Below are 200,728 nucleotides of genomic sequence, written 5' to 3'. Positions count from 1 at the left end.
TGCACGATTGCATAGCGAAGCCCACGGCGTCACGCCGTGGGCTTCGGCAATGTGGGTAACTCCGCCACTGTCAGTCTTCTTTAACCGGGCAGCCGAAGCTGATTTGGTTGCCGTCGGGGTCGAACACGAGAAAGTCGCGCATGCCGTAGGGGTAGGTCTCCGGCGGCCCATCGGTTCGGACGCCTGCGGCATTGAGTTGGGCATACCACTGATCCACCTCGTCGCAGAACACATAGACGCAGCCCGTGCCCGGCTCAGCGGTATTGGGATTGCCCTGTTGTGAAAGATGCAACATTAGGCGCTCGCACTGAACGCCGGCGTAATTCCCGAAGCGAAACTCCTCGGCGAATCCGAGGTGATCGATGAAAAACCGCAGCGAAGCTTCGAGGTCGCGCACGGGTAAAACGGTCGCAGCACCGGTGATCTTCATGCCTGGTTCTTCCGGGTTGAGGACGCCAAGCCGCAAGCGACGTGGGGGAAGGTATGCCAACAGCACGCGGGGCGGTAGAGGGAACGGGTGCACTCAGTAGGTGCGCACAACGCCGATGAGGATGCCCTGAATCTGCACGCGATCGGGCTCGATCCACATCGGTTCGTAAGCTTCGTTGGCGGGCTGGAGGCGGACGCGGCCGTCCTTTTCGCGATAGAGCTTCTTGAGCGTCGCTTCACCGGTGTCCAGCAAAGCGACGACGGTCTGGCCGTTGCGGGCCTGGCTTGCTTTTTCACATACGACGTAATCGCCATCGCGGATCTGTTCGTCGATCATCGAGTCGCCGCGCACGCGGAGGACGAATGTGTTTCGCGGACTCGTGCCCGGGGGTGTGAAGATCGTTTCGAGATCGAGGTGCTCACGGTCTTCCACGGCTTCGATCGGTGAGCCGGCGGCGATGGAGCCGACCAGCGGCAGCCGCGTCGAGCGTGTTTCGTCGGGCAGCTCGACTTCGGGGCTAACCTCCAAAGAGCGAGCCTTGTTGGGCTGGCGAACCAAAGCCCCTTTTTTGATGAGCGCCTCGACGTGTTCGAAGACGGTGACCTTGCTCACCCCGAGCTCGTCGGCGAGTTCCTGCATCGTCGGCGAGTACCCGCGGGCCAGCCGAATGTCGCGGATGCGTGTGAGAATGTGCAGTTGCTTGGGGGTTAGATTCATGGTCTTGCTCCTTCACCAGCTTGTCGATCGATCCACCGGAAACACTATCGGTCGCGGCCTTGTCGCCAACCGTCGGCGACGCCTTCCGCCACACCGCCACCACCATCTCCCGCCGCAGACGGTGCACCAGCTCGAGCTGGTCGGCCAACGCACGCCCCTGTTCACCCAGCCAGGCGAGCAACGCCGCGTGCATCGCCTTGCCCGCCGCCGCTTCACGGATTCGGCCGGCGGCGTCATACGTGCCCGCCCCGGCCTGAGCCGACGCGTGCTCGAAGCAGTCCGACTCACTCCACCGCGAGCTGCCCTGCCCGGCGTCATCACCGGCGTCACCCTGCCCGCCGCGACGCGGCAGACGGTCCCAACCCGCCATTGAGCCGGCCGTCTCAGTGTCGGGCTGCTGCTCCAACGTCGCCGCGGCTTGGCGGATCAGCCCCTGCCCCTTGATCTGGTAGCGGGTCTGGTAATCGCCGCCGGGTCCGAGCATGACAAGCGGAATAGCCATCGAAGTCGTCCTCTCGGTAGTAGTCGATTCACTGGCGATCCCCCACATATTGGGGTCTCGCATCGTGTGTCCGCTCTACTTTCGACGTTCCATGGCCGGGCGCTTTAAACTTTCCCCGACACTTGTTCGGTATACGTTAACCGAAAGGAAGGCGAACGTCAATATCTCTCTGTCCAATCGGCGATAAAGAGCAAAATCAGCATTGATCACGTTTTGGAGGGTGTTTTCCAGTTCGCGGATTATCGGGCGCAGCGAAAAGATCGCCATTCGATCATGGACCGCAGTCGAGTAATGACTGGACAACCCCGGGGAAGCGATACCCCGCAAATACAGCACGGGGCCATCCACCGGTTGAATTGAATGGGATACAGCTGAAAAAAGGTCAGTCGCTGGCGTTATGCAGGCTCATGGCCTTTTCCAGCCCATCGCGAATCCAGCACTCGATCGCGTCGCAGGCTTTGTCCATCGCCGGGTCGAGGCGGTCGAGCTGATCGGGGCTGAATCGGCCAAGCACGTAATCGCGCTGCCGGGCTCGGCCGGGCGGGTCGATGCCGATGCGCAAGCGGGGGTAGTCCCGGCCGTTGACGGCTTTTTCGATATCGGTCAAGCCGTTGTGGCCGCCGGCACTGCCCTCACCGCGCAGGCGAATGCGGCCGACGGGTAGTGCCACATCGTCCACCACGACCAGCAGGTCGGGCTTGTCGAGCTTGTAGAAGCGCATCGCGTCCGCGACCGCAAGGCCCGAGCGATTCATGTAGGTCTGCGGGAGCATGAGCAGACACTTTTCGTCGGCGACCGGGCCCTCGACAACGGCCGAGTGAAACTTGGCCCGTGGCGCATCGTTGATGCGATGGCGGCGGGCGAGGCGTTCGACCACCATGAACCCGACGTTGTGTCGAGTCGCAACGTACTCGGGACCGGGGTTGCCTAGGCCGACGATGAGCTTCATGGGCGTGGGTCCGGGATGCAGGGGGCGAGGTTATGGTGAAAAGGCAGGGCAGCTGAAGCCGCCCTGCCTTAACGATGTTGCACTTGAGTCCCTGGGGAGGGGATTACTTCTCGTCGGTTTCGCCTTCTTCCTGCTCGCTGCGGCCGATGACTTCCGGCTCGCCTTCGACGGCTTCGGCGGTCTCTTCTTCCGGCTCCTCGGCCATGACCTGAATCTGAGCGATCACCGTCTCCGAATCGGTCACGGCTCGCACGCCATCGGGCAGCTTCAGGTCCGCTACGGTCACGGCGTCGCCCACGGCCAGTTCGGAGATATCGTGCTGAATGCTCTCCGGAATCGCGTCGGCCCGGCAAGCGATCTCGATCGAGCCAAGCGGATGGTCGAGAATCGCACCGGCCTGTTCGAGTGCCTTCGGTTCGCCGGTGAGTGCGAGTTCGACTTCGACCTCGACTTCTTCGGACAGGTTAACGCGAGCGAGGTCCACGTGTACGAGGCTGATGCCGAGGTGGTCCCACTGCATGTCTTTGATCAGACAAGGCTCGGTCTTGCCGTCGATGGTCACCTGCAACAGGTGTGCATGGCCTTCGAGCAGGTCGGTGAACTGGCGATAGTCGAGCGTGACAGACTTGGGGTCTTCTTTGTGGCCGTAGATCACGCCGGGGAGCTTGCCTTCTTTGCGCAGTCGTGCGGCGTATCGGCTGCCGACTCGGTCGCGGGGTTGCACTTCAATTTTGGGGATGTCGTGGGTCGCCATGGTATTTCTCCGGTTATGGTGTTTCGTTTGTGGTTGGGATTATCGTTTGCCGCCGCCGTCGGGACGGAAGAGGCTGGAAACGGACTGGTTGTGGTGAATGCGGTGCATCGCTTCGCCCAGCAGCGAGGCGACCGGCAGCTCGACAAGCTTGTCCTGAATCGGCGAGCACCGGGCTCCGCAGGGAATCGTGTCGGTCACGACGACACGGCTGATGGGCGCATCGCTCAGGCGTTCCATTGCCAGGCCGACGAGCACCGGGTGGGTGCAGGCGCAGATGATGTCCTTCGCGCCGCGTTCTTTAAGCAGGCGGGCGGCTTCGCACATCGTGCCCGCGGTAGTGATCATGTCATCAACCATGAGGGCGGTCTTGCCCTTAACGTCGCCGATGATGTTCGCAGAGACGACTTCCGTGCCACTTTTGCGTCGCTTGTCGATGATGGCCAGATCGCCGTTGAGCCAGTTGGCATACGCGCCGGCCATCTTCACATTGCCCACGTCGGGGCTGACGAGCACGAGGTCGCTGAGCTGATCGCGAATCGACTCGAAGTACTCCACGATCACCGGCGAAGCGTGCATGTGATCCACGGGAATGTCGAAAAAACCTTGAATCTGCGCTGCATGCAGGTCCATCGCGAGCACGCGGTCCGCGCCCGCGGCGGTGATGAGGTTGGCGACCAGCTTGGCGGTGATGGGGGTTCGGCCCTCGTCTTTGCGGTCTTGCCGGGCGTAGCCGAAGTAGGGGATGACGGCCGTGATGCGATGAGCACTCGCGCGGCGGAGCGTGTCGATGTAGATCAACAGTTCCATCAGGTGGGCGTTGACCGGATGGTAGGTTGACTGGAGCACGAAGCAGTCGCGGCCGCGGACGTCTTCCTCGACTTTCACGAGCAGCTCGCCGTCGGGGAACATGTCGGTGTGGCCTTGGCCCATCGGTAGATCGAGGTAACGGCAGATCTGCTCGCACAGCGTTCGGCTGGCGCGGCCGCAGAAGATTTTCATGCTGTCACGATCGGATCGGCTCATGATTGGGCTCAGTTCGAAAGTCTGGCGGCAGACCGCCCCTGCGGGGCAGCCCCTAAACACGCATGCCTGATGCACGGTTTTTCAAAATCTCGTCCACCACGGCCAGTTGCTCCGGCGTGTTGACGCCGATGACGTCTTCCGCGGGCACGGCGTCGACAACCGAAACGCGTTCGCCGGCCTGCTTGAGCATGCCCGGCACGTCGGTGAGGTAGTACTCGCCCTGCTTGTTGTCGTTGCTCACCTTCGCGAGCGAGTCGAACAGGCGGTCGCTGCGGAAGCAGTAGTAGCTGGGGTTGACTTCGCGGATGGCGCGTTGTTCGTCGGTGGCGTCTTTCTGTTCGACGATGGCATCGAAGTTGCCCGAGGCATCACGCAGCACTCGGCCGTAGCCGGTGGGGTCGTCAAGCTCGGCGGTGGCGAGCGTCGCGACGGCCTGCGTTTCGCGGTGCACCGCCAGCAGCTTCGCCAACGTCTGCTCACGAATCAGCGGTGCGTCGCCGGCGAGCACAAACACGTCCGTGGCGGGTCGCCCTTCAAAGCAAGGCGCTGCCATCATCGCGGCGTGCCCCGTGCCGAGTTGCTCGGTCTGCTCGACAAACGCCACGCCAGGCTCATCGGCGAGCGATTCGCGGACCGCGTCGGCCTGATAGCCAACGACGACGATCACCCGCTCACACCCTGCCGCTTTGCACGCCTGCACGACCCAGCGGATCATCGACTGGCCGGCCGCTTCGTAGAGCACCTTCGCGCGATCGCCACCCATCCGCGTGCCCTTGCCGGCCGCGAGGAGGATGGCGGTTGGGGCATTTCGAATTTCGGATTTCGAATTTCGGATTTGTCGATCGTCGCTCATGACCATTCCGGTACTCGGCAAATCCGAAATCCCAAATTCGAAATTCGAAATTGCAAAAAAACTGGCCCGCCTGGACTCGAACCAGAAATACCAGGATCAAAACCTGGCGTGTTACCAATTACACCACGGGCCAATTTTACGGCCTGTCGGCCGATTGCTGTCGTTTCACCGTGGCGGACGTCGGCTTGCGTAAAACACGCTCGTCGACATGCACGCACGGCATCATGGGCTGAAGCGCCCTTCCGACAGCGCCACCCGCACGCAAAAAGCGGCAAGCAGCACCAGAGAGGGTGCCCGACCATCTTTCGTCAGCTCCTACGCGACGGCTGCCGGTCGCCGCCAGCCGCGTCCCTGTCCGCGCCATCGCCCACTCGCTGAGTGGGCCCTGTCACGGTCGGCCACGAAAGACGCCATAAGTTTAAGGCCACCGCGGCCAGTGTCAAACCTAACCCCGCCCGGCCCGGCAATGTCGACGAAATCCCGGAGCAAGGGGGAATTGCTAATCGCTAAACGCTGATTGCTGATTGGAGGCCTTCACCGATGCAATCAGCAATTAGCAATTAGCAATTCCGAACGATCACCGCCCGATCTCCGCCAGCTTGGCGGGGCTCTCCGGTTGGCCGGTGCGGATGCTCAGCAGGCAGGCGAGGCAGCAGGCCAGTGCGTTATTTTCATAGCCCGGTGACGGCGGGTCAGGCAGGACGCCGTCGAGACGATCGATCAGCCGACGCCACTGCCAGGCGACCAGGTCGGCGAAGGTTGCGCCCGACTCGGGGCGGGCCTCGTCCAGCAGTTCGCCGGTGATCTGGCGGAGGCTGTAGCTGACGTCGTCGACGCGTAACTGGCCCTCTCGGCCGAGCACGTGCAGGGCCCGGCGGGTTTCGGCGGAACGGTCGGCAATGTGCAGCAGGGCCGAGCTGCCATCGTCCATGCGGCCGTGGGCGGTCAGGGCGCCGCCCATGTCGCGCAGTGAGGCGGTGCGTGCACGGCCGACCAGTTCGTCATCGGCTGCGGCGAGCGAAGCGTCGATCGTGACAGGCATGGATGAAAAGGCGAGCACAGTCCGCCAGCCGTCAAGCAGGCGAGCGTAAAGCGAGCCCTCGGCCGACGTGCCGAGGCTTTCATAATGAAGCGTGCGGGCTTCGCCCATGGCATCGCCCGGCTCGGCGGCGCTGAGATAGCCCGGCGATGAATCGAACGCCGGCACGGGCAGGATCCGCCCCACCCCTGCCCCCGCGCTGCGGTCGGCCCGGTTCAACGTCTTCAGCTCCGCCAGTTCCTCCACCACCGGCTCCAGCGCCAGCACGATCATGCCCTGTCGCACCGCCGACTGCACGTCGGCCACGCTCGCGTCGCGCATCGTCGCCAGCAACAAAAACGCCGCCGGCCGATCGACCAGCAGTTTCCGCAGATCATCGTTCCGGGCGCAATCCAACGTCGCGGCGAGTCGGTCCACGCCCGCATCGCTGGCAACGCCCGGCTCGCGCGGCCCGCCCACGCCGATCGGACGCACTGCCGAGCCCATCCGGTCGAGCACCGCCATCACCCCCGCAGCGCTCCGCGCGTCGGCCCACACCGTCACCTCGGGCGATAAGCTCGTCTGATCTGCTGCCATAAGAGGAAGATAACGTTTCTGGTTTCTGGTTTCTCGTTTCTGGTTGAAATGCTGCGGTTCTGCTCGAAAAAACCAAGGACCAGAAACGAGAAACCAGAAACCTCACACCCGTCCTACAATGCACGCTCGCCACGCGTTTTTGCTACAAAGTGATGTGAGATGAACCAAGCCCCCCCCACCACCGACGCCGGGCCGAGCATGGCGGTCAACCTTGCCGGGCTCGAGCTGGCCAACCCGATGATGACCGCTTCGGGCACGTGCGGCTACGCCTACGAATATGCCGACTTTGTCGACCTTTCAAAGTTCGGCGCGTTCGTCACCAAGTCGATCACCGCCGAAACGCGAGCCGGCAACCCGGCACACCGCATCGTCGAAACCCGCGGCGGCATGCTCAACGCGATCGGCCTGGCCAATGTCGGGCACGCCGCGTTTATGCGCGACAAGCTGCCACAACTGGTCAAGATGCGCGAGACCGGGCCGCGCATCATCGTCAACGTCGCCGGCCATAGCGTGGACGACTACGTCAGCGTGGCGGGCAACGTCGCGGGCGAGGCTGCAGTCGACGCCATCGAGTTGAACGTGTCCTGCCCCAACGTGAAAGACGGCCTGACGTTCGGCACGAACCCAAAGCTACTCAAGGACCTGATCGCCGAGGTCGCCAGCGCGATGGACAAGCAGGCGAAGCTGATCGTCAAGCTATCGCCCAACGTGGAAGACATCACCGCCACGGCCCGTGCCGCGGTCGAAGGCGGCGCGGACGTGCTGAGCCTGATCAACACTTATACCGCGATGGCGATCGACATTCACACACGCAAGCCGCGCATCGCCAACGGTACGGGCGGGCTGTCGGGCCCGGCGGTACGGCCGCTGGCGGTGTACCTCACCAGCCGGGTGTACCGCGAAGTGGCCCGCGATGCGGGTGTGCCGCTGATCGGCATGGGCGGTATTCAATATTGGCAGGACGCGGTCGAGTTTCTGCTCGCGGGCGCAACGGGGCTCGCGGTGGGCACTGCCCTGTTCGTCGACCCGGCCACGCCGTTGAAGGTGCTCGACGGCGTGCAGGCGTATCTGAAAGATCAAGGCTGCACGTCGATCGATGAGATCATCGGCCAACTGGAAATGCCAGGCGACCCGCCACGCACGCCATACCCCTGATAAGTACGGGGTTTCTGGTTTCTCGTTTCTGGTTTCTGGTTCCGCGTAGCGGTCCCGCTGTGAATCACCAGAAACCAGAGATCAGACACCAGAAACCAAAATGGTGACTTCCGCCCAACGTTTACTGTTCGACCGGATGCTCGATGAGATCATCGACGCACTGCCGGAACAACTGCATGAGCTGCTCGAAGAAGTGCCGTTGATCGTGGAGGACGAGCCGTCGGCCGCGCTGCTGGCAGACCTCGAAATGGAAGATGACGACGCGGACCTCTGCGGCCTGCACTGGGGCACGCCGTTGACCGAGCGCAGCGTCGGCGGCGGCGACGGCATGCCCGACCGGATGATGATCTTTCGCGGCCCGATCTTCTCACTCGCGGGCGTGGGCTCGGGCAGTCGACTCACACCGGCACAACAGGACGAGCTCTACCGACAGATCCGCATCACCGTGCTGCATGAAATCGGCCATCACTTCGGCCTCAACGAAGACGACCTGGACACGCTCGGCTACGGTTGATCGCCCGCCATCCGCGCCACCCGAAAGTTCGGGAACAATCAGCCACCGCCATGCGTTATTAAGGCTGACGAGGCGAATAGATGTTTTTCGCCTCGGCCGAATACGACAACGCGGCTTCTGCGCATGCGACATTTAGCGGCGGTGCTCGCACCGCCTTTTTCGGCCCGCAGGGCCGAACGCGCCGACCAAGGCCCGCGGCTAAATGGGAACCCACGTTGTCGCACAAGTTGCCGATTGTAAATTGCATGAAGGGGAGCCAGAAGATGAAAGTCATTCAACCGCTCGATGATGAAGGGAAACCCCGCGGCCGACGTAGCGTCTGGATGCGCGTCGGGATGTGGACGTTGGTGATCGTCGGCCTGCTGGGTGTGTCGTGGCTGGTGGACTTCGGCCGACAGGCCGCGGCCGGACAAGACATCGTGCCCTGGGAAGAGGGCCTGGCGCGGGGCAGCGAGTTGTCGCGCGAGACGGGCAAGCCGATGCTGGTGAACTTCACCGCCGACTGGTGCGGCCCCTGTCAGCAGATGAGCAGCACGGTGTTTTCGCAGCAGCATGTGGCCGACGCGATCAGTGAGCATTTCATCCCCGTCAAAGTCGACATGACGGTACAGCGGCCCGGCAGCCCGGCGATGCAGGCGGTGGAGATGTATGGCGTGCCCGGCCCGCCGACGTACATCGTCATGGACGCCGAGGGTCAGCCGATCTCCGGTCGGCTGGGCATGCAAAGCGAAGAGGCGCTGCTGTCATGGTTGGAGAACGTGCGATAGCCGCTCGGCCCGCTTCGCTTCATGGTCGCCGATCGGCCGCCGGTCAAAAAGCACCCCTCACGACAACGACCCTCACACCCGCCTCGCTCGTATGATTGGTCAACGGTTTGCCAGTTGACCGAGAGCGAAGGTATCCTGACACGGTGATGGCCGACGAGACTTCCAACCTGACGCCCGCCGAGGCGCCGGCCACCGTGCCGACCCCGGCCTGGCAAGCTCACCTGCCGCGCATGATCGCCGGCGGCGCTTCGCTGGCGACGTTCGGCTTGCTGCTCGTCGCCGCGTGGCTGGAGCCCAGTGGCAGCGGTACGGGCACGCACCAGCAACTGGGCCTGCCCGCCTGCGGCTTCCTTGCCGGCACGGGCCTGCCCTGTGCAACCTGCGGCATGACCACGGCCTTCTCCCACGCCGCCGACTTCAACCTCGCTGCCGCCTTCGCCACCCAACCCGCCGGTGCGGTGCTGGCGATCCTCACCGCCATGACCGCCATCCTCACCGGCTATGCCGCCATCACTGGCATGGTCCTCACGCCGATCTTCCAGTTGATCTTCAGGCCGGCCACGATCGTCGCGCTCGTGATCCTGCTGCTGCTCGGCTGGGCCTACACCCTCAGCGACGTCCTGCTTGGAACCTGACCCTATATGAACCAGACTTCCTTCGAAGCAACTCGCGGCGCGAGGGGCGCCCGATCGGCCCGGCCTGCCGGGAACACGAGCCTCCGCCTGCTGCTGCTGGCGATGCTGTCGATCAGTCTCGCCGGCTGCGGGCCGCTGGGGTGGGTCGCCCACGGCGTCGCGGGCGGGCAGAAGCGCGTCAAGATCAAAGCCGACTACACCGGCCTGGAGAACCAGCGCGTCGCGGTGCTCGTCGATGTGGATGAGTACACTCTCCACCAACACCGCCAGGCACCGATGCTGATCAGCCGGGAGATCAGCACGGAAATCGCCGAGCATGTGGTCGGCGTGCAACTGGTCAACCCCCGCGACGTCATCAGCTTCCAGCATGACAACCCCTACTGGTCGACCGGCCGATACACCGAAATATTCGAAAAACTCGACGTCGACCGCCTGGTCATCGTCGACCTGATGGACTACCGCCTGCACGAGCCGGGCAACATGCACATCTACCAGGGCCTGCTGTCGGGCACGGTGATGGTCGTCGAGGCGGACGCCCGCGACCCGGACCAGCCTCGCTACAGCACGACCGTCCGGGTGGAGTATCCGGAAAATTCGACCATCGGTGCGGTGAGCACAAACCCCGGAGCGATCCAGGGCGAGTTGATCACCCGATTCGGACTTGAGACCGGCCGACTGTTCCATGATCACGAGGTGTGGCAGTGATGCAGATGCAAAGCGTTTCCCCCATGCTTCGCCGCGGTCGGCTGGGGCTGTTGTCGATGATGCTGCTGGCCGTGGTGTTCACCGCGGGCTGCGAGGGCGTCGCGTTCCTGGCTGGGATGGGTGGCGAGCGCGTGCCGGCGCAGTATAAGATTCCCGATCGGCCGACGCTGGTGATGGTGGAAGATCCGGACAACGCGCTGGGCGATCCGAGGCTGAGTCGGCTGATCGCCAGTCACGTCGGCTTCCACCTGGAAGAAAACCGGGCGGTGCGCCGCGGCGTGGTGAGTCAAAGCGATCTCGCGGAGTTGGCCGAGCGGCTGGACGAAGACTACCGCCGCATGCCGATCGACCGGATCGGGCAACAGCTCGGCGCGGACCAGGTGATTCACGTGCTGATCGACGAGGTGGACCTTGTGTTCGAGCCGGGCGTGTATCGGCCGACGGCGTACGCGGAGGTGAAGGTCATCGACGCGGCCGAGAGTCGTCGGCTGTTCCCCCTCGCCCGGCGGATGGACGCCGACGGCGGGCCGGCCCCGGGGCTGCGGATCCAATCGCAGTTGTCGCACCGCGTCAGCGGCGAGGCCGACACCAGCCTGGAGGCGATGCTCCTGCAAGCATTGGCCGAACAGATGGGCCGGGAAATCGCACAAGTCTTCTATGACCACCAGCGTCTGGAAGGTGGCTCGCAATTACCTTGAGCCTCGCCGCATCTCCTCGCACTCACTTGCTATCATCCGACTGCAAACGTCACGCTAACGACGCAAGAGCCAGTCGGTGAATTCAAGCAATATTCCCAACACGAGTCCGTCGGCATCTTCCGCTTCAACCGAGCGGGTGGTGCATCTGGTTGAAGCTGCCTCGCCGCAAACGTGTGGCACGACGCTGGCGCTGCTGGCGATGCTTCGTGCAGAAGCGGGCGAGCGCTCGACAGTGGTGCTGATGGGCAACTCGGCGCTGAGCGACCTGGCGGAAGCGGCGCAATTGCGCGGGGCACACCGCGTCGGCGTGCCGTTCGGCCGGGCGGTGTGCGGACTGCCGGCGCTGCGACGTGTGCTCTCGGCTGTGGGGCCGGCGTCGCAGATCGTGTGCTGGTCGGCAGGGTCGCTGCTGGCGGCTCGGGTACTTCGCCCGACGACGCCGCGCGTGATGGTGGCGGTGCAGTCGATCGGCAGTGACGCCGGGCGCATGGTGCGATGGTGTCTGCGCTGGCCGGGCATGGGCGGCACGCGCGTGGTCACGCTCGGCGACGCCTTGCGGACCACGCTCACCAACGGGCCGTTGCGCGACTGGTACGAAGCGGTACAGCCGTTGCCGGCCTTGGCGCTGCGCCCGCCGGTGCCGAGCGACGCGCGGGGCGTGCTGCGAACCCGCTGGGGGGTGTCGGACGAGCGGGTGAAGGTGGTGGCGATGCTGGCGGACCCGCCGGTGGTGGTCGACGCACAACTGGGCGCGATCGCGGCGAGCGTGGCGCGGGAAACGCTATGCGACGCCGGCTGGCCGGGGCAGGTGGCGGTACTGCTACACCCGGACCAGTGGCATCGGCCGCGGGCTCAACTGATGATGGAAAATCTAGGCGGCCACTTCCCCATCGTGCTCGAACCAAAGCTCGCAACGCCGTGGCAGGTGACGGCCGGCTGCGACCTGGTCATGACCATGGGCCCCGGTGCCGGCGGCCTGGCGCTGACCTCGGCGATGGCGGCCGGGCTGCCGATTGTCGCCGAGCCGACGCCGCGCGTTCGCGAGTGGCTCACGCACAACCGCAACGCCCGCCTGGCGGACAGCGGCGAGCCGCGCTTCCTGGCCCATGAAATCACCGAGATGCTCAGCGATCCCGACAGCACCGGACGACTCCGCCTTGCCGCCCGTCACACCATCGCCCAACGCGACGAGCCGATCGCCCCCTGGCTCCAGGCCTTGGAAAACTGCAACCCCGCCGACACGAGCGCGAACGCGACCGCCCAAACGACTGCCGGGCACGCCGATGAGAAACCATCCGCAGGCAAGTCGGCCGACGCGTCATCCCACGACCCCGACCGCCGCGCGCCGGGTTATTCGTGACCCCTACTTGTCTGATCGCCTTTCACACGCCATCATGAAGTCAAAACTTTCCGGAACGCTCGGCCAGCCGCCGACACACCCAAGCTTCGAAGGAGACGCTGATGCCCGCCCTATCCCCCCTTGCTCTGAACACCCTGGCTCAAGAAGCCGGCGTGGTCGTGCTGATCGCCGTGCTGATCATCGCAGCGCTGATCGCATTGGTCGTGCTGCTGTTCGTCATTCAGTACTTCAACCTCTGGTTCCAGGCAGTGCTCTCCAAGGCCCCCGTGGGCTTTCTGGAGATCATCGGCATGCGGTTCAGGCGGGTCGATCCGCGAACCATCGTGCTCTCGCGCATTCGTGCTGTGAAGGCCGGCCTGACCGTGTCGACCAATCAGCTTGAAACGCACTACCTCGCCGGCGGTAACGTGCCCCGCGTGGTCAACGCCTTGATCGCCGCTGACCGTGCGAAGATTGAACTGCCGTGGGACACCGCGTGCGCCATCGACCTCGCCGGCCGCGACATTCTCGACGCCGTGCAAACCAGCGTGAACCCCAAGGTCATCGACTGCCCCAGCCCCAACTCGGGCAAGAGCACGATTGACGCGGTGGCGCAGGATGGTATTCAGCTCAAGGCCCGCGCCCGCGTGACCGTGCGAGCCAACATCGCCCGCCTCGTCGGTGGTGCGACGGAAGAAACCATCATCGCCCGCGTTGGCGAAGGCATCGTCACGACTATCGGCTCATCCTCCAGCCACAAGGCAGTGCTCGAAAACCCTGACCGCATCTCCAAGCTCGTGCTGGAGAAAGGTCTCGACGCGGGCACGGCGTTTGAGATTCTCTCGGTCGACATCGCCGACATCGACGTGGGCGAGAACATCGGCGCGAAGATTCAAGGCGATCAGGCCGAGGCCGACAAGCGCCGCTTCCAGGCGGAGGCGGAAAAGCGTCGCGCGATGGCCGTCGCTCAAGAGCAGGAATTCGCCGCGGAGGTTCAAAAGAACCGTGCGTTGGTCGTGCTCGCCGAGGCGGAAGTGCCCAAGGCGATGGCCCAGGCGTTCCGCGAAGGCAACCTCGGCATCATGGACTACTACCGCATGCGGAACATCCAGGCCGACACGTCGATGCGCGACTCGATCGCCGGCGAAGACGGCAAGGGCGGCGAAGGCAAGCAGTAACGGCAGCTCTCGCTACATAACAATCACACGAAAAGAGCCCACGTTCTACAACGTGGGCTCTTTTTCATTTCATCGCCCGTAACGGCCCGCGTCACTTGCCTGACAATCGATTGCGACAACGCGGGTTCACACTGCAACATTTAGCCGCGGTGCTTGCACCACGCTCGTCGCTCACGCCGGCTTCTTCAACTCCTGAGCTCGATCGATCAGATACCGCGACACGTCGGGCATCGGGTAATACTGCTGCAGGAAATCACGCAGCTGCTCCGACTCCGCGATGCGGAAGTAGGCCACGCGCTCCAGCCGATTGGCAGCGAATGTCACGGCCCGCGCCAGGCGAGCATGCGACGCGGCAATGAGCAACTCGCCGGTGGACTCGAAATTAATGGGCAGGATTTCAAACTGCCACGCCTGCCGTCGGCTGATCAACCGCAGCGCCTGTTCGTCGAATCGACAGCTTGCCAGGTCGATCGTGCCGGTAAACTGGTGGTACTGCTGCACCCAGGCCTGTTCGATGCTTTCGAGCGTAACCTCGAACATCTGCTCGGCCAGCACGCCGAACGGCAAGCCGAGCCGACGCTGAGCCTGCGCGATTTCAAAGACCTGTTGTTCGGTCAACACCCCGTTCTGGACGAGAATCTCGCCGATACGCAATGGCTTATCCACGATGTTGGGCTCCCTCTCCATATTGTGCGGGTCGGCGTTCGACCCGGCTACCCAAGCCATCGGCTAACCGCCCGGCCGGTTTTAGTGCCTCGCCTCTCGATCGGCCAGCATCTGCGGCGACCGTAGCGATTGCAGCCGCAGGTGCGCATCATGCCGAACAGGTGAAGCAAAACATAAAAAAACCCGCGCACCAATGGTGCGCGGGCTCAAGTTGGGCAAATATCAAGACAGAGCCCTCAGGGGAACACGCACGAGTATACTGACAGGGTATGAGCTTCTGGGTCTTTTTTATGCGATTACTTGCGGTAGCCGCCATGGTAATCGGCGGGATTGCTCTTTTTCAGAGCGTTCGCACGGCGGGGCTGGCGTTGTTTTACCCCCTTCTCTTCTGGCTCGTGCCAATGGTTGATTTTGATATGCTCGCGGATGCCGTGCCTTCTGCCGTTGCCGGCTTGGCATTGATGGCGGTGGGGCTGGTACTGCTGGTCTCAGCAACGCTGTTGGACCAGCGCCGCCGACCGGGCGCTAAGCAGTAACGCCGGATGCCCTCGGGCGTCATCAGCAGCGACAAAAAAACCCGCGCACCAACGGTGCGCGGGTTCAAGTGAGTCACATTGATACGGCCGGACCCTGACGGAACGGCCAATAATCCGCTTACTGCTTGTCCTTGTCGCCTTCGCCCTCAGTCGCTTCACCGGTATCCGTCGCCTCGGGAGCTTGCTCCTCGGCGGCTTCCGGCGGCGCTTCTTCTGCGGGGGCCGACGGTTCCTCGGCAACTTCCGCCTCGGCCTTGCCGCCCTTGCGAAGCTGCGCCGCGAACGCCATGCGCCGGTTGGCTTTCTCGCGACGACGCGAGAACTGGCCAGCCACCTGCGGGCCCGTGTCATCTTCGCTGATGAGTTGGATCACGCACAGGTCAGCGCCGTCGCCGATGCGGTGGCTACCGAGCTTGATGATCCGCGTGCATCCGCCGTTGCGGTCCGAATAACGCGGAGCGACTTCTTCAAACAGGTGCTTGAGGATGCGCGGGCCCTGGAGCCTGCCACCCTTGCGATCGATTTCGCCGTAGCTGTTGCGTGGCGCTTCGGTGTCGTCACCGTCGCGGACGATGACGAAGTCCTGGCCGAGCATTTTCATTGCCTGCCGACGGGCGGCAAGGTCGCCGCGCTTGGCGACCGTGAGCAGCTTCTCGACGAACGGCTGGAGGCTCTTGGCTTTGGGGATGGTCGTGGTGATCTGGCCATGGGCAAGCAGCGAAACGGTCATGTTCCGCCACATGGCCCGACGGTGGTTGGTCTTGCGGCCGAGCTTACGGCCTGCGACGCGGTGCCTCATCTTCGTGTCTCCTTTTCTTGACGTGGTCGCCGTGTTAAGGCTCACGGTCGCCAGCGCCACTCCTGCGATGATCGCAGGGCAGGTATCAGGCCCCTACGCGAGGCCGGGGCGTCGATGGCCCCAATATTGACTGATCTCCCTTCCGGGAGAGAAACTGATCGTTACGCCTGGGCCGCGGCGGCCTCGACCTCCGGCGGCAAGTCCATGCCCAGCTCCAAACCCATATCAATGAGCTTGCGCTTGACCTCACGCAGCGACGTCTTGCCGAAGCTGCGAACCTTCAACAGGTCGTTCTCGGTCTTCGTCACCAGGTCGGCCACGACGTTCACCTTCGCCGACTCCAGGCAGTTGCTCGCACGCACCGACAGGTCCAGTTCATTGACCGGCATCTGCAGCTTGCGAATGAGTTCCTCGTCCACGCGGGCGGCGGCGGCAGCGGACTCGCTGGCTGTCTCATCACCCAGTTCGAAGTACTGCACGAACGGGTTGAGGTGCTTGCGGAGGATCTTCGCCGCTTCGACCATCGCCATCTCCGGCGTGACCGTGCCGTTGGTCCAGATTTCCATGGTCAGCTTGTCGTAGTTGGTCTTCTGACCGACACGCGTGTCTTCAACCTTGTATCGAACGCGAGTCACCGGGCTGAAGATCGCATCCACGGGGATGATGCCGACCTCCTGGTCCTTGGTGTCTTCGTAGTGCTCACTGGCGGGCACGTAGCCGCGGCCCTTTTCGACAGTGAACTCAATGTCGAAGTCAATCTGCTTTGTCAGTGTCGCGAGCACCTGGTCCTTGTTGTGGATGGTGATGCTCGTGTCTGCTTCGATCAGGTCACAGGTGACTTCACCCGGGCCTTCGGCCTGAAGACGCATGGTCTTGGGCTCTTCCGAGTCCAGCGCGACGACCATGTTCTTGATGTTGAGGATGATGTCGGTGACATCTTCCTGAACGCCTTCCAACGAGCTGAACTCGTGGGCCGCGCCCTTGATCTTGACCGCCGTGACCGCCGCGCCTTCCAGCGAGGAAAGCAGGATTCGGCGGAGGCTGTTGCCGATCGTCGTGCCGAAGCCACGCTCGAACGGTTCGACCGTGAATCGGCCGTACGTTTCGGTGCTCATCTTCTGATCGCGAATCACGCGATGGGGCAGTTCCAGTCCTCGCCAGCGAATGCGCATCTTGATTCTCCAATTCGTAGCCAGCAGGGTCCTGCAAACAGGGAACCTCGAACCTTAACGCCGCTGGGCACGCTGCTGGGCCACGCCGACGGCTGCTGTGTTCGAGGGGATGTTATCTGGTGATTTGGTGACCTGATGATTGGGTGATGTTACGGAAGGCTGGCCTCAGCACATCGCCAGATCACCACATCGCCAAATCACCAAATTGACTCACACGCGGCGCTTCTTGCGGGGTCGGCAGCCGTTGTGGGGGATCGGGGTGTGGTCTTCGATTGCGGTGACCTTGATGCCCGAGTGCTGCAACGCGGTCACGGCCGACTCACGGCCGGACCCGGCGCCACGTACACGAACCTCGACCTCGGCCATCCCCATCTTGCGGGCCTTGTTCGCGGCCTCTTCCGCGGCGCGGGTGGCGGCGAAGGGCGTGCTCTTACGCGAGCCTTTGAAGCCCTGCATGCCGGCCGAGCCCCAACACAGCGTCTCACCGTTCACGTCCGTGATGGTGATGATGGTGTTGTTGAACGTCGCTTTGACGTAGGCGATGCCCCGGGTGACGTTCTTGCGAACCTTTTTCGTCTTCTTAGCCATCTTGATTGCTCCGAAGTTGCGTTCGCTGCCAACTCTCCCCCACACGGGGCGGGCAGCTCGCTTCGTGAATGATTCAGTATCAGTTGGACGGCTTAGCCGTCACACGTTTATCAACATCGAATGCCCGCAGTCTCGCCGCGCGGTTGGCGACGAACGCAGGCAACCCCGGCATGGTACCGGGGCCACTCGATCGCCAGGCGATCGTTCGCTGCGTGACAAGACTGTCGAAGCAACGCCGAAGCGTTACTTCATGGTCTTGACGCTCTTCTTGCCAGCCACGGTCTTACGCCGCCCCTTACGGGTGCGGGCGTTGGTCTTGGTCCGCTGGCCATGGACCGGCAGACCACGACGGTGGCGGTCGCCCCGGTAGCAGCGGATATCGCGCAACCGGGTGATGTTCTGGGCAATCTGCCGACGCAGAGCACCTTCAACGAGGTGGTTGGCCTCGATGATGCCGGCAATCTGGGCGAGCTGGTCTTCCGTGAGCGTGCTCGCTCGCGTCTGACCTTCAATGCCGGCTTCCTGGCAGATCAGCGCCGCATGATGCGGGCCGATGCCATAGATGTACCGCAACGCAATACGCAACGGCTTGTCGGGGATGTCAACACCTGCAACACGGGGCATGAGTCGTTCCTTTTCTTTCAGTCAAACCGCCCCAGTGGGGCGTCCGCTATACGCGGAAGCTTGTTTCATGGATGCGCAATCAGCCCTGCCGCTGCTTGTGCTTGGGATTGGTGCAGATAACTCGCACCACACCCTTGCGGCGGATGATCTTGCAATGCTCGCAAATGCGTCGGACGCTGCTTCGAACCTTCATCGCTTACCTCGCTAAGCCGCAAGCGGCAGTCTATATCAATGGCGATCAATGGCGGTACGTAATCCGCCCTTTGGTCAGGTCGTACGGGCTGATTTCCACGGTCACGCGGTCACCAGGCAGGATGCGGATGTAGTGCATTCGCATCTTGCCCGAAATGTGCGCCACCAGCTCGTGATCGTTCTCCAGCCGAACCTTGAACATCGCGTTCGGCATCGCGTCGATCACTTCGCCTTCAAGTTGAATCTTGTCTTCTTTGGCCACTGCCAATCCTGTTCCTGTAGGTCGCCACCCCGCTACCGGCCGTCCGTCAACACGTCCGCACCGTCGGAGGTCACGGCCACCGTGTGCTCATAATGAGCCGAGGGCTTGCGGTCGGCGGTCACGACCGTCCAACCATCATCCAGCGTCAACACCTGCGAGCTGCCGAGATTGCACATCGGCTCAATCGCGAGCACCATGCCTTCTCGCAGCTCAATATCGTTGCGAAGCAGTTGTCGACTCACATAGTTCGGGACCTTCGGGTCCTCGTGCATGTCCTGTCCAATGCCGTGTCCCACGAATTCCTTCACGACCCCGTAGCCGTGCTGCTCGGCATAACTCTGCATCAACCGGGCCACCTGACTCCAACGCCGGCCGGGCTGAATATTCTCAATCGCGAGCGTGAGGATATGCTCCGTCACCTCGCACAACTTCCGCACTTCCGGCGCGACGTTGCCGACCAGGATCGTGGTCGCCGCGTCGCCGCACCAGCCGTTGATTTTCACCCCGCAGTCGACGCCGACGATATCACCGTCTTCGATCTTGCGGTCGTCCGCGATGCCGTGCACCACGACTTCATTGACGCTGATGCACAGGTTCGACGGAAACCCTTCCCCCTCGCGGTAGGTCGGGTAGTTCTTGAACAACCCCTTCGCACCAAGCGACGTGTACAACTCGTACGCCGCCTCATCAACCTCGCGGGTGGTCACACCAGGCTTGCACATCTCACGGCAACGCTGGTGCACCTTCTGGACGATGCGCCCGGCGGCCCGCATTTTCTCGATGTTGTCCTGCGACTTCAGCCGTACCGCCATGATCGATCACCGTCCGGGCCCTCAAGCCGAAACACCCGCCGGCGAGGTCGAACCGGCAATTGTACTACTGCCAACCCTTATTGACAAATCCTCAAACAAAGGCAGTGCATCTTAAGTGATGCACTGCCTCGCTTTTTACGTTACGCCGTACTCCGTGCCCCGCGGATGCGTGGTCCCCTGCCCGATCCGCCGGTCGCGAGGAAGCCCTGGTAATTCCGCATCAGCAACTGGGCCTCGATCCGCTGGACGAAGTCGAGCATCACGCTGACGGTAATCAGCAGGCCCGTGCCGCCGAGGAACTGCGTCACCATAAAGTCGACGTTGAACAGGGCCGCCACCAGCGTCGGGATCACCGCGATGACCGCCAGGAAGCCGGCGCCGACGTAGGTAATGCGTTCCATCACGGTTTCGAGGTACTCCGCCGTACGCGGGCCGGGCCTCAGACCGGGGATGAAGCTGCCGTGGTCGCGGAGCTGGGTGGCCATTTCCTTCGGCTGGAACTGGACCGTGGTCCAGAAGTAGGCGAAGAAGTAGATCAGGCCGATGTACATCAACGTGTATAGGTAGCCGTACATATCCTGGAAATTTCGGTCCAGGAAGTCGAAAAAGCGCCACTGTCCGCCGGTGGCGTTGTTGATGTAGTGGAACAGCATCGACGGGAAGATCATCAGCGAGCTGGCGAAGATGATCGGCATGACGCCGCCGTGGTTGACGCGGAGGGGCAGGTAGCTGCGCTGGCCGCCGTAGACGCGTCGGCCGCGGGTGTGCTTGGCCTGCTGGATGGGGATGCGTCGCTGGCCCTGCGTGATGATGACCGCACCGGCAGTAACCGCCACGAAGGAGAACAGCAGGAAGATGACCGTGTCGATGCCATAGCTGGCGGTCGCGTCGGTCAGCGAGAAGCCAGCCACGATCTGGCCGATCGCGTTGGGCATCATGGCGATGATGCCCGCGGTGATGATCAGCGAGATGCCGTTGCCGATGCCGTACTTGTCGATCTGCTCGCCCAGCCACATCAGGAAGACCGTGCCGGCTGTCAGGCCCAGCACGCCGCCGAGCCAGACGGTCGCGCTGTTGAGGTATTCGGGGTAGACCAGCGGGTCGCCGGACTGGAGAAACTGCACCCAGAACGCCGACTGCACGAGGCAAAGCCCCACCGTCGCGTAACGGGTGTATTCCTGGATCTTCTGTCGGCCGGCGGGCCCTTCCTTCTGAAGGGCCTTGAGCTTCTCTGACACGGTGGTCAGCAGCTGGAAGATAATCGCGGCGGAGATGTAGGGCATGATGCCGAGACCAAAGATGGTCGACTGCCCCAGCGATCCGCCGGTGAAGATGTTGACGTAAAGCATCAGGTTGCCGACCGCGCCCTCGGCGGCCTGCTCAGCCCATTCCTGCAAGGCAGCCTGATTGACGCCCGGCAGCGGGATGAAAAACCCGATGCGGTAGATCGCCAGCATCGAAAGCGTAAACAGGAGCTTGTTGCGAAGCTCCCGAATCCGCCACATGTTGATGAAGGCTTGTAGCATTTGGTGAATTTCGAATTTCGGATTTCGGGATTTCGAATTTAGTTCTTACGCTGGCTTTACGACTTCGGATCGCGGTTCCGGGTTCTCACATCCGAAATCCGAAATTCAAAATCCGAAATCGCCTTTACGACGCCACCGTCACACTGCCGCCAGCGGCCTCGATCTTCTGCTTGGCCGACTCGCTGAACGCGGCAGCGGTGACCTGAAGCTTCTTCTTGGTCTCGCCCGTGCCGAGGATCTTAACCGGCTGCTTCGTGTCGCCGAGCAAGCCGGCCTTGACCAGCATGTCCGCGTTCACTTCCGCACCGTCCTCGAAACGCGCGTCCAGCGACTTGATATTCACCACGGTGTAGACCGTCATGAACATCGCGTTGGAGAAACCGCGCTTGGCAATACGGCGGAAGAACGGCATTTGGCCGCCTTCGTAGCCGGCGCGGGCGGAGTGGCCCGATCGCGAGCCGGCACCTTTATGGCCCCGGCCGGACGTCTTGCCGTGGCCCGACCCGATGCCGCGACCGATGCGCTTACGCTTTTTGTGTGCTCCCGCTTTCGCGGTGATTTCATGGATCATCATGGCGATTAGGCTCCCGCCTGGCGGCCCGTTTCATTTCAGGCCGCGATGCACGCTTGCTTGGTTGATTACGGCTGCTTGTTTTCTTCGCCACCCGTTGCTTCACCGCCGGCTTCCGGTGCATCCGTCTTCGGCTGCTCCGGGGTGGGGGCGGGGGCAGAGGTGGTGGTGGTAGTCGGCTCGACGCCGCCGCCGGTGGGCGAAGTCGCCTGCGGCTCGTTCGCGTTGCCAGACGTCTGCGGCTTCTGCTCGCTGGTGGTCTGCGGGGTGAACTTCTGGGCGGCCTCGATCTTCTCATCCACCTCGGTCTTGCCGAGCTCGACCCCACGCAGACGCGCTACCTCATCGGGCAGGCGAAGCTGGCGGAGGCCGGTGATGACGGCTTTACAGAGGTTCTTCTCGTTGGTCGAGCCGTACGCCTTGGTCAGACAGTCGTTGACACCTGCCATTTCCAGCACGGCACGCGCGGTGCCGCCGGCGATGACGCCGGTACCGGGCGCGGCGGGCAGCAGACGGATCTGCGAGCTGCCGAACTTGCCGGTGACCGGATGCGGCAAGGTGCCCTTCTTGAGGGTGACCTTGAACATCTGCTTGCGGGCGTCCTTCTGGGCCTTCTCGATCGCGGCGGGCACGCCGGGCGCCTTGCCGTAGCCGATGCCCACGCTGCCGCGCCGATCGCCCACGACCACCAGGGCCGCAAAGCTGAATCGACGACCGCCCTTGACCACGCTGGCCGTTCGGTAAATGCCGACCGTGGTCGATTCAAGGGACTGTGTTGCTTCGATTACCTCTGCCATGGTTTGTCCAGGAGTCAGGAGTCAGGGGTCAGCGAGTCTTCAATCAGAACTTAAGGCCACCTTCACGGGCAGCGTCGGCGAGGGCTTTCACCCGGCCGTGAAACTTAAAGCCGTTGCGGTCGAACGTGACCGTCTCAACACCGGCGGCCTTGGCCTTTTCCGCCAGGGCCTTGCCAACGGCGGCGGCGGCTTCAATGTCACCGCCCTTTTCGACGTTGGCGGCGGCTGAACTGGCGGCGGCAAGCGTACGGCCGTCCAGATCGTCAATGACCTGGGCGTACATGTGCTTGTTGCTGCGGAACACCGACAGCCGGGGCTGCTCGGGCGTGCCGAAGACGCGCTTGCGGATGCCAGTCTTACGACGGCTGCGGCGAATCTGTTTGACGTTGTGCTTTTTCATCGGTTACCTCGAAGCGCCCTGCGGGCGGCCGCTAAACGGGGAGGAGCAATCGCGTGACTCGGCGGGCATTAACCACCGCCGGCGAACGCCTTGCCCTCCTTGCGAACGATCACTTCCTCAGCGTACTTGATGCCCTTGCCGTTGTAAGGCTCCGGCGGCCGCTGTCGGCGAATCTCGGCGGCGAGCTGGCCCACTGCCTGCTTGTCGTGGCCGGTGACCTTAATCTTGTTCTGCTGCACGTCCACCTGCACACCAGCGGGGATGTTCACCACGCGCGTGTCAGCATAGCCGACGTTCAGCGCGACGGTCATGCCCTGGACCTTCGCGTTCCAGCCCACGCCGTTGATCTCGAGATCGCGGGTGAAGCCGGTGGTGACGCCCTGGATCATGTTGGCGATCAGGGCTCGCGTCAGGCCATGCATCGCCTTGGCAACGCGGCTGTCGTTCTTACGCTCGACGACCACCTGCTTCGCATCGCTGTCGACCGTGACGGTGACTTCGGGGCGATGGGTGTAGGTCAGCTTGTTCGAGCCGCCTTCGACCACGATATCGCGGCCGGTGATGGTCACCTTGGCGTTGCCGGTGATCGGAACGGGTTGTTTGCCAATGCGGGACATCTGTCTAGTTCCGAGGTTCGAGTTACGGGTTCCGCGAATCGGGCGATCAGGTCAGCTTGCCAGCTTACTCAACCACGCACAGCAGTTCGCCGCCGACGTGTTCCGTGCGGGCCTTGCGGTCGCTCAGCACGCCTCGCGACGTACTGACGATGACAATGCCCAGGCCGCCGAGCGGTCGCGGCAGATCTTCCACCTTGCGGTAGACGCGTCGGCCGGGTCGGCTTTCGCGGTCCAGGCGGTGGAGGATGGCCTCGCCGTTCGGGCCGTACTTCAGCTCGATCCGCAGGATACCTTGACGGCCATCGTCAATGACGTGGAAGTCGCGGATGTAGCCTTCCTGTTTGAGCACGTCGGCAATGCCGGCGCAGATCTTGCTGTTACGGCAATCGACCTGCTTCGCCTCGTTGCGAACGGCGTTGCGGATGCGGCTCAACATGTCAGCGATCGGGTCGCTCAGTGACATTCGTTTCTCCAGCGAATCTGCCAGTTGCTTACTGTCGTTCAACGGCGGAGCAGTCCGCCGCGATCAAAGGTCGCATCAAACGTGCGACACAATCAGTCATTCTTTACCACGAAGCTTTACGCATGCCGGGCACCTTGCCCTCAAGCGCCAGCTCACGCAGCTTGATACGCGAAAGCTTGAACTTGCGGTACACCGCTCGCGATCGGCCGGTGAGTGCACACAGGCTGCGGAAGCGCGTCGGGCTCGCATCTCGCGGCAAACGCTGCAAAGCGGCGTAGTCGCCTTCCGCCTTGAGCTTGTGACGCAGGTCGGCGTACTTCTTGACCTGCTTCTCAATCCGCTTCATTCGTTCGATGCTTGATTTCGATGCCATTGCATCTCTCCAATATGCCGATTTCACATCGGCGAAAAGTCAATCTTGTTCGCTTACGCTGCGGCCTGCTCGGTGTCTTTACCAACGAACGGCCAGCCGAGTTCCTTCAACACGAAACGCGTCTTGTCATTGTCGCTGTTCTTGAACACCAGCGTAATGTGCATGCCGTGCATGAACTGAGCGTTGGCCATGTCGATCTCGGGGAAAATCCCCTGCTCCTGCACACCGAAACTGTAGCTGCCTCGGCCGTCGAAGCTCTTGTCGCTCAGACCGCGGAAGTCCTTGATCCGCGGAATCGCCAGTGTGATCAGCCGATCCAGCAACTCCCACATGCGAGTGCCGCGAACCGTGACCATCGCGCCCGTTTCGTAGCCCGAACGAACTTTGAAGTTCGAGACGGACTTTTTGGCCTTGACCATCACAGCCTTCTGGCCGGTGATCAGGGCAAGGTCCTGGAGCACCTGCTCGCGAGCCTTGGCGTTGACCTTCGTACCCTCGAGCTGCTTGCCGAGCCCGACGCTGAGCACGATCTTTTCGAGCCTGGGCATGGCCATCGGGTTCGTGACGCTGAATTCCTGCTTCAGCTTCTCGCTCACCGGGCCGGCAAATTTTTCTTTCAGACGCGGAGTCATAGTTGAATCCAGGGGGTCAGTAGTCAGGGATCAGGAGTCAGTTCACATCCACCGATTGCGGTCAACGGGCCTTTTTCAGTTCAGGCCCAAGCTGCTCACCATTGCGGGCAGCGAGACGGACCTTCGAGCCGTCGGCACGCGTTTCAAAACGCACACGGGTGGGCTTGCCGTCCACAGCCGGCATGACGTTAGAGATGTCAATCGGCATCTCCTTTTCCGTAATGCCGCCACGCTGGTTGCTCTGGCTGGGCTTCACGTGCCGTTTGACGACGTTCACGCCCTCGACAATGACCTTGCCCTCAGCGGGGAACACACGCATCACTTTGCGTGGGGTCGTGTCGCGAACCTTTCGGCCGTCGGCGCCGCGACGCTTGCTTGCGCTGCCGCTGACGACGATTACCATGTCGCCTTTTCGAATGTGTCGTGCCATCGTAAACCTCAATCCAAGGTAGAGCAGATCGAGCTGCCCCACCTGATGCGTTTGTTTCTCAAACCACCTCGGACGCGAGCGAGACGATCTTCATGTAGTTCTTCTCACGCAACTCGCGAGCAACCGCACCAAAGATGCGCGTCCCACGCGGGTTGCCGTCGTCGTCGATCAGCACCACGGCGTTCTTGTCGAAACGCACGTAGCTGCCATCCGCTCGACGCACCGGATAATTCGTACGGACGACCACACCCTTGACGATGCTGCCGGCCTTCATGTCACTGCCAGGCAGCGCCTTCTTGACCGAGCAGACCACGCGGTCGCCGATCGAGGCGGTACGCCGCGTGAACTTGCCCCGGGCCGTCGACCCGCCGAGCACGCGGATCACGTACGCCTCTTTCGCGCCAGTGTTATCCGCCACATCACATCGTGATTCTGCTTGAAGCATGGCTATACGTCCTTCACGGCTCGGTTTCGTCGGCCGTCGTCTTACTCACAGTTCACTATTCAAACCGAGGCTGCGAGGGCTTCCGGCGCGGCTTCCACCACGCGGACCAGTCGCCAGGCCTTGGTCTTGCTCAGCGGACGACACGGCGCGATCTCCACGCGGTCGCCGACCTTGCTCTCGTTCTTCTCGTCGTGTACGTGGAACTTCGCCTGCCGACGCAGGTACTTGCCGTACTTGGCATGCATCTGCTGGTAGTCGACTTCGACCGCGCGGCTCTTGTCCCGCTTGTCGGAGACCACCACGCCGATCTTCACCCGGCTAAGCGCCTGACGCGTTTTACGTTGTTCTTTGCTGGTGCTCATACTTGAGCGGTCTCCTGAATCTCGCGGCCGCGTTGGACCGTCAACAGTCGGGCAATGTCCCGTCGCAACTGCTGAAAGCGACGCGGGTTTTCCAGTTTTTCAGTCACGGCGGCCGATCGCAGCTCAAACAGCCGCTTTCGCAGCCGGCCGAGCTCCTCACGGATCTCGTCGTTCGACATTTTGTGCGCTTCGCTGGCTTTCATGTCACTCGCTCTTATGAGTCGTTTCCACGCGCCACAGGCGACGCGGTTCAATTCCAATCAGCCGACCTGCCGACGCTCCACAAATCGGCACTTGAACGGCAACTTGTGCGCCACACGCACAAACGCACGCTTGGCAATGTCACGCGGTACGCCCGTGATCTCATAGATCACCGTACCAGGCTTCACCGGCGCCACCCAGTACTCAGGCTCGGCCTTGCCCTTACCCATTCGCGTTTCCAACGGCTTCTTACTGATCGGCTTGTCCGGAAAGACTCGCACGAACAGCTTGCCTTCACGCGAAACGAACTGACGGGCAGCGATTCGGCCGGCTTCAATCTGCCGGGCCGTCAGCCAGCCGCCTTCGGTCACCTGGAGGCCATACTCGCCGAAAGCCACATAGTTGCCGCGCGTCGCATTGCCTTTCATGCTGCCGCGCTGCTGCTTTCGGAACTTGACTCGTTTGGGCATCAGAGGCATGTCGGACCTCGTTTCCTATCGTCAGTCGTTAGGCTCGCCCCAGCGGGACGGCCGCGAAACCATTCGTACTTAGTGTCGACCGCGGGCTCGCGGACGGGCGCCGGCGGCGCGGGATTCAACCTCGCCCTCGGCGACTTCGTGGTACATCCCTTTGTAAATCCATACCTTCACGCCAATCGTGCCGTAAGTCGTAAAGCTCTGGGCAAAACCGTAGTCGACGTTCGCCTGAAGCGTCTGCAACGGAATCGAACCCATACGACTGTCTTCGCTTCGGCTCATCTCATGGCCACCCAGACGGCCGGAGAGCTGAATCTTCACACCCTTGGCACCGGCGTTCATCGCGGCTTCGCCCTTCATCTTCATCAGACGACGAAAGCTCGTGCGACGCTTGAGCTGCTCGGCGATCGACTCGGCGACCAGCTGCGCGTCGATGTCCGGCTTGGACACCTCAATGCACTGGATCGAGACGTTACGCCCGGTCAACTGCTGAAGGTCCTGCGTCAGCCGATCCACTTCAGAGCCCTTCGGGCCAATCACCAGACCGGGCCGGGCCGTCTTGATGATGATCTTCAGCTCTTCGCGGGTGCGCTCAATGTGAATGTCACTGACCGCGGCGAACGGGGGGCGGCGGTTGAGGCGTTGATCGCAAAACTTGCGGATCTTTTCGTCCTCGACCAGCAGCTCGCCGTAGAGCGCCTTCGGAGCGTACCACCGGCTGCGGTGCGCTTCGGTGATGCCGACGCGGAACCCGAATGGATGAACTTTCTGTCCCATATTTCAACCTTTGTGGCGCCCCTGCGGGCTGCCGCTAAACAGTCTCGCTTATCGTTCGTCCACGGTGACGGTAATGTGGCTGGTACGCTTCATGATCGGATGCGCCCGGCCACGGTCTTTCGGCTGCCACCGCTTCATCGTCGGACCACTGTCCACGCGGGCGTCGGTGACGACCAGGCGGCGGGTGTTGGCCTCGGCCTGGTCCGCGTTGGCGTAGGCGGCGATCAGCGCGGCCTTCATCAGTACGGCACCGCGACGCTTGGACAGTTCCAACTGCGTGACGGCCTCGTCGTATCGCTTGCCACGAATCAGGTCCGCCAATGGGCGTGCCTTCGTCGGGCTGATGCGTGCGGCGCGATGTACATTCGTGTACGGCATCTCGTCGTGCTCCTGCACTCGCGAACCTTTCCGGGCTCGCGGGGAATCATCTATCAGGCGCGGCCGGCGCCACCGGCGCGCTGGGCGCGGGTGCCAGTTGTGTGGGCTCGGAACGTACGGGTAATGCTGAACTCACCAAGCTTGTGACCCACCATGTCCTCGGTGACGAAGACCTGGTTGAACACCCGGCCGTTGTGCACCATGAACGTGTGGCCGACAAACTCGGGCACAATCGTGCATGCACGCGCCCAGGTCTTGATCGGCTCACGCTTGGTCTGTTGGTTCAGCTTCTCAACCTTGCGGTAAAGCTTCAGGTTGACAAACGGGCCTTTTTTCAGCGATCGTGCCATAGGTTCTCACGGGCTTAAACACGCCCGAGCCTCTTCTTCTTACTTAAGTCGCAGTTGACCGTAACGCTTGCTCACCCGGCGACGGATGATGCGCTTGTTCGAGTTCTTGCCATGCTTACGCGTTCGACCGCCCTTGGACAGCACGCCGGTCTTCGACGCCGGCGGGCGGTTGCCCTTCGAGCGACCTTCACCACCACCCATCGGGTGAGAGTGATGGCTCTTGGCGACACCACGCACCATGGGGCGTCGACCTTTGTGCCGATTGCGACCAGCCTTGCCGAGCACCACACCCGCATGGGAAAGGTTGCCCACCTGGCCGATCGTCGCCCGGCAGTCGAGCGAAATCTGACGCACTTCGCCGGACGGGAACACCAACGTGCCCCATCGCCCTTCCTTATTGGTCAGGCGAGCATACGTCCCGGCTGAGCGGCACATCTGGCCGCCCTTACCCGGCACCATTTCGATGTTGTGCACGTTCAGACCCGCGGGGATCGAACGCAGCGGCATCGCGTTGCCGACCTTCGGCTCGACCGGCGTGACCGAGCTCATCACCGTTTCGCCATCCGTCAGCCCCACCGGAGCGAGGATGTAACGCTTCTCGCCGTCGGCATACTCGAGTAGCGCGATGTGGCAGGTGCGGTTCGGATCGTATTCGATCCCGATCACCTTCGCTTCGACGCCGTCCTTGTTGCGACGGAAGTCGATCACACGGTAGCGCTGCTTTGCGCCTCCGCCACGGCCCTGCTGCGTGATTCGGCCGTGGTGATTGCGCCCGCCGGTCTTTGACTTCTGACGAAGCAGCGACTTCTCGGGCTTCTTCTTGGTCACCTCGGCGTGCAGGTTGACCGTCGCGTCGCGACGACCGGCACTCGTTGGCTTGTATTTGCGAATCGGCATGGTTCAGCCTCCAGGCGGGTCGCTTAACGACCCGACCCAGTCTCTAAAAATCAAAACAGTTCGATACGGTCATCCTCGTGCAACTGCACGCTCGCTCGCTTCCAGTCCGTGGTCTTGCCCGGGCCGAAGCGGGTGCGGAAGTACTGCCCCTTGCGGGTTTGCGTCTTCACCTTCGCCACCCGCACGCTGTAGATGCTCTGGATGGCGCTGCGAATCTGCGTCTTCGTCGCACGGCGGTCCACCAAGAACGCGTAGCGGTTGTGCCGCTCCGACTCCCAGGTGCTCTTTTCCGTGATCAACGGCTTTTTGATGATCTGTGTCGGTTCCATCAGGCTGCCACCTCCTGCTCAGTCTTCTGACCGGCGTCGCCGGCAGCTTGTTCGGTGATGCGAGCGATGTACTGCTCGAAAGCGCCCTTCTCAGCCACGATGTAACGATGGTTCAGCAGATCAAAGGCGTTAAGCCGATCGATCTGCGTCAGCGTCACATCGTCAATGTTCTGGGTGGAGCGACCGGCGGGGCCAGTCGTGTCGGCCAAGGCGACCAGACAGGAGCGGTCAACCTTGAGGGCCTGAAGGAGGGTGCCGAACTGTTTCGTGCTCGGCTTCTCGAAGCTGATGCTTTCGATCAGCTTCACTTCGCCGTCGACGAGCTTGGCCAGCAGCGCGTTGCGGTTGGCCAGACGGCGCATCTTCACCGGCATGTCCTGCCGGAAGTCGCGCGGGCGTTTGGCGAACGCGTGGCCGCCGCCGCGAAGGATGTTGGCGTTCATGTCACCGCGGCGGGCGTTGCCCGTACCCTTCTGCTTATACAGCTTCCGGGTCGAGTGGCTGACCTCGCTGCGATTTTTCGTGCGGACCGTGCCCTGCCGACGGTTGGCGTGGTAGCGGACGTAAGCCTGCTTCAGCAGACCGTGCCGAACCTCGCCGCCGAGCACCTGCTCGTCGACCTGGACGGTTCCGACCTGTTCGCCGGACGTGTTATGAACTGGAATTTCGATCATTTCCATCACCTACGGTGCCGATGCGCTCGGCATGCGTTTGTTTCGCCGCTTCTGATCCGACTCGCAACACGAGCCCGATCGCTGATCATTGCGACTCGGTTAAACCGAATTGTCGCGGCGGGGCAGTTTCGATCCAGAGGGCTTGGAGCCTGTGGCTTGGAACTTGAGTTCGCTGCAGCAGGGCTGCCACGTTTCCCTCAAGCCTCAGACCTCAAGCCTCAAGCCGCTCCTCACGACTTACGACGCCTTGGCCAGTTTGGCCTTTCGCTTATACAGCCGGACGGACTCCCGAACCATCAACAGCCCCTGCTTCGGGCCGGGCACGGCGCCCTTGACCAACAGCAGGTTGCGTTCCTTATCAATTCCAACCACAGGCAAGCTTCGGACGGTCACACGTTCCTGGCCCATGTGCCCGGACATCCGCTTGCCCTTCTTGATCTTGCCGGACTTACCGGCATTGTTCGCGTGGCCACCGATCGAGCCCGGGGAGCGATGCTTCCGCTCAACGCCGTGGCTGGCGAGCTGGCCCTTGAAGTTGTGACGCTTCATCGTGCCCTGAAAACCCTTGCCCTTGCTCGTGCCGGTGACGTCGACGAACTTGACGTCCGCGAACACCTCGACAGTAAGCTCCTGCCCCAGCTCGTAGTTGGCCGACTCACCGTCGCCGACCCGCACTTCGCGGTGGTACCGCTTGGGTGCGATCCCGGCCTTGGCGTCGTGGCCGATGAGCGGAAACGTCGAATTGCGGGCTTTCATGTCATCGAAGGCGATCTGGATGGCCTCGTAGCCATCTGAATCCGCCGACTTGACCTGGCTGATCTGACACGGGCCAGCCTGGATGACGGTAACCGGGACGTTTCGCCCCTGCTCATCATACAGGCGGGTCATGCCAATTTTGCGACCAAGGATACCGGTAGCCATCGATTCAACCTCCCAGGGGTCCGCGTAATGCGGGGATCTTTGCCGACTTACGAGCCGGTAGAGGATCACGACCCTGCTTGATTGCAGTTATCTCAAACACTCTTTCGCAGCCCGGAGGCCGCGACGAAACATGCCGCCGTCGGCGAGGCGGCTCATGCCGCCGAGGGCCTGATCGGGTCAGGCCTTGATCTTCACAAACACACCCGCAGGCACGACGAGGCGGTTTAGCGCCTCAACCGTCCGGGCGTTTGGTTCTTTAATGTCGATGATCCGCTTGTGCGTTCGGATCTCGAACTGCTCACGGCTCTTCTTGTCAATGTGCGGGCCACGCAGCACCGTGTAACGCTCGATCCGTGTCGGCAGCGGCACGGGGCCGGCCACTCGGGCGTTGGTGCGCTTGGCGTGGTCAACAATCTCACGCGCCGACGCGTCAAGCGCCTGGTGGTCGTAAGCTTCCATTCGGATGCGAATCTTACCCGCGGTCATGTCAAAGAGCCTCTAGTGCGGTTTATTCTTTCAGCAACCCCACCTTTCGCCAGGTGGAGCCGAGTAGTTTAACCGGGCTTTCCCCCTTGTCAAACCAGCCTGAGCCGCAAATTTTCAAATCAGACCTCTTCCACGCGCCTTCAACCCGTGGCGAACCGTCCGTCCCTGCGGTACATTGGCCGTTTCTTCCATAAAAACGCCCCTGCACACGAGATTGCCATGAACACCCGAATCTGCAAGTTCGGCGGCACAAGCCTCGCCGACGCCAGCCAGATCGCCAAGGTCCGCGCCATTGTCGACGCCGAGCCCGGCCGCCGCTACGTCGTCCCCTCCGCCCCCGGCAAGCGACACGCCGACGATCAGAAGATCACCGACCTGCTCTACCTCTGCCACGAACATGCCCGCCAGGGCGTGCCGTTCAACGAGGTGTTCAGCATTGTCGCCGAGCGATTCACCACCATCGCCCGCGAGTTGAAGGTCAGCCTCGACCTCGACGCCGAGTTCGACACGATCCGCCAGACCCTTGCCGACCTCGCCCGCGACGGGGCGTCCGCCGACTACGCCGCCAGCCGGGGCGAGTATCTCAACGGCCGCATCATCGCCGAGCTGCTCGGCTGGCCCTTCGTCGACCCGACGGAGTTAATCTTCTTCGACCGCCGCGGCAGGCTCGACGAATCCAAAACCTACAGCACCCTCGCCCGCCGCCTCGGCGACCTTGAGCACGCCGTTGTGCCCGGCTTCTACGGGCTCGGCCACGACGGACAGGTCAAAACCTTCTCTCGAGGCGGCTCCGACGTCACCGGCGCCATCCTCGCCCGCGGCGTCAACGCCAACCTCTACGAAAACTGGACCGACGTCACCGGCCTGCTCATGGCAGACCCCCGCGTGGTCGATCGGCCACGCACGATCGACACGATCACCTACCGCGAGCTGCGCGAGCTCGCCTACATGGGCGCCACCGTCCTGCACGACGAGGCCATCTTCCCCGTCCGCAACGCCGGCATCCCCGTCAACATCCGCAACACCAACGCTCCGAACGACCCGGGCACGATGATCGTCTCCGAGGCACAGCCCGTCGCCCACGCCGGTGCCATCACCGGCCTCGCCGGCCGACGCGACTTCACCGTCATCGCACTCGAAAAAGCGCTCATGAACGCCGAACTCGGCTTCGGCCGACGCGTGCTTAGCGTGCTCGAACGCAATAATGTCAATTTCGAGCATCTGCCTTCGGGCATTGACACGATGTCGCTGGTGATTTCCGACGATCAGCTCGACGGCAAGCTGGATGATGTGATCGAAGCCCTGAAGAACGAAACCGAGCCGGACGCCATCGAGGTCTACCCCGAAATGGCCCTGCTCGCGACCGTCGGCCGAGGCATGGCGCACACGCCCGGCATGGCCGCTCGGCTCTTCACCGCGCTCGCCGAGGCCAACGTCAACATCCGCATGATTGACCAGGGCTCGAGCGAACTGAACATCATCGTTGGCGTTGCGGTCGAAGACTTCGAGCCGGCGATGCGCGCCGTCTACCACGCCTTCGTCGAAGCACCCGACGCCGCGATTCAGTCATCTTGAGCATGGCCGGCCGCATGCCCGCCACCCGTCGCGCCGATGATCGGCGGCTCGGTGTCGAACACCCGCCGATACAGGCTCGCCGCTGGCGCTGAGATCGCATACAGCGCGAACGCCGCTGCGAGCGCACCCTGCCAGTGCACCACCAGCAGCAGCGCGACGATGATCGCCTTGGCCAGCGTGCTGACCTTCGCCCGGCCGCGCACCCAGCGGTTCATGACATGCACGTAGCGGACGTTGCTCACCATCGCGAAAGACACAAGCAACATCAGCCCCACCATTCCGAACGCCGCGAGGTTGACCGTCCAGTGATCGCTCGCCTCACGCGCCAGGAAATACTGATGCAGCAGCACCACGCTCGCCACCGTCCCCGCCGCACCAGGCGAGGGCAGGCCGCGGAAGCTGTTGTGGTCCGACTCCGTGTCCGCTTCCAGTTCCACATTGAACCGCGCCAGCCGCAGCGCGGCACAGACGACATAAATGCAGCCGGCCACCAGCGCGATCCGGTCGAACAGCCGATCGCCTGCAACGGTTTCCGACATGAACGGTACGCCGACGCCGACGAGCTGAATCGCCACGAATGCGGGCGCGACGCCGAACGTGACCATGTCCGCCATCGAATCGAGCTGTTCGCCCAACTCGCTGGAGCTGCGCGTCAACCGGGCGATGCGGCCGTCGAGCCCGTCAAACACCATGCCGATGAAGATGCACACAGCAGCGAACATCACCGGCGTCCAGCCAAACGGCAATTGCGCGTCCGCCTGCCGGGAGGCAATGAAGATCGCGGCGAACCCGGCAAGCAGGTTGCCCAGCGTAAACAGCGTCGGCAGCACCGCCACCGTCCGCCGGGCCATCCGCCGACGACGCGACAACAGCCGACGCTCCAAGCGCGGCCGAGCGGCCTGGGACGATGTTTCCGTGTCACCGGGGGGGAACTGACGCATGGTGAGAATTTTATCCGATCAAGCATCGGCGGGAATGACGCCGCCAATACCCCGACTTAAAACGCAGCGCAACACCATCCCCCGCCTCCTACCACCGCCCGCTCATCCAGCGCGAAATCGCCGTGTCATACTCGGCGGTACGGCTGAACGCCGCCGCGGCAAGCTGCCTGCGAAGCGCGAGTGTCGTCGCGCCCTCATGCGAATCAAGATCGTTACACACCGTGTCATACTGCTTCGGACTGGTGACGCAGGTGACAAACTGATGATTTTTGGCCGAGCTGCGAATCAGCGTCGGCCCGCCGATGTCGATGTTCTCGATCGCGTCATCGTCCGTAACGCCTTCCTTCGCCACGGTCTGCTCGAAGGGGTAGAGGTTGACGCAGACCAGGTCGATCGCGGCGATGCCGTGCTGCTCCATCGCCGCGACGTGCTCGGGCTTGTCGCGGCGGGCCAGCAGGCCGCCGTGCACTTTCGGGTGCAGCGTCTTGACCCGGCCGTCCATCATTTCGGGGAAACCGGTGACGTGATCGATGGGCGTGATGTCAAAGCCGGCTTCGACAAGCGTGCGTGCCGTGCCGCCAGTGGAAATCAGCTTCACGTCATGCCGCACGAGTCGGCGGGCAAACGCCACAAGATCCGTCTTATCGCTCACCGAGAGCAGGGCCGTCTTGATCGCAATCGTATCGCTCATATTTGTCCGGCAGTCAGGTCAATCGAAATAACGGGGTCAACCACACATCGCGCCCCTCAGCGGCGCGGGTTGAGTCGGCTCATGTCGCCGTTGCTCGCCACAAGCACCAGGCTGTTGCCCGGCCCGGAGAGCACGGTCACCAGTCGGCGGGTCCGCGCGTCGGCAAGCTCGCGGCCATCACCATGCCGGACCACCTTCAACTCGGTCGGCGTCGCGAGCAGGATGCGATCCTCACGCGGCGTCGCCAGCGGAATCGCCACGCCCTCGTACGTCCAGCGGACGTCGCCCTGCTCGATGTCCAGCGCCACCAGCCGACCGTCGCCGATCACCGGCACGAACAGCGTCGGGCCGATCAGCTTCGGGTCCCACTCCAGCGGCACGGTGTCGCGATAGACCCAGCGGTCGCGCCCGGTCGATCGGCTCAGTGCATACAAAGCCTGGTCACGCGAGGCGATGTACACCGTGTCTTCGTCCACCGCGGCGGTCGCGCTGTTTCGGCCGAAGGTTCGGCCTTCCCACAGCATTGACCCGCTTTGCGCGTCGAACATGGCGTATCGCCCGGCGTCATCCCCGACGACAGTCGCGTCGTCCGCATCCGCCGGCGCTGCGGTCACTCGGCCGCTGAGCTGTCGATTCCAGCGGATCTGCCCCGTATCCAGGTCGATGGCGAACACTCGGCCGTCCACGCCGCCGAAGACGGCTCGGCCTTGCACGATGGTGTGCGGCGCGTCGACCGCAACGGGCAGTTCCACCACGTTGACGATGTTGCCCGTGCGGACGTCAATCATCAGCAACTGCGAAGCCGAGTTGATGAAGATGCGGTCATCGCGTCGTGTCGGCCGAAAGAACGGGTCCGGGCTGCGGTCGGCCACGCGGCGCCAGACCGGCCGACCGTCGCTGACCGACACCGCCGAGATCATGTTCGTCGGGCGTTCGAGCGTAATAATCAGGTCATCCAGCAGCGTCGCGGCGATGATCCGCTGACGGCTGGGCACGTCGACGCTGGCGATCCAGTTCACCGCGTAGCCCACGCGCTCGGCCTCGGCGGGGTCCACCAGCAGCCCCGATCGACGAGGTTCAGGCCGATCCTCACCCTCCGTACGCTCTGTCGCCCCGCAGGCGGTCAACGTCAACGCGAAAAGCATCGGCAACAGGAACAGCCAGCGACTGGAAACATGACTCATGCGATTGTCACTCCGTCGAACGGATAGCAAAGGACCGGCGGACGCCTCGAACCCGGATTGGCCTGTAAGATGCCAAGTATCGGCCCCGCCTGCGACAAGGTCAAGCCGGGCGTCAATCCGGAGCACCCCAGCCCTCAAAAACCTGCCCCAATAAAGCCCACGGATGTAGCGGAGCGAATCCGTGGAGCCCACCCCCCAAAGGTTCTTTTTGAAGGACTTCGAACGCGACTCTAGAATTGACCGTAGCACTTTACCGATACGTGCTTCCGCCTCAGCTATACAAAGCGAGATGTTGATGAAAACCCGGATCACCGCCCAAATGGTCGTTCTTACTGTCGTGAGTGCGTTTCTTTTCGCGCTGACGACCTCCTGGGCCCGGCCCAACAGTGTCTTCGACCAGCTCGATTTGCTGGTGGACATCCGCCACGAGCTGATGCAAGGCTACGTCGACGAGCCGGACCAGCAGGCCCTGATCGAGGCCGCCGTCCGCGGCATGATCGACTCGCTCAACGACCCACACACCAGCTTCCTCACCACCGAAGACCTCGAAGGCTTCGACCGCCAGGTTCGCGGCACGTTCTCCGGCATCGGCGCGGAAGTCGACCTGCACGAAAACCGCCTGCGCATTGTCACCCCCCTCGAAGACTCCCCCGCGTGGGAGGCCGGCGTCATGGCGGGAGACATGGTCCTTGAAATCGACGGCGAATCCACGCTCGGCATGAGCCTCACCGAAGCCGTCCGCAAGCTCACCGGCGAAGCCGGCACGGATGTCAACATCCGCGTCCGCCACGAGTCCGGCGAAGAGCAGGACATCACCATCACCCGCGACGTGATCAACATCCAGACCGTCCGCGGTTTCCGACGCGATACCGACCAGCAGTACGAACTGTTCGTCGACCGCGACAACCGCATCGGCTATCTCCGCCTCACCCAGTTCACCGAGCGAACCGCCGGCGAGCTGCGAACCGCCCTGCAACAGCTCAACGAGCAGGAAATGCGCGGCCTCGTGCTGGACATGCGGTTCAACCCGGGCGGCCTGCTTGAGTCGGCTGTGGAAGTCAGTGATATGTTCCTGCCCCAGGGCTCGCCGATCGCCTCGGTCGAGGGCCGATCCGTCTCCCGTCAGGAGTTCGCCGCCCGCACCGCCCCGCTGGTCAATGAGGACATCCCCATCGTCGTGTTGGCCAACGAAAGCAGCGCCTCCGCAGCGGAAATCGTCACCGGTGCGTTGCAGGACAACGACCGCGCCCTGTTCGTCGGCGCCCGGACGTTCGGCAAGGGCAGCGTCCAGCAGGTCCGCATGCTCGAAGGCGGCCGCGGGGCGTTGAAGATGACCAATGCCTACTACTACGTGCCCTCCGGCCGGCTGATCCACCGCCGGGACGACTCGGACCTCTGGGGCGTCGACCCCACCGAAGGCTCGTACGTGCCGATGTCGCCCGAACAGATGCGCGAGATGCTGGAAATCCGCCGCGACGGCGACCGCGTGCTCCGCGACAACGGCAACCGGGAAAACGGCGCCGTCACACCGGAAACCATTGAAGAGCAGCTCAAAGACATGCAGCTCGCCGCGGCATTGCGGGCCATGCTCGGCAAGCTCGACACCGGCGACTGGCCCAGCGTCGGTGAGTCCGGCGTGGACGAGCTGATCGCCGCCAGCCGACGCCAGACGCTTGAGCAGCAGCGACAAGCCTTGCGCGATCGCCTATCCCAGTTGGAAAGTGAGATGGACCGCATCGACGCCGGCGAATGGAAGCCCGGCGACGAGACCGCCGCCATCGAAGGCGACGCCGGCGAACTGCTCGACGAAGGCGACGAGCCCGCCATCGAAGAACGCCAGCCCGAAGAGCTGGAGCCGGTGGAACAGTGACGCTGATTCTTGGCATTGAGACGAGCTGTGACGAAACCGCGGCCGCCGTCGTCGAAGACGGCCGGGTGGTGCGGTCGAACGTCATCGCCTCACAGCATGACCTGCACGAACGCTACGGCGGCGTCGTGCCGGAAATCGCCAGCAGGGCACACCTCGAGAGCATCGAGCCCGTCCTGCGAGCCGCGCTCAACGAAGCAGGCGTCAAGCTTGACCAGATCGACGCCATCGCCGTGGGTAACCGACCGGGGCTCATCGGTTCGCTGGTCGTCGGCGTCAGCGCCGCCCAAAGCCTCGCCTGGGCCACCGGCAAACCACTGATCGCCATCGACCACGTCCAGGCCCACCTCCACGCCCCTTTGCTCACGGAAAACCAGAAACCGGAAACCAGAGACCAGAAACCGGTTTTCCCCGCCCTCGGCTTCGTCGTCTCCGGCGGCCACACCTCCCTCTACGCCATGCAATCCCCCAGCGAGCAGACCCTGCTCGGCAGCACCATCGACGACGCCGTCGGCGAAGCCTACGACAAGGCTGCCGTCATCCTCCAACTCGGCTATCCCGGCGGACCCGCCGTCGACCGCGCCGCCCGCCAGGGCAACCCCGCCGCCTGCGACCTGCCCCGTTCGCTGCTCGCCCGCGACAGTGTCGACTTCTCGTTCTCCGGCCTGAAGACCGCCCTGCTCTACACCGTTCGCGGCCGACCGTCGGGCCGAGGCAAACAGGCTCGCTTCGAACGCTCCGCCGACGACCTCACCGACCCGCAGCGCCGCGACCTCGCAGCCTCATTCCAGCAGGCCGTGGTCGACGTGCTCATCACCAAGCTCAACCGCGCCCTCGATCACATGGCTGCCCTCGGCCAGCCGCCGCACGCCCTGCTCGTCGGCGGCGGCGTCAGCGCCAACTCGCTGCTCCGCGAACGCGTGGCCGAGCTCGGCGAAAAACGGGGTGTCACCGTGCACCTGCCCGCCATGACGTACTGCATCGACAACGCTGCCATGATCGCCGGCCTCGCCTTCGACTATCATCAACGGGGCGAGCACGCCGACCTCGACCTGCCCGCGATCGCCACCACGAGCCTGATCTCCGGTTCCTGAACTGCCGGCTTGCCCTTTTGCCATGAGCGACCACCCGAAACAATACGAAACGCGAAACGCAGGACTTGGAACTTCCCCCTGCCCCGTCGACCGTTGGCTCGATCGGTTCGCACTCGACCGGTTCATCCATGGCGAAACCGCCCACGTCGTCCGCGCCCTGCCCGAAACCGTGCAGCGAGACCTCATGGACGACCCCGCCTTCATGCTCTGCGATTATGACCCGACCACCGGCGAAGGCGTCAGCGTGCCGATGTCCGCCCCGTCGCGGGACAGCTGCAGCCGCAGCGTCGTGCTCAAGCGCACGCTCGCCCGTCGGCCGCGGCCGTTTGTCCACTGGCTGATCGCGCACGAGTTGGCCCACGCCCACCTTCGCAACGCCGGCCGCTGGCCTGACGAAGACCCCGAGCTCGCCGCCGACGCCCTCGCCGCCGCCTGGGGCTTCCCCCGCCCTGCGACACGCCCCCAAGCCCGCGGGTAAACCGGCCAGCCCGCACGGATCGCGCCCGCTACACGTGCCGATTTTCTACAATCGCCAACATGTCAATCGAACTGCTGTTCCTCGGCACCGGCACCAGCGCCGGCATCCCCATGATCGGCTGCGACTGCGAAGTCTGCCGCTCCGACGACCCCCGCGACCAGCGAAGCCGCTGCAGCATCCTCGTACGGTACCCCGACGCCGCGACCGACGAAGACGCCGCGCCGCCTACCCGTCAGTTGCTCATCGACACCGCTCCCGAGATCCGCCTCCAGGCGGTGCACCACCGACTCGATCGACTCGACGGCGTGCTCTACACCCACGCCCACGCTGACCACATCTTCGGCATCGACGACCTTCGCCGATTCAACGCCGTCATGCGCGCCCCGCTCGACATCTACGCCGAGCCAGGCGTCATCCAAACGCTCCAGCGCATGTTCCCTCACATCTTCGCATCACACAAAAACGTCAACCCCTCATTCGTCGCCAATCTCATCACCCGCCCCATCACCGTCGAACAACCGCTCGACCTCTACGGCGCGACGTGGACCCCCCTCCGCCTCATGCACGGCCGACTGCCCATCGTCGGCTATCACATCGACTACCACGGCCGACGCGTCGCCTACTGCACCGATGTCTCCACCATCCCCCCCGAAACGCTTCCGCACGTCACGGACCTCGACGTGCTCATCCTCGACGCCTTACGCTACCGTCATCACCCCACGCACCTCACCGTCGAACAGGCGCTCGACCTGATCAACCACCTCCGCCCGAAGCAGGCCTACCTCACCCACATCGCGCACGACATTCGCCACGCCGATCTGGAAGACCGCCTGCCCGACAACGTCCACCTCGCATACGACAACCTCCACCTCACCCTCACCGAACCGCTCGCGTCGCATTAGCCCGGATCATTCACAGTCCATTGACAACAAGGTCGTCGCACGACAACAACCAACCGATAAAGCCCACGGATGGCCATCCGTGGGCTTTACCAATTGATCCCATCATTTTCGACAACTACGAACCGATTACCTTGTTACCTTGCCAATCAGCCCAACAGCGACAGCACGCTCGATGCCGTGTTGTTCGCCATCGCGAGCGTCGATGTGCCCGCCTGCTGGAGAATCTGGGCACGAGTCATCATCGCGGTCTCCTCGGCAAAGTCCGTATCGCGGATGGAGCTTTCCGAAGCGGTGAGGTTCTCAAGCGCAATCTGCGAACTTCGCATCGTGGTTTGCAGCGTGTTGCGTTCGAACGCGCCGAGTCGGCCACGCAAGGTGGAGATCTGGTTCGTGGCCGTGTCGACGATGTTGACCACGTTGGCGGCCTGCTTCGCGGCGTCGCCACCCTTGGTCAGCGCGTTTGCACCGCCAGAGCGAACGGAGCTGAGGAAGCCCACCAAGCTGTTGCCCAGTTGCGACGCGGCGACGGACTGGATGCCGAAGCCGGCCTGTTGCTGGGTGTTCACCTGCGGGCCGAGCTGATAGGTCGCCCCGCCGCCGGTGATATCGAACTCGTACTGTTCGCCGACTGTCTGGGCTGCGCCTTCGCTGAGCGTAAACTCGAGGTTGAGCGCGGGGTTTCGCAGGCTCACATTGAGCCCCTTGCCCACAGCGAGGTTGCCATTGACCAGGGCGACCACGTCGTCGCCGGACTGCCGAGCAGTGGCGGCGCCGGCGGTGTCGTAGGTCTGGAAGTTTTCGCCGCCTTCGACCTTGCGAACCGCGACGAACTCATCCGAACCGAACGCGGTGGTCGTCAGGCGCAGGCCATCCGTGTGGTCGGCTGGATTGACCAAGGCGGCGGAAACACCCGTCGAGTCCGTCACTGCGTTGATCGCACGGGACATGGCAGAGAGTGTCGTGCCGCTGGCAAAGGTGAATACCTCCACGCCGTTTTTACCCTGGACCTCGAAGGTCACAGCAGCGGAGAGGGCCCCGGCGGCGACACCGCCGTCATCGCCATCAATGATCAACTCGCCGCGCTGGGCGGAGTTGAGCACTTCGACGTTGACCGGCACGCTGTCGTTCTTGCCGAAGTTCGCGCTGTAAACGCGTACATCGGTCATCTGCGACGTCGTGACGTTCTCGGTGATGTAGTCCAGCGAGCCGTTGAGCAGCTTGAGCCCAGCGAAACTGGTGGTGTTGGCGATGCGGCTGATCGACTCGATGGCCGAGTCAATCTGCAACTGGTTCGCCTCGACCTCTTCCCTGGAGAAGGCGCCAGTGTTGGCGGCTTCAATGGAAAGGCCCTTGATGTCGACGAGCAGGTTGTTGATTTCCTGCAAGGCGGCTTCAGTGGTGGCGATGACGTTGCTGGCGCGTTCGACGTTGTCGATCGACTTCGTGACGCCGGCGATTTCGTTTCGCAGTCGTTCGGAGACGATCAGACCCGCCGGGTCGTCAGCGCCGCGATTGATCTTGAGCCCCGTGCTCAATCGCTGCAGACGTGTGGACAGGTCGTTGTTGGACCGTTCCAGGTTATGTCGGGCAATCAGAGCGGAAACATTTGTGTTGATTCGTGACATTGGACAATCCTCCTTGATTGTCGCCTGTAATCCATGCTCATTGCCGGCTCAGACTCCTTCAGGCCGGCGATACGACGATGCGGCTCATGCCGCCAGGGTTTATGGGTTCACCGATCGACGGTGGGCGCCGTTGGTCTCGCCCGGCCTTCGTCGGTGGTTGTCTTGTAGCTGCCGATCCATATCACGCAGGTCTTCCACCTGCACGCGAGCGGCGTCGGCATTTTCACGTCGGATCGCTTCATACACCTCTTTGCGGTGCACCTGGATCGCCCGCGGAGCGGTGATGCCCAGTCGCACCTTGTCACCTCGAATGTCGACGATGGTGATTTCCACCTCGTCGCCAATCATGATTGTTTCGTCCCGTTGACGGGATAGCACCAGCATGATGCTCGGCTCCTTCCTTGGGCCTTGCTTCCGACACATCCGTGCGTCGGGTTTCGTTCATGGGTTTCTGGCTCCTGGTTTCTCGTTTCTGGTTAAGCCGACAAAGGCCCAACCAGAAACCCGAAACCAGCAACCAGAAACCTCTTCCTGTTCACGCACTCGCCGCACGCACCTTGCCCGCCAGTTCCATCAGCGGGACGCGTGTCGTGAATCGGCGGTCGGAGAGGACAAGCTGCTCGCCGAGGCGCTGGTGCACGCTCACGACCAACGGGCCTTGCAGGTTGCCGGTCAACATGCCGTCTCGCTTGTTGACGATGACGAACACCTGCACCTCGTCCGGCGAGCCGGCACCGAGATCATCCAGTTGCGGCTCACGCACCGGCACGCGGTACGTCGGCACGAACAGGCTCGGGTCCGTCACGACGAACGCCAGCTCGGGCGACTGCGTTGACTGCAGCCACCAGAAGTAGCTTTCGTCGCCGGCTTCCAGAAGCACGTAGTCCGTGTACCCGGGGAAGCCGAGCAATCCCTTGGTAAAACGGATCGTGCGGGCTTCGTCCACTTCAACACTGCCGAACCGCGAAGTTTCAATTCGCATGGCTATTCGATCCTTCCCAGCCATCCATCCTGGTGACACACCCGCCAGATCCATCTGACGGGGCCCGGCATCCTGCCGGACTTCCAAGGGCGGTGGGGTCGGGCTGGCCTTGACCTCACCGCCGCGCAAGCATTGCGCCTTCTAGCGCAAGAAATCCAATAGACTCATCTGCATGGATTGCGCACCGATCTGCAGCGACGCCTGCCATTGATGCTGCAATTGCGCGTATTTGGTGATGACTTCCGTCATATCCGTTTCCTGCAGGTTGCTGAGCATCGTCTGCTCAGAAAGTTTGCGATCTTTCGACCGACTCTGGTCCTGTTCGACCCTTTTTGCCTCGACGCCGACGTGTGCTCGCACTTGTGTCAGGCGGTCAAGATCTTCTTCTACTCTCTCTCCAGCAAGTGAGATGCCAGAGTCACTGTTTTTCTCCAAACCATTTCGCAAATCGATCAAATTCGTAAAAATGCTGTCAACGCGCACCTGCGCCTGGTCGCCGCTGTCGATCGTTTCGCCCGCAGCGACACTTTGCTCAATGCCAAGATGCTTCGCGGCCTGGCTTTGGTTGATGCCCGCAATGCTGAAGTTGTCCGTGCCGCCGGTGTTGTCCTGAAACACGATGCCGTTGCCCTGCCCGGCGAAGCCGACACTGAACTGACCACCCGCGCCCGCGACGTCGGCCGCGGCTTCGATGCGAGCGATCATCTCCCCGACCTGCGTCACGCCATCAAGGTTCACGTCAAAGCTCGTGCCATCGCTGAGCGTGAAGCGCAGGTCATTTTCGCCTTTGACCGTTTCCACACCCTGGCCGTTGCGGAAGTCGCTGAGGCTGGTGTTGCTGCCGAGCGTGGTCAGGCCGAGATCGCTGGCGGTCGTGCCGCCGTTCTCGCCGATCGACAGCGAAATGCCGCTGACCTCGCTGACCAAGTCCATCCCCGTGCCCGCGTTGTTGATCTCCAGGCGAAGGCCGAGATCAAGGTCCGCGATCACGTTCTTAAGATCTTCAACCGTCTGGGCGTTGGAAAAGTCGGCGACCTTGGTCTGCTCGCCGTGCGTGATCTGCAACCCGCCAGCCCAGTCGATGCCCGCACCAAGCTCGGCCAACGATGTGCGATTGCTCAACATCCGGTTGACGCTGGGGCCGACGTTGTCGTTCGTATCGAGGCGGATGCCCAGGTCGCCCGCCGTTTTCCCGCCGCCGATGTCTTCGATCACGATGTCATTGCCGCCGTTAACATCAAGTTCGAAACCATCGCCTGCGATGTTCAGCGAGCCTGCTCCGGCGTCGAGCTGATTGATAGCGTTGTTGATGCGCTTCGTGACATCGCCAAGCGTGTCGATGTTTTTCAGGTCAACATCCACGCTCTGACCGTTGACACTGACGCGAACCGTGCCGGTACGCACGCCCTGGTTGGTTGCGCCGGCGACATCCTTGACGCGCGTGCCCGCCGAGGCCTGCGGCTGAAGGTCGATCATCGACTGCACGCGCGACGAGAGCGCCCCGAATGCGTCCACACCGTTGCTGTTGAACGGCTGCGCGTATGTGCTGCCGGTGTCGGCGTTGAGGTTCTTCTGCGTGCCGGTGTAGCGGATGCCGCCGAGAAACTCTTCAAACACGGGCTTGCCGCCGCCGGCCGTACCGCCAAACAGCGGAATGTTCTGATACTTCTGGTTAGCAAGGTCGACCATCGCCTTGATCTGCGAATCAACCACAAGGGCCTGGGCCTTTCGGCTTTCAGCGCTCGACTCCATGCCGATCTCACCCATCGCGCCGGTCTTGGCGTCCAGCAGCAGCGTGTTCACCTCGCGTAACGTGGCGTCGGTCATGTCGAGCATGCCCAGCGCGTGGTCGAGGTTCTGTTCGTACTGACCGCGCGCGGCGAGTTGCTGGGTGAGGTGGAGGATAGCGGGGGCTTTGGCGGCGCCGTCGGACGGTCGGCCGTACTTCTGGTTGGTCGCGATCTGGCGTTCCGCGTCGAGCATCTGCGACTGGGTCTGCCGCAAAACTGACAGCACCTGGTTGGAGTGCATCTGTGTGCTGGTGCGGAACATGCTCGGAGGGATGCTGGACATCGTTTTGCTCGGGAGACCGGGGGTTACACCATGGCTAAGAGGGTTCGCATCATTTCATCGACGACACTTAGGAAGCGGGCGCTGGCCTGGTAGCTGCTCTGGTAGCGCATGAGGTCGATGGCTTCCTCATCGATGTTGACGCCGGAGATCGACTGTTGGCGGGTTTGGAGGTTTTCACGCACCGTCTGGTCGGAAGCGAGTTTATTGCGGGCGTTCGACGCCTGGCTTGCGAGTTGCTCGACGTGACGGTTCCAGTATTCGGTGAGGCTGTTGCCGCCGAGCGCGTCGACGCCCTGCTTGCGCAGGTCGGCGATGGCGAGCGCGTTGCTGTTGTCGCCCGCTTCGTGGTTCTGTCCGACCGCGAGCAGGCCGGGCGATTGGCGGATGGTCGGGTTGACGCCGATGTCGCGGGCCTTGCTGCCGGTGAAAAACGTGTTGATGCCCAGCGAGGCAAGCACGCCGGAGCTGTCGTCGCTGAAGCTGAGCTGGAAGTCGCCGGTGTCAGTGGCAATGCGCAGTCGGCCGTCGTTGGTGATCGAAGCGTTGACGTTGGCGACGTCGTTGATCTGGCTGACCAGGTCGTTGAAGGTGATGTCGTCGCCGTCTATGCCGTCGAGATCGAGGTCGATGGTGTGGGAGGTGGTCTGCCCGGTGGATTTTTGTGTGAGGTGCAGTTGGAACGAACCGTGGCCGGGCGGGTAGGCGAGGCCGGCCGCTTCGCTGTTAAGCACCGCGTCAGGGTCTTTGACCTTCGTCGTACCGGTCACTTCATCGAACAGCGACGTGCCCTGCCCCTGACTGTGAATGTGGTTGACTTGCCCGATGAGCTGATGGGCAAACGTATCCAGCGTGTTGATCGCCTCGGCGAGCACGCCGTCGCGGAACGCGAGCATGCCGCCAAGCTGGCCGCTGCGCAGGTCGAGCGCGCTGCCGTCTGCTTTGACGCGAAGCTGCGTGACGGGCTCGCCGTCGATGGTGCGCTCGTGCAGTTCGACGCCTCGGCTCTTCCCGTCGATCACGATCGGCAGGGAACCGACGAACACGTCGACCTTGCCGTTGCCATGTTCAACGGTGGAAATGTCGAGGTGCTGGGCCAGTTCACTCAGCGCCATGTCGCGCTGGTCGCGAAGGTCGTTCGCTCCACCCTGGCCGGCCTCGGCTTGCGAGATACGACTGTTCAGCTGCTCGATCTTGCCAAGCAGTTCGTTGATGTGCTCAGCCGAAGCGCCGGCCGTCTTGTCGATCTGCGTGCGCATCGCGACCAGATCCTGATGCTGGCCTTCGATAAGACGGATCAGCCCCTCGGCTTCCTCGGTCACCAGCGCGCGAAGGCCGGTGTCCTGCGGATTGTTCGCCAGGTTGCTCCACGCGTTGAAAAACGCGCCGAGCTGGCCAGACAGCGCCCCGTTGTCATATTCACCTTGAATCGCTTCGAGCTGCGCGAACAGGTCGACTTGAATACCCGACTTCGACTCGTCTGCCGTTGCACCGCGAAGTCGGCTTTCCAACGCTTCGTTGATCTGACGGGTGATGGCCTGAAGCTGTACACCCTGCCCGACGAACGTGCCCTGGTCGATCCGCTGCGAGCCGGCGGGCTGGAGCGCAACTGATTGACGGCGATAGCCCGGCGTCGCCGCGTTGGTGAGGTTGTGACCCACCGTTTGCAGCGCCGTCTGCGAGTTCAGCAGACCGGATCGACCGATGTTGAGGGCGTTGCCAAGGCTCATGGTTTCGCGGGCTTGAGGCTTAGGGCCTCAGGCTGAGCTCCTGTCAGGCGGTGATGTTGATCGTCCGGATGGCGGTCTGTTGCGTGGGTTGATGGCCGGCCTGGCTGTAAGTGGTCTGTCCGTTGGCCATCATCACAACGGACTGGACCAGGCCTTGCACGTGGTTCATCAGTGTTTCGCTGGCGCGACGGACGACGGAGACCGAGTCTCGAACTTGCTGCATGCGCTCGCGCAACTGCTGACGAAGCACGAGCAATCGCCCGCGCTCCGGCTCGGGCAGACGGTCCGCCAGTTCACCCAAGCGAAACGGAGCGTTGGCCTTTGGATCGAGTATCAACGTAATTCGACCGACGAGCGTGAAGCGCTGCTTCTCTAACTCGGTGATTCGGCCAACCTTTTCCTTTTCCAACGCTGCGACCTGAGCAAGTGCGTCGGCATCGTTCTGCCTAAGCGCATCACGCTTGCGCGAGAGCAAGGTCAGCATCGCCTCGTGAGCGGCGACCATCTGCTGCAACGTCGCTTCGAGAGTGTTGATGTCCTGCGTCGGGATGTCGAGGGTGGTCTGGTTCATCGTGTGATCAGCCTTGGAGGTTCAACTGCTGTCCGAGTGCGTCAGGCGACGGACCGCCGCGTTTGGTCATGTACTGTTCGACAGCGTCGACGAGCGGGAAGTTGCCGCTCTGGACGAACTTGTCCGCCAGGTGGGTGTCAAGCTGCTGGCCGAAGGCGTCCTCCGCGAAGCCGCCGTGCATCAGGTCGGATCGCAACGACTCGCTGCGCACCTGCTGAAGAAACGGCAACACAAACGCACTGGCGACAAGCTGCTCGGCCGCTTCGCGAAGTTGCTCAGCCTCGCGCTGTTCGCGTGTGGCGGCTTCGTCGAGTTCGTACGTTTCGTCGAGACGATCGTCGAGCTTCGCGCCGAGTGCGGCTGCGAAGGCAGCGGCGGGCGCGAAAAGCTCGTCGCGCGACGCGTCGACGTCGTTGTTCATCCGGCCCTTCGCTTCGCTCAGGGCTCGGCTTTGCGTGTGCGTGATGTTGAGGGATTCAAAGTTCATGGTTCACTCCACGATCAGTTGGGCGTGCAGCTTGCCGGACTCATGCATCAGACGAAGGATGGCGATGCGGTCCTCGGCGGGCACTTTCAACTGATTGAAGGCGTTGAGCAGGTCGGCGAGCTTGGCGCCGGCACGGTTTTCGGGATCGAATGCGATGAAGTTTTCTTCAGTGACTTCCGGTTCGAACTGCGGCTGACCGGGCGGCGGCGTGACGGTGGTGATGGTCAAACCTTTATGCGAGATGATCACGGGCGAGACCTGCACGTCGCCGGATATGACGATCGTGCCGGTGCGCTCGTTGATGACCACGCGGGCGCCGGTGCTGACCTGGCTGGGGTCCATGTAGGTGGTAAGGATCTGGCTGATGAAAGCCGCGGGGTCGTCACGTTCGTAGGGCGGGACCTGAACGACAACGTTTCGCTGATCGACAGCGCGGGCGACGTTCGGGCCGTCGGGCGCGATCAGGCCGTTGATCAGTGACGCAAGGTTGTTGGCGACCGGCCATGATGCGTTGGCATCGTTGAGCACGAGGGTAAGCCGACCCCGCTCGTCGAAGTAGCGGGCCATAATGTCGCGGGTGAGCTGTGCACCGTTTTTAACGACGCCAACCGTCGGCGTATTGCGATCTTCGACAGTAACCGCACCTTGCGCGAACGCGAAGACGGGCGAGCCGGGCATCGGGCCGGTCATAGGAATGAGAAACAGTCGACCGCCGCGAAGGCTTCGCGCCGGGCCCACGGAAGCCACATGCACATCGACACGGTCGCCTTCGCGTACGCCTGCGCCGGAGAGGTCAGCAGTGAGTGCGACCAATGCGACGTTGCGTGCATCCTGCAATTCGGAAGCGACCACGTTGGGGTCGATCAACTGGCCGATGACTTCCGCCAGCGGCCGCATGGCGGGCAGGAACTTGCCGCCATCGCCCGTGCCGTCGAGGCCGATGACCAGGCCCATGCCGACGAGCGTGTTCTTCTCCGCACCCTTGAGGCGGACGATGTCCTGTACCTGCACGGCGTGAGCGGGAAGAGCGAAGACGATCAGTGCGATCAGGCCAACGATCCATCGTGGGCTGAAGCGGGTTGTCGAAGCGTGGTCGAACATCCTGTTCGGTCCTTTGCGTAATGCCCAGGGATAACCATCCCTGGGCTTTATTCCATCGAGTCAGAAGTTGAAAATGGTGTCCAGAATGCGTGTGAAGATGCCCTTGCGGCTGGTACGGCGAAGCTCACCTTCATGCTGTTTGCTCAGGCGAAGGTCGTGCAGTTGGCTGGAGAGCACGGTGTTGTCGGTGGTCACGTCGTCGACGCGGGCAGTCCCGGTGAGGACCATGTCGAGCACTTCGCCGTCGGACTCGATGTACTTGCGTGCTTCGAGCACGAGCGTGCCGTTGGGCTTGACGTCAACGACGCGTGCGGTGATGCGGCCGGTGATCGAGTCGCGGCGGCGATAGTCGCCTTCGCCTTCAAAATTGCTGTTGAAGCCGATGCCCAGCCGCGGGTTGCCCTGTTCCATGCTGGAGGGGGCGAGTTGGAAGTTAAGCAGATCGCGAACGCTGAGACGGGGGAAGTCGGTGATTTCGCCGCCGTAGTTGGAGCGTTTTTCCGTGTCGAGCGACTGGTTGAAACTGGTGTCGGTCGATTCGCGGATGATGATGGTGATCAGGTCGTGCATGGCGAAGCTGCGCGGCTCGGGGATACGCACGGCCGAGTAGCTGGCGTTGGCGATCGCGGGCGAGAGGCGGGTGGCCTGGCGTCGCTCGCGAAGCGTGCCGTTCTGCACGGAATATTGTTCGCCTTGCGCCTGCGGGCTCGGGTCACGATGGCGGTCGGACGGCTGAGCGAACAGCGATGAGCTTTGCCCGATCGCCGGCAGCGCGACGGCGAGGGTGAGCAGTATGGCGAGCGTGGTGGGCATGATGCGTTGCATAGTCAAACTCCTGAATCAATCGAGCCTGCGTTCAGTTGTTGTCTTCGTCGCTGATCAGCACTTCGCGGCGGCCGGTGACGGTGGCGAAGAACGATTCGCGTGAGCCTTCGTTGCGGATCTGGATCACTTCGCCCTCAGCGCCTTCTTCGGTCGCTCGGCCGACGGTGCGGACCATCAGACCGCCGACCAACGCGCGAACGGTGACCAGTTCGCCGCGTCGCACGAGCACGGGCGAACGAACGTGTTCGGGATAGACGACCGCACCCTCGCGCAGCACGGCGGCGGCGCGCTGGCCTTCGACCAGACGACGATCATCAAGCGGTTGGCCGCGGTCGGTAGAGACGTAGACCTCACGAACGCGCACCGAGCCGTCGACAAACGCGTCGCCGCGGCCGATGGTGTATTGCGCGACCAGCGCAAGCATGCGACGTTCGACGTTGACGCTGAGGTTGAACTCTTCAACGGGCGTGTCGCCGCGATACTGCCGCACGGCGACGGGCACGCGGCCGACGCCGGTACTCGAGTTGGACTCAAGCTCGAAGCGATATGTGATCGCGCTGCGGTTGAGGTAGTCGGCATCGCGATCCCGGAAGTCGATACGCAACTCGTCACGGCTGGCGCCGGTGAGGTGTTCGAGCAACTCGATGATCTGAGCCGCGAGGGTCATGCTGGTGTCGAGATTGATCTCGTCTTCAACATTGGACGCCACGGCCGACGCATCGTTGCGCGGCTCGCGATCGCCGGGGCTCGGTCGGTCGGCCGATTTGCGTACCAGGCAGTCGGCATGGCCGCGCAGTGACACGAGGCCCCAGTGCACATCATGTTCTTCAAGCGCCAGACGCACATCAGCAAGGCGAAGCGTTATTTCTGAACGTTCGCCGAAGCTGGCGATGACGGTATCGCCCAACGCCTCAGCCCGGTCGCCGGTCAGCTCGGCGACGTCCGCGAGGCGGATATCGCTGCCGGCGACGGTGGCGGCGCGCTGGAGACGAATGGCGTCGGCAAAGGCGGGAGCGGCAACCAGCAGTGTGACGATCAAGGTGATTGCGTGCGGATAGCCGATTCGCTGATTAGCGGGCCTGGGCCGGTTCGAGTTGTGAGCGTGATCATGCATCATGGTTCAGCTATTCGTGGTGAATTAGAAGCGGCGGAGGTTGCTCACGACCTGCAGGGCTTCGTCCGCGGCCTGGATCGACTGGCTGTTGAGTTCAAAGGCTCGCTGGGTCTTGATCAGCTCAACGAGTTCGGTCACCGGGTTGACGTTCGAGCCTTCGAGGAAGCCCTGGATGATCGTGCCGAACTGTCCTTCGCCGGGCTGGCCGTTGATCGGCGGGCCGGAGGCGGCCGTTTCGGCGTAGAGGTTGCCGCCGATGGCTTTGAGGCCGGCGGGGTTGACGAAGGCAGCGAGCTCAATTTCGCCGACTTCGACGGGGTCGACCTGGCCGGGCACTTGGGCGAAGACCGTGCCGTCGTTGGTGACCTGTACGCGGAGGGTTTGATCGGGCACGTTGATGGGCGGTTCGATGCGCGGGCCGTCGGTGTTGCCGAGGACGACATCGCCTTCGGCGTTGACGAAGAAGTTGCCTGCGCGGGTGTAGCCGATGCCGCCCTGGTCTTCGAGGATGTTGACCTGGAAGAATCCGTTGCCTTCGAGTGCGAAGTCGAGCTGCCGACCGGTTTCGACGAAGTCGCCCTGCTCGAAGTTGATCTGCGTGCCGGAGACGCGTGTGCCCAGGCCGACGTACGTGCCGGTAGGTCGCTGGTCGCCGTTGGCGTTTTCGACGCCGGGTTGGGCTTTTTCCTGATAGATGAGATCTTCAAAGTTGACGCGTGAACCTTTGAAGCCGGTGGTGTTGATGTTGGCGAGGTTGTTGGCGATCACATCCAGCCCGGTGGAGAGGGCGGAAAGGCCGGTGGACGCGGAGTGTAGGGCGGTGATGGCCATATCAGTTGGGTTTCTGGTTTATGGTTTTGGGATTCTGGTTTATGCCACTCGGCCGAGGGTGTTGACGGCTTTGTCCATGAGCATGTCGTGGTAGCGGATCATTTCGCCGTTGCCGGAGACTGCTTTGGTGGCGGCGATCATCTGCATGAGCGCTTTGATCGGGTCGACGCCGGAGGCTTCGATGAAGCCGGATTGCAAGGCCGGGTTGGCGGCGAGCTGGCGTGCGTCGGCGTCTTTGAAGACAAAGCGGTTGCCGCCGCGCTTGACCAGTTGGTCGGTGTCGTCGACCTGGGCGACCTGAATGCGGGCGATTTCGCCGCCGGCCTGGAGCACACGGCCCTCGGTGTCGATTTCCACCATGGCTTCGCCGGGCACGACGATGGGCTGATCGTTGACATCGAGCACGCGATGGCCGGTCGCGGTGACGAGTTCGCTATGGCCGTTGCGGGTGAATCGGCCGTCGCGGGTGAGCTGGTTTTCGACCGCACCGGTGCGGGGGTTCTGCACCTCGACGGCGAAAAACTGGCCTCGCTCGGTCAGTGCCACGTCGAGCGGGTTGCCGGTCTGCTGAAGCTTGGCGGGTGAGAAGTCGATGCGTTGCGGGCCGACGAGCGTACCGCCACCGAGCTTTTCGAGCAGACGTTGCGAGACATCGCCGCCGAACTGGTTCTCAACGGCTTGGGGATCGCGCTGGCGGATGGACGGCATGTCGGGCTTGAAAGCCGCGGTCTGCGCGTTCGCCAGGTTGTTGGCAAAGACGTCCTGGCGGTACATATTCGTCAGGACGCCCGATGCGGATAGGTAGAGGCCGTAGTTCACCGTTCCACCTCCCTGCGGAACGACCCGGCGTCGCCTGATGCGTCACGAGCGCCGGTACGAACAACGAACTCCGAGCTTCGTCCCTGAAGCTCCCGCACATGGTCGAGGTTTCGGCCGAGCTGGGCGGCGTCGCTGGCGGTCTCCGTAGCGAGGTCGGCTTCGACCTGATGCGTCGCAGCAGCGAGCTTCGCCAGCCGAACCAACTCCGTGCCGAGATCGTGCTCCCCGTGGGCACGCATCAGCGCCAGCCAGCTCGTTCGATTTGATTTTCGCGTCGGTCCATCCATGGTCCGTCCCTTTCCGCAGCGCTCCATCGCCGCTCCAAGACAAACGCAACGGGGATGCCACGCGAGGAACGCCACCGGCACGTTTACCGCAAGATTCTGTTTAGAATGATGTTACAACTCAGAAGTTGAGCCAGAAATGCCAGTCCGCACCGCCGACGCGCCACCTTGCGCGGCGCAACGTTTGCCGCTGTCGCGCATGAACTGCGCTTCGCGGTCAGCCCTCGGCCAATATCGCGCGGCGCTCGTCGAACAACGCGTCCAGCCGTCGACGGAGCGTCGGCGAACGCGATGGGTCGTCCAACTGCGAGCCAACCGCGATCAGCAAACGGACCAGCGCGTGATAGTCCGCCAGGCTGATCACCTCCGCGTCGATCTTGCCCGTGCGCTCGTTCATGTTGTGGTAGTTGCCCAGCGGCAGGCAGACGCAGGTCGCGATGTAGCCAAGCGACTGGTAGGCGGACGCTTCGCACGTGCCGCCGGGCATGAGCTTGCGCTGCCACTTGAATTGCTTGTCATCACTCGCCAGTTGCTCTGCCAGCTTGCCCACGCGGTAGGTCAGATCAGGGTCGAACGTGCTCGTGCGGTCGCCCACGCGGACGATCGGGCCATCGGCAATGGGCGAATCATCAAAGCTCTTTGAGTTCTCCAACGCTACGATGCGCGAGCGTTTGGGCATGATACGGCTACGACAGGCCGCCATCGCCCCAATGAAGCCGACCTCCTCCGCACGCGTCAACAACACACGCACATCGCCGACCGACGTCTGCTTAAGCAACTGCTCGAAGGCGGCAATGGCGGCGGCGACGCCCGCGAGGTCGTCGCATGCGGGGGCATGCAGGCGGTCGCCGACGACTTTGGCGGGCGCGATGGCCCAGGTGATCACGTCGCCGGGCTCGACCACGGTCGGTTCGTCGAAGCGGATGGTGGCGCGTTTGTCGCGGGCATCGTCGCCCTGATGCAATATGGCCACGCGGCCGGGGCGGGGCGGCTCGTCGTGGCGATGCAACGTGACCGCTGTGCCTTTGAAGTAGTTGGCGTGCACGCCGCCGCGGAACTCGGCCGAGGCGTCCCGGCCGTCGCTCGCCGCGTCGACGACGAACGCCGGGTGGTCCATGTGGGCTGCGAAGATGATCGGCCGATCGGAACGCGGCCCGCTGGCTCGCATGAGCAGCAGGTTGCCGAAGCGGTCGCGACGCAGCTTCACCGTCGCGGCGTGACGCATCGCCCACGCCTCGATCCACGCAATCACCCGCGACTCCCGGCCGGCGGCGGTGGGCAGACTCGTCAATTCCGTCAGATAGCGCTCGTGCGTGCGTTTCATAGCGGTAGCATACATGCGCCAACCTCCACAAATGCCGCGAAGCCCACGGTGTCACCCCGTGGGCCTCTGCCGCGCAATCCTCTACCATACTTCTCACAATGCCAATCGACACTGACAACCTCGCCATCGACGCCCGCGACGTTCGCGTTGTCCGCCATGGCACGGTCATCCTCGACCAGCTCACCGCCCAGGTTCCGCGCGGCACGTGCACGGCCATCCTCGGCCCCAACGGTTGCGGCAAAACCACCTTCGCCCGCACATTGCTCGGCCAGGCCTTCCTCACCAGCGGCAGCATCCGCGTGCTCGGCGAAACGCTCGGCCAGACCGATGTTCGCAAGCTTCGCCAGCGAATCGGCATCGTCAATCCCACCACAGACGCGGGCGGTTACCACACCGCCGGCGCTGTTGTCGACGCCGACCTGACCACCACCGAAGCCGTGCTCACCGGCTACTTCGCCACCGTCGGCCTCTACGACCGCCCCACCGCCGACCAACGCGACCACGCCTCCCATCTGCTCGAACAGGTTGGCCTGGCCCATCGTCTCGACCACCGCTTCGGCACGCTCTCCACCGGTGAGCAGCGCCGCGCCCTGATCGCCCGCGCGCTCGTGCACCTGCCGGAGTTGCTCATTCTTGACGAGCCGACCGCCGGGCTGGACATTCCCGGCCGGGAGCGCGTACTCGCCACCGTCGAGCAGTTGCTCACAGCGCCCAACGCCCCGGCTGTGCTGATGATCACGCACCATGTCGAAGAGCTGTCGCCGCGGACGCAGCAGGTCCTGCTCATGCGTGACGGCCGATTCCTCGCCGGCGGTCGGCCGAAGGACATCATCACGCCCGAAAGCCTCACGGAAACGTTCGGCTGCAAGGTCTACGTCCGACGAATCCACGGCCGATACTGGCTCGAAGTCCTCCCCGAAGCGTGGCTGGACTTGATCCGCTGAAAGGCGGATCAAGTCAGTTTCGAGTTCCGTGTTTCGAGTTTCGAGTTTTGCGGTACGGTCATGCATGACAACTCGAAACTCGGAACTCGAAACTGGAAACTCATACAATCCCCCCATGACCAGCAAACCGATCCTCACTCGTTTCGCTCCCAGTCCCACTGGCTCGCTACATGTCGGCGGCGCTCGCACGGCCCTGTTCTGCTGGGCCTACGCACGTCGATATGGCGGTCAGTTCCTGTTGCGCATTGAGGACACCGACCAGGCACGCTCCACCGAAGCGTCCACGGCCGGCATCCTGCGCGACCTCAAATGGCTCGGCCTCGACTGGGACCAGGGCCCCGAACTCGACGCCGCGGGCCACGTCACCGAAAAAGGCGACCGCGGCCCCTACTTCCAGAGCAAACGCCTCGACCTTTATCAACAACACCTCGACCGCCTGCTCAGCGAAGGCAAGGCGTACAAGTGTTTCAAAACCACCGAGCAGCTCGACGCCGAGCGGCAGGCGGCACGCAAGGAAAAGCGGGCGTACAAGTATGACTCGACTGAGGCATTGTCGTTGACCGCCGAGCAGATCGCGGCGTATGAGGCCGAGGGTCGGCCGTACGTCATCCGCTTCCGCATGCCCGGCGAAGACCTCGTCGTCAACGACCTCGTGCTCGGCGAAGTCCGCTTCCCGATCGAGCAGCAGGACGATTTTGTCATCCGCAAAGCAGACGGCTACCCGACCTTTCACCTTGCCGTGGTGGTGGACGACCACGAGATGCAGGTGTCACACGTCATCCGCGGGCAGGAGCATCTGAACAACACAGCGAAGCACGTGGCGTTGCAGGACGCACTGGGCTTCGATCGGCCCAACTACGCACACATCCCGCTGATCTTCAACGCCGACGGGTCGAAGATGTCCAAGCGCGATAAGGCGAAGGTGGCGCGAGCCGAGGCCAAAGCCCAAGGATTGCCATCCCTGGGCGTTATCGACGACGATCGCTTCCAGGCGTTCATGAATAAGAAAAACGACGACATCGACATCGCGGCCGCGATCGCGGAAAAGCTCGGGCTGACATTGCCCGAAATCGATGTCGACGACTTTCGTCGCAGCGGCTATCTGCCGGAGGTGCTCAACAACTATCTCGCGCTGCTCGGCTGGTCGCCGGGCGATAATGTCGAGCGGTTCGGTGATGACCCGTTGGGCTTCATCCGCGAGAAGTTCAGCCTCGAACGTGTGGGCAAGTCGAACGCTCGCTTCGACCGCGAGAAGCTGTTCCGCTTCAATGCCGAGGCGATCGTGACGATGGACCCCCGGGCGTTTCGACAGCAGGTTTATGCCGTGAACGACGTGTTGCATGAGCACTTTGAAGGGCCGGACGATCCGAAGTTTGCCATGTTCTGCAACGCTTACCAGGAGCGGTCGCGCACGCTGGTTGAGCCGATGGAGAACGCCATGTTCTTCTTCGTGGCCAACGATGCGGTCGCGTATGACGAGAAGGCGGTGCAGAAGGTGTTGCACAAGAACGACGGCGACGGGTTGAAGGTGCTCGAAGAACTCAAAGCGAAGTTTGAGCAGATACCGCATGAGGGCTGGTCTGCCGAGCCGTTGCACGAGTTGGTCAAGCAGCACGCTGAGGAGACCGGCCGGGGCATGGGCAAGGTGGCGCAACCGATCCGCGTCGCGGTGAGCGGCAACACGATCAGCCCGCCGATCGACCAGACACTGGTGATATTGGGCAAGGACGCGGTGCTGCGACGCATCGAGCGATGCGTACGCGAATGCGCCGCGAAGGCATGAGACATGGTCTGCCCCACGCCACTCCGGGGCACGCACGTATTGGCGCGAGGGCTGAACGCGATAACGGAAAGGGCTGCACCCATGAAATACTGGCTCGTTAAATCGGAGCCCGACGTCTGGTCGTGGGACGATCAGTGCAAGGCGAAAAACCAGACCACGCACTGGGACGGCGTCCGCAATGCGCAGGCGTCGAACAACCTCAAGGCGATGAGCAAAGGCGATCGCTGCCTGTTCTATCACTCGAACAAGGAGCGGGCGGTGGTGGGCATCGTGGAGGTGGTAAAAGAGTTCTACCCCGACCCCGGCGACGAGTCGGGGCGGTTCGGGATGGTGGATGTGAAAGCGGTCGAGCCGCTGAAGAACCCGGTGACGCTGAAGCAGATCAAGGCCGAGCCCGCTTTTGAGCAGCTGGCACTGGTCCGGCAGCCGCGGCTGTCGGTGATGCCGGTGGACGCGAAATCGTTCAAGCAGATAATCCGGATGAGCGGATGAATTTCATGTATAATGTCGAATTGTGGAATCGCGGATGTGCGTGTTGCCGAATGGATGCGTGCGTTCGATTTGGGACTTAAAACATTCGACATACGACATTTACCATGAGCTTGATTGTTACCGGCAGCATTGGCATTGACTCCATCGAAGCCCCCACCGGCAAGGCCGACGAGGTTCTGGGCGGCTCGAGTATCTACTTCGCGGCGGCGGCGAGCTTCTTCGGACCCGTTCGGCTGGTCGGAGCGGTGGGTGAGGATTTCCCCGAGAAATTCCTCGCGACCTTCCGTCACTTCGACATTGACCTGGCGGGCCTGGAGACGCGCATCGGCAGCAAGACCTTCCGCTGGCACGGCCGATACCACGAGAACATGAACGACCGCGACACGATCAACGTCGAACTCAACGTCCTCGCGGAAGACCTGCCGCCCGTGCCGGACAACTACCGCGACAGCAAGTACATTTTTCTGGCCAACACGCACCCGGATGCGCAGATGGCGTTGCTCGAACAGTTCCCCGACCATGAGCTCGCCGTCGCCGACACGATGGACCTGTGGATTGAGAACGAGCGTGAGTCGCTGGTCAAACTGCTGAGCAAGATCGACGGCCTTGTGCTCAACGACTCCGAAGCCTTCCAGCTCACCGAGAAGACCAACCTCGTCCAAGCCGCGGAGGAAATTCTCGCGCACGGCCCGACGTTTGTCGTCATCAAGAAGGGCGAGCACGGCGCCTTCCTCATGCACAAGGAAGGCATCGGCGCATTGCCGGCGTACGCGGCTCGTGACGTGGTCGACCCCACGGGTGCGGGCGACAGCTTCGCCGGCGGCATGATGGGCTATCTCGCCGCGGCGAATGACCACTCGATCGACAGCCTGCGCAAAGCGATCGCTTACGGCACGGTGGTCGCCAGCTACAACATTGAGTCGTTCAGCCTTGAGCGGCTGATGAAGATCGACCGCAACCTGATCGACAAGCGTCTCAAGCAGTTCAGCGATATGCTCGTCATCGGGCCGTGAGCGATTGAGATTTGTGAATAAAACCACCGAAGCCCACGACGTCACGTCGTGGGCTTCGTTCGTTAGAGCCCCAACGCCTCGCGTGTCTGCGCGAGCAGGGCCTGGGCCGTGTCGTCATCACGAGCCTCGGCGATCAGGCGGAGGATCGGCTCGGTGTTGCTCGGGCGGACGTGCACCCAACGGTCGGCCCAGTCGAGGCGGACGCCATCCTGGTCGTCCACCTGCGCGTCGGCAAAGGCGCCGCGCAGCGTTGGGCCAAGCTTTTTCACCAATTCAGGGTCGACGGGCACCTTGTCTTTAAGGATCGCGTAGCTGGGCGTTTCCGCGACGATCTCACTCAACGGTTTCTGCCGTTTGGCGAGCATCTCCAACACGAGTGCAATGCCTACGAGGCTGTCGCGCACGTAGCTGACCTTGGGCAGGATGATGCCGCCGTTGCCTTCGCCGCCGATGCTGGCCTGATATTGCTGCATACCCGCCGCGACGTTCGCTTCGCCGACCGGTGTCCGCACGACCCGGCCGTCGACTGCGGCGGCGACGTCGTCGAGCATACGGCTGGTCGACAGGTTCGCCGCTGCGACCTGACCTGCCTTGAGCACATGCCGGGCACACAAGGCGAGGGTGTACTCTTCGCCAATATAGCGCCCCTGCTCGTCGACGATCGCCAGGCGGTCCGCGTCCGGGTCCTGCGCAAAGCCGACCGCTGCGCCGTGGGTGGGCACGAGTTCGCATAACTCGGTCAGATGCTCCGCGGTGGGCTCGGGTGGGTGTGGAAATCGGCCGGTCGGGTCGGCGTACTTGTGCACGCAGGCGACGCCGAGCGCTTCGAGCATCGCCGCGGTCTCCATGCCGCCGGCACCATGTACGCCGTCGACGACGACCTTGAGCTTTGCGTTGCGGATCGCACTCGCGTCGATGTGCGGAAGGATGGCGTCCCGATGTACGCGCGGCGTGTCGTCGTTGTAAGCGACGGGTTGCAGGCTTTCGACGTCAACGTAATCGATGCGATCATCGTGAAAGCGATCGATGATCTGTTTTGCCTGATCGGGCGGCGGCGCGACACCGTCGTGTCGGAGCGTTTTGATGCCGTTCCAGATGATAGGGTTGTGGCTGGCGGTGATGACCATGCCGCCGTCCGCACCAAGGTGCTGGGTCATGATGGCGACGCCGGGCGTGGTGGCGACACCGAGGCAGGTGACCCGGCAACCCACGCCGAGCAGGCCTGCGATGGCGGCGTGTTCGCATAGCGGGCCGGACGGCCGCGAGTCGCGGCCGAGGACGACGTGCGGCGGCCGATCGGCGACCTGTTCGCGAAGCCAGCTTCCGACAGCGGCAGCGTAGCGGGCGATCATCGTCGGCGTCAGCGACTGGCCGACGATGCCGCGTGCGCCGCTGACGCTGAGCATGAGCGGGGCTGCGGAGGCGGTGGGTGATGTCATGTCTGAAGCTCCGATAAGGTGTGCCGCGAGCCGTTCATCGACCGTGGCGGGCAGGGCCGCTTAAGTGGCTCTGTCGTCGAACCGATGGATGGATCAGTCGTCTCTCTTTGCGCCCGTCCGACTCTCGGGACACGTACCACGGCACCGAGTTGTAAAGCGATCGAGCTGTTGATGCAACGTCTGAAGGTCAATCAGATCGAACCGGGGCAGATCTTTTCACAGAGCTTGTTTCTGCCTTCGGGCCAGAAGCTGCTGAGCGATGGCGTGAAGGTGACTGAGCGTCACGTGAAGGCGATTCGGCAATGTGGAGCGCGCGAGCTGCTGCTGGCGGACAGCGTGGTGGAACTGGTGGCCGCGGGCGTGGTTCAGCGGGCCGACCGTTCACGCCTGGTGGTGGGCCAAACCGCCGAGTCAGAATTGCTGACACAATCCGGGCAGGTGCTGCTGGGCGCGGGCGAACAGCTCGAACAGCATCATCTCGACGCGTTGGATGCCAGCGGTGAAGCCTACGAAGGCGGCAAGCGATCGGGCAATGGCACGCGTGAGCGCATTCTCATGGCCGACGCATTGCTGGAGGAACTCGAGCAGGTGGCGGCCGAAATCCCGTTGCGGATCAAGCGTGCGAATCAAACTTGGATCAAGCCCACCGAGGCCGACGACTGGCCCGACCCGGACGCGCTGATCACGAAGCGGGATAAGTCGGTTGAAAAACTGCGCACCTTGTTTGCGCGGGTCGAGGCGGGGGTGAGCGTTCCGGTTTCCTGCTTTGACGAGTTGGTCGATGATCTGCTGATCGATCTGGCTCGGCATCCGCAGCGGTTTACGCAGCTCGCACTGCTGTGTCCGCGTCGCGAAAACTATTTGCCTGACCATGCCTACACCGTCTGCACGCTGGCGCTGGCGATCGCAGTGAAACTGCGGTGGTCGCGTGACGACACACGGCAGCTCGGCACGGCAGCACTGCTGGCGGACCTGGGCATGCTGCTCGTGCCCGAACGTATTCGCACCGGGTCGTGCCAACTGACCGACATCGACCGCGCCCGCGTGCATCGACATCCGGTGTTCTCGCTGGCGATGATTCAGGAGGTCGTCGGCGTGCCGGACGCCCTGCGACTCGCGGCGGTGCAGCATCACGAACGCGAGAACGGCTCAGGCTATCCGCGTGGGCGCCGCAAGAACCAGATTTCAGACATCGCGCGCGTGCTGGCTGTGGCTGACACGTTCGCTGCCGGCACGGAGGCGCGCCACTATCGCGAGATGAAGCTGCCCTACGCGGTGATGGAAGAAACGGTGCGCAACGCCTCCTCCGTATTCTTGTGGGCGCCGGCGGTGCGGGGGCTACTGGCGGTGGCGGGGCTGTTTCCGGTGGGCTCGTATATTCGGCTGTCCAACGGCTCACGAGCGCACGTACTGGCGTCGAACGCGAAGATGATCGATCGGCCGCTGGTGCAGTTGCTTGACGAGGAAGGCCTGCCCAAAGGTAAGCCGATCGACCTGGCGACAATACGGCGTGCGGCGCTGTTCGTCGTGCGGCCGGCACCTGCGCCGTGACGTGCGATCTGCGCCACAGTCGCTAAAGTAGGCGTATGAACGCCGACGCTGATTCAACTCCTTCTTCCGCGATCGACCCGGCTTTGCTTGAGATCCTCGTGTGCCCGCTGACACGATCAAAGCTTCGGCTGGAGGGCGACGAACTGGTCGCCGAGCTGCCGACCGGCGCGGGCCTGCGTTACCCGATTCGCAATGGCGTGCCGGTGCTGCTGGCGGAGGAAGCGAAGCTGCCGACGGGCATCGCCGACCTGGCTGCTTTCAAGCAGAAGTACGCGGAGCACATCCCGGCATGAGCCTGTTGACGAAGTCTGATGCATTGATCGACCTCACGCCCGGCCGCACAGCAGGCAACGTGTGGGTGCAGTCGGACCTGCAACTGGGCAAGCCGGAGTTGGCTCGGCAGGTGCTCGCCGAAGCCGTGACAGACATGACAAACCTCGGCGAGCCGATCGACGCGATCTGGTGCCTCGGCGATGCGCTGGTGGGCAAGAACCTCGAAGCACTGGAACAGGTGGCCGAGGCGTGCGTTGAACTGCTTGAGCCCCTGGGCGTGCCGATCTGCTACGTGCTGGGGAATCACGAAATGGACCTCTTCCGCGAGACGGGCGTGCCCCGCTTCCCGCTATACGAGCAGGCGGTCGAACGGCCGCTGTGGCATACGATGGATCGGCTCGACCAGCCGTGGTTCGAGCGCCGCTGTTTCGGCAGCCGCGTCGTCTTCTTCGGCGATCACGCCGACCCCGACGGCGAATGGTGCACCAGTCACCATCAAAAGCGTATCGGCCCCGAGCGGTACCCCTACGGCCCGGAGGTCTGGCGACAACTGCGCGATGAGATCGCCGACGTCCACGAGCCCGTCATCACCGCAGGCCACTATGCCTACCCCGGTGGCCAACGGCCAAGCCCGCTGCTGGCCGACTGCCTCCCCGTGCCCGACACGGTCCGCCTGCACATGTACGGCCACGCCCACATCGGCGACCTCGTCCACAACGGCGAACGGCCCTACCAACGCGACAACCCCATCAAAGGCCAGTCCCTCCGCCAGTACAACATCTCCGCCCTGGAAACCGCCCGCACCGCAGGCAGCCATAGCGTCCTGCTTCGCTTTCAAAATGGCCTGCCCACCCGTCTCGACGTGCGATGCCATCTTGAGCACAAGTGGCTCGAAAGCTTCGAACTTAACGCCCACCCGACCCCGGCCGGTTCGTAACGTTATCCGGGCCAGGCGAAACCGGCGTGCCTGCCGACTCCGTGCCGTTCGACTGATCACTTTTGATGCCCGCGGTCAGGGCGAAGCGCAGCCCGTCCTCGATTGACATATCCACCGGCTCGATCTGTTCGCGCGGCAGGATCACGGTGTAGCCGCCGATCTGATAGCTCATGGGAAAGTAGACCGCCACGGCCCCATCGCCGCCGACGCCCTTGGGCAGATCGCGAAACTGCTCGCGCGTCACCAGCCCCAGTATCTTGAAGTCACTGTTGGGCAGGCGCACGAGGACAACCTGGTTCATCCGCTGGCGATTCATGGTGGAGAAGTAGCCCATGAAATCCTTGATCGCGCCGTAAACGCTCTTGACCACGGGCACCCGCTGCATGCCCTGCTCGGTGTAGTCGAGCGTTCGGCGGAACAGGTAGGCATCGATGAGCAGACCGGCCAGCAAAATGACCGCCACCGCCAGTACCAGCCCCATGCCAGGCAGGTAACGCTCTTCCGCAATGATCACGGTGAGCAGCGAACGCATGGTGGTTTCCGCCCACCAGCCTAGCAGCCCGACCAGATAAAGCGTGAGCACGATCGGCAGCAGTGCCACGAGCCCCTTGAGAAAAATCCGCGTCAATATGCGAAGCATGGCATTGTCTCCAATGCAGGTTGAGGTCTGGCAAAGATTTTGGTCTGGCAAAAGGTATGCGAAAAATGATCGTAGGATGGATGGCGCGAAGCGGCGGGCGTTGTGAATGCCATGGTCGAGGGGAAACTGGGGAAGCTTCGCCGATGCATTCCTCAATCAGCGATTAGCAATTAGAAATAACGCCCGCTCCGGCCCTTTACTCGCGGACGCGCTCAGGGCTCGGCTTGGAGAGCCACTCCCCACCCAGAAACGAGAAACCGTAAACCAGGAACCTCCCCCACCCCCTCGAATTGCCCCTGACGAAGCAGGCGTTATGATAACCCGTCTATGGCTGGCAAAGGACGCGAAATCAAGGGCCGGATCAAGGCAGTCGGCAATATTCAGCGCATCACCAAGACGATGCAGATGATTGCGACCGCCCGCTTCCAGGCGATGCAAAAACGGGCCACCTCCGCGCAGGCATACACGCGCAAGATCGCCGAGATCGTCGGCGAACTGAGCAGCAGCCTCGGCAGCGAAGGGAGCGTGGCACACCCGCTGCTCAGCCCCGCCGAGGGCGCGAGCGAGAAGTCGCTGCTGCTGGTAATCACCTCCAGCCGGGGGCTTTGCGGCGCGTACAACGCCAACATGCTCCGTCGATCGACGCAATTTATCCGCGAGCGCGGCATCGAAAACCTCGATATCGAGGCCGTCGGCAAAAAAGCGGTGGGCTTTTTCAAGTTCACCGGCGTGCCGCTGGCCCGGTTCCACAGCCACTTTGGCGAAACGCCGAAGTATGAGGACGTCGACGCCCTGGCGGAGCGGTACATGGACGCGTTCACCGCTGGCGAATACAAGTCGGTGCACGTCGCTTACACCGCCTTCGAGTCGATGAGCCGACAGACGCCGCGCATCATTCGCCTACTTCCGCTGGAAAGCCCCACGGGAGACGAGGGACAGCCGGGGACGGCCGCAACCTCTGGTGGTTCCAGCCGTAACATCGAATACGACTTCTCGCCCGACCCCGAGCAACTGCTGGCTGACCTGCTGCCGATCACGGTCAAGACCACGTTGTTCCAGTGCTTCAACGAAGCGGTGGTCAGCGAGCAGCTCGCCCGCATGGTCGCGATGAAAGCGGCCACCGACGCGGCAGGCAAGATGAAAAAGAGCCTCCAGCGCAGCTTCAACCGTGCCCGCCAGAACGCGATCACCACGGAGCTGACCGAGATCATCGGCGGCACGGCCGCGCTCGAGTAAAAGTCGACCAAGTGGGTTGACCGAGGCGTAAGTGTTTATTGGCGGCCGACTTGCATGTTGCACGGCGTCTGTCACCAGTGTTTGACGCTTGCCGGGCAAGCTCCTAGGCTATCGGTTCTGCCGGTCGTCTCAGCGCGAAAGGCGAGCCGATGCCGCGATCCGAACAGCCGAACCAGTGGCAGATGGCCCACATCGGCCTTGAGTTGGCCGGGGCCGTGGTCGTGCTGGCACTGGCCGGATACTGGGTGGACAGGCAGTTCGCCACGGGGCCCTGGGGCGTGCTCGCGGGCACGGCCATCGGGTTCGTCGGCGGGATGTACCTGTTCATCAAGCAAGCCCTCAAGGCCAACAAGCAGTTTGATACTCGACGTAGCGGCGACAAAAACAACGATACACACAAATGAACGCTGAAACGCCCACCGCACCCGCCTTTCCGGTCGCTCGGAGCATCACCACGATGCTCACGGCGATGGTCGCGTGCGTCGTGTTGGCGGTCGGCGTGCTGATTGCGTTGGGGGCCACGCAGCAGATTGCTCCCGCGCTGGCCGCCGCGGCGGTGGCGATGACCGCTGGGGTGCTCGCTCTTGTGCCGATGCGGATGGCCCGCCGGTCACCGCTGGAAACCGCCATGCTACTCGCCTTGCTGGGTACGGGGATTCGCCTCGTTTTTACCCTGTTGGGCTTGGTTTTTCTGATTTTCGTGTTCAGCTTTGATCGCGCCGCCACCGGGCTCTGGACGCTGGGGTGGTATGCCCTGCTGCTGGCCACGGAAGTGCGACTTTTGGCCCGCTATTTCCAGTCGGTGTCGTCGCCGGACCATCGGCAGGCCTCGCACGAAGCCAACGACCACGACCCGACGCGTAATGCCTTGGAGAAACAACCGTGCTAAGCCCGATGGTAACGCTCATTCTGGCCAGCGACGAGATGATGGACCGCGCCATGGGCCACGTCCTGCCGTACACGCTGTTCGAGATTCCCGGCTTGGGCATCAGCTTCACGAACCATATGTTCATGGTGCTCACCGCCTCCGTGCTTGTGTATGTCGTGTTCGCCTACACCGCCCGGCAAACCCGCACAGGCACGACCAAAAGCCTGGACGATTACACGACGGACGGCAAATTCGCCCAGTTCTTCGAGACCATCTGCCAGTTCATTCGCGACAATGTCGTCAAGCCGCAACTCGGCGGGATGACCGACCGCTACATCCCCTACATCTGGACCGTTTTCTTCTTCATCATGTTCAGCAACCTGCTGGGCATGATTCCGATCGGCTCGATCGTTGGCGGGATCGCCTTCGCCCTCAACGGCATGGGCATTAGTATTCCCCAGTACCACGGCTGGTACGCCCACTGGTGGGGGACAAGCACGGGCAACATCGCCGTCACCAGCGCGCTGGCCAGTGTGTCATTGGTCGCCATCATCGGCATCGGCATTCGCGAACAGGGCACCAAGTATTTCGCCCACTTCGCCCCCGTGCCGTTCAAGCCGATCGGCATGGCCCCGGTCGCCCTGCTGCTGGTGGCGTTGGAAATCATCGGCCTGCTGGTCAAGTGCGGCGTGCTCGCCATGCGTCTGTTCGGCGTCATGGTCGGCGGCCACCTGGTCATCGGCGTCATGCTGGGCATGATCTTCCTCTTCGGCAGCTACATCGTGGGCGTCGGCATGGTCCTGCTGACACTGGGCCTGAGCATTCTCGAACTGTTCATCGCCCTGCTGCAGGCGTTTATTTTCACGTTCCTGACCACCTTGTTCATCGCGGCCGGTGCCGCGCACCACGAGCACGATGAACATCACGACCACGACGACGAACTTGAACATGGCGTTGAGCCCGTCGCTGCGGAAGCACACGCCTGATCACAACAAACTACGCACAGGGCAGCCGACGGCCCCGTGCACACTAAAAACCTCGTCGGCGACAACACGTTTCACTTTTAGGAGCTATCGAAATGGGTATGAGTCTTATTCTCGCACAAGAAGCCTGGCAGCTCATCGGCAACCAGGGCTTGGCCATCCTCGGCGTCGCATTGGGCTTCGGCCTGACGATCCTCGGTGCTGCCAAGGGCATCGGCAACATCGGCTCCAACGCCGTGCAGTCCATCGCCCGTCAGCCCGAAGCCGGCGGTCCGATCGGCACGAACATGATCATCGCCGCCGCGCTGATCGAAGGTATTGCCGTGATCTCGATGGTGCTGCTGCTGGTTATCGCCTTTACGCTGTAACCAGACAGACCGACTTTCGCGGAGCAGAGCCTACCCGCTCTGTTTCGCTTTACGACACACGATTCAACACCACCAGCCTCATGGACAAGCCCAGCGATACCATGAAGCCTGCAACGAGGTAAGACGCATGAACACAATCTGGCGATTCGGCATCACCACAACCGCCGCTCTGGCTCTCACCGCCCCGGCTTTCGCGCAGGAAGTCATTGAAGCCGCGGAGGCCGGCTCCCCGGGCCTGCTCGACTGGGATCCTGGCGAGTACATCTGGACGCTGATTGTGTTCCTCGGCCTGCTGGCGATCCTCATCAAGTTCGTCTGGCCGGCGATCCTCAAAGGTCTCCAGGAGCGCGAGCTGAAGATCCAGTCCGACCTCAAGCGTGCCGAGAAGGCCAACGTCGACGCACAGCAGACGCTCGAGCAGTACAAAGCCCAGCTCGCCGAGGCTCGCAAAGAAGCCCAGCACATGATCGACCAGAGCCGCACCGAGGCCAGCCGCGCCGCCGCTCAGATCAAGGACGAGGCTCAGAAAGAGCTTGCCCAGATGCGTCAGCGGGCCGAGCGCGACATCGCCGCCGCCAAGGAGCAGGCCATCGCCGAGCTCTACGAGCAGACCGCCACCATCGCCACCGACGTGGCGGGCCAGATCCTCCGCCGCGAGCTGAGTGCCGACGACCAGCGTGCTCTTGTTGAGCAGTCGCTGAGCAAGCTTGGCGAAACGCAACAGGTGTGAACTGACCATCCCCCCAAGCCGAGCCCTGAGGAGCAACGCGACGAAGGGCCGGATCGCCGGTCGCCCCCAGGCTTCATGCCACGAATCCGCGGCTTGGAACGACAGAGACTTCAACATGACGACCACCACCAAAACCAACGCCGTCGACCGGGCCTACGCCCAGGCGCTGTTCGAGATGGGCGAAGCCCAAAGCGCGCTCGACGCGCTGGCCGGCGAAGTCGACGAACTCGGCACGCTGATCACCGACCAGCCCGACCTCGGCCGCCTGCTCAGTAGCCGAACGCTCGCCGAGGCTGAGCGCAGCGCGATGATCGAACGCCTGTTCAATGGCAATGTCTCCGACCTGCTCTACCGCTTCCTCCAGGTAGTCAACCGCAAGGGTCGGCTCAACGCGCTGCCGGGCATCGTGCAGGCGTTCAGCGACCTCATCGCGGAGAAGCGCGGCATCGTCGAAGTCGACGCCTTCGTCGCCGCCCGCATGGACGACGCCCAGGCCGCCGACGTCGCCGCTACCATCGGCAAGCACCTGAACAAAGAAATCGTGCTGCACCAGTACGTCGACGAATCGCTCATCGGCGGCATCAAGCTCCGCGTCGGCGACAAGGTCATCGACGGCAGCGTCGCCACGCAGCTTCGGCTGCTCAAGCAGAACATGATCAACGCGGGACGGGAAAAAGCCCGTCAACGGACCAACGACTAACCCCCGCAAGGCAGTGCAGCTTAAGCTGCACTGCCTGCGCCTTACGACACCGGACCATAGCCATGAAAATCAAAACCGACGAAATCACAAGCGTCATTAAGCAGGAAGTCGAGCGATTCTCGACGCAACTCGAAGTCGCACAGACCGGCAGCGTCATCGAGGTCGGCGACGGCATCGCCCGCGTGCACGGCCTCTCCGAAGCCATGGCCGGCGAAATGCTCGAGTTCGAAACCACCGAAGGCGAATCCGTCCTCGGCCAAGTCATGAACCTCGAACAGGACATCGTCGGCGCGGTTATCTTCGGCGACTACCTGAAAATCCACGAAGGCACGACTGTTCGCTCCACCGGCGAACTGCTGTCCGTGCCCGTCGGCGAGCAACTGCTCGGCCGCGTGGTCAACGGCCTCGGCCAGCCGATCGACGGCAAGGGCCCGCTCCAGAACACCGAGTCGCGCAAGGTCGACATCATCGCTCCCGGCATCGCCGACCGGCAGCCGGTCACCCAGCCGCTGCAGACCGGCGTCAAGGCCGTCGACTCCATGATCCCGATCGGCCGCGGCCAGCGCGAGCTGATCATCGGCGACCGCAAGACCGGCAAGACCGCCGTCGCTGTCGACGCGATCATCAACCAAAAGCAGTTCGTCGGCACGGACGACGAAGTCATCTGCATCTACGTCGCCGTCGGCCAGAAAGAATCCACCGTCGCCGGCGTGGTCGAAGCCCTGCGTGAAAACGGCGCGATGGATTACACCATCGTCGTCAACGCCGCCAGTTCCGATCCGGCCCCGATGCAGTACATCGCCCCCTACGCCGGCTGCGCGATGGGCGAATACTTCATGTGGCAAGGCAAGCACGTGCTCTGCGTCTACGACGACCTCTCCAAGCAGGCCGCGTCGTATCGCCAGCTCTCGCTGCTGCTGCGTCGCCCGCCCGGCCGTGAGGCCTACCCCGGTGACGTGTTCTACCTGCACAGCCGACTGCTCGAACGCGCCACCAAGCTCAGTGATGACAACGGCGGCGGCAGCCTGACTGCCCTGCCCATCATTGAAACGCAGGAAGGCGACGTCTCGGCGTACATCCCGACCAACGTGATCTCCATCACCGACGGTCAGATCTACCTCGAACCCGACCTGTTCTTCGCGGGCGTCAGGCCGGCCATCAACGTCGGCATCTCCGTCTCCCGCGTGGGTGGCTCCGCTCAGATCAAGGCAATGAAGGAAGTGGCCGGCTCGCTCCGCCTCGACCTCGCCGCCTTCCGCGAGTTGGAAGCCTTCGCCCAAATCGGCACCGAGCTCGACAAGGCCACGCAGCGTCAGCTCGACCGCGGCCAGCGCATGGTCGAACTGCTCAAGCAGCCACAGTATCAGCCCACCGAGGTCATCGACCAGGTGCTCCAGATCTTCGCCGGCTCGCGCGGCTTCCTCGACGACCTGGCCAACGACCAGGTTCACCCCTTCGCCGACGCTCTGCTCAAGCATTTCCAAGGCCCGGCCAAGGATCTGCGTGACGAACTGGTCGCGAAGAAGTCGCTCAAGGGCGAACTCGAAGAGAAGCTCAAGAAATCCATCGCCACCTTCAAGGAAGGCTGGACCGCCTGAGGCGACGGCCAAACGAGCTCGCTGTAAAATTTGATCTTGCAACAATACCTGCTCTGGCAGCTGCGTCCGCAGTTCCCAGAGCAGGTATTGTTTATGGCCGATCGGCCTTGCCACCGCCACTGCAACCCTGCGTCCCCGTCGTCAGCTTGGCCTTGGCTGTGGCTCCGTCGAGGCCCCGTTGGATGAGGGGTCATCACGCAGCATTCGCACGGAAAGCTCCCGGTCCTGGTCGCCCGCGAGGTAAAGCGTCTGCGTCGGGAAGGCGAAGTCGATTCCCGCTTCGCGGAAAGCGGTGATGAGCTTGATGTTCACAAGCTGACAGTGGTTGATGTAAGTGAAAAAGCCGCGATCCGGATCACCCGCAATCTGGTACCAATAAAGCGCGGTGATGTTCAGGTTGTCGGCGTTCAACGCATCAAACGCAGCTCGCGGTGGCGATTTTTCCATGTCGAATCGCCCTTCCTCCACCACTTCCTCGCTATTGAGAATGTCCTTGACGATCTGGACTGCTTCTTCGAGCTTCTCGGTTGGCGTGTCGTAAGTGATCGAGATGTTCATATGCCGACGAATTGCCGGCCGAGCCGTGATGTTCTCAACGTTCGAATCAATGAACCGGGCGTTGGGGATGGTGAGCAAATGCCCGGTAAGCAGGCGCATGCGTGTCGAGCGGAAGCCGATCGATTCCACACCGCCGGACTGGCCATCGAACGTGATGAAGTCGCCCACCTTGAATGGTTTGTCGAGAAGCACGGTGATTGAGCCGAAGAGGTTGCGGATCGAATCCTGCGCAGCGAGCGAGATGCCCAAACCCACGATGCCGAAGCCGGCAATCCACGCGGTTACGTTCAGGTCGAACACGTTCTCCGCCACGACCAGGGCAAACATCACCACAAGAAAAATGCGCAATGCCCTGCGGATGAGCGTCACGACAATGTCGTCAAGCATGCCGCTCGTGCGTTCCGTCGCCCGGCGGAGCGCAACCTCAATGATGTTCACCAGGTTGAACAGGAACCAGCCCAGCGCGAACAGGTAGAGGAACTGAAACACCTGCCCACGAAGCTCCGTGAGTTCTTCCGTCAGCACCAACGCTTCCAGCCCCATCGCCAGGCCGAGCCCGAACAATGCCAGGCTCGCCGGGCTCGCCACGTCTTGAAACAGCAAAGCCCGCGCCGGCCAACCGCGTTGCTCCAGTCGATCCCCCGCCCGGCGTAAAGCCGCACTGACCAGCTTGCCCGCCACGAGACCGGCAAAAATACCGCCCAACAATACAAGCCAACCCCAGTAAGGCGTCTGGTGGAACGTGGGCCCGAGCACATTCATAAATTGCTCGGTCGCGTGCACCTGCGGCGCAAGATGACGCGGCGGCAAAGGGGCCATGCTCTGCGCCAACGCCTCAATGCCCGCCACCGTCTCGGCGGAAAACTGCCAGCCCGCATTCGTCCGCACGAACACGATCTGACCATCCGGCCAACGATCAAACCGCTCCAGCGATTCCCACACCCACACGTGACGCACGGGATGCGGGAAAAAGATGAAGCGGTTGATGTCAACGTCCGCCAGATCACGCTCACCTGGCAGATCATCATCGCGAATCTCGCCCAGCCGATCGAACACGTCCAGCAGCCGTTTCGCCGCCAGCCGCGCTCCTTCTTCGCTCATCACATCCTGCCACTGCATCGTCGCCAGCACATGCCGCCATGCTTCGTCGAGGTCGCCCTCTTCGCGATTGATGCGATTAATCGCGGGGAAGTAAGTCCGCAGCAACGTTGCACGCGGCGAACTGAGATCCAGCGCCATCCTCGCCGCATCCGGCCGCGGCGAAGGTGCCGGCGGCTCCGGCCAGCCGGACGAAGCATCGTCGGCCGACGCATCGGCAGCGACCGCATCCCCTGCCGGGCCCGCCTCGTCCGCCTGTGCGACGGCCGATCCGCCGGGCAGCCATAAGACCACCAGAAGAAACAACAACATCATCGGCAGCAGAAGCGTTTGACGCATGGTCGATCTACTTTCTCGGTTCATTCCAGCCAGCAAGCAAGCTAATAGGTTAGTCGCCCCACCGCCTGCGCCAAACCCGATCACTGGTCGCGCGGTCGAATCCCCCGTCTTCGCTCGGTTATGATGACGGGCATGTTCGATCCCGCCGCGACATCTGATCCCACCACCGTGCAGCCGTTCATGAGCGATTGGCTGGAGGCATTGGTCAGCACTGCCCTGCTCGTGCTGGTGGTCGTGATCGCACGAGCCGCCGTCGGCCGCGCCATCAAGCGCGGTGTCGCCTCGCACGACCTGCGCCGCCGCTGGCTGGTGCAGACACGCAACGGCCTGCTGCTGCTCCTGCTGCTGGGGCTCGTGATCATCTGGGGCTCAGAGCTGCGCACCCTCGCACTGTCCGTGGTGGCCATCGCGGTCGCCTTTGTCGTCGCCACCAAGGAACTGATCCTCTGCGTCAGCGGTTCAGTGCTGAAAACCGGCGCCCGCTCGTTCACCATCGGCGACCGCATCCAGATCAAAGACATCCGCGGCGATGTGATCGACCAGAACCTGCTCGCCACCACCATCATGGAGATCGGCCCCGGCAAGCTCACACACCAGCGCACCGGCCGCGTCGTCGTCATCCCCAACGCTCTGTTCGTCTCCGAGCCGGTAATCAACGAAAGCTACACGCACGACTTCGTCCTGCACGTATTCACCGTGCCATTCAAACGGGAAGACGACTGGCGCACCGCCCAGCGGGCGCTGCTCGCGGCCGCGAAGCATCAATGCGACCCCTACCTGCCCGAAGTTCGCCGCCACATGAAGCGCATCAGCGAGCAGCAGGGACTCGACACGCCCAGCGTCGAGCCGCGGGTGACGATGCAGATCCCCTCCGCCGGCGAAGTGCACCTGATCATCCGCGTCCCCGCCCAGGCCCCGCGCCGCGGCTACGTCGAGCAGGCCATCCTCGCCGAGTGTTTCGAACACACGGACTACGCCGCACCCAAGCAGCCGGAATCGGCCGCGGCCGACAACCCCGACACCATCTGACAGCCGGTTTTGGCAAAATTTCCTGCCGACTCGCTTTTGACAGTAGAAGCTGCTATACTCCCGGACTCAACTGCCCGCCTGGATTGATCTTCCGCCTCACGGCAAACCCCGATCTAACTCAGAGCCCAGTTGTGGCGCATCGACCGGTTGTCCTTCGGCACCCGCCGATCCCGTTGCGGTGTGCATCCTCGAAGGACTCAAAAAGATGAAGTTTGTGGACCTTCGGCTCAACGAGCCGATCCTCCGTACTGTCGCCAGTGAAGGCTACAGCGTCGCTACTCCCATTCAAGCTGGTACGATCCCGCACGTCCTCGACGGCCGTGACGTGCTCGGCAGCGCCCAGACAGGCACAGGCAAGACGGCCGCGTTCGCGCTGCCCGCATTGCACCGCTTGTCCGAATCATCGCCGCCCAAGGGCAAAACGAAGCGGCCTCGCTGCCTCGTGCTCGGCCCGACGCGCGAACTCGTCCGCCAGATCGCCGACAGCTTTGTCACCTACGGCCAGCACCTGTCGATCAACGGCACAGTCATCTTCGGCGGTGTGAACCAGAACCCACAGGTCAAGGCGTTGCGCCGCGGCGTCGACGTCATCGTCGCCACCCCCGGCCGACTGCAAGACCTGATGGGCCAAGGCCACGTCGATCTCAGCGCCATTGAGATGCTCGTCCTCGACGAAGCCGACCGCATGCTCGACATGGGCTTCATCCGCGACATCCAGCGCATCGTCGAACACCTGCCCAAAAAGCGGCAGACACTGCTGTTCTCCGCCACCATGCCGCGCGAAATCCGTCACTTGGCGGACACCCTGCTGTCCGACCCCGCCACCGTGGAAGTGACGCCCGAGAAGCCAACGGTCGACGCCATCGACCAGTCCGTCTACTTCGTCACGCGGAAGAACAAGCCCACCCTGCTCGCTCACCTGCTGGGAGAAACCAGCATCAGCCGAGCCATCGTCTTCACCCGCACGAAGCACGGCGCGGACCGCGTGGTCAAGCAGCTTCGCACGCAAAGCCTGCCTGCCGAAGCGATCCACGGCAACAAGACACAAAACGCACGCGAGCGGGCGTTGAAGAACTTCACACTCGGCCGAACGAACGTGCTCGTCGCCACCGACATCGCCGCACGCGGCATTGACGTCGACGGCATCAGTCATGTGATCAACTATGACCTGACCCACGAGCCAGAGACATATGTACACCGCATCGGCCGTACCGCCCGCGCGGGAGCGTCCGGGGCCGCCATCTCGTTCTGTGATCACGACGAGCGGGGCAACCTGCTCGCCATTCAGCAGTTGATCCGTAAGAACATCGCCGTCCGCACCGACTGCCCGGATTACACCGAGACAGAACAGTCGATGATGGCGGGCATGATCCAATCCCCATTGTCATCCACCGGCGGCAACCGATCGCGACGTCGCCCCGCCCGCAACCGCAACGCGAACGCAGGCGGCAGCGATCGACCGCGTCGTCCCCGAGCGGCCGCACGCGGCGGCAAGGCAGACGGCGGCCACACCGCAGCCTCCAAGCCGCGCCGCCGACGTGGTGGTCGAGGTAACAGCGGCGGACACGCCGGCTCGTAAGCCGACAATGTTGAAATCAACTGATCGTCACACATAACTCGCATGCGATGCGATCCGCAGCGCATGCGACAAAGACGTCGCACAGATTTCCCGTCAACCTCGGGCTCACCAATTAACCGTCGAAGCCCACGGATTGCATCCGTGGGTGCTCGACCCACCCGAGACTGACGGCAAAACGGCATTACACCAACAAAAAAGAGCCCCGACCACGCATGTGGCCGGGGCTCTTTAACTTCAAGTGTTAAGCGGTTTGCTTACCAGCGTCCGCCGCCGCCACCGCCACGGTTGCCGCCACCGCCGCGGTTGCCGCCACCACCACCGCCGCCACGATAGCCGCCGCCGCCGCCGCCCGCTTCACGCGGCCGAGCTTCGTTGACGTTCAGGCTTCGGCCTTCGAACTCCTGGCCGTTGAGCGCTTCGATGGCCGCTTTCGCTTCGCCATCGTCCGCCATCGTGACAAAGGCAAAGCCGCGTGGCCGACCTGTGTCGCGGTCCATCACCACAGCCACTTCACTGACCTGGCCATAGTTGCTGAACAAACCTTCGAGGCTTTCCTCGGTGCTGGTAAAGGACATGTTGCCAACGTAAATCTTCATGCGAAACTCCGAACAGAGTGACCGTCGGGTGTCTCGCTTCGAACAGGTATGGTTCTCAAAATGCGGGAATCTCGATCGTGTCACGGACCTGAAAAAGCCGGGCACATTGCCCGGCATCAAAACGACGTCAATGCGGTTGAGCGGAAACGTCGAACGCCAGCAGAAGGGATCAGCGACCACAGGCAACTGCCAGAGCATAGCATGTTCAGACATCAACACCAGATAAAACTGTGTATTTTGTCAATGTTCAACAGATTTTCCCTTTCAAGAGTCTGGAACAAGCGATCGGCCTGGTAAAGTCCGCTGACAGCAAGCCCGCCACCTCTATTGAAATAGAGTTCACCTCCCTAAGCCCACGGGCTCTGCCGCCGCAACTCTGCATTACATAGATAGTGTCAATTTCCTTACCGCTCCCGGCAAGTTAATCAGCTTTACAAACTCCCCGGAACGTCTACGATACGAGCCTAAAATGGCCACACTACCCGTTTTGGAGAGGTGACCGAGTGGCTGAAGGTGCAGCACTGGAAATGCTGTGTACGGCTTGTCCGTACCGCGGGTTCGAATCCCGCCCTCTCCGCTTAAATGGTCCGTATGAACGCAAAAGCGTCTACGGACCATTTTTATTGCACATCGCCCCCACCCGCGGGACCGCACTGTCCCCAAATGGTCCCCAAAGGGCCTAAGTTCGGGGGGCGCGGGGGATGCGGTCCCCGCCTTGCCCATCTCCACCTTCCAGTCGTCACGGTAATTTCGTGTACCGGTGGCCGTTCTACGCATCCCCGTCGAAAAACGGGTTATGAACAAGCAGCACACCCGACCGTCGTCACCCGCATCCCCGCCCTCCGGTCCGCTCACCATCGAGGAGGTGGCGGCGGCCCTCGCTCCACTCGCCGATCAGTTTCCACCCATCCTGTCGCTGGAGCAGGCTGCGAAGCTCAGCCATTACACGCCCGGATCGCTGAAGAAGCTGGTCAGTCAGGACCGCTTCCCCGACAGCGCGATTCGTGCTCGACCGCTGCGGTTCTGGCGCGATCGGTTCGTGCTGGAGATCGCCAACAACGCCACCTCGCCTCGCCGCTCGGCCAAGCCCTTCGAGGAACCGGCCAAGGACGCATCCGCCGACTCTGCCCGCAAGGAGACACGCCAGCGATGAAGCTCGCCGACCGCCATGTCTGTGAGGGAACGGTGCCCCGCATCACCATCGGCCGGCGGGTCTACCGCAGGGCCGACGGCAGCCGGTATGTCAGCAACACGTGGACTGCCCAGTGGTCGTACGAAGGCAGGCACCAGTACGAGGCGCTCAAGACCCGCCGCAAGGATGCGGCCGTGCGGAAAGCGTTTGCGATCTGCGAGCGGATTCGGGCTGGCGAGGTGAAACCAAAGAAGTACGCGCTCACCATCGCAGAGATGCGAGAGAAGTACCTCGACCTCAAGCGAGGGGAAGGCCGAGCGCCGAAGACGGTTCAGAAGTATGAAGCCGGGCTGCTGTCGCTGGTGGCGTGGTCGACCACGGTCGGCCGGCGATCAGCAACCAGCTTCACCGCCGACGATTTCTGGCGCTACAACCGATGGCTGGCGGACAACGGCGCCAGCGAAAAAACACGATACGACCGGCTCATCCTGATCAAGCAAGCGTTCAAGTGGGCGCACAAGCAAAAGCTGCTGGCTGAGAACCCGCTGGTCGGCGTCAGCCTCAGCGAACCGGCCCCGACCGAGCAGCCCTGCTTCACGCCGGATCAAGTGTCCATCTTGCTGCGGGAAGCGGACCCGCATGAGGCGGCGATTTACGCCACCATGGCTTATCTCGGCCTGCGCATCGGCGAGGTACGTGAACTCCGCTGGTCCGACATCCTCTTCGACGCCGGCGAGCATGGCGTGGTGGTGGTTCGGCGCGGCGGTTCAGGCGGCACGACAAAGAACCGAGGTGTGCGTCGCATCCCGCTCAACCCGGCCCTCAAGCCTTACCTGGACACCGTTGAGCGCAAGTTCGAGCGGGTCTTCACAGCGCGCCCTTCCCCCAAGCATCCGGCCGGCGGCGGCCCGATCAGCGAACGACGGCTGTTGCTGTCACTCAAGCGGCTGTGCAAACGGTGCGGGTTCAACGACCCCACGAAATACAAACTGCACACCTTTCGCCACGTGTTCGCCTCGATGTGCGGCCATCCTCTGGAAGATCGTCGCCGGTGGCGAGAATCGTAATCCCCGCCTTCTCGAATTCATGATCGATCCAGAAGCCGTGGCTGGTGCCGCCGCGCGTCAGCCGATCCAATCGTTGAACGAGCAGTACATCGTAATCATCCGCCGAGCGTTTACGCTCAAGCAGTTGTGGCAGATCGTCTCGCTTGCCAGGCAGTGAGCCGCTGACGCCCTTGAGAATAATCTCGTCGACGAGCACCATGCCCAGCCGCTCGCCCTCCGCCCGGAGCCACTGCCAAGTATGACGCCGCCCGCGAACAGGCTCGCTCCATCGGGCAACGGTCGGTGCAAGGCATGATGCATGCCTTCAAGCAAGGCAGAAACTGCGTCACCTCACGCACGCCCTATGGCTGTGATCGCCTTTACCTGACCAGCGATGGCAAGCCATCGTTCGTCATCCGCAATCTCGCGGATGGGCGGCAACATAAATTGACCCATGACACGAAAGAGATCATCGACACGCTCGGCCGAGCTGGCGGCGGCGTGAAAGGCCACTACCGCAAGCAGAAGGATGAACAGGTCCTGATCGTGTCCGGCGAGCAGGCGAAGACCGAGGTCGTCCGCGAAATCTTCGATCTGCACTACAACCAGCACTGGGGCGGAAAACGCATCGCTGACCTGCTCAACCGTCGTGGCATCCTCTCGCCGACAGGCAAGGGCTGGAGCCAGCGTCAGGTCGAGTCGATCTACGAAAACCCGATCTACTGCGGCGTTGCGCTCGGCCAGCGGATCAGTCAGGGCATCTACTACCGTCGCGGCGAACAGCATCCCGAGGCGGTCGACTTGGACGCCAAGACCTTGGCCAACTGCCACGTCGCGCCCAAGCAGCATCGCCCGCCGGCGGAGTGGTTGTGGCAGGAACAGCCGCTGATGAAGGGCTTCCTGCCCGAACCGCTCGTCACGAAGGCGAGGCAGGAGATCGAGAACGTATTGCTGGAGCGGTGGCAGCGGCGCAATGATCCCACTTGCCAGAAGCGATCCACGAACAAACACAAGGACAGCCCCTACATCCTGACCGGCCTGCTGTTCGCTGCACAAGACGGCGAGGACCTCAGCGGCGTGATGTGCGGCAACGAGAAGCATCGGAAGCGCTACTACCGTCATCGCAAGGGCAACGCCAACTACCGCAAGGGTTCGATCCTGAATCGGCTCATCCCCGCCGAAGCGCTGGAGAAGGCGGTCGTCGCCTTGATGCGCGAGGTCCCGCTCGATGCGCCAATGCTGCGTGATCGGGTCCTGCAAGCCATCACCGATCGCCCCTCCACCGATGCCAGCCGAAGGCAACTGGCCGAAGCCCAGCGGGAGCGGGATGCGATCGCCAAACGCGTGCAGTTGATCTTTCAGACCTTTGACGATGCCGACCTGGCGGATGCCAAGCCCGTGTTGAAGGGCCTGAACGCCCAGGCTCGCGCCCTTGAGCATCGCATCGCCGAACTGACCCGTGCGTTGGAAATTGTGGATGTGGATTCGACCCCCGAAGAACTGGCTGACCGTGTCATCGAGCGCCTCAGCGGCCTCGACGCCCAACTGGTCAACCTCCCCGCCGCCACCCTTCGCAACGTCCTAAAGGCTTTCGTCGAGCGGGTTGAGGTCGACATGGAAACGAAGAACGCCACCGTCACGCTGCGGTTACCGCCTTGGGCGCTCCACAGCGGCGATTTGGCGATGTGCCTCGCACCCAGTTCAGCGTCATCAACTGGGCACGAGACACATCCGGGGCATGACGTGTCAGGGCGGGGATTGGTGATCCACCTCACCCATGCTGACTGCCGGTACCTGCACAAGGCAGGTTGCACGACCGTCCCACCTTGCTATGACTGCCGGCGTCGAGCCGCATAAGCCACCAACCCATCATGAATCAGTGGGTGGCGATTAGGATCGGATCGAGCGTTAGACGGGCGAGGCTCCAACGTGACGGCTCGCCTTCAAGCACCTACGCAAGACGGGGCCTCAACTCGTCCGCGACGCCAGTGACGGCGTTATCGCCGGTGCGTTCTTCAGCCACGGCCAGGCGGTCGCCTCAGGCGACCAGTCGGACGCGCACACTTCGCTCCTTCAACCTCGTAACCGAGGTACTGGGCATAGTGCGAGCGGAAACGCCCACTGCATCACGAACCACGGCCCGACAGCGCGACCAGCCTGTCGTCAGGGTGCGAAAAAACCGTTTTGAAGGCCGAAGAAGCCTGGCCACCCGGCCCGCGGACCGTGTCGAAGCCGATTTGCGCAGAATTCTTTCATGCCCCACGCTGCTCACGCGATAAACTGATCTCTGATCGCCGGCGATGGAAATCAAATGGGAACTATTGACATGAAGGTCTTATGAAAGATGAGTCGGTGGAATTTGAATGAGACACCTTCAAGATGTCGGCGTCACGTGGGCGTGGCGATCCTCGTGATTTGCTTGATACTGCTGGTCACGGCATGCACACGGCCGGCCGCAGCGACGCCGTCAGCCCCCACGACGGCCGACGCGTCGGTCCGTCACGCCGCAACGGATGTGAGCGTTTTTCATCCGCCGCACGTCATCGACAACGTCCGGCGAAACGTGCGCGAGCATGCCCGGACGAGCGAGCTGCGCGACGCGGCAGTTCAGAGGGCTCAGCCGTGGGTGGACTTGACCGACGAAGAGCTGTGGTCGCTTATGTTCACACCTGAACTGCCGCGCGCATGGCAGGTGCTTTCGCATGGCAACTGTCCTGCCTGTGACGAACCGGTGCCGATGTATGCGTGGGAGGTCGACGCGATGCGCGAGCCGTGGAAGATGCACTGCCCGCATTGCGAGCAGCGCTTTCCGACCAACGACTTTGAAGCCTACCACCGCTCGGGGCTGGATGAGCATGGCCTGTTTCGCGAAGCGCTGGCGGATCGTACTTTGCTCTACAACAGCGATCATCCCGACCCAGACGACCCTCTGCATCTGTTCGGCGTGGACGACGGGCACGGCTTCGAGCATGAGGGTGAGCGATGGCTGTTTGTGGGCGGCTACCTGGTCTGGGGGCAGTGGAAGCAGCGCGTTGTGGCGGGCGTTGAGGCGTTGAGCCGGGCGTATGTGCTCACGGGTGATCCCATTTACGCGAGAAAGGCTGGCATCCTGCTCGACCGCATCGCCGACCTCTACCCCGCGTTTTCATTCAAGGCGCAGGGCTATATCTACGAGCAATTGGGCTTGAGCGAGGGCTATGTCTCGGTATGGCACGACGCGTGTGCCGAGACACAGTCGCTGGTGCTGGCGTATGACGCGATCCGTCCGGGGCTGGCGGTTGACGATCAGTTCGTCGCTTTCCTCCGAGACAAGGCTGAAAAGTTCAATCTCGACCAGCCCAAGCCCGACTGGCCGGCCATACGGGACAACATTGAGCGCGGCCTGCTGCGCGATCCGCTGGCGAAACCGGCCAAGGTGCATTCCAACTTTCCGCGCCAGCACATTCTGCTGAGTATCCTGCGCGCCGTTCTCGCCGGGCCTGCCGGTTGGGATGACCTGCTCGACGAGACGCAGGCGTGGATGGAGCAGGCGACGGCGGTGGACGGCGTGACTGGCGAGAAGGGACTGCCAGCGTACAGTTCGTACGCTGTCCACAACATGTCGTATTTAATGGCGATTCTAGACCGCGCGGACGACCAGGCGCTGGTGGCGCTGCTGAAACGCTCGCCTGGACTGACGCGGACGTTCCGATTCTTCATCGACACCTGGGTGATGGAGCAGTTCTACCCGCAGATCGGCGATGGTGGCTGGATGCGGCCACCCGCGGAGCGCCAGGCGCTTCCCTATCTGGGTATTGATTTAGAGAGCACCGCCGGGCCCGAACTGATGTGGCGGTGGTATGAGGTGACGGGTGACGTTGATTACGCGCGCATCCTGTACAAGGCGCTGCCGAACCCGAGCGTTTCGCTTCATCGCAATGTCTATGCCCGCGACCCTGATGGCATCGAGCGGGCGCTGGCGGAGGTGATCAACGAGCACGGCGAGTCACTGGAGCAGACCAGCGTCAACCTGGAACAGTGGGGCTTGGCAATGCTTCGCTCGGGCGAAGGCGACGCGAGGCGAACCGTCTGGATGCACTACGACACAGGCGGCGGCCACAGCCACGCCGACGCGCTGACGCTCGGCCTCTACGCGTTCAACGAAGACCTGATGGCGGACTTCGGCTACCCGCCCGTGCATTATGGAGGCGGCTGGGACAGCCCCCAGTTGAAATGGTACCAGTCCACCGCGTCACACAACACGATCCTGGTCAACCGCACCAATCAGGTTCAGCCGCACGTGCGCCATACGGGTACAACCTCGCTCTGGGCCAGTGGCGTCGGCCTTCAGGCAATGCGTGCCTCGGCGGTCGACGCGCTGCCGACGCCTGTCTCGCTTGATCATGCGGAAGGGGACCGCATCGGCTTCTACAGCTATACCGGCGGGGCGTTCACATCCGTCCGCATCGAGACGCACGATCCCGAAACAGGCGAGTGGCGGGAAGTCTTCACCGATGATTTCGACCGTGAGACCATCGGCGACAACTGGCACGTCATCGAAGGCGAATGGAAAATCGAGGACGGCCAGCTCGTCGGTCACGGCACGATCATCAACACACACTCGTTCCCAGGTGCGCAGCGGCTGAGCTATCGAGCACGCACCGATGCAGATGAGCCGTGCGATCTGAGTGCGTTTCTCCGAAGCGACGCCAGAGGCTTCCATGCTGGCGTCTTTTTCGGATTCGGCTCGGACATGAACAGACGGTCGCGGATCACAGCCCAGCTTCATACCGTCGCTGAGGCAGGTACGATCATCGAGCGCGGCCGAACCCACCACGTCGTTTGCGAGATCAAGGGGAACGTTGCCCAGCATAAGGTTGATGGCGAGCTCATTCAGCAGTATGAAAGCACGTCCGCCGACAGCACGGCCCCGCGCTACGAGCGGACAGCGGTGATGGTGGATATAGATGAGCGGTCATTCTACGTCCTGGACGTCGCCCGCGTGACCAGCAGCCAAAAGGACGGTAACGAGCATGTCCGCATGATGCACAGTCACATCAGCGAACTCGCGACCGAGGGGTTAAACCTGGTTTCGACATCGGAAAGCTACGACCCGATGATGCGCAACTACTTCGTGGATACCGAGCCCGAGATCGGCTGGCGAGCGGTGTTTACAACCCCCGACACCCAGGGCGAGCCGGTGCATCTGGCGTGGACCGATCTGACTCACGACGCCGAGGCACTCACGGCTGAGGGCTGGGTGCACATCGGCCATTACAACGAGCATGCATTCACCTGGCTGCCGCGCATCATGACCCGCCGCGTCACCGCCGACGCGGCGTTGACCAGTACGTTCGCAGGCATCATCGAGACTTACCGCGACGCCCCGACCGTGCGCCAATCGCGAAGGCTACCACTATATGACGAGCAGGGCAGCGCACTCGGTGACACGCATGTCGCGATCGAGGTGCGCCTGGCCGACGGTCGGCACGACCTGCTGATCGCCGTCGATCCCGAGGCGTCGCCGGCCGGGTCGGCGGTGGTGCAGCCGGACTGGGGCGTCACGTTCGCCGGCGACCTGGCGGTGATCCGTCGTGGCGATGGCAATCGCGTGCAACACGTGTCGGTGTGCCGTGGCCAGGCGTTGACGCTGCCCGGCCTGCGGCTGGAACTGGCTGACAAGCCGGCGCTGATCGAGATTGGATGGAACATGGACGGCGTGCCGGCATTGCTCACCGGCGCGCATGCCTCTGTCACGGCATTGCACGTCGACGGCGAAGCCGTGCAAGTGCGTGATTGAGCATCGCTGGCATGCGCCGACGGCTTAGACCGAGCACCTGTTCGGTTACGGGTGCACAGGAACTGATCGGGCAGAGCCGGTCGATATTCTGGTTCCCGAGCAGTTCCGCGGCAACCGCCCCGCATACGTCACCAAGGGCGGCGCTTTTACCGATCTGGTCAGCCTTAAGTCAATCCATTGGGCATCGTCCCCAACCGGCGGTCACCGATTGGGCTAAGGAGCGTGAAAAGTCAGCATCGGAAGAGATAAGGCGTCTCCTGCGATCCAACGTATAAATAGTTCAACTGGTGTCCTGTCACCCCGTGATCTGTTTCGAGGTCCACGGCCCCCATGATGGTCCCCAAGCGGCAGTCACCCTTTGTTGCGGAAAGTAGCTGATCATCTATTCTGCCAGCCGCCGCGTGATCGCAGGTGACGACTAAGACGAGTGTTAGAGAATTCTGAGGAATTTCAAAGAAAGGCCTTGACGAATCCCCCCTCTCCGCTTCTGCTTTATAAGCAAGGGTTTATAAACGAATCCTTGTTTCACGTTTTGTACCCCTTTGGCCTCGTACCCCTTGTTGTACCCCTTGGTGGAAAAATCACTGGGGGGGTACAGGGGCAGCCATCGTTCAACAGGGGGTACAATCGGGCCGAACTGCTGTTGGGGGACACCGCATGCGCCCGCCCGCGATCTGCTCGAACCCGCAATGCCAATCGGTGTTTCTCGCGCCCGTTGACGTAGGCCAGCACGAGAACAGCATATTCGTCAACGTCAGCTTTACGTGCCCTGCCTGCGGGGAGTCCGCACGCATGTTGGATACCTTTGTTGGGGGCGGAAGCGTCTTCTTTCGGGCCTTCGCGGGTGTTGATCCGGCGCAGTTGGTCGCCGTCAAGACATATCTTGAGTCGATTAAGGCAAACCCACCGTCCGCCCGCGAGATCATCGAGACGGTCCAGCAGCATGTTCCAGCCTTCGAGGTCGACTCCAGGCAACTAAATAGCCTGACGCCTTTTCAGTGGGCAATGCTCATTGCTGCGTTCTGCACCATTTTGCTGGCAGCCGACGCGGCTATAGATCGTGTTGCGACAGGGTACGGCAACAGTGATGCGGCCCCCCAGCAAGAACAGCAGCAGGTGGAGCCGGAACAGCAGCCGCCCCCTCATCTTGAAGAACCGGCTGGTCAATCGGACGACCAGGGTTCAGGCGACGACGCCGACGAGCCCCCGCCGCAGCGTGCCGTCTGAGTCGCGGCGGCAGGATGCTCGGCCATGGCCAGTGTCACTGGCACGCTGGCATGCTGGCACGCATGTACAACTCTTCCGGAACCTGCCGTATGAATGCTCGTCGCTACTGCCGATCCTGCAGCTACCCACTCGTCACCGGAAACTCGTGCCCGGAGTGCGGCCGCGTCTTTGATCCGGCAGATCATCGCACCTGGCGGCGACGACCGCGTAGCGACTGGCATCGCTTTGTGCTGAGACTGGGGTTTGTGATCTGCCTTCTGGCGGCTTTCGGCCTGCTGGGGCGCGAGCGGTTGACCGCAATGGCTCATCAGGGCGAGCACCTCCGGATCCAGCGGCAAGCGGCGAACAACGTACTGCCGCCGGGCACCGTGATCTACACGGAGGACGCCAGCCACATCGCGACCGTTCGCGGCGACCCGGCGTACAGGCCAGATCCTTTCAGACCTGAGATCAAACCGGAGCGATGGCATCGGATTGGTCGGGACTTCGGGATCGAGCTCAGAGATCAGGTACGCTCGCGCATCGACCGTTATGCGGTCGGCGGAGTGTTCGGAGCTGAACGTACGAGCGCGAACGGTCACACATGGATCGTCACCGTTGCTGGGGGCAATATTTTCCCAAGCGACAGCGGGACGCGGCTTGTTCACCTCGCGTGGCGGAACTTCGAGCCGGTCGGCTGGGCATCCGGAGCACGCGGCTCCGGCGTGTCGCGCATGGGACCGAAAATCGAACTGACCCCCGCCGATCGGCTGACTCTGTTCGCGCCTGAAACGGACCCCAGCCGTGCCGATCGTGTGATCGTGCCATACGAGCTCAACGGCCAGAACGGTCGGCTGGCGATGACGCTCCGGGACGGCGGTTCTCTCGCCTTCGAGGTATTGGACGGCCCCGCCACGCTTGCGCCTTAGCTCCCGACTCACCGCCGGTGATGACCCAGTCGATGCCGGCCACCGGCAGCACCGGGATCGGACCGATCAGGGGCTCGACCGATAGAAACTTGATCACCGCCCCCGTTCGCCGCAGCTCATCGACACGGCTGGTGACGCGGCCATCTTCGACGCTCGTGCCGAGCCAGATGTTGTCCAGCCACGGCAGTGACGGGCTCAACTCAGCCGCACGCTCCGGTCGCTTGGTGAGAACCTGAAAGGTGTGGTGCGGGCACACCTCCATCACCTTGAACACCCGCCGGATGAAGTCCGCCGGCACGGCCGGGTGAAACAGGTCACTCATCGAGTTCACGAAGATGACCAGCGGCTTCTTCCACTGGAGTGGCCGCGACAGGTCGGCATCGTGACACTTCACGACGCCGTTGAAGTGGCGTCGACCTTGGCGGTTGAGCACTGTCAGGCCGGTGTACTTCGACTGCCCGCAGCTTTCGAGCCGATGAGTGTGGCGAACCGCATAGCAGTTGTCACAGCCAGCGCTCGCCCGCGTGCATCCTGTCACCGGGTTCCACGTCGCCTCAGTCCACTCGATTTTCGTGCGTGGGTGCATGCTGTGCCTCGATCAATCCCAGAAGCCCTGCTGCACCGCTCGCTTATCAACGAAATGGACAGCCACAACTTTTTCCTTCGTGAACTGCCCTTTGTTGCGACGAACGCCAGTCACCGTCTCGACGTTGGCCAGGTACCCTTCTTTCTCCATCGGCTCAAGCAGCGTCGAGACATTGATGAACGGCGTCTCATTGAGTACGTACTGCTCAACTTGTTTCCATTCTACCCGCCCACCCTTACAGGATGCAAACATTTTCTCGGCCCACTCGGTCCACTCATTAGGGCGATCGAACTGGAATATTCGCGGCTGCCCCACGTCAGCATCTCTGAACTTGTACTCGCCGGACTTGTCGATCGTGCCCATGGCCTCCTTCATTTTTTTCAGTCCGAGTGGGTGATTGCTCGCGAACACGAGGTAGTAGTTGAGGAGGTTGTGCTTGCCGCGCATCTCAAAAGGGAAGGTATAATCCGCGTGCTGAAACAACTGTTGCCTATAGATGTGCAGGACCTGTCGACATTGGTCTTCCTGTGCCCTCGTGAGGTCCAGGTGCTCAGCCCAATCTGACATACCGAAGGCATCTGCGAGTACCGTGTCGCTGTTGGCGTCCTTGCCGGCCGCCGCGATCCTCGCCAGTCCGTCAGCGTCCAGGTTGATGAGTACCTCTGAACGCTCGCTTGATAGTAGTCGAGACACTTCTCGAAATGGCGCGCCCGTGCCGAATGGGTCGATGAACACGAACAACGGCGCGTCGGTGTCGAATGCCTCTGGTACCGGCTCATCAGCATCCCACCCGGCGACGCTGAGTACCCCCGCGACACCTGGCTGGCCTGGCGCATCGGTGATGACAACGCCGACTACCCCGTGGCCATGATGGTCGTCTGCCGGCGGCTAGGGCAACTGGACATGGCCCACGTTAACGACATGCACCGCCGGCAGGGACTCGCCGTGGAACTCATCGAAGCCCTGGTCGAACACTACGCCCCGCTGCGGCTCAAGGCGTTCGTAGCCACCGACGCCGGCGAAGGATTGTGCGAGCACCTGGTGCAACGCGGCGTGGACATCGACGTGGCGTAGACCACGGCCGCTCGACCTGCACGACACGCTGCCGACCCGTTCGCGCCATTGACCTTTGAACATTCCCAACCTCAACCTGGAGACTGACACGATGAACACGACCGACACGACGAACAACACGACCGTCCCGATGCTTGTTCAGGGGACGATGGCCGCGATGGACTGCATCCGCTGGGTGCTGGATGAGGCGAAGTGGCCGGTGACGCCGGCCGACCTGGTGCAGCCGGTGCGGATCGAGCCGACCTACGCCGTGGGCAAGCGTCGGCCGGACGGGTTCCGCATCACCGTGGCCGGGGCGATCGTGGTGACGGCGAACATTCCAAACCACACTGCTGACATCGTGCTCGACGGCAAGCCGGTGCATCCCGACGACCGCTCGTACCGCACCGGCCTCTACGCCGACGCCATCGCCCACCTGCACTGCATGGGCGTGCTGCCGAGCAGGGACAGCCGGTTCATCATGGTGGGGAGGTAGGGGCTTGGTAGTACCGCACACATCAGCCCTCGGCATGATGTGTGGCACCCGCCATCGGGGCACCCGGCTAAGAATTCTCCTGCCCACCTATTGGCTAATCCAAATCTGGAAAACCGGGAATCTCATCCCGCCTATCCTCCTCATAAAGCCCCCATGGCTCGGATGACACAACCACACGGAACCCACTGGTATCTCCCGCTCGAATCACACGAAAAGAGTTCCTTTGCGCCACTAGATCAACTTTGTCCTCAAAGGTGCGATAGGACCCTCCACGATGGATCCGAACATCATATCGACCTATCTGATCCATTGGCCCCTTGGGGTCTTTGTCCGGGCTCGTTTCGTAGTACTCCCTTGAACGTCGATCCCAGCAATGTTCCTCCGCATTACCGACCATGTCGTAAAGCCCGAAGCCATTCGGCGAAAATGATCCGACTGGAAAGCTCCCGAAATCAGAGATGGGTTGACCATCTTCTTCATCATCCAGGTGTTGCCAAGAATACGGGAACAGGGCAGCGCGCAGGTTTTCCGGGATGGCATCTGCATCAATCGGATCGCTGAACACATTACGCCCACCTGCAAGAACCGGCTCATCTCCCCATGGATAGGGTTTGTCTTCAACCCCGCCCCGGGCGGCATACTCCCACTCTGCCTCGGTTGGAAGCCGGTATTCCACGCCTTCTTTTTCTGAAAGCCAGGCACAAAAGGCCATAGCATCGTCCCAGGTAATGAACAAAACGGGATGCGTATCCGTGAGGTTATGCTTGGACCGCCACTCACGATGCTCTTGACGAAATGTCTCATACTGCTCGTTGGTCACCTCATGCGCACCGATCCAGAATTCGCTGACCTCGATCTCACGCACAGGCTGCGCATCGTTGATTCGTACACTGCCACGCTTGAAACGGCCTGCGGGAATCCGCTTCATTTTCATTCCAAGCGAGTTGACGTGTTCATCGCCATCCCAATCCGGGGCTTCAACATCCAGTTCTACACGCCAGTCCTTTCGTTCTGACAGTTCTCGCACCTTCACCTCCCCGGCGACACCTGCGAATGGATCATCATCGCAACTGATTACAATCGCTGACAGCAACACAAGAAAACAAATATGAAAAAAAGTACGCTGTGCGTTCATTTCATATCCTTTCAGTTACAGCATAATGATCGGCCAAATGCCTGCCGCATTCCTTCAATAGATCGGACGACGTCATCAACATTGATCCATGATTGGCATTGCTGCTGGCAGGGGGCCACGCATTGTGTCAAACCATTTTGCTCAGCATTGGCCATCGCCTCACAACATTTTGGATGACAAATACCGTGCTCGTTGCAAGCGTCGTCAGCCTCGCCCCACTGTGGTGTACCCCGCTGTGCATAATGATCATATATGCACCTGTTCAGACAACTCAACATGCATGCAACACCTCTTGGAGCCACCGCAATGGCAGCGCATACGAAGCCAGAAACGTTTCTTGCACAGCAAGAAAATGGATCTACCGAATTCTCGCTATCACAACACTCTCTTTCACGTTCCGCTGAACAATCTTGGCGATAATTGTTCGTTACCCTAATACACGACAATGCCCAGCCACCTCTTCTAATTTCCGCCATACCTTCCGGGTCATAGGCAGTTAAAGAATTGCTGCCTACATATTGATACAGACTCATGCCATCGTGATATCCGCCGCCCGGCATGTTCTGATTCAACGGGTCCCTCTGCATGAACCTCCCCAGCCGTGGATGCAGCATGCGTGCCCGGTTGTGCACCAGCCCCGTCACCTCATCGTGGCTGAGCCCCTGGTGTCCCACGCTGTTGAGCCCGTAGGGCTGACTGACGCCGGCGACCTGCCAGCGCCGGCTGATCGTGGTCGGTGCCATGGCGAGGGGGTCGTTGGGACCGGGGGAGAAGTAGACGGTGCGTTGGCCGTAGGGGGTGTACTCGTAGCGTTCGGCGATCGTGCCGTCTTCGTCGACGAGGGCGAGCAGGTTGTAGTTGGCGTCGTGGAGGGCGTAGAAGACGATTTCGCACTGGGCTTCGCTGCCGTCGGTGGCGAAGGGGTCTTCGTTGTGGGCGACCTGGAGCAGTTGATCGATGTAGCCGTCGCCGATGTTGAACGTGCCGGCCCAGAGCTTCTGCTTGAGCACGATATTCGAGCCGTTGCGGACTTCGACGACGCTCTGGCCGGCGTAGTAGTAGTGCTGGGTCATATCGAGGTAGGCGCTGTTCATCACGCGTTGGACGATGCGTCGTCCCTGCGCGTCGTATTCGAGTTTCTGTATCGTCGAGCCTTCTTGAATGTCGCCCTGGCTGTCGCGGTAGGCCTTGGTCACCGCGACGAGGCGGTTCCAGGCGTCGTAGCTGTAGCGGTAGACGCCGTCGTAGGTGAGGTTGCCCGCGGCGTCGTGGGTGGGGTCATCGTGCGCGTAGCCGTCCTGATCGACTGCGAAGCCTTCGATGTGTTCGGTGGTGTCGTACGTGCCGTCACCGTTGGTGTCGCTTTTGAGGGTTAGGTCGCCGACGGATTGGAGGTGTTCACCGGCCTCGCTGAAGCCGATCAGGCCGCCGCGGAAGGTGAAGTTGCTGGAGTCGTAGACGCGGTCGTTGACGGGGTCCCAAGTTGTGGGTTCGTTTTCGCTGGCCTGCTGGAGGATGGTGATTTCGTTGTCGTCCCGGATCACGCGGTACCAGTGAGTACTGCCGCTGCTCATGTTCCAGGAGCGGCTGGTCCCTTGCACGCTATCGGGCGCGCGGCCGTCGACCATTTCGAAGCCATTGGAGGGCGCGCCGTTGTTCTGGATGGTGATAGCGCTGTAATGATTGGCATCGAGGGCATCGAAGAGGAATCGGATCGGGCGCCAGGTGCTTGACTCGTTTTGGAACGAGAAGGTGGCCTCGAATCGATCCAGGTGTCGGCCTTCCAGCAGGATGGGAATGCGAGTGTTGGCCGGACCACCATGGTTTTTCGTGTGACCGATGCCCAGACGGTTGTTGGCGCTGAGGAAGCGGATGTTGTCCCATCCGGCGTTGGAGGCCCAGTGGCGCCAGCGACCGGCCAGCATGCGGGTTTCACTGTCTTCGTTGATGTAGGGGATGTCGAAGCGTGTGCCCGCGGCCGTGCTGTAAAAGCCTATACGGCCGGGGGGAAAGCCGTCTTCGAGATCGAAGCTGTAAGCCAAGTGACCACCGTGCGAGCGCACGAACTGCATGTTTTGCGGGTGTGAAACGTTACTGTGGGTTTTTTGAATCTTCTGACCGTCAAGCACATGATAAGTGCGGTTGTACCCATCGGTCTTATTCTGAACTTTGATCCAATAGTCATTGGGCGATTGGTAGGCGAAGACGATACCTACCTCCGCGTCTTCGGGGGTGTGAGCCAGGGGAATCCAGGCGGAGAAGCCGGTTTGTCCGATTTCGGGCGCGTCCAGCAACACGATCGCCGCCGCTTCGGGCTGTTGGATGCCGTCGTACGTGCCTTGTTTGACTGACTGAACCACGACGTGGCCCGAAGCCAACCCGATTTCATCGGTATCGGCGGGGTTGTCCGCTTCGGGCACTTCCCAATGGCTCAAGTTAGCACCGAGTTCGAACGGCCCTGCCACGGGTTTGCCCTGGTCGGCGCGGACCTCGCGCGCGGTGATTTCGTTGGCGGCGTTGGGTGTGTTGCGGCTCCAGGTGACATCGCCGCGTTCGGACAGTTCCAGTTGGTTGCCGAGTTGGTCGAGGTTCCACGTTTGTTGCTTGAGCGTCCAGTGGCTGGCGATGCCGTCGGGTTGGTCCTGCCCGTCGTAGGCGGTGGCGCCGGCTCTGAAGTCGTTGAGGCGGTGGAGTTGATCGTAGTCGTAGGCTTGGGCGAAGCTGCGATAGACGTGGCGATCGGCGTGGGTGCGGTTGGAGGCGCGGTCGTAGCCGTGGGTGACGTGGAGCACGTCGAGCGGGTCCTGGGGATCGCTGGCGTCCTGCCATTGCTGGCGTGCGAGTCGGCCGAAGCGGTCGAAGCCGCCTTCGTTCGTGGCCGTCGCACTGTAGGGGTCGCTGGCCATGGGATCGCCGATACGTGTCAGCTGGATCGCCGGGTTGGGGTAGGCCTGGTTCACGGGCGTCTGCATCCCAAGATAGTCGTAGCGAACGATCTCATCGCTGGACGCGCTGGAGGGCTGGCCGAAGCCATCATCCTCCACTAAGGCGGTGACGCGGCCGATCTGGTGGTCGATATTTCCATGCCCATTGTAGACCGCATGCACTCGTCGACCATTGGGATAGGTCACATGTTCCAGGCGGATGCCGTGGATCGGATCGAAGCCATCGGCGTAGCCGTAGCCGATGGCGGGCGTGTTGCCGTCTACCGCTCCGTCGTATGCCTGCCGTTCTTCGATTAACTGCCCGAAATCGTTGTAGGTGTAGGTGACCTCGTTGAGCACCTGACCGCTTCCGTAGGCGGCATCATCGTGGCTGGTCACGCTGGCCACCATGCCGCGAACCTCGTAGCTGCGGCTCAGGCGGCGGACGACCTCGTCGACATTTTCTTCGGATCGTCCCAAGTCCGTCACTCGATCGTGCAACGGTCGGCCGAGCGCGTCGTAATCGTACACATGCGTCACTTCGCGCTGATCGGTCCGACGTGTCAACTCACCTTGCCGATTATAAGCCAGTTCCACACGATCCCAGTCGGCACCCGTGGCAACCTGCTGGGTGTTTTCGTCCCAGTTGTCGCTGTCGGGGTAGATGATCGCCTGCAGCAGATCGGTACGTGCCACGTCCGATTCAGCCAACGTTGTGCCGTAGACGTACCGTGTTATCTGGTTGTCGGCGGTGCTGCCGTCGGCCGAGGGATTGATGGCGGTCAGGTTGGCGATCTGACCATCGGCAGTGTAGGCGTAGGCGGTGACGCGATTAACGTCGCTGTCGCGGGCCGCTGGTTGATTCGGCTCGCTGGTCCAAGCCGAGGCGGCGTAGTTCTCCACCACATGCGTGGCTCGCCCGGCGTCATCGAAAAACGTGCGCGTTACGATGCCGGCGGGATCGGTCGTGAGATGCTCCCGCCCCGCATCATCGTACTCAAAGGTGCTCACGAGCACGTCGTCCGACGGCGCAGGGGCCGTTGCGGGCCGCGTCAGGCCCGAGCCGCCGTTCGTGCCGTAGTTCGCCATCGCGACCCGTCTTCCGCCGCCATCGTACCAGAAGGCCTGATAGCTTCGACGCGCGTTGCCGGTGCTCAGGGCACCTGTGCTCGAGGTGTCGTCGTGGTGACGGGCATACCGGGTCACCTGCAGGACATGGCCGGCGTCGTTGTACAACGTCTCAAGCTGTTCCAGCACAATTTCGTCGTCGATGCTGGTCGCTTCAGCATAGCTGGCGCTAACCGTGCTGTAACCTGTGAAATCCGCAACCGCTCGCCCCAGCCCGTCATACACCCGCTTGCTGGTCAGCTGGCTGGCGAGTTCCTGGCTTTTGACCAGATTGCCCGCCGCGTCGTACCAGTTGGCGCTGACCAGGCTTTCGGTCACGTTGCCTGTGGCCGGATCCACACCGTGCACGATCTGCTGGTAGACTCGCCCGCGGTCGTCGTACAGCATCTCTTCGCGGCCCAACAGATTTCCGGCTGGACCGTCGAAGCGCTCCGTCTGCACCAGCCGATTCAGGCTGTCGTAGACGTACGCCACATGATGGTTCAGTTCGCCGGTCTCGTTCAGCCGCCGGCCTCGGAAGTCATAGGCGTACGTCGTGATCCGCACGGTGGCATCGTCCAGCCGAGACTAAACATCCAAGCCTGCGACGGTCGCGAAACACGCCGCCGATCATCGTGCCCAGATGGTGTCACTCGATAAACTTGCATCGCCAAGTGTCTGATATGGGTTAAACGGATCGGTGTTCACACTGGTTGCGTGCCCATCAGCCCATTGAATGTTAACGCTGCTCGCATGACGAGCGTGCAGGCCTCCAGAATGGCGTGTTGTTCCAAAGGTATCAATCAGATCGTAAGCCCCGAACAGTCGGTTTTCGCCATAGAATCTGAACGGGTTCACCGAATCCGCCAGCAACAACGTCTTTGAAGACGAGCGAATCTCTTCAAGACGGGCACTGGGCCCTGTCCAACCTGAGTTCGGGTTATTACGAAAATTCGACCCAAGGTTTCGCACGTTATACCCATAATGGGATTCCCGCCAGAAGTCCTGACTCATGACAGAGGCGGTGGCCTCTCGATTGCCGAGCCAGCCCCTCTGCCTTTCAAAGTCTGCCCTTGCGCCCAGAGACTCCATCTCCGGGCAGGAATACGTTCGAACATCCACGACATAGCCGCGAGCCCACAGTTCCGCGGGCCAGGTGTAGCCTGTGCTGACGCTTGGCATGTCCTGCCACACCCTGCGGGGAAGGTAGCCATCGCTGTCCAAGGCGTAATGGTGAAAGATTGTGCCCAACTGACGAATATTGCTCAGGCAGACTGCCCCGCGTGCCGTGTTGCGTGCAGATGAAAGTGCGGGCAATAGCAACGCGATCAAAATCGCTATGATCGAAATGACCACTAGAAGCTCGATCAGAGTGAACGCTCGTCGGCGTCGCCAGTTCGACGGCATCTTATTCTGGAAAGAGCGCGACCAACGTTTCATTCTTCGGCACTGAGACGGTGCGTTTGTGTGCATTGTAATTTCCTACTTCACACCCCCGAATAAGTTAGTTTCCGATCCAGTTGAGTATCCGGCCTAGAACGTCATGTGCCTGGTCATCGCGAAGTGGATCGAACGCGACATACATGACTCGGCCGTCCTGGGCTGAGCTCAGCAGCACCCATCGGCTTCGATCTTCCGCTTCGCCCCACAGCAGCGGCTGGGCCAGGTGGAACAGGTCCACGCGGACGATCTCGGCGTCCAGCGACTGGGCTTCGTCGTCTTGGACATCCACCGCGCGTACGACACGTTCGTGCCGTGGATAAAAAGTGTCAGGGTGATTGAGGTAGCGGGGGGAGCCGGGGCCATCCATGTACTCCGGGCCGAACACACTGACGCCGTAGTTGATCGCGCCGGGCGAGAAACCAAAGGCCTCGTATGTTCGCGGCTGCCAGACGACCAGGGCCGTGTCAGGCTTGACGCGGTTGATCGCCCGACGAAATTTTTCAAGCAGCAACTCGTTCATCATCCAGGTGCGGAACTCCTGAAAGTCGGCATTGATCGATTGTCGTCCTCCCTCAGTCGTGTGAGCCCGCCGTTCGTCAGGCTCGGAGTCTTCGAACTGCGGATAATCAATCACGTTCGCCGGCGTGAGGTTATAGCCATAGCGTTCTTTGAAGACTTCATTGCAGCCCTGGCAGAAACACGCCCAGTCGATCCAACCTCGATTGTAGATCCGCGGCTCATCCAGTTCGATCGCTGCGATCTGCGGATATTTTGTCAACATTTCCTCGACCATGGCCGCCATGTCGTCGTAATGTCTCGCGCCGGAGATCGGGCAAGGTGCTTCACGGGGCGGGTCTTCGCCTGAACCAAAGTCGCTGGACATGACCTGCCTTTCATGTGGCTCGGTCGGTCGAGGGCTGTGCTTGGTCATGATGTTGGCGTGGATGGCGATGTCGGCTTCCTCCGCCGCGGCAAGCATGCGGGGCAGATAGTCCAGATCGTTCTCCGGTGTGACCATGCGACCCTGGAATTCATGCTCACCTTCGTAGGTGAACTGGCTCGGATACACGCTGCGTGTGCGCACCCGGCTGACCTCGACCGAGATCGTGTTGGCGTTGAGCTTGCGCGCCCAGTCCACCGCCTCCTCAGGTCCTGCACGCAGCGTGTCTCGCCTGTGCATGAACAGAACCAGCGGGGTTTGCTTCAGCCCCGGCGAGCGTGGCTCGTCAAGCACTTCCTCTTTCTTCCAGCTTTCATAAGCGCCGAAGACGTCGCGAATGACTTCAAAGTTGGGCGCCTCGCTGCGATCCGGCAGCGTGTGGACGTAGGCGAACACGCCCATTCCGTGTGCCCCTTGCTCAGCGGTCCATCGGGCGATACTTTTATAGCGATCCATATCATAATCCAGCCAGGCCGGGTACAGCAGTGGAATGTACTGAAAGTGCTTGCCGACGCCGAGTACGCTTGCCGCACTGGAGCCGTTCTCAGAATACGCACTGCGGCCGATCGCCAGCACGCGAACGCTCCGCGGCAGTGACTTGAGGTGCTCCAGTTCTGTCCGGGTCAACAACCGGTCCGGAATGATCAACGTCGCCTGTTCAGGGACCTGATCCATCGCGCGGACATCGCTGACCGTGGCGCGCTGGGATATCGCCTGCCGCCAGGCTTCGGCCTGCGGCCCATCGAGCACTACGACCTCGTCTGCTAACGCGGGTTGGATTGCCCACGCGAGAAGGCAAGCCAGGACGCCGGGCATGAATGAGCGTAAGGACAACTTGCTGAACTTGTTCATTGAGTTTTCTAATACCTGTAAAAAAAATTATTTCAGTCTTACTGAATCCGACATATATGACGGCAAGTGGGTTTGAACATGTTGCGTTCATCAGGCGGTACGCACGCGCCGGCAGCGCCCCAGCACGAACACACTTCCGAGTGCCGCCAGCCCCAACGTGCCCGGCTCAGGCACGACAGTGCCGTTGAGAACGACGTCGGGCATAATCCGGACATACTGGCTGCCGTCGGTGCGCGAGCCGATGTCAGTCACCATGTACATCCTGAAAGTCACGCTATCGGTCAACGCCTGGAACGCCGCGTCGCTCAGGTCGAATGAACCCGAGCCATTAACGACATTCACGCTGCCATCGCCCCCGAGTGTGGTGGCTGCAATATCCTCGGCGAAGTTGTCGAGACTGCTGCGAAGGTGGACGGTGAACGACTCGGTGTCGGCGCCGCGGCTGAGTTGCATGCCGATATCCAGCGACGACAGATTCATCTGCCAACCCGAATCGACCGTGATCTCAAACTCGCCATACAGATCATTATCGACCGAATCACTGATCGTCGCGAGTCTGGCGGCGTTGCCGGCGGTGTCGACGCGGATGAAATGCGTTCTGGAAGTACTGAAAGCAGTATTTCCGTGAGCGGTGTATTCTGAAACGGTGACATTGTCGTCGACCGCTGTCATCTCCGCGCGAGAGGTGGTGAGATAGGTCAGGTCAGAACTCACAATAACATCTGCATGCGCAGCAGTACCAAACACAGAGCCGACCACGGCAAAACCTAGCCCTGCGAGGGTGATCGCACGTGGGAACAAACGTTGCGTGACTTGAAGCTTCATCTTGTTTCTCCTTTTGAAAATTAGAAACCTGAGAGGTTATGGATACAAAACGTACAGGTCGTTGCGCATTTTGTGGATCGTTGCCTGACGACGCTAAACAGTCATGGCTGTGCGGCGACGATCGCGGTCATCAGCCACATGAGACGCGTTAAAGAGCGATTGCTGAATGGGGCGAACCTCTGCGACATAATCGAGATCACGAACGGAACATCCACGAACAGATGCCAGCGCTGCGGCGCAACCGGCGGCCTCGCCCATGGGCACAGCGTTGCCAGTCACGCGGTACGAGGAGTGGGCATAGAAGTCGCCGCTGATGCAGCGGCCGGCCATGAGCAGTCCATCCACGTCGCGCGCCACCAGCGCGCGGAAGGGGATGTCGTAGGGAAGCGTTTTGGACACAGGCGACGCTTCGACGCTGCGATCGCCCTTGTTCGACGTGGCGTGCACGTCAATGGGGAAGCTGCATTCGCATACCGCATCGTCGTGACGTCGACCGACGGCCAGGTCATCGAGACAAATGCGATACAACCCGGCCGGCCGTCGGCTCTCGCGGATGCCGATCTGTGCTGCCGTGACCACCACACGCAGGTCTCGCCACGGGTCGCCCAGTCCCCGAAGCGCCTTGGTGAGTTCGTATATTTCGCGCCGAGCGGCAATGGTGGCATTGGTGACGGCCTGAGCGTTCCGTGGGTCGCGGTCATACTCGTGATTGGTCATCAACGCGAAGAGGTCGGGGTAAACCTCGAACAAAGTGGGATGACTGTATGACGGATTGACGCCGGCCCGGTCGAACTCGGCGCGCATGGCCTGCTTGACTTCGAGTTTGGTGTATTGCTGGCGATCGTAGAACGGCCTGATTGCGTCGCGGTCGACGCCGGTGATCATGGCCATAAGCGTCATGGGCTGACACGCGGGGGGCGTCGACGACTTGGCATCGAATCGCCCGAAGTCGTAGCTGCAACCGGCCTGGGCGGCGAGGTCGCCGTCGCCGGTGCAGTCAATGAAACAACTGGCGGCGAAGGCCTCGCGCCCGCTCTTCGATTCAGTGACGATGTGCGTGAGTTTGCCGTTTTGCTGATAGGCGGCGACGACCCGGGTATGCAACAGCAGGCGAACGCCAGCTTCTGTGCACATCTCTTCGAGCAGCAGTTTCATATGCTCGGCGTCATAAAGCTGACCACCGCGCCGCCGGTTCGGTCGCCCGCCGAGATCGACACGACAGGCCTCGACGCGTTGCATGATTTGCTGCATCAGGCCGGTCTTGTTGCGAGCGTCGAGGATCCACGACAGCAGGCCGCTGGTCCACACGCCGCCGAGTTGGCCGTGGGTCTCGATAAGCCGGACGTTGGGGATGATGCCGAGGTGGCGTTGCGTTTGGGCCGCCGCGATAGCCGCCGCCGCGCCCGCCGGTCCACCTCCGCAAACCACCACGCCCGCCTGCTCGGCGATGGGCGTGGTCAGATCTTCCCGGAGCGTTCGATTGGGAGCCTCAGCGTTAGACATGCACGAAGCTTACGACACGCCCTGGCGCGACTGTTGTCACCAAAATGACTCATTGTTGTCATTTGGGTACTTGTTTTACACCTTGCTTTGCGTTCTGTGTCGTGTAGTCAACCTTGAACTGCTTGCGATACTGGCCCGGTGGCATACCCATGATTTTGCGGAACGAGCGCGAAAAATTGCTTTTGTCCGTAAAGCCGACCTCGTAAGCCACGCGTGTCACGTCCAAGCGCCCGATTTTCAAGAGGTTACAGGCTCGTTCGATCCGGGTTTTCAGTAGAAAGTCGGCCACCGACAGCCCCATCGACCGCTGGAAGACTCTTCCGAGATACTTCGGATGGCACTGCAAACGCTTGGCGATCGACACCAGCGTCAACGGGTGGTCGAGATAGGTATTGATCACACGCACCGCCCGCACCACCAATCGTGGGGTTCCGCCAAACGCGACCCGGGCTTCCTTCGCGCGGCCGAACGAGTGGTAGCAGTCGGCCGGCAACCCCAAGCCGTCGAGTATCGTGGCCACGATCTGACAAAGCTTGCTCAGGCGAGCCTCGTATAGCGGCAGTTCATGCAACCGCAGCACTGGCACCTGTTCGAGCGCCGTCAGCGCCTGGTCCATGTCCAGATGTTGCCGACGACATTCAGCGATGACCCGCTCTCGCAACCGCTGCTGATGCTCCGCCAGCACCACCGAACCGTAGTAGAAGATGCCCATCACCTGCTGACGGTAGATCAATGGCTGGCAAATGTCGGTCAGGCCCAGGTAACATTGACCGATGAGCGGGTCGGTACGATGCAGCGCTTTGCGGTTGGCGATGTACTTGTTTGTCGAGCACACGAGCAGCCCGCGTTCCGTTCGGAGGAATTCCTTCGCCCACTGACAAAGCGGCCCCTTGTGCATCCGCATCTCATCGGGCAGGCGGAGTTCTGGATGGTCCAGGGTCATGCCCACCAGATCCTCGAAATTGATCAACAGCGGACCCGCCGCCTCCGCGAGGCGCATCAGATAGGCCAATGACGAATCGTTCTCCTCGGTTTCATCCCGCGCGGCGACACGAAGTTGGGTTATCGCTGACTCCATACTCTTACCCGGCGCTGTCCTGAGCAGCCCCGGCGGATACGAGGTTGGACGGCCTGGTCTGAAAAGCCGGAGCCGCAGAGCTCAGAGCCGCGACCTGCCCGATCTGCCACGATTCGTAGCCTCGGCTGTCTTGTGACCAGCGGCTTCTTGGAAGGCGAGCATACCACCTTCAACTATGGATGTACTACGACCACTCTCAAACATCGAATCAGACAACGTTGATGCTACACACGTACCCGCCGAACCGTGCAGCCGATCTGAACAAATATTGGTGTATGATTATACACGGTCACCGGCGGTGCCCGCGTGCTGGCTTTGTCGCTCACGGCACCGAAAACCTCCATCAAGAACCATCACGGCTGCCGACGGATCGCCTCAAACAGCGCCCTATAACACGCCGACACCCCCGTTTTACGGGCGTCACGCTGACTTATGCATAAAGAGGGGATTTTCGACCCGCCCTCTCCGCTTAAATGGCTCGTATGCACGCACAAGCGTCTACGAGCCATTTTTATTGCACATCGCCCCCACCCGCGGGCCCCCACTGTCCCCGTTTGGTCCCCAAAGCGGGCCAGTTTACGTCTGTGCGGGTTAAAGTAACTGCTTCCCCCCGGGATCAGCAAAATTCTGTTCGCATGACGAATCACCGCCCAAGCGACTGCGTCCGCCCGAGGACTGGGTGTGGGTCGAGATGCCGCTGATGCGCGATTTCCTTCCGCCCGATGTGCGTGATCGACTGCTGACCGAGATGCCCAAGCGCCTCAAACAGCGTTACGCCCGATCTATCGATCCCTCCACGCCGAAGCGGAGCACCAGCAACAATCAAGTGCAACTTCGTGCCGAACCCGCCTCGGCTGCGGCCCAGCGCGTGGTCCGTCGGTTCGGCGGGCCTTTTTTCAAAGATTTCGCCGCCGCCCCGCCCGCCGCCCGGCTGCCGCGGATCGAACTGCCGTCGATGTGCCACAGGTCCCAGTCGATCAGGTCGCCATCGTCCAGTTCCACCAGCAACCGTTCGGCGATGGGACCCGGTTCGATCAGGTGCCCCAGCCTTCGCAAACACATTTCGCTCAAGACGGCACCTTGAAAGCTGATTTGGACACTTACAACACGTTTGTCACAACAACAACCACCGCATGGCAGGCGTTGCTTCGCGCCCCGACGCATCGCGATGAGTTTCGCAACGTCGTGTTTCTGGACGCGCATGTGGAGATGGTCAGCGTGCAAGAATATGACATCGGCGGCGAGTATCACAGCGGCAGTCGTCCGTTCTGGGGTTTTAACTTCCGCAACAATTAGATGGTATTTCGCTTCAGGTACGTGAAGCGATACAGGAGCTCGCGCCGACGTAGACATAGCTGAAGCACTACTTGAGGATTCAACCCTTTCTGGTTGCTCGCACCGGGAACGACCTGTGCATGGGTATTGCGGTCAGTCACTTTCACATGGTTCACGTCAGTCTCGCATCGGTGTTCACGTCACGGCAGGCGACCAGGGCCGTGTCGAATAAACCGTTAGGAAGGGCGCGGAAGGAACTGTAATCTTCGTAAGGGAACGGGCCGAAATAGCCGCCCCCCGCAGGCCGCTCCCTTCGCGTGCGATTGCCACACAAGCCCTTCAGTGAAACCGCAGACCGGGCTCCGCGGCAGAGCCCCACGTTACACCCAGATTTCGCTGAGGAATAGTTTGTTTTTTATCGTTGACAAAACAAATGTGGCGTGGTACTCTTCTGGCAATCGTTTCTCTGCGAACGCCTCGGTTTCACCTGATTCGTTCCGAACGCCAGATGGTCGATGCATCTGCAACGGCCGGGCGCATGAAAGTCTAGTCTGTGGCAACATTTCCAGACATCATGCAGGGCCACGGCAGTCAGCAAGCCATTGCTACGTTGATCTACCGAGAGGGGCCCATCAGTCAGCCTGAACTTGGCAAACGGGTTCGCCTGTCACGGGCTGCGGTCAATAAGACCATCTCCGTGCTTCGTGACAACAGGCTGGTTCATACCGTGGGGACGCGGCGTCCGACGAGGGGGCGACCGGCCGACGTTCTGGAAGTCGATCGTTCCACGAACCTGGTTGGTGTGATGACGCTCGACCCGAGCGATTCGTCCACCAAGGCATCGCTTATGCGTATGGATGGTGTGGGCATTTGGGACCGGACGGTTCCTCACGACCGGACGATCGATAATGAATCGCTCCTGGAAGTATTCTCGTCGGCTGCGAAGGAAATGCTCGACGTCGCCACAGGGAAAGGGCTTCATTTAAGAGCAGTGACGCTCGTCCTGCCGGGCGGCATTCATCCGGTTGATGGTTCGCTTGAGACATGCGTGCATTTTCCGAATATCGCCAACCTTCCGGTTGAGCGAACGGTTCGGAAAATCACGAATTGCCATGTGTCCTCCATAGCGGATATGCAGGCATTATGTGCGGGCATTATCGCCGCGCAGGAAAAGCCGCAACGCGTCGCGATCCTGATTTGGGGTGGCGGCATTACCTGGTCGCCGGCTTCACCGGCCGAGCCTTACGGGCAGATGCTTTCGCACTGGCGTGGGTTTGGGCATATCCAGGTGGTTCGGGATGGTCGGCCGTGCTACTGCGGCGGCCGTGGCTGCATTGAAGCCGAGGTTGGGGGCTGGGCGCTGCTCAAGCAGTTGCAGGCGATGCAACCGGAGTTTGCGGATATCGATCTGCCCGGCCTTCGCGAACAGGCAAAGGCAGGCAACCCGGTTGTCCGAAAGGTGCTTGTCGAAGCTGCGGAACGTTTCGGTGAATACTTCCATTATCTGGCTCAGGCGAGCAATCCGGATGCGATCCTCATCCAGTCTGGTCTCGGCTTGCCGGAGGAAATTCTGTTGCCAGCCTTCCGGCGAGGCCTTGAGCCGTGGTTGCATCCATCGCGGCGTGGAACCACAGAGATCAGTGTGATTGACGATTTCGGGCAGGCTGCTCACCGAGGCGCGGCTTGGCTTGCGTCTGAATTGTTTTTCAATCCGAAACTGATTCGTCGGATGCGACCGGTTGGTTCAGCATCGACTAGCAAACGGACCCAATCGATTCGCTCCGGTGTTCGCGAAGAACAGCAACGTACTTAGTCAATCTATCTGCCACAAACGCCTCCAGCGTGAAACCCTATTTCAGAATGACACGGTTCAGTCGCCTCCGCTCCAGAAAGAAGTGACCTATGCCCAAAGCCCCCCGATACATTTGTAAGCATGCATTTACGCTGATCGAACTTCTCGTTGTCATTTCTATTATTGCGATATTGATTGCAATTCTGCTACCCGCCTTATCCAGTGCAAGAGACAGCGCACGCACCATCTCGTGTGCATCCAATCTCAGGCAGATTGGCCTCGCATTCATGATGTATCGCGACGATCACGATGATTATCTGCCTTGGACCTACTCGCCCGGCGGCATCGTGTGGGCGACAGGGCATCTGGGACCGTATGTGGGTCTACAGCCCCCGAGGAACACCGATGAAGCGAACGAGTATGGCCGCCAGGGGGTCTTCGAGTGCCCCGAAGACCCGACTGACTTCAACAGCATCTACAGTCAATATGATCTGCGAGCTACGTTCCAGCCTTCCTACGGCATGAATCAACGCCTTGCCGGGCGCGATGTTTCGCAACGACCCGAGACGCCCAATCACCTGCTGGTCGCGGATAGTGGCCATACATGGGAAAACGGGGGCTCCAGCTACTTGCTGCGAAACGATAGCAGCCTGTTTCACGTTTACCCCCGGCACGGTAGCCAACGTGTTGCCAATCTGCTCTGGGTCGGCGGCCATGTCACAACACGTTCAGATGTGCCGGAAATCAACGCTTCAGGGTCGCGAATCTGGAGCTATTACAACCGCAACAATGACCCCGCCTTCGACTGACGGGTAATGGCCTCGGACGTGTCAATGCCAAAAGCGACTTCAACGAAAGCGAAACAAGTGCGAATCATCGGTTTAATGTTACTTATAACGATTGTCGTCAGTGGGCAAATGCCGGCACAAGGTGACGTTTCACCCAAACCGTCACGACAGGTCGTAGGGGATGTCGCTTGGCCTGAGCAATGGACGGTGTTTCTCCCGCTTCACCGGGACGATGCCGTCGCTGAGGATCAGCTTTCCACAGTCCCCGCCGCCTTGAAAGTAAACGATCGCACCGTTGAGCCTCAGACGGTGACGCCCGGCGATGGTGATGTCTTCGATTTCGTACCGCTCTTCGGCGGGCTCGCGCCGGGTAACACCGCCTATGTCTTTCTCGAAATCGAATCAGGCTCGGCTCAGCAGGTGTCGCTCGGTATGGGGGCCGACTGGTGGATGCAGGCGTGGGTAAACGGTAAGGAAGTTGTCAATACGATTGACGAAGGCAACGAACATTGGCCGCCGTCGATCACTGACCATGTCGTCAATGCCTCGCTTCAACAAGGCACGAACGTATTGGCGATCAAGTTCATCAGTGGCAGCGGCAGTTCCCGGCTCGCTGTGGGGGGGCCGGCGCAGCTTCGCGATGCATCGCGCGATCGATACAGTGCAGTCGATCCATCAGTCCAAGGCCTGGACGCGTTCATGGAACGCCACGGCGTAAAGCCTTATGACCTGTTTTTTGAAGACGATGGCCTGCGAACGCACCGGCTGATCTTTGAGGATGTTGAGCACGGCACGCCGATCTGGATGGTCGACGATGCGCCATTCACTGAACACACCACCACTTCTTCGGTCTGGTCGGCATGGAATGCGAACGCGTCCCGCCTGTTCGTTCCCGGCCATCGGCCTACGAAGGACGGGGACGTGATGCGGGGCGGACTGGTCAACGCAGATTACTCGCGCATCCAACCCCGGCTGGACGATAGTCGACATCCGATATGGGCTCCCGATGACCCCGACGTTTACTACCTGACCTTCGGGGGCACGCAACTACGCGAAATCAACGAAGCAAAAGGCACCAGACAGACTATTGCACAATGGGATCAATCGTTTACGCGCAGTCGCATTTATGGCCTGACGAAGGACAGTCGGTATGTCTTTCTTGACACGCCGAATGGCGGAATCTGGATGCCTTACGAGCCGGGCAATGTTCCCCTTCCCGACACAGGCTTAAACCCGGGTCGGCCGGCCAGACCGCAGGCAGACGGCAACCCGAGTCATCCGCTCGATAACCATGAGTTCTGGCGGCCGCATACCTCCGTGAGCACGAATCATGAGGAATGGGGGCCGATCGTGCGGGTGCGGGTCGGCATGTTGATCGATCGGGAGACCGGCGAGATCGACCATGTCATCGCACCGCTTGAAGGCAACGAGGCCTACCTCCGCCTGTTCATGGGTCAGAACGGCCACATCAAGTTTCCCGAAGGTGAGCGGTGGGAGAAGTATCGCATCCACCGCGGGGACACCGTGGACGAGATGCAGGAGATTTACAACTACTACCCCACGAGTACGCATGGCCATCAGGACGCATCGCCCGACGGTGAATTCATTGTGCGCGATGGGATGGCGGCACGATTCTGGCGAACACGCACCGGGACACCCTTCGAGGAAGTCAAAGTCAGCTCCGACGGCGAGTACTACCATATGCACTGGTCGATCCACCCCCGTTTTTATGTCGGGTGGATTCGCGGCTGGCATTTCCGCACGTTTGATCAGACCAACAACGGCAACATTGTGTACCAGGGGTTTTCAGACGGTACATGGCAGCCGGTGTTCAATACACACCATCGTTTCAACGGCTATTACGCGGGTGGCGACTTCTCTATGCAGAGTCCCGACGCCACCAAAATCCACACAGCCTCGAGCATGACGGGGCGATTCCGCAACTATGTCGCGGTGATGGCACGCCCCCGACCGCCCGAGCAGGTTCAGTGGCAAGCCGACGAACAAGCGGTGGAGCTGACGTGGGAACCGTCGGCCTACAGCAACGAAACGCGTGGTTACCTGGTCTACCGCAGCACGCGAAGCGGCGATGAATATGTGCTTCAGACACATGAGCCCATCGAGCAGACCACATGGCGAGACGAGGATGTCGAACCGGGGCAGGATTATTATTACGTTGTCACTGCCCTGGAATACAGTGGCCTGGAGAGCGGCTTTTCAATGGAGGCGGCTCGCGCGGGCGTTGATCTGCCGGCCGATGTTGAGGATCGCCCACTGGTGGTCTATGTCGAACCGGAACACGCGGTGCGGGATTTGTATACCGACGAACGGCCCGGCCTGGCCATTGGGCGAGATGTTCGCGAGGCGTCCGATTGGTATTACCTCTATCGGCATCCCGATCGCAATATCGGCGCTGCATCGATGTCAATTGAATTGCCCGCCGCGGGTGACTACCACCTCTGGGCCCGAGTCCGAAGCAACCGTCCCGACAACGTGTGGACAAGGGTCCGTGGCCACGCTTCTCAAAACGCGGGGTGGCGGATCAAGTTGGGAGACGGCACCCACGAGGCGAGAACTGATCAGAAATCATGGACCTGGGTTCGGACTGGCCAGGCGGCCGTGACGCTATCGGCCGGTGAGGTGCAGATTACGTTCGAGACCGTGGACGCAGGCGCCGAAATCGATCTGATCGCCCTGTCTACCGATGAAGGTTTCGAACCGGAAGGTCGTCGGCCCGAGATTCAGACGCCGCCTCAATCTGTTCAAAGCCTCGAAGCCGACAATCGACGTGAACGTGTAAACGAACTTCGCTGGTCGGCCTCTGACGATCCGAGCTTTGCGCACTACCACGTTTATGCCTCGCGTGCGCCGTTCAAGAAACTGACTCAACAACATCGCATCGGCTCTCCAACGGAAGCCCGGTTTACGGACTGGGGCCTGCGAGCCGGTGTGACGTACCACTACGCTGTAACGGTGGTGGATCGATGGGGCAATGAGAGTGAACCGACATTCGCCCAGGTCTCCACGCCATCGCGTGATCACGAACCGGTACATCTTGAGTTGGCGTTCGCGGATGCGGAACGGCAAGGCCCGTTTGAAGAATCGACAGCGGGCGGATTGCGCGGCTCCGCTTACCTCGTACCCGAACGGCCACGGTCCAACCGAGTGTCGTGGCGTATCACCATACCCCACGAAGGCGAATACTTTCTTTGGCTTCGCTACCTGCATCGCGGGTCGGGCATGCGTGGTAATGAAACCGACAATGACGTGCGAGTACGACTGGGCGACGATCACATCGCCACCCTCGGTGGCCGCACCGACTTGAATGTTCCCGACCGGCTGATTGATCCAGACCACCCGATGGCGGAACAGTTCTGGACGTGGGCTGTGCCGGGCGACATGAATCTTGAGGCGGTGCGATTGCCTGCCGGGGAGCACACACTGACCCTGGACAATCTCAACGGTGAGATTCGTTACGACATGTTGCTGATCACCGATGAACCAGCGTACAGGCCCGCCGACGGCCGACTTCGGCAACGATAATGTTTTTCACAGGAGTTGCTCCGAGGAGTGGAGCCAAAGACGAGACTCGACAGAATCAGATTTCGGAACATTGTTTTGAACCCTTTTTAGGAGAGATTGATCATGCGTAGAATCCTTTCATTAATGCCCGCTGCGACGCTGCTGTTTACGATTCCACTGGCACACGGCTCCGTAGTGCTGTTTGAGGAGAACTTCGAGAGTTACGCGCCTGGCGCTACAACGCTTTCGAGTAGTTGGACATTAACCAATTTGGGCGACCGGATGACCAATTCGGTGGTTAACGCATCCGATGACGCTATCGAGGGCGACCAGTACTGGCGTTTTTCATACCCCTCCGGCCTCGATGACGGACAACCCAACAGCACGATGACGGCATCAGGCTGGCGCCAGGACGACGCTGAGGGTGTGTATGTTCTGTCGCACCGCATCTATTTTTCGAGTACGACAATAGAAAACAGTGCGCTGATGCGCCCGAGATACCTTTTGACGATCCGTGATGCAGACGATCGTGTCGCCGGGACCCTGACCCTTCGTGCTTTGTCGGATGGCAACGGCAACAAGCAGATTCGCTACGAAACGGCCAGCGGCACCACAACCATCAACGAAGGTGATACGGGATATCCTACGTTCTGGTCTACAAACGACTGGCTGATGGTGGTGATGACAGTCGATGAACTGGATAGAACGTGGTCGTTCGAACTGGCCAACGGGAACGGAACACCCATCGCAGCCATGGCTGGCCTTAGCCTTCAAAATGCCGATTTTGATCAGGCGGAAGCATTTCGTATGCAGCTCCTTGGCGTGCCTGACACTCGCGGCTTGAACACGTGGGTGGACGACATTCAGATCACCGGCCCGATCCCTGAACCAAGCAGTATGGCATTGCTCGGGTTGGGCGCCCTGGCAATGTTGCGCCGTCGTCGAATGCGCAACTGACGAAAGTTGTTTTGAATACCTTCGGTCGACGGTCGGCACGTTTCCGATCGTCGGCCATTTCACGAATGCTTGAGGAAGGTGAGCAACTTCCGTTGCTACTGCAAATGCTGTGAAAGCCTCAGCCACCAGCCTGTACGATTTGCACCTCCACACGTGGTGGAGTTTTGACGGCGAAATTGATGTGGAGTCGCACTTTCGCCGTGCTCAAGAACGGGGCGTGCGATGCCTGGCCGTCACCGAGCACAATCACATGGATTCTGTCGCCGAGGTGCTGGCCGTCGCGGAACGCTATCCGGCGATCCGCGTCATTCCATCAGCCGAACTCACGGTACGCACGTCCATCGGCGGGGTTGATCTGTTGTGTTACAACCTGCCCGTGCCCGCTACACCCGGCTTGAAAGCTTTGTTCGAGACGTATCGCGTGTGCCAGCGCGATCTGGGCGAACAGTTCTCAAAAGGCATGCAAGCTATCGGCGTCGACTTTAACGAGAAGCGACGCAGAGAAGTTCTGGAACTGTATCGTCCGTCGCAGATGATTGAACGGCAAGGCCTCACGCGCCCGAAGCGAGCAATGACATTGACGTATTTTCTCAAGCAAGGATGGGTTCAGGACGCCGACGAATTCGACAGCTTGTGTGCGCGGGCACATGAGGCCGTGTCAGGGCTCACGTTTCCTGAGGTGAATCGTGTGCGGGATGTCGTACACGAAGCCGGTGGTCTGATCGTACTTGCTCATCCGCCGCTTTACTGCAAGGACGCTGACCACGACCAACTCGACCTTCTGCGAACCGAATGTGCCTTGGACGGCATCGAATGCGCTCACCCGCGAGTCACACCCGACCTATGCAGGCGGTATCGCGCCTATTGCGTGGAATATGGCCTGTTTTCGACCGGTGGTTCTGATAGCCACACACAAACGAATGTGGACCACGCCTTCGGTCGACACGGCGGGGAAGCAGGATGGTTGGACGAACTACTTGATCGGCTGGGGGAGTCGCGTAACACCGATTCGCGCCAGCACAACTGCCCTACCGCTCCGCACGCGACACGCTCGTAATCCTTATTCGTACGAAAAGGTCTACCTAGATGCCGACAGTTGCCACTACGACATCCACGATTCGTCTCGGCGCGATCGGGATGGGACTGCGTCTCCAAGGGGTGCTTCGTCACCTGCTGAAGCAAAACTCGCGGATTCGCCTGAACTCGGTCTTCGATCCTTTTGAACCGTATGTCGAGGCTGGCGAAGAACTGGCCGGCGGAGGGGTGATCCGACGCGACGACTGGCGGGCAGTGGTAACAGACCCTGATATCGATTGGGTGATGATTGGCTCACCGAATTGTTTCCACGAGGAGCAGACGATCGCGGCACTGGAGGCGGGGAAGCATGTTTTCTGCGAAAAGCCACTCGCGATCGACCTGGATTCGTGTCTGCGCGTAGCCGACGCGGTGCGGAATGCGCCCGGGCGGTTTGTCTTTGGGCTGGTGCTGCGTTACTCGCCGCACTACCAAGCCATGCGCCACCTGCTGGCCGAAGGGAAAATCGGGAAGCTGATTTCGTTCGAGTTCAACGAGACGCTGCGCATTGGTCACGGCGGCTACATCTTCGGCAACTGGCGGCGTGACGCATCCATCGCCGGCTCGCACATTCTGGAGAAGACCTGCCACGATCTCGACCTGGCTAACTGGATGGCCGACAGCTTGCCGGTACGCGTCGCCAGTTTCGGCGGGCGGCAATACTTCGTGCCGAAGCACGCATACTTGAAAGACCTTGCCGGCACGATGCCGGACGGTCAATCGCGCTTCCAGGCCTGGCCTGACCCACATAGCGTCGACCCATTCAGCGCCGGAGCCACGATCTTTGATCATCAGGTGGTGATCCTGGAGTACGCAAACGGCGTCAAGGCCACGTTTCACACCAACTGTGCGGCCGGCCTTCCCGAACGTCGATTCTACCTCTGCGGTACCGAAGGCTCCCTACGCGGCGAGGTGTACACTGGCGACATGGTCCTGCAGCGCATCGACCAGGATCAGCCCGAGGCCTGCTCGTCAGGATCATTCGGCGGGCATGGTGGAGGAGATGAGGTCATGGCCCAACAGATGGCCGCCACCATGCTTGACGATCAGCCACCGCTTGCGGGCCTGCGTGAAGCGCTGCAATCAGCGACCGTCGCATTCGCGATCGACAAGGCGGCGGAGACGGGGGCCGTGGTCGATCTGCGCCCGATGTGGTCGCGATGCGGAATTGATCCCAACCAGCCATAACGGTAAGCATGATGTATGGCGACCTGACGTTGAACATCATCAGCCTCGGGGGGTTGGCACTCGGCGTCGGCCTGCTGCTGGATAACGCGATCGTCATGCTGGAGAACGTCTATCGGCATCGCGAGCAGCTCGGCAAGTCGCCGGAGGATGCGGCCCACGACGGCACGGCGGAGGTCAGTTCCGCCATCATCGCGGGCACGATGACCAACCTTGCCGCCGTCGTGCCGTTCCTGTTGATCACCGGATTGGCGGCGCTGATCTTCCGCGAGCTGATCCTGACAATTTCGTTCGCCATCGTCGCCACGCTCGCCGCGGCGCTGACGCTCGTACCGATGCTCGCGGCATTGCTGGGACATGTGCGGTTTGAGAGTCGCATTGATCGCACGGCACCGCTGCGCGGGTTCAACAATATGATTGGCTATCTGCGCGAACGCTACCGCCGAAGCCTGCCGCCCATTTTGCGTTGGGGTGGGCGATGGTCGCGGTGTCGGTGTTGGCGTTTATCGTCTCACTGCAACTGGGCACACAGTTGGGCAACGAATTTCTACCGCAGGTTGACGACGGCAATGTCGGGGTGAACGTCTCGCTGCCGCCGGGCACGCCGCCGCACGAAACCGACGCCGTCGCCCGGCAGGTGGAAGCGGTCATCGAAGCGCTCGACCACGTCGAAAGCTACTTCACCCTCGTCGGCGGCCACCTCGGCGGCGGCATTGTCAACGAGCGGCCCGGCACGGCCCGCTGGCGTGTACAGCTCACGCCGGCTTCGCAGCGGCCTGGCGTGACCGCCGGCCGGTGGGTCGCCCAAGTGCAGCATCAGCTTGATGCACTCGACCTGCCCGGCGCTCGCATCAGCGTCCGCCCGCCGAGCATCCCCGGCCTGCGCTTCGGCACGGGCGGAGCGGATGTGTCGATCGCCATCGTTGGTGAAGACCTGCGCACCTTGTACGGCCTCGCGCGTGAGATCAACGCCCGCCTTGACGGGATCGAGGGGCTGGAAGGCGTGGAGGTCGGCCGGGAGGATCAGAGCCCGCTGATGCGCGTGCGGGTCGATCGCGATCGTGCCGCCGACCTCGGGCTGCGCGTGTCGGAAGTTGGGCGGGCGATTCGCGATGCGGTGGATGGGGCCGTACCGACGCGCTTCCTCACCGCCAATCAGGAATACGACGTCCGCGTTCGCCTGCCGCGCGAGGCGGTCAGCGATACCGAAACCTTGGGCAACGTGCTGCTGTTCCGCGCGAATGGCGGCGCGCCGATCCTGCTGCGCGACGTGGCGACGTTCGAACTCGGTGAAGGACCGGCCCACATCGTGCGGGAAAACCAGACGCGGGCAGTGCACGTCAACGGCGACATCAACACGGATGTGGCCGACGTCGCCACCATCATGACGGCGATTGACGCGCGACTGACCGACCTTGAACTGCCCGACCAGTACAGCCTCATCTACGGCGGGCAATGGGAAACCATTCAGGAAACCAACCGCGAATTAGCCATCGTCGTCGTGCTGGCCATCTTCCTCGTGCTGGTTGTGCTGGCAGTGCAGTACGAACGGCTGAGCAACCCGCTGGTCATCATCGCCACCGCGCCGCTGGCGCTGATTGGCGTGGTCGGCATCCTCTGGCTCTCGGGCACGCCGCTGTCCGCGCCGGTGCTTATCGGCGTGATCCTATTGATCGGCATCGTGGTCAACAACGCGATCCTGCTGGTGGAATACATCGAGATCGGCCGGCGGAAGCTGGGCCTCTCGCCCGCGCGGGCCGTGGTGCGTGCCGGGGCGATCCGCCTTCGGCCGATCCTGATGACCACGAGCACGACCGTGCTTGGCATGACGCCGTTGGCGCTCGGGCTCGGCTCGGGTGCGGAGATCATGCAGCCGCTCGCTTTGTGTGTCATCGGCGGCCTGCTGGTGTCGATGCTGCTGACGCTGCTGATGATCCCGTGCCTTTACCTGATCGTGGGCACGTTTGCCGAGTGGCTGAAGGCGCCGCTGCTGACGCGATCAGGCGAGTGGGGTGAGAGCGCCCTGCCATCGTCACAGTCGGCCACAAAAAAGTCCGCCACCATTGCAATGGGCTTGAAGGAGGAGATCCAATAATCGTAGGCCGATATCTTGTGAAGCGTTGCGGTTACACCAGATCAGACGCCTCGGCTGGCATCCAGTGGGCCTCCTTGTTCAGCCACTTGACGTTACGCCGATCGGATTGATCAACGGCGTACGGACCTCGCCGTCTGCGTCGGACAGCAAATCTTCGCGGTTTCCTTGACTGCGCAAAGGCAGGCGCATATTCACTGTTTCCACCTATACCTCGCCCCGGGCATCGAACATCGCGCAGGGGTGACGGTTTCAGCGATCGGCCAAGCGAATGGTCCTGCCGCCGTCGTTGTACCACGTCAGGTTCAAGACCAAAGACCCCACGGTGCTGCGCAACAATTGAAGCCCCGAAGGTTGTGGCATAGATTTTCAGTGTCCTTCAATATTCGACAACATTCTCTGTCCAAGCTCATAAATGCGTGGAATATCGACGCCTGCTCGACGCAGTACATCAAGGCGTTTGTCGCCCATCGCTGCCATATCAATTTCCACTTGCGCCAACGCGATCTGCAATCGTTGCTTGATGAGTCCGTAGTCTTCAAGCTTGCCAATGTTCTCACTTGTAATGTGCTCGATCCACGCGTGCTGCCCCACATTGGAGTGCAGGCCCGCTTGCCGCAGACATTCAATCAGTTCCGCGGCACCGGCCATTCTCATTTGCCCCGGAGACCATGTTGCTTGTGCAAATGCCGGCAGCCCCCCCATTTTGTCACCTTCACTAAAAGCCCAGGTTGTATAGAGCAGCCCATGAACGTCGCCATCAAGTATATATTTCGCATGCATCAGGGATTCACCCCATAGCAGGTTATTTAAAGGCTCATGCCCCGATGTGCCTGCAATACTGAATCCTTCACCAATTAAAAATCGAAGCGAGCCGTCTATACTCACCTGGTACTCCGAACTCGTATAGTAGAGCCACGGCATCATGATGACGTCCCGGCTCAGATCCGAGTTCAGAACAGCCTTATAATCCATGGTACTCTTCCACCCCGGCGTCTGCCGAGGGTCGAACATATCACTCCACATCATCAGACGTGTATTCGGGCTGTGTTCACGTATCTCGCTGTCGATCTTGTTTATTTCATACACGAACGTTTCTTCATTGCTCCAATCGTTCTGCGAGCAGCATCGGCCATCATCGCCTCGCAGTACCCAGATTTCGTCCAGGCCAAGGTTGAGATACTTGCTTTCAAAACCGGTGCCTTCCATCAACCGCGTCATCCGAGCGATGCTCTCGCTTTGTATTTCGCGAGTGTATTCACTGAAGGGGCAATAGGCGCCATGCCCCTGACCTCGTACCACGCGGGTCGTGTCATAAGTGACAAGTACCGTCTCACCGTCCTGAATGCTGCCACCCTCAAGCCGGCGAATACGCCACGGCTCATTATCGAGTACGTTCGGCCGAGACCATGAAGAGACCGTGCCCTCTGGATGATGCCAGGACGTCTCCAACTCACCGTCAACCACTTCGTAGTCGACATCTTCTTCATAGATCGTGCCATTCTTACTTGCCACGATAATGGGCGTGTTCTGCCTGTCAGCGCGCCAACGTTCATGCCCGTCCCGATAGGGTTGCCATCGACGTTGTAATTCAGAAAGTTTGTTGGATTAACGCTGCCTGCGTCAAGCATGGTAGTGTCGTTCGGCGAGACGGTGTCGCCGTTGAGCCTTACCGTCATGCCGAATTCGTCCCTGTTTGCGGACGCCCGCGCATAGACTTTCGTGTCCCCAGACATATTCGCAGGCGTATGGACGGCCCATGAAACACTACCAACGTTGAATGAACCCGTCGTGCGCTGGTAGATGTTTGCCGGACCGTTCGGCATCCAACCGGAAAGACCGCTGTTGTCACGATACACAGCGCTACCACTACCGGCTATGTGCTCCGGGCCTTCCACCCAGACCCAGTGCTCCGCGCCGTCGAGCCCATCAATCCCAATCGTCGGCGCTGCTTGCACCGATGACGTCACCGCCACCCCGAACATCGCCGCGCCTGCAATTCCAGCCAACCAAGTCATGTGTTCAGACATCGTTCTCCCCCTTTCAAGGGATATTGAGCAATGAATCAAACTACAATATGCAACGAACCAATATGCAATAACACTTGTCCCGACATATCACTCACACGGCCACTTCCAGCACCCGGCTCAGCGGTTCGGCCGCCAGAGACGGTTGACACATCCGACCAGTCCTCTTCATACTGGCGTCGCGTCACGACGTGCATGTCCATGTACGCAAAGTTGGCCATGCCGCCACCCATGTGCCGATCGAATTCGATATGCCGGGCTGGATGAATCTGGTTTTGCCGAAGCACCAATGTCCAGCCGGCCTGGGTTCCCGTATGAGCGCCGTCCGTACGGTGAATCGTCTGCGACGGTTGCACCACATCGGGCTCGCGAACATATTGATAGTTCGAGTCCGACTGGTGATACCCGGCGTACCAGTTCTGCCCGTAGCTGTACGGACGCATGTCGGGCGACTGCCCCGCCGGTTCTCCAGGACACCAGAAATCCGGCAACGACGTCCATTCCGAGTGGCTGTCTTGAATCTTGCCCATCGCATGGCTCAGAAAAAAGGGCCACTGACGCGTGACGAGATTGTCGCTGCTCGGCCAGGTGCCCCTGAAATACGCCACCGGGTAGGTGAAGTTGTAATCGTTCAGGTATATCTCGGAACTCATGCCCAGGCTGCGCAGCATGGCACTGCACTCCACAAGCCGTGCGTTTGCCCGCGCGTTGTTAAGCACAGGCAGAAGCAGTGCGATCATCAGTGCAATAATGCTAATTACAACTATCAATTCGATTAACGTAAATGCACGCTTATTATTCATAGAGACGCCCTTGCTCTTGAACGAACACGCGATCAACAAACAGATTCTTCCCCAGCCACCACCAATTACGCACGCAGCAACAGGGTTTCACCAACTCGCAACCGCGGCGGCAACGACCACACAACAGAGTCCGCCACGGGGGCGTTCATCAGCAATTTGATACACTTAGAAACATGTTTCGTTACGCAAGCCACCACTGGGGGCCACTGCGGCGATGACGTCGCATGGCTTGCCTGTTGCACCTCAGTTTGACTTACGCACCTCGTCTGACACACAGGGCAAGGCTCAGCCACCAAGTGAGTCGTCTGCTACTTGAAAATATTGGTGGATCGGCGAACCCCTCACCTTGCGGGCAGTCGAAATCGTGATTCCCCGGTGTCGCCTGCCACGGCAGATTCATCTCCGCCAGGCACGAGAGGGCAAAGTCGCGGTTCTGCGGCGAGTACCAGTCCACCATCCCCCAGTACGACCACCAGGCCAGGTGCCGCATCACGGACGGCCGCGACCATGGACCTAAAACTCGGCCAAGCCAAGGCAAAATGACACCGCCGCCGACGGCGCTGCTCGTCGGGGTCATCGGAGCTGATCAGATGGAGATCTCCAAGGACGGCAATGCGCATGGGGCAGTAGAGATTAGGTTGATTCGCGGGAGATTGCCATGGATGCGGCCTGTCGTGTTCAAGGCTCGGCCGCCTGCCTTTACCTCATGCTGACGGGCACCTTGGGCAGCAGGTGTCGCCGCAACAGGTGACGGGCCCCTTGGGCATCGCCCTCGCGGAGACACCGGAGGATTTCTCGATGCTCGTCCACGCTGTGATCGCTCGGCCGCAGCGGTTGCGTCCCGACCAGCATGCGGTGAATCAACGGCAGCGGTGCCCGGCGGTACATCGCCGTCAGCCGCCGGTTGCCGGCCAGTGCCACCAGTTGCTGGTGAAACCGCCGATCCGCCTCAGTGGCACCGAGGCGATAGCCGTTGGCGAGAAACGCGTCTTGCTGATCGCACGCATCTTCCAGTTCCTTCAGCGCCTCGGGCGTATTCAGGCCGCGTGTACACAACCGGTCAATGGCCGCCGCTTCCAGCGCCAACCGAAGCTCGACGATTTCCGCCACGTCCTCGGCTGTGAGCGTGGGCACCACATAGCCCGCCGTCTCCGCCAGTTCGATCAGCCCCTCCGCCTCAAGCCGGGCAAACGCCTCCCGCACCGCACTGCGGCTCACAGCCAGCCGTTCGCTCCACGCCGGCTCGCTGAGCTTCTCACCCGCCGGCACCGCCTGCAGAATCAACGCCTCACGAATCGCCTGGTACGCAGCCTCACGCTGATTCGGTCGCTTCACCTTTCGAGCAGTTGACATGAACCCATTATAGTAACAATAATGTATACATAAATGATCTTTTTATGAGTCCGTTTTTCCGCTTCGCATCGGCGAACACATTAGAGCCCGCCATGACACTGGCCCATCGATTCAGCCTTCTCCGCGCCAGCCCGACCATCTACGTCGGCGTCACCCTCACGAAGCGCCCGCAGGAGCGTCCGTGATGAGTCGTTCACCCAAACGCATCCTCATCATCGGCGTCGGCTCCATCGGGGAACGCCACCTGCGCTGCCTACAAGCCACCGAGCAAGCGGCCGTCGGCCTGTGCGAGCCCGTACTTCCCCTGCGCGAGCGAATCGCCTCGCAATACAACGTCGAGCTGGCGTTCGACTCGCTCGATGTCGCACTTGAGCAGCCATGGGACAGCGCCGTCGTCGCCACGCCGGCCAACACGCACATCCCGATCGCCATGCGCCTGGTCGAAGCAGGCATCGCGCCGCTCATTGAAAAGCCGTTGGCCGTGGCGGAGGCTGGTGTAGCCGAGCTGGTTGAAGCGCTCGATCGGACGCAACTTGTCGCCGGCGTGGCCTACGTCTACCGCGCCCACCCCGCGTTGCAGGCGATGCGCGATGCACTTCTGGCTGGCAAGTTCGGCAAGCCGTTGCAGGTGACGGTCATCGCGGGCCAGCACTTCCCCACCTATCGCCCGACGTTCGCCGACACGTACTACAACGACCGAGCACGCGGCGGCGGCGCGACGCAGGATGCCCTCACCCACCTGGTCAATTCCGCCGAGTGGCTCGTCGGCCCGATCACACGCCTCACCGCCGACATGGCCCACCTCAAGCTGCCTGACGTCACCGTCGAAGACACGGTGCACGTGCTCGCCCGCCACGGGCAGGTGCTCGGCAGCTACAGCCTCAACCAGCACCAGGCACCCAACGAGATGACCATGACCGTGATCTGCGAAAACGGCACGGCCCGCTGGGAGCTGCATCGCCACGCCTGGCGGTGGATGGCCACGCCCGATTCGCCGTGGGAGGAACAGGTGATCGATTTCAAAAGCCGGGACGACTGGTTCACCGCGCAGGAGCGTGCATGGCTGGACGTGCTCGCTGGCGAAGCCGAGCCGTTGTGCACGGTACGCGAGGCGTGGCAGACGTTGCGTGCGACGCGCGCCATGCTCTCGGCAGCCGAGCGCGACGATGCCTGGCAGACGCTGACGACCGAGGAGACCTTGGCATGACGGTACTGGATTCATTCAAACTGGATGGCAAGGTGGCGCTGGTCACCGGCGGGGCCGGGCTGTTCGGCCGACAGATCGTCATCGCGCTGGCCGAGGCGGGGGCGAAGACGTATGTCGCCAGCCGCAACCTCGAGGCGCTCGAAGCGCAGGCCGAGGCGCTGCGAGGCGAGGGCCTCGACGTCACCGCGATGCAACTGGACCAGGCCGACGAAGCCTCCGTCAATGCCCTGCGCGATCGGCTGATCAGCGACGCCGGCCACGTCGACGTACTCGTGAACAACGCCGTCGCCCGCCCGATGAAAAGCTGGAGCGACGGCGGCGAAGCGTTCGCGAAAAGCATGGCCATCAACGCCACAGGCCTGTACCTGATGACCCGGGCCTTCGGCGACGCCATGGCCGAGCGCGGCCGCGGCAGCATCATCAACATCGGCTCGATCCAGGGCATGGTCGGCGCGGACTTCTCGCTCTATGAAGGCCTGGGCATGGACGCCCCGCCCGACTACTACTTCCACAAGGGCGGCCTCGTTCAGCTCACCCGCTACACCGCCGCCCGCCTCGGCCCCAAGGGCGTGCGCGTCAACTGCCTCAGCCCCGGCGGCTTCTTCAACAACCAGAACCCAACCTTTGTGGAGCGCTACAACCAGCGAACGTTCCTCAACCGCATGGCCAACGACGATGATCTCAAAGGCGCAATCGTCTTCCTCGCCTCCGACGCCTCCGCCTACATCACCGGCACGAACCTACCCATTGACGCCGGCTACACCGCCAAGTAACCCATGCCTTCCTCTGGTGAACAACCCATGCCCAAGCTCTTTGATCTTGCGGGTAAAGTCGCCCTCGTCGCCGGCGGCGGCGGCTATCTGGGGCGACCCATCTGCGAAACGTTCGCGGCCCATGGCGCAACCGTCGTCGTCGCCGACCTTCGCCGCCACGCCGCCGAGGCCGTCGCACGTGCCATCACTCAAAACGGCGGCAAGGCGCACGCCGTGGTGATCGACACCGGTGACGAGCAGAGCATCAACGACGTCGTCAACGCCGTGCATCGCGAACACGGCCAGCTTGACGTGCTCGTCAACACCAGTGTCTATTGCACCGGCAAAAGCCACGCCAAGGGCACCGTCGACGACTGGCAGCGATGCCTCCAGGTCACGCTCACCGGCGCCTTCCTCCTCGCTCGTGCCGCCAGCCGCATCATGCTCCCCCAGGCCCGCGGCAGCATCATCCACTTCAGCAGCATGTACGGCCTGGTCAGCCCCGACCCGCGCAACTACGCCGACGAAGACAGCGTCAACCCGCCCGACTACGGCGCTGCCAAGGCTGGCGTGCTCCAACTCACCCGCTACCAGGCCGTGCAATGGGGGGCGCACGGCGTGCGCGTCAACGCCATCGTCCCCGGCCCGTTCCCCAACCCCACGATCCAACAGCATGACCCGGCCTTCGTCGACCGGCTCAGCCAGCGCGTGCCCCTGAATCGCATCGGTCAGGCGAACGAAATCGCCGGCCCGACCCTGTTCCTCGCATCCGACGCGTCAAGCTATGTCAATGGCGCCTCCCTCATCGTCGACGGAGGTTGGACCGCATGGTGAATCACACCCCCCTTGTTGCCGACCCGCACAACATCCGCCTGGCCATGCTCGGTATGGTCGAAGGTAACGGCCATCCCTATAGCTGGTCCGCCATCGTCAACGGCCGCTACGACGCCGACGTCATGGCCAAGTGCGGCTATCCCGTCATCGCCCAATATCTCGGCGCCCAACCAAAAGAAAACCTCGGCATCCCCGGTGCCCAGGTCACGCACGTCTGGTGCGATCAGCGAACCGACGCCGAGCAGGTCGCCCGCGCCGCATACATCGACCACATCGTCGACAAGCCCGAAGACGTCATCGGCCACGTCGACGCTGTCATCATCGCCACCGACGTCGGCCACGAACACCTCGACCGCGCCAGGCCCTTCATCGAAGCCGACCTGCCCGTGTTCATCGACAAACCACTGACCGATCGCGAAGACCACCTCCGCCAGTTCCACGCCTGGTGGCAGCAGGGCAAGGCCATCCTCTCCACCAGTTGCATGCGCTACGCAACCGAGTTTGCGCAACTGCGCGAACAACTGCCCGCCACCGGCACGCCGCGCCTCATCTTCGCCACCATGCTCAAGGACTGGGAACGCTACGGCATCCACGGCCTCGAATCCATCTATGGCCTGCTGCCGCCCGGCGGCTGGCAACGCGTCGTCAACACCGGCACGCCCGAACTCAACATCGTCCACCTCACCCACGAAGCAGGCGTCGACATCGTGCTCGCCGTCGGCCACGACCTCGTCGGCGGCTACGGCCACGTCAGTGTCATCGGCTCCAAGGCCACCGTACGGGCCGAGTTCCGCGACACCTTCGCCGCGTTCAAAGCTCAGCTTGTCGCGTTCGTCGACTATCTGCGTTGCGGTGTTTCCCCCGTGCCGCAGACGGAAACGATCGAGCAGATGAAGATTATCATTGCCGGTATTCGCAGCCGTGAGCAGCACGGCAAGCCGATCTACCTTTCGGAGATTCAGCCATGACCACCCCTGTCCCACCGCTGCGTCCGAGTCGTGTGCTCGCCAAACTTCGTGCCGGCGAAGTGGTCAGCTGCACCAAGCTCAACCTCTCCGACCCGCGCGTGGTGGAGATCGCCGCGCTGGCCGGCCTCGACTGCGTCTGGCTCGACCTCGAGCACGTGGCCAACAACATCCGCGACATCGAAAACGCCGTCCGGGCCGCCAAGGCTTACAACTGCGACGCGCTCGTCCGCGTACCGCGCGGCAGCTACAGCGATCTGGTTCGCCCCTTGGAAGTCGACGCCGCCGGCATCATGGTCCCGCACGTGATGAACGGTGACGATGCCCGCCAAATCATCCACCAGACCCGCTTTCACCCGCTCGGCCTGCGCCCGCTCGACGGCGGCAACACCGACGGCGCGTACTGCACCGAACCGCTGCAGGACTACATCCGCCACGCCAACGAGCAGCGCTTCGTCATCCTCCAGATCGAAGACCCCGAAGCGGTGAACGAACTCGACGCGATCGCCTCCGTGCCCGGCGTCGACATGATCTTCTTCGGCCCCGGCGACTACAGCCACGCCCTCGGCATCCCGGGCCAGATGGACGACCCGCGCATTGACCAGGCACGGCAAGCCGTCGCCCGCGCCGCGCAAAAGCACAACATCTTTGCCGGCACAGTCACGGGCGCCGCCGGCATCGACCGCTGCGTGCAGATGGGCTACCGCTTTCTGAGTGTCGGGGCCGACGTGGTCGCGCTGAGCAGCGCCTTCCGCGAAACCGCCGCAGCATTCACCGGCGTTCAGGCCAAGGGAACGGACAGCCTCTATTCCGCGAACACCTGATCCCTGCCGGCAGGCGCTGCTCAAGCAGCACCGGCCGTCTGCCGCGCATCTGAGCAGACTTTGGCCAAAAGTTTACGAGTGAACACACTGATTCAGGCAAATGCGTTTCCGCAAGCCGACGCCGAGCGCCACGCCATCCGGCCGATACTTGGGCGGCATCCAGCGGCGGTCGGCCTGCCGGAGGGCTCGCTGCATCGGCCGGTTCCCCGCTGTCGATGGCGGCAAGCCGCCGCGTAAGAAGTTCAAGAAGGATTCGATCGGCTACTTCCACCTCGACATCGCCGAGGTGCGCACCGCCGAAGGCAAGCTGTCCCTGTTTGTCGTCATCGACCGCACCAGCAAGATCGCCTTCGCACGCCTGGAAGCCAAAGCGAACCGCAACACGTCCACCGACTTCCTCAACCAGCTCGTCGCAGCGATCCCCTACCGCATTCACACGATCCTCACCGACTAGGGGATCCCGTTCGCCGACCTGCCCAAGAACCGCCGCGGCTGCACTGCTCGCTTGCGAACGCACATGTTCGACCTCGCCTGCCGTCGCCACGGCATTGAGCACCGCCTGGCCAAGCCCTACCCCCCTTGGACCAACGAACAGGTCGAGCGGATGAACCGCACGATCAAGGAGGCCACCGTCAGACGCTTCCACGACGACGACCATCAGCAGCTGCGCAACCACTTGGCCACCTTCCTCATGGCCTACTACTTCGCCAAGCGTCTCAAGACGCTTCGTGGCCTAACCCCGCACGCGTTCGCCTGCTCCCGCTGGCAGCATGAACCCGAACGCTTGATCCGCAACCCGACGCACCACGATACTGCGGGACGGTACACCTAGCCGAAGGTCAGCATGAATGTCGGTCTTGTTGAAAGTCAGCCAGAATCTCAAGTCGCAAATCGGAGCCCGCTCTGCCAAATTCACCGTCCCGCGCTCACATCTTGACCTGATCTGGCTGTGGATGAATACGCATGCAGTGACCTGAAAAGCACGGCAGGGCCGGTGAGCCCCCCCGTGGGAGGTGTTTCGTTCAGCGACGACGGCGCAACATCATCATGCCCCCGATTCCAAGGAGCGTGAGGCTGGTCGGCTCGGGGATGAAGTTGTAGGTGGTGCTCATCACGCCACCGTCAAAACTGACGCTAAGGTAGTCTACGTACGAGTCGACGTCTGCATTGCCTGAGCCGACGCCGAGTTGAATGTCAACGATCGTCGCGCCGGTCAGCAACGTTCCCCACTCCTCGTCGTCCATCCATTCCGCCAGCGTGAGGCTGTTGTGCGGCGCGTTGACGGTCGTGAGCGTCGTGCGATCAAACATCCACCACGTGCCGGTTTCAGCATCCAGCGTCTGGGTGATCCACTGGCCGGTGGGCGGATTGCCACCGCTTGGATTGTCATAGGGCTCGTAAATCAGGACCTTGTCCCAATCGTTTTCGCCGATGCGCGAGGAGGATCCGGTTGTGCCGAAATCAGCGGTCTGAAGGCCGATCTTGAACCCCGGAGCCGCTGCGCCGGACGGGCTGTCTTTGTACCAGCGATACTCGGCCGTCAACCCGGCCAGGCCGCCGAGACCATTCGTGTCGACCAACGCGAGTGTGGCCTTGTCCGAGGTAGCCGGCGCGATGAGATTGAGCGCGCCTCCGTCGGCGCCGGCCGGTCCCTGCACGAACTGAATGCGCGAATCGATCTGCGCCTGTGTCGTGGCGTTAGCACCCTCCACCCGCGTATCGGTGGACTCCCAGCCGGCCATACCGAAGTCACTCACATTGGTCACAGCCGTGGCGGTTTGGCCGAAGCCGACTCCGGTCACCAGCATCGTCGCGATCGTCATTGATACCTTCTTCATATCGATCCATCCTCTCACCATTGCGTTAGCAAGCACCATGCTGCAGGCGCTCGCTCAGGAATAAACGTCACCCGCAACGTGCGGATGCGTGCAGGTTGACAACACATCGAAATGCCAAGCGCGGCATGACTGCGACGGTCCGCATTTCGCCGTTGACGATTGTTCGTTTTGTCGTGGCCCCCAGCGGAAATTCAACCGCGTCGCCGGCAACCCCAGTTCACCTTCGCGTCTCTTCGAACTAAAGCGACGATCGTGAACAGCCACATTAACGTCCGGACAGAACTGTTCAAGCTTCAAAACAACAATCACTGTAAATTTTCGAGATCGCTGGCTGGCTGCTGCAACGATGATGTAAAAATAGATAAGCGGGACAAAAGGGGGTTGGCCTGAAGGCCGATCTTGAGCCCCGCAGGCGCGGGCCAGGACTGACTCGCTTCGGCGGTTCGGAGCAGCAGCGTTTCGATGTCGGACGTGCGACGGGCCGGCGACACGCCGAACAGCGCACCCAGTTTTGCCTAGTGCTTCATTGCAGTTGAAGCACTAATCGGACTCATTAACGGAAATGTTGCCGGCGGATACAACGCGATCAGGTGCGATCGCAACCAAGTTCGGCGAGGCGCTTGTGGCGCTTCATCCACCACACGCTTTAACGCCGCGTAGTCGTAAGGATTCGCTCCTTGCACCCACGCTCGAGCCGCCGTGTAGAAATGAACAAAGTCCCCGACCGGCACAGGATTCATCAATGGTCCACGAACGAGGAGCAACGTACTGAAAAAGAGCAATGCGACGATCGCCACAACACGGTAGCTTCTACACAATCGCATCCCACCAACAGATGCCGCCGCCTTACCGGACTCGACACCGGGTTGCTTCGAATCACCGTCACTGATCATCCTGATATTCCAACCAGAAAGAAGCTCAATTCGCATCCAGAAGTGAATGCCATGATAGCATGCCTTGAATCACGATCCCTGCACCGTAGTCTGATGTTTGTGCAAAAAAACAGAACTGCCGATGGTGTTGTCCAGGCAACCTGCAATAGGCAAGCTGCTGCCGAGATGTAGGTGACAACCTAAATGGCAACCACAAATACACCGCGTTGAAGCATCCGGCAATTACCGCGTACAATCACGGCCGATCAACATTCACCAACAGGCCTCGGAGGTGGTCTCGGGGTATAAATTGATCTCTTGCACCAGCAGATACGTGCGGCGTCCTGCAGACCTGACCTCCGGCTCGCCGCCAACCTCCACAAGGCTTGTATGAAAAAGATCGCAGTATTCGTAGGCACACGCCCGGAAGGCATCAAAATGGCGCCGGTGATCGCCGCCCTGCGGCAGGCGCCCGACCTGGAGCCGATCGTCGTCTCCACCGGCCAGCATCGCGAGATGCTTCAGCAGGTGGTCGACCTGTTTCAGATCACGGTGGATCACGACCTCGCGGTCATGCAGCCGAACCAGACGCTCGCGTCGCTGACCGCCCGGCTGATGACGCGCATCGACGAGTTGCTGGATCGCATCGAGCCGGACATGGCGCTCGTGCAGGGCGACACGACGACCGTGCTCGTCGCATCACTGGCCTGCTTCTACCGGCGCATCCCGATCGGGCATGTTGAGGCAGGCCTGCGCACAGGCAACATCTGGTCGCCGTTTCCCGAGGAGGTCAACCGTCGGCTGGCCAGCCCGCTGGTCACGCTGCACTTCCCCCCGACGGAGTTTGGCCGGGCGAACCTGCTGAAGGAAGGCGTCGCAGATAAGCAGATCCGCGTCACCGGCAACACGGTGATCGACGCCCTGCAAATGGAAGTGCAACGTCAGCAAGACCCGCAAATCAAGGCAAAGATCGACCAGGCCCTCGCCGAGGAAGTCGGCCGGGACTGGGATCAGGTGCCCTACGTGCTGGTCACCGGCCACCGCCGCGAAAACTTCGGCCAAGGTTTCGAGCAGATCTGCGATGCGCTGGCCGATCTGGCAGACCGCTTCCCGGACCACCGCTTCATCTACCCCGTGCATCTGAACCCGCAGGTGCAGGCGCCGGTGCAGGCTCGGCTAGGCGATCGCCGGAACATCAAACTCATCACGCCACGCGACTACCGCACGTTCGTCGCGCTGATGAGTCGATGTCGTCTGGTGCTGACCGACTCCGGCGGCGTGCAGGAAGAAGCCCCAGGGCTTGGCAAGCCGGTGCTGGTGATGCGCGACACGACCGAGCGCCCAGAGGGCGTGGAGGCGGGAACGGTGCAACTGGTCGGCGCGGATCGGGCGCGGATCGTCGAAGCGGCAAGCGAACTGCTGACGGATCGCGCGAGCTATGACGCGATGGCCGAGGCGGTCAATCCCTACGGCGACGGCCAGGCGGCCGAGCGCATCCTGGACCGCATCCGCGAGCACTTCGCCGAGCTGGTAGCCGGCGCGAGCAACGCGTCGCCGTGATGAGATCAAGCCGTTGCTGTTCGTGTGGAAGAATTCAGATTCAATGCGCGTTTCCACGATGAGCAACGGCAGGTACATCATAGGGCTGACTTCCCGCCCGCAATGATTGCGTGGCCATCACGCCGGTCGCAACGCTCATCCGAGCATCCAGCGGACTCGCCCCGTGAGTATGGCCCGTTTTCAAAAACCGCAGAAAGTCTGCCACGACCTCTGGGTCCGCACCGCCGTGTGTGCCGGGCGTGGATGGAATGCGGATCGTTTCATGCTGGTCACCCCGGTTGGTCCACAGGTGGACCTCGGCTTGATGACTGTCAGTGGAGTAGTCACCCTGATTTTCGATTCGACCTTCGGTGCCGATGATCGTGTAGTTGCGATGGCTGTCGGGCGTATAGTGACATTGCTGATAGCTGGCCTGTACGCCGTTGTCCAGTTGCATGAGAATCATGCTGTGGTGCTCGACGTCAATAACCGGGCTCAGGTTGGTCTGCGCCAGTGGCGGCCAATTGGCTTTGTCGAAGACGACGGAAACTTTTTCGTCTGATGCCCGTCGGTTCTTCACCTGGTTGTAGACGCTAAGTTTTCCCATACCGACCGTGCGGCGCGTATGGCCAGCAGACGGCACCGACGCGAATCTCGTTTACGCAGATTCCGATGCCGGACGAGTTCGAAGTGTAGCGGGTGCCGATCGGCGTGGGCGACAGGTGCGGGTTCAGAGCCCTCCACCCCGTCCCGGCCGAATGGTTGATGCCGGGCACAGATGCCATAGATCCGCCGGCGTCGGAAAGCCGTCGAAGTTGCGTTCGGTGCTCAAGGTGAAGTCAAACTCGACGATGCCCCGGCCGTTTGTGGCGTAGGCGTACTTCAGGCCCAGAACTTCGGCATACGCCTTTGGCCTGTCCCAGTCCGGCGCCGGCCGTCTTGTAGTCGGGCTGAGCCTCGACGACGGCCAAGGGAAAATCGCGGGTGTAGCGGAGAAGATAATCGGCCCGTTTCCGCTTGCCACGACGGACCGTGTTGCCGGTAACGCCGCTCCCACTACTGTCCCGGCACGATCGGATATTGGGCGTCGTGCTACCAAGCACACTTGCCCAGCCGGGCCAGCCTGTTCGGGAGTTCACGTGCGCTCGGTACCACGGTTGGCCGCCGGCTTCCATCCCACACGGCCTCGCGTCGAAGATGCAGATTGTCGTGTAATCGTCAGTCTTCATCACGTGCAGTTGCCTTTAGCTCGCGGTTGCCTCTGACAGGCCCCGCAGGGGACTCAGCGCCAGCCAGGCGACGCGGATTGTCCGAAGGGCGGCGGAACGGACGGGTATCCCTCAAGGAGTGAGCGCCCACTGGCTGCGTCACGCGCATGCCAGCCATGCACTCGACCGTCAGGCACCCATCCACCTGGTGCAGCAGACACTGGGGCATGCCTCAGTGGCGACGACGGGGCGCTACCTCCACGCCCGCCCGGGGGGATCGTCCTCCAGTTATCTACCGCTGTGAAGCCGGTGTGACGACTGGCACGATGCCCTTGATTTACCGTTCATTTTACTGTACGCTATATCGTGTTTCGTATATAAAAATGGACGTCAGAAATGATCCAGCATCGTCCAACTGAAACGCTGCCGCTACCCGTCCGCCGCGCGATGCGGAAGCTCGGGCAGGACATTCGTGATGCGCGACGCCGACGCCGCATCTCGACAGCCATTATGGCCGAACGCGCCTCGATCAGTCGCACCACGCTCCACAAAGTGGAGCGAGGCGACCCGTCCGTCTCCTTCGGCACCTACGCCACCGTGTTGTTTGTGCTCGGTCTGACCGAGCGCCTTGCCGAGGTCGCCGACGTCCGGTCGGATGCCGTTGGCTTGGAACTTGAAGAAGAAAACCTGCCCCAACGGATTCGCCATCGGAAGAAATCCAAGCGTTCGTCCTCAGACAGCAAGGGGATCGAATGATGGATGCCGAGGCGCTCGTTTACGTTGATATTCAGGGCCAGCCGGTCTTGGCAGGCCGTCTATGGTCGCGGATGCGCAAGGGCCGCAACAGCGCCAGCTTCGAGTATGACGATGATTGGCTTCGCCGAACAGACCGCTTTGCCCTTGAACCTGCGCTGCAGCTTGGGCCGGGGCCGTTCCACACGCCGGCGGATAAACCCATGTTTGGTGCGATCGGCGACTCAGCCCCCGATCGCTGGGGCCGCGTTTTGATGCGCCGCGCCGAGCGTCGGCGGGCCGACCGCGCGGGTGAAACACCCCGCACACTCCGAGAAATCGACTACCTGCTGATGGTCAACGACGAGGCGCGTCAGGGGGCCCTGCGTTTTGCCCTGCAGCCCGACGGGCCGTTTCTGGCGCCCAGCGAAACCACGTCCATCCCGCCGCTCGTTGAATTGCCGCGCCTCCTCTCAGCAGCCGATCACGTTGCCGATGATTCAGACAGCGATGAAGATCTTCGGCTGTTGCTTGCCCCCGGCTCCTCGCTCGGTGGCGCCAGACCCAAGGCCTCTGTCAGGGACAAAGATGGTCAGCTTGCCATTGTCAAGTTTCCCCACCGTGACGACGACTTCGACGCTGTGCGCTGGGAGGCTGTCGCACTGAGCCTTGCAGAGAAGGCCGGCATCACCGTTCCGCAATGGCGTCTGGAGCAGGTCGGCAACAAACCCGTCCTACTGTTGCGCCGCTTTGATCGGCAGGACGGCCAACGCATTCCCTTTCTCTCGGCGATGAGCATGCTCGAAGCCAATGACAACGAGACACGCAGTTACCTTGAATTTGTCGATGCACTCCGTCAGTACGGGGCAGCGCCGCATGCGGACATGGCCATGCTCTGGCGACGGATTGTTTTCAGCGTGATGATCTCGAACACCGACGACCATCTGCGCAACCACGGCTTTCTGTATGAGGGGGCTGATGGCTGGCGACTTGCTCCGGCCTACGACATGAATCCGACGCCGGTCGATATTAAGCCGCGTGTCCTGTCCACGGCCATCGATCTGGATGACACCACAGCGTCCCTCGATCGCGCCTTCGATGTAGCTTCCTATTTTGATCTGGACCATTCGCAGGCGCGCGACATTGCCAGGCAGGTCGGCAACGCCGTCTCCACATGGCGTCAAGAGGCGATTCGTCTCACTGTCCCCACCCGTCAGATCGACCGGATGGCAAGCGCGTTCGAGCATGATGGCCTCCATGCTGCTCTTGTCCTGTAACATCACATGTGGAACCGTATTCTGGTCGCATTGGTGGAAGCGGCTCTGCACCTCACCAGCGGTGGCCGATGTCCGTCATGCCTTCAATTTTTCCTAGCCAATAAAAGGCATCGACATTGCCCATGTCGTCGAGCAGCTCGACTTGCCGCCGCTCGTACAGGCCTACTGCAACGCCCTCAATAGCGTCCCGTTCTTTCATACAAGCCTCGTCCACTGAATAGACCTCACCTTCGACGGAGACGCCAGGCCGGCTCACGTCGTTTCGTGTGGCCGCTACGGGTGCTGGGTAGGCATCATGGACACTGAACACCACCCGCACGCTGCGCTTGTGCACTTCCAGTCCCACATAGCGCATGGCGGACCTCCCCTCGGGACCTTCGCGCGCGGAGCCTGCACCGACGCAGGGCGAATGGGCCCGTTCGGCAAATACCTCCTTGAGCTCAAAGCACAGCCGGGGGGGGGGGCCGTGGCGTGGCCTGTTAAAAAATCGGACTCGAAGCCCAACGCTATGCACGTCCGGCCTCGAAGATGAACGGTCCGCTCGCTTGGGTTTCAGTGCAACGCATCATCCTCGCCCCGCGCCCGGCACCACCACCACACCATGGGCCGGAATGCTGGACAAGTCACTTTGACATACCCATACCCGTTAAAAAAATGCGGAATCGGGGTCACCCATAACCGCCTTTGTCAAGTACTCGCGACCTCAAAAATCGCCAAAAGTGCGTAATAATACACGAGGGCGTTTTATGCTTGGCTGATGCGAGCATTACAGAAATCTCCGCATTGAAGTGGCGAGCATCACCCATCGCCAGGCGAATAACACGGCGCGAACGGACGCTCCGCCCGTCGTTTTTTACGGGTCGATCTCGCCGGCTGCGGCGTGCAGCCCAAGGCCTCGCATGCCTCATCGACCAGCATGCTTCGCACCCTCGTATCCCTCGCCCCATGCCGGGGAGGCGAGGGTGCGAAGCATGCGGCCGATTGTCGGAGGCATTGGAATGCGTCGCAACCACCAGTCTTCAATCGGCGTGCGTGCATGGGCACCCATCCGTGCCGGCCGGCTTCACGCCGTCGCACATTGAAACATTCATCGGTGAAGATCGCCCACTCAAAATAACGGTGCGAGCTGAAGCTCCATCAGACGCAGAGACGGGCCGCTTCCTCACCTTCTCTGCCGCACGCCGCAGAGTTCGTGTTCCATTTATGCCGCCGCGATGACCGGACGATCGTGCAGCCGATGCCAGCGGCGCAATCGCTTCCAGCAGATCTCTGCCAGCTTCCGGGCCGCCGCCACGCGGGCAATCTTGCTGCTGCTTCGCTTGCGGATGCGATGGTAGAAGCTGGCCAGCTTCGCGTCCTTCGTCACCAGCTTCATCGCCGCCTCGACCAGCGCCCAGCGCAACCAGGGCGAACCCTGCTTGGAGATGTGACCGGTACGGCGTGTGTCACCGCTCTGATAGACGCGCGTGGTCAAGCCGGTGTAGGCCGCTGCCTGCCTGGCCGTCCGGAACCGCTCGACCTCACCGAACTCCGCCACCACCAGCAGTGCCGTGAACAGGCCGATGCCGCGCAGGTCCGTCAAGGCTTCGATCTGGGGGAACTGTTCGCTGACCGCCGTCATCTGGCCATCGACGGCCGCGAGCTGTCGCTGCACCAACTCAATGCGCTCGATCAGATGGTCGCGCATCGAATTGCCGACACACCCCAAGTCCTGGCGCGAGAACCAATAGAGTCCGCGGGGCCCGAAGGGGGACCGGTACGGCGGCTGAATGTTCTGTCTGGCCAACAACTGCCGAAGCTGCGTTTTCGCGTGTGCGATCTGCCGACTCAGGTGGGCGCGATATCGCACCAGGTCACGCAGCATCTGGTAGTGCGCTGGCGGCACATACGCCAGCGGGATCCGGTCCAGCCGCAGCAGATTCGCCAGCAACTGGGCGTCGAGCCGGTCGCTCTTGGCCCGCCGCACGATCATCGCCCGCAGCCTCAGCGGGTGGGCAAGCAAGACGGTGCCCATCGGTGCAAGCAGATCGTGCAACCAGCGGTAGGTGCCCGTGGCCTCGATCACCGCCTGGAACGGCCTAAGGTCCACGAACAGATCACGGATGGCCTGGGTTTCGCTGGTTTGCAGATGCACCGCCGGACGCACCTCGCCCGAGTCGTGCACCGCAGCCACCACCAGCGTCTGATGATGAAGGTCGATACCGACATGCCACATACCACACCTCCAGGAAAAAGGGGGACGATGTTCCTATCAAGATACCTCGCCCTGGCGGTTATGGTCTCAAGATACATGCAGGCGATGCCTTAGGCTTCGGCAACCCGCGCTACAGCGCTGATCCGACGCCTTCTTCGCTGATGTGACACCTTGACATCCGACATTCGTGCTTAGTTCAACGCGGTCGCTGTCTGATTCAAGCGTCGCGATGCAGCAGCGACCGCGCTGCGCCTGCTGACGCCAATCCAATCCTGTTCGCCCCACAGTTCGCCGGGGCGGTCGTGTCTTCATCACACGACCGTCCCCGGCTTATGGGGACGGTCTCCTTTTACTCAAAGGAGCGTCCACCGTGACTGCCTCAACCACCACGCCCGTTACACAATCGAATGACCACGCCGTGTTCCTGTCCGTGTTGCCGGTGATCTGCGCGTTGGCGCGCCGGCGCTTCGCCAGTCTGCCCCTTGCCCTTCGCGATGACGTTGTGGCCGAGGCGGTCGCCACCGGTTTTCTCAGCTATTTGTCGCTGAGGCGGCGCGGCCGCATCGAGCAGGTCGCCACCGCCGGCTTCGCCCGCAACGCCGTGCGCGCTGTCGCCGGGGGTCGGCGCGTCGGCAGCAGCCAGGCCGGCATGGACGTGATGTCGCACCTGGGACGTCGACGCCACGGCCGACATGTGGCCAGCCTCGACGGTATCGGCGACGACGAGGATGCGAGTCGAGCCAACTGGCTGCACGAAGCGGTGGCGGATCGCCGCACGGCCATCCCCAAGCAGGTGGCGCTGCGCATTGACGGTGGCCGATGGCTGGCCACGCTACCTGACCGCGACCGGCAGCTGGTCCAGGCGCTGGCGTCTGGGGAGAAGGCGTGCACCGTCGCCCGCCGCTTTGCGATCAGCCCCGGCCGCTTGAGCCAGCTTCGCCAGGCATGGGCCCAACAGTGGCGGCAGTGCGTGGGCATCGCCGCATAAACGGCCAGTCTCGCCCGACCGCCCTGCTTCCAGAAAACCATCCTTAATTACATGCATGATGGAGCACACCGATGGAGATTCACCTGCGACAGCGGTGGCGGGCGGCGCAGCGGATCGTCGGACAGCTCACCGCCCTGCATCATCGGCGTCAGCACGAGCTGGACGAGCGGCTGGCTTATGCCGGCCACCCCGCTTTTCCAATCGTGGCGTGGCGCGGGCAAGGGTCTGCGCTGCGCCGGTTCCCCTGTTCACTCTCGTATTTTGAGGAGTCCTTGCCCATGACCGTCATTCCCGCTTCCCGCCTTCAACCATCCGATCTGCGCCGGCTCGGCCATGACCTGTGCGACCAGGTGCGCGCGGACCACCAGGCCTGTCACCACCCGGTCGACCGCTCGCTGGCCGTGCACGGCGAGCAGCTGTCGGACGAGGATCTGGCCGCCCTCGAGGCCGCCACGATCAGCGAGCATGTCGCGTCGTAGCCCCGGCTGATCAAGCATCCGTTGCATGAATCGTTGCGGGCTCTGCCCCACCGCCACAGGCGGCGGTGGGGCAACCCGCTTTCGATTCGATGTTTTCCTGAAGAAAACCTGCTCCTGATGGAGAACGGGCCGACGTTCGGCCCCTTCGCCCGCCGCAGTGCGGCGCTGGCCGCCGAACGCGGCTGGCTGGAACGCCACCTGCCCGAGCTGGCCGCCGACCTGTAAGCCCGTCGCGGTTCGTCGTCACGTTCCTCTATCGAATCGTTCACCCCTTCAACTCAAGGAGATCCAAGCCATGCAACAGTTCTTCCGTTCGCTGATGTCCCTGCTGGTGGGCCTGGCGTTGTGCCTGTTCGGCCTGTTCCAGGGCGTGCAGCTGCTGCCGGCCGCCCCCGTGTGGCAGACGGTGCTGATGGCCGCCCCGCACCTGGCCGGCGTGTTGGTGTTTGGCCTGTGCCTGATCGCGGTCGTCGTCGGCCTGGTGATGCTGATCCGCAGCGCCCGCACGCTCTGGATGAGTGGTGTGCGAACCCACCGCCATCACGAACCAGCGCTGCCCTACGGGCACGAGCCCGAGCCTTGGCAGTAGCGCGGCTTCGCACAACAACACCCCATTCAACTTCAGACCCAAGGAAAACCCATGCAGGTGATAGTCACCGCCATCATCCTCGTGCTCGTGATCCTGTTGCTGCTCATGCTCATCCGCTGCGACGTGGACCGGGCCGTGGAGCAGGAACGCGACGCCACCGCCGCCATGCCCATCGAAGTGCAACTCCCGGAACACCCGCCGGAACAAACCCCGGAAGACTCCCCGGCCCCCCCCGGAGCAACCCCCTCATGATCCGACTGACCTTGATCGCCCTGCTGGCAGTGATCGTGCTGGCGATGGCGATCCTGCTTTACTGGCAATGGCTCGAACGCCAGCGCCCCGCGACCGCTGCGTGGATCACCCTCGAACAGCTTCAGCAGGCCGCCGAACTGGTGACGCTCAAGGTGCCCTACCAGCAGCTCGTCGAAACCCGCGTGGCCGGTTACAGCGGCTCCGTGCGCTGCGTCGTGCTCGCCGTCGGCGAAGCCTGGGTCGGGACCGACCTTGAGCAGGCGCGTTGGGAAACCGATCCGATCACCGGCACCGTCACGCTCACGCTCGCCCAGCCGCGGGTGCTCAGCAGCCACCTCGACCATGACCGCTCCCGCGTGGTGCTCACCGCCCGCCGCGGTGTGTGGCTGATCCTGCCCGGCGAAGCGGGCGAGCCGCAGGTCATCGAGCAGGCGCTGCGCGACGCCCAGCAGCAGCTTGCCGCGTCGGCGGCGTCAGAGGAACACATAGAAGCAGCGCGGCAGCAGGCGGAGACGGTACTGAGTGAGCAACTGGGCATGCCGCAGACAAGCAATGTTGTGATTCAGTGGCGGCCGTAAGGCCGCCGCGACTTCCGGCTGTCCGGTGCACCTTCAGTGGTGCGCCGGCGGCCGGAACACAGCACCTGACCTGCGACTGGAAGCCACCTCTTTTTTTTATCCCTCGCAGATGACCGAACTCGAAGTAGAGATCGCCCTCCACCGGCGAGTGCGCCGCGCCGGGTTCGTTTCCTTCGGACTGAGGAGAAATCCGCTCCCCGAAACAGACTTAATCACAGCCGATCACGCAATTTACATCCCCGGGGGAGAATGGGCGGCTCGGGTTCGTTTCGCGAATTCTTCAGTCTGCTGCGCGAACGCGATGGCGGCGCTCATCGATCAGGCACCCATGAGCGCCCCACCCACCGTGATGCCGTCGGCGACGTAAGGCCGTTTCCCAGGAACGCTTTGTCACCCCATCATGCCAGTCCACGCAGTCGGCGACGCCAGGGCTTGTGTATAGATCGGCAACGCTTACATATCCCACCCTCAAGCACGCCACTACCAAGCGTTCAGACACCTGTCCCCACTGACCTGGTCGCTCGTATCGCCGCCATCAAGCGACGCGTCGCAGCCTTTACAGGGCAAGGGCGGCACGAAGGTCATCATGCTCGAACGCGGTCGCCATGCGGTCGATCTGCCGGCCGGGAACTGTATGACGCGCAGCTTCCAGACGCCATGTGGATACGGCCTTGCCGATCTGCCTGGCAATGTCGCGCGTCTGCGAATGATCCAGTTCAAAATAGGCGGCCACTTCCAGAGCACGATCAAGTGACGCGGTGATGTCGTCAACATCGATGGCTGTGGACAGCACGCGCGGTTTTATATCGACAGGGACAGCGTTGATATCGTAGGCGGGAGCAAGCCGCCAGCCGTCGACTCCCTGATACAGAAAGCCGTGGTTGCGTAGATGGTCGTCGATATTCGAAATCATCACGCTGAAAACTATGCGCCGCCAAAGCATGGCCATGTCGGCATGGGGCGCTGCCCCGTGTTGACGAAGCTCATCGACGAATTCAAGGTAGTGTAGTGAGTCACGCTGTTCGCCCGTTATCCAAGGCTGTACGAGCACGGCTGACTTTGGCGAGAATCTTCTCGGCGGTGGCGGTCCAGATCAACGGCTTGGGGTCGGCATTATTCATCTCGATGTAGCCGGTGATCGTTTCGATCAGTTGTGGCACACTCCGGAACGCACCGCGGCGGATTCGATCGTCGGTGATGCAGCGGAACCAGCGTTCGATGAGATTCAACCACGAACTGCTTGTGGGAATAAAGTGCACGTGAAAGCGGCGATGACGTTTAAGCCAACGCTGCACCTTCGGGTGCTTGTGCGTGGCATAGTTGTCGACGATCAGGTGCAGATCCAGCTCGGCCGGCGTTTGCTGATCAATCAGCTTGAGGAACTGGATCCATTCCTGGTGGCGATGACGGGCCATGCACGTGCCGATGATTTTGCCCGCCTCTTCGCCGGCCACCTGTAACGCCGCGAACAAGGGGGTCGCCGCCCCGGCGTGGGCACGGCTCGAGGCGGCCGATCAAAACACGCTCAGCACTATGCTGATGCGCCTGCGCACCCGCTTCCGAGCCCTCGAACCGCTCTACGTCTTCCGCAGCGATCAACTCAGCTACGACATCGCGCTGCGACGCCTCGAAGCCGCTTGCCACGCCGACTACCACTTCCCCGCCATGGCCGACCTCTACGCCGGTCGCGGTCTGCCTGGCGACACCTCGGCCCGGGAAGTCTTCATGGCCGAATCCGTCGACTGGCACCTCAAGCATGCCGACCCCGGCGCACGCATGGTGCTGTTCGCCCGCAATGCGCATATCCAGAAGGCTTCGATTTCCTTCGGTGGCCACCTGACTGCCTTACCCATGGGCCAACACCTGCACCGTACGCTCGGCAGCGATTACCTCGCTCTGGGCCTGACCAGCACGGCCGGCCGCACCGCTGAAATGCATCTTGATGAGAACGCGCGGTTTGGGTTCACCCTCGAAGACCTAGCCCTCGAACCACCCGAGCCGGGCAGCATCGAAGCGGCCTTCGCCGATGGCGACCTCGGCCTCGCACTTGCCGATCTCCGTCGATCGCCACAGACTGACAGCAGCCAGCCTGACCGGATTCGGATGCAAAGCGACTACCTGCACACGCCGGTCCTCGACGCCTTTGATGCCGTCATCAACATCCCCAGCACAACGGTGATCGATGACCACGGCATTGAGGCTTTGGCATGAAACGCCTTCGCGAGCCATGCGACACAATCTCGTTCGGAAAGAGCCCAGTGGGCGACGGCGAAACGGCACTGGTTCGAACCTCGTTGTGCGCAATCCACCCGTGGTCGGATGTCGAGCTGTCCACTTTACAATCGGTCATCATTTCCACGCCGGACGTCGCACCTCACGATATCTGTTGGCGATCACATCGGTGTGCGGCCCCGGAGGTTGTGCGGTTTCTGAAGAAGCGCGACACGCTGTGTTTCTTCCTTGGCGACACTTACTTGTGCAAGGTGGTCGGGTGCGTGTTCACCGGACCGCTGTAGCGAAATGTAGCGGGACGGTCCATCAACCGACCATTCGCGCGCGGCGACATGACACCATCATCCTCAAATTACTTTGGCGTCACGCCGGGACAGCACAGGAGGCGAGTCCTTCATTCTGACGCCACGCGTCAAAACTCGCTTTATCGGTGAGCGCAAGACGTGTGATATCCAGTTCTGCTTTGACTTCATCAGGTGCGACAACTGCCTCGATGATTACAGGGCAATCAGCAGGCAACAGGTCCACAATGCGTCTGTAGGCGTACAGCGTTCGAAAACTCATTGGGCCATGACTGCTGTCATCACGTAGCTCGCTGCAGTGCACTTGCTTGAGTCGGTCGCCATACACACGCAGTAGATCAGTTGCAACTGACATGGTCGGGTCAATTTGATGGGCGTGAGCCAGATCAAGACAAAACGTCGCGTCTGGCAGGTTGGCAAAAAATGGACGCAACTCTCCCGCTGTCCGACCGCACTCCTTTCGTTGATCCATATTTTCAATGCATAGGCGATTGCCGAGAGGCTTCCAGACTTGATGATTCTCAATCACATCAGGATGAACGACCACTGGCCATGCCTGCGGCACATGGTCCAGAACATGCGATACGAGATCGGTCTCGCTCCACTCCGTCAGCCGACTGGGCGCGTGAAACGAAAGATGGGCAATGCCTTCGAGGTTCAAGTCGGGCAACGCGTCAAAAAGTGGTCCCACCTCGTGATCACGCAGGGCAGACAACTCAAGAGCTGGCAAGTTGTGCTGTCGAGCAACCTGCACTGCACGCCTGAAGTCAGAATAGGCTAGGGCGCCGGATGAAAAACCAATTGGTCGCATGGCTAAAAGATCCCATACCTGAGCGTGAGGTTACGCAAACGATCGCTAGAATTCAAAAATAAACGGTCCAACCCATCCTGGAAACGGTGGCCAATCTCTCGAATCTCACCAAAGCGTGTGTCTGTTTTTGCACGATCAAGTGGCAGATTCGCCAAGTGCTCGCGGTAATCGCTGTCGTTCAAAATCTCGATGAACCTGTCATACGATGACAGGATCAGATCGGCTGTTTCACCATCTGCTTCGTTGTTCACAATGGCGTTCGTCAAGATATCGAGTGGCGTCATTCGGGATTGTTCGAACACATAATTGAGAAGCGTCATATCCGGATCTGGTTCGTCAGGAAAGATGCTCTGTTGCTGCGGTCCTGGTGCAGGCGGTTCAAGTTCGCAATTGAAACAGATCAACAGACCAGAGGCATACAGGAGCTTCCTTGACATCCGCAACTTGGCATTTCGCAAGGCCCACTTGTTGTCCTGTTGCCATTTCTTCGCAGCATAGTCGACTGCCATCGTCCGCCAGAACGCACGATGTCATTCAACAAAAAGCGAGGCACCTGCCGCTCGATGGGATTCCATGCGACGCTTCGCTCGGCGACGAGGTACCGATCCAGAATGCCTCGGATCACCCGATGATGGACAACCTCACCCGCCACTGACCGCGACTCAAGCAAGAGCAACATCCGACGCGTGAAATTCCGGTTCGTGTCTTCATCGAGCCCGATGTGGTGGATTAGCTCGTGACTGCTCGCCATCGTGCCAAACGTCATCGTGGCGCCCGGTGCAGTGAAGCCAGCCTGCTTGTAGGAATGCCCGATCGCGTTCGCGAGCTTGAAATGTTGCGGGTCCGCCGGCCCATCGACCAGGAACGTCCAGTCGAGATCACTGCTGCGTGTGAACTCATTCCGTGCAAACGAACCAAAGATGACGAGGGCTGTGTTGTCGGGCAGCCGTCCGACACCGGCAGATTGCAGACGCACGATTTCGTCCTGCTTGCTACTTGTCTCTTCGATCGCCGCCAGGATATGAGGTAAATGAAGGCCAAACTTGTCGCAAGCTCGTCCGATGGGGGAACTTGTGCTGCTTGAGTCGTGACTCACCTGCATGTCTCATTCTAGTATCAGGATCCGTGTGAATTCGACATGGGAAGCACCGTCAACTTCCAGCGGCTGCAGGCATCAGCGGGCAGTGCGAGTCCAGCCAGTCATTTTGTCGAGCGAGGTCATTTTAATCAAGAACTTCCCGCGCAGCCATCACCGCTCGCCGCGTTTCCCCTGCTGAAGGACCTCCGGCCCCTTGGAGCGGGCCACGCGGCCCTACCCAATAGCCGACAAGCTTGTAAAAACGGGCCCCTGGCGGGGCCCGGGCCTGTGTCCTGAAGTCGCGTTTGCGGGGTAGAGCAGCGGCGCCCTTGCAGGGACAGGCGTGTTGTCACTCAACGTGCTCCAGGGAGTCGAGCCAGGCCTCGATCTCGTGCCAGCGGTACCAGATGGCCCCGTTGCGGCCGCGACCGATCGCTACGGGCTCGATGTCGGCAGCCTTGAGCCAGCGTCTCACCGTTGATCGATCGGCATCCCACATCTCGGCGAGGGTCTTCAAGCTGACCAGCCGACCGTTGGCCGGTGCGTCTTCGCCAGACGGCCGGCGACCTCCGCTCGGGCCGCGCTGCGGCAATGTTCCTTCTCGCCGATTCATCCATCAGCCTTTTCGTTTGGTGCCTCGCTCACCCACACAAGCGGCAGCCAGGCCCCTGGCGTTTCACGCGCGACGCAGCCGCGCCTGTGATGCATGTTGCGGCAGGGGTACCCTAGTAGCACCCACGCGAGACTTGACAGGTCAATACATTGTCACGGCACCGACCTCCGACGAGAGCGCCGCGCCGGGTTCGTTTTTTTCAGACGTGCCATGCATCGCACCTCGAGACAGACTTAATTACAGCTAGCCACGCAGATTACAGCTCCGCAGGGGAGCAGGCTGCTCGGGTTCGTTTCGTGAAACGCCCTCATTTGCCCACGGGCGCGGCGGTGGCGTTCATCGATCAGACACCTGCCAGCGCCCCGCCGACGGAGACGGCGGTTGACGACGTGAAAAAGGTTTCCAGGAACGCGTTGACATCCTCGTGCCCGCGCCCGGGGCTGGCGTCACAACATTGTTCTACGCGTGATCGCATCAGGTCGGCGCCCAGTGCGTGCACGTGATCAACCCCGTGAGCCATGCGGCGAAACCGGGCACGGGCGACCGCTTCCGGGGTGGCGGGAGCAACCGATCGCCCGGCATGGGTTGTGGGCTCCGTCGTGGTTTCCGATTTTTCGGCATCAGATCGCCGCTTCCGCCGCCTGAGTTCACCCGCAGCGAGCCGAAGGAACTGCACCTGGCCGTACATCATCGGGTCCTTGCGCCGCAGTGTGCGAATCCATTCCGGCCGATGCTCGCGCAGGTCCTTGAGCAGCTGGGCCGAGGCTCGCTTGTCGCCAATCGGCGTCCAGTGCAGCCGTGTCACAAGCCGGCCCTTCGTAGCCAGCTCCGCCCGATCCGGCCAGGCCGGCGAAGGCCTCTTCAGGTAGTCGGCGACCATCAGGTCGATCAGCACCGGCCCTCCGGTCCAGCCCAGCCACCGCCAGGTCAGTGATTCGTCCAGTCCTGCGTCGTCGCCGCGAGACTGCGCCGCCGCGCCGCCCGCGATCCGATCGATCACATGGCCCCCGATCGTCATGTCGAAGTAGGTTCGCTCATACGCATGGATCGCCGCCGCGGGCAGGTCGACCTTGGCCGCGATCTGTTCGACCGGTTCGCCAGCAATCAGTCGGGCTTCGAGTTGCCATGCTCTGGGTCCGTGGCGCGTCCACACGGCTTCGGCCTGCGCCAGCGCCGGCGAGATCGCACGCGCGCGCCGCAGCGAGAAGGCCTTGGCCTGCAGGTACCGGATCGCCTCCGCCACGCCGGGCTCGAGGCGCGATGCACGGGGCGGCCTGCCGGAAGCGAGCAGATGAACGGCGGCGCCGAGTCGCCAGGCCGGAGATCGAAATGAATTGATCGGATCGAAATCATCGCAAATCATCGACATAAGCCCTCCCATGCCCCGGTATGCAAAGTCACGACCCGCGAGCCGCTGCACTTCAGCGGCGCACACACTGGTCACACCCAAAGCCGCTGGAGCCGGGCGGGCAAATCAGCTGGCGAGCCAAACGCCGGCACCGCGGACAGATCATCGGCCCCGCGTTACGACCCGTCACCGGCTGCAACCCGACCTGTTGATCCGCGTCGGCCTCGCCGGCGGCTGAGCGGTAGCGATACTGCAGGCGAAGGGACGGGCTGGCGGCTGATCGATCCAATCGAACACGCAGGGCCGCAACCGCTTCGCCGTCTGCGCTCCGCCACCGCAAGACGGTGGCAGCGGGGGCCGGAAGATCGAACAGACTTCGAGCGAGCAGGGTTTCGAACGTCAGTTCCAAACACCCCGCGCCCCGCGCGAGGCTTCCCGATCGCGCCTGCCACGGTATCAGCCCGGGCGACGGCGGAGACGCAGCCGCACGGGCGTGACCGGCATCACCATCCCCCCCGCGCGAACGAACGGGCTCCTCCTCCAGATCAACGGTCGTCGCCTTGCTCTCCAGCTCGGCCCGGATCCGGCCGAAGCGGTGCATTGCCCGGTCAATCGGTCCAAGCAGCCGCGCCAGGCCATCATCCGCCGCGCGATCACCATAGGCGAGGCCCTGCAGTACGCGGTGCAACAAGGCGATCGCCGAGTCGAGTTCGATGTGATCCGCCGCCGACCGCACCCCCCATTCGCGGGCGAGCAGTGGCCGCAGGAGGCCGAGATAATAGCGCCGTTTGGCATCGCCACCTTCAACGCTGTTGGCGTACTGGAAAAGCCAGCCGCTGATCTGAAAACGGTGAAGCAGGTCTCGATACGCCTCCGGATCGGCTTCCTCAAGCATCCAGGCGCACTGGCGAACGAGCAACTCGCGGCCCGCCGGGGCCTCCTCCAGAGCGAGGATCGCGCGGCGCACCAGGTTCCGCCGGGCCTCAAGCTCGAGGGGCTCGTCGCGCGACGCGCTGAGCTCGCTAATGATCGTTTGACAGTCCCGAAAGAACGGCGACTGACCCGACGCCGCCGGATCGTTCGCATCCTCCCCGGACTGTTGCCGCCCCGGCTCGTTCGCCGGCTCGCCTTCGGCGACATCATCTGGCCCTGCGGCCGGTGTCGCGAGGGCATGATCATCAGCGGGGCGTCCGCCCCCCTCGAAAGGCGGGGTAGGCTTGGCCGCGGCCCGGCGCTTGCGCTTCGCCCGGACTTGCTTCTTCGACTGTCGCCGCGCACGACCTTTGCGCTTCCCATGCCGCTTTCCGGCCTTGCGGCCCTTCGCGGCCTTGGCCCGCCCGGAGCCGCCGCCTGCCTTCTTGATGCCACTGCCCATCGTCATTCTCCTCATTGAATGTGAATCATGGACGGCCTGAACGCGGCCGCCAGCGTGTCGTTCTGGCGACCGCGTGCCGGCCGTCACATGCGACTATTCACTTGTCAAAGAGCGCATGATGCCGGGGCGCGCAGACGCCCGATTTTTTAATTCATAGATCCAACTGGCCCAACAGCCCGCCACTTAACGGCCGCGGGACGACGCCGCCTCCGCGCCGCCGGCCGGCGGTTCCAGGCTGACGGGGGAATCGTCGGCCCGTTCCTTTTTCAGTTTCTGGAGCAAGGCGATTGTCCGCTCGATCTTCCGCCACAGCGGTGCCTGCTGCCGCTGCCAAGGCGCCGCCGCCTCAAGGCCTTTCTGCCGTTCGCCGATCTCGGCGATGCGCCGCTCCCGGATTGCCTCCTCGAGGTCCTTTTGCCGGGTATGCAGACCGACCCGCGTGGCGGCCATCAAGTTATCCCAAGCGGCCTCGTGCTCCGGGCCGCCCAGCCCGCCTGCAGTCAGCCAGTTCGTCAGCGTCGGCACGTCCGGATTGCCAAGCTGGTCCAGTGCATGGCTGCCTCGATGAAGTTCCGCAGCCAGATCCCATTCGTCGGCCGGGGTGCCGAAGATCAGCCGAATAACTTGTGCCAGCTGTTCGATCCGCTCCGGCGCGACGCCGCCCGCCCTTTCGTGGATGGCCGCCATCAGGAGTTCAAGGGTCGCGAGCGCCTGCTGAACCACGGCCAGTTCTTCGAGTTGCTCGGACAGATCGGGGCCAACAACTTCCGCAACGCGGACGGGATGCGTTAAGGGAAGCTGGAGAGTAGACATCGACGCCAGTTCGCCCTCGCGCACGCGTTCAAATTTGATTACGTCTTCCGCGAGATGGGCAACCAGCATCGCCTCCCAGGGGCCGCGCGGGTCAAATCGCTCCGCCAGATCCGCCTGCAGTTCGACGTGGCGCCGTTGCGTGGCCGGATCCTCGAGCCAGAGGCGCGTCGCCGTCAGACTGTACGCTCCGTGTTTCGCGGCGTTGAGCGATGCGACCTTCTTGCCGAGCGTCGTTCGCGGCCCGCGACTTTTGCTGCCATTGGCGCGCGACGCCGCCTGCTGGGCGGGCGACCGCTTGTGCTTGTTTCCTTTTCCGTTTCGGCCGGTGGGGCCTCGCTTGCTCATCGAGAGGACTCCTGCTCCGCTTTCGATTCACCCCTGCGTCGGGGCACCCTTTTTGGCTGTTGCCCACGATGAGCAACCCGACCACATTAAATAGATTTTTCCTCTTAATCAAGTAAAAATTTTCTTTTTGCCCGCCGTGTCATAGCGTAACGCCCGAGGCGCGAGCCGCAAGCCCGCTGACGTCGACCACCCGGACGCGGAATGCCAGACCGGCGATGTCGCGGGCCAAGTAGCGTTCGCCGGCTAGCGATTCGAAGTGCTCCTGGTCGCTCCACGCACCACCGTCTGTCAGCGTGAGCGCGAAATACTCGTCAATCCCCACGAGTTGCCATCTCAGGTGTTCCAGCGGCCGGTACATCGGCGGATCGTCCCGGGGCGCGGCCCCCCGGATTTTCATGTATTTCCGGGAATATTGGCGCTCGCAAAGGCGAACGACTTCGGGCGCTTCGAGGCCGCTGACGCCGAGGTCCATCAAGCTCGCAGCCAGGGCGTACCGGACCGCCCAGTCGTTCGGGAGCAGTCGATGATGGCCTGGCCCGCCCGGCTCGGCCGGCCGCCCGGCCTCGACAGGCCAGCGGTCGATCGCATACCGAAGCGCCTGCGGGGCCAGGAGCACCCGGTCCGCAAGTTCGCCGATCTTCAGCTTCCCCGGTTCTTCGCTTTTCTTTCGACGGCCTGCCATAGGCGCGATTATACACTTAATAAAATGTTTTTTCCATCCGTTTTCGGTGCCCCGTCATCGTCGCTTTGGCAAACCTCCCATCACGGGGATCGCGAGGCTCGCACCCAATCCGCTGGACTCATCATGCGGACGCCGTGGCGATGCCGGACGGGGAAGTGCTTGATGTTGCCGGTAACGAGGTAATCCACCCGGCCGGCGACGGCGACCTCCAGGAACATCGCATCGTCCGGGTCCGGCAGCACCGCCCCCAGCGGCACCGCCGCCACGAGTTCGCCCGTCTGTTCCAGGAACGTCAACACCTCGGCAACCGCCTCGGGGTCGAAGCCGAAGCGGGGGCGAGCCAGCACTTCGCGATACTCCGCGAGCATGCGAGCGTCGTAGCAGAGTCGCACCCGCTCGGCGAGCAGCAGCTGCAGCACCTGGGCCGACGGCCCGTTCGGCGACAGCAGGGCCGCGACCAGGACGTTGGTATCCAGCACGTAACGCCTGGGATTGAACTAAAGCCGCATTTACCGTCGCGTGCTCACTTGCGTCCGGACCGACCGGCCTGCCCGAATCCGATCAATCAAGGATAAGATACGACGCGGAGCCAATGTTCATGATTCCACTGATCGAGCAACATCGCGAGGCCTTGCGGGCGCTTTGCCGGCGTTACGGCGTCGCTCGGCTCGAGGTGTTCGGGTCAGCGGCCGCGGCTGATACGGACAGCGCCGCCCGCGACGTGGACTTTCTCGTGGAATTCAATGAAGTGCCCGGCAAGGGGCCGGCCGATCAGTATTTCGGCCTGCTGTCGGAACTGCAATCCCTGCTCGACCGCCCGGTGGACCTTGTGTGCGCCGGGGCGATGCGCAAACCTCACGCACCAGCTCGCGAAGACGCTCCCCCACCGCTCCCACCAGAACCGCCTTGCGGTACTTCGTCACCCACACAAAGTGGTACTTGAGGTCATAACGCGTGTGCGAACCCGTTCGGTAATTCTCCATCCACGCAGTTTACGAAAGAACCTGAAGGTTTCGCCTGAAGGCGAGGGTTTTAGACCCATCGTGGAGACAATAAAGGCCAATCGAGCCTCGGGCGAGCAGCAGGATCGCATCGGCACACCAGAGACTCGGCGACTCCCTGGCCACTGCCCGGTGCCCATCATTCGTATCGCCGCCTGCTGATCGATGACGTCTGCCCTTCGTGCAGGACATGCAATAGTAATGCCCGTTGCGGTTCCGTACCCTAACGATACCGTGGCGAAGGTGTGCGCCCGAGCCGTGGCAGGTGCCGTTGCAGGCGGGAAGTGATCGTTCTATTGGCTGGCCGATTGGGCAAGCGCCACACTCACGCGACGCGAACCAAGCTCCCTCCCGAAAGGACATTGAGCCCAACGCCGTCAAATGCTCGGCCCTTTCCCGCAATCACTCCATGTCATGCCTGAGTTGAAAAATCATCTGCTTCGTACCACGCTTGTCCGGGTCAGGACGGTGACCTGCCCCCACGTGTGATACCTCCATACCTCCTTCTACGGCAACGATTCTGCTGCCTCGGTGCGGGAGCCAGCTGCACATCCTCCTGGCCGTCAGCCGATGCCGGTACAGCGCGGGGGTTTGAGCAATGCCCATTGCCGGCCTTCCAACGTCGTGACACCGTGATCCCGGTGAGCCCGGTCGCACTTTCAAGCGAGTTCGCTCAGCGCGAAGACAAGCAGGCTCAATGGAAAGGACAATCGAATATTATCCACGTCCTTGTTCATATCTCCGCAGCGGGATCTATCCTATCCCCCTGCCGGTTCTGCGCCGGTCCAATGGACTCTCCTGAAACCTCCAGCACGGCGAAATACTGAAGCCGACCACCGAAGAACAAGTTGACCACCGGGGGGTACAGCCGCATGGCCTGGCGTTCCTGAACAAGCTTTAACCGCAGGTCGGCAAAGGCGGCCCGCCACTGCCTGGCGGTACGGTAGCGAAACAGGCACGGCACGCCATAAGGTGCGTTCGCCGCCCAGTCGATCAACGCCACACGCCACCAGCCCAGCGGCCCTTCGGGCTTATGGTCCTTGATAACCAAGTGCCGACGGCTGACACGACAACACTCCCGCAGCAGCCGATCCGGTTCGGGCTCATGGTGCAGCACATCGGCGACGATGACCAAATCGACGCTGCCATCATCCAGCGGAAACCGCTGGCCGTCGTAGGCGAGTACTTCGATCGGCTCGTCGCCTCGCGGCGCAGTTTCCAGCCCCTGCACGGAAACGTCGGGGGGGCAGTCGGGCGCATCGAGCAGAGCCCGGCCCAGCGTGCCCGCACCGCAACCGACGTCCAGCACGCGATCGCCTGGCCGAAGCAGGGGAACGATCTGCCGCACCAGTTCGCGCAAGCGTGCTCGGTAGATCGGTTCGTGCAGTCGACGCATCAGCCATTTCATTTTGCCTTACCTCCATCGACCGAAACCACCGTTGCCGACTGCCGTGCAGGTAACCCATTCTGGGCGGGCAACGGCATTACGTCCGATCCCAACCGGCGAGGTGGCCAGCGCCACGCCAGAGCCATCAACCCCAGCAAGAGCAGCAGTGCGTAAATCTGATGAGGCAAAACAACAGGCCACCACCACGCGAGCGAGTCGGCCACATCCTCGGCTCGGCCCGCCATCCACCGCAGCAAAATGGCCGGGCCTGGCACGACAAACACCGACAGACATGCCAGGCACGTCACCGCCAGGCGTCGATGCATCGGCCACCACAACAGCACCGCCACAAACGGCAGCAGCAGCAGCGTCGCCGAGTAAGTCCGGTTGTAGAATACGAGCAGGCAGGCGACCGAGATCATCGCATACTGGGCCAATCGCGAACCGACGGCATCCCCATCCCGTCGCGCCATCGACGCAGCGAGTACCACCGCCGTCAGTCCCAGCATACCCGTCAACATCGTCACGGCCGTCCGGCTGGACAGCAGCGGATAAATCAGCGGCGCCAGGTTGATCATGATGAAGCGCCGCAGGCTGTCCACCGTGTAATCGCCGTAGCCGACACCGGGATGCTCTGCCGGCTCCGCGTGCAGGAACATCACCATGTTGCCGCGCCAGCCCGCCAGCCAGTCAACGTCCGCCAACTCCATTCGCACCACCGCCAGTCCCGTCAGCGCCAGTCCCACGCCCGCGGCGACGATGCACGCCCGCCATCGACCGCTGAACAGATAATAAAGCCCGAATAGCACCACCATCTGCGGCTTCAATGCACCCGCCAACGCCAACCACAACCCCATCCACCCCTCACGTCCGCGATGATGCGCTTCGAGCATCAACACCACCAGCAACAGAACCAGCAAGCTCAGTTGCCCCTGCGAAATGGTCGTGTGCACCGGCGCCATCACGAGCACGCCCAGCACCAGCCATCGCTGCATCGCCGGCCGAGCCCATACGCCCGAAACTACCGCCAAGCGCCACACCGCCAACCCCAGCGCCGCCATGTTGATCGCCACAAACAGCAGCTTCACCACCGGGTACGGCAACGCCCCCAACCACGCGAATAGCGGAAACTGAAATGGCGGGTTCACATTCATCAACACCGTCTGCTCATCACCACCCGCCTCGGCATACACCCGTACCAGCTCGGCGACGTTATACGGGTCGAGCCCGTGCAGCCACGCCCGCGCCGCGCTGTAAAACGTCGGCAGGTCGACGCTGATTTCCATCGCCCGCCATGGCCCCCGCCAGATGAAATACAGCCCCCCCGCCAGCAACAGGCACCAGAACAGCAACGCCCTCTGCCTTGACGTCCGATCTGTCGTTGTATTCACGTCCATGTACCACCATTCTATCGGTATCCTCACCGCCATCGGCTCACAACGACAAACGCTTGAAGATGGGCTCAGGAATACCGCGGATCACCGCCATGATCGGCCGCCAGAACCAAGGCGTATACAGCACATTCCGCCGACGCCGCATCGCCCGGACAATGTCCCCCGCCACGCGGTGCGGAGAGGCCACCGGCCCGGCAACCTTCAAACCCCACGTCATCGGCGTGTCCACAATGCCCGGCTTGACTGTCAACACATGCACCCCCGTCTTGGCCAGCCGCGCCCGCAACCCTTGAAGGTAGGCCGATAAAGCCGCCTTCGTCGAGCCGTATAGATAATTGCTCGGCCGACCACGATCGCCCGCCACCGACGACAAAGCAACGAGCATCCCTCCACGACGTTGAACAAACCACACGGCGAACGCCTCCAGCAGCGACACATATGACGTGTAATTCACATCAACCATCCGCCGCATCAGTGCGGGGTCGCGCTGGGCTTCGGCCTGATCGACCAGCAAGCCGTGACATATCACCACCGCTGTCAATCGATTCTCGCACGCGGCGGTTGCCTGCTTCATGAACCCATGATGCTCGCCAAATGCCAGCGCATCAAACTCCAGCGTCGCCGTGCGAACATCGAACCTCAAACGCAGGTCCGCGGCGACAGCGTTCAATTCGACATGATCGCGTCCCGCCAGCAACAGGTCGCTCCCCTGCTGCGCCAGCCGCTCGGCCAGCGCACGGGCAATGCCCGAGGTTGCCCCGATCAACAACACCGGTTCATGCCAAGCACGCTCACTCATGACCCAACCTCCACCAGCCCGAGCCGACGCGCCTGCGACGAAGCGAGTCGGCGCTGCGGATCGAGCCGACGGCAAATCGACTTGAAGGTGTCAAGACGAGGATACATGCGTTCAAAATGCTCACGCTTCAGGCAGGCGTCCTTTGCCAAGTAGACTCGGCCGCCGCGTTCGACAACGTACGCGTCGAGTTCGTGCATCAGCGCTAACACTTCATCGCCACGGTTGGGCAAATCGATCGCCAGTGTGTAGCCGGCCACGGGAAAGCTCAGCAGGCCGCCGCTCTCGGGGCCGAACCGCTTGAGCACAGCCAGAAAGCTTGCGCGACGTGACGCTGTCAGTCGTTCCATCACATGCCGCACCGCCGCGCCACCCTCGTCGCCCTCCGGCACTACAAACTGGTACTGGTAGAAGCCGCGTCGGCCATAGAGCCGATGCCAGTTGCCCACGCCATCCAGCGGGTAGAAGTACGCGTCGTAATCGAGCAGTCGTTCACCGGACCGGTGCTTGCGATAGTAGCGTGCGTTGAACGCGGCGACCGTGTAACGGTTGAGCACGAAACCGGGCAGATCGCATGGCACGCTCGGCTTGAAGCGAACGGGCACATCGAACGGCCGCTCCCGCCTGACAGCGGGCAGGTCGTCCGCTTCCGCGTGCTCGCCGCGCATCAGTACACCCCGTCCGAGTTTCGCGCCGCGCGCCAGCCCGTCGATCCACGCGACGGAATAACTGTGCTGTGCATCATCCGCGAAAGCAGCAAGCAGGTCGTCGAGGTTGCCCGCCTGCTCGAATCGGACATTCAGGTATGCGGAAGCGACGCGCTTCAACCGCAATCGAACCGTGAGTAACACGCCGGTGAGTCCCATACCGCCGAGGGTGGCGAAAAAGACTTCCGCATTTTCGTCGCGTGAACACGCGAGGGTTTCGCCGGCTGCGGTGAGAAGCGTGACCTGATCCACGCAATTCGCAAACGATCCATCGCGGTGGTGATTCTTGCCATGCACATCGCAGGCGATTGCCCCGCCGACGGTGACATGCTTCGTGCCTGGCGTCACGGCCGGGAACCAGCCGCGGGGCAGAAAGGTGTCGATGATCCGTTTCAGACTGACGCCCGCTTCACATTCGAGCGTGCCGGTGTCGGCATCGAAGGCCAGCAGGCGATCCAGCGGTGTCATGTCGATCACACCCCGGCCTTCGTTGAGCATCGAGTCGCCGTAGCTGCGCCCCAGTCCCCGCGCGATCCAGTCCGATTGGATGCCATGCTCGATCAATGTGGCAACATCGGCACGTCGGGCCGGCCGGTAAACATGACATACCTGCCGAGGCACGTTGTTTCTCCCGGCGAGTTGCATGTCAGTGTGGGCGGGACCAGTCATACAAGCATGCTACCGATTCCGCCTCATGAGGTCGATTAACTCACCTCGTAGCGGTCGCGTGCGGGACCGATCAGTCACCACTGCGAGTAAAACGAAATCCCTTAACCTGCAACGGATTTAATGTGACCGAAAAACGGCCGAGCGAAACCTCGAACGTATTCTTGCCAAACAGTTCGTGAACGTGAACCGGCTCGGCGGGCAACCCGGCGAGTTCCACGGTGATCGGTTCCTCGGTCGAATTCACCAGAAAGGCATATCGCCGGTCACGGTAAGCCACATCGAGCATGTCGACCGCTGAATACTCAGCTTCGTGATCACGAAAGCGAAAATCGATCGTTCTCGGCCCTTCCACGATGGTGAGCTTAATATCCTTGCGAGGTTCGCCGAAGAGAAACACCGGCCCCAAATCCATCTCGCCTGTAAGCTCGCGCGCGATCTGCGCGTAGGCCTCGTAGTAGGCGGAGTACACTCGACCGCGAAAAGGCAGCCGGTCTTCATCGCCCGCTCGCTCGGCGAACGCGTAAACCGCCACCCCGCGAGCGCCGGCAATCAACGCGGCGTAGAGGTCGTGCCGAACCCAGCGCTGGATCACGGTGGACAGTTGCTCGAGGGTCGTTTTGCCCTGCGGTAGGTACTCGTTGGGATGCCGGAACATCTCGGGCACGGCAATGGGAATGGCGGCAGGGTTTTGCCATTGAATCGCCAGCTTCTGCTGCTCGATGGTCCACCGGCACCAGACGCGTTGGCGCTTCTGGCCGGCGTGGTTCGTGTACATGCCCTTGCCAACAATGTCGAGATGGGCTGCGGTGTGCCCTAAGTCGGTGGCGGAACGATGGTTCGGATCATACATCCAGATAGGACGACGCTGCGGATCGGTGTCGCGAATAGCCTGGGTCGCCCATTTGAGATAGTCCAACTCGTGTTCGCGCCAGTACCGCAGTTCCTCCGGCCGCAGGTACCACCATTCCAATGTGGAGGCACCTTCCCAACCAAGCACCTCCTCGACGCGTTCGCGAACGCGCGCCACCACATCGTCCTGCGAAACGTCGGCGAGTTCATCCTTCGACCAGCCGGCGGTCACATACCCTACCGCACCAATGCCATGCTGCTGAGCCCGCCAGAGTTCCTGCTCTGAGAAGTGGTACATCCCGCCGATCATCGTGAAACCGTCGCGTGCAGCTTGCCGTGCAGTGAGATTGAAACCGGTGAAGGGAAAGCGTCGACCACGGGGGTAGATACGCTCCGGCGGGAGATGAAGATGCTTGTCCTCCGCATTCCGAAAAAAAGTGTCAATCAAAACCGCCGCCGGTGTATCGTCGGTTTGACGTTCGCCCGCCGTACCAACACCGACCAAGCCGAGTACGACTGTGGCGGCCGCGCATGCAACGCGAAGCGGTTCAACGCCAGGCAGGTTTGTTCGCGGCCACATGAGGAGCTCCCGTTTCAACATGGACGGCGCTCAAGGCCGGCGTGTCCCGTGGCACCGGGTCGTAGCGCGGCAGCATGGCAATCATGGCGGTGAGAAAAATACCGCGACTGTCAAACAAGTCGCCGCTGAACTGGGCGAACAGAAAAAACAGCACCAAGGCACCGACCATCCCCGGATCCGGACACCGCCGCAGGCGCCAGAGAAAGTACACCAGCACGAGCATCAATGCCATTGCAAACAGAACCGCGACCGCCCCCCCTTCGGCAAACAGCTCAAGGAAGAAGTTGTGGGGGTATGGCGAACCGATTTCCGCCCGGAAGCCACCAATACCAACGCCGAGTATCGGATTGTCCCGGCCGATATCCACCGCCTGCTCGAACAACAGTTCTCGCCCGCTGGCGTGGCCCCGCTCAAACGTCAGGCTGACCACCCGGCTTTGAAACTGATGGATCGTCCTCTGGCCGATCTCCGTCACGTTGAGCACGAACACCGCCAGAATGCCGCACGACACGAGGACGACGGCTTTCTTGGGCACTGTGGTTCGCAGCAGCAAAAATGCCACGCCGACCGCCATCGCTCCGGCGAGCAATGCGCCACGCGAACCTGACAACACGAGCAACATCATGCCAAGGATCCACACCCCAAACCAGAACCAAACCCACACCCGCCTGCGTTGGCTACCAATGACCATGCAACCCAAACACAACAACGCCATCATCCGTCCGAAGGCATTGGGGCCGCCACCCAATGCGGATAGCCGGGCGGCATGAAGCTGGCCGACCACACTTACCACCGCGAGAAACAGACAAATGGCCACGATCGCAATCCAGAAGCCTTGCCGAAAGCCTTCCGGGTGCAATCGCGGCAGGACAACAGCGACCGCCGTGATCACGATGCAACAGAGGATCAGTTCATATGATTTATAGATTGCGATCTCAGGAACAGGTGCCCACAGCGATGAGGCGATCATGTACAGCAATATCAACTGTACTAGCACACATATCCATACAACAAAGCGCTGGATCACCGGCGGCACCGATCCGCCAGCGCGCAGGCCCATGATTATCAGCGCCACTATGACAATTGCGAACGTCAGGTAAAACCGTGGCTCATACCAGAACGAAACATGCAGGATGCCTTGCAGGCGATAGGGTGACCATCTGCCGACCAGCAGAAACATGGCGATCAAGCCACCAAAACAAAATTCTGCGGTTCGTAGCATTATTGACTCTCTGGTAACGCACTGAGCCAAGCGTGACAAAGGCTCGCCGCTAGGTGACGCAACTTAGTAGGCGTCGGTATCAAGCAGCGAAATGTCCCACAAATCGCCTCGCTTCAGCAGTTCCGGGTAAGCAAACCCGTCCTTGACTTTCACCACAAAGTTTGTGTGTCTCGGTATCGGCATAAAGCCGGCCGCAAGATAGCCTAAGCAGGAAGTGCCCTGCCACGTATAGACCAGATCGTACCCGTTCTGGCTCGCCCACGGAACAACCGCGCGCAACAGTTGCCGCAGCGAGCGGGTATCATCGGCCACGACGTCAACAATCGTGCAGATATTCAGACGCCGCCGTTTCGCGCTGCCTATCACCAGAAAACCGTCAACCCCATCCAACCACACACATCGGTAGCTTCGCCCAATTGCCTGAAAACGCCACGCTTGAACACAATCCGTCCGACTGAAGCGGGCCTTGCGCGGATCGGCCGCCTCGGGATAACACAGCGGTCCATCGATCGGGTTCACGGACGGCGCACGACGTGAAGACCACAGTCGGCCGTAGATAGAGACAAGCGAGCGCGCGATCCGGTTTTTCTCCCGCGCTGCCCGTGTCAGTGGAAAGACGACATGACGCAGCCGCTTCACCGGCGTATAGCCGAATCGCTTCACCAGGATCGGATAGCTTTGCGGCCCCGGAAATGAATATAGCAGGCTCCCCCTTTCGTTGAAGAACTGATCGATGCACGCCTGCGTCATCCTGCTGTACAAACCCTGCCCTTGGAACTGCGGGCGGGTCGCCGCGTCGCTTCCCTGCCCGCAGAGAATCGCTTCGCCGGCATAATACAACACAAAACGAACGAGCGAGCGGTATGCAACAATGCCTTCCGAAGGATGATCCGCCACGGACAGGATCGACCGGCCGCTCGGGTTGTGCTTGTGAAAACCTTCCAGCCATTGCAGGTCGTTGCGCTTGCCGAACGTCTCATTGACCAAAGCGATAATTTGCGGATAATCATCCACAGTTGCCGTTCGAATCACAATATGGCTGCTTGAGGTCATCTTGCTTTCGGTTAAGCTGCCACGTCGCCGAGTGAAAACACGACTCCACCCGCCGTGGCTGCGGTATGTTCAGCCGGAATGCTTCCTTCTGACACGTTCGGCCAAGAGGCATTTAAGCGGGCGCTTTAGGTAGTAGGCAAGCTGCATTTGCCGAGAAACCCTGCCCTGGCGATACGCGTCGATCTCGTCCCCCGTCGTTGTCCAATACACGCAAACCCGGCCATGGAGACCGTGCCGCGTCACCCCTGCGACGGGCTCAGACGAATAGATCGTCTCATACCCGACGTCACGCGCCGCTTCAAGAACCCGCCTGTTGTAGTGCCCACCAACCAGCGACATGGCGGTGACCTCACTACCAATGATGTCTTCTAACCCGCGACGGGAATGCTCGAGCTCATGTTTCAGTTGCGCCGCAGGAAGTGACGCCAGATTCAGGTGGCCGCATCCATGCCCAGCGATGGCGACGCCCCGACCATGCATTTCGCGAAGCTGCGCCGCGGAAAGCCAGTTCGCCGTCCCCACAAAATCAAGCGAAATGAACAGGATCGTCTTCACCCGGTTCACCACCAGCGGGTAGGCATGCTCGTGGATGGAGACGTGGCCATCGTCAAATGTAAAAACCACGTCCTGTCCTTCGCAGCGCCGGACGTGGTCGGCCAACTGATCCACGTGCACCGTGTACTTGTTCCGATGGAACTGGCTTGCAGGTCTAGGATCGGCATTGATCGTGATCGAGTGATACATCAAATTCATCGGATCATCCATAGCGTCATGACAAGCGACGTCTCCCACAGGGCGTTCCGGCACTCGACAGTTTCGCCATACTGAAAGATCGACACCGAGCAGCTTCTCGACTCGGCTCGAGTCTTCTGCAAAGTGGCTACGCATTCGTTGGCGGTCCTCGTCACTCAGTTATACTTTCGCCTTCAGGTTGTCCCGGCACGTGGTACGCCCACACCAACAAAGTTTGGTATCACGAAGCAGACCTCCGCTAAGAAATTTCCATGAATGTTAATCGCTTGCCTCATGCTCCGCCGATGGAGCATGAATCATACCCCGGCACCGCTGGCCGGTTTAATGGGACCAGCGGACGAGGCGACTATGTCCCCGACCGCGGGGGATACCGTGCGGCGCAGCTCATACACGATCACCAGCAAGGTGAACGCCGCCTCAACGAGTTTCGCCAGAATCAACGCCCATATGGCCCCTATTAACCCATGATCGGGAACCAGCCAGAACCCAGTGCCGATCACGGTCAGCAACGACGCAAGTAAGACGAAAGGCTGGACCTTGAACCGGCGCATGGCCGTCATGCCGTAGTGAAGTACCAGCACGACGTAGACCAGCATGCCATAGACCATGGCCCATACAAACTCGCGGCCATAAGCGGCATACTCTGCAGTGAAGACGACAGCCAATAATCGTTGACCGAGGACAGCCGCTACAACGATACCTCCGGCGCCCAGCACCATCGCCACCCCGATCAGTTTCAGCATCATTGTCAGGTACGCGCGTCGATTATCTAGGTAATACCGACTGAGCCGTGGCAGGCTGGACATTATCCCCGCGTGCATGGCGGTGCGTCCCGCTTGGACGAGCGTGAGGATGGCGGCGAAGTAGCCCAAGTGGGCCTCACTCCAAAACGCCGCAATGTAGTAGCGCGGCACGTTCGACGACAGACTCATCAGCAGTGCGGTCACGCCCAAAGGCAGCGCCAGCCATGCCATGGCCAACATCACATCGGCTTTCCAATGCGGGCGAAAGTACTGGCGCGGGAATTCTCCAACATACTCGCGTACCAAGCGTCCGGTCGCGCGCAGGTCCCAGAGCAGAAAGACACCGAGTTTGACCAGTTGCATCGCCAGAACGCCGATCAACACGTTGCCAGTGGCCCAAGTCATGGTGCCCAATGCCACCAGGGCACCGAGGCTGAGGATGATTTTTGATTGGGCGACTTGGTCCATCCGCTCGTGCTTCTGACTGAAGGCCAGGAACACGTCTCGGATCATGATGACCATCTGGCCTAGGCCGACGACCACGATCAGCCAGGCTGTGAGCGTGTCATGGCCACCGGCGACGGCGATACCGACGATCAACGCCATCGCCAGAACGGTCATCGCCAATTGCAGTCCCAGCAGATGTCCGAAGCGGTGCTCCTCGCGAGCGTCGGTTACCTGCACGCTGCGCAGGTTCAGCGAGGAAAACACGGCAATCGGTGTGCAGATCGCCATGGCCAGTGCAAACCGGCCCACATCGGCCGCAGAGGTGAGTTTGGCCAGGATGACGAGACTGAGCCACAGGCTCGCGCCGTAGACGACGTTGCCCGCCAGCGCCCACGCGAAATTTCGCTTCATGCCCAGTCGACGGCCGGCGGGCGCAGGACCTCCGCCTGCCGGGACGGGCGAGGTGTTACCGCCGGCGGTTGCTGTGGACCCGCGCTTTGCCGAATCATTTGCCATAAAACAACTAACAGGATCAAGGGTGCATGTTGCTCGACACCCCCTCATCTTGATCGGCACATATTCGGACGCGCTCAAACCAAAGCCAGGTTTTCTTCCTCCTGCAAGCACCCGGGGTAAGCACAGAGCAGAGCGGAGCGACCCAACGTCAGTGTAATTCCTCGGCACCACCAGACCGACCGGTCGGAACATAGTGCAATTCGATGATGCAACCCCGGAGAGGCGTCCATGTCATGACCATCAGCTTGTCCGCGGTGGTCAGTGTAAGACTTGCACCGCATTGCTCGCCGATTATACCACATGCCCCGCCTCGGGGTTCGTGCCCCCCGATGCGCACGATCGCTCACCGGCAACCGTTGTGCGAGGTCGCTTGCCGGCCATCGGGTGGCCAATCTTCGCTCCGCGTCTCTCGGGAGCGCACCAGCACGACGCAGCAACAGACGTTAGAGCCAATACTGCCGGCACCTTCCAGCCGACGCATCGCACGACCGCGATAAGGAGCGATTAACATGAGCAAGTATGTCGACTTTGAGTTGCCCAATTTTGCTGAGCTGTCCGAGGGGCCACGAACCCAGACGGCTACGCGGCCCGCATGATGGCGCTGAGCCCTCGTGCTTATTGGCGTTCGCTGGCCGCCCTTGACGTGTTACCGGACGTGACCGGTCAGGGACATCATTGCGCGGTGGTCAGTGGCAATGTGACCGGCGTGGCCGGCTCACTGTTCCGGGATGACGACGGGGGGATTCGACTCACCAAGGCGCGGCTCGAAGTGCCCAGTCATCCAAATCTCTCCGGCTTTGATGATTTCACCATGCTGTTCTGGATGCGCATCGACGCCGTACCGACCAGCCTGAGCTACGTTCTTGCCGTGCTTCAGACCACCGAGTTCAGTTGGTTCATCTCGTTCCGAAATAATGGCGTGTTGCGGCTGGCCCTGAGCCTCAACGGCACTTCGCTGACGAACGCGGTTGATATCAACAGCGTGTGGCTCGACGATGGCCAATGGCATTTTTGCGCCTTCCGTCGTGCCGGTCTCGATCGTCAGCGCCTGGCTTGACGGCACGACGGTGGATACAGATACGTTCAGCGGCACACTATTCCCTTCGGCATCGCCATTGACGATCGGCGAACGCGGCGACCCGGGTGTGGCGACATGGACGGGCGGCGACTTGGATGAAATCGCCATCTTCAACACGGCGGTGAGCGACATGGAGCTTCTGGAACTGTTCGATCAAGGGCGAGGCCAATTTCACTTAGCAGGCTGAGAACACTTGGCTTCTCAATCCTGTGTTCAGTGCAACTCCACCGTCGGCAACACTTCGTCGTCAAGATCACCAGTAGCGTATCGCCTTATTTCGACGGCTCCAAGGCGCCGTAGAACTCGCGGTAGTGCGAAAATACGTCAGATGCGTAGCATAAATCCCGTTTTTTCGTCCTATTAATTACTTCGACCAAAATTCCGGCGTGGGAATAGAGCGTGGCGTGAATGTAACGCCGCGCCGGTTCACGGGCAAAAAACAAAGACAGATGATGCTCCAGCGCCCGCTCGACGTCGTACCGAAAGACGGCGAGCCGCGGGGCTGCTTCATCCGAACAACTTTCACGTATGGATGGAGGATGCAATGTGGCCCGACCATCTCAACAGCTTGAAGTAGTCACGATGGGTTATAGATCAAAACGGATACTCCGCGCAGTCAAGCCCACCAGCATCATTTACGGGCTTTACCGCGTCAGTGGTAGCACATCAACCGGTGCGTCATCACGGCTAAATTTATAACCTTTTCTCTCTAGACGCTCAAGACAGATTGAATACAAGTTACTGCCTGCGAAAGGAGCCCCACTCGCACGCTGTATTGACTCAATTGAGGGTGCAAAATTTCCTTCCACCAACACAGGGCCGCGATCGGTAAAAGCGACGTCCCAGCCGACCCAGCCGATGTCGCCAAAAGTTTGATGCGACGCCAGGCAGAGGGCCTTCGCCTGTTCCCAATCAGGCAACTGTGCACCTTCAATTGGTGCGCCGGTTACCGGGTGATGGGTAAAGCGTCCAATCGATGCATCCTTCCCCGCCGCAGTGGACAGCCTACCTGACGTTTCATCGACAACGGTAGCCAAGCCACCCTGCTGGAAGTTATCTGCCACCAAACTCGTTCTCGGCATGCGAAATACGCCAACCACATAAACACAGTCGCCGTCCTTGGTGCACGCCGTCACGATACGGGCGGTACATAAGGCACCATCTCCGAAGACGCGCAGTGATGGGTGATTTACCAGGGATTCCTGTAACAGGTAGGGCCGCTGCTGCGAACACGCAGCCAATGTCTGCCAAACCTGATCGACTGTGCTGTCCTCACCCGCGGCATTGCGGTAGCGGTTGGGCCCGACATTCGCCCACTTGTGTAGGCCCCGACCATAGTTCCCATCTAGCGGCTTCGCAAAAAGGTCGGTCGCAGGCATCTCTGCCGCTGAGCGAATGTGTCCCTCGACCGCTTCACCCTGATCGAAAACCGCCAGCGTTTTTGCGGTAGCCAATCCGTGGGCTTTACAGTGTTCGGCGAACCGGCATTTGTCCCTAAGAATCTGCTGAGCCGTAGCCGTCTCTTCGCCGCTGACCAGAATCGCCAGCGGCGTCACCTCCTGATTGCGCAAGAACTCCGTGGCTAAACGTCGCCTTTCGGGCCGATAGATCTCGTACATGTAGTACACGTGGGGCGGCAACCCCAGCCACAATGCGAGCCACCACTGTTCCAGCCATTGCTTCCAGATCGGTCGGCCGACCAGTCGTTTCGCCCCAGCCCCATGCTGCCGTATCTGCGCGCATGCCCTGACCATCGCGATAACAGGCCAACCGATCGTACCTCCGATGTATCCCATCTTTCGCGATAGTGTCCGCATCTGGCGCCACTTCGCGCCTATGAGAATGCGTCGAATTTGATCTAGCGGACGCCGTGGTCTCGTCAGCAGCACATAGAGTGGGACTGGTGTTCCTTCGAAGTGCATCGAATTCCTTTGTGAATGGCCACAACTGCTTGCTTACTGGGCGGCGTCGTGTTGTCAAAATACGCAAGCGCATCGCGTTCAGTTCTGGCTCCAGTAATGGGCCGCACTTGTACCGTTTCGCGAAAACGTCATGGCCGCATCGCCTTGATTGGTCGCGTCATCACTCACAAAAAGGTGATCTTCGTCATAGACCTTGTTGCCGTAACGCGTTCGCTCGATGACCGCTGACGTCATAAATTCTACCCGATTGTCATTGAAAACAACGCCACCCCGCCAGTCGCCGCTGTCCTTGCTTGTCCAGAGGCTGCTGGCCTGAGTTGTCGCGTTGGCCCCGGTATTTCGATCGGAGAGCACGGCTGCGGAAGAGTTAAAGCTTTCCTGCCATTCCTCGGTCCGCTCGAAAGCAGGCGTAAATGGCGAGGTGCGAAGTGATAACATGGCGTATGAAAGGAAATCCCCGGTGTCTGTGATGCCGACGGGGTTGGCTGCAAGTTCCTCTGACCAAGGCCCAACATCGTTGTCCGCCGGACTATTCGCATATTCACCGGTGAAAAAATTGCCTTGTATTAGGATGAGCAATCGAGTGAGTGGAATTGTACCCGCGTTGCTGGCGTGCGGCACCTCCGACGAGTCGATGATCTCCCCCCGGCTGGTCATACCCGGAAACCATCCGTTATTCTCTTGCGCGAATACCACCATGCCCTGATGGATACCCCGTAGTTGCGTATTGCTCTGAATCCGCCGGGCGGTATTGCGGGCCGCACCAAGTGCGGGCAGCAAGATGCCGATGAGTAGGGCAATGATGGATATCACCACCAGAAGTTCGATTAGTGTAAACCCTTTGACGCGTTTCATGATATTTTTTCCCAATCATATAAAGGATAAGGAGATAGGATCCCCCCCTGGGCCCGAAACTCTGACGCCCCACATAGCACCCCGCCTAAGACATTTTCGCCCCCCCTTCCAGAAAAGTTCGCCCCAAGTGCCTTGCCAAGCCCCCAACCGAGTGAGACGCGACGACGTGGATTCTGCCGAATTGCGAAACCTCAAATTCAGACTAAGCTTAACGACCTCAGATCCTATGAGTCAAGACTGCGGACAGGGGATTTAACAGGACCTTGTCAGCACCCGCGGCAGACCGAGGCGCTGGAGTGAACGATATTCATCGTAGCGACCCGGAGCGGGCCATGCATGAACCGTAATGCTTGACCGGGTCGGCAATTAGCGACAGGTAACACGGGCTCGGTTTCCCGTACGAGGACAGCGCAGCCTCGCACACATAAACCACGTTTTAATCAGGCTTTGCATGCGAATTCTCTACATCCATCAATACTTCGCCACCCCTCAGGGGACCACAGGCACGCGGAGCTATGAAATCGCCCGGGCCATGCAGTCGGCGGGGCATGTGGTGACAATGCTGACGAGTTCAGCACAACTGCGCCCCGAGGAGTTGCCGGCCGGCGAGGGGCCGGTGCGGCGGGGGGATGTGGCGGGCATTCCGTGCATCGTACTGATGACGCCTTACGACCAGACGATGGGGTACGTGAGGCGGATTCGCAGCTTTCTCTCGTTCATGGTCAAAGCCTCGGCGATCGCTGTGCGGGAGAAGCAAATTGATTTAATCTATGCCACGAGCACGCCGCTGACGGTGGGTGTGTGTGCGCTGGCGGCGAAGTGGCTGCGACGGCGGCCGTACGGCTTTGAAGTGCGGGACCTCTGGCCGGACGTGCCGATTGCCCTTGGGGTGATACGCAACCGGTTCGTGGGGGGGCTGTTGCGGGTGCTGGAAAAGCGGATCTATCGCTCGGCACGGTTTGTCGTGGCGATGAACCAGGATCTGGCAGACGACATTACCGGCAAGCTTGGCGGACAGCAAAAGCCTGTCCTCGTCGTACCCAATGCGTGCGACACGTACCTATTTCGGCCGGACCGGGACGGATCGGCATTTCGCGAGGCGCACGGGCTGGCGGGCAAAACACTATGCGTTCACACGGGGGCGATGGGTAAGGTGAATGGGCTGGATGCGGTGCTCGACGCGGCGGTGCTGTTGAGGGACCGGCCGAACGTGCGGTTCGTACTGATCGGTCACGGCCGGGAGAAGCCACACTTGATCAAGCGAGTGCACGACGAGGGGCTGGAGAACGTGCTGATTCTGGATGCCCTGCCGAAGCAGGAGCTCGCGGACGTTCTGGCCACGGCGGACGTGGGGCTAATGGTTGTCTCGCCGATTCCGATCCTTGAGCTGAACTGTGCCAACAAGTACTTTGACTACCTCGCTGCGGGCTTGCCGATCGTGCTGAATTACGAGGGCTGGCAGGCGGACATTCTTCGGCAGCACGAGGCCGGCCGCTCGGCGGCGCAGGACCGGCCGGGGGATTTCGTGGCCGCGATACGCGAACTGGCCGACGATTCCGAACTGCGTCGCACGATGGCCAACCACGCGCGGCAGGTGGCGGAAAGCGCTTTGAACCGCCAGAACGTGGTTCGTCCACTGATCGATCTGATTGGAGAACTGGACAGTCGGCCAACAGATGCCGATGAACAGAACGAGGAAGCCGCGTTGTGACCTGCTCGTCGGTAGGCTATCCGACCCACCACGCCTCCCACTGGAGAACCGTATATGGACTTGAAGGCCCGTATTGACAATGGCTCGGCAGTGGTCGGTGTCGTCGCGCTGGGCTACGTCGGGCTACCCCTGATCCGCAGCTTCTGGGAAGCGGGGATGCGCGTGATGGGCTTTGACATCGATGGCGAGAAGATCGCCATGCTGCGGCGAGGCGAAAGCTATCTCAAGCACTTCGGCCCCGATTTTGTGAAGCAGATGTCAACGTCTGAGCGGTTCGACGTGTCGGACGACTTTGGCCGTCTCAACGAGCCTGACGCGATCCTGGTGTGCGTGCCCACACCGCTGGGCATGCACCTTGAGCCGGACCTATCCTACATTGAAAAGACGGCCGACGCGATTGCTCGACAGCTTCGGCCGGGGCAGTTGATCGTGCTGGAATCGACGACCTATCCGCGCACGACGCGCGACGTGATGCTGCCTCGCCTGGAGGCGGGGGGTCTGGTGTGCGGCAAGGATTTTTACCTTGCCTATTCGCCGGAGCGTGAGGACCCGGGCCGACGGGACCACAGCACACAGACAATTCCCAAACTGGTGGGTGGGATTGATGAGGCATCGGGCGAACTGGCGACGACGTTGTACCGGCACGCGATCCGTGAAGTGATTCCGGTTCGTTCGGCGGAGGTTGCGGAGGCGGCGAAGATCCTGGAGAACGTTTACCGGGCGGTGAACATCGCGCTGGTGAACGAGTTGAAAGTGATCCTTACAGCGATGGATGTTGACGTGTGGGAGGTGGTAGACGCAGCGGCAACCAAGCCGTTCGGCTTCCAGGCGTTCTACCCGGGGCCAGGGCTGGGCGGCCACTGCATTCCGATCGATCCGTTCTACCTGACGTGGAAGGCGCGCGAGTTCGGGCAGGCGACAAAGTTCATCGAGTTGGCGGGACAGGTGAATCACAACATGCCGCGCTACGTCATCGAACGGACGGTGATGGCGTTGAACGATCATTGCAAACCGGTGAAGGGATCGAAGGTGCTGGTGCTGGGGCTGGCATACAAGCCAGACGTGGACGATGTGCGCGAGAGTCCAAGCTTCGAGTTGATTGAAGCGCTTCAGGCAATGGGCGCCAACGTCGATTACCACGATCCGCACGTGCCGACCACGCAGAAGATGCGAAAGCACGACCTGCAGATGCGCAGCATCACGCTGGATGATGAGCGCCTCGCGAGTTACGACTGCGTGCTGATCGCCACGCACCACAGCTGGTACGACTGGCCGATGATTGCGGAACACGCGCAGTTGATCGTCGACACGCGGGGGGTAATGCGCAAGACGGTGGGATGGCGGGAGAATATCGTCAGCGCCTAAGTAAGGTTGATGCGTTGAATCGCTATGCTCAGGCGGAGGCGGCGGGCTCGTGGCGACCTCGGGTCGCCTTGGGCTCAAGGGCTTCCGGCCGCGGGGGGAGGTTGGAGAACCAGCGCAGGTACGCGGTGCTGGTGGGGCGAAGCACCATCCATGCGGTGGCGAAGATGATTTTCATGTCCAGCCAGAAGCTCTGATGCTTCTGATACCACAGCTCGAGTTCGCCCTTATAGGGGGCGATGATTTGCTCATAGACCTCGCGGGGTTCAAGATCGGAGGCTTCGACGATGGCCTCTTCGTCGCGGAAGATGATCGAGCCGATACCCGTGAGGCCTGGGGGAACATTGATGATCTGCGCCTGCACATGCTCGGGGTACATTGCGAAGCTCTTGGGCATCAGCGGCCGCCAGCCGACGACGCTCATATCGCCCTTAAGGATGTTGATGATCTGCGGCAGCTCGTTGATTTTAGCCTTGCGCAGCACACGGCCGACGGGCAGCACGCGCGGATCGTTGCGAAGCGTAATGTCCTGTGTGCCCATTGATTCGCTTTTTTCAAGCATGGTCACAAACTTGAGCACTTGGAACTCGCGGCCCTTGTAGCCCACACGCGGCTGGCGATACCAAACCTTGCCTTCGCCGGTGAGGCGAAGGATGAGCATCACGAGCAGGAACATCGGCCCGACCAGCAGCAGGGCGAAGCCCGAGGCAAAAACGTCGAACAATCGCTTCATGGTTACATCCGCTCGTCGAGGTATCGGTGCTTCTCCGCGTGAGCGAAGGTGTTGAGCGTGTCGTTGAACAATTCCACCAACTGCGGCTTGGTCCACTGGCCGGCCTGTCGCATGGCGCGGATCTGTTCGACGAAGCGGGTGAGCTTCGTTTCGTCCCAGTTTACCTCGTTCTGCACGACGCCTGCGTCGATGAAGCGGTCCCAGTCGACCTGCTCTTCGTCGGTGTAGAATTCTTCGAAATCTTTCTCGCCAGTGGTGTCGCTGGTGAAGAAATAGCAGGGCCATTTCTTCTGCGGCGCAAGCTCGGCTACCTTCGCGCGCGCGTCGTCTTCCGTCTCGCATTCAACCGGCTCGTAGCCAAGGTCGGCGAGGAAGCGGCGGGCCATGTCGGCGAAGGTGATCAGGTGGAGTTTCTCGCTGAGCTTTGGGAAGAACAGGTCGCGGTTGTGGCCGAAGAAGGTGGACAGCAGGCAAAGCATCGCACCTTCACGGTCAGTAACGAAGTAACGGCGCACATCATTTGGCGCGGCGAGCGGCTGACGTTTTTCCAGCCGACGAAGCCAGCCGAACGGGAGGCTACCGTCGGAGAAGGCGACGTTGGCGAAGCGGGCACTGGAGACTTCGATCTGCTTACTGGCGCGTGTGAGGAACATTTCCATGATGCGCTTGGAGGCCCCCATCATATTGACGGGGTTGGAGGCCTTGTCGGTGGAGACGCAGAAGTAGCGAGGGCAGCCGCTGGCGGCGGCGGCATCGATGGTGCGCTGGGTGCCAAAGATGTTGACGTCGATCATGCGCATGAGGGTAAAAGGATCTTTCTCGCTGCGCACGTGCTTGAGGGCGGAGAAGTTCAGGACGATATCGTAGCGGTCCTGGGCTTTGATGAAGGCATCGAAGAGGTCGGTGTGGCAGTCGAGGCAGAAGGTGCGAAAGTCGCCTTCAATGTAGCCATAGGAACTGCGGACATCGCGGACGATCTCGGTGAGGTTGTTTTCGTTGATGTCAATAACATGCAGGGCCTTGGGCGAGCGTTGGAACAGCTCTTTGACGACAGCCCCGCCGATGGAGCCTGCACCGCCGATGACCAGCAGTCGTGAGTCACGGATGCGTTGGGCGAGTTCGTCACCGACACGGGCGAGGTCTTCGCTGAACAGCGGCTCGGTTCGGCCGATGAGTTTGAGGATGACGTCTTCAGTCATGGGGGCGTGAAGCTCCAGAGGCCGGGGTTCCGGGGGCACGGGATCAAGCCTGCGAGAGTACCCGATTATTCATCGGCGCGATAGTGGCCCGACCTGATTAAAAACACGCAATACGGTCCTGGTTCATGAATTACGCGCCACCAATCTGCTGTGCCAGATGAGCACTACTGGGCAGATTGACCACGCGTGCGGCGAGCGATTCGGTGACGCTGAGCTGAGCGCGTGGGCAGTGCTGGTACATGCCAAGCCGGTGCATGGGCATCCAGATCGGCCGAACGAGCCACTGACGATCGTGCATGGCCTGGAGCAGGTCGGCGTGGGCGGCGGCGCATTTCGCATCGAGTACGAGGGCGTTGAGCCAGTAGTTGCTGCGGGCATTGGTCGGCTCGGCGAGGATGGTCGCGCCCTCGACGTCGGCGAACGCGTCGAGGTATCGCTGAGCGATCCGGCGCTTCTGCTCGACGAGGTTGGGCAACTGTTCCATCTGCGCGACGCCGAGTGCGGCGTTGAGGTTCGGCAGGCGGTAGTTGTAGCCGACCTGATCGTGGACGTAGGCCCAGGCGTGGGGGAGCTTGGCCGTGGTGGTGATGTGTCGGGCCGTGGCGGCGAGTTCATCATCGTTGGTGAGGATGGCCCCGCCGCCGCCGGTGCTGATGATCTTGTTGCCATTAAAGCTGAGGATGCCGAGCCTGCCGAGTGTGCCGGTGTGCTGGTTGTTGTAGAACGAGCCGAGCGACTCGGCGGCGTCTTCGACGAGGGGGAGGTTGTAGCGTTGGCAGACCTCGAGCAGGCTGGCCATGTCGCAGGGATGGCCGAAAGCGTGCATACAGACGAGGGCTGCGATGCGTTTGCCAGTGTGGCGGTTGTGGAGCGTCCCCGCGCGGCGCTCGGCATTGGCGCCAAGGTAGTCAGCGAGCCGTTGCGGGCAGACACCGAGCGTCACTTCGTTCACCTCGACGAAGTGCGGGGTGGCCTGGCAGTAGTTAATGGCATTGGCGGTGGCAACAAAGGTGAGCGAGGGGGCGAGCACTTCGTCGTCGGCCTGGACGCCGGCGAGGCGGAGAGTGATGTGCAGCGCGGCAGTGCCGTTGACCACAGCCACAGCATGCTTTGCCCCGGTGTAGGCCTGAATCGCCTCTTCGAATCGCGTCACATACGCGCCTGCGGAAGAGACCCAGCCGGTGTCAATGCATTCTTTGACATAGCCCCACTCGTTGCCAGCGAAAGTGGGCGTGTGCAGCGGTACGGGAGGGTCGACGTTTTGCAGGACCTGCCCAACGGCGTGAAGCACGGTGCCGAGGTCGAGGCTGCTGCTGGCGGGTGTGGTCATGAAACGTGCCTGGCCAGTAAAAATGGGTTGAACGTATCTGGGGCAATGGAACGTGATTATAGCCGCGGAACTCGTTTATTGAAAAGGCCCCCGAGGCAGTGTGTTACGCTGTGAGCCAATGAACCGGTTACATCCGCCCGCACCACGATAAAAGGACGATCGGCCGTGGGGGGGGCCGGAGGCGATCTCTACGTGCTGGTCGACGATTGATCGCCGTCGTCCACAGGCTGATCCGCCATCAGCCCTGCACAACGCATCACATAATGGAAGGCATCGGGATGCGCCAGGTTCGGCAGCACGTGCCGGGCACCGGCGGCTCGTAGTTGCTCCATGCTGTAAAACCCGGTGGCCACGGCGATGATTTGGCACGCATGCGCCTTGGCGCACGCCACGTCGCGCGGAGTGTCGCCGATGATCACGACGTGCCGCGCCCGCACGGGCGTGCCTTTCAGTCCCTGGTACTGTCGCATGGCCGCCAAGGGGAGGTCGTCACGGCTTTGCCCATCTTCCGCCAGTGCGGTGATGGTGAAGGTAGCCCAGTCAAGGTGGGCAGCGGCAAGCTTGAGCTCGGCGGCACGGCGGTAGTTGCCACTAAGCAAGCCGAGCGTCACATCGCCATACTCGTGTGCACGGGTCAGCAACGCATCGAGCAACGCTCGTACGCCCGGCAGCACCACGACGTCATCGCCGATGTGCGCCAGTTCCTGCTCCAGTTCGCGCAGGTAACATTTGCGGAACATGTCGTGCAGTAAGTCCGGTTGATCAACACCATTATGTTGAGCCAGTTGGGCGAAAATCTGCGGGTCGAGCAGCCCGGATTGCACCGGGCACCATTGAAAGGCTTCGCCGAGGATGGCCCGGCCCGCCCGGCGGAGGCATCGGCTTCCCGCACCGCCGGTGAGCATCAGCGTGCCGTCAATGTCGAACAGGATCAGTGCCCGGCTCATGGTGTTTCCAATAACGATATGCCCCTTCAGGCCTCGGACGGTAACGACTTCGCGGCGGCAGGTACGTTGTTCACCGACAACCCAGCCTGATCGCGGGAAACAAACACCGCTTCGTCATAGCGAAGCATGACCAGACCCTCGGCCCACTCGTTTTTCGCAGCATCGATCGACAGCCCCTGTGCCTCGCGGATCATCCATCGCGTCATTGGAGCACCGGCCTGATGAGTCAGCGGGTAGCCGCCGCCGAAGCGCGCGTTGATTTCGCAGACCTGCATTGCCTGCGTCCGCGCATCAAAAAACACCTGCACGTTCATTACCCCCCACGCGCCCGGAAGCGCCTCGGCAATGTGACAAGCAAGTTCCTGCACCGGCTCACAACGAACAGTGACCCCCTTGCTCACCTCACCGCCTCGAGTTTCCAGTCGTTGTCGCGGCACGGCGCATCGACATCGGCCCTGCCGGTCAACATACACATCAACGGTATATTCCTGCCCGGCGGCAAGTTCCTGGACGATGTAGTCGCCTGCCGCGGTCACGATGCGCAGTTCATTGATGTCTCGCACCACCGTGGCGCCCGTCGAGGATGAGCCACGTCGCGGTTTGGCAAACAGCGGAAAACGCCAGTCGCTCGCATCGTCGAGAAGCGCCGTCGCGCTGGTTTGCCGCATGGTCGGAAAGTCATGCGCGACCAGCCAGTCGTGCGTCATCTGCTTATCGTTGCAGATGCGGATCGTCTCGACCGATCCAATCATGATCTGCGCGCCGATCTGCTCGAACCTCCGCTGGTGTTGACTGAAGAAACTCAGGTCCGGATCGATGGTGGGCACAATGAGGCGAACCGCGTGGGTCCGACAGATTTCGAGCATCTGCTCAAGACAATCGGCGCTGGAGTAACTGGGAACCAGACAACCGACCTCGGCCAACTGAAAGGCCGAGCTGCAACGTGAGATATCTGTCGCCACCACGTAGCTGTCCTGCCTCAATTCACTCAGCGATTGCTGTAGCAACTTGAGCAACGCAACGCGTCGGCCGGCCGCCGAAAGCATGACGTTGAACCGTGGGCTCGCCCCGCCAACCGTCGGCTCGTTTGCCATATCGGCGCGGTCGGCATCGCCCACCTGCCGGGCCGGCACACCGATCACCCTCGTGCGAGCAGCGACCGCCCTCACCACGACCGCGCCCGCCCCGACCAGCACGTGATCGCCCAGTTGAACCCCCTGAATCACCGTCGCACCGGTTCCCAGGTGGCTGGTATCGCCCACCGTCACATTGCCACTGAGGGTCACGCCCGGTGCAATGTGAACATGATCCTCCACGATGCAGTCGTGGTCGATCGACGCCGTGGTGTTGATCAACGTGTTTCGGCCGAGCCTGACGCCGGGCTGGATCGTCGCGTTCGCCATGATCTGCACCCCCTGTTCCAGCCGGACCGATTGCGACACGGTCGCCGAGGGGTGAATCAGTGTTGCGAACTGATAACCCTCCTTCGTAAATCGCTCGAACACACGGCGACGAATTTGGGGCAAACACACCGAGCCGATGCCATTCACCAGACGCACAGAATTGGGCGCGTGCTCGAATACCGCGTCGTCACCTCCCCGTACGAGCACGCCTTCAATCGTCCTGCCGTGCTGAGCAGAATCATGGTCCGTGATGAAAAACACCTGTCGGCCAAGACTTCGCAACAGATCCAGCAAAACACGCGCATGCCCCCCCGCACCAATGACGATCAGAGGCAGATTCCGATCCGCTGTCGTGACAGGTGTATTGCTCATCATGCACCGCATCCCAGATGGATTTTAGCCAATGTACTCCGACTCCCAACAGTAACGACGACCCAGTGGAAGCGATGATGTAAATTGTAGCAGTCTGCCGCTTCATCGGATTTCGGTGCCCCGCGGAAATGCATCAGAGCGCGAGCCAGGATGAGCGGCCCCATCAGCGATCGTGAGCGCTCAACGCTTCGTGAACACAACCCCGTAATGGTACGGCGGCAGATCGACTAGCTGCTACGGACATTCCCCGCAGGTCCGCCTATGGTTTGATTTGGCCATGGAGGGCCATCATGCGACGACGCCACGAACTCACGGATGAGCAATGGGACCGCATTCAGCACCTGTTGCCGGGCAAGGTCGGCGATCCCGGCCGCACGGCGAGCGACAACCGCTTGTTCGTCAACGCGGTGCTCTACGTGCTCAAGACCGGTATCCCTTGGGCGACCTGCCCGAGCGGTTCGGCAGGCCCAACACCATCTGGAAGCGATACGACCGCTGGTGTGCGGCCGGCGTGTGGGAACGGGTCGGCCGGGCGCTCGGCGAGGCGGACCTGGCGGGTGAGCACGACGAGGTGCAACTGGATGCCACCAGCGTCAAAGCGCATCCGACCGCGTCCACAGGACGCCGGCGACGAGGTGAAAAAAACACGACGCCGACACGCGGCGGGCTGACCAGCAAGCCGCATGCGGCGGTCAACGATCGCGGCCAATTGCTGCGTCTGATCCTCACGCCCGGCCAACGCGGCGACGCCCCGCAGGCCCCGGCGCTGCTCGAAGGCCTGCATGTTCACCACGTCCTGGCCGACGCGGCGTATGACAGCAACGCGATCCGCCGGTTGATTCGCCAGATGAAAGCCCGGGCGTGCATCAAGCCCAACCCTACCCGCAAGCGCAGGAAGCGCTATGACCGTCAACGCTACAAACACCGCAACGTCATCGAGCGATTCTTTCGGCGGATCAAGCAGTGTCGGCGCATCGCCACCCGCTACGAAAAGAAAGTCGCCAACTTCGCCAGCTTCATTTGGCTCGCCGCCGGCATCACGACACCGAATGAATGTCCGTAGCAGCTAGTTTGGCCACAACGCTTGGCGTTACTAACGCGGTGCGTTGTATGGGGCATGATCAAGACGTTTGCCGACAAGCAGGCCGCCAACGTTTGGCACGTGAAGAACCATAAGCATTCATTTGCCAAAAAACTAGCAGGCTGTCGCGCTGCATAAGCTTGTCCATCACGCCGTCGAACATCATCAAATGCTTATTGCGCCAGCGCCAGGATACGGTCGATGCGATCTTTCACCGGGGGATGCGTGCTCATCATGGACGCCCAGTTTTCCTTGTGGCGTGCATTGAGGATCGGGTTCACGATGTACGCATGGGCCGTCGCGTCGTTGGCCTGCTTCAGCGGCGTGTGGTCGGCGACGAGCTTGCTCAACGCGCTGGCGAGGGCCTGCGGGTGTCGGGTCAGTTCCACGGCACCGGCGTCGGCGAGGTATTCGCGCTGTCGGCTGACCGCCATCTGGATCATCCGCGCCAGGATCGGCGCGATGATCATCAGCACCACCGCCACCACCGCGAGCACGATCACCAACCCGCCGCCGCCCTTGCCGCTTCGGCCGCCGCCGCCACCGCCGAGTTGGATCCCGCCGCGATGCCGGCCCATCCGTCCGTGACGTCGTCGGCCCATGCTGCCGTAGAAGACCGACCGTTGCAGTGTCGCGGCGGTCATCACGATCAGCCCGGCAAGTGTGGCGACCATCATCGTCAGCCGAATGTCGTAGTGGCGGACGTGCGCCAGCTCATGAGCCATCACCGCCTGCATTTCATCCCGGGTGAGCTTCGCCCGCAGGCCGGTGGTGATCGCCACCGCCGCGTGCTCGGGGTCTCGGCCGGTGGCGAAGGCGTTGAGCGCCTTGCTCGGGATCAGATACACCTCCGGCATCGGCAGGCCGGCGGCGAGGGTCAGTTCCTCGACGACGTTGAACAACTCCAGGTCCTGATCACGCTCGACCTTGCTGGCCCCGCTGGCACGCAGCATTGCCCGCCCGCCGCGGTAGTAACTCCATAAGCTCGCCACCGTCACCACCACCACAGCCAGACCGCCGGCCAATGCCAACCCCTCCCACCCGATCGCTTCCGCGGTGAACGCCATCAACGCCGCCGCCACAGCCATGAACAGCGCCGCCGCCAGCACCATCATCAGCAGCACCAGGAAGACGCTGTTGCGCTTGTTTCGGCGAATCAGATCGTGAAACGTCGTGCCCGGTGGATAGGCGTGAATCGTCGCTTGCCCTTTGCTCATGGCTGATCGCCTCTGCGCTTTCCACCTGGTGTAACCCACACGTTCAGAATTTCACTTCGGGCGCTTCGCGGTGGCCCGGGTCTTCGATCTCGAAGAAGTCGCGCTGCTGGAAACCGAACGTGCCCGCAATCACATTGGTGGGGAACTGCTGGACGGCCGTGTTGTACTGACCGACGGTGTTGTTGAAGTGTTGTCGCGCGAAGCCGATGCGGTTCTCCGTGCCGGTGAGCTCTTCCTGAAGCTTCATGAAGTTCTGGTTGGCCTTGAGGTCGGGGTAGCTTTCGGAGAGGGCGAACAGTTGCCGCAGCGCACCGGTGAGCAGGTTTTCCGCCTGGGCCTGGTCCTGGATGCCCGATGCGTCGACCGCCTGCTGCCGGGCACGGATGACCGACTCAAGCGTTTCGCGCTCGTGGCTGGCATAGCCCTTGACCGTTTCGACGAGGTTAGGGATCAGGTCGTGTCGGCGTTTGAGTTGCACGTCGATCTGAGACCATGCGTTTTCAGCCTGCACGCGCTTGCGCACCAGGCGGTTGTACGCCATCGCGACCCAAAGGCCGACGATCACGATCAGACCCAGAAGCACGAGCAGGAGAATCACGGTTGCCGGATCCATAATTGATCCCTCCGACGTTTGATCATGATGCGATGAAAGGGCTGCCGCAGCGACAAGGTCGCGGCACCCGGGGGTTCCGTATGGCTCGCGGCGACGCTGGCCGGTGGCTGCAGGATTAGTCTATCGCGAGCAGGTCGTCCCGCATAATTCGAGCAGCTCCAAGGCAGATAAGCGCCTTTGGCTTTCAGCGGGGCAGGCCCGATGCTGTTCTTCACTGTTTTACGCCGGCGTTCGTCGTGACCCGGTACACTCATCGGCGGGCGCCTTGAACGAGATGCTCGGTGCGGGCGATCTTGACATTGTCGCCGAGCACTTCCTCGAACAACTCCCACTCGTTCCAGCACAAATCGGTGCAGTTTTTCGCCACCACGCAGATAGGGCAGTGCTTTTCAATCAAGTCATATGAGCCGTCTTCATTTCGCAGCACCTCGGCCATGTAGCCTTCACGTGTGCGGATGTCTGCCAGCACACTGAGTCGGCCGGCTAGCGACTTTCGCGTTTTCATGCGCTCCAGGTAGGCCTGTTTCTGCTGCTGCTTCCGCACCGCAAGAATTTTGTGCATCCCCCGCGCCCCGAACGCATGCTGCATCGACTGCACCAGGTCGAGCGTCAATTCCGCATAGCCGGAGGGGAACAGCCTGTCGGCCTGGTCGGTCAACTCCCACATCTGCGCCGGACGTCCCATTGGCCGGGATTGTGCAGTGCTGCTTGCCAGTCCCTGTTCGTGCAGGCGTTTGAGATGCAGTCGTACTGACCTGCCCCCATGGTTTGTACCACCTCTATGTTAGTCGAACGGTTGCTTGGTCCTGCCCCCGTCCTTGGTCCACCCCAGATGCGAGCTTTGACGCTCCTTGGTCATGGTACCTCGGCATGGGCCGAAGGCGTAGGCGCAGCCGGAGCCGTAGGCCCATGCCGAGCGGCGAACACCGCCGGGGCCATGTTGCCCAGGCTACTGTGCGGCCGCTGCTGGGCGTAATCCTCCCGCCACGCTTCGATCTTCTCCCGTGCATCGGCCAAGCTCAAGAACCAGTGGCTGTTCAGGCATTCCTGGCGGAAGCGGGCGTTGAACGACTCGATCGTCGCGTTGTCCGTCGGCTTGCCAGGCCGACTGAAGTCCAGCTTCACCTGGCTGCAGTACGCCCACAGGTCCAGATCACGCGAGATAAATTCCGGCCCATTGTCGACCTGAATCGCCTCGGGCGTCCCATGCGCCGCCGCAACCCGCTCGACCACCTGCGCCACATCAATGCCCCGGATCCGCGGTGCTGCATGCAATGCCAGGCATTCCCGCGTGTGGTTGTCGACCAGCGTCAGCACCCGAAACCGCCGATCGTCGAACAGCTGATCCGACACGAAGTCCATCGACCATCGCTCGTTCTTCCGCGACGCTGTCGGCCGAACCTCGCGCTTCTGACACGCCACGCGACGACGTGGCACCTTCTGACGCATCACCAGTCCCTCCTCCATGTACAGTCGATAGACCCGCTTGGCGTTCACCTGCCAACCTTCCCGCCGAGGCAGAATGTGCAGCCGACGATCGCCATATGCCACACGCGTCGTCGCCAGCTCACGCAGTCGCCGACGCAGCGGCTGCTGCGGATCGGCCACGCTGCCATACGCCCCCACCTGCTTGGCGTTGCCAAACCGTTTCGGATCGTCGATCATTGCCACCACCGTCTCAGCCAGACGCGGGCCGACACCGGGAACCGTCCGCAGCAAACCCACCTGCGCATCGGCTTGGGCCATTGCCTCAAGCTTGGCTTCGACCTGATCGATCAACTGCTGTACCTGCGCCAACGCGTCCAGTTCCACATGCAATTGTCCACGCCACAACGCGTCCGGGGATACCTCGGTCAACGGCTGTGCCAGTGTGCCCAGGGATGCGATCGAAGACGCCGTCCAACCCGACTTGCCGCTGGCGTGCGTCAGGCCCTGAGAATCCAGAATTGAGCGGATGCTGTTCTTGATTGCCGTGCGTCGGCTGACCAGCGTGTGGCGGTAGGTAATCAAGCTGCGCCACTGTCGCACTTTCGTGCTCGGCAACGTCACGGTGGGCAGTTGCCCCATGGCCGAGAGTTGTGCCAGCTTCAAGGCATCGTCCTTGTCGGTCTTACGCTTGATGTGCTTCCATCGCCACGCGTCGTGATTGGGATTGGCCACCTCGATCGGCACGTTCAACACTTCACACAGGTCCTTGATCCAGCCCGCCGCGGAGCCGACTTCGATCACCACGCGTGTTGGTTGAACATTGACGATCAGGTCGTGCAATGCCGTGGGCGTCGTGGGCAGCGTCTGGAACGTGGCGTCGCCGGTGCCGAACTGATATACGCAGGCCACGCTCTTGAATTTGCCCAGGTCAATCGCGAGAATCGTGCTCATGTCGGGTCTCATGTGCAAGTTCACGTCCTTGGGCGATCCACGTGATCAGCCCGTTACACCTGGGACGATGATCCCACATCAGCACCACCGCCGGGAGGCCCGGCTTTTCTATGAGCCAGCCTGTCAAGCCCAAGATCCAATCAGCCGTCCAGCGAGATCGGTTCACTCTTCTATCCGAGCTGCCACGGAGCCGGTGGGCCTGTCATCCGCGGGCTCATGCAACAAAACGACGACGCCCATTCTCATAGGCGCGCTTCAAACGCAAAGTCGGGCCGGGCTGTCGTCGATGGCGATCACGTCGAACATGCCTCGTCAGTATCTCGAGTTCACTCCCCTGATTCCTTGCCACCGCATCACATCAGGCCGTTGCTTCCACGGCGAGGGGATCTCGCCAGTCGCTGCCGTCGCGCAGCATCGCCCAGCAGACCACCAGCAACCGACGGGCCATCGCCGAGAGCTGCCCAGCTTCAGGGCATCGAGCCGATCGCTCTTGGCCCGGACGTTGCGCCATCGCCAGGCATCGTGGGCCACGTTCACCACCGGCAACTCGATGGCCAGCGCCCCCACCAGGTCCGCCAGCCAGCCCGCCACCGGGCAGATCTCAAACACGACTCGGTCCGGCTCAAGCTCGACCACCAGTTCGTGCAGCGAGGCCGGACCGGTTCGCACTGACCGATAGACGGCTTCGTCGCCGGTTCCCTCGTAAACGCACGCCACGCTCTTGGTCTTGCCCAGATCCAGTGCCAGAATCCGCATGGTCAGCCTCCTTCGTCAGGATCCATCGCCGGGCTGACCACCGTGATCAGCCACCTGCCGTGTATGATCCTGGACCGTGCCCACAGGCGATAGGCTGGCTGCATTTTTTCTCATAGTTTCTTTTAGGCCGCCGTTCACACCGTTCACGATCAGCCACCGTTTGTGCTCTTGTTAATCGGCCTCGGCTGTCTGCTCCATCTGCGTTCATGCCGAAAATCTCCATTCATCACCGCGACGCTCATGTGTCGTCTTATAGGAACAGCGCCGGATTCACCTTGAAGCGTTCCGCCAGAATGCGAATGTGGGTTTTGCTCAACTGCCGTTCGCCGCGTAACAGCTTCGAGCCCAGCGAACGGTTGCCCAGCAACTCGCCCATGGCCGACGCGCTCATGTCGTTCTGTTCCATCAGGTACTTGAGCGCTTCGATCGGCGATGCCGCCGGCACGTCGGCCGCATAGTGGTCATGGTCGTACCTGGCGATCAGTTCGGTAAGCGTGGCGAGGTAGTCGGCTTGGTCGGGCGTGGGCTTGGCCAATACCGCCAGGCGGTCGACCAGTTCGACAGCGTTGTCGTAGTCGGCATCATCCTTGATCGGACGCAACTGATGTATCGCGTTCAACCGCTCGAACGTTTTCGGCAATGGATCACGATGGGTGGGTGTTGCGGTTCTCATAACTCATCCTTCCATGGGCTGCGGTCGTATTCCTTGTGCGTCATCAGCCGGAGCACGTAGACCTGGCCGGTGTTGAAGTGGATCGCCGCGACAAGCCGGTGCTCGTTGCGCTGGATGTTGAACACGTGCACGGTGTTGCCGCTGCCGACGGTCACGGGGTCCACGTCGTTAAAGGTTGCTTTCACGTCGGCCGGGTTGTGCCATTCCGCCGCCAGCACGACGCGTTCCCAATGCTCCAGCGATGCGCGCGCCTGCGGGTAGGCTTTGGCGTACCGCCGCAAGCGTTTCTGCGTAATGATCCGCCTCATGAGTACATTATGTACTCGATCGACTGAAAGTCAATCGGACATGAGACATTTTGTACGCAGTTATCACCTCGCCCGTGGCCCAGCCCTTCTGGGGGTAGCCGGGAGTCCGGGGGCGGCAATGAGCGCCCCTGGTCGGCCGAGCTAATGACGTTCCGCCGCCCAGCGGATCTAATCGAGGCCGAAACACGTGGTCGTGAAGCGTTGTCCCAACTGTGCCGGGGGCGATCATGAGCAGGCAGGTTCAAAAGAACATCGAAGCGGCCGCAGCGGGCGGCCGTACGCTGGTGCGTGTCTACGCCGTGCTGTTGGCGGCGATGGCGGACGACATCAAAAACGTTGTTCAGGCACATCGAGCACGTAAAGCCGTACTGCTCATCGCAGAGGTCGACTTCAAAGATCGGCGACAACACCAGAAGCATCGCCATCTGCGCCACCCGGGCGCGGATCGTCGAAGCGGCAAGCGAACTGCTGACGGATCGCGCGAGCTATGACGCGATGGCCGAGGCGGTCAATCCCTACGGCGACGGCCAGGCGGCCGAGCGCATCCTGGACCGCATCCGCGAGCACTTCGCCGAGCTGGTAGCCGGCGCGAGCAACGCGTCGCCGTGATGAGATCAAGCCGTTACTGTTCGTGTGGAAGAATTCAGATTCAATGCGCGTTTCCACGATGAGCAACGGCAGGTACATCATAGGGCTGACTTCCCGCCCGCAATGATTGCGTGGCCATCACGCCGGTCGCAACGCTCATCCGAGCATCCAGCGGACTCGCCCCGTGAGTATGGCCCGTTTCCAGAAACCGCAGGAAGTCTGCCACAACCTCTGGGTCCGCACCGCCGTGTGTGCCGGGCGTGGATGGAATGCGGATCGTTTCATGCTGGTCACCCCGGTTGGTCCACAGGTTGACCTCGGCTTGATGACTCTCAGTGGAGTAGTCACCCTGATTTTCGATTCGACCTTCGGTGCCGATGATCGTGTAGTTGCGATGGCTGTCGGGCGTATAGTGACACTGCTGATAGCTGGCCTGTACGCCGTTGTCCAGTTGCATGAGAATCATGCTGTGGTCCTCGACGTCAATGACCGGGCTCAGTTTTGTCTGCGCCAGTGGCGGCCAATTGGCTTTGTCGAAAACGACGGAAACTTTTTCGTCCGATGCCCTTCGGTTGTTCACCTGGTTGTAGACGCTAAGTTTTCCCATACCGACCGTGCGGCGCGTATGGCCCCCAGCGAACCAGTGAATCATGTCGATGTCGTGCGATGCCTTCTGAAGCAGCAAACTCGTGCTGTATCGCTGCTCACTGTGCCAATCCTTGAAGTAAGCATCGCCGCCGTAGTCGATGAAGTGACGACACCAGATGGCTTGTACTGTGCCGATGGTTTTCGCATCGATCAGTTCTTTGATCTTCCGCATGACGGGAAAGAACCGCATGTTGTGGCCGACGTACAGCCGACCGCCATGACGCTCGGCGGTTTGCAGGATCCGATCGCAACCTTCGACCGTGATCGCCATTGGTTTTTCAAGGTAAACGGCCAACCCTCGCTCCAGCGCGGCGACGGCATGTTCCTCATGCAGATAATCGGGCGTGGCAATGAATACTGCGTCCAGGTCATCGCGTGCAATGACCTGTCGCCAGTCGTCTGTAGCTATAACTTGGTCGCCAAACTCCTGACGGTACTCGTTATGCACTTCATGACGGGTATCGCAAACGATCTTCAACTCAAATCCATCGTCGGGGCGATGCGCCAGTTTGGCAATACTCCCACGTCCGCCCGCACCAATTACACCAAAATGCATCACGCTTATGATCTCCTGTGAAAACCATCGCGACGGTGAACACAGCGGGTATGAACATCACAGCCTTCGCAAGGGTCACGGCCAAATAGGTTGGTTTGCATCGATTATATTTACGGCTTGAGCAAGGCAGCAAGACACTGCGGCGTCAGCAGGAAGGGGGTGGGATCGCCGCTGACGCCAAGCCGCTCAAGCAGTTTCAGGTGGCCGAAGAACTCACCGACTTCCCAGAGTTCATGGGCGTCACTGCCGAAGGTCAGCCGGACCCCCGACTCAAGGCACATCTGCACGAACGTCGGATGCGGCTCGTTGGTGTGAAAGTTGATTTCCGCGGCTACGCCCGTCCGGCGCAGCACATCAACCAACCAGGGATAAAGCGTTGCCGGGACGTCACGCTGTTCACGGCGGAAAATGCGGAACGGGTGAGCCAGCACGTCGATTCCGCTTGCGCAGATCCCCTCCGTCAATCGCTGAAACGCTGCAACGAATGCCGCCTGACTGTCCTGCGCCTCGGCCGGGATGAAATGAACGGCGCCGACCGCCCATTCCAGTTCAGCACGATGGGCTGGATGGATCACCGGCGAACCAGTGAAATCGGTGTCGACCTCCATTCCCAGCAGAAGAGGCAACTGCGATGTTGCGGAACGAGCGAGCGCGAAGTAGTCCGTCACCCGCTCATCCTCGTCACGAACGCCGGCGATGCCGGTGGCGCTGGCTCGGCCGGACCAGAAGTCTTCACTGCTGAAGTAGAGATGCCCAGAGTGCTCGGTGAATGCGAGCCCGCGCAGGCCCATCGCCTCGGCAATAACCGGCGACCGATTGACATGGACATCTCCGGCACAATATGCCATCTGTGTGTGACTGTGCAGATCGATTAGCCCGTAAGCGGTAGGCATGGCGAGCGACTGACGCTCCATTTGGATTGATCCATCGCTTGCCAGCGTCACCAAAGCATAGGCATGCGGCGATTCGCACAGCGCTTCGACGGCGAGATGATACGTCCCATCGGCATGCACCAGGCCGCTGTTCTGATGACAGTGACCACCCAGGTTGAGGGTGACACGAGCCTCGGTACTGGCGGCTAGCACATCGTCCAGATTGGTGTAGGAATAAATCAATTCCTGACCGCGGGGCATTACCGGCACGTGTTGAAGCGTGACCAGTGAACCGCTGAAACCGTCGTGTCGGGCGCTGCGCAACCTGACCAGGTCGGCTTCGGTGCGGCGGGCGTGGCAGCCGGGCTCCTCCCTATCTGCAAAGCAGAGCAGCCGAACATCATCGATCTGGGTGATGGCTTCCGGTTCGGGCATGACGTCATAGAACTGCGCAGGAGCAAAATCATGATTGCCGGGGATCGCCAGGTAGGGGCACGCAAGCCCGTCCAGAATACTGCGAAGTTCGTGCAAGTCCTCCGTCGCCCGCTCCACTTCGGGGTGATTCAATAGGTCGCCGAGGACGACCACAAGATGGGGCTTCACGAATCGGTTGAGCCTTTCCACTGTTCGTTGCAGCAGGACGGCTGCCAGTTCACCGCGTCGCTCCGCAAGTGGGCCTGGATCACCGTAGTGCAAGTCAGTCAGAATTGCGAAGGTAAATGCCATAAGGTCTTGCTCTCATGCTTGGACCATGCTGCCGACTTGACGGAAGACCGGGCTTGCTGCATTGATCTGAGCGACTTGCAAAGGTTTTCGCGGACAACATGCCGCTGCTCTACCACTTCAGTACGGGCTTGGGGATTACATCGATCTCAGACTTGAGGCCGTTGTCTGCACGCTGGAGCGTGACGGGTTTCCCATGAGCCGTGACGTGTTCTACCGCCCAACCGGTGATCGCGAAGTCGTTCACCCGTTTGCCGCTGATCGCCAGGTGATCAGCGCTGTACATAGCTGTGCCAGGTCCGCCGCTTAACGTCAATCTGACACTATGATCCGATGCTGTTAAGGTTTGGCCATGCTGCATGACATAAGCAGTGAGCTGATCATCCACAAAGCGCATGATCAACACTTTGGCATCTGAGGTAAATCCGTGGGTAGTAACGGTGTCGCCCTCATTCATCACGATCACATCCTCGCAGTCCGGCCAGCGGACACGCCAGGCTTGACCATTGTCGATCGTGATTGGCTCGATTTCCGGTTGAGGCATCTCAGGCCGGTGTGGATAAATCAACGCGAGGAAACGGGCGTGTTTGGCAGTTGTGCTGGCGCGGAGCCTGGCGCGGATCGGAGTTTGCTGAGGCAGAAACGGCTCGGCTTCCAGATCTGCTGATGGCGTCAATAACCAGACGTCGGCACGTGCGTGTTTGAGCGTACGTTCCTCTTCGCGACTGATCTGAAAGGGTGAACGAAGTCGAACGGGATCAGCGGCATCTATCACAATGCCTTGCGAAGTGTCTCCGCTCCCTCTGTCGATCGATATCGGCGATTCGCCCTTAGCTGTGAGCATGAACTTAGCAACGCGCGATTCAGGTTCACGCAACGTCACGGTAAGCGTATGCGAGCCCTCCTTCAGATTGAAGACGTTATCTGGCTCACCGTTATTAACCATTTGCCATTTATATACAAACGGACAACCGGCAGACCACGCCATACGTTCTTTGCCGGCAAAGGTGATAAAAAACGAATCCATGCCTCCCGGCTGCGCAGTACCGGCACGACCGTAGCCCCAAAGAACGTATTCCCCATCGCGAGGGATATGCACTTCGTACTCCGCGAGACCCGACGAAGCAGTGCGTGGCTTGGGACCCGGCTCCCAGCCGGGTTGAAGCGGGTGAGACAAGAACTGCGGCGCGACCTTCGGCTGTGTCAAGATCGCACGGTTCCCAACGAGGCGCACGGCATTGTTCTCCCCCGTATGCAGATGCCATGTGTACTTGTGTTCATCATCATCTTGGCGCAGCTCGTCAAACACGAGCAGATACGGCGGTGCCGTTTCTTCTCGCATGAAGACCAGTTGTCGCCGAGCAAGATCAAAGCGATCGCGTGTGTTGGGTTCACGTGTTTGATTCAGCGTCTCCATTCGCCACCCATAACCATACTGAAAGCTCGACGCGAGATCGGCCTCGGTGGCAGTGGCAATGCGATCATCGTGACAGAAATCCGTAATGTATGAATCAGTCCAGTAGTTATTGTGCGTTCTCGGTGGCGACGGTGTACCCTCGACCGTGACGAGATTCTGTGCATCACGGTCGGCGGCATTGGAAAGGTTGCGGCCACCAGATTCTACGACCCACCTGCCACCGTAGCCGAACAGCGTGAATTGCCCATCGTCAAGTTGGTCATGCGCCCCCAGCCAGGTACGGTGTGCATCAAAGATGCCTGCGATGTCGTCTTCTCCCCAGCCAGATCGAAAGCCGACGAGACCTGTATCCCGAAACCACTTGGCTAACGGTAGATCTGGTGCTTCAAGTTCTTCGCCTGTCGGACGATACCAGAGCAGTCCGAGTAACTGCGAGCCAATGGGAAACTTGTCCTCCTCGTACATCTGCTGCCAGAACCACTCGGGCGAGTCGGAGTCGACACGATCCCTGAATATCAGCGGCATATGGCGATGCCTCACATTTCCGGCGCCGGGATAGGTGAAGCGGTTGTTCATAAACGCTCGGCCGCCCGGCAGCATCATGTAAGCCATGTAGTCCATGATTTTTGACATGTTCGATTCAACAAACAGATCACGCCCGGTGGCACTGTGCAGCGCTTCAAAGAAAACCATCAGGTGCTGGACACCATAGAAGAAGTAAGCGGGCCCCTCGTGAAATCCGCCGTCGCTTCCTACGGCAAAATTCGCATATTCTGACGCCAGGCGCTCTGCGTGATCAAGCCACTTCAGCACAGGCGCATCGACCTCGTCGGCAATGGCCAATGAGGACAGGCCCAGCGCGCTAATGCCCATGGCGTTCCAGTTCAGCACCCACAAATGACGCGTCATTGGATCAGTCAGTTGATCGTATGTGCCTGCCGCGATTTCCATCAGCGCCAGACGCACCTCCTTCCGCTGCTCAGGCGTAAAATGATCAAATCCCCAATCGTAAGCCAGCGCCAGCATCATGGCGGTCCCTGCGACATTGGCGATTTGGCCGCGGCTGGCGGCCACCTCGTCATACCCCACATGTTTGGCGGCCGCCATGGCGATTTCACCCGCACGCTCCGCGTAGGCTGGATTACCCGACAGTTGCGTCCCCATGCAGAGCAATGCGGGTATGAGTTGATGATATCGGTCCTGCAGCAACTCAAACGTCTGAGGGTCGTAATACTGCGGGGACTCGGGGTCGATCCATGCATTACATTCCTCGAGAAACCGCTGAAGCAACTCTGGACCGCGCCCTGTCTGAAGTCGCTGCTGGATGTGCGCCAGCCGGGCAGGCGTGATGATCAGTCGCGGGTGATGGTCATGCCAGTCGGCCTGCGGCGTACGTAGCAGTTCTCGCCACTTTTCTCGTGAGCTTGCCCGCATCCGCTGCTGCCCTTGCTTTACCATCAATGCCGAGGTATCGCGATCATGCAGTATTCCGGCTGTAATGCGGAACCGATCCAACGCCCCAATAAATTTGTGATCCAGTCGGTCATTGTCTCCACCAAAACGAATGGACTGAATCTCAGCGAGTCGCCCCTCAAGCGGCGCGCTGAAATTGCGAATACCATCAATGAACAGCGTAACCGCCTGGTCCGGTTCAAACGTTACCGAAACGTGTACCCACTGTCCGCTTGGAATACGCTGCGAGGCCGGCGAAGCGATGATCGAACTATTGTGCATCAGCACGTGGTTCTGCTTGCCGTCCTGATTGTGGTATGTAACCTGCACACGCGTTTCCTTGTCGCCGGAGCCGAGATAGATGATGCGGACGCGCAGCACCAGTTCGCCTTCGGAACCAAATGCTTCAAGGATCGTGGGCGTTGGACGCATTCCCAACGCTTTAAGCATCATGTCCATTTCCAGCGTGAAGGCGCCGGCCAGCGTCTGCTTCAACTCCGGCGACAGTGAATCGAGCACGAGCACATCATCGCGACCATCAAACGTAACGTACTGTCCAACCGCACTGTCGCGTGGGCGCAGCGCGCGTTTCGGCGGCGATACGGTTACCGCGGTTGTCGTGCCAGCAGGCCCGGCCGTGATCGGATATCGGTCAAAGTCGAGCACCAACGCCACGTCGCCGTCTGATGCAGCAGCCGCATGCGCCGATGTTCCGTACTCACAGGGTGAGAACATTGCCACGGAAATGGATAGAGCCACGAAAGCCATCATGCGACGCCCGTATGTCATGCTTGAATCCGATCAAAAAACAGTTTTCAATTAAGAAGCACACCGAGACACGTTCGGGGCCGCAGCGCACTGGGAAGATGTTCCGGATCTGACTTGCAGTGTTGGCAATCAATTCGGCGCGAGCTTCCAGAACTTCCAATCGTCCTCGAGATAACCAAACTCCTCGTACGGATGGTGCGCCACATGCCCGTCGGCGAAGAGAAGATTGCTGCCGTCGTTGTGACGTCTGGAAGCGGGACGAGATTGAGGGATAACTGCCATATTCGAAACAACATGCCAGTTCGTTGGTGTCATCCCCATTTCCCCGCTGCCGCTGTCGGCATGCACAAGCAGGTACGAAGGCTGTGTGATTTTTGAGAAATGAGGGCCAAAGCGGTGGTTGTTCGGATCGTCCACCCCCTTGAAAATAGAAAGGTTGAGATAGTTGTAGCCATAGGAGTTAAAGAAGTTCCAGTGTGGTGGGCTGTGGTATCGGCTAGGCAACTCATCCGTGGGGCATTGAAAGATGTCACCGTGGTAATAATGACTGTTGTGGGGAGTCAGGTACGTAATGACTCTGCTCAGCCAAATTCTCTCGCCCGGGTAGTATTCGTTGTTATCGTCGAGATACATCTGCATTGCGAGGCCGACCTGCCGAAGATTGCTGCCACAATTGATCGCCCGAGCGGCTTCCCTCGTTTTCGATAAGGCAGGCAATAAAATAGCGACGAGTAACGCAATGATTGTAATTACGACAAGCAACTCGATGATGGTGAAGCCTCGAATCTGATCTGGCATGACAGGGCGTCCTTGCAGAACAACCGATCGCCCGAAATGCAGGTTTTCGGAGTCGTTCATTGTCGATGTGCATATGAATGAATTGCGCATGGTAGCCTCCCGAGAAACGGGTCATGTGATGGCAAGAAGGTCGTGCCGATGAATTCTTGATTCTTGAAGGAGCCGACGAATTTCGCATCGTGCGATTTCAATGTCAGTTTCGCCATGCATCACTTGGGTAAGAATACGATAAACCGGCATCACCCAGCGCATGAAGCCTTTTCGAGCCGGCAGAAATCGGCTGTGCTCAAGGCTTTGACGCATGATATTCGCGTTTTGAACGCCATTTCCCGCCCAACGATGTTGCCCGTCGATGTGGGCGGGGAAAATCTTGGACACCTCACCAAGCGCTGAAAACCGGCCATCCGCGAACATGTCACGTAGCAAATCCCATATCCGGTCGGTATCCGCTTGCCCGCGCGGTACGACCAGGCCAAAGACGACCACCGGTGTTACAGGCGAACCGTTGTGCGGCAACGGTACCAGCGACCAGTCGGGCAAGGCATCGCCCAGTGTCCGTGTCAGGTCCGGCCCCATGAAAGTCAAGCAGATATTGCCGCTGCGTAAATAGTCCCACGGCGTGTGGAGTAACTCATACATATCGACACACAACTGCTCGTTCAACAGCTCTCGCAGCAGGGACATTGAGCGATGAAACGACTCCCTGGGCAGGCTTACGCCCCCGATTGCATCAAAATAGTCACAGTCATGCGCCCACATCATCGGCTCGAACGTCAACCCCGAAACAGGAAACAGCCCCAAGGGACGTTCATGCGACGCCCTTAGCGTTCGGCAGGTTTCGACAAATGTCGGCCATGACCAACCAGCCAGCGGTAACGCAAGGCCGGCTTTTTCAAAAGCGGGACGATGTGCATAACAGACCGTGGGGTTCGTGATGATCGGCAGCATCATCAACTGCCCATCATGTGAACAACACTGCTCCAACACCTCAGGCGCAAAACACGCGGAGGCGATTTTGCATAGGTCGGCCGGGACAGGCTCAAACTCTGACACCATGCCGGCCATGTGCAGGTCGAAAGTGGAAACCTGGAGCACATCGCATCTCTGCCACGATTCCGGCGTCATTCCGCTTTTGGGATCCAGTTCGCGGACTGTTCGCGTTCGGATGCGGTTCCGATATTGCCCCCACAAAACCTGATCAACCAGCTCCTGCTTCGCCACAGGGCGTCCGTGGCCCCAGACAATCTGAGGGGAAATTGGTTTCGATACGGCCGGAGGATGCGACCGCGTGCGGGTGGCTGATCGCCCCGTAACCACTGTGCCGATGCCTTGGCGGCGGGAGACAATCCCCTGCTGTTCAAGCAATTCTACGGCGCGCCGAATCGTCCCTACGGAAACATCGAATCGCTCGGCCAACATCCGCTCCGGCCTGAGCTTACCCCCTGGCTGAACGGTACCAGCGTCGATGTCAGCCTGAAGCTGCTCACTGATTGTTTGGTACAGCGGACGGGCGATGTTACATCTCCTCGGCCCCAAGCCGGCCTAAACATGCATAACATATATATGTTATTTTGATGGGTCAGATGTGTCAACCGCAATTCAATGCGAAAGCCGCTTTATTTTCCTTGAGCCGCAAGGCGATTGCAGCGCAGAACACCACACAAATCAAGCAGCAACCTGAACTGCTCGGCCACGTAGGCTGGAACCAATTTCCGGCGTTACGTTCGAACCACCAATTTTGCCGGCAGGCGTAGATGCACCGGTTGAAGGGAATCGCCTTCAATTGTCTGCAAAAGGAGCTTGACGCCCTCTCGCCCCAAGGTAGCGGGCTGGGGGTCCACGGTGATGATCGGCACGTCGAATCGATGGCCGACATCCATATTGTCAAACCCGGTGAGCCGAACCTGATCGGGCACAACGAGGCCGGCCTGCTTCAAGGCTTGCAGTGCGCCGTAGGCGATAAGATCATTCTGGCACACGAGCGTGTCGAACCCGACGTTCCGGCTCAACAGCGTTTGCACGCCCCGTTGGCCGCTGGCTTCATCAAAGCCGCGTTCGACCGCAATCTGATCCGGCGGAAGCGTCAGGCCTCGACGCACCAGCGCCATCTGAAGGCCAGCAAGCCGCTCCTGTGCGTTCAGGTGTTCCATATCCCCCGTGATCGTCACGAAGCGCTTTGATCCGGATTCCGTCAGATAATCCACCAGGCTATCCATCGCCTGGATGTTTTCGATCTGCACCTGCGGCAGGCTCGAAACGTACTGATCGCAGTCCACCAACACACAGGGAACCTTATTCTCTTTCAGCCAACTCGAGACTTGCTGTTGCCACCAGCCTCGCAATACCACGCCGTCGAGTTGACCTCGCCTGAGTGCCGTTGGCCATTCGCCTTTTTCGACTTGCTCAAACGACATACGGCAAATGACGACACTGGTTTCAGCCTGCTCGGCATACGTCAAACACCCGTGAAGTATCGCATCCAGATAAGAACCGCCAAGCTGGCCTTCCATTCGAGGCGGCAACTCGGAGATGGCGAGGAAGCCAACCTGCCCTGTGCGCGTTCGGCCGCGGGTCTGTCGCGTAAGCGAAGGGCGATAGTTCAGGTCGCGGGCGGCGCGGAGCACCCGCTCCCGAGTGGTCTTGGCAATGCCCGGACTACCTCGCATCGCTCGGGACACGGTCGCTTTGGCCACGCCCGCCTGCTTTGCCACGTTGTCGATCGTTGCCGCACGTAACACCTGGCCCATGGTTCCTCCTGCTTCCGCCGCTTCGTCACCCAGCGCCTGGCTGACATCCACCATACTCGACAGGCGGACGATGCCGGAAGTGTAAGCACCATCGTCCGCGTGTGAGCTACGGCGAAGAACGAATCCTGGTAGCCGAAAGCATCAGGCGGCGCACGCGCGCCCACGGCGGAACAAAAGCGTCATGCCGCCAAGGGCGAGAAGCGACAGGCTGGCTGGTTCGGGAATCGTCTTGGAAATAATAATGTTGTCGATAAGGTTGCTTGCGGTGGCTTCATAGTTGTAATTGAAAAATTGAATGGAGGAGTTGTCAGTTGGCAATGGCCGACGTTCATCACCGGCCCCGCCATTGTCCTCGGCTGTCATTCGTGATTCGCCATTTACAAAAAGCTCAAGCAGGTTCTGATTGTTCGCATCGTCGAACGTAATCTCGAAGTTGATCGTATGGGTTTCGCCGGCCCAGAAACCGGAACCGACGTTGTAACTCGCGAGATTGGTGTTATTTTTCCTCATAAAGATTACATTTTGATTGGTATTCCACTGAACACGATAGACCGGGTTCACGCTGGAACTGGTATCGCGGTAAAAGATGCCAAACCAACCATCGCTTCCTTGGGGAGTCGTGAAATCGAATTGCATCGTCACGCCCAAGGCATCTCCCATTTCAAGCCCACCCTTCATGAAGCCCGCGCCTTGACCTAACTGCATCGCAAGGTTCCCCCCGCCAGTGTCGACAATAATGCCATTGGCAGCATTTCCAAGCCCACCCCATTGCACGAGTTCGTCGGCGGTATCGCCCACCGATTGGCCCGACCAATCTTCCGATACAACCTCCGTTACAACCAACGCTGCAGAGGCAGTGCTCAGGGTCATTGAACATGCGACGACGCCCACAACTAGACCGGTGACTTTCTGCATAACGTGACCTCCGTAGAAAATGGTATTTGTTTTCCGAAACCTAATTCCAAAAATACCTCAGGCTACGGGCGCACACAAGAGGTATATGAAAAAAAACGCACGGCTACGGCGATATAGCGTGCCTGGAAGGCTGCGAAATACGCCTGAAGCAGGAGGAGCCATCATCCATATATTTTTGATAAATCACGATTTATATTTTCTTGGCCAGCCCTCACAGGCAGCGCCACGGCAAGGGTTTCCGGATCAACTGAAAAGGTGGCTGCGCTTTTTCCATGTCAGCGTTCACGACGCGCAGTTTTCAGAGTGGCGACAAGCAACGCACCGGCCCCATCTCCAAGCAGGGCTCGCCTCGGCTGCGGTGGGCGCTGGTCTAGACGGCGATGAAGGTGGTGACGAAACATCGACCGCGACTACGACGATGCGTTCATCATCGAAGTCGGGCGGCGACGTTCTTGGCCTCGGTGCCGCTATTCACCAGCAGGCGAAAACGCTTCCCCCGATCAGTCGACGAAAACCATCTGAACGGCTGACTTGGCGGCGACGGTGCGAGCCCACGAGGAGTTTCCATCGGAGGCAATCCGAACGCTGACCGACCTCCCTGTGCGCAACCCATCAAACGGGATTTCTCTCGAAAAGTTCGCGCATTCTTTTAACAGCAACACACCCCTGATTTAGCCAGTTCGCGCGCAGCGTAAGTACGGATTATTTCAGCCTTTGACTCTGTTAAACACTTTTTTGAGGCGGCCATAGTCGCGCGTTAAAAAAGCGTGAACTGGTTCGAGCCCTGTAGAGGGGTCGAGCGCAACGAAATGCAGGTCCTGCGTCGGTGGGTTGCGCTTAGCGGCCTGTGACGAACATGACGAACCAGAGAGTTTTTTTGGCCACTCAAAGTCGCGGAGGGCTGGCTTTGGTCGTGGTGCAGGCCGATGCCTCCCCTACCGCCGCCACGCTCGGTTCCGGCGGTGTTCGTTTATTCCGACACCCGCCGTAGGGACGCAAGAGAGGGGATTATACCCGATGCCCAAACTGTTCCATCCGCTTTTGAAGATAGTCGCTCACGCCCCCCACCGTGAGCTGGCGGCGCAGGTGCAGTACCTCAAGGTTGAGAACGAGATCCTGCGGAGTAAGCGGCCGCATTGAACGGAACGTCTATTGCCGCATCGTCGGTGACGGCTGGTGAGGCGCGATTCGCGTGCATTTGTCACGATCAGTGTCCGCAATGCACTTGCGGATCGTCCTAAACCCTCCGTCAGCCGCGACACCTCACTTCAGCAAATCGTTCCACCCCGCCAAGCCGCCGCATGCCTGCGTCGGACATATGCGAATAGGGCGAGGGAGGCGTTTGATTTTTGTCGACAAAAATAGTACTATTTGACCGTCAATATGAAGCGATCCTTACAACGCGAGAAGGCTTACCGTCATCTGCGGTCGATGCTGTTGCATGGCGGGCTTCGGCCGGGGATGCGGCTCGGTGAGACCGAGTGGGCCGAGCGGCTGGGGGTGCATCGCGGTGCGTTGCGCGAGGCGTTTGTGCTGTTAGCACATGAGGGGTTGCTGATGCCCGGTGCGCGCGGGGGGTATTTCGTGCCGATCCTTGAGCAGGCGGATCTGGACGAAGTTCTGGAACTGCGTCTGGCGCTGGAGCGGGGTGCCCTGCGTCGGCTGGCGCGTGCGGGCGAGCCGGTGGGGACCAAGGCACTGCGCGCCACCTGCCAGGTGATGCGGCAGATGGTGGAACTGGACATGCCGGTGGGGCATGCCGAGGCGGACCGCAAGTTTCACGAGGGACTGGTGGAACTGGCGGACAACCGTCGAATGATCCGGGCTTACCACCAGGCGCCGCTGTTGATCATCGCCAGCGAGTACATGACGCCGGCGGAGCGTCGCGGTGCGATGACCCAGACACTGCGCGATCATGAACGCATTTGCGATCTGCTTGAAGCCGGGCGGTTCGATGCGGTGGCGGAGCTTCTGGAACAACACCTCAAATCGAACCCCTCAGCGCTCGCGACGTTGAATCAAACCATGACGAAGTAAGGCCAATTCACTGGCACTGGATGCGCAATGATCGACGCCCGCTTTATCACTGCTGTTGGGACACCGCTGACGGGCGACGATGCGCTTTGCGTGGAAGGGCTGGCGGAGCATCTGGACGACCAGGCCGATGCGGGCATCGATGGCTTACTGGTGGCGGGCACGATGGGCTTAATGCCCTTGCTCAGCGATGCGACGTGGCGTGACCTGGTGAAGCATAGCGTGGCCCTGTCGCGGGGCCGGTTTGAACTGCTCGTCGGGGCTACCGATCTGAGCACCCGTCGGGCGCTGGACCGCATCGACTACCTCAACGGTATCGTTGGCATTGATGGCGTGGTGATCATGGCGCCAGGGGGCATGTTCAAATTCACCCCGCAGCAGTATCTCGACTATTTCACCACGTTGGCGGACGCGTCAAAGCAGCCGCTTTTTCTTTACGACCTCGAGCCTTTGACCGGCGTGCATCTGTCGGTGGACACGGTCTGTCGACTGGCGGAGCATCGCAACATTGCGGGCATCAAGTTGTCTGCGAACGTGCCCGAGGCGGCGCGGTTGCAGGGGCGTCTGGCGGGCTCGTCGTGTCGCCTGATCGTGGCCGAGCCGGCGCTCAGTGACATGCTGTTTCGGCATGGCTACCGCGAGCAGCTTGATGGCATCTACGCGATCGCTCCACACTGGGCGGTGCGATTGGTCGAATCGGCGAAGCGCGAGAGTTGGGACGAGGCGGCCCGGTGGCAGAGCAAACTCACCGCCATCAAGGAAATCTTTCTCACCCATCCGCTCGGGCCGGCGTTTACCGCGTTGATGAATCTGCGCGGGATCCGGGGGACGTTCGCACCGCACCCGCTTGGCGGGCCAGATGATTCACAGCTTGCTGCGCTGAAGGCGTTGCCCATCGTCACTGAACTGCTTGACCAAACCACGCGAAAAATCTGACTCGGCACTCAACGCTAACCGATCGGCAGGGACTGTGCATGAACAGCACCACGGCGATTCTCCCGCATCTGACCCGCTTTTACCGCAAGCATCTGCTTGACGACGTGATCGGCTTCTGGGCCGACCGCACGGAAGACGTCGAACATGGCGGCTTTCTCGTGCCGCACGACCGCCTGGGCCACTGCACGGGTACGGACAAGAACATCTGGTGCCAGGGCAGACAGACGTACACCTTCGCGGAACTGTATCAGAAGATCGATCGCAATCCGCGATGGCTCGAACTGGCAAAGGTGGGTCGTGACTTTCTCGTGCGTCACGCGTACATCGGCGAGGGCCGTTGGCGATACCTGCTGAATCGCCAGGGGAAGCCGATCAACGAAACACCGTCGTTTTTTACCGACAGCAGCGTGCTGATGGGCCTGTGCGCGTATGCGGTGGCTTCGGGCGTGCAGGACGACGCTGCGCTGATCGCCGAAACGTACACCCGTCTCGAACAAGCCTTTGAAGACCCGAACTTCAACGAGTTTCACCATTTCAACCTCGATCCGAAATTGTTCTGGATGTCGCCGCGGATGATGCTGATCGGGTTGGCTCCGCTGGTTCGACCGATCATCGGGGAGGACCGCCTCCGGCCTCTGCTGGACCGGTGCCTGGACGACGTGCTCAACACCTTCGCCAATGAAGAACACCGTGTCGTGTTCGAAGTGCTCCACCGTGATGGCAGTGTCATGCACGCGTTGCCCGGCCGCATGCTCAACCCCGGCCACGCCTTGGAGGTGAGCTGGTTCTGCATGGAGGAGGGTATCGCTCGCAACGATCAAACGATCATTGACAAGAGCGCGCGGATGTGCGACTGGATGTTCCGCAAAGGCTATGACGAACAGCATGGGGGCCTGCTCGCGTTCGTCGACGCCTTCGGACACCAGCCGCCGGGCACGGAAACGGTCACTCCCTGGGGCGAGCGGTGGGACGACAAGGTGTGGTGGGTTCACTCCGAGGCGATGTACGCATTGCTGCTGACGGCCGTGACGCGCGACGATGCGGTCGCCTTCGAGCGCTTTCTGGAGTTGCACGATTACTGTCAGCGTTACTTTGCCGACCACGCGTTCGGGGAATGGTACGAATATCTGAACCGTTGCGGCACGCCGCGCTCGCCGAACAAGGGGACGTGGATCAAATGTGCTTTTCATCTCCCGCGGAACCTGATCCGGATCGTACACCTGCTGGAGAATCAGGCAGGTGAAAGTATGCCATGACAGGGGAGACCTGTTTCACTTTGCATTCACGACTGCCGTGTGTGAAGTGCTTCATACGCCTCTTACCTCTCCATCTGTCACGAAGAACGGCCGCAGCAGGTATTGGGCAATGAGACGCCTGTAGAATTGTAGCTGGCGCAGGAGGGTGAGGTGGTTGTGCCAGGTACGGCTCGGTGGACTACTACGGCACTACCACCGACAGCGCGTGAGGCGATCATGTGGTCCACGTTGGTTCAGCAACAAGGTGAACGAGAGCGATCGGGATCACCCGGCTATGGTAGCGCGTGTCCACCTAGCCCCACGGTCGTGGAGACGGGCAGTTGGTGCATCCCGTTGCGGACGCGAAACAGATCGGGAAAACGGTCGAGCCAGTCGGTGTTCGCAGCGGGGGTGAACTGGGACGAGTTCAACTCGACGCCATTCATCGTTGGCACGCGCGCTGCGAACAACGCGGCATGCACCGCACTCAAGCCCGGGTTGGTCAGATCCTGCAACGACAGTGCCATGCCGTGCTGCTGAGCCCAGGCGGCGGCGACCAAGGCAAAACTGTGTCCCTTGCATGTCTTCAGCGCGAAGCCTGACCAGCCCTGCTCGCGAGCCAACTTCATCGAGTCCAGCGTCATCAGCCCCTCGTCCACCATCACCGGCTTGCGGGCCGCGACGGGCGACCAGTCGAACGCATGCTTTTGAATATCCCGGCCGGTCGGTTGCTCGATCATCTCCAATGCGGCGCAGGCGTCGCGGTCGATCGATGTCAGGCGATCGAGGAAGTCGAGCACGCTTGTTGCGTCGGGATTCGCTTCGTTGGAATCGATGGTCAGGCGCGGCTGATTGATGCCCCAGTCTCGGGCGGCGCGGTATACCTCGGCGACGCGTTGGGCATCCTCATCCGCATTCCGGCCCATGATTTTGAGCTTGAATGCGAAGTAGCCGTGCTTTTTGATGTGCGGGCGAACATCCTGCTCCAGGTCGTCCGCCTTGCCCACGATCCACCAGGCCGGGCTGTGCGAGCGCGGCGGCGAGCTGAACATCGTCCGGATGGCGGCGAAGGTGCGGCCGACACCACCAAATGCAGCGTCGGCCTCCGGCAAAGGTTGATCGGCCGCATAAAGATCGAACGCACTGACACCCAGCGCCTGGCCCACGGCATCGTGCACCGCCGCGTCGAAGATGCTTGCGCATACACACCGCGCCAGTGCCGGGGGTGTGGCCGGCTGCATGGTCGGCGACTGCTCGATCGCGTCGTGGTGAAGACGAAGGCCGATGGCCAGCGGATGCGCCAGTTGATCGCTTATCCGTGGCAGACGTTCTGCGACGTCATGGCAATACGCCCGCATGGCTGCGTCACGGTCCGCGTGCTCCACCGCCGGGTCCGGCCAGGCCCACAAGTCACTGAGATAAATACAGCCGCGTCCCTCGGCCTCCACCTCCCCCACGCGGACACGCACCACCGCGTCGGCCTGCGTGATCGACGCGATCGGCCCGGTGCTCAGCACCAGCGGCCTTACGAACGGCTGATGAGAAAACGTCACGCGGGCCTCGAGTACCTGAGCGCTGCCGGCCACTTGAAGTGCCTGATCGGACATGTGTCACCTTTCGAGAAGTTCATTCGGCCCGACTATGCCGTCGGCTGACCAAGCGTTTCGATGCGCACCGGCTTGCCCTGATGGGCCGAGTGGATCGCTGGCATGGCGACCTACGTGGCTCGCAAGGCGTCATCGACGTCGCACACGAACTAACGTAGCTTTTAGAATATCTCATGCTGGGTGGATTCAATTCCGAAGCGCAACAGGCGGGGCGTGGGCGAACACCTCGACGGGCGTGCGGTAGTTCAGGCACTTTCGCGGACGATTGTTCAACAGATCCTGCACCTTGGCAACTTCGCGAACTGGCACCGGGCGCAGGTCGACGCCCTTGGGGAAGAACTGGCGGATCAGGCCGTTGGTGTTTTCGTTCGCCCCGCGCTGCCAGGCCTTGTACGGCTCGGCGAAGTAGACGTTCAACTTCAACCGCTTCTCCAGTGTGGTGAAGCGGGCGAACTCGCTGCCGTTGTCCACCGTCAGCGTCAGCCGATGCGCGGCCGGGAGCGGAGCCAGGGCCTGCACGGTGGCGCGGGTGAAGGTGACGGCCCGGCGGTCCTTGAGCTTGCGGATCACGACGTACCGGCTCTTGCGCTCGACATGCGTGGCCAGCGCCGCGCGGCCGGGGCGTGAGCCGACGACCGTGTCCGACTCCCAGTCGCCCAACCGGCTGCGGGCTTCGACTACGGCAGGCCGCTGGTCGATGCGCACCGCACCGGGGAAGTGCGTTTTGCGCTTGTTTCGCTGGGGAATCTGCGGCTTGCGTCGACGTCGACCCCGTCGCAGTTGCCGATGCCACGTCGCGCCCAGGCGGGCCTGACGATAGACCCACTGGTAGATCGCTTCGGGACTGATCCGCATCGTCGTGTCGCTGGCGTGGTCCAGTTTCAGCCGACCGCTGATCTGCTGCGGCGACCAGAAGCGGATCAGCCCCTGCCGCACGTAGTCGCCCAGCGGATTCGCCGCCAGCCGGGCCCGCTGGGCGTTGGCGACCACGCGACGCGCCTTCGCCTTCTGCTGGGCATCGTGGGGGAAGTAGCCTTTCATGCAGCCGAGATCGTTGAAGGCACGGCTGCCGCGGTTGCGGGCCAGTTCCCGGCCGACGGTGGCGCGGTGTCGCCCAAGCGAACGGGCGATTTGAGCATCGCTCCAGCCCGCCAGGTGCCAGTGACAGATCTTCCAACGCTCATCGGCGCTAAGCTGGGTCCAGGGCATCGACGGGCTCCGGCGTGAGATCGGTTGTGTGACAACTCCAATCTACCGCCACCGTCGATGCCCTTTGTTTTACCCCGCCTGTTGCGCTTCGGAATTGAATCCACCCTGGCCTATTTCAGATCGATACCTAACATTTATGACGCACCGCATCGTATTCGGATCAGGTGATCAGGTTCGGGACGAACGATATTGTTGTGCAAAGGCGCTGCCGTCATATCCCGCCGCATCGGAAGATAACGCGTTGATATCGACCCACCGGTTGTCGTTCAGCCATGACTCCCGCGCTGCCAGCGCCCAGCGTTCCGGGTCCAGCCATTCGTTCGACGGCAGTGGCGGGGTTTTTGTCTGGCCCACAAGGTACGGCAAGGTCGCTTCCAGTAGTGAGCGATAGATCCGGCTGTTGTCGACCACGATCTGCTGAATACTGCGGTCGGTCGTAATGGTGGCGTAGAACGGCAACCAGGTTTTTGCTTGACCGATCACCAGTATGCCGCATCGGCCATCAGGGTACTCCACCTGTATGCGGCGCTGCGGGCCCTGGCTGATGTGGCGTACGCGCGTCGCTCCGCCACCGAGCACTGCGTGCAACAACGCGTAGGCGTGAATGCCGTAGTTGAATTCATCGACCCCGCAGCCACAAATCACCGTATTCGCCTCGCCCCGAACATCCAGCGGTTGTGCACGCCATTGCCGAACCTCATCACAGAAGCGCAAGGACGAGCCGCCGGTGATGCAAGCGCCGTTTTCGACCCAGCGTTCGAATTGTCGCAGGTCACGCTCGTTGCCTGCCACCGGCTTGTCCACCAGCACGGGCACGCCAGCTTCCACGAAGGGTCGAGCGCTGGCCACGTGGCGGTCCCAGTTGCAGCCGTGCAGAATCACGGCGTCAACCTGCCCGATCATCGCTTCGGGCCGATCGACCACCGTTTCAATCTCATGCTCGTTCGCAAATTGCTGGGCATAGCTGATGGTGAGGGTGTCGCTCTTGCGTGTGCCGTAGGCGAAGTCGTGGCATTCGCAGTAGGTGCATGGGCCGGTGTTGCCCGCCGACTCGTTCCAGGCGTAGACATCCTCGTCGCTCTCTTCAAAACATTCCTTGTGCTTGTCGCGATCAATGCGGGTGCCGCCATAGCAACTGCAGAACTCGTTCGTGCCTTCGTCCAATGTCAGGCTGCCGTTGACCACCACGGCGATCGGCGCACCATCCACAGGCAGGTTCGCGCCCTGCGGGTCTTCGCGCACGGTCAAGGCATGGACATCGAGCCCCTCGCGGAAGGTGCAGCAGCCGGAGGTGATCGGCAGGTAATGGCCGTGCTGCTTGATCGAGCCCATCGGCATCGCCAGCCGATGAGCGACTGGATCGCGACAAACTTGCCGAACTGCTACGCTGCATTCTGGCCGACTTCGGCGTGGTCGACGCCCCGGTCGAGGGCTGCCCGATGCGCTCCGCCCGGCCCGAGCCGATCGTGCAACCCCGCGACCGCGTGCAGGAGGTCACCCAGGCGGTACTGGCGGAGATGCGCCGCCGAGGCGTGATATAAGCCATGTCCTCTAACGCCCCGCTCCCACCCCCAGCCGTCTCCGAACCACCGCCCTGCCCGCGCACCATGGCGGTGCTGGAGGTCGCCGGCTTCACCGCCGCGGTCGCCGTGCTGGACGCCGCGCAAAAGGCGGCCCACGTCCGCCTGCTTCAAGCTGAACTGAACGACCTGCTGGGCCTGGTCATCAAACTCGTGGGCGACCGCGCCAGCCTCGACGCCGCCATCGACGCCGCGCACGCCCAGGCGGCGATCATGCACACCCGCGTCCTCGCTCGTGTGCTCGACGGCCTGCCCGAAACGGCTTGGCCTGCGATCTGGAGCCTGCCGGAATTCAACCCGCTTATCGCGCAGGACGTGGTCCTGCTACCCCAGGAGATCTCACCCGCCATGACCAACGCCTCCATCCCCGCATTGGGTTTCATTGAAACGCAAGGCTTCACCGCCGTTTTCGAGGCCATCGACACCGCCTGCAAGGCCGCCGACGTGCAGGTGGTCGCTAAGGAGAAACTCGGCGGCGGCTACGTCACCATCGTCATCCAGGGCGACGTCGCCGCGGTCAAGGCCGCCATCGATGCCGGCTCGGCAAAGGTCGAAAGCCTCGGCAAGCTCATCGCCGCCCACGTCATCGCCCGCCCCAGCGACGCGGTGATGAGCCTGTTGCCAAAAGGATGAGCTTCGGTCATCCGACCGTTTCATGCGTCGACCGAACGAGGAAGCCATCATCTGCCCGGACAATGGATGCTGCAGCACGTCGTAGATTCCTTGCATCGAATCCACCACTACCGGCTATTCAATCGAACGGTGAGCATTCCATTCCGCGACATACATCTCAGCGTGATCCGGTTCATCGAGCCCGCCGCCGCCGCATCATCATCCCCGCCAGCGTGCCGAGCACCAGCAAGGCCGAGCCCGGCTCGGGGATCATGTACACCGACACGTCGTCGATCAGAAAGGCCATCGACCAGTCATGGGTCTCCGGATAGCCCATGCTGAAAAAGTGATAGTTCACGCTGTCCATCCCCGGGTTCACGCCGCTGGTGTGATTCGTGGCGAACTGCGTCGAGTTGAACACCCGGTCCGCTTCGGTCAGCGGATCCACGCCGCCGCTGGCGTAGTAGTGGGCGATGCCCGCTTCGTCGAAGGCGAGGCCGAACGTGTACCAGCCGCCGCCGGCGAGGTACGGGCCCGCCACGTCGATGGCATAACCGTCACCCAGGCGGAAGCTCAGGTACGGCTGGCTGCGCGTCGGATGATTCGACTCGCCCTGCGGCCAGTAGTTGATCCAGATGCTCGGGTAGTACCGCCCCAGGGCATCGGCGCCACCGACGCGATCGTTCGACACCGCTTCCAGGCGCATCCCGAACACGCCCCACTCGGTGTTCAGTTCTTCAACCTCCGGCAGGTATACGCGGGCGATCACGCTGGGCAGGTCAGCCCGGGTGGGCGCGGTCACGCCCCGGTTCGTGTAGCTCTGGCTGACGAAGTCATCCTGGCCGGGCGTGGCGTCCTTGCCGAAGTCCTGCGACCGCAGCAGCAGCGACTGGCTCTGACCGGACAACCCGCCGGCCGGTGAGGCGATGGGTTCCACCACATCCGGTGCCCCACGGAACGAGCCGCGCCACAGGCCGTTGGCCGAGGTGGCAGTATCGTGGTTGAACGACCAGGCAGGGTCTTCGAAGTCGTCGGAAATCGCGTCGATGCGCAGGCCATCACCAGGGATCGGCTGGGCGATAGCCAGCGTGGCGCAGGCGAGCAGGGTCAACAGGCTGGTCAGGGTGATGCGAAACGGCATGGTGTTCTCCTCCTATAGCGTGACTGCATGGGGTCTTGGAAATCGTCGTGTCAAAAGCCGATGCTCGCCCCGCCGTCGACCGGCAGCACCACGCCGGTGACGAACCGGGCGGCAGGCGAACTGAGGTAGACAGCCGCGTTCCCGATGTCGTCCGGCTCACCGAAGCGAGCCAGGGGCGTACGGCCGAGGATCTTGTTGCTGCGCGCTTCATCGCCATTCAGCGCCTGACGCAGCATGGGCGACTCGATCCAGCCCGGAGCGATGGCGTTGACGCGAATGCCCTCGGGCGACAGCTCGGCTGCCAGCGATCGGACCATGCCCAAATACGCGCTCTTCGCCGCCGAGTAGGCCACCACCTGCGGGATGCCGATCAGCGAGGCCATCGAGGCGATGAAGAGGATGCTGCCCGTGCCCCGTTCGAGCATGCCGGGCAAGGCGGCCTGCGTAAGAGCGAAGCCGCCGAGCACGTGCGTCTCGATTACCTGCTGAAATGATTCGAGGCTCGTTTCGGTCGCCGGCTTTTTCAGGTGGACGCCCGCGTTGTTGATCACGATCGAGACCGGGCCCACCTGCTCCTGCACCGAGGCGAGCATACCGGGCAAGGCCGACTCGTCGCGCACGTCCTGCACACGATAGTGCGCCGCTTCGCCCAGTGACTCCACCGCTTCTTTCAGCGGCGCTTCCCGTCGACCCAGCAGAACGACTTTTGCCCCTGCGTCGACCATGCATCGGGCCATGCCCAGGCCCAGGCCCGTGCCGCCGCCGCTGATGAGGGCGACCTCGCCGTTCAATTCGAATGCTGATGCGGTCATAAAACGTTTCCTGCAATCACACCCGGCAGCCCACCGACAGCGGGGGCGTGTCCTGGTGCTTGTACATGACAAAGTATTCCCGGTGGCCCAGTGCTTCAGGCTTGCTTGGCGTGCCCGAAGCCACGTCGATCACCAACTGCTGTAACTCGGCTGCAGCCGCATCGAGCGTCTGCTCGCCGCTGAGCACGCGGCCGGCGTTGAAGTCCATGTCGTCAATCATCCGCTCATAGGTGCCCCTGCATCTGGCTGCCAGCCTTCTACTTGCCGGTGTCGGAATTTTTGAACGGGGCGCTTTCTTCTGCGCCTCGTTGAGTCCGAACTCAGCGACCTCGATTTGCTCACGCTCGTGTTCGGTCAGCACAATGTCCTGTTGGCGAAGCATGTCACGGGCCTGCTGCTGAAGTTTCTTCATTTCGCTTCGTTTAAGCATGGTTGGGGCTTGCGGCGGGTTGGTGTTTCTTGAGTTGGTCGTTTAAGGGAAGCGGAACGTGACGTGCCCTGCTGGACATGGCATGCCATCAGGCTTTGCAGGATAAATGAATCGTTTGGATCTCAAACGGCCGAAGTGTCAGATTCAGACGATGGTCTTTCACGGGCACGGCTTCCAGCAGCTGCTCCGCGAGATCGCAGGCATGGACACCGGCGATGGGCAGGTTTACTTTCAACACCACCTGCTGCGGCTGGGGACTGCAACTGAATACACGGAGGATCAACCCCTGCTCTTCGTCGCGCTCGGCAGGCTTAAGTGTGCTCAGCATCACGTCGCCTGCTTCCACGATCAGGGGTTGAAGTCGCTGCGGCAGGGGCTTATGTGGTTGCGCCAGCGGTTCGTCCCGCCGCCAACCATCGCGCTCGCCGAAGTGACTTCGCCATGCCGAGCGGTGTGATGGTGTGGGGTGCCAAGCGTCATCCACTTGCTCCTCAAGGGCCACCGATGCATGCGGGCGTTCGGCCCAGGGCGGAGCGGGCGTCAGGGGTACTGTCTCCACAAACTGCGGGCTCAACCACTGCGTCGCTTGTTGCGGCAAGCGTGCTGCCTGCCAATCGCCCGTGTGAAACTGCATAGCAAAGTCATACTCCAGCTTGCCGGGCAATTGGGCTGCCGGCGTCTGCCAACTGCCACAATAAAACACATACGGCACCGCCCGCAGCAGTGTCACGCACAACGTAGTAGCGTTTTTTGCATTCGACGCCACGCCATATTCATGCAACCCGTGGCCGATGAACGCCACGCCGCCAGCGTCATCCGCAGCATCTACCCAGTGCCGCATCGGATGCGTGTCCTGCCCCGGCTCGGCTTCGAATCGCCCAAGATCCTCGCGGGCCACCACAAATGCTCGCTCCACATCCACCGCTTCCACGGCAAACGGCAGCGGCACCGCCACGCGCACGCGATGATCCTGCACCGCATTGTCGAACATCAGATTGACGTCCAACCGCTCGCTGGCCGCTTCCAGGGTCACCTCCAGCACCACCGGGCAAAGGCGGGTTTCACGCTGGCGTGCCTCGCGGTTCGGCGCCAGGCCCGCGGGCAACGGCCAGCCGTAGGTGATCCGCAGCTTGCCCCGTAGCGGGCCGTGTTCGAGCACTGCCACCTCGGCGTGAACCGCATCGGCCGAACGACGCGGATCGTCCGCATCGGCAACGGGCTGGAACATGTAACCGCCACCGGCGTCGCCGTCGTCCAGCAGCGCCAGCAGCCCGGCATAGCGTCGGCCGGTCGGGTGATGCGTCACCGTCAACGTGCCGTCGGCCTGCGCTTCGACCGTCAGTCGACCGTTGCTCAGACTCGCCTGCTGCGCCACCACCGGCTCCGCGACCGCAGGCGATGCCCGGGTCTGTACGTCAAACGCCCGCACTTCCAGCGGCGAGGCGTCAGGCAGCTTGGCGAACACGCGATGCTCATGAAAGGTGTGCGTCTGCGAATCCATGTCGTTGGCAGCGGGCTTCATCACCGCGTCCTGCCGGCGAAGCACGCGCCGTGACAGCAACTGCGTCGGCCAGGCCGTGCCCGTCTCATCGACCAGCACCAGCGAATCGCTCGGCTCGAGCAGGTTCAGCATCACCTCCACACCACCGCCGGCGCCCGCCAGACCCACCGCCCGGACGACAGACGGCGACGGACCATCCACCATGCGCGCTGCGAGCGTGCGACCCGAGTCGGCGACAAGCATTTCCGCCAGTTCCTGCGCATGACGGAACCGCTGGTTCACGTCTTCATGCACCCGGTCGTCGCTGCAGCCGCAGATCGAATCGTGCGCGTGGTTCTGGAGCATCTGCTCCCATGCCAGGCGAAGCACCGGCCGACGATCCGCATGCCCCAGCGCCCAACCCAGGCTCGCCAACGGCTCGGCCAGCGCTTCAAGCAGCCAGCCCGCGTGGCTGTTTTCGATCTTGTTGTCGATGCGACTTGACCACGTGCCATGCAGGTGCACGCCTTTGAGCTGTGGGTCGCGCAGACAACCTTGCCACACCGGCAACGCGTCGCCTTCCACTGCTTCTCGCAGCCGAGCCTGGTAGTCGGCCAACGTCCCGTGGTGAAACGTCCAGTTCGGCCGAGCGTCGGTTAGCGTTTGGAGGATCGCCGGCAGATCACGCTGCACCCAGATGTGGTCGATGCCGTTAAACAGCAGCGCCAATCCCGCCGGCCCCGACGCCCGCTGGCATTCGCCCACCGCCTGATCCACCCGCGCCAGCAGCGCGTCGCGCTGCGACACCGGCGGCAGCAACATCGCATTGTGATAGCCGCCCGGCAGACGCGAGGCGAGCAGTTCGCTTTGGCCGTCCGGTCCAAGCCAGCGGAACGTCAAGGGCCCATCGTCCGCCAGCGACTCGGCCTTGCCGCGCGAAAAGAAATAGCTGTCGATGCCAAAGCCGTTGAGGATCTGCGGCATCTGCTCGATGTGCCCGAAGCTGTCCGGCACGTAGCCGACCTGCTGCGGCGACACGCCCAACTGTTCGCAGTCGACTCGCCCGCGCAGCAGGTTGCGAATCAGCGCCTCACCTGAGGGGAGCCAGAGGTCGGGCATCGTGTACCAGGGCCCGACCGCCAGCCGCCCCGCCAGCACCAGCCGATCGAGCTGGTCGCGGCGCTGCGGCCGAATCGCCAGGTAATCCTGCAGCAGCGACGTCTGCCCATCCGCCACGAAACAGCCAAACGCCGCGTCGGTATCCAGCAGGTCCAGCACCGCGTCCAGCGTATCGCCCAGCAGAAACTGGAATTGCCGTTGACTGAGGTACCACTCACGGTCCCAGTGCGTGTGGCTGATGAGGAAGACGGAGCAATTTGATGCGCCAAAGGTGTTGTTACTTTGGTCGTTGTCAGACATTAAAACAGCACCTGCGAGGGATTGGCCGTGCCCGTGAGCGGGAGAGGCAGTGGTCGTGATCTTCCGAGCCTTAGAATCAGCATTGTACACTCGCATCCACTGAAGTCCGCCAGTCTTGATATGCTTCACGACAGCCTTGGAGTTCCTCTTCGTTCATACTCAGATACGGAGGGAGCAGGCGTGTGGGGAACGCTGGGTTTCGCAGGTGAACTAACGCCTTGTCGA

The 200,728-nt window shown here is 61.5% G+C and carries 197 protein-coding genes, 2 tRNA genes and 14 pseudogenes (1 of these 213 cut by a window edge); 82 read left to right on the top strand and 131 right to left on the bottom strand.

Translation table 11 applies throughout. The annotated features are described in order from the left end of the window. Positions 1–70 precede the first annotated feature (70 nt). Positions 71–430, bottom strand: a complete 360-nt coding sequence (locus tag ACERK3_12285; protein ID MFA9479061.1) for a bleomycin resistance protein — start codon at positions 428–430, stop codon at positions 71–73. A 93-nt stretch (positions 431–523) separates the two neighbouring features. Beyond that, positions 524–1,147: a transcriptional repressor LexA gene (lexA, locus tag ACERK3_12280; protein MFA9479060.1), complete on the bottom strand. Its 624-nt coding sequence runs from the start codon at positions 1,145–1,147 to the stop codon at positions 524–526. On the opposite strand from lexA, the gene ACERK3_12275 reads away from it, so the two are divergent. After that, positions 1,146–1,520 carry a hypothetical protein gene (locus ACERK3_12275; protein MFA9479059.1) on the top strand — a complete coding sequence of 125 codons (375 nt, stop codon included), beginning with the start codon at positions 1,146–1,148 and terminating at the stop codon, positions 1,518–1,520. The two genes, lexA and ACERK3_12275, sit on opposite strands and share 2 nt — an antisense overlap. Positions 1,521–1,675: 155 nt before the next feature. After that, positions 1,676–1,789, top strand: a complete 114-nt coding sequence (locus tag ACERK3_12270; protein MFA9479058.1) for a hypothetical protein — start codon at positions 1,676–1,678, stop codon at positions 1,787–1,789. Between the two features lie 242 nt (positions 1,790–2,031). On the opposite strand, the gene pth is transcribed toward ACERK3_12270, so the two are convergent. From pth to ACERK3_12240, 6 genes are all read right to left on the bottom strand, one after another. Beyond that, positions 2,032–2,598, bottom strand: coding sequence for an aminoacyl-tRNA hydrolase (gene pth, locus ACERK3_12265; GenBank protein ID MFA9479057.1), 567 nt, complete (start codon positions 2,596–2,598; stop codon positions 2,032–2,034). A gap of 103 nt (positions 2,599–2,701) precedes the next feature. Beyond that, positions 2,702–3,352, bottom strand: a complete 651-nt coding sequence (locus tag ACERK3_12260; protein ID MFA9479056.1) for a 50S ribosomal protein L25 — start codon at positions 3,350–3,352, stop codon at positions 2,702–2,704. Between the two features lie 39 nt (positions 3,353–3,391). Continuing rightward, on the bottom strand, positions 3,392–4,375 hold the full coding sequence (locus tag ACERK3_12255; GenBank protein MFA9479055.1) for a ribose-phosphate diphosphokinase: 984 nt from the start codon (positions 4,373–4,375) through the stop codon (positions 3,392–3,394). 52 nt (positions 4,376–4,427) lie between these two features. Then, positions 4,428–5,228, bottom strand: coding sequence for an NTP transferase domain-containing protein (locus tag ACERK3_12250; protein MFA9479054.1), 801 nt, complete (start codon positions 5,226–5,228; stop codon positions 4,428–4,430). Positions 5,229–5,289: 61 nt separating this feature from the next. Continuing rightward, positions 5,290–5,361, bottom strand: a tRNA-Gln gene (locus tag ACERK3_12245). Positions 5,362–5,805: 444 nt separating this feature from the next. Next, entirely contained in the window at positions 5,806–6,843 is a 1,038-nt protein-coding gene (locus tag ACERK3_12240; protein ID MFA9479053.1) for a hypothetical protein, read from the bottom strand. 159 nt (positions 6,844–7,002) lie between these two features. On the opposite strand from ACERK3_12240, the gene ACERK3_12235 reads away from it, so the two are divergent. From ACERK3_12235 to floA, 8 genes are all read left to right on the top strand, one after another. Then, complete coding sequence (locus ACERK3_12235; protein MFA9479052.1) at positions 7,003–7,998, top strand: dihydroorotate dehydrogenase; 996 nt, start codon at positions 7,003–7,005, stop codon at positions 7,996–7,998. A gap of 100 nt (positions 7,999–8,098) precedes the next feature. Continuing rightward, positions 8,099–8,512, top strand: a complete 414-nt coding sequence (locus ACERK3_12230; protein ID MFA9479051.1) for a metallopeptidase family protein — start codon at positions 8,099–8,101, stop codon at positions 8,510–8,512. 263 nt (positions 8,513–8,775) lie between these two features. Next, positions 8,776–9,279 (top strand): thioredoxin family protein, encoded by a 504-nt coding sequence (locus tag ACERK3_12225; protein MFA9479050.1) that lies wholly within the window; start codon positions 8,776–8,778, stop codon positions 9,277–9,279. A gap of 107 nt (positions 9,280–9,386) precedes the next feature. Continuing rightward, on the top strand, positions 9,387–9,914 hold the full coding sequence (locus tag ACERK3_12220; protein ID MFA9479049.1) for a DUF2752 domain-containing protein: 528 nt from the start codon (positions 9,387–9,389) through the stop codon (positions 9,912–9,914). A 6-nt stretch (positions 9,915–9,920) separates the two neighbouring features. Beyond that, positions 9,921–10,619 (top strand): hypothetical protein, encoded by a 699-nt coding sequence (locus tag ACERK3_12215; GenBank protein MFA9479048.1) that lies wholly within the window; start codon positions 9,921–9,923, stop codon positions 10,617–10,619. Beyond that, entirely contained in the window at positions 10,610–11,317 is a 708-nt protein-coding gene (locus tag ACERK3_12210; GenBank protein MFA9479047.1) for a hypothetical protein, read from the top strand. Before ACERK3_12215 ends, ACERK3_12210 begins: the two co-directional genes overlap by 10 nt. 76 nt (positions 11,318–11,393) lie before the next feature. Continuing rightward, on the top strand, positions 11,394–12,677 hold the full coding sequence (locus ACERK3_12205; protein MFA9479046.1) for a glycosyltransferase: 1,284 nt from the start codon (positions 11,394–11,396) through the stop codon (positions 12,675–12,677). A 101-nt stretch (positions 12,678–12,778) separates the two neighbouring features. Beyond that, positions 12,779–13,834 (top strand): flotillin-like protein FloA, encoded by a 1,056-nt coding sequence (floA, locus tag ACERK3_12200; protein MFA9479045.1) that lies wholly within the window; start codon positions 12,779–12,781, stop codon positions 13,832–13,834. A 171-nt stretch (positions 13,835–14,005) separates the two neighbouring features. Here the strand turns inward: floA and ACERK3_12195 are convergent, their stop codons facing one another. After that, the gene (locus ACERK3_12195; protein MFA9479044.1) at positions 14,006–14,500 is read right to left on the bottom strand and encodes a hypothetical protein; all 495 of its coding nucleotides are present in this window, start codon (positions 14,498–14,500) and stop codon (positions 14,006–14,008) included. 269 nt (positions 14,501–14,769) lie between these two features. Here ACERK3_12195 and ACERK3_12190 point away from each other — a divergent pair, with 269 nt between their 5' ends. After that, on the top strand, positions 14,770–15,036 hold the full coding sequence (locus tag ACERK3_12190) for a hypothetical protein (protein MFA9479043.1): 267 nt from the start codon (positions 14,770–14,772) through the stop codon (positions 15,034–15,036). 334 nt (positions 15,037–15,370) lie between these two features. On the opposite strand, the pseudogene rplQ reads toward ACERK3_12190, so the two are convergent. The 28 genes and pseudogenes from rplQ to rpsJ form a co-directional block, all read right to left on the bottom strand. Further along, positions 15,371–15,835, bottom strand: a pseudogene (gene rplQ, locus ACERK3_12185) (50S ribosomal protein L17). A 161-nt stretch (positions 15,836–15,996) separates the two neighbouring features. Beyond that, complete coding sequence (locus ACERK3_12180) at positions 15,997–17,007, bottom strand: DNA-directed RNA polymerase subunit alpha (protein MFA9479042.1); 1,011 nt, start codon at positions 17,005–17,007, stop codon at positions 15,997–15,999. Between the two features lie 210 nt (positions 17,008–17,217). Then, a complete protein-coding gene (gene rpsK, locus ACERK3_12175; GenBank protein ID MFA9479041.1) occupies positions 17,218–17,595 on the bottom strand; it encodes a 30S ribosomal protein S11 in 378 nt (125 codons plus the stop codon). Positions 17,596–17,838: 243 nt separating this feature from the next. Next, positions 17,839–18,219 carry a 30S ribosomal protein S13 gene (rpsM, locus tag ACERK3_12170; protein MFA9479040.1) on the bottom strand — a complete coding sequence of 127 codons (381 nt, stop codon included), beginning with the start codon at positions 18,217–18,219 and terminating at the stop codon, positions 17,839–17,841. A 79-nt stretch (positions 18,220–18,298) separates the two neighbouring features. Further along, the gene (gene rpmJ / locus ACERK3_12165; protein ID MFA9479039.1) at positions 18,299–18,412 is read right to left on the bottom strand and encodes a 50S ribosomal protein L36; all 114 of its coding nucleotides are present in this window, start codon (positions 18,410–18,412) and stop codon (positions 18,299–18,301) included. Positions 18,413–18,457: 45 nt separating this feature from the next. Then, positions 18,458–18,673, bottom strand: coding sequence for a translation initiation factor IF-1 (infA, locus tag ACERK3_12160; protein ID MFA9479038.1), 216 nt, complete (start codon positions 18,671–18,673; stop codon positions 18,458–18,460). Positions 18,674–18,705: 32 nt separating this feature from the next. Next, positions 18,706–19,485, bottom strand: a complete 780-nt coding sequence (gene map, locus ACERK3_12155) for a type I methionyl aminopeptidase (GenBank protein ID MFA9479037.1) — start codon at positions 19,483–19,485, stop codon at positions 18,706–18,708. Positions 19,486–19,625: 140 nt separating this feature from the next. Further along, positions 19,626–21,011: a preprotein translocase subunit SecY gene (gene secY / locus ACERK3_12150; GenBank protein MFA9479036.1), complete on the bottom strand. Its 1,386-nt coding sequence runs from the start codon at positions 21,009–21,011 to the stop codon at positions 19,626–19,628. A gap of 124 nt (positions 21,012–21,135) precedes the next feature. Next, a complete protein-coding gene (gene rplO / locus ACERK3_12145; protein ID MFA9479035.1) occupies positions 21,136–21,585 on the bottom strand; it encodes a 50S ribosomal protein L15 in 450 nt (149 codons plus the stop codon). 311 nt (positions 21,586–21,896) lie between these two features. Beyond that, positions 21,897–22,379, bottom strand: a pseudogene (gene rpsE, locus ACERK3_12140) (30S ribosomal protein S5). A gap of 43 nt (positions 22,380–22,422) precedes the next feature. Further along, positions 22,423–22,779 (bottom strand): 50S ribosomal protein L18, encoded by a 357-nt coding sequence (gene rplR / locus ACERK3_12135; protein MFA9479034.1) that lies wholly within the window; start codon positions 22,777–22,779, stop codon positions 22,423–22,425. A gap of 68 nt (positions 22,780–22,847) precedes the next feature. Next, positions 22,848–23,396: a 50S ribosomal protein L6 gene (gene rplF, locus ACERK3_12130; GenBank protein MFA9479033.1), complete on the bottom strand. Its 549-nt coding sequence runs from the start codon at positions 23,394–23,396 to the stop codon at positions 22,848–22,850. A gap of 64 nt (positions 23,397–23,460) precedes the next feature. Further along, on the bottom strand, positions 23,461–23,859 hold the full coding sequence (rpsH, locus tag ACERK3_12125; protein MFA9479032.1) for a 30S ribosomal protein S8: 399 nt from the start codon (positions 23,857–23,859) through the stop codon (positions 23,461–23,463). Between the two features lie 103 nt (positions 23,860–23,962). Beyond that, positions 23,963–24,232: a 30S ribosomal protein S14 gene (gene rpsN, locus ACERK3_12120; GenBank protein MFA9479031.1), complete on the bottom strand. Its 270-nt coding sequence runs from the start codon at positions 24,230–24,232 to the stop codon at positions 23,963–23,965. A gap of 53 nt (positions 24,233–24,285) precedes the next feature. Next, positions 24,286–24,864 carry a 50S ribosomal protein L5 gene (gene rplE / locus ACERK3_12115; GenBank protein ID MFA9479030.1) on the bottom strand — a complete coding sequence of 193 codons (579 nt, stop codon included), beginning with the start codon at positions 24,862–24,864 and terminating at the stop codon, positions 24,286–24,288. Positions 24,865–24,925: 61 nt separating this feature from the next. Beyond that, entirely contained in the window at positions 24,926–25,294 is a 369-nt protein-coding gene (gene rplX, locus ACERK3_12110; protein ID MFA9479029.1) for a 50S ribosomal protein L24, read from the bottom strand. A 58-nt stretch (positions 25,295–25,352) separates the two neighbouring features. Continuing rightward, a complete protein-coding gene (rplN, locus tag ACERK3_12105; GenBank protein MFA9479028.1) occupies positions 25,353–25,739 on the bottom strand; it encodes a 50S ribosomal protein L14 in 387 nt (128 codons plus the stop codon). Positions 25,740–25,798: 59 nt separating this feature from the next. Next, positions 25,799–26,101: a 30S ribosomal protein S17 gene (rpsQ, locus tag ACERK3_12100; GenBank protein ID MFA9479027.1), complete on the bottom strand. Its 303-nt coding sequence runs from the start codon at positions 26,099–26,101 to the stop codon at positions 25,799–25,801. After that, positions 26,098–26,304 (bottom strand): 50S ribosomal protein L29, encoded by a 207-nt coding sequence (gene rpmC, locus ACERK3_12095; GenBank protein ID MFA9479026.1) that lies wholly within the window; start codon positions 26,302–26,304, stop codon positions 26,098–26,100. Before rpmC ends, rpsQ begins: the two co-directional genes overlap by 4 nt. 57 nt (positions 26,305–26,361) lie before the next feature. Beyond that, complete coding sequence (gene rplP, locus ACERK3_12090) at positions 26,362–26,781, bottom strand: 50S ribosomal protein L16 (protein ID MFA9479025.1); 420 nt, start codon at positions 26,779–26,781, stop codon at positions 26,362–26,364. Positions 26,782–26,850: 69 nt separating this feature from the next. Continuing rightward, positions 26,851–27,555, bottom strand: a complete 705-nt coding sequence (gene rpsC / locus ACERK3_12085) for a 30S ribosomal protein S3 (GenBank protein ID MFA9479024.1) — start codon at positions 27,553–27,555, stop codon at positions 26,851–26,853. Between the two features lie 48 nt (positions 27,556–27,603). Then, a complete protein-coding gene (gene rplV / locus ACERK3_12080; protein MFA9479023.1) occupies positions 27,604–27,933 on the bottom strand; it encodes a 50S ribosomal protein L22 in 330 nt (109 codons plus the stop codon). A 53-nt stretch (positions 27,934–27,986) separates the two neighbouring features. Continuing rightward, positions 27,987–28,283, bottom strand: coding sequence for a 30S ribosomal protein S19 (rpsS, locus tag ACERK3_12075; protein MFA9479022.1), 297 nt, complete (start codon positions 28,281–28,283; stop codon positions 27,987–27,989). A gap of 39 nt (positions 28,284–28,322) precedes the next feature. After that, complete coding sequence (rplB, locus tag ACERK3_12070) at positions 28,323–29,180, bottom strand: 50S ribosomal protein L2 (protein MFA9479021.1); 858 nt, start codon at positions 29,178–29,180, stop codon at positions 28,323–28,325. A gap of 50 nt (positions 29,181–29,230) precedes the next feature. Beyond that, entirely contained in the window at positions 29,231–29,509 is a 279-nt protein-coding gene (rplW, locus tag ACERK3_12065) for a 50S ribosomal protein L23 (GenBank protein ID MFA9479020.1), read from the bottom strand. Then, entirely contained in the window at positions 29,509–30,183 is a 675-nt protein-coding gene (rplD, locus tag ACERK3_12060; protein ID MFA9479019.1) for a 50S ribosomal protein L4, read from the bottom strand. The genes rplW and rplD overlap by 1 nt, the downstream gene beginning before the upstream one ends. 237 nt (positions 30,184–30,420) lie before the next feature. Further along, complete coding sequence (rplC, locus tag ACERK3_12055; protein ID MFA9479018.1) at positions 30,421–31,104, bottom strand: 50S ribosomal protein L3; 684 nt, start codon at positions 31,102–31,104, stop codon at positions 30,421–30,423. Positions 31,105–31,281: 177 nt separating this feature from the next. Continuing rightward, positions 31,282–31,590, bottom strand: coding sequence for a 30S ribosomal protein S10 (gene rpsJ, locus ACERK3_12050; protein ID MFA9479017.1), 309 nt, complete (start codon positions 31,588–31,590; stop codon positions 31,282–31,284). 219 nt (positions 31,591–31,809) lie between these two features. Between rpsJ and ACERK3_12045 the strand changes: the two genes are divergently transcribed. Next, positions 31,810–33,165, top strand: a complete 1,356-nt coding sequence (locus ACERK3_12045) for an aspartate kinase (protein ID MFA9479016.1) — start codon at positions 31,810–31,812, stop codon at positions 33,163–33,165. Here ACERK3_12045 and ACERK3_12040 read toward each other — a convergent pair. The 3 genes and pseudogenes from ACERK3_12040 to ACERK3_12030 all read right to left on the bottom strand — a co-directional run bounded on the left by ACERK3_12040 (position 33,153) and on the right by ACERK3_12030 (position 35,981). Next, positions 33,153–34,106: a phosphatidylcholine/phosphatidylserine synthase gene (locus tag ACERK3_12040; protein ID MFA9479015.1), complete on the bottom strand. Its 954-nt coding sequence runs from the start codon at positions 34,104–34,106 to the stop codon at positions 33,153–33,155. The genes ACERK3_12045 and ACERK3_12040 overlap by 13 nt on opposite strands. Positions 34,107–34,206: 100 nt before the next feature. Further along, positions 34,207–34,797: pseudogene (gene purH / locus ACERK3_12035) on the bottom strand (bifunctional phosphoribosylaminoimidazolecarboxamide formyltransferase/IMP cyclohydrolase). Positions 34,798–34,853: 56 nt separating this feature from the next. Next, positions 34,854–35,981, bottom strand: coding sequence for a PQQ-binding-like beta-propeller repeat protein (locus ACERK3_12030; protein MFA9479014.1), 1,128 nt, complete (start codon positions 35,979–35,981; stop codon positions 34,854–34,856). Positions 35,982–36,276: 295 nt separating this feature from the next. Here ACERK3_12030 and ACERK3_12025 point away from each other — a divergent pair, with 295 nt between their 5' ends. The 4 genes from ACERK3_12025 to ACERK3_12010 are packed head-to-tail and all read left to right on the top strand — an operon-like array spanning position 36,277 to position 40,322. Continuing rightward, the gene (locus ACERK3_12025; GenBank protein ID MFA9479013.1) at positions 36,277–37,851 is read left to right on the top strand and encodes a S41 family peptidase; all 1,575 of its coding nucleotides are present in this window, start codon (positions 36,277–36,279) and stop codon (positions 37,849–37,851) included. Beyond that, on the top strand, positions 37,848–38,942 hold the full coding sequence (tsaD, locus tag ACERK3_12020; protein MFA9479012.1) for a tRNA (adenosine(37)-N6)-threonylcarbamoyltransferase complex transferase subunit TsaD: 1,095 nt from the start codon (positions 37,848–37,850) through the stop codon (positions 38,940–38,942). The genes ACERK3_12025 and tsaD overlap by 4 nt, the downstream gene beginning before the upstream one ends. A 22-nt stretch (positions 38,943–38,964) precedes the next feature. Then, complete coding sequence (locus ACERK3_12015) at positions 38,965–39,420, top strand: hypothetical protein (protein ID MFA9479011.1); 456 nt, start codon at positions 38,965–38,967, stop codon at positions 39,418–39,420. A 59-nt stretch (positions 39,421–39,479) separates the two neighbouring features. Beyond that, positions 39,480–40,322 carry an MBL fold metallo-hydrolase gene (locus ACERK3_12010; GenBank protein MFA9479010.1) on the top strand — a complete coding sequence of 281 codons (843 nt, stop codon included), beginning with the start codon at positions 39,480–39,482 and terminating at the stop codon, positions 40,320–40,322. A 146-nt stretch (positions 40,323–40,468) separates the two neighbouring features. Here ACERK3_12010 and ACERK3_12005 read toward each other — a convergent pair whose 3' ends face one another. The 14 genes from ACERK3_12005 to ACERK3_11940 all read right to left on the bottom strand — a co-directional run bounded on the left by ACERK3_12005 (position 40,469) and on the right by ACERK3_11940 (position 54,100). Further along, on the bottom strand, positions 40,469–41,947 hold the full coding sequence (locus ACERK3_12005; protein ID MFA9479009.1) for a flagellin: 1,479 nt from the start codon (positions 41,945–41,947) through the stop codon (positions 40,469–40,471). Between the two features lie 99 nt (positions 41,948–42,046). Continuing rightward, positions 42,047–42,331 carry a carbon storage regulator CsrA gene (gene csrA, locus ACERK3_12000; GenBank protein ID MFA9479008.1) on the bottom strand — a complete coding sequence of 95 codons (285 nt, stop codon included), beginning with the start codon at positions 42,329–42,331 and terminating at the stop codon, positions 42,047–42,049. Positions 42,332–42,482: 151 nt separating this feature from the next. Next, on the bottom strand, positions 42,483–42,929 hold the full coding sequence (gene fliW / locus ACERK3_11995) for a flagellar assembly protein FliW (GenBank protein ID MFA9479007.1): 447 nt from the start codon (positions 42,927–42,929) through the stop codon (positions 42,483–42,485). Positions 42,930–43,070: 141 nt separating this feature from the next. Next, positions 43,071–45,002 carry a flagellin gene (locus ACERK3_11990; GenBank protein MFA9479006.1) on the bottom strand — a complete coding sequence of 644 codons (1,932 nt, stop codon included), beginning with the start codon at positions 45,000–45,002 and terminating at the stop codon, positions 43,071–43,073. Positions 45,003–45,025: 23 nt separating this feature from the next. Next, complete coding sequence (flgK, locus tag ACERK3_11985) at positions 45,026–46,729, bottom strand: flagellar hook-associated protein FlgK (GenBank protein MFA9479005.1); 1,704 nt, start codon at positions 46,727–46,729, stop codon at positions 45,026–45,028. 43 nt (positions 46,730–46,772) lie between these two features. Then, a complete protein-coding gene (locus tag ACERK3_11980) occupies positions 46,773–47,300 on the bottom strand; it encodes a flagellar protein FlgN (GenBank protein MFA9479004.1) in 528 nt (175 codons plus the stop codon). A gap of 7 nt (positions 47,301–47,307) precedes the next feature. Beyond that, positions 47,308–47,787, bottom strand: a complete 480-nt coding sequence (locus tag ACERK3_11975; GenBank protein MFA9479003.1) for a hypothetical protein — start codon at positions 47,785–47,787, stop codon at positions 47,308–47,310. Between the two features lie 3 nt (positions 47,788–47,790). Further along, positions 47,791–48,888, bottom strand: a complete 1,098-nt coding sequence (locus ACERK3_11970) for a flagellar basal body P-ring protein FlgI (protein ID MFA9479002.1) — start codon at positions 48,886–48,888, stop codon at positions 47,791–47,793. Positions 48,889–48,948: 60 nt separating this feature from the next. Then, positions 48,949–49,713, bottom strand: coding sequence for a flagellar basal body L-ring protein FlgH (locus ACERK3_11965; GenBank protein MFA9479001.1), 765 nt, complete (start codon positions 49,711–49,713; stop codon positions 48,949–48,951). 31 nt (positions 49,714–49,744) lie between these two features. Beyond that, the gene (gene flgA, locus ACERK3_11960) at positions 49,745–50,830 is read right to left on the bottom strand and encodes a flagellar basal body P-ring formation chaperone FlgA (protein ID MFA9479000.1); all 1,086 of its coding nucleotides are present in this window, start codon (positions 50,828–50,830) and stop codon (positions 49,745–49,747) included. A gap of 21 nt (positions 50,831–50,851) precedes the next feature. After that, complete coding sequence (gene flgG, locus ACERK3_11955) at positions 50,852–51,658, bottom strand: flagellar basal-body rod protein FlgG (protein MFA9478999.1); 807 nt, start codon at positions 51,656–51,658, stop codon at positions 50,852–50,854. A gap of 39 nt (positions 51,659–51,697) precedes the next feature. Continuing rightward, the gene (locus ACERK3_11950; GenBank protein MFA9478998.1) at positions 51,698–52,477 is read right to left on the bottom strand and encodes a flagellar hook-basal body protein; all 780 of its coding nucleotides are present in this window, start codon (positions 52,475–52,477) and stop codon (positions 51,698–51,700) included. Then, entirely contained in the window at positions 52,474–52,764 is a 291-nt protein-coding gene (locus ACERK3_11945; protein MFA9478997.1) for a hypothetical protein, read from the bottom strand. Before ACERK3_11945 ends, ACERK3_11950 begins: the two co-directional genes overlap by 4 nt. Positions 52,765–52,978: 214 nt before the next feature. Then, positions 52,979–54,100, bottom strand: coding sequence for a M20/M25/M40 family metallo-hydrolase (locus ACERK3_11940; protein MFA9478996.1), 1,122 nt, complete (start codon positions 54,098–54,100; stop codon positions 52,979–52,981). A gap of 83 nt (positions 54,101–54,183) precedes the next feature. Between ACERK3_11940 and ACERK3_11935 the strand changes: the two genes are divergently transcribed. The 4 genes from ACERK3_11935 to ACERK3_11920 all read left to right on the top strand — a co-directional run bounded on the left by ACERK3_11935 (position 54,184) and on the right by ACERK3_11920 (position 58,317). After that, positions 54,184–55,029 carry an ABC transporter ATP-binding protein gene (locus tag ACERK3_11935; GenBank protein MFA9478995.1) on the top strand — a complete coding sequence of 282 codons (846 nt, stop codon included), beginning with the start codon at positions 54,184–54,186 and terminating at the stop codon, positions 55,027–55,029. A 115-nt stretch (positions 55,030–55,144) separates the two neighbouring features. Next, complete coding sequence (gene gltX / locus ACERK3_11930; GenBank protein MFA9478994.1) at positions 55,145–56,812, top strand: glutamate--tRNA ligase; 1,668 nt, start codon at positions 55,145–55,147, stop codon at positions 56,810–56,812. A gap of 81 nt (positions 56,813–56,893) precedes the next feature. Then, a complete protein-coding gene (locus tag ACERK3_11925) occupies positions 56,894–57,304 on the top strand; it encodes an EVE domain-containing protein (protein MFA9478993.1) in 411 nt (136 codons plus the stop codon). 104 nt (positions 57,305–57,408) lie between these two features. Next, positions 57,409–58,317, top strand: a complete 909-nt coding sequence (locus tag ACERK3_11920) for a PfkB family carbohydrate kinase (GenBank protein ID MFA9478992.1) — start codon at positions 57,409–57,411, stop codon at positions 58,315–58,317. Between the two features lie 62 nt (positions 58,318–58,379). On the opposite strand, the gene glmM is transcribed toward ACERK3_11920, so the two are convergent. Next, complete coding sequence (glmM, locus tag ACERK3_11915; GenBank protein ID MFA9478991.1) at positions 58,380–59,756, bottom strand: phosphoglucosamine mutase; 1,377 nt, start codon at positions 59,754–59,756, stop codon at positions 58,380–58,382. A gap of 171 nt (positions 59,757–59,927) precedes the next feature. Between glmM and ACERK3_11910 the strand changes: the two genes are divergently transcribed. Genes ACERK3_11910 through ACERK3_11900 form a run of 3 tightly spaced genes read left to right on the top strand, consistent with a single transcriptional unit; the run spans position 59,928 to position 62,517 of the window. After that, positions 59,928–61,307, top strand: a complete 1,380-nt coding sequence (locus ACERK3_11910; GenBank protein MFA9478990.1) for an HD-GYP domain-containing protein — start codon at positions 59,928–59,930, stop codon at positions 61,305–61,307. Between the two features lie 35 nt (positions 61,308–61,342). Further along, positions 61,343–61,600: a Trm112 family protein gene (locus ACERK3_11905; GenBank protein ID MFA9478989.1), complete on the top strand. Its 258-nt coding sequence runs from the start codon at positions 61,343–61,345 to the stop codon at positions 61,598–61,600. Next, the gene (locus tag ACERK3_11900; protein MFA9478988.1) at positions 61,597–62,517 is read left to right on the top strand and encodes a metallophosphoesterase; all 921 of its coding nucleotides are present in this window, start codon (positions 61,597–61,599) and stop codon (positions 62,515–62,517) included. Before ACERK3_11905 ends, ACERK3_11900 begins: the two co-directional genes overlap by 4 nt. Here ACERK3_11900 and ACERK3_11895 read toward each other — a convergent pair. Beyond that, positions 62,486–63,157: a DUF502 domain-containing protein gene (locus tag ACERK3_11895; GenBank protein ID MFA9478987.1), complete on the bottom strand. Its 672-nt coding sequence runs from the start codon at positions 63,155–63,157 to the stop codon at positions 62,486–62,488. The two genes, ACERK3_11900 and ACERK3_11895, sit on opposite strands and share 32 nt — an antisense overlap. 327 nt (positions 63,158–63,484) lie before the next feature. Here ACERK3_11895 and atpG point away from each other — a divergent pair, with 327 nt between their 5' ends. The 8 genes from atpG to atpA all read left to right on the top strand — a co-directional run bounded on the left by atpG (position 63,485) and on the right by atpA (position 69,640). Beyond that, the gene (atpG, locus tag ACERK3_11890) at positions 63,485–64,393 is read left to right on the top strand and encodes an ATP synthase F1 subunit gamma (GenBank protein ID MFA9478986.1); all 909 of its coding nucleotides are present in this window, start codon (positions 63,485–63,487) and stop codon (positions 64,391–64,393) included. Between the two features lie 149 nt (positions 64,394–64,542). Beyond that, positions 64,543–64,797 carry an AtpZ/AtpI family protein gene (locus ACERK3_11885; protein MFA9478985.1) on the top strand — a complete coding sequence of 85 codons (255 nt, stop codon included), beginning with the start codon at positions 64,543–64,545 and terminating at the stop codon, positions 64,795–64,797. After that, complete coding sequence (locus ACERK3_11880) at positions 64,794–65,282, top strand: hypothetical protein (GenBank protein ID MFA9478984.1); 489 nt, start codon at positions 64,794–64,796, stop codon at positions 65,280–65,282. The genes ACERK3_11885 and ACERK3_11880 overlap by 4 nt, the downstream gene beginning before the upstream one ends. Next, complete coding sequence (gene atpB, locus ACERK3_11875; GenBank protein MFA9478983.1) at positions 65,276–66,247, top strand: F0F1 ATP synthase subunit A; 972 nt, start codon at positions 65,276–65,278, stop codon at positions 66,245–66,247. The genes ACERK3_11880 and atpB overlap by 7 nt, the downstream gene beginning before the upstream one ends. A gap of 92 nt (positions 66,248–66,339) precedes the next feature. Next, the gene (gene atpE / locus ACERK3_11870) at positions 66,340–66,612 is read left to right on the top strand and encodes an ATP synthase F0 subunit C (protein MFA9478982.1); all 273 of its coding nucleotides are present in this window, start codon (positions 66,340–66,342) and stop codon (positions 66,610–66,612) included. Between the two features lie 127 nt (positions 66,613–66,739). After that, positions 66,740–67,342 (top strand): F0F1 ATP synthase subunit B, encoded by a 603-nt coding sequence (atpF, locus tag ACERK3_11865; GenBank protein MFA9478981.1) that lies wholly within the window; start codon positions 66,740–66,742, stop codon positions 67,340–67,342. A gap of 115 nt (positions 67,343–67,457) precedes the next feature. Continuing rightward, entirely contained in the window at positions 67,458–68,042 is a 585-nt protein-coding gene (atpH, locus tag ACERK3_11860) for an ATP synthase F1 subunit delta (GenBank protein MFA9478980.1), read from the top strand. A 62-nt stretch (positions 68,043–68,104) separates the two neighbouring features. Continuing rightward, positions 68,105–69,640: a F0F1 ATP synthase subunit alpha gene (gene atpA / locus ACERK3_11855; GenBank protein MFA9478979.1), complete on the top strand. Its 1,536-nt coding sequence runs from the start codon at positions 68,105–68,107 to the stop codon at positions 69,638–69,640. 141 nt (positions 69,641–69,781) lie between these two features. Here the strand turns inward: atpA and ACERK3_11850 are convergent, their stop codons facing one another. Further along, complete coding sequence (locus ACERK3_11850) at positions 69,782–71,635, bottom strand: mechanosensitive ion channel domain-containing protein (protein MFA9478978.1); 1,854 nt, start codon at positions 71,633–71,635, stop codon at positions 69,782–69,784. A gap of 132 nt (positions 71,636–71,767) precedes the next feature. Here ACERK3_11850 and ACERK3_11845 point away from each other — a divergent pair, with 132 nt between their 5' ends. After that, the gene (locus ACERK3_11845; protein ID MFA9478977.1) at positions 71,768–72,664 is read left to right on the top strand and encodes a mechanosensitive ion channel domain-containing protein; all 897 of its coding nucleotides are present in this window, start codon (positions 71,768–71,770) and stop codon (positions 72,662–72,664) included. Between the two features lie 205 nt (positions 72,665–72,869). Then, positions 72,870–74,243: a DEAD/DEAH box helicase gene (locus ACERK3_11840; GenBank protein ID MFA9478976.1), complete on the top strand. Its 1,374-nt coding sequence runs from the start codon at positions 72,870–72,872 to the stop codon at positions 74,241–74,243. Positions 74,244–74,497: 254 nt separating this feature from the next. Here ACERK3_11840 and ACERK3_11835 read toward each other — a convergent pair whose 3' ends face one another. Next, positions 74,498–74,839: an RNA recognition motif domain-containing protein gene (locus tag ACERK3_11835; protein ID MFA9478975.1), complete on the bottom strand. Its 342-nt coding sequence runs from the start codon at positions 74,837–74,839 to the stop codon at positions 74,498–74,500. A 489-nt stretch (positions 74,840–75,328) separates the two neighbouring features. On the opposite strand from ACERK3_11835, the gene ACERK3_11830 reads away from it, so the two are divergent. The 3 genes from ACERK3_11830 to ACERK3_11820 all read left to right on the top strand — a co-directional run bounded on the left by ACERK3_11830 (position 75,329) and on the right by ACERK3_11820 (position 77,038). Continuing rightward, positions 75,329–75,416: transfer RNA gene (locus tag ACERK3_11830), tRNA-Ser, on the top strand. Positions 75,417–75,635: 219 nt separating this feature from the next. Next, the gene (locus tag ACERK3_11825; GenBank protein ID MFA9478974.1) at positions 75,636–75,992 is read left to right on the top strand and encodes a hypothetical protein; all 357 of its coding nucleotides are present in this window, start codon (positions 75,636–75,638) and stop codon (positions 75,990–75,992) included. Beyond that, positions 75,989–77,038 (top strand): tyrosine-type recombinase/integrase, encoded by a 1,050-nt coding sequence (locus tag ACERK3_11820; GenBank protein MFA9478973.1) that lies wholly within the window; start codon positions 75,989–75,991, stop codon positions 77,036–77,038. Before ACERK3_11825 ends, ACERK3_11820 begins: the two co-directional genes overlap by 4 nt. On the opposite strand, the gene ACERK3_11815 is transcribed toward ACERK3_11820, so the two are convergent. Further along, positions 76,938–77,237 (bottom strand): recombinase family protein, encoded by a 300-nt coding sequence (locus tag ACERK3_11815; protein ID MFA9478972.1) that lies wholly within the window; start codon positions 77,235–77,237, stop codon positions 76,938–76,940. The two genes, ACERK3_11820 and ACERK3_11815, sit on opposite strands and share 101 nt — an antisense overlap. 92 nt (positions 77,238–77,329) lie before the next feature. On the opposite strand from ACERK3_11815, the gene ACERK3_11810 reads away from it, so the two are divergent. The 4 genes from ACERK3_11810 to ACERK3_11795 all read left to right on the top strand — a co-directional run bounded on the left by ACERK3_11810 (position 77,330) and on the right by ACERK3_11795 (position 84,931). Further along, positions 77,330–78,874 carry a recombinase family protein gene (locus tag ACERK3_11810; GenBank protein ID MFA9478971.1) on the top strand — a complete coding sequence of 515 codons (1,545 nt, stop codon included), beginning with the start codon at positions 77,330–77,332 and terminating at the stop codon, positions 78,872–78,874. 553 nt (positions 78,875–79,427) lie between these two features. Then, positions 79,428–82,796 (top strand): heparinase II/III family protein, encoded by a 3,369-nt coding sequence (locus tag ACERK3_11805; GenBank protein MFA9478970.1) that lies wholly within the window; start codon positions 79,428–79,430, stop codon positions 82,794–82,796. Positions 82,797–83,588: 792 nt separating this feature from the next. Continuing rightward, entirely contained in the window at positions 83,589–84,023 is a 435-nt protein-coding gene (locus ACERK3_11800; protein MFA9478969.1) for a hypothetical protein, read from the top strand. A gap of 89 nt (positions 84,024–84,112) precedes the next feature. Further along, positions 84,113–84,931, top strand: a complete 819-nt coding sequence (locus tag ACERK3_11795) for a hypothetical protein (GenBank protein ID MFA9478968.1) — start codon at positions 84,113–84,115, stop codon at positions 84,929–84,931. Here the strand turns inward: ACERK3_11795 and ACERK3_11790 are convergent. Further along, entirely contained in the window at positions 84,837–85,517 is a 681-nt protein-coding gene (locus tag ACERK3_11790; protein MFA9478967.1) for a DUF5131 family protein, read from the bottom strand. The genes ACERK3_11795 and ACERK3_11790 overlap by 95 nt on opposite strands. Positions 85,518–85,529: 12 nt before the next feature. After that, positions 85,530–86,252: a three-Cys-motif partner protein TcmP gene (gene tcmP, locus ACERK3_11785; protein MFA9478966.1), complete on the bottom strand. Its 723-nt coding sequence runs from the start codon at positions 86,250–86,252 to the stop codon at positions 85,530–85,532. Positions 86,253–86,420: 168 nt separating this feature from the next. Between tcmP and ACERK3_11780 the strand changes: the two genes are divergently transcribed. Next, complete coding sequence (locus ACERK3_11780; GenBank protein MFA9478965.1) at positions 86,421–86,591, top strand: hypothetical protein; 171 nt, start codon at positions 86,421–86,423, stop codon at positions 86,589–86,591. 91 nt (positions 86,592–86,682) lie between these two features. Then, positions 86,683–87,066: a hypothetical protein gene (locus ACERK3_11775; GenBank protein MFA9478964.1), complete on the top strand. Its 384-nt coding sequence runs from the start codon at positions 86,683–86,685 to the stop codon at positions 87,064–87,066. A 94-nt stretch (positions 87,067–87,160) separates the two neighbouring features. On the opposite strand, the gene ACERK3_11770 is transcribed toward ACERK3_11775, so the two are convergent. From ACERK3_11770 to ACERK3_11735, 8 genes are all read right to left on the bottom strand, one after another. Next, the gene (locus tag ACERK3_11770; GenBank protein ID MFA9478963.1) at positions 87,161–88,201 is read right to left on the bottom strand and encodes a formylglycine-generating enzyme family protein; all 1,041 of its coding nucleotides are present in this window, start codon (positions 88,199–88,201) and stop codon (positions 87,161–87,163) included. Between the two features lie 11 nt (positions 88,202–88,212). Then, entirely contained in the window at positions 88,213–92,799 is a 4,587-nt protein-coding gene (locus ACERK3_11765) for an RHS repeat-associated core domain-containing protein (protein ID MFA9478962.1), read from the bottom strand. A gap of 63 nt (positions 92,800–92,862) precedes the next feature. Then, entirely contained in the window at positions 92,863–93,639 is a 777-nt protein-coding gene (locus ACERK3_11760) for a type II secretion system protein (GenBank protein MFA9478961.1), read from the bottom strand. A 97-nt stretch (positions 93,640–93,736) separates the two neighbouring features. Then, entirely contained in the window at positions 93,737–95,467 is a 1,731-nt protein-coding gene (locus ACERK3_11755) for a hypothetical protein (GenBank protein MFA9478960.1), read from the bottom strand. A 90-nt stretch (positions 95,468–95,557) separates the two neighbouring features. After that, positions 95,558–96,292, bottom strand: coding sequence for a PEP-CTERM sorting domain-containing protein (locus ACERK3_11750; protein ID MFA9478959.1), 735 nt, complete (start codon positions 96,290–96,292; stop codon positions 95,558–95,560). Positions 96,293–96,385: 93 nt separating this feature from the next. Beyond that, positions 96,386–97,795, bottom strand: a complete 1,410-nt coding sequence (locus tag ACERK3_11745; GenBank protein ID MFA9478958.1) for an FAD-dependent oxidoreductase — start codon at positions 97,793–97,795, stop codon at positions 96,386–96,388. 58 nt (positions 97,796–97,853) lie between these two features. Continuing rightward, positions 97,854–98,873 (bottom strand): helix-turn-helix domain-containing protein, encoded by a 1,020-nt coding sequence (locus ACERK3_11740; GenBank protein ID MFA9478957.1) that lies wholly within the window; start codon positions 98,871–98,873, stop codon positions 97,854–97,856. Positions 98,874–99,695: 822 nt separating this feature from the next. After that, entirely contained in the window at positions 99,696–99,944 is a 249-nt protein-coding gene (locus ACERK3_11735) for a hypothetical protein (GenBank protein MFA9478956.1), read from the bottom strand. Between the two features lie 9 nt (positions 99,945–99,953). Between ACERK3_11735 and ACERK3_11730 the strand changes: the two genes are divergently transcribed. From ACERK3_11730 to ACERK3_11695, 8 genes and pseudogenes are all read left to right on the top strand, one after another. Then, positions 99,954–100,169 (top strand): hypothetical protein, encoded by a 216-nt coding sequence (locus ACERK3_11730; protein MFA9478955.1) that lies wholly within the window; start codon positions 99,954–99,956, stop codon positions 100,167–100,169. A 532-nt stretch (positions 100,170–100,701) separates the two neighbouring features. Continuing rightward, positions 100,702–101,961 carry an ROK family protein gene (locus tag ACERK3_11725; GenBank protein MFA9478954.1) on the top strand — a complete coding sequence of 420 codons (1,260 nt, stop codon included), beginning with the start codon at positions 100,702–100,704 and terminating at the stop codon, positions 101,959–101,961. Positions 101,962–102,050: 89 nt separating this feature from the next. After that, complete coding sequence (locus ACERK3_11720; protein MFA9478953.1) at positions 102,051–102,749, top strand: type II secretion system protein; 699 nt, start codon at positions 102,051–102,053, stop codon at positions 102,747–102,749. 186 nt (positions 102,750–102,935) lie between these two features. Then, the gene (locus ACERK3_11715; GenBank protein MFA9478952.1) at positions 102,936–106,271 is read left to right on the top strand and encodes a hypothetical protein; all 3,336 of its coding nucleotides are present in this window, start codon (positions 102,936–102,938) and stop codon (positions 106,269–106,271) included. A 102-nt stretch (positions 106,272–106,373) separates the two neighbouring features. Then, positions 106,374–107,207 carry a PEP-CTERM sorting domain-containing protein gene (locus ACERK3_11710; GenBank protein ID MFA9478951.1) on the top strand — a complete coding sequence of 278 codons (834 nt, stop codon included), beginning with the start codon at positions 106,374–106,376 and terminating at the stop codon, positions 107,205–107,207. A 109-nt stretch (positions 107,208–107,316) separates the two neighbouring features. Beyond that, positions 107,317–108,264: a PHP domain-containing protein gene (locus tag ACERK3_11705; GenBank protein ID MFA9478950.1), complete on the top strand. Its 948-nt coding sequence runs from the start codon at positions 107,317–107,319 to the stop codon at positions 108,262–108,264. Between the two features lie 29 nt (positions 108,265–108,293). Then, positions 108,294–109,469: a Gfo/Idh/MocA family protein gene (locus ACERK3_11700; protein ID MFA9478949.1), complete on the top strand. Its 1,176-nt coding sequence runs from the start codon at positions 108,294–108,296 to the stop codon at positions 109,467–109,469. Further along, a pseudogene (locus tag ACERK3_11695) lies at positions 109,469–111,561 on the top strand (efflux RND transporter permease subunit). Before ACERK3_11700 ends, ACERK3_11695 begins: the two are co-directional and overlap by 1 nt. A gap of 366 nt (positions 111,562–111,927) precedes the next feature. Here the strand turns inward: ACERK3_11695 and ACERK3_11690 are convergent. The 3 genes from ACERK3_11690 to ACERK3_11680 form a co-directional block, all read right to left on the bottom strand. Next, complete coding sequence (locus ACERK3_11690; GenBank protein ID MFA9478948.1) at positions 111,928–113,073, bottom strand: hypothetical protein; 1,146 nt, start codon at positions 113,071–113,073, stop codon at positions 111,928–111,930. A 550-nt stretch (positions 113,074–113,623) separates the two neighbouring features. Further along, positions 113,624–114,388, bottom strand: a complete 765-nt coding sequence (locus tag ACERK3_11685) for a type II secretion system protein (protein MFA9478947.1) — start codon at positions 114,386–114,388, stop codon at positions 113,624–113,626. A gap of 699 nt (positions 114,389–115,087) precedes the next feature. After that, a complete protein-coding gene (locus ACERK3_11680) occupies positions 115,088–115,741 on the bottom strand; it encodes a GntR family transcriptional regulator (protein MFA9478946.1) in 654 nt (217 codons plus the stop codon). Positions 115,742–115,925: 184 nt separating this feature from the next. On the opposite strand from ACERK3_11680, the gene ACERK3_11675 reads away from it, so the two are divergent. The 6 genes and pseudogenes from ACERK3_11675 to ACERK3_11650 all read left to right on the top strand — a co-directional run bounded on the left by ACERK3_11675 (position 115,926) and on the right by ACERK3_11650 (position 121,155). After that, positions 115,926–116,948, top strand: a complete 1,023-nt coding sequence (locus ACERK3_11675; protein ID MFA9478945.1) for a Gfo/Idh/MocA family protein — start codon at positions 115,926–115,928, stop codon at positions 116,946–116,948. Further along, positions 116,945–117,721, top strand: a complete 777-nt coding sequence (locus tag ACERK3_11670) for an SDR family oxidoreductase (GenBank protein ID MFA9478944.1) — start codon at positions 116,945–116,947, stop codon at positions 117,719–117,721. Before ACERK3_11675 ends, ACERK3_11670 begins: the two co-directional genes overlap by 4 nt. 27 nt (positions 117,722–117,748) lie before the next feature. Next, positions 117,749–118,534: an SDR family NAD(P)-dependent oxidoreductase gene (locus ACERK3_11665; protein MFA9478943.1), complete on the top strand. Its 786-nt coding sequence runs from the start codon at positions 117,749–117,751 to the stop codon at positions 118,532–118,534. After that, the gene (locus tag ACERK3_11660) at positions 118,528–119,502 is read left to right on the top strand and encodes a Gfo/Idh/MocA family oxidoreductase (protein ID MFA9478942.1); all 975 of its coding nucleotides are present in this window, start codon (positions 118,528–118,530) and stop codon (positions 119,500–119,502) included. Before ACERK3_11665 ends, ACERK3_11660 begins: the two co-directional genes overlap by 7 nt. Then, positions 119,499–120,323 carry an HpcH/HpaI aldolase/citrate lyase family protein gene (locus ACERK3_11655; protein MFA9478941.1) on the top strand — a complete coding sequence of 275 codons (825 nt, stop codon included), beginning with the start codon at positions 119,499–119,501 and terminating at the stop codon, positions 120,321–120,323. The genes ACERK3_11660 and ACERK3_11655 overlap by 4 nt, the downstream gene beginning before the upstream one ends. 193 nt (positions 120,324–120,516) lie before the next feature. Beyond that, positions 120,517–121,155: pseudogene (locus tag ACERK3_11650) on the top strand (DDE-type integrase/transposase/recombinase). A gap of 190 nt (positions 121,156–121,345) precedes the next feature. Here ACERK3_11650 and ACERK3_11645 read toward each other — a convergent pair. Together ACERK3_11645 and ACERK3_11640 are read right to left on the bottom strand one after the other, a co-directional pair. Further along, positions 121,346–122,161: a PEP-CTERM sorting domain-containing protein gene (locus tag ACERK3_11645; protein MFA9478940.1), complete on the bottom strand. Its 816-nt coding sequence runs from the start codon at positions 122,159–122,161 to the stop codon at positions 121,346–121,348. Positions 122,162–122,676: 515 nt separating this feature from the next. Continuing rightward, positions 122,677–123,054 (bottom strand): hypothetical protein, encoded by a 378-nt coding sequence (locus ACERK3_11640; protein ID MFA9478939.1) that lies wholly within the window; start codon positions 123,052–123,054, stop codon positions 122,677–122,679. 369 nt (positions 123,055–123,423) lie between these two features. On the opposite strand from ACERK3_11640, the gene wecB reads away from it, so the two are divergent. Continuing rightward, the gene (gene wecB, locus ACERK3_11635; GenBank protein MFA9478938.1) at positions 123,424–124,593 is read left to right on the top strand and encodes a non-hydrolyzing UDP-N-acetylglucosamine 2-epimerase; all 1,170 of its coding nucleotides are present in this window, start codon (positions 123,424–123,426) and stop codon (positions 124,591–124,593) included. 40 nt (positions 124,594–124,633) lie between these two features. On the opposite strand, the gene ACERK3_11630 is transcribed toward wecB, so the two are convergent. Then, positions 124,634–125,179, bottom strand: a complete 546-nt coding sequence (locus ACERK3_11630) for a Gfo/Idh/MocA family oxidoreductase (protein MFA9478937.1) — start codon at positions 125,177–125,179, stop codon at positions 124,634–124,636. A 174-nt stretch (positions 125,180–125,353) separates the two neighbouring features. After that, a pseudogene (locus ACERK3_11625) lies at positions 125,354–125,615 on the bottom strand (type I restriction endonuclease subunit R). A 235-nt stretch (positions 125,616–125,850) separates the two neighbouring features. Between ACERK3_11625 and ACERK3_11620 the strand changes: the two are divergent. From ACERK3_11620 to ACERK3_11610, 3 genes and pseudogenes are all read left to right on the top strand, one after another. Continuing rightward, a pseudogene (locus tag ACERK3_11620) lies at positions 125,851–126,042 on the top strand (tyrosine-type recombinase/integrase). A gap of 134 nt (positions 126,043–126,176) precedes the next feature. Next, on the top strand, positions 126,177–126,536 hold the full coding sequence (locus tag ACERK3_11615; protein ID MFA9478936.1) for a helix-turn-helix domain-containing protein: 360 nt from the start codon (positions 126,177–126,179) through the stop codon (positions 126,534–126,536). Then, positions 126,533–127,789 (top strand): type II toxin-antitoxin system HipA family toxin, encoded by a 1,257-nt coding sequence (locus ACERK3_11610; protein MFA9478935.1) that lies wholly within the window; start codon positions 126,533–126,535, stop codon positions 127,787–127,789. The genes ACERK3_11615 and ACERK3_11610 overlap by 4 nt, the downstream gene beginning before the upstream one ends. A gap of 52 nt (positions 127,790–127,841) precedes the next feature. Here the strand turns inward: ACERK3_11610 and ACERK3_11605 are convergent, their stop codons facing one another. Beyond that, on the bottom strand, positions 127,842–128,144 hold the full coding sequence (locus ACERK3_11605; protein ID MFA9478934.1) for a gamma-glutamylcyclotransferase: 303 nt from the start codon (positions 128,142–128,144) through the stop codon (positions 127,842–127,844). Between the two features lie 846 nt (positions 128,145–128,990). Next, on the bottom strand, positions 128,991–130,004 hold the full coding sequence (locus ACERK3_11600) for an IS110 family transposase (GenBank protein ID MFA9478933.1): 1,014 nt from the start codon (positions 130,002–130,004) through the stop codon (positions 128,991–128,993). Between the two features lie 349 nt (positions 130,005–130,353). Between ACERK3_11600 and ACERK3_11595 the strand changes: the two genes are divergently transcribed. The 6 genes from ACERK3_11595 to ACERK3_11570 all read left to right on the top strand — a co-directional run bounded on the left by ACERK3_11595 (position 130,354) and on the right by ACERK3_11570 (position 132,869). Continuing rightward, positions 130,354–130,971 carry a hypothetical protein gene (locus ACERK3_11595; GenBank protein MFA9478932.1) on the top strand — a complete coding sequence of 206 codons (618 nt, stop codon included), beginning with the start codon at positions 130,354–130,356 and terminating at the stop codon, positions 130,969–130,971. 71 nt (positions 130,972–131,042) lie between these two features. Then, the gene (locus ACERK3_11590; GenBank protein MFA9478931.1) at positions 131,043–131,450 is read left to right on the top strand and encodes a hypothetical protein; all 408 of its coding nucleotides are present in this window, start codon (positions 131,043–131,045) and stop codon (positions 131,448–131,450) included. A gap of 21 nt (positions 131,451–131,471) precedes the next feature. Next, positions 131,472–131,675: a hypothetical protein gene (locus ACERK3_11585; GenBank protein MFA9478930.1), complete on the top strand. Its 204-nt coding sequence runs from the start codon at positions 131,472–131,474 to the stop codon at positions 131,673–131,675. A 70-nt stretch (positions 131,676–131,745) separates the two neighbouring features. After that, on the top strand, positions 131,746–132,039 hold the full coding sequence (locus ACERK3_11580; GenBank protein ID MFA9478929.1) for a hypothetical protein: 294 nt from the start codon (positions 131,746–131,748) through the stop codon (positions 132,037–132,039). A 51-nt stretch (positions 132,040–132,090) separates the two neighbouring features. Continuing rightward, positions 132,091–132,291: a hypothetical protein gene (locus ACERK3_11575; GenBank protein MFA9478928.1), complete on the top strand. Its 201-nt coding sequence runs from the start codon at positions 132,091–132,093 to the stop codon at positions 132,289–132,291. After that, entirely contained in the window at positions 132,288–132,869 is a 582-nt protein-coding gene (locus ACERK3_11570) for a DUF4230 domain-containing protein (GenBank protein ID MFA9478927.1), read from the top strand. The genes ACERK3_11575 and ACERK3_11570 overlap by 4 nt, the downstream gene beginning before the upstream one ends. A gap of 556 nt (positions 132,870–133,425) precedes the next feature. Here ACERK3_11570 and ACERK3_11565 read toward each other — a convergent pair. Further along, positions 133,426–133,920 (bottom strand): HipA domain-containing protein, encoded by a 495-nt coding sequence (locus tag ACERK3_11565; GenBank protein ID MFA9478926.1) that lies wholly within the window; start codon positions 133,918–133,920, stop codon positions 133,426–133,428. After that, positions 133,883–134,347, bottom strand: a pseudogene (locus ACERK3_11560) (IS630 family transposase). Before ACERK3_11560 ends, ACERK3_11565 begins: the two are co-directional and overlap by 38 nt. A gap of 55 nt (positions 134,348–134,402) precedes the next feature. Here ACERK3_11560 and ACERK3_11555 point away from each other — a divergent pair. Further along, positions 134,403–135,080, top strand: coding sequence for an erythromycin esterase family protein (locus ACERK3_11555; GenBank protein MFA9478925.1), 678 nt, complete (start codon positions 134,403–134,405; stop codon positions 135,078–135,080). 384 nt (positions 135,081–135,464) lie between these two features. On the opposite strand, the gene ACERK3_11550 is transcribed toward ACERK3_11555, so the two are convergent. The 9 genes from ACERK3_11550 to ACERK3_11510 form a co-directional block, all read right to left on the bottom strand. Then, on the bottom strand, positions 135,465–136,214 hold the full coding sequence (locus ACERK3_11550) for a hypothetical protein (protein ID MFA9478924.1): 750 nt from the start codon (positions 136,212–136,214) through the stop codon (positions 135,465–135,467). 2 nt (positions 136,215–136,216) lie between these two features. Beyond that, on the bottom strand, positions 136,217–136,534 hold the full coding sequence (locus ACERK3_11545) for a hypothetical protein (GenBank protein MFA9478923.1): 318 nt from the start codon (positions 136,532–136,534) through the stop codon (positions 136,217–136,219). A gap of 80 nt (positions 136,535–136,614) precedes the next feature. Next, positions 136,615–137,316 (bottom strand): nucleotidyltransferase domain-containing protein, encoded by a 702-nt coding sequence (locus tag ACERK3_11540; protein ID MFA9478922.1) that lies wholly within the window; start codon positions 137,314–137,316, stop codon positions 136,615–136,617. 325 nt (positions 137,317–137,641) lie between these two features. Next, positions 137,642–137,905, bottom strand: a complete 264-nt coding sequence (locus tag ACERK3_11535) for a helix-turn-helix transcriptional regulator (protein MFA9478921.1) — start codon at positions 137,903–137,905, stop codon at positions 137,642–137,644. A 343-nt stretch (positions 137,906–138,248) separates the two neighbouring features. Then, a complete protein-coding gene (locus tag ACERK3_11530; GenBank protein MFA9478920.1) occupies positions 138,249–139,274 on the bottom strand; it encodes a hypothetical protein in 1,026 nt (341 codons plus the stop codon). A 52-nt stretch (positions 139,275–139,326) separates the two neighbouring features. Further along, positions 139,327–140,628, bottom strand: coding sequence for a hypothetical protein (locus ACERK3_11525; protein MFA9478919.1), 1,302 nt, complete (start codon positions 140,626–140,628; stop codon positions 139,327–139,329). 183 nt (positions 140,629–140,811) lie between these two features. Further along, positions 140,812–141,786, bottom strand: coding sequence for a hypothetical protein (locus ACERK3_11520; protein ID MFA9478918.1), 975 nt, complete (start codon positions 141,784–141,786; stop codon positions 140,812–140,814). Between the two features lie 139 nt (positions 141,787–141,925). Then, positions 141,926–142,468 (bottom strand): hypothetical protein, encoded by a 543-nt coding sequence (locus ACERK3_11515; GenBank protein ID MFA9478917.1) that lies wholly within the window; start codon positions 142,466–142,468, stop codon positions 141,926–141,928. An 80-nt stretch (positions 142,469–142,548) separates the two neighbouring features. Beyond that, entirely contained in the window at positions 142,549–142,947 is a 399-nt protein-coding gene (locus ACERK3_11510) for a putative toxin-antitoxin system toxin component, PIN family (GenBank protein ID MFA9478916.1), read from the bottom strand. 113 nt (positions 142,948–143,060) lie between these two features. Here ACERK3_11510 and ACERK3_11505 point away from each other — a divergent pair. After that, positions 143,061–143,261, top strand: a pseudogene (locus tag ACERK3_11505) (nucleotidyltransferase domain-containing protein). Positions 143,262–143,310: 49 nt separating this feature from the next. On the opposite strand, the pseudogene ACERK3_11500 reads toward ACERK3_11505, so the two are convergent. The 10 genes and pseudogenes from ACERK3_11500 to ACERK3_11455 all read right to left on the bottom strand — a co-directional run bounded on the left by ACERK3_11500 (position 143,311) and on the right by ACERK3_11455 (position 154,480). Continuing rightward, positions 143,311–143,451, bottom strand: a pseudogene (locus ACERK3_11500) (transposase). A gap of 751 nt (positions 143,452–144,202) precedes the next feature. Beyond that, the gene (locus ACERK3_11495; GenBank protein ID MFA9478915.1) at positions 144,203–144,865 is read right to left on the bottom strand and encodes a class I SAM-dependent methyltransferase; all 663 of its coding nucleotides are present in this window, start codon (positions 144,863–144,865) and stop codon (positions 144,203–144,205) included. A gap of 8 nt (positions 144,866–144,873) precedes the next feature. Next, positions 144,874–146,253, bottom strand: coding sequence for a glycosyltransferase family 87 protein (locus tag ACERK3_11490; protein ID MFA9478914.1), 1,380 nt, complete (start codon positions 146,251–146,253; stop codon positions 144,874–144,876). 37 nt (positions 146,254–146,290) lie between these two features. After that, positions 146,291–147,049, bottom strand: coding sequence for an SDR family oxidoreductase (locus ACERK3_11485; protein MFA9478913.1), 759 nt, complete (start codon positions 147,047–147,049; stop codon positions 146,291–146,293). Then, complete coding sequence (locus ACERK3_11480; protein ID MFA9478912.1) at positions 147,046–148,422, bottom strand: FAD-binding protein; 1,377 nt, start codon at positions 148,420–148,422, stop codon at positions 147,046–147,048. The genes ACERK3_11485 and ACERK3_11480 overlap by 4 nt, the downstream gene beginning before the upstream one ends. A 70-nt stretch (positions 148,423–148,492) precedes the next feature. Next, positions 148,493–149,851, bottom strand: coding sequence for a hypothetical protein (locus ACERK3_11475; protein ID MFA9478911.1), 1,359 nt, complete (start codon positions 149,849–149,851; stop codon positions 148,493–148,495). Then, the gene (locus ACERK3_11470) at positions 149,820–151,073 is read right to left on the bottom strand and encodes an O-antigen ligase family protein (GenBank protein MFA9478910.1); all 1,254 of its coding nucleotides are present in this window, start codon (positions 151,071–151,073) and stop codon (positions 149,820–149,822) included. Before ACERK3_11470 ends, ACERK3_11475 begins: the two co-directional genes overlap by 32 nt. Positions 151,074–151,136: 63 nt before the next feature. Next, the gene (locus ACERK3_11465) at positions 151,137–152,126 is read right to left on the bottom strand and encodes a GNAT family N-acetyltransferase (protein ID MFA9478909.1); all 990 of its coding nucleotides are present in this window, start codon (positions 152,124–152,126) and stop codon (positions 151,137–151,139) included. A gap of 69 nt (positions 152,127–152,195) precedes the next feature. After that, a complete protein-coding gene (locus ACERK3_11460) occupies positions 152,196–152,879 on the bottom strand; it encodes a polysaccharide deacetylase family protein (GenBank protein ID MFA9478908.1) in 684 nt (227 codons plus the stop codon). A gap of 296 nt (positions 152,880–153,175) precedes the next feature. Further along, complete coding sequence (locus tag ACERK3_11455) at positions 153,176–154,480, bottom strand: lipopolysaccharide biosynthesis protein (protein ID MFA9478907.1); 1,305 nt, start codon at positions 154,478–154,480, stop codon at positions 153,176–153,178. Positions 154,481–155,177: 697 nt separating this feature from the next. Between ACERK3_11455 and ACERK3_11450 the strand changes: the two genes are divergently transcribed. Together ACERK3_11450 and ACERK3_11445 are read left to right on the top strand one after the other, a co-directional pair. After that, a complete protein-coding gene (locus tag ACERK3_11450) occupies positions 155,178–155,642 on the top strand; it encodes a LamG-like jellyroll fold domain-containing protein (protein MFA9478906.1) in 465 nt (154 codons plus the stop codon). Further along, the gene (locus ACERK3_11445) at positions 155,611–155,850 is read left to right on the top strand and encodes a hypothetical protein (protein ID MFA9478905.1); all 240 of its coding nucleotides are present in this window, start codon (positions 155,611–155,613) and stop codon (positions 155,848–155,850) included. Before ACERK3_11450 ends, ACERK3_11445 begins: the two co-directional genes overlap by 32 nt. Before the next feature lie 457 nt (positions 155,851–156,307). On the opposite strand, the gene ACERK3_11440 is transcribed toward ACERK3_11445, so the two are convergent. Both ACERK3_11440 and ACERK3_11435 read right to left on the bottom strand, forming a co-directional pair. Further along, the gene (locus ACERK3_11440) at positions 156,308–157,480 is read right to left on the bottom strand and encodes a sugar-transfer associated ATP-grasp domain-containing protein (protein ID MFA9478904.1); all 1,173 of its coding nucleotides are present in this window, start codon (positions 157,478–157,480) and stop codon (positions 156,308–156,310) included. Positions 157,481–157,663: 183 nt separating this feature from the next. Continuing rightward, positions 157,664–158,440 (bottom strand): type II secretion system protein, encoded by a 777-nt coding sequence (locus ACERK3_11435; GenBank protein MFA9478903.1) that lies wholly within the window; start codon positions 158,438–158,440, stop codon positions 157,664–157,666. A gap of 451 nt (positions 158,441–158,891) precedes the next feature. Between ACERK3_11435 and ACERK3_11430 the strand changes: the two genes are divergently transcribed. Together ACERK3_11430 and ACERK3_11425 are read left to right on the top strand one after the other, a co-directional pair. Then, entirely contained in the window at positions 158,892–160,151 is a 1,260-nt protein-coding gene (locus tag ACERK3_11430; GenBank protein ID MFA9478902.1) for a glycosyltransferase family 4 protein, read from the top strand. Positions 160,152–160,205: 54 nt separating this feature from the next. Further along, positions 160,206–161,516 carry a nucleotide sugar dehydrogenase gene (locus ACERK3_11425; GenBank protein MFA9478901.1) on the top strand — a complete coding sequence of 437 codons (1,311 nt, stop codon included), beginning with the start codon at positions 160,206–160,208 and terminating at the stop codon, positions 161,514–161,516. 28 nt (positions 161,517–161,544) lie between these two features. On the opposite strand, the gene ACERK3_11420 is transcribed toward ACERK3_11425, so the two are convergent. The 5 genes from ACERK3_11420 to ACERK3_11400 form a co-directional block, all read right to left on the bottom strand. Further along, a complete protein-coding gene (locus ACERK3_11420) occupies positions 161,545–162,246 on the bottom strand; it encodes a sugar transferase (protein ID MFA9478900.1) in 702 nt (233 codons plus the stop codon). A 2-nt stretch (positions 162,247–162,248) separates the two neighbouring features. Continuing rightward, the gene (locus ACERK3_11415; protein ID MFA9478899.1) at positions 162,249–163,445 is read right to left on the bottom strand and encodes a UDP-N-acetylglucosamine 4,6-dehydratase; all 1,197 of its coding nucleotides are present in this window, start codon (positions 163,443–163,445) and stop codon (positions 162,249–162,251) included. A 130-nt stretch (positions 163,446–163,575) separates the two neighbouring features. Continuing rightward, on the bottom strand, positions 163,576–164,775 hold the full coding sequence (locus ACERK3_11410; protein MFA9478898.1) for a LegC family aminotransferase: 1,200 nt from the start codon (positions 164,773–164,775) through the stop codon (positions 163,576–163,578). 188 nt (positions 164,776–164,963) lie between these two features. Next, positions 164,964–165,722 carry an HAD family hydrolase gene (locus ACERK3_11405; protein ID MFA9478897.1) on the bottom strand — a complete coding sequence of 253 codons (759 nt, stop codon included), beginning with the start codon at positions 165,720–165,722 and terminating at the stop codon, positions 164,964–164,966. 26 nt (positions 165,723–165,748) lie between these two features. Then, positions 165,749–167,500: a NeuD/PglB/VioB family sugar acetyltransferase gene (locus ACERK3_11400; protein ID MFA9478896.1), complete on the bottom strand. Its 1,752-nt coding sequence runs from the start codon at positions 167,498–167,500 to the stop codon at positions 165,749–165,751. A gap of 287 nt (positions 167,501–167,787) precedes the next feature. Between ACERK3_11400 and ACERK3_11395 the strand changes: the two are divergent. Both ACERK3_11395 and ACERK3_11390 read left to right on the top strand, forming a co-directional pair. Continuing rightward, positions 167,788–167,907 (top strand): annotated as a pseudogene (locus ACERK3_11395) (IS5/IS1182 family transposase). Positions 167,908–167,933: 26 nt separating this feature from the next. Continuing rightward, positions 167,934–168,560 (top strand): IS5 family transposase, encoded by a 627-nt coding sequence (locus tag ACERK3_11390; protein ID MFA9478895.1) that lies wholly within the window; start codon positions 167,934–167,936, stop codon positions 168,558–168,560. 191 nt (positions 168,561–168,751) lie between these two features. Here the strand turns inward: ACERK3_11390 and ACERK3_11385 are convergent, their stop codons facing one another. From ACERK3_11385 to ACERK3_11350, 8 genes and pseudogenes are all read right to left on the bottom strand, one after another. Continuing rightward, a complete protein-coding gene (locus ACERK3_11385) occupies positions 168,752–169,795 on the bottom strand; it encodes a M48 family metallopeptidase (protein MFA9478894.1) in 1,044 nt (347 codons plus the stop codon). Between the two features lie 43 nt (positions 169,796–169,838). Continuing rightward, positions 169,839–170,408: a LemA family protein gene (locus ACERK3_11380; GenBank protein MFA9478893.1), complete on the bottom strand. Its 570-nt coding sequence runs from the start codon at positions 170,406–170,408 to the stop codon at positions 169,839–169,841. A gap of 250 nt (positions 170,409–170,658) precedes the next feature. Continuing rightward, positions 170,659–171,093 (bottom strand): helix-turn-helix transcriptional regulator, encoded by a 435-nt coding sequence (locus ACERK3_11375; GenBank protein MFA9478892.1) that lies wholly within the window; start codon positions 171,091–171,093, stop codon positions 170,659–170,661. A gap of 170 nt (positions 171,094–171,263) precedes the next feature. Next, the gene (locus tag ACERK3_11370) at positions 171,264–172,154 is read right to left on the bottom strand and encodes an IS3 family transposase (GenBank protein ID MFA9478891.1); all 891 of its coding nucleotides are present in this window, start codon (positions 172,152–172,154) and stop codon (positions 171,264–171,266) included. A gap of 201 nt (positions 172,155–172,355) precedes the next feature. Next, positions 172,356–172,787, bottom strand: a pseudogene (locus ACERK3_11365) (transposase). A gap of 312 nt (positions 172,788–173,099) precedes the next feature. Beyond that, entirely contained in the window at positions 173,100–173,543 is a 444-nt protein-coding gene (locus ACERK3_11360) for a hypothetical protein (GenBank protein ID MFA9478890.1), read from the bottom strand. 250 nt (positions 173,544–173,793) lie between these two features. Next, a complete protein-coding gene (locus ACERK3_11355) occupies positions 173,794–174,216 on the bottom strand; it encodes a type II toxin-antitoxin system HigA family antitoxin (GenBank protein MFA9478889.1) in 423 nt (140 codons plus the stop codon). Then, a complete protein-coding gene (locus ACERK3_11350; GenBank protein MFA9478888.1) occupies positions 174,213–174,524 on the bottom strand; it encodes a type II toxin-antitoxin system HigB family toxin in 312 nt (103 codons plus the stop codon). The genes ACERK3_11355 and ACERK3_11350 overlap by 4 nt, the downstream gene beginning before the upstream one ends. Before the next feature lie 227 nt (positions 174,525–174,751). Here ACERK3_11350 and ACERK3_11345 point away from each other — a divergent pair, with 227 nt between their 5' ends. Next, positions 174,752–175,015: a hypothetical protein gene (locus ACERK3_11345; GenBank protein MFA9478887.1), complete on the top strand. Its 264-nt coding sequence runs from the start codon at positions 174,752–174,754 to the stop codon at positions 175,013–175,015. Continuing rightward, positions 174,921–175,133, top strand: a complete 213-nt coding sequence (locus ACERK3_11340; GenBank protein MFA9478886.1) for a UDP-N-acetylglucosamine 2-epimerase — start codon at positions 174,921–174,923, stop codon at positions 175,131–175,133. The genes ACERK3_11345 and ACERK3_11340 overlap by 95 nt, the downstream gene beginning before the upstream one ends. 40 nt (positions 175,134–175,173) lie before the next feature. Here ACERK3_11340 and ACERK3_11335 read toward each other — a convergent pair whose 3' ends face one another. The 9 genes and pseudogenes from ACERK3_11335 to ACERK3_11295 all read right to left on the bottom strand — a co-directional run bounded on the left by ACERK3_11335 (position 175,174) and on the right by ACERK3_11295 (position 186,008). Next, positions 175,174–176,316 (bottom strand): Gfo/Idh/MocA family protein, encoded by a 1,143-nt coding sequence (locus ACERK3_11335; protein ID MFA9478885.1) that lies wholly within the window; start codon positions 176,314–176,316, stop codon positions 175,174–175,176. A 110-nt stretch (positions 176,317–176,426) separates the two neighbouring features. Beyond that, positions 176,427–177,914, bottom strand: a complete 1,488-nt coding sequence (locus ACERK3_11330) for a metallophosphoesterase (GenBank protein MFA9478884.1) — start codon at positions 177,912–177,914, stop codon at positions 176,427–176,429. A gap of 109 nt (positions 177,915–178,023) precedes the next feature. Next, entirely contained in the window at positions 178,024–181,569 is a 3,546-nt protein-coding gene (locus tag ACERK3_11325; GenBank protein MFA9478883.1) for a DUF4962 domain-containing protein, read from the bottom strand. A 108-nt stretch (positions 181,570–181,677) separates the two neighbouring features. Beyond that, positions 181,678–182,346: a prepilin-type N-terminal cleavage/methylation domain-containing protein gene (locus ACERK3_11320; GenBank protein ID MFA9478882.1), complete on the bottom strand. Its 669-nt coding sequence runs from the start codon at positions 182,344–182,346 to the stop codon at positions 181,678–181,680. Positions 182,347–182,457: 111 nt separating this feature from the next. Beyond that, a complete protein-coding gene (locus ACERK3_11315; protein MFA9478881.1) occupies positions 182,458–183,567 on the bottom strand; it encodes an ABC transporter substrate-binding protein in 1,110 nt (369 codons plus the stop codon). Between the two features lie 102 nt (positions 183,568–183,669). Then, positions 183,670–183,882, bottom strand: a pseudogene (locus ACERK3_11310) (GntR family transcriptional regulator). 182 nt (positions 183,883–184,064) lie between these two features. Then, complete coding sequence (locus ACERK3_11305) at positions 184,065–184,856, bottom strand: LacI family DNA-binding transcriptional regulator (GenBank protein MFA9478880.1); 792 nt, start codon at positions 184,854–184,856, stop codon at positions 184,065–184,067. Positions 184,857–184,943: 87 nt separating this feature from the next. Then, a pseudogene (locus tag ACERK3_11300) lies at positions 184,944–185,093 on the bottom strand (LacI family DNA-binding transcriptional regulator). Between the two features lie 141 nt (positions 185,094–185,234). Continuing rightward, the gene (locus ACERK3_11295; GenBank protein MFA9478879.1) at positions 185,235–186,008 is read right to left on the bottom strand and encodes a PEP-CTERM sorting domain-containing protein; all 774 of its coding nucleotides are present in this window, start codon (positions 186,006–186,008) and stop codon (positions 185,235–185,237) included. A gap of 272 nt (positions 186,009–186,280) precedes the next feature. Between ACERK3_11295 and ACERK3_11290 the strand changes: the two genes are divergently transcribed. The 5 genes from ACERK3_11290 to ACERK3_11270 all read left to right on the top strand — a co-directional run bounded on the left by ACERK3_11290 (position 186,281) and on the right by ACERK3_11270 (position 190,234). After that, positions 186,281–186,382, top strand: a complete 102-nt coding sequence (locus tag ACERK3_11290) for a transposase (GenBank protein MFA9478878.1) — start codon at positions 186,281–186,283, stop codon at positions 186,380–186,382. A gap of 643 nt (positions 186,383–187,025) precedes the next feature. Continuing rightward, positions 187,026–187,148, top strand: coding sequence for a hypothetical protein (locus tag ACERK3_11285; GenBank protein ID MFA9478877.1), 123 nt, complete (start codon positions 187,026–187,028; stop codon positions 187,146–187,148). Positions 187,149–187,391: 243 nt separating this feature from the next. After that, positions 187,392–188,045 carry a GntR family transcriptional regulator gene (locus tag ACERK3_11280; GenBank protein MFA9478876.1) on the top strand — a complete coding sequence of 218 codons (654 nt, stop codon included), beginning with the start codon at positions 187,392–187,394 and terminating at the stop codon, positions 188,043–188,045. 27 nt (positions 188,046–188,072) lie between these two features. Next, positions 188,073–188,978, top strand: a complete 906-nt coding sequence (locus ACERK3_11275) for a dihydrodipicolinate synthase family protein (protein ID MFA9478875.1) — start codon at positions 188,073–188,075, stop codon at positions 188,976–188,978. 38 nt (positions 188,979–189,016) lie between these two features. Further along, the gene (locus ACERK3_11270; GenBank protein ID MFA9478874.1) at positions 189,017–190,234 is read left to right on the top strand and encodes an AGE family epimerase/isomerase; all 1,218 of its coding nucleotides are present in this window, start codon (positions 189,017–189,019) and stop codon (positions 190,232–190,234) included. A gap of 272 nt (positions 190,235–190,506) precedes the next feature. Here the strand turns inward: ACERK3_11270 and ACERK3_11265 are convergent, their stop codons facing one another. From ACERK3_11265 to ACERK3_11255, 3 genes are all read right to left on the bottom strand, one after another. Further along, positions 190,507–191,820, bottom strand: coding sequence for an enolase C-terminal domain-like protein (locus ACERK3_11265; GenBank protein MFA9478873.1), 1,314 nt, complete (start codon positions 191,818–191,820; stop codon positions 190,507–190,509). 186 nt (positions 191,821–192,006) lie between these two features. After that, positions 192,007–193,029 (bottom strand): IS30 family transposase, encoded by a 1,023-nt coding sequence (locus ACERK3_11260; GenBank protein ID MFA9478872.1) that lies wholly within the window; start codon positions 193,027–193,029, stop codon positions 192,007–192,009. A gap of 168 nt (positions 193,030–193,197) precedes the next feature. Further along, complete coding sequence (locus ACERK3_11255) at positions 193,198–194,361, bottom strand: Gfo/Idh/MocA family oxidoreductase (GenBank protein ID MFA9478871.1); 1,164 nt, start codon at positions 194,359–194,361, stop codon at positions 193,198–193,200. Positions 194,362–194,573: 212 nt separating this feature from the next. Here ACERK3_11255 and ACERK3_11250 point away from each other — a divergent pair, with 212 nt between their 5' ends. After that, positions 194,574–195,242, top strand: a complete 669-nt coding sequence (locus ACERK3_11250) for a BMC domain-containing protein (GenBank protein ID MFA9478870.1) — start codon at positions 194,574–194,576, stop codon at positions 195,240–195,242. A gap of 172 nt (positions 195,243–195,414) precedes the next feature. On the opposite strand, the gene ACERK3_11245 is transcribed toward ACERK3_11250, so the two are convergent. The 5 genes from ACERK3_11245 to ACERK3_11225 all read right to left on the bottom strand — a co-directional run. Then, on the bottom strand, positions 195,415–196,362 hold the full coding sequence (locus ACERK3_11245) for a PEP-CTERM sorting domain-containing protein (protein ID MFA9478869.1): 948 nt from the start codon (positions 196,360–196,362) through the stop codon (positions 195,415–195,417). A 50-nt stretch (positions 196,363–196,412) separates the two neighbouring features. Continuing rightward, complete coding sequence (locus ACERK3_11240) at positions 196,413–197,174, bottom strand: SDR family NAD(P)-dependent oxidoreductase (GenBank protein ID MFA9478868.1); 762 nt, start codon at positions 197,172–197,174, stop codon at positions 196,413–196,415. Between the two features lie 16 nt (positions 197,175–197,190). Continuing rightward, positions 197,191–197,556: a hypothetical protein gene (locus ACERK3_11235; protein MFA9478867.1), complete on the bottom strand. Its 366-nt coding sequence runs from the start codon at positions 197,554–197,556 to the stop codon at positions 197,191–197,193. A 136-nt stretch (positions 197,557–197,692) separates the two neighbouring features. Continuing rightward, positions 197,693–200,503, bottom strand: coding sequence for a glycosyl hydrolase-related protein (locus ACERK3_11230; GenBank protein MFA9478866.1), 2,811 nt, complete (start codon positions 200,501–200,503; stop codon positions 197,693–197,695). A gap of 76 nt (positions 200,504–200,579) precedes the next feature. Continuing rightward, positions 200,580–200,728, bottom strand: the 3' portion of a protein-coding gene (locus tag ACERK3_11225; protein MFA9478865.1) for a dihydrodipicolinate synthase family protein. It continues 775 nt past the right edge of the window; 149 of the gene's 924 nt are visible here — the last part of the coding sequence; its start codon lies beyond the right edge, outside the window; the stop codon is at positions 200,580–200,582.

The sequence above is a fragment of the Phycisphaerales bacterium AB-hyl4 genome (assembly GCA_041821185.1).
GTDB classification, from domain to species: domain Bacteria; phylum Planctomycetota; class Phycisphaerae; order Phycisphaerales; family Phycisphaeraceae; genus Natronomicrosphaera; species Natronomicrosphaera hydrolytica.
Note: the sequence above shows the minus strand (reverse complement) of the source record. Positions and strands in the feature narration are given on the sequence as shown.

Coding starts and splice junctions, on each gene's coding strand:
- ACERK3_12285 (MFA9479061.1), bottom strand. CDS start 430: ATGAAGATCACCGGTGCTGCGACCGTTTTACCCGTGCGCGACCTCGAA.
- ACERK3_12275 (MFA9479059.1), top strand. CDS start 1,146: ATGGTCTTGCTCCTTCACCAGCTTGTCGATCGATCCACCGGAAACACT.
- lexA (MFA9479060.1), bottom strand. CDS start 1,147: ATGAATCTAACCCCCAAGCAACTGCACATTCTCACACGCATCCGCGAC.
- pth (MFA9479057.1), bottom strand. CDS start 2,598: ATGAAGCTCATCGTCGGCCTAGGCAACCCCGGTCCCGAGTACGTTGCG.
- ACERK3_12260 (MFA9479056.1), bottom strand. CDS start 3,352: ATGGCGACCCACGACATCCCCAAAATTGAAGTGCAACCCCGCGACCGA.
- ACERK3_12255 (MFA9479055.1), bottom strand. CDS start 4,375: ATGAGCCGATCCGATCGTGACAGCATGAAAATCTTCTGCGGCCGCGCC.
- ACERK3_12250 (MFA9479054.1), bottom strand. CDS start 5,228: ATGAGCGACGATCGACAAATCCGAAATTCGAAATCCGAAATTCGAAAT.
- ACERK3_12240 (MFA9479053.1), bottom strand. CDS start 6,843: ATGGCAGCAGATCAGACGAGCTTATCGCCCGAGGTGACGGTGTGGGCC.
- ACERK3_12235 (MFA9479052.1), top strand. CDS start 7,003: ATGAACCAAGCCCCCCCCACCACCGACGCCGGGCCGAGCATGGCGGTC.
- ACERK3_12230 (MFA9479051.1), top strand. CDS start 8,099: ATGGTGACTTCCGCCCAACGTTTACTGTTCGACCGGATGCTCGATGAG.
- ACERK3_12225 (MFA9479050.1), top strand. CDS start 8,776: ATGAAAGTCATTCAACCGCTCGATGATGAAGGGAAACCCCGCGGCCGA.
- ACERK3_12215 (MFA9479048.1), top strand. CDS start 9,921: ATGAACCAGACTTCCTTCGAAGCAACTCGCGGCGCGAGGGGCGCCCGA.
- floA (MFA9479045.1), top strand. CDS start 12,779: ATGCCCGCCCTATCCCCCCTTGCTCTGAACACCCTGGCTCAAGAAGCC.
- ACERK3_12190 (MFA9479043.1), top strand. CDS start 14,770: ATGAGCTTCTGGGTCTTTTTTATGCGATTACTTGCGGTAGCCGCCATG.
- ACERK3_12180 (MFA9479042.1), bottom strand. CDS start 17,007: ATGCGCATTCGCTGGCGAGGACTGGAACTGCCCCATCGCGTGATTCGC.
- rpsK (MFA9479041.1), bottom strand. CDS start 17,595: ATGGCTAAGAAGACGAAAAAGGTTCGCAAGAACGTCACCCGGGGCATC.
- rpsM (MFA9479040.1), bottom strand. CDS start 18,219: ATGCCCCGTGTTGCAGGTGTTGACATCCCCGACAAGCCGTTGCGTATT.
- rpmJ (MFA9479039.1), bottom strand. CDS start 18,412: ATGAAGGTTCGAAGCAGCGTCCGACGCATTTGCGAGCATTGCAAGATC.
- map (MFA9479037.1), bottom strand. CDS start 19,485: ATGGCGGTACGGCTGAAGTCGCAGGACAACATCGAGAAAATGCGGGCC.
- secY (MFA9479036.1), bottom strand. CDS start 21,011: ATGCTACAAGCCTTCATCAACATGTGGCGGATTCGGGAGCTTCGCAAC.
- rplO (MFA9479035.1), bottom strand. CDS start 21,585: ATGATGATCCATGAAATCACCGCGAAAGCGGGAGCACACAAAAAGCGT.
- rplR (MFA9479034.1), bottom strand. CDS start 22,779: ATGAAAAAGCACAACGTCAAACAGATTCGCCGCAGCCGTCGTAAGACT.
- rplF (MFA9479033.1), bottom strand. CDS start 23,396: ATGTCCCGCATTGGCAAACAACCCGTTCCGATCACCGGCAACGCCAAG.
- rpsH (MFA9479032.1), bottom strand. CDS start 23,859: ATGTCACTGAGCGACCCGATCGCTGACATGTTGAGCCGCATCCGCAAC.
- rpsN (MFA9479031.1), bottom strand. CDS start 24,232: ATGGCATCGAAATCAAGCATCGAACGAATGAAGCGGATTGAGAAGCAG.
- rplE (MFA9479030.1), bottom strand. CDS start 24,864: ATGACTCCGCGTCTGAAAGAAAAATTTGCCGGCCCGGTGAGCGAGAAG.
- rplX (MFA9479029.1), bottom strand. CDS start 25,294: ATGGCACGACACATTCGAAAAGGCGACATGGTAATCGTCGTCAGCGGC.
- rplN (MFA9479028.1), bottom strand. CDS start 25,739: ATGCTTCAAGCAGAATCACGATGTGATGTGGCGGATAACACTGGCGCG.
- rpsQ (MFA9479027.1), bottom strand. CDS start 26,101: ATGAGCACCAGCAAAGAACAACGTAAAACGCGTCAGGCGCTTAGCCGG.
- rpmC (MFA9479026.1), bottom strand. CDS start 26,304: ATGAAAGCCAGCGAAGCGCACAAAATGTCGAACGACGAGATCCGTGAG.
- rplP (MFA9479025.1), bottom strand. CDS start 26,781: ATGCCTCTGATGCCCAAACGAGTCAAGTTCCGAAAGCAGCAGCGCGGC.
- rpsC (MFA9479024.1), bottom strand. CDS start 27,555: ATGGGACAGAAAGTTCATCCATTCGGGTTCCGCGTCGGCATCACCGAA.
- rplV (MFA9479023.1), bottom strand. CDS start 27,933: ATGCCGTACACGAATGTACATCGCGCCGCACGCATCAGCCCGACGAAG.
- rpsS (MFA9479022.1), bottom strand. CDS start 28,283: ATGGCACGATCGCTGAAAAAAGGCCCGTTTGTCAACCTGAAGCTTTAC.
- rplB (MFA9479021.1), bottom strand. CDS start 29,180: ATGCCGATTCGCAAATACAAGCCAACGAGTGCCGGTCGTCGCGACGCG.
- rplW (MFA9479020.1), bottom strand. CDS start 29,509: ATGGAACCGACACAGATCATCAAAAAGCCGTTGATCACGGAAAAGAGC.
- rplD (MFA9479019.1), bottom strand. CDS start 30,183: ATGATCGAAATTCCAGTTCATAACACGTCCGGCGAACAGGTCGGAACC.
- rplC (MFA9479018.1), bottom strand. CDS start 31,104: ATGGCTACCGGTATCCTTGGTCGCAAAATTGGCATGACCCGCCTGTAT.
- rpsJ (MFA9479017.1), bottom strand. CDS start 31,590: ATGACCGCGGGTAAGATTCGCATCCGAATGGAAGCTTACGACCACCAG.
- ACERK3_12045 (MFA9479016.1), top strand. CDS start 31,810: ATGAACACCCGAATCTGCAAGTTCGGCGGCACAAGCCTCGCCGACGCC.
- ACERK3_12040 (MFA9479015.1), bottom strand. CDS start 34,106: ATGCGTCAGTTCCCCCCCGGTGACACGGAAACATCGTCCCAGGCCGCT.
- ACERK3_12030 (MFA9479014.1), bottom strand. CDS start 35,981: ATGAGTCATGTTTCCAGTCGCTGGCTGTTCCTGTTGCCGATGCTTTTC.
- ACERK3_12025 (MFA9479013.1), top strand. CDS start 36,277: ATGAAAACCCGGATCACCGCCCAAATGGTCGTTCTTACTGTCGTGAGT.
- ACERK3_12015 (MFA9479011.1), top strand. CDS start 38,965: ATGAGCGACCACCCGAAACAATACGAAACGCGAAACGCAGGACTTGGA.
- ACERK3_12010 (MFA9479010.1), top strand. CDS start 39,480: ATGTCAATCGAACTGCTGTTCCTCGGCACCGGCACCAGCGCCGGCATC.
- ACERK3_12005 (MFA9479009.1), bottom strand. CDS start 41,947: ATGTCACGAATCAACACAAATGTTTCCGCTCTGATTGCCCGACATAAC.
- csrA (MFA9479008.1), bottom strand. CDS start 42,331: ATGCTGGTGCTATCCCGTCAACGGGACGAAACAATCATGATTGGCGAC.
- fliW (MFA9479007.1), bottom strand. CDS start 42,929: ATGCGAATTGAAACTTCGCGGTTCGGCAGTGTTGAAGTGGACGAAGCC.
- ACERK3_11990 (MFA9479006.1), bottom strand. CDS start 45,002: ATGTCCAGCATCCCTCCGAGCATGTTCCGCACCAGCACACAGATGCAC.
- flgK (MFA9479005.1), bottom strand. CDS start 46,729: ATGAGCCTTGGCAACGCCCTCAACATCGGTCGATCCGGTCTGCTGAAC.
- ACERK3_11980 (MFA9479004.1), bottom strand. CDS start 47,300: ATGAACCAGACCACCCTCGACATCCCGACGCAGGACATCAACACTCTC.
- ACERK3_11975 (MFA9479003.1), bottom strand. CDS start 47,787: ATGAACTTTGAATCCCTCAACATCACGCACACGCAAAGCCGAGCCCTG.
- ACERK3_11970 (MFA9479002.1), bottom strand. CDS start 48,888: ATGTTCGACCACGCTTCGACAACCCGCTTCAGCCCACGATGGATCGTT.
- ACERK3_11965 (MFA9479001.1), bottom strand. CDS start 49,713: ATGCAACGCATCATGCCCACCACGCTCGCCATACTGCTCACCCTCGCC.
- flgA (MFA9479000.1), bottom strand. CDS start 50,830: ATGATGCATGATCACGCTCACAACTCGAACCGGCCCAGGCCCGCTAAT.
- flgG (MFA9478999.1), bottom strand. CDS start 51,658: ATGGCCATCACCGCCCTACACTCCGCGTCCACCGGCCTTTCCGCCCTC.
- ACERK3_11945 (MFA9478997.1), bottom strand. CDS start 52,764: ATGGATGGACCGACGCGAAAATCAAATCGAACGAGCTGGCTGGCGCTG.
- ACERK3_11940 (MFA9478996.1), bottom strand. CDS start 54,100: ATGTATGCTACCGCTATGAAACGCACGCACGAGCGCTATCTGACGGAA.
- ACERK3_11935 (MFA9478995.1), top strand. CDS start 54,184: ATGCCAATCGACACTGACAACCTCGCCATCGACGCCCGCGACGTTCGC.
- gltX (MFA9478994.1), top strand. CDS start 55,145: ATGACCAGCAAACCGATCCTCACTCGTTTCGCTCCCAGTCCCACTGGC.
- ACERK3_11925 (MFA9478993.1), top strand. CDS start 56,894: ATGAAATACTGGCTCGTTAAATCGGAGCCCGACGTCTGGTCGTGGGAC.
- ACERK3_11920 (MFA9478992.1), top strand. CDS start 57,409: ATGAGCTTGATTGTTACCGGCAGCATTGGCATTGACTCCATCGAAGCC.
- glmM (MFA9478991.1), bottom strand. CDS start 59,756: ATGACATCACCCACCGCCTCCGCAGCCCCGCTCATGCTCAGCGTCAGC.
- ACERK3_11910 (MFA9478990.1), top strand. CDS start 59,928: ATGCAACGTCTGAAGGTCAATCAGATCGAACCGGGGCAGATCTTTTCA.
- ACERK3_11905 (MFA9478989.1), top strand. CDS start 61,343: ATGAACGCCGACGCTGATTCAACTCCTTCTTCCGCGATCGACCCGGCT.
- ACERK3_11900 (MFA9478988.1), top strand. CDS start 61,597: ATGAGCCTGTTGACGAAGTCTGATGCATTGATCGACCTCACGCCCGGC.
- ACERK3_11895 (MFA9478987.1), bottom strand. CDS start 63,157: ATGCTTCGCATATTGACGCGGATTTTTCTCAAGGGGCTCGTGGCACTG.
- atpG (MFA9478986.1), top strand. CDS start 63,485: ATGGCTGGCAAAGGACGCGAAATCAAGGGCCGGATCAAGGCAGTCGGC.
- ACERK3_11885 (MFA9478985.1), top strand. CDS start 64,543: ATGCCGCGATCCGAACAGCCGAACCAGTGGCAGATGGCCCACATCGGC.
- ACERK3_11880 (MFA9478984.1), top strand. CDS start 64,794: ATGAACGCTGAAACGCCCACCGCACCCGCCTTTCCGGTCGCTCGGAGC.
- atpE (MFA9478982.1), top strand. CDS start 66,340: ATGGGTATGAGTCTTATTCTCGCACAAGAAGCCTGGCAGCTCATCGGC.
- atpF (MFA9478981.1), top strand. CDS start 66,740: ATGAACACAATCTGGCGATTCGGCATCACCACAACCGCCGCTCTGGCT.
- atpH (MFA9478980.1), top strand. CDS start 67,458: ATGACGACCACCACCAAAACCAACGCCGTCGACCGGGCCTACGCCCAG.
- atpA (MFA9478979.1), top strand. CDS start 68,105: ATGAAAATCAAAACCGACGAAATCACAAGCGTCATTAAGCAGGAAGTC.
- ACERK3_11850 (MFA9478978.1), bottom strand. CDS start 71,635: ATGCGTCAAACGCTTCTGCTGCCGATGATGTTGTTGTTTCTTCTGGTG.
- ACERK3_11845 (MFA9478977.1), top strand. CDS start 71,768: ATGTTCGATCCCGCCGCGACATCTGATCCCACCACCGTGCAGCCGTTC.
- ACERK3_11840 (MFA9478976.1), top strand. CDS start 72,870: ATGAAGTTTGTGGACCTTCGGCTCAACGAGCCGATCCTCCGTACTGTC.
- ACERK3_11835 (MFA9478975.1), bottom strand. CDS start 74,839: ATGAAGATTTACGTTGGCAACATGTCCTTTACCAGCACCGAGGAAAGC.
- ACERK3_11825 (MFA9478974.1), top strand. CDS start 75,636: ATGAACAAGCAGCACACCCGACCGTCGTCACCCGCATCCCCGCCCTCC.
- ACERK3_11820 (MFA9478973.1), top strand. CDS start 75,989: ATGAAGCTCGCCGACCGCCATGTCTGTGAGGGAACGGTGCCCCGCATC.
- ACERK3_11815 (MFA9478972.1), bottom strand. CDS start 77,237: ATGGTGCTCGTCGACGAGATTATTCTCAAGGGCGTCAGCGGCTCACTG.
- ACERK3_11810 (MFA9478971.1), top strand. CDS start 77,330: ATGATGCATGCCTTCAAGCAAGGCAGAAACTGCGTCACCTCACGCACG.
- ACERK3_11800 (MFA9478969.1), top strand. CDS start 83,589: ATGTTGGATACCTTTGTTGGGGGCGGAAGCGTCTTCTTTCGGGCCTTC.
- ACERK3_11795 (MFA9478968.1), top strand. CDS start 84,113: ATGAATGCTCGTCGCTACTGCCGATCCTGCAGCTACCCACTCGTCACC.
- ACERK3_11790 (MFA9478967.1), bottom strand. CDS start 85,517: ATGCACCCACGCACGAAAATCGAGTGGACTGAGGCGACGTGGAACCCG.
- ACERK3_11780 (MFA9478965.1), top strand. CDS start 86,421: ATGGCCCACGTTAACGACATGCACCGCCGGCAGGGACTCGCCGTGGAA.
- ACERK3_11775 (MFA9478964.1), top strand. CDS start 86,683: ATGAACACGACCGACACGACGAACAACACGACCGTCCCGATGCTTGTT.
- ACERK3_11770 (MFA9478963.1), bottom strand. CDS start 88,201: ATGAACGCACAGCGTACTTTTTTTCATATTTGTTTTCTTGTGTTGCTG.
- ACERK3_11760 (MFA9478961.1), bottom strand. CDS start 93,639: ATGCCGTCGAACTGGCGACGCCGACGAGCGTTCACTCTGATCGAGCTT.
- ACERK3_11755 (MFA9478960.1), bottom strand. CDS start 95,467: ATGAACAAGTTCAGCAAGTTGTCCTTACGCTCATTCATGCCCGGCGTC.
- ACERK3_11750 (MFA9478959.1), bottom strand. CDS start 96,292: ATGAAGCTTCAAGTCACGCAACGTTTGTTCCCACGTGCGATCACCCTC.
- ACERK3_11745 (MFA9478958.1), bottom strand. CDS start 97,795: ATGTCTAACGCTGAGGCTCCCAATCGAACGCTCCGGGAAGATCTGACC.
- ACERK3_11740 (MFA9478957.1), bottom strand. CDS start 98,873: ATGGAGTCAGCGATAACCCAACTTCGTGTCGCCGCGCGGGATGAAACC.
- ACERK3_11720 (MFA9478953.1), top strand. CDS start 102,051: ATGCCCAAAGCCCCCCGATACATTTGTAAGCATGCATTTACGCTGATC.
- ACERK3_11710 (MFA9478951.1), top strand. CDS start 106,374: ATGCGTAGAATCCTTTCATTAATGCCCGCTGCGACGCTGCTGTTTACG.
- ACERK3_11700 (MFA9478949.1), top strand. CDS start 108,294: ATGCCGACAGTTGCCACTACGACATCCACGATTCGTCTCGGCGCGATC.
- ACERK3_11685 (MFA9478947.1), bottom strand. CDS start 114,388: ATGAATAATAAGCGTGCATTTACGTTAATCGAATTGATAGTTGTAATT.
- ACERK3_11680 (MFA9478946.1), bottom strand. CDS start 115,741: ATGTCAACTGCTCGAAAGGTGAAGCGACCGAATCAGCGTGAGGCTGCG.
- ACERK3_11675 (MFA9478945.1), top strand. CDS start 115,926: ATGAGTCGTTCACCCAAACGCATCCTCATCATCGGCGTCGGCTCCATC.
- ACERK3_11670 (MFA9478944.1), top strand. CDS start 116,945: ATGACGGTACTGGATTCATTCAAACTGGATGGCAAGGTGGCGCTGGTC.
- ACERK3_11665 (MFA9478943.1), top strand. CDS start 117,749: ATGCCCAAGCTCTTTGATCTTGCGGGTAAAGTCGCCCTCGTCGCCGGC.
- ACERK3_11660 (MFA9478942.1), top strand. CDS start 118,528: ATGGTGAATCACACCCCCCTTGTTGCCGACCCGCACAACATCCGCCTG.
- ACERK3_11655 (MFA9478941.1), top strand. CDS start 119,499: ATGACCACCCCTGTCCCACCGCTGCGTCCGAGTCGTGTGCTCGCCAAA.
- ACERK3_11645 (MFA9478940.1), bottom strand. CDS start 122,161: ATGAAGAAGGTATCAATGACGATCGCGACGATGCTGGTGACCGGAGTC.
- ACERK3_11640 (MFA9478939.1), bottom strand. CDS start 123,054: ATGATCAGTGACGGTGATTCGAAGCAACCCGGTGTCGAGTCCGGTAAG.
- wecB (MFA9478938.1), top strand. CDS start 123,424: ATGAAAAAGATCGCAGTATTCGTAGGCACACGCCCGGAAGGCATCAAA.
- ACERK3_11630 (MFA9478937.1), bottom strand. CDS start 125,179: ATGGGAAAACTTAGCGTCTACAACCAGGTGAAGAACCGACGGGCATCA.
- ACERK3_11615 (MFA9478936.1), top strand. CDS start 126,177: ATGATCCAGCATCGTCCAACTGAAACGCTGCCGCTACCCGTCCGCCGC.
- ACERK3_11610 (MFA9478935.1), top strand. CDS start 126,533: ATGATGGATGCCGAGGCGCTCGTTTACGTTGATATTCAGGGCCAGCCG.
- ACERK3_11605 (MFA9478934.1), bottom strand. CDS start 128,144: ATGCGCTATGTGGGACTGGAAGTGCACAAGCGCAGCGTGCGGGTGGTG.
- ACERK3_11600 (MFA9478933.1), bottom strand. CDS start 130,004: ATGTGGCATGTCGGTATCGACCTTCATCATCAGACGCTGGTGGTGGCT.
- ACERK3_11590 (MFA9478931.1), top strand. CDS start 131,043: ATGGAGATTCACCTGCGACAGCGGTGGCGGGCGGCGCAGCGGATCGTC.
- ACERK3_11580 (MFA9478929.1), top strand. CDS start 131,746: ATGCAACAGTTCTTCCGTTCGCTGATGTCCCTGCTGGTGGGCCTGGCG.
- ACERK3_11575 (MFA9478928.1), top strand. CDS start 132,091: ATGCAGGTGATAGTCACCGCCATCATCCTCGTGCTCGTGATCCTGTTG.
- ACERK3_11570 (MFA9478927.1), top strand. CDS start 132,288: ATGATCCGACTGACCTTGATCGCCCTGCTGGCAGTGATCGTGCTGGCG.
- ACERK3_11555 (MFA9478925.1), top strand. CDS start 134,403: ATGCTGATGCGCCTGCGCACCCGCTTCCGAGCCCTCGAACCGCTCTAC.
- ACERK3_11550 (MFA9478924.1), bottom strand. CDS start 136,214: ATGCGACCAATTGGTTTTTCATCCGGCGCCCTAGCCTATTCTGACTTC.
- ACERK3_11545 (MFA9478923.1), bottom strand. CDS start 136,534: ATGACGCTTCTCAATTATGTGTTCGAACAATCCCGAATGACGCCACTC.
- ACERK3_11540 (MFA9478922.1), bottom strand. CDS start 137,316: ATGCAGGTGAGTCACGACTCAAGCAGCACAAGTTCCCCCATCGGACGA.
- ACERK3_11535 (MFA9478921.1), bottom strand. CDS start 137,905: ATGAATCGGCGAGAAGGAACATTGCCGCAGCGCGGCCCGAGCGGAGGT.
- ACERK3_11530 (MFA9478920.1), bottom strand. CDS start 139,274: ATGTCGATGATTTGCGATGATTTCGATCCGATCAATTCATTTCGATCT.
- ACERK3_11525 (MFA9478919.1), bottom strand. CDS start 140,628: ATGGGCAGTGGCATCAAGAAGGCAGGCGGCGGCTCCGGGCGGGCCAAG.
- ACERK3_11520 (MFA9478918.1), bottom strand. CDS start 141,786: ATGAGCAAGCGAGGCCCCACCGGCCGAAACGGAAAAGGAAACAAGCAC.
- ACERK3_11515 (MFA9478917.1), bottom strand. CDS start 142,468: ATGGCAGGCCGTCGAAAGAAAAGCGAAGAACCGGGGAAGCTGAAGATC.
- ACERK3_11495 (MFA9478915.1), bottom strand. CDS start 144,865: ATGCGTCGACTGCACGAACCGATCTACCGAGCACGCTTGCGCGAACTG.
- ACERK3_11490 (MFA9478914.1), bottom strand. CDS start 146,253: ATGGACGTGAATACAACGACAGATCGGACGTCAAGGCAGAGGGCGTTG.
- ACERK3_11485 (MFA9478913.1), bottom strand. CDS start 147,049: ATGAGTGAGCGTGCTTGGCATGAACCGGTGTTGTTGATCGGGGCAACC.
- ACERK3_11480 (MFA9478912.1), bottom strand. CDS start 148,422: ATGACTGGTCCCGCCCACACTGACATGCAACTCGCCGGGAGAAACAAC.
- ACERK3_11475 (MFA9478911.1), bottom strand. CDS start 149,851: ATGTGGCCGCGAACAAACCTGCCTGGCGTTGAACCGCTTCGCGTTGCA.
- ACERK3_11470 (MFA9478910.1), bottom strand. CDS start 151,073: ATGCTACGAACCGCAGAATTTTGTTTTGGTGGCTTGATCGCCATGTTT.
- ACERK3_11465 (MFA9478909.1), bottom strand. CDS start 152,126: ATGACCTCAAGCAGCCATATTGTGATTCGAACGGCAACTGTGGATGAT.
- ACERK3_11460 (MFA9478908.1), bottom strand. CDS start 152,879: ATGAATTTGATGTATCACTCGATCACGATCAATGCCGATCCTAGACCT.
- ACERK3_11455 (MFA9478907.1), bottom strand. CDS start 154,480: ATGAAGCGAAATTTCGCGTGGGCGCTGGCGGGCAACGTCGTCTACGGC.
- ACERK3_11450 (MFA9478906.1), top strand. CDS start 155,178: ATGATGGCGCTGAGCCCTCGTGCTTATTGGCGTTCGCTGGCCGCCCTT.
- ACERK3_11440 (MFA9478904.1), bottom strand. CDS start 157,480: ATGCGGACACTATCGCGAAAGATGGGATACATCGGAGGTACGATCGGT.
- ACERK3_11435 (MFA9478903.1), bottom strand. CDS start 158,440: ATGAAACGCGTCAAAGGGTTTACACTAATCGAACTTCTGGTGGTGATA.
- ACERK3_11430 (MFA9478902.1), top strand. CDS start 158,892: ATGCGAATTCTCTACATCCATCAATACTTCGCCACCCCTCAGGGGACC.
- ACERK3_11425 (MFA9478901.1), top strand. CDS start 160,206: ATGGACTTGAAGGCCCGTATTGACAATGGCTCGGCAGTGGTCGGTGTC.
- ACERK3_11420 (MFA9478900.1), bottom strand. CDS start 162,246: ATGAAGCGATTGTTCGACGTTTTTGCCTCGGGCTTCGCCCTGCTGCTG.
- ACERK3_11415 (MFA9478899.1), bottom strand. CDS start 163,445: ATGACTGAAGACGTCATCCTCAAACTCATCGGCCGAACCGAGCCGCTG.
- ACERK3_11410 (MFA9478898.1), bottom strand. CDS start 164,775: ATGACCACACCCGCCAGCAGCAGCCTCGACCTCGGCACCGTGCTTCAC.
- ACERK3_11405 (MFA9478897.1), bottom strand. CDS start 165,722: ATGAGCCGGGCACTGATCCTGTTCGACATTGACGGCACGCTGATGCTC.
- ACERK3_11400 (MFA9478896.1), bottom strand. CDS start 167,500: ATGATGAGCAATACACCTGTCACGACAGCGGATCGGAATCTGCCTCTG.
- ACERK3_11385 (MFA9478894.1), bottom strand. CDS start 169,795: ATGAGCAAAGGGCAAGCGACGATTCACGCCTATCCACCGGGCACGACG.
- ACERK3_11380 (MFA9478893.1), bottom strand. CDS start 170,408: ATGGATCCGGCAACCGTGATTCTCCTGCTCGTGCTTCTGGGTCTGATC.
- ACERK3_11375 (MFA9478892.1), bottom strand. CDS start 171,093: ATGGGACGTCCGGCGCAGATGTGGGAGTTGACCGACCAGGCCGACAGG.
- ACERK3_11370 (MFA9478891.1), bottom strand. CDS start 172,154: ATGGCCCAAGCCGATGCGCAGGTGGGTTTGCTGCGGACGGTTCCCGGT.
- ACERK3_11360 (MFA9478890.1), bottom strand. CDS start 173,543: ATGCGGATTCTGGCACTGGATCTGGGCAAGACCAAGAGCGTGGCGTGC.
- ACERK3_11355 (MFA9478889.1), bottom strand. CDS start 174,216: ATGAGAACCGCAACACCCACCCATCGTGATCCATTGCCGAAAACGTTC.
- ACERK3_11350 (MFA9478888.1), bottom strand. CDS start 174,524: ATGAGGCGGATCATTACGCAGAAACGCTTGCGGCGGTACGCCAAAGCC.
- ACERK3_11345 (MFA9478887.1), top strand. CDS start 174,752: ATGAGCAGGCAGGTTCAAAAGAACATCGAAGCGGCCGCAGCGGGCGGC.
- ACERK3_11335 (MFA9478885.1), bottom strand. CDS start 176,316: ATGCATTTTGGTGTAATTGGTGCGGGCGGACGTGGGAGTATTGCCAAA.
- ACERK3_11330 (MFA9478884.1), bottom strand. CDS start 177,914: ATGGCATTTACCTTCGCAATTCTGACTGACTTGCACTACGGTGATCCA.
- ACERK3_11325 (MFA9478883.1), bottom strand. CDS start 181,569: ATGACATACGGGCGTCGCATGATGGCTTTCGTGGCTCTATCCATTTCC.
- ACERK3_11320 (MFA9478882.1), bottom strand. CDS start 182,346: ATGCCAGATCAGATTCGAGGCTTCACCATCATCGAGTTGCTTGTCGTA.
- ACERK3_11305 (MFA9478880.1), bottom strand. CDS start 184,856: ATGGAAGGCCAGCTTGGCGGTTCTTATCTGGATGCGATACTTCACGGG.
- ACERK3_11295 (MFA9478879.1), bottom strand. CDS start 186,008: ATGCAGAAAGTCACCGGTCTAGTTGTGGGCGTCGTCGCATGTTCAATG.
- ACERK3_11290 (MFA9478878.1), top strand. CDS start 186,281: ATGTCAGCGTTCACGACGCGCAGTTTTCAGAGTGGCGACAAGCAACGC.
- ACERK3_11285 (MFA9478877.1), top strand. CDS start 187,026: ATGCCCAAACTGTTCCATCCGCTTTTGAAGATAGTCGCTCACGCCCCC.
- ACERK3_11280 (MFA9478876.1), top strand. CDS start 187,392: ATGAAGCGATCCTTACAACGCGAGAAGGCTTACCGTCATCTGCGGTCG.
- ACERK3_11275 (MFA9478875.1), top strand. CDS start 188,073: ATGATCGACGCCCGCTTTATCACTGCTGTTGGGACACCGCTGACGGGC.
- ACERK3_11270 (MFA9478874.1), top strand. CDS start 189,017: ATGAACAGCACCACGGCGATTCTCCCGCATCTGACCCGCTTTTACCGC.
- ACERK3_11265 (MFA9478873.1), bottom strand. CDS start 191,820: ATGTCCGATCAGGCACTTCAAGTGGCCGGCAGCGCTCAGGTACTCGAG.
- ACERK3_11260 (MFA9478872.1), bottom strand. CDS start 193,029: ATGCCCTGGACCCAGCTTAGCGCCGATGAGCGTTGGAAGATCTGTCAC.
- ACERK3_11255 (MFA9478871.1), bottom strand. CDS start 194,361: ATGGGCTCGATCAAGCAGCACGGCCATTACCTGCCGATCACCTCCGGC.
- ACERK3_11250 (MFA9478870.1), top strand. CDS start 194,574: ATGTCCTCTAACGCCCCGCTCCCACCCCCAGCCGTCTCCGAACCACCG.
- ACERK3_11245 (MFA9478869.1), bottom strand. CDS start 196,362: ATGCCGTTTCGCATCACCCTGACCAGCCTGTTGACCCTGCTCGCCTGC.
- ACERK3_11240 (MFA9478868.1), bottom strand. CDS start 197,174: ATGACCGCATCAGCATTCGAATTGAACGGCGAGGTCGCCCTCATCAGC.
- ACERK3_11235 (MFA9478867.1), bottom strand. CDS start 197,556: ATGCTTCGCCAACAGGACATTGTGCTGACCGAACACGAGCGTGAGCAA.
- ACERK3_11230 (MFA9478866.1), bottom strand. CDS start 200,503: ATGTCTGACAACGACCAAAGTAACAACACCTTTGGCGCATCAAATTGC.